The following is a 222,589-nucleotide window of genomic DNA, read 5'->3' as shown; positions in this document are numbered from 1 at the left end:
GCCGCGATGGGCAGACAGGGCGAGGAATGCCGCGAGGATCGGCAGGAGGATGCGGCGCATGGCGGGCTCCGGGCGTTGCAGGGCCGGTCCTGCAATCCTGATGCCGGGGTCAGGCGGTTCGACCAGGTCCCGACCAGAGGCATTCATCGGATCGGGTCACGCTGATCGCGAGAACACGGGGCCAGAGGCGTCGGCGCGATCAACGGCGAGCGGAAAGGCCTCGCGGGTTCTGCGTCAGGAGACCGGCACCGGCGCACTGCCGGACACCCGGCCCGCACGTGGCTAGGCCCGCCACCGTCAGCGCGTGGTGCACGGCGTTCCAGCGTATGTCGCGCCGCGATGTTCCAGCGGGTGCGTCCCGCGCAGCGTTCTAGCGGGTGCCGCGCGGCGGAGAGGGCAGGCTTTCGGACTGCACGCGGGGCGTCGTTGCCGGGCCCGGCGTGATGACCGCCTGCGGAGCGGCCGACCCCTGCGCGGCGGGGGCCGCGGCCGGCGCAGGCGTGGCGGCCGGTGCGGCGGCCAGGCGCATCAGTGCGGCACGCAGCGGGTCGGCGGCGGGGTTGTGCGCCTCCATCGCGACCACGACTTGGCGGGCCGAGACGTCGCGCCCGAAATAGGCGCGCATCGCCGCGCTGCGCGCCGACAGGATGTTGCCGTCGAGCGAGATGCCCGCGAACAGCCCGCGTGCGCGGGCAATGGTCACGATGTCCGCGCCCACCGCCGCGGTGGTGGACCCGGCAATGCCGCGCCCCAGCGTGCCGAGCGCCACGCCGGCATCGCCGCCGACGCGGAACTGGCTATCGAGCACGGCATCCAGCGCCTTGTCGTTCATGATGAGCATGACGACCTGCGCGTCCTGGATGCCGACCTGGAAGCCGATCGACCCGCCGCCCATGGTGTAGAAGGCCGGCGAGGACCACGACCCACCGCCGTCGCGCGCGACCAGGACGCAGTCGCCGCCCTGGCCGGCGATGACGAAGCCGCCGCGGATGACCCGCGGGCAGATCATGGCGGCGCGGGCGCGTCCGAGCAGCGACTTGGCATCGGCGCTGAGGTCGCCGATGTCGAAGACCTCGCTCAGGGAGAGCGTGGCGCGATCGACCAGCGCCTGCTCCTCGGCCTGGGCGCGGGCATCGCGGTGACCGATCGCCAGGCCGAGTGCGGCGAGGGCGAAGATGGCGAGACGGCGCATGAGGCGAACCCCCCAACCCATTGACTGAGCGTTCTTCTAGAGCAGTTCCCGGTCAGATGGAATCATCTGATCGGGGGCCGATGCCCGCAAATGCCAAAGGCCGGTGGCGTTGCGCGAGCCAAGGCGGCTCCAGGCCCGGCCGAGCGGCACCACACAGGTTTCGCGATGCCGCCGCGATGGCCGGGACCGCCGATCACCGCAAGGTGAAGCGGCCGGCCGGTGTCGCGAAACTGAAATTTGCCGAATCGGCAGACCCCCGGCTTCGCGCCACGCGCCCGGTGTCGTTGCGGCGTGCCGACCGGTCCGACGCTGTCGCGCTATGGCGATGCGTTTCGGACCCTCCACGCTATGCCGCGGGCGGCGTCCAGGGTTCCTCGTTCACCGCCGCGACGCGCCAGTCGGGGCCATGCTTCTCGATGCGGGTGAGCGAGAGGTTCTTCACGCTGAACACGAAGGCCTGGTCGGGGGTCAGGCCCATCGCATGTGCAAGCGCGGCGCGGATCGACCCGCCATGCGCGATGATCACCACGTCCTGGCCTTCCAGCAGCGTCGCCATGCGTTCCAGCACGCCGGCGACGCGCGCCTGGACCTGGCGGAAGGATTCGCCGCCGGGCGGATGTTCCTCGCCCGCATGGGGCCAGAAGGGGTGGGCGGGGCGGGTCAGCAGGGCGGGCAGGGCCTCGTGCGGGATGCCCTGCCAGTCCCCCAGGTGCTGTTCCGCGAGGTCGGATTCGGCTTCGAGTTCGGTCTCGCCATAGCCGGCCGCGAAGATGGCGGCGGCGGTGAAGCGGGTGCGCGAAAGGTTGGTCACGTACCATCGCGCCGGCTGCGGCAGGCGATGCGCCAGCCAGCGATAGGCCGCGGCTTCCTCGCGCAGCGCGAGGTCGCACAGAGCGACATCCATGGAGCCATACAGCACCGCGCGGGCGGAGGGTTCCACCAGGGCGTGGCGGACCAGGAAGAAGCGGGTGGGGGTCATGGCGGCGGCATAGCGTGGCCGGGGCCAGAGGGCCATGGCGCGCGGCGCATGGGCCTGGCAGGGGCCGGGGGGCGGGGTTTCATAAGCCACCCATGGGCGGGCATGGGCGCGGCGGGCGGCCATGACCGTCGCGGGCATTCGGCGGCATCCGCCCCCTCGCGCCGCGGGCCGCCGCGTCGCAGCATCGCGCGATGGATACCACCACCCACACCGCCTGGACCCCCGGCGCGATCGGCGACATCGCCGCGCTGCACGCCCGCACCTATGCCGCGACCCACGGCTTCGGCGCCTTCTTCGAAGCAAAGGTCGCGCGCGAACTGGGTGACTTCCTGCTGCGCCTCGACCCCGCGCGCGACCTGTTCCGCTGCGCGATGCGGGACGGGCGCGTGCTGGGGTCGATCGCGCTCGATTGCGGGGAGGACCCGGCCAGCGCGCATCTGCGTTGGTTCATCCTCGACCCCGCCTTGCGCGGACAGGGCCTCGGCCGGCGCTGGCTGGCGGAGGCGATCGGCCAGGCGCGGCGCGTCGGCCTGCCGGAGATCCATCTCTGGACGCTCGATGGCCTCGATACCGCGGCACGGCTGTATGCGGCGGCAGGCTTCGTGCTGGACCGGGAGGTGACGGCGCAGCAATGGGGACGCGCCGTGACGGAACGCCGCCTGGTGCTGCCGCTCACTCCCCGATGTTGAGCAGTGCGCCCCGCACCCGCGCCTGGTGGAACTGCGACAGGAACACCCAGGCCGCCACCGCCAGCCACACGCCATCCAGCACCACCGCCCAGGCCAAGTGGTCCCAGGCGATGCGTCCATCCACCAGCGCGGCGCGCATTCCTTCGAAGACGTGCGTGGCCGGGATCGACAACGCCACCGGCTGCAGCCAGCCCGGCAGCACCGCGACCGGGTAGAACACCGCCGCAAAGGGCGCGAGACCGAACATCACGCCCCAGGCCAGGGCTTCCGCGCCCGCGCCGTGGCGCAGGATCAGCGCCGTCACAGCCAGCGCCACCGCCCAGCCCATCGCCATCAGCGCGGCCATGTAGGCCACCAGCACCGGCCCCATCGTCCACAGCCCGAAGCCGTACAGCACGAAGGCCAGCACCATCGCGGCACCCACGCCGACCGCGGTGCGCAGCACGCTCATGGCCGCGAGCCCCGCCACCAGTTCCCACGGCCGCAGCGGCGAGACGAACAGGTGCCCCAGGTTGCGCGACCACACTTCCTCGAGAAACGAAATCGCAAAGCCCATCTGGCTGCGCAGCGTGACCTCCCACAGCAGCACGCCGCCCAGCAGCACGCCGGCCGCGATGGTCACCGCATTGCCCTGCACCCCGACCAGGTAGGAGGTGACGAAACCCCACACCACCATCTGCAGCACCGGCCAGTACATGAGTTCGAGCACCCGCGGCCAGGACCGCCGGTACAGTGCCAGGTGCCGGTACATCAGCCCCCAGATGCGGCGCAGCGAACCGCCCTGCTGGCGGCCGTGGTTCAGGCCTTCGGTGGCTGCGCCGTCGCGGCGGTCCACGCCGCTGCTCATGCCACGGCCTCCGCGCGCGCACGGCCACGCGCGATGTCGAGGAAAACCTCCTCCAGGTCGTCGCGCCCGTACTTCTCCAGCAGCGCGGCCGGGCTGCCTTCATCGACGACGCGCCCGCCCTTGAGCATCAGCACGTTGGAACACAGCCGCTCCACCTCGGCCATGTTGTGGCTGGCGAGCAGGATCGAGGCGCCGCTCTGCGCGGCATAGGCTTCAAGCGTCGTGCGCACCCAGTCGCCGGTGTCGGGGTCGAGGCTCGCCGTCGGTTCATCGAGCAGCAGCAGCGCGGGCTGGTTCACCAGCGCCTTGGCGAGCGCGACGCGCGTCTTCTGCCCCGCACTCAGTTGCCCCGCAGGGCGCGTGGCGAAGTCGCCGAGCGCGAATTGCTCGACCAGGTCCGCGATGCGCCGCTTCGCGTCGGGCACGCCGTACAGATCGGCATAGACGCGCAGGTTCTCGGTCACGGTCAACCGATGTGGCAGCGCGATGTAGGGCGATGAAAAGTTCATCCGCGCCAGCGCGGCGAAGCGGTCGCGTGCCATGTCGTGGCCAAGTGCGACCACACGGCCGGACGTCGGCACCAGCAGCCCGAGCAGCATGGCGATGGTGGTGGACTTGCCGGCACCATTGCCGCCGAGCAGGCCCCAGGTCTGCCCCATGGGCAGCGTGAAGGTGAGGCCGTCGACCGCCGGCGCGGTGCCGGCGGCGTAGGTCTTGGTGAGGGCTTCGACCAACAGCGCGGGCGGGTTCATCGCGCCCATATCGGACGTGGCGGCTGCATTTGCCACCCTCGAGCGGCGACCCACGGCCGCCGCGGGTTGCGCGCCATGCACTGCTGGCCTGGGCGCGGATGCGCCAGGCACTGCCGGATCGCGATGCAACCCGTCGTGCGGGAGCGTCAGGCGCCCGGCGTGGCGGAGTCCTCGAACTGCTCCAGCCGATAGCCTCCCGCCTCGGTCACCAATAAGCGCGTCTCGGCCGGGTTCGGCTCGATCTTCTGGCGCAGGCGGTAGATGTGAGTCTCGAGCGTGTGCGTCGTGACGTTGCTGTTGTAGCCCCACACGTCGTTCAGCAGCACGGTGCGCGGCACCGGCCGCCCGCCGGCGCGGTACAGGAACTTGAGGATCGCGGCTTCCTTTTCGGTCAGCCGGATCCGCCTGCCCTTCGCCTGGTCGTGCAACTGCTTGGCCGAGGGCCGGAACAGGTACGGCCCGACCTTGAACACCGCATCCTCGCTGCTGTCGTAGCCGCGCAGCTGCGCCCGGATGCGCGCCAACAACTCGTTCAGCCGGAACGGCTTGACGATGAAGTCGTTCGCCCCGGCATCGAGCCCGCTGACCACGTCCGCCTCGCTGTCCACGCCGGTCAGCATCACCACCGGCATGCGGAAGCCGTCGCGGCGCAGTCGCGTGCAGTAGTCGCGCCCGTCCCCGTCCGGCAGCCGGATATCCAGCAGGATCAGGTCGAACCGCGCTCCATCCGCGGTCAGCCGCGCCTCGGCCTGCGCAAGACTCGCGGCCTCCACCGGCGCGAATTCCCCTTCGAGGGACAACTGTTCGGCGAGTGTCGCTGAAAGTGCGGTGTCGTCATCGACGATCAGCACCGGGCGCGGACCTGGCATGCGCCGATTCCCCATTCTGAAGGTCGTCACGGATCCGCGACGACGGTAGCCCCCGCCGCAGGTATGGCCGGTAAGTCACGGTTATGCCAGCCTCGCCGCGTCGCCGCGGGCAAGTTCTCGCATCTGTGATTGACGATTCACGCATCTGGACGCGCCGCTGATGCGTACCACATGCCATCAGCCCGAAGGCTACCGGGCGCCATCCGTGCCGCCATGCGCACGCCACATTCCCGGCGCGCCATGGATCGAAGAATGGAACGCCACACCATGACGCCACCAGGCAACCTCGCCACCGAAGCGAAAAACGCTGCCCACGATCACGAATCCGGCGTGCATGCGCTGCGATCGGTTCATCGTGCGGTGGCGGAGCTGCGGCGTGGCACGCCTGTCGTCCTGCGCGGCCAGGACACCTGCCTCGTCGTCGCCGCGGCCGAAACGGTGGGCGCGCGCGGCCTCGCGGAACTCGCGGACGCCGCGCTCGGCCCGGCCCTGCTGCTGCTCGCCCCCGTGCGCGCCGCCGCCGTGCTGCAGCGCCCCGTGCCCCACGCGGCCGAGGACGAAGGCGCCGTTGCCCTGCGCCTGCCCGCAGGGCTGATGGCGCCCGCCGCGCTGCGGTCCCTGGCGGACCCGACCGCCGATCGGCTCATTCTCGACACGCCTGAACGCCTGGCCGCCCCGCCGCTGGCCCAGGCGGCGATCGCTTTGGCCAAGCTGGCGCGGCTGCTGCCCGCCCTGGTCGCCGCGCCGGCCACCGAGGCTGCCGCCGCGCGCCTGTCCCTGCTGAGCGTGCCGGCGGCCGATGTGCTCGCCTACCCGGCCGGCGCCGCCACCTCGCTGGCGCGCGTGGCCGAGGCCCGCGTGCCGCTGCTGGACGTGCCCGAGGCACGCATCATCGCCTTCCGCGCCGCCGATGGCGGGATCGAGCACCTGGCCATCCTGGTCGGCGACCCGGAGAAGACCGCGCGCGAGGGCGGCGCCCCGCTGGTGCGCGCCCATTCCGAATGCTTCACCGGCGACCTGCTGGGTTCGCTGCGCTGCGACTGCGGCCCGCAGCTGCGCGGCGCGCTCGTGCGCATGGCGGCCGACCCCGCAGGCGGCGTGCTGCTGTACCTGGCGCAGGAAGGCCGCGGCATCGGCCTGGTGAACAAGCTGCGCGCGTACACGCTGCAGGATGCCGGGCTGGACACGCTCGATGCCAACCGCGCGCTGGGCTACGGCGCGGACGAGCGCAACTTCCTGGTCGCCGCCACCATGCTGCGCGCGGTGGGCGTGGAACGCGTGCGCCTGCTGACCAACAACCCCGACAAGATCAACGGCCTGTCCGCCTGCGGGATCGAGGTGCAGGGCCGCGAGGCGCATGCCTTCGACCCGAATGGGGTGAACGACGGGTATCTGCGCACGAAGGCGGAGCGGTTCGGGCATATCCTGCCGCAGTGATCTTCGGCGTGCGGAGGCACGCCGAACGCTGTTTTTTGATCCCTCAGACGGCGGGCGCCGCGCATCCGCACGGCTTGCCTTCGCGCCCCGCGCTGGTGCGCCGGGGGTGGCTGGCAGGTTGGGCGCGGTCGCGCTGAGCGCTCCCGGATCGCGCCTGGCGCGATCCGTTTCCTGTCTTGCATCCGGCGGCATTCAGTTGCGTATCCACGGCCCGCCTTCGCGGCCTTTCGTGGAGTGCCGTGCTCGACCGGTGGCGGCGTGCCGTCCGTTTTCGGGCTGTCGAGGTGTGGTGGCGCAGCCGCGATGCGCCGATAATCCGCGCCACTCTCGCCGGACCTGACCCTACATGACCACCACCGCCCGCGTCACTGCCGACGGCCTGCTGCGCTTCCGCGGCGAGACGCTGCGCTGCGCCATCGGCAAGGGCGGCATCACCACCGCGAAGCAGGAAGGTGACGGCGCCACGCCCATCGGCCTGCTGCCGCTGCGCCGCGTGCTGTGGCGCGCCGACCGCGGCCCGCGCCCGGCCACCACCCTGCCCTGCGAACCCATCGCGCCCGAGGATGGCTGGTGCGACGACCCGGCGCACCGCGACTACAACCAGGCCATCCGCCTGCCGCACGCGACGCGGCACGAAAACCTGTGGCGCGCGGATGCGGTCTACGACGTGATCGCGGTGCTCGGCTGGAACGACGCGCCGGTGCAGCGCGGGCGCGGCAGCGCGATCTTCCTGCATGTGGCGCGGGCGGATTTCGCGCCGACGGAAGGCTGCGTGGCGCTGCCGGAGCGGGAGTTGCGGCGGGTGCTCGCGGCCGGGCTGTTGGCGCTGGAGGTCGCGGGATAGCGGGTCGCGCTGCCCCAAATACACCTGAGCAAGTACGCAATTGTTGAGAGAATCGCCTCGAATGCTTTCAGGATGAATTACTAATCTACCACAAATTCATTCTGAAAAATCTCAACAATACACTCCCTCGCTTTGCTCAAAACAAATGAAGTAAGATCATACGAATTAATCCGGCCGAACTCATGTTTTTCATCTGAGATGAACGAGATCGAAGTTATAGATCCTCGTTGCAAAACGTAATTCCATCTAAGTTCCAAATCAATGTCAGATCCGGCCCGCGCCGAAGGGTTCCTCTGATGTTCTTTCGCTGATAAGTTTATCGAGATATAGAGATCTCTCGAAAGGTCGGAAGCAGTTCCATGTGGCAAGGGCTCACCTTTTCCGATGAGCACCGGTATCTGATGCAATCGAGAAAGAGAATGAAGCCGGATCCGAAAATTTTGCCGAGCTGTCGAAATAACTAGGCCCTGAATATCAAAATCTTGATCGAGCACACCTCCTGGTAGTGCACGCGCAGAAGTTACGGCTCCTCCCGAAATATAGCGCCAAGCATCATCCTGCCAGATCCTGACTGAATTAATAATTGCTATGAATCTTACGTTCGAAAAAAAGGCCGCAGGTATCGCCCTTATATTGGTCTGTCCTGCAGACGTGTTGGAGGCAATGAGTGATGAAGTCACAGCAAACGTTAGACTACCCAGACTGCGCCGAAACACTAAATCGGAATTGGCGGTCGGGTGACGTTTCGCGTGAAACAGCGTAGCCGTCGACTGCCCTTTGATCATATCGGCACTCCACGAAATTAGTCGACCCGTTGGTCCCACGACCGGCCTGTCGAGCAGGCACTCACAACGCGCAGCGAAGCGAGGCAACCGGGGCGAATCGTCAGGGGCGACTAAGGCACAAGCAGGTGCGGATAAGCCGTCGCCACCCAGCTTCGCCTACGGCACTGAAGCGCCGCAAGTACCAACACCCCGTGCTAACCGCAAAACCATTGGACTCAGCCTGCGCGGCCATATAGGAACAAAATCCTCGCGCTGCATCTGCGCAGCGAGGCCGCTCTTTGACCCGACCCCCATCCGTCCCCAACCACCGCCCCACCGGCGCGCCGCGCAAATGCGCGAATCCCGCGCGGGCTCGCCGATCGGGTGCCTAGCCCCCGCCGCGCACCCGCCACGCCATTTGTCCGAAACCAGCACCCCCGCCACCCGCGGGGCATTTGTCCGAAACCAACAATCCTCAACGCCGCCGCGGCCGCCCCCTCAACCCGTAGCCCCCACCTTCGCCCGCGCCCCCAAGATATGCGCGATCGCATAGGTCAGATCCGGCCGGTTCAACGTATAGAAGTGGAACTCATCCACCCCATTCGCCTGCAGCAACCTCACCTGCTCCGCCGCCACCACGGTCGCCACCATGCGCCGCGTCTCGGCATCTTCCTCCAGCCCCTCGAACAGTTTCCCCATCCAGGCCGGCACGCTCGCCCCGCACATCGCCGAGAACTTCACCACCTGCGAAAAGTTCGACACCGGCAGGATCCCCGGCACGATCGGCACCGTGATCCCCGCTGCCAGGCAGCGGTCCAGGAAGCGCAGGTACACATCCGTGTCGAAGAAGTACTGCGTGATCGCCCGGTTCGCCCCGGCATCGATCTTGCGCTTCAGGAAATCGAGATCCGCCTCGGCCGAGACCGCCGCCGGGTGCCCCTCCGGATACGCTCCGACCGAGATGTCGAATTCCCCGATGCGCCGCAGCCCGCGCACAAGATCCTCCGCCTGGGCATAGCCGCCCGGGTGCGGGGTGTATTCGCTGGCCCCCGCCGGCGGGTCGCCGCGCAGCGCGACGATATGCCGCACCCCGGCGTCCCAGTACCGCCGCGCCACCGCATCCACCTCGTCCCGCGTGGCCCCCACGCAGGTCAGGTGCGCGGCCGGCGTCAGCGATGTCTCGCTCACCAGCCGCGACACCGTCGCATGCGTGCGCTCCTGCGTGGTGCCCCCCGCGCCATAGGTCACGCTCACGAAGCGCGGCCCGAGCGGCTCCAGCCGCCGAATGCACTGCCAGAGCTGTTCCTCGAGCTTCTCGGTCTTGGGCGGGAAGAACTCGAAGGACAGCCGCGGCGGCGGCAACTCCGACGGCGCCGGCAGCCCCGGCACCCGGGGCCCGGTCAGCCAGCGGGCCAGTGTTCCGGTCATGGCATGGTTCATCGCGCGCGTTCCTCGTGGCGTCCGGCCCGCTGCCGCGGGGCGCCCCCTGTCGCCTGTCCGGCCGGGGCTTGCAAGGCTTCGTTACGTTTCGCGGCGAAGCGGTTCACTGCAACGCCACAACCACGCAGTAGGCTGGTGTGCAACCCTCTCCCGGCAACCCCCGTTGGGAAATCGGTTCCAACGTGCGGAAGGACTGTGTATTTCGCCGTGATGCTTCCGTCCCAATCCCTTGGCCTGCGCGGCCTGGCGCTGCTGCTGGCCCTGGCCGCCGCCGGCTGCGCCACGCGCCCCGACCCCGATGACGCCGAGGGCCTCGCCGAATTCCGCGAGACCAACGACCCCTTCGAACCCGCCAACCGCGCCATGTTCGAAGTGCATGAAGTGGCCGACCGCTATGTGCTCCAGCCGGTCGCCGAGGCCTATCGCGACATCCTGCCGCAGCCCATCCGCTCGGGCATCCGCAACGTGCTGGGCAACCTGCGCGCGCCGGTGATCCTCGCCAACGACCTGCTGCAGGGCAACATTCCGCGGGCGCGCATCACCCTCGGCCGCTTCATGGTCAATTCCACCCTGGGCGTCGGCGGCCTGCTGGATGTCGCGCGCGAATGGGGCGTGCCCGGCCATTCCGAGGATTTCGGCCAGACGCTGGCGGTCTGGGGCGCGGGCGAGGGCTTCTATATGTTCGTCCCGCTCTTCGGCCCTTCCTCCCCGCGCGACCTCGGCGGCCAGGCGGTCGACCTCGCGATCAACCCGCTCTCCTGGCTGGGCCAGGGGCTGATCGTGGATGCCGCGGGCTGGACCCAGCTCGGCCTCACGGTGGTCGACACGCGCGAGGCGCTGCTGGAGCCCATCGACCAGGTCCGCGCCACCTCGCTCGACCCCTATTCCACGCTGCGCTCGGCGTATCGCCAGCGCCGCGCCTTCGAGATCCGCAACCAGGAAAGCCCCGGCGGGAACGTGGTGGGGCCCTCCGGCGTCACCGGCTTCGGCCAGGGTGTCACGGCACCCGGCGGGCCCGACGCCGCGCCGCCGCCGGCCCGATGACTCGGAATCCGGGTGCCAGGAACCATATGAGCCCCATGCAACGCCGCACCCTCCTCGCCCTCCCCGCCGCCGCCGCGACCCTGGCACTGGCCTGGCCGCGCGCCGGCCATGCCGAGATCGACCCGGCCCGCGCCGCCGCCTTCGTGCGCGACGCCGGCAACGAGCTGGTCGCAGCCATCAATGACACACGGTCCGACGTCGCGGCGCGGCGCGACAAGGTCGCCGCCGTGCTGCGCCGCACCGTCGACATTGAAGGGACCGGCCGCTTCATCCTGGGTCGGTACGTCCGCCAGGCCTCGCCGGCGGAACTCGCGGACTACAACCGCCTGTTCGACGACATCATCGTGCGCAACCTCTCGGCGCGCTTCGGGGAATACCGCGGCGTGCGCTTCTCGCTCGGCCGCAGCCAGCAGCGCACCGAGGAAGACGTCCTGGTCAACACCATCATCGAACGCCCGAGCCAGCCGGCCTTCTCGCTCGACTGGCGCGTGGCCGAGGTCGGCGGCCAGCCCCGCGTGGTGGACGTGATCGCCGAGGGCACCTCGCTGCGCCTGACCACGCGCAGCGAATACTCGGCCGTTATCCAGCGCAATGGCGGGCGCGTGGCCGCGTTGCTCGATGCCATGCGCAACCAGATCGCGCAGCTCGCAGCACGCGAGGCGCGCAGCTGACGCGCGTTGACGCAGGTCAAGACCTGCGTCGTTCGCATGCTGTAGGTGTGCCTCCCCTTCGGAGAGCACGCCGCCATGGACCCGCATCCACCCGCCCTGTCGATCCGCGACCTGTTCGCCGCCAAGGCGGCCGCCGCCGAACGCCGGCGCGCCGAGGCCGAAGAGGCGGCCGCGCACAAGCGCGCCGAGCTCGAGACCTTTTCCCACCGCGTGCAGACCTATGAGATCACGCAGGAGGACCGCGACCGTGCCCTGCTGCGCATCCGCCGCGCCTTCGAAGCCGGCGAGCGCGAGTTGATGCTGGTGCGCTTCCCCTCGGTGCTCTGCGAGGATGGCGGGCGGCGCATCAACAACCGCCTGGAGGGCTGGCAAGACACGCTGCCGGGGGTGATGCACAAGATCTACGAATGGTGGGACCGCGACCTGAAACCCGGCGGCTTCACCTTCAGTGCGCGGGTGATCGACTATCCCGGCGGCATGCCCGGCGATGTCGGCATCTTCATCGGCTGGCCGGAGGTGCTCGAGTAGCGGAGGCGGATGGGTTCGCTCGAGGAGATCGCAGCCTGGGCCTGGGCGCGGCACCACAATGAATGGAGCTGGTGGATCCGGCCCTTCTTCCTGCTGCCCTGGTGCTGGTTTGCCTGGCGGCGCAGCGTCGCGGGCCTCGCGCTGACCCTGCTGGCCCTGGTCACCAGCATGGCGTGGTTCCCCACACCCGAGGTACCCTCGGCTATGACGGTCGCCGTGCTGGCCGCGGAGCGCGACTACCTGCTCGGTCCCTGGGGACCGGCCAAGGTCGCGGTCGCGCTGCTGGTGCCGGTGAGCCTCGCCGCGCTCGCGGCCGCCTTCTGGCGCCGGTCCTTCGCCTGGGGCCTGGTCGTGCTGAATGCGATGGTGCTGGCCAAGATCGCCTGGACCTTCGTGGTCTTCACGCCCGCGGGCGCGCTGCACCACCTGGTGCCGGCCGGCGCCGGGCTGCTGGGCTGCAACCTGGCACTGGCACTGGCACTGGCGCTGGCCTGGCGCCGCCGCGCGGCGCGCCGCTGAAGGGGTCAGCCGCGGCTTTCGAACACCAGCATGCGGTGGCCCTGGTAGCGGTAGTCGCCCGCCGGCGTCATGCCGATGTCGGCCATCACCGCGCGCGAGGCCTCGTTCTCCTCGCGCGCCACCGCGATGATGCGCGGCAGGCCCGCGCGGTGCCCGAAGGCGAGCGCGGCCCGCGCCGCCTCCCGCGCATAACCCTTCCCGCGGCATTCCGGCCACAGCGCGTAGCGCAGCGCGACACCGCGCCCGTCCGGGCGTTCCATCAGGCCGCAGATGCCCAGGAAATCGCCCGTCGCGCGCTCGAAGACGCACCAGGTGCCGTAGCCGCGCACCTCCCAGAAGTCGATGTCGTCCTCCAGTTCCTCGCGCGTGCGCTGTTCGCTGCGCACGCCATGCAGCATCCAGCCGAAGACACGCTCGTCGGCCTTGAGGCGGATCAGGTCGGGCAGGTTCTCGCGCCCGGGCGGGATCAGCATCAGCCGCTCGGTCGTGATCAGCCGCGTGGACTTCAGCGCCTGCATGGCTGCGCTCATCTGCGCCCTCCGTCGGATCGGCGTGCGCGCCGGGTCGCGGCTCGCCCGGAGAAAGACCAGGGTCGCGGGGGGCGCGTGCCCCCCGGCCTCAGCGGGCGAGCGGCTTGTACTTGATGCGGTGCGGGTCGGTAGCGTGTTCGCCGAGTCGACGTCGCTTGTCCTCTTCGTAGGCCTCGAAGTTCCCCTCGAACCACTCGACGTGGCTGTCGCCCTCGAAGGCCAGGATGTGCGTCGCGAGCCGATCCAGGAAGAAGCGGTCGTGCGAGATGATCACCGCGCAGCCCGCGAAATCCATCAGCGCATTCTCGAGCGCACGCAGGGTTTCCACATCCAGGTCGTTGGTCGGTTCGTCGAGCAGCAGCACGTTGTGCTCGCGCTTGAGCATCTTCGCGAGGTGCACGCGGTTGCGCTCGCCGCCCGACAGCGAGCCCACCTTCTTCTGCTGGTCGCCGCCCTTGAAGTTGTAGGCGGCGCAATAGGCGCGGGACGGCACCGACCGCTTGCCGATGGTGATCATGTCCTCCCCGCCCGAGATCTCCTGCCAGACGGACTTGCTGTCATCGAGGCTGTCGCGGGACTGGTCGACGTAGCCGAGCTGCACGCTCTCGCCGACCGTCAGCGTGCCGGCATCGGGCTGCTCGCGGCCCATGATCATCTTGAACAGCGTGGTCTTGCCCGCGCCGTTGGGGCCGATCACGCCGACGATGCCGCCCGGCGGCAGCTTGAACGACAGGTCGTCGATCAGCAGCGAGTTCCCGTAGCCCTTGCGCAGCCCCTCCGCGACGATCACCGTATTGCCCAGGCGGGGTGCCGGCGGGATGGCGATCTCGGTCGGGTCGGGGGCCTTGTCCTGGCTGGCGCGCAGCAGGTCTTCATAGGCCGCGATGCGCGCCTTGGACTTCGCCTGGCGAGCCGACGGGCTGCGCCCGATCCAGTCGCGTTCCTCGGCCAGCTGGCGCTGGCGGGCGCTCTCCTCGCGCTCCTCCTGCGCCATGCGCTTGCGCTTCTGCTCGAGGTAGGTGGAGTAGTTGCCCTCGTAGGGAATGCCGCGGCCGCGATCGACCTCGAGAATCCAGGACGTCACGTTGTCGAGGAAGTAGCGGTCGTGGGTGACGATCAGCACCGTGCCGGTGTAGGCCTTCAGCGTCTGCTCCAGCCACGACACGCTCTCGGCATCGAGGTGGTTTGTCGGTTCGTCGAGCAGCAGCATGTCGGGCTTTTCCAGCAGCAGCCGGCACAACGCGACACGGCGGCGCTCGCCGCCCGACAGGTTGGTCACCGCGGCATCGGGCGGCGGGCAGCGCAGCGCATCCAGCGCGATCTCGACCTGGCGGTCGATCTCCCAGCCATTGGCGGCGTCGATCTTCTCCTGCAGCTCGGCCTGCTCGGCGAGCAGCGTGTTCATCTCGTCCTCGGACATCTCCTCGGCGAATTTCTCGGAGATCTCGTTGAAGCGCGCCATGTGGGCGTTGAGCTCGGCGAAGGCGAGGCGGACATTCTCGCCGACCGTCAGGTTGGGATCGAGCTCGGGTTCCTGCGACAGGTAGCCCACGCGCACGCCCTCGGCCGCCCAGGCCTCGCCGCCGAATTCCTTGTCCTGGCCGGCCATGATGCGCATGAGCGTCGATTTGCCCGCGCCGTTCGGCCCCAGCACGCCGATCTTCACCCCCGGCAGGAAGGACAGGGTGATGCCTTTGAAGATCTCACGGCCGCCCGGATAGGACTTGGTAAGGTCTTTCATCACATAGACGTACTGGTAGGCGGCCATGGTGCGGGGACCTGCGTCTCGTCTGGGAAGGCGGGGTTCTACAGGGGCAGCCCCACCGCGCCAAGCAGCCCGCGAGACACGGCGACGGAGCCCGCCATGGAGCCCGAGACCTTCGAGGTGATGCTGCTGGCGACAATCCCCGGCGGCGGCATCCGGCACGGACAATGGTACACCGACAGCGCGCATGACGGGCTGGAGGCGGCGCAGTGGCGCTTCCGCGAAGTCACGCAGGCCCTGGCCGACCCGCGCCTGGTGGTGGTGGTGGTCGCCTCGCGCTTCGACGACCAGGCCGGGCGATACCGCGAACGGATCGTGGCGGCGCGGGCGGAGGGTTCGGTGCCGGCGCTCGCGGCCTCGCGCGCCTTGCCGGCCACGGCATGGCCGGCGCTGCGCCGGGCCTTCCGGCGCGCACAGCCGCCGGGCCTGTCGCCGCGGACACGGCCACGCCCCAAACCGGTGCCGCGGCGGCGCCTCGCGCGCGGGTTGGCGCTGCTGGGCGCCGCCGGCGCCGGGGTGGCGCTGCTGCTGATGTAGCGCGACCGGCGGCGCCGAGCCTGCACGCGGGCCGCCGGCTGCGCTTGGGTCGCGGGCTGCGCGGGGGCCTCGCACCGCGGCCCGGCAAGGCCAAGGCCGGTATTGTCGGATTCCGTTTCGATGGCGCAGTATTCTGTCACGAAACCGGGAACATCGTGCCATGGCCAATCGCATCGTCCTCAGCAATTAGGAAGGCACGGCGAACTTCACGCCGCTCTATACGCTCGGCGCCACGGAGTTCGACCGGCTGTTCGTGGGCGCGGACGCCACGCTGACAAACACCGGGTCAAATGCCACCGTCGTGTCGCTGCAGCGCCTGGCGAACGACCTCACCATCCTCGGCACGCTCTATGCGGCGGCGTCGGATGCGATCCGCCTCGACAACATCGGCGCCACGCCGGCTTCGGGTTCGCGCATCGATATCGGTGTGGGCGGCTACGTGTATGGCGGGCTGGGGTCAGGCATCGCGCTGCAGGGGCTCGGGCATAGCGTGACCAATGCCGGCGAGGTGGTCTCGGGCAGGGACAACAGCGTCCTGGGCACCGGCGCGATCGTGTTCGGCGCCAGCACGCTGCCCAGTTCGGGCAGCGGGCCGAACGTGCTGGTGAACAGCGGGCGCGTCTCGGGGTGGGAGAACGGCGTCGTCTCGCTCACCGCCGGCACGCGGGTGGACAACAGCGGCACCATCACCGGCAACACCGTGGGCGTGAACATCACCGCAGGTGACGACGCCTTCATCGTCAACGAGGGCCGGATCTCGGGCGGCGCGGCCGGCGTGCAGATCTCCTCGCAGGGCGGCCCGCTGTCCAACAGCGGCATGATCGACGGCGCCGTGCAGGGCGCGCTGCTGCGCAACGCCGCGCAGATGACGGTGACCAACACCGGCACCATCGCCGGGCGCGAGAACGGCCTGGTGCTCGATGCCGTGAACAGCGTGACCGTGGTGAACCAGGGCACGTTCTCGGGCGATGGCGCCGGCGGGCGCGGCTTCGCCACCAGCGGGTCCGAGGGGGTGGTGCTGATCGACACCGGCAGCATCAACGGCGTGACCATCGATGGGCGCTCCGCCCTGGTGCAGAACGACGGCGTGATCGAGCGCGTCTTCATCTTCAGCGGCGCGTCCGGCGCGAAAGGCGTGAACGTGCTGAACAATACGGGGCGGATCGGCGGCGAGACCGATGCGGTGTTCGGCACGGTCACGATCGACCAGATCTTCAACGCCGGCACGATCGTGGGGAACATCGGCCTGGGCGGCGCCGGCGACCTGTACGACGGCACCGAGGGCGTGGTGCTGAACGGGCGCATCTTCGGCGGCGACGGCGCCGGCACGCTGCTGGGCGGGGCCAGGCGCGACGTCATGCGGGGCGACAACGAGGCCGACCTCATGCAGGGCGGGGCCGGCAACGACGTGATGGACGGCAATGCCGGCGCCGACACGCTCGACGGCGGCGCGGGCGACGACATCCTGCGCCCCGGCGCGCAGGCCGACGTGATCGATGGCGGGGAGGGGCTGCGCGACCAGCTCGACTACCTGGGCTCGTTGCTGGCGGTGAACGTGAACCTCGCGACCGGCGAGGCGTCGGGCGGCGATGCGCAGGGCGACGACTTCACCGGTATCGAGTGGATCGCGGGCGGCAACGGCCACGATACCCTGACCGGCGACGACCTGGCGAATACGCTGACCGGGCGCAGCGGCAACGACCTGCTGATCGGCGGCGCGGGCATCGACGTGCTGCGCTGCGGAATCGGGGCCGACCTGTCCGCTTCAGCGCCACCACGGACAGCGGCGCGCCGGGGCCGGTGCGCGACCGCATCGCGGATGTCTCACGCGTGCAGCTCGACCGCATCGACGTGTTCTTCATCGACGCCGATGTCGCGACAGCGGGCAACCAGGCCTTCACCTACATCGGCACCGCCGCGGCCTTCACCGGCACCGCGCAGCTGCGCAGCCAGGTGATCGGCGGCGACACCTTCCTGTTCGGCAATACCGACGGCGCGATCGGCACCGCGGAATTCTCCATCCGGATCACCGGCAACGTGGCGCTGCAGGTGGGAGACTTCATCCTGTAGCGGCGGGGCATGGGCCCGGAGGGACTCGAACCCCCAACCAAGCCGTTATGAGCGGCCCGCTCTGACCATTGAGCTACAGGCCCATGCGCCCCCGTGATTGCCCTCAGCCGGCGAGGAAATCAAACGCCGCGAGGGCATGCACGCGCGCCACCGCCTCCAGCTCGGCCAGATCGGCCCATTCGTCGGCGCCGCCCATGTTGTGCGGGGTCGGTCCGTAGACGATGGTCGGCAGCCCGGCCATGCGGAACCAGCGGGCATCGGAGCCGCCCACGCGCATGTTCACCGCGACGGGGCCGCCCAGCACCTCCTCGGCCGCCGCATGGGCCCTGCGCACGATGTCGGCGCCGGGGTCCGTGTGGTTGGGTTCGAAGCGGCGCAGCACCCGCCAGGCGACCCCCGGCAGCGCGCCCAGCCCGGCGGCCAGCGCGGCTTCGACCTGGGCTGCCGAAACGCCGACCGGCATGCGGATGTCGCAGGCCGCGCGGGCCGCGGCCGGCACCAGGTTGGGCGCCGTGCCGCCCTCGACCCTGCCGATGTTGACGGTGACGCTGCCCAGCACCTCGGCCTCGCCGACGCCGGCGAGCGGTTCGCTGATGGGGCGCGCGGCGGCGATGGCGGCGGTGACGGCGGGCGGGGCGGCCACCGGCAGGGCGCGCAGCCCCGCCACGACATCGAGCGCGGCACGCAGCCGGTCGATCGCGTTCTGGCCGAGATGGACATGCGCGCCATGCGCGGCGGTGCCGGTCGCCTCGACCTCGATCCACAGGAAGCCCTTCTCGCCGAAGCGCAGCACGCGGGGGGAGCCGGCATCGCCGATGATCACCGCCTGCGCCTGCGCGAGGCGCGGCACATGGTCGAGCATCCACTTGGTGCCGAGCGGGCCCATGGTTTCCTCATCCCCCGCCAGGGTCAGGATGGCTTCGCCGCGCCACGCCGCACGATGTTCGGCCAGCAGCGCGAAGGCGAGCACCGAGGCCGCGATGCCGCCCTTCATGTCGGCCGTGCCGCGGCCGTACAGGCGGCCGTCGCGGACCTCCCCGCCCAGCGGGTCGACCGTCCAGGGCAGCGCCTCGTTCACCGGGTAGGTGTCGAGGTGTCCGTTGAAGGCGATAATCCGCCCCGGCCCGGCGCCGGCGATGCGCGCAACCACGTTGGTGACCTCGGGAGACGTGTCGTGCAGCGAGACCTCGGCAGCGGGCGCGAGGTCGCGCAGCAGCGCGGCGCAATCCAGCGCGCAGGCCCGGACGTCGCCGGGCGGATTGGGCGAGGGCACGGCGACCAGGCGGCGGGTGATGGCCGCCACCTCGGGCGCGCGGGCGCGGGCGGCGGCGGCGAAGGTGGCGCGGGCTGGGGTCATGGGCCAAGCCTGGGCGGCGGGCGCGATCCGCGCAACCCGCGGCCCCCTGCTTCCGCCCCCCCGCTTCCGCCCCCGCTTCCGCCCCCGCTTCCGCCCCTGGGGCCGCTCTGCTACAGGCGCGCGCCGCTTCGGCCCGGAGAGAGCACCCATGCGCATCGACGCCATTCCCATCGGGAAGGACCCACCTCATGACGTCAACGTCATCGTCGAGGTGCCGATCGGCGGTGAGCCGATCAAGTACGAGATGGACAAGGCTGCGGGCACGCTGTTCGTCGACCGCTTCCTGCACACGCCCATGCGCTACCCGGGCAATTACGGCTTCATCCCGCATACGCTGAGCGAGGATGGCGACCCGATCGACGTGCTGGTGGCCAATACCCGTCCGATCATCGCCGGCGCCGTCATCCGCGTGCGCCCCGTGGGCGTGATGAAGATGGAAGATGACGGCGGCGGGGACGAGAAGATCATCGCCGTGCCGGTGCCCAAGCTGACGCTGCGCTACGAGCACGTCCACAACTACACCGACCTGCCACGCATCACGATCGAGCAGATCCAGCACTTCTTCGAACACTACAAGGACCTCGAACCAGGCAAGTGGGTGAAGTTCATCGGCTGGGGCGATGCCGACGAGGCCCGCCGGCTGATCACCGAGGCGATCGCCCGGGCCCAGGCGTGAGTCTTGCGCCGGGGCGCCGGCTGGCGCTGCAGGCGCTGGCGGCGCTCCCGGTGGCCTGGCCCGCCGGCGCCGCCGCCGTGCCGGTCTGCACGCTGGTGGTGGACGCCGCGACCGGCGCCACGCTGCGGCGCGACGGCCAGCCCGACCAGCGCGCGACCCCGGCCTCGACCTTCAAGATCCCGCTCGCGCTGATGGGCTTCGACGCCGGTTTCCTGCGCGATGCGCATCACCCGGCGCTGCCCTTCCGCCCAGGCGATGCCGATTGGCTGCCGGAATGGCGTCGGGCCACGGACCCGGCGGCCTGGATGAGGCATTCGGTGGTCTGGTATTCGCAACGCATCACACAGGCGCTGGGTGCGGCACGGTTGCGGCGATACGTCAGCGACTTCGGCTACGGGAATGCGGATGTCTCCGGCGATCCGGGCCGAGCGAACGGGCTGGCGCGGTCCTGGATCGGCTCCTCGCTCGAGATCACGCCGGCGCAGCAGGTGGCCTTCCTGGGGCGCCTGGTGCGTGGCGAACTGCCGGTCTCCGCCCAGGCCCGGGCCATGACCGAGGCCCTGGTCGACCAAGGCGAATACCCCAATGGCTGGCGCGTTTTCGGCAAGACCGGCGGTGCGCGCTCCCGCGGCGCCGATGCGGCGCAACCCTCGGGCTGGTTTGTCGGCTGGGCGCGGCGGGGCGACCGGACGGTGGTCTTCGCCCGCCTCACCCGTGGGCGGCCGCCCGAGCCAGGGTTTCCCGGCCCAGCGGCGCGGGATGCTTTCCTCGGCGAATTCTTCGCGGGCCGGGACGGATTCTGACCGCCCGGGGCCGTCCTGTGCCGTTGCGCGACCCCTGAGGCCCCTCTAGCCTCCCCCTCGCCTGCACAAGACGGGCACGAGACGGGCCGTCACGGCGTCCCGCCGTACCTGTGACCAAGGGGGAGTCCTGAACTTGCTGACCGTTTGGCTGATCATCGTGATCGCGCTCGGGGCGTTGTCCATCGCCTACGGCGTCATCACCGCCAAGGACGTGCTGTCGCGCGATCCGGGCAACGAGCGCATGCAGGAAATCGCGAAGGCGATCCAGGAAGGCGCGAACGCTTATCTGAAGCGGCAATACACCACCATCGCCATCGTCGGCGCGGTGCTGTTCGTGCTGGTGGCCTGGCGGCTCGGCATCACGGTCGCGATCGGCTTCCTGCTGGGCGCGGTGCTGTCGGGGGCTGCGGGCTTCATCGGCATGAACGTCTCGGTGCGCGCCAACCTGCGGACGGCACAGGCGTCCACGGTGTCGCTGGCAGGTGGGCTGGATGTCGCGTTCAAGTCGGGGGCCATCACCGGCATGCTGGTGGCCGGCGGCGCGCTGCTGGGCGTGGCGGTCTACTTCTTCCTGCTGGTCGTCATCGGCGGGCTGGAACCCAATGACCGCACGGTCATCGACGCGCTGGTGGCGCTGGGCTTCGGTGCCTCGCTGATCTCGATCTTCGCCCGGCTGGGCGGCGGCATCTTCACCAAGGGCGCCGACGTCGGCGGCGACATGGTCGGCAAGGTCGAGGCCGGCATCCCCGAGGACGACCCCCGCAACCCCGCCACCATCGCCGACAATGTGGGCGACAACGTGGGCGACTGCGCCGGCATGGCGGCCGACCTGTTCGAAACCTATGCCGTCACCATGGTGGCGACGATGGTGCTGGCCGCCATCGCCTTCGCTGGTACGCCCTTTCTGAAGGCGGGGATGATCTTCCCGCTGGCGATCGGCGCGGTCTGCGTGGTGACGTCCATCGTCGGCACGTATTTCGTGAAGCTGCCGGCGAGCAACAACATCATGGGGGCGATGTATCGCGGCTTCGCGGTGACCGGCGCGCTGTCGCTGGTGGCGCTGCTGCCGCTGTCCTACATGATATTCGGCTTCGGCACCGCGACCGCGGCGGGGGCCTCCTTTGGCGCCTTCTCGCTGTTCCTGTGCGGCGCGGTCGGGCTTATCGTGACCGCGCTGATCATCTGGATCACCGAATACTACACCGGCACGAACTTCCGGCCGGTGAAGGCGATTGCGGAATCCTCGGTGACCGGTCACGGCACCAATGTGATCCGCGGCCTGGCGGTGTCGATGGAATCGACGGCGCTGCCCGCGCTGGTGATCATTTTCGGCATCCTGATCGCCTATGGGCTGGCGGGGCTCTACGGCATCGCCATCGCGGTCACGACGATGCTCGCACTCGCCGGCATGGTGGTCGCGCTCGATGCCTTCGGGCCGGTGACGGACAATGCCGGCGGCATTGCCGAGATGGCCGGGCTGCCCAAGGAAATCCGCCAGACCACGGACGCGCTCGACGCCGTCGGCAACACCACCAAGGCGGTGACCAAGGGCTATGCGATCGGGTCCGCCGCGCTCGGCGCGGTGGTGCTGTTCGCGGCCTATACCCAGGACCTCGCGTATTTCGCGGCGAACGCCGCGCAGTACCCGTACTTCCAGGGCATGGGGTCGCTGACCTTCTCGCTGTCCAACCCCTACGTGGTCGTCGGCCTGCTGTTCGGCGGCATGCTGCCCTACCTGTTCGGCGGCATGGCGATGACGGCGGTGGGCCGCGCGGCGATGAGCGTGGTCGAGGAAGTCCGGCGCCAGTTCAAGGAAAAGCCGGGCATCATGGAAGGCACCGAGAAGCCGGACTACGGCCGCGCGGTGGACATGCTGACCAAGGCGGCGATCAAGGAGATGATCATCCCCTCGCTGCTGCCGGTGCTCTCGCCGCTGGTGGTGTATTTCGGCATCCTCGCGATCGGCGGGAAGGCTGCGGCCTTCGAAGCCCTCGGCGCGATGCTGCTGGGCGTGATCGTCACCGGCTTCTTCGTGGCCGTCTCCATGACCACCGGCGGTGGCGCCTGGGACAACGCGAAGAAGTACATCGAGGACGGGCACCATGGCGGCAAGGGCTCCGACGCGCACAAGGCGGCGGTGACCGGCGACACGGTGGGTGACCCCTACAAGGACACGGCGGGCCCCGCCGTGAACCCGATGATCAAGATCACCAACATCGTGGCACTGCTGCTGCTGGCGATGCTGGCGCATAGTTAGTTTGTTGGCCTCAAGCGCCGGCGCACGCATCCGCGTGCTTGGCTTACGCGCCATGCACTGGTGCGCCAGCGGCTGAGGGTGGTCTGGGCGCGGTCGCGCCTGGCGCTCCCAGCCCCAGGCAAGGCCTCGGGCGGCAAAGGGGGGGGGCGGCGGACGGCGCGTGAATGGACCGGCGGAGCGATCCGCCGGCCCTTTTCGCGTCTTCGGGGTTGCACCGGAGCCGTCGCGGGCCTTGATTGGACCCATGTTGCGGCTGCTCGCCCTGATCCTCGCGCTGGTCACGTCCGCCCCCGCGGCGCGCGCCCTGGAATCGCTGCCCGTCGCCTCCCCGCGCGCCACCGTCACGCTCATCGCCGACCACGCGCAAATCACCCCCGGCCAGGCGTTTCGCCTGGCGCTGCGCCAGCGCCTCGCCCCCGGCTGGCATACCTATTGGGTGAACCCCGGGGATGCTGGCCAGGCGCCGCAGGTCACGCTCGACTTGCCCGAGGGTGCGACCGCCGCGCCGATGCGCTTCCCCGCACCCCAGCGCATCCCCTTCGGCCCCTTGGTGAATTTCGGCTACGAGGGCGAACCGGTCTTCATCATTCCGGTCACCGCCCCCGCTGCGATGCGCCCGGGCGACGTGCTGACCATCGAGGCCCGCGGCGAATGGCTGGTCTGCGAGCAGGTCTGCATCCCCGAGGAAGGCGCCTTCCGCATCGACATCCCGGTCGAGGCAACGCCCCGCCCTGCGAATACCCCCGTGTTCGCCGCCGCCGAGGCTGCCGAACCCCGCCCCGGCCCCTTCGCCGCGCGGATCGGCTTCGCCGGGGCCACCGGCGCGATCGAGGTCAGCGGCCCGGCCATCGCCCCCGGCGCGGTGCGCGCCGCCTACTTCTTCCCGATCGACCAGGGCGTGATCGACAATGCCGCGCCGCAGGTGATGAGCGTCACGGATGGCGCGCTGCGCCTGGCGCTCGTGCGCGGCCAGGGCTCGTCGCTGCCAGACCCGGTCGCCGGTGTCGTCGCCATCACCGACGCGGCGGGGGTACGCGGCGCCTACGTGGTCTCGGCCCCGCCCGGTGCCGTGCCCGCCGGCCCTGCCACGCTGCCGCTCGGTCAGGCGGCGCTGCTGGCGGCACTTGGCGGGCTGCTGCTGAACCTGATGCCGTGCGTCTTCCCCATCCTGGCCATGAAGGCCGTGGGTATCGCGCGGCTGTCGGGCGCAGCGCAGGGCCAGGTGCGCGCCCATGCCGCGTCCTATACGGCGGGGGTGGTGCTGTCCTTCGTCGCTCTCGGCGGGCTGCTGGTGGGGCTGCGCGCGGCAGGCGGCGTGGCGGGTTGGGGCTTCCAGTTCACCCAGCCAGTCTTCGTCGCCGGCATGGCCTGGTTGATGCTCGCGGTCGGGCTGAACCTGTCCGGCGTCTTCGCGGTGCGCGGACCGGCCTCGGCCGGGGCGGGCCTGGCGGCGCAGGGCGGGCATGCGGGGTCGTTCTTCACCGGGGCCTTGGCGGTCCTGGTCGCGACGCCCTGCACGGCGCCCTTCATGGCCGCCGCGATCGGCGCCGCGATGACCATGGGCACGGCCGGGGCGCTGACGGTCTTTGCCGCACTCGGCCTGGGCATGGCGCTGCCCTATGCGCTGCTGGGCGTGGCACCGGGTCTCGCACGCCTGCTGCCGCGGCCCGGCGCCTGGATGGACCGACTGAAGCAGGGCCTGGCCTTCCCGATGTACGCCGCGGCCGCCTGGCTGGTCTGGGTGCTGGCCGAGCAGGCCGGGCCGTCGGCCGTGCTGGCGGTGCTGCTGGGGGGCGTGCTGATCGGCTTTGGGGCCTGGGCCTGGGGCCTGGCGCAGGCGGCCGGTGGGCGGGTCGGCCGCGTCGCCGCCGCGGCGGCCGTGGTCGGTGCCCTGGCGCTGTTGCCGCTGGTGCAGGGTGCACGCCCGGCAGCCGCGCGGGCCGCCGATGCCACCGGCGAGGCCTGGTCGGAAGCGCGGGTCGCCGCGCTCCGCGCCGAGGGCCGGCCGGTCTTCATCAACCTCACCGCCGCCTGGTGCATCACCTGCAAGGTGAACGAACGCATGGCACTCGCGACCGAGGGCGTGCAGCGCGCCTTCGCGGACCGGCGCGTGGCCTATCTGACCGGTGACTGGACGCGCGGCGACGCCGCGATCACCGCCCTGCTGCGCGCGCACCAGCGCGACGGCGTGCCGCTGTATCTGTTCTACCCGGCGGGCGGCGCGGCGCCGGTCGTGCTGCCGCAGATCCTGACCGAGGGGATCGTGCTGCAGGCCATCGCGACGCGCGCGGAGGCCGGCTGACCGGCGCACTTCAGGCGGCACGCCCCGCCCGGTGGCGCGCGGGCCGGTCGGACGGCACGGGCCCGGCGACCCGACGGCAGGACCCTGGATGAATGGCCGGGGCGGCGAGCAGGCCGGTGCCGGTGCCGAGAGGTCGGACGACGCGCCAGCGCCACTGCCGCTCGCGTTGGCAACCCGCTGCGGCACGAACCCTCTGTTTTCGCCCGTATCTTCGCCCGACCAGGCGATTCCATCAGACAGGGGATCTCGTGTAGCGTCGGCTCCGCTCGCCTCGGCTCGCTGAAACACCTCTGGCCGATCGCTCTCACGCGCATCGTCACCCGATCAGATGAGTCCATCTGATCAGGATCTGCTCTAGGATCCCGCCATGGCTGACCGCCGCCACTTGCTGCTGGCCCCGGCGCTGCTCGTCCTGCCGCGCCCGGCCCTGTCGCAGCGCATCCGCGTGGGCGAGGTGACCGCCCTGACCGGCGCCGCCGCGGCGCTGTTCAGCGGCGAGGCGCCGCGCCCCCTCGCGCCCGATGCGCCGGTGCTGATGGAGGATCTGCTGACCACCGGTCCCGCCGCGCGGCTCGCCTGCCGGCTCGACGGCGGGCTCGAGCTCCGCATGGGCGAGAATGCCGCGCTGCGCGTCGATGCGCTGGCGCTGCGCGGCCCGCGCCCGGGCACCTCGCTGCGCGGCTTCGGCGGCGCGCTGCTGCTCGACATCCCGCGTAGCGAACGCCCCGCGCCGGTCGATGTGACGCTGCCCTGGGCGCATATCGGCGTGCGCGGCACACGTTTCTTTGCCGGCGTGCTGGACGGCGTGCAGGCGGTGTTCGTGGCGCGCGGCCGGGTCGAGGTGCGCACCGCCGGCGGCACGGTCCCGCTCGGCGAGGGCCAGGGCGTCGATGTGGCGCCCAACGGGGCGCCCGGCCCGGTCAGGGAATGGGGTGCGCCGCGCATTGCCCGGGCGCTCGCACTGGTGGGCGCGACCTGAACGTCGCGTGGGGACGGCCCCGGTCGCGACCAGGGCCGCGGCGCGATCTGGCGCTTCGGTCGGCTATGGTCCGCTCCGGGCGTCCGGCGCCGACGCTCGCCACCGCCAGCAGACCAGGCGGCGCGAAGGCTGCTGCCCGGCGCCCGCAGGCGCCGGGCGGTGCATTCCCCCGGAGACCGAGCCCCCGGACGGCGGCTACAGGATCCCCTGAGGCTGCCCTGCGATGGTCACGGCGATCGCGTCCGGTCGCAGCAGGCGCGCGGCCACCTCGGTCGCCTTCGCGGGCGTGATGGCCTGCAGGCGCGCGTTGCGCCCGTCCAGCCAGTCGACCGCGCGGTTGTTGCGCCGCATCGCGAGCAGCGTGGCGGCGATGCGCCGGCTGTCGGTGAACTGCAGCGGCAGGGAGCCGGTCAGGAAGGCAACCGCTTCCTCCAGCTCCGCCGCGGTCGGGCCGCGGGCGGCCAGGTCGGACCACACCGACTTCGTGACCTCCAGCGCCTCCGCCACGCGGGCATTCTCGGTGGCGAAGCCGCAGGTGATGACCCCGCCACCGAACAGGCTGTCGAGACCGACGCCGATGCCATAGGTCAGGCCGCGCTGCACGCGCACGGCTTCCATCAGCCGGGAGGAGAAGCCGCCCCCGCCCAGGATGCGCAGCACGATCTGCGCGGCTTCCCAATCCGCATCGTTCGGCGCGATGCCCGGCTGGCCCAGGATGATCTGCGATTGCGGGCTGGGCACCGCGAGCACCTGGCGGCCGAATTCGGTGAAGGCGGTCAGGCGCGGCGGTTCCTCGGGCGCGCCGGCCGGCAGCGCGCCGAGCAGATCGGGCAGGATGGCGCGCAGCTGCGCGGGGGTGATGGCACCGGCGGCGGCGACCAGCACGCCGTCCCGCCGCAACTGCGCGGCAAGCCCCGCGCGCATGCCCTCGGCCGTCACGGCGGCGAGCGTTTCCGCCGTGCCGGTGGCCGGCCGCCCGGCCGGGTGGGTCGGGAAGGCGGACTGCCAGAAGCCGCGGCCGGCCTGGCCGCGCGGGGTTTCCAGCGACTGCCGCGCGCCGGCGATGGCGCGTGCGCGCACGCGTTCCACCGCATCGGCATCGAAGCGCGGCGCCGTCATGGCCAGTCGTGCAAGGCGCAGGGCCTCGGGCAGGGCATCGGACAGACAGCGGAAGCCGGCTTCGAAGCTGTCCCGCCCGGCCGAGAAGGACAGGCCGATCGCGTCATCGCGCAGCGCATCCTGGAAGGCCAGCGCACGCAGGTCGCCCGCACCTTCCATCAGCAGGGCGGCGGCCATCGCCATGGTGCCGTCCTGGCCGGCCGGGTCGCGCGCCGCGCCACCCGGCCAGGACCAGGAGAGCGAGACGACCGGGACGGACTGGTCCTCGACCAGCCAGGCGGTGAAGGGGCCGGCCTCGACCACCTGGATCGGCAGGGAGAAGGGGGTGGTCATCACGCGGCCTCCGGCAGCAGCCAGCCGGTTGTGTGGCGCGGCGCGGCGAGCACGGCGCGCGCGGCCTCGGTCACCTGCGCCCGGGTCACGGCACGCAGGCGCGCGGGCCAGAATTCCACCACCTCGGCCGGCAGGCCGATGGCGAGCACGCCGCCCAGCATGCGCGGCGCCGCGCCGAAGCCATCGAGCGCCAGCAGCGCGCCGGAGGACAGCTGGCGGCGTGCGCGCGCGACCTCGGCCTCGGTCGGACCGTCCTGCAGCAGGGTCGCGATGGTGGCGTTCACCGCCGCTTCCAGGCGTTCCGGTTCGACGCCGCGGCGGGGCACGGCATAGACCATGAATTCGGTCTCGCCCGCCGCTTCGCCGTCGTAGGACGCACCGGCGGAGACCGCGAGGCCCGTCTCGACCAGCGCGGCATGCAGGCGCGAGCCCTGGCCGCTGCCGAGCAGATGCGCGAAGACCTCCAGCGGCAGGGCGTGGCGCGTCTCCCCGGCGGTGAGGGACGGCGCGATCCAGGCTTGGATCAGCAGCGCCTCCCGCGCCGTGGGTTCGCGGCGCACCAGGCGCGCTTCGTGCGGCGCGGAGGGCGCGCGAGCGCGGTCGCGCGCGGCCCCCGGCCGGGCGGGGACGCGGCCGTAGTGTTCCTCGGCCAGGGCGCGCAGGGTGGCTTCGTCGACCGCGCCGGAGACCACCAGCGTCGCGTTGTGGGGCGCGTAGAATCGGTCGTAGAAGGCCGCCATGTCGTCGCGCGTGATGGCGCGGATTTCGTCCTCCCAGCCGATGATCGGGCGGCCGGGCCAGGTCTGCGGGCCCCAGAGCGCGGCGCGGAAGGCTTCCTGGAAGCGGGCGCGGGCGGAGCTGTCGGTGCGCTGGCGGCGTTCCTCGAGCACGACGTTGCGCTCGCTCTCCACCTGGTCGGCCGGGATGATGGCGGCGGCGAAGCGGTCGGCCTCCATGCGCATGATGAGCGGCAGGCGCGAGGCCTCGACCTGCTGGAAATAGGCGGTGACGTCGCGCGAGGTGAAGGCGTTGTCGTTACCGCCCTCCCGCGCCACGCGGCGGGAGAATTCACCGTTCGCGACGTTGGGCGAGCCCTTGAACATCATGTGTTCGAGGAAGTGGGCCACGCCCGAGCGGCCTGCCGGGTCCTCGGCGCCGCCGGCGGCGTAGAACAGGTATTGCGCGACGACGGGGGCGCGGCGGTTTTCGGCGAGGACGACGCGCAGGCCGTTGGAGAGCTGCCACTGCTTTGCGCCGAACAGCGGCCGGTCCGGCGGCGTGGCGGCGGGCGAGGCGGCCGGGGCCTGGGCCTGGGCCTGGGCGGCGGCAGGCGCGGCGGCGAGCGCGGCGGCGGCGGCGAGGGTGGTGCGGCGGGTGAGTCGGGGCATGACCGCAAGATGGGGTGCGGCGGGCGGTTGGGGAAGCGTGCTTACGGAAGCGTATGGTTTGGGGGGTGTCAGCCGAGCGGAAGGCGTGCGAGCAGCGGGGCGGGCTGCGTGTCCGGCTCGATGAGGTCCGTGAGGGTGTAGGGGCACTCGGCGGGCAACGGCGCGGATGGGCCGCCATCCGAGGCGAGTTTTGCTTCCGCCTGGCGGCACGCAAGGCGCCAGGCGCGCGGCAGGTCGAGGCGCTGGGCCATGCTGGGCGCATAGCGGCGGGAGGCTTCGTCCAGCGCGCCAAGGGCCTCGGCCAGCCAATGGCCGCGCGGGGGTTCGACGCGGGCGTAGCGGGCGAGCAGGAGGTGCAGCAGGGCGACGCGCAACAGGCTCTCGACCGCCTGGAATTCGTTGCGGCCCACGCTTTCCACCTCGTCGATCAGGTTCGGCCAGTCGAGGGAATCGTTCACCCGTTCCCCGCGCGACAGGCGGCGCAGCAGGTCGGCCTGCTGTTCGGACCAGAGGAGGATGTCGCGGTCGTAGAGGGCGGACATGGCGCGGGGAATCTAGGTGGTGCGACCGCAAAACGCACGCGCGCAATGGGGCCTGGGCGTCAGAGCCCTATCGCGAGACGATCTCGACCCGCCTGTTCTGCGGTTCCGCTTCGTGCGGTTGTGTTGGGACGAGCAACTGTCGGGCGCCGTATCCACTGACGATGACATACTCCCGCGGGATGCCCGCCCCGATGAGCCATTCCCCCACGGCCCGCGCCCGAAGCTCACCAACTGTCGCGAGACCTCGCGTTGCCTCTGCGCCGTCCGCATGGCCTCCGACTTCGATGCGCGTGATGGTGTAGGGCGGCGCAAGGCCAGGGCCGGGCCATGCGGGCAGGCGGCCGTCGCGCAACTGGGTCCAGTATTCGACATACCGCGAGAGGACGCGCTCGCAGCGCGAGTCGATTGCGTCGCTGCCGGGGTCGAAGGCGCACTTGAAGCTCCGGGAAAGGGCAAAGGCGGGGGCCGCCTGCACGGAGAGCGCGCAGCCGATCAGCGCGAGTCGCAAGCCTGCTTGAAGCGCCGTCATGCCCCAACCTCTCACGCCTGCTTCCGCTCAATCAGCTCCCTGCGGATCTTCCGCCCGCGCCGGATGCGGTCCTCGATGAACTCCGCCTGCCCGTAGCGCACCGCGCGGCCCAGCGCGTGTGCGTCTTCGCTGAAGCGTGCCAGCATTTCCAGCAGCGCCTCGCGGTTGTTCAGGAACACGTCGCGCCACATGTCCACGTCGCTCGCCGCGATGCGCGTGAAGTCGCGGAAGCCCGAGGCGGCGAACTTCATCACCGCCTCCTTCGTCTCCTCCGCCAGGTCGTCGGCCGTGCCGCAGATGGTGAAGGCGATCAGGTGCGGCAGGTGGGAGACGATCGCCACAACGCGGTCATGCGTGGCGGGGTCCAGCGTCTCGATCATGGAGCCGCAGCGGCGCCAGAATTCACGCACCTTCTCGACCGCCGCGGCGTCGCTTCCCGGCAGCGGTGTAACGATGCAGTAGCGCCCGTCGAACAGCTCCGCGAAGCCGGCATCCGGGCCGGAATGCTCGGTGCCCGCCATGGGGTGCGCCGGCACCAGGTGCACACCCGGGGGCAGCAGCGGCGACAGGTCGCGCACCACGCTTCCCTTGGTGGAACCAACATCCGACAGAACGCAGCCGGGTGCGAGGTGCGGCGCGATCTGCGCCATCACCCCGGCATAGGCGCCGACCGGCACGCACAGGATCACGGCGTCGCAGCCCTCGACCGCCTTGCACGGATCGTCCTCGACCACGTCGACGATGCCGAGTTCGCGCACGCGCGCCAGCGTCTCGGGCCGACGCGCCGTCGCCACCACCGTGCGCGCCAGGTCGGCGCGCTTGCGCGCCACCCGCGCGATGGACGACCCGATCAGCCCGATGCCAACCAGGCACAGCCGTTCGAAGACAGGTTCAGCCATGCATGAAGGCGGTCAGCGCCTCGGTCACCATGGTGCATTCCTCGGCGGTGCCGATGGTGATGCGCAGGCACTGCGGCAATCCGTAGCCGCCCATGGCGCGCACGATCAGCCCGCGCGCCTTCAACGCATCATCGGCGGCCTTGGCCTTGGCCGGCGTGCCGAAATCGGCCAGCACGAAGTTGCCCTCGCTCGGCCAGACCTTGATGCCGGCCGCTTCCAGCGCAGCGACCACGCGCCCGCGCCAGAGCGTGTTGTGCTCGATCGCGCACTGCATCCAGCCCGTCTCGCCGAGTGCCGCGATGCCGGCCGCCATTGCCGCCGCATTCACGTTGAACGGCCCGCGCACGCGGCTCAGCACATCCACCACCGGCGCGGGCGCGTAGCACCAGCCCAGCCGCATGCCGCCCAGGCCAAAGATCTTGGAGAAGGTGCGCGTCATCACCGTCGTGCCGACGGCGCGCCCGCCAATCGTCGTGCCCGATGCATCCACCAGCTTCGCGCCCGCATCGTAGTCCGGCCGCGTGACGTACTCCGCATAGGCGCTGTCGAGCACCAGCAGGATGTCGTCGCGCAACCCGGCGCGCAGGCGCTCCACCTCGGATTGCGGCAGGATGGATCCGGTCGGGTTGTTGGGGTTCGCCAGGAACACCAGCCGCGTGCGCGGCCCCACCGCCGCCAGCATGCCGTCGATATCCGCGGTCAGGTTGCGCTCCGGCACCTTGATGATGCGGCAGCCCGCCCAGCGGCCGGTGATGTCGTACATCATGAAGCCGTGCGCGCTCATCACCAGCTCGGTCCCCTCCCCGCCATAGGCGAGGATGAGCAGCGAGATCAGTTCATCCGACCCGTTGCCAACCACGATGCGCGCGGGGTCGAGGCCGAAGCGCGCGCCGATGGCCTCGCGCAGCGCCTTGGCACCGCCATCGGGATAGCGATGCGCGTCGCGCGCCATCGCCTCGATCGCCGCGATCGCGGCGGGCGGCGGGCCGAAGGCGCCCTCGTTGGAACTCAGCTTCACGATCCGGTTCACGCCCGGGATCTTGGATTCACCGCCGACATAGGGCTCGACCGACAGGATCGAGGGGCGAGGCATCACGGTCATGCTGCGTCTCCGACGACCGGCGCGGCATAGGCGCCGAGGATGGTGCGCCGCGCCCAGGGCAGCGACGCGAGGCGCGCGTCATCGGCGCGCAGGAAGCCCTCGATCTCGGCCAGCGCCAGCGTCGCCTGGCCGACGCGGGCGACGATCAGCGATGGCGCGGCCAGCCCAGCCTCGGCCAATGCGCCGGCGATGCGCGCGCGGGGCGCGCCGGCCTCGGCCTCCAGCAGCAGCAGCGTGCGGTCGTCGCCCGACGGGTCGGCTGCGACGGGGGCCACCACCAGCGCGCCAGGGCTGCCGGGCGGTTCGCCCACGAAGGGCAGCCGCGCGACCACCTGCAGCTTCGGCACTTCGAGCCGCGCCCACCAGGCCGCCCCCGCGCCGGCCTCTTCCTCGGCCGGGGCCGGCAGCACGGCGACGGAGGCCTCCCCGGCGCTGACCGCCGCCAGGGCACGGGCGGGTGTGGGGTGTACGCGGATCGCGGCGATCGGCCCGAAATGCTCGCGCGCCAGGCGCGCATGGCCCGATTGCGGAGAGGGCGCGTGGACCGCCACCGAGAACCCGCCCTGGATCGCGGTGCTGGCCATGAAGATCTCGCGCCAGATGCGCACCAGGCGTTCGCGCGCCAGCGGGCCGGTGTGGCGGGCCAGCAGGCGGCGCAGCACCGCGGCCTCGCGCCCCGGGCGCAGCGGGGTCGTGCCGCCCTTGGCGCGGCTGCCGGCCAGGCGCGCCACCACGGCGGAGCGCTTCATCAGCAGGTCGTGCATGGCGTCGTCGAGCGCGTCGATCTCGGCGCGCAGCGCGGCGATTTCGGCCTCGGCGGGGGCGGCGGGGGCGGTGTCTGGCATGGGTGGAAGTGCAATAGACGGGCGCGCGCGGTGCGCCAAGCGGGGGCTGCCGCCGAGCTGCGCGGGCCGGCCATGCGCCGGGTGGGCCGGTGGTGGCGGCGCGCGCGGCACCACGGCATCATAGCGACGGTTGTGGCGCCGCGCGCACCGCTACCGTTGCGGCGCCGCCCGCCCGGCCCTAAGCATCGCATGCCATGTCACAGGCCATCGCCCCCCTGCCGGAGGTGGACCACCAGCATGTCGTCTTCGCGGACGGCCTGCCGCTGGATTGCGGCGCCGTGGTCGTGCCGCTGGTGGTGGCGTACCGGTCCTATGGCCGGCTGAACGCGGCGCGCAGCAATGCCGTGCTGGTCTGCCACGCGCTGACCGGCGACCAGTACCTGGCCGAACCCCACCCCGTCACCGGCAAGCCAGGCTGGTGGGAAAGCATCGTCGGGCCGGGAAAGCCGCTGGATACCGACCGCTACTTCATCGTCTGCGCCAATGTGCTGGGCGGGTGCATGGGCTCGACCGGCCCGCGGTCGGAGATGACGGATGCGCAGGGGCGGGGGCTTGGCCGGCCTTGGGGGACGGATTTCCCGCAGGTCACCATCCGCGACATGGTGCGCGCGCAGAAGCGGCTGATGGAGCACCTGGGGGTCGCGCGCTGGCTGGCCGTGGTCGGCGGGTCGATGGGCGGGATGCAGGTGCTGGAATGGGCGGCGACCTATCCGGACGCCGTGCTGGCCGCGGCACCCATCGCCTGCGCGGCGCATCACTCGGCACAGAACATCGCCTTCCACGAGGTCGGCCGCCAGGCGATCCATGGCGACCCGGATTATGCCGGCGGTCGGTACTGGGAGGCTCAGCGCATCCCGGCGCGCGGCCTGGCGGTGGCGCGGATGGTGGCGCACATCACCTACCTGTCCGAGCAGGCGCTGACGCGGAAATTCGGGCGGCGGCTGCGCGGGGCGAGCGCGCTGACCTTTCTGGAAGACGTGTTCGAGGTGGAGTCGTACCTGCGCCACCAGGGTTCGACCTTCGTGCAGCGCTTCGACGCGAATGCGTACCTGACCATCACCCGGGCGATGGATTTTTTCGATCTCGCGGCGGAGCACGAGGGCGATCTGTCAGCGGCGTTCCGCGGCACGGCGACGCGGTTCTTCCTGGCGTCCTTCAGCAGCGACTGGCTGTTCCCGACCTCGGAGAGCCGCGCGGTGGTGCGGGCGCTGAACGCGGCGGGGGCGAGCGTCAGCTTCGTCGAGATCGCGAGCGACAAGGGGCATGACGCGTTCCTGCTGGAGGAACCGGAGTTTCATGCGGCGCTTGGCGGGTTTTTGAGGGGGGCGGCGGAGAAGGTGGGGGTTTGAACGCCCCGGGCGGCCCAGATGATCGGCCGCAGGCGCCGCGGCTGCTCGCGCCTCAGGCCTTCACCTTGCACATCGCCGCACTCCTCGGCGCCACCGCCTTGTCCTGGGTGGCCGCCGCCGCGTGGATCGGCAGGCCGTGGCGCGCGGACTACGTCGGTATGCCGTTCTGGACGGCGGCGTGGCTGTGGTTCGCGCCCCTGCCTTATGTCGCCGCCTGGTTCGTGCTGACGCGTCAGGCGGTGGCGCGCGCCGCCCTGGCCGTGGGCGTGCTGGCACTGATCAGCGGTGTGGCGATGCTATTCACCGTGGGCGCCATGATCGTGCTGTGGCCCATTGGCGCCGTGCTTGGGTGTGGGTTGGTCGGCGCGCTGTTCGGGCTCGTCATGGCGGCGGTGCAGGACGAGGTCCCGACCGAGGCCGCGCAGACTTGGCGCTGGGCGCATCTGCGCGGGTGGCTCGTCGCCGTCCCGGCCTTCTGGCTGGCCTTTGCGCTGATGCCCTCCACCGTGGCGCACATGCCCGGGGTGCAGCTCGGCTTGCCGCTCGCCGCGCTGCTGGCGGGCTTGGCGTATCATGCGGCGTCCTGCTGGGCGTTGCTCGCCGTGGAGCAGCGGGCCGTGCCGCAGCGGCGGCGCGCAACAAGCGTGGTGATCGGGACAGTTTTGCTGGCGGGATTCTCGATCGCAGCCGCGTGGCGCTGAGCGGAAGGCTACCCGCGCACTACGGAATCCCACCCAAGGAACCCTGCGACTGAAACGCCGACAACGGCCACCAGCACCGAGGCGCGGCGCAATTGCGTCGCGACCGGCAGCGCGGAACCGCGGAGAATGCTTGTCAGCAGCGCATGTGGGAGAGTTGCGGCGACCAGCAGCGCTACGCTCCAGCCGTCCACACCGGTCCGCGAAACATGCATCGCCGCGGGCACGAGGCCTGCCAGGAAGGCCACCAAACCCGCCGTGTGAGCGAAGCGGCCTGCGCCACAGCCGGAGCCGGCCATGATGTCATCCCGACGGGTGAGCCATTCTCCGATCATCGAGACCGACAACAACGCAGCGACGGGTATGGCGAAGCCAACGGTCGCGAAGCCCGCGACGAAAGTTGCACCGAACGCAGCCGCGCACATCGCGGTCGCGAGAGCCGCGCCACGAAGCGCCGCGGCAATCGATTCGAGCGACAGAAGCTGCCACGCAGCAAGGTAGATGGCCGGGGCTGCGATCATCCACGTCACGAAGTCCCAGCTGCGTCCCAGCCCGAACGCGGGCGCCGCGGTCAAGGCCATGACGCCAAGCACGAGGATCACCGTCACGACGCTCAGAAGAATCAGATGTGCATCCATATCGCGCCATGTGGGCGCATTGGCGAAACGCTCCTTCGCCCAGCCCAGCCAGGCTTTCGCAGCATCAAGCTGCGAAGGTCTTGGGGCAGTATTGGCGCGCACCGACATAACGTAATGATACCACGCCGAAGACGCCCCGGCACAGCCAAACACCCCTCACCCCGCCACAATCCCCTCCGCCCGCGCGACCCCCACCCAGTGGTCCCGGAACGCTGCCACGAACCCCTGGAACTGCTCCCCCACCGGCAGCGGCGCCCGCGGCGGAGACGCCAGCTCCTCCAGCCGCGCCGCGATCTCCGGCCGCCCCACAATCCCCGGGATCGCCGCCGCGATGCGCGCCGCCTCCGCCGCCGGCAGCCGCCGCGGCGCGCTCAGCCCGATCCACTGCGTCATCGTCGCGCGCGCGAACCCCAGCTCCCCCACCGTCGGCACATCCGGGAACGCCGGCACGCGCAGCTCGGTCGAGACCACCAGCGCGCGCAGCGACCCGTCCTTCAACTGCGCCACCAGCGTGGTGATCGGCGCGTTGATCGCCTCCACCTGCCCCGCCAGCAAATCCTGCAGCGCCGGCGGCGTGCCGCGATACGGCACGTGATCGAGGTTCGCCGCCCCCGCCTCGCGCCCGATCACCGCGCCCAGGAAGTGTTCGGCCGACCCGACCCCGGAGGACCCGAACCGCACCGGCCCCGTCCGCGCCGCCGCCAGCAGGTCGGGCAGGGTCGCGAAGCGCGAGCGCGCCGTCACCACCATCACCGTCGGCGCCTCGGCCAGCATGCCCAGGTGGGAAAAATCCGCGACCGGATCGTAGGTCAGCGACGGCAGCACCCCCGGCGCAAACCCGAACGGAATGGCATGGCTGACCGCGAGCGTCGTCCCGTCCGGCGCCGCCTTCGCCACCGCATCGGCGGCGATGGTGCCCGACGCGCCGGTGCGGTTCTCGACCACGACGGACGCCCCCAGCGCATCGCCGAGCGGCCCCGCCACCAGGCGCGCCACCACATCCGCCAGCCCGCCGGCCGGGAACCCCGCAATCAGGCGGATGGTGCGCGTGCCCTGCGCGAGGGCAGGGGCAGCCAGCAGCCCAGGCAGGGCCAGCAGATGACGACGACGGATCATGGCGCGGAAACTCCCGGTGCGTTCGGTCGCACCGGGGTCAGCAATCGCCGTGCCGCTGGCGTGGCGGGCTCGCAGGCTGTCCTGGGCTGGATCGGATGGCCCGCGGCGCACCTGCGATCATCCGCCCGCCAGCCGCCGCGCTAGCTGTATGGAGGCAGCAAGCGACGCGCCGGCCGCCGCGCGCACGGGCCGCAACCTGCCGCGCCGGCGGCGTACCGCCGCCAGGCCGCAGCCGCGGGTCAGTCCACCCGCGCGCCCGAGGCCCGGATGATCGGCGCCAGCGCAGCCTCGTTCGCCGCGCGATAGCTCGCGAACTCCTCCGGCGTCGTATACCAGGGCGTCGCCCCGTTCTCGAGAAACCGCCGCTTCAGGTCGTCGCTCTCCAGCGACTGCTTCGTCAGCGCGTTCAGCCGCTCGATGATCGGCCGCGGCATGCCCGCGGGTCCCATCACGCCGCCCCAGGAATTGATCTCGAAGCCCGGCAGGAATTCCGACATGGTCGGGATCTCGGGCGCGACCGGGCTGCGCTGCGCGCCCGTCACGGCCAGCGCGCGCACCTTGCCTTCGCGGTGCAGTGCCAGGCCCTGCGGGATATTGTCGAAGATCATGTGCACGCGTCCGCCCTGGATATCGACATGGGCGGGCGCGGCGCCGCGATAGGGCACGTGCAGCATGTCGACGCCCGCCATGGTCTTGAACATCTCGCCCGAGATGTGGACCGTCGTGCCCGACCCCGACGACGCATAGGCGTATTTGCCCGGATTGGCGCGCAGCAGCGCGATCAGTTCCGGCACGCTGCGCGCCGGGACGTCGTTGTTGAGGACCAGCAGGTTCGGCAATTGCCACAGCCCCGACACGTAGGAAAAGTCACGCGACGGGTTGAACGGCAGCCGGCTGTAGAGCGTCGGCCCGATCCCGAGCGGCGCGACCGAGGCCAGCCCGATCGTGTTGCCGTCCGGGTTGGCGCGCGCGATCACCTCGGTGCCGATGTTCCCGGCCGACCCGGCGCGGTTCTCGACGACGAATTGCTGGCCGGTGATTTCGCTCATCTTGATGCACCACAGGCGCGACAGGATGTCGGTGCCGCCGCCCGGCGGGAACAGCCCGATGAAGCGGATGGAATTGGTCGGCCAGTTGGACTGCGCGACGGCCGGCGCGGCGAGCGGCGCGGCGGCAACGGCGAACAGGCTGCGACGGCGCAGCGCGGCGGTGCTGGTCATGGAACGTCTCCCTGGTGGCCTTGATGGCCTTGATGGCCTTGCCGGGGATGGGACAGGGGAAACGCGCGCAACGTCAAGCGCGGCGCATCATTCCACGACGGCGCCCGAGGCGCGGATCAGCGGTGCGAAGCGCGCCTCGTTCTCACGGCGGAAATCCGCGAGGCCCTCGGGCGTGGTCCACCAGGTGGTGGCGCCGCCTTCCTCGTAGCGGCGCTTCACCTCGGGGCTGTCCAGCGCCTGGCGGCCCAGCGCGTTCATGCGCATCACCATCGCCGGCGGCAGCCCGGCCGGGCCGGCCGCGCCGCCCCAGGAATTGATCTCGTAGCCCGGCAGGAATTCGGCCATGGCGGGCACGTCCGGCAGTTGCGGGCTGCGCTGTGCGCCGGTGGCGGCCAGCGGGCGCACCTTGCCCTCGCGCGACAGGCGGCTGGCTTCGGGGAAATTGCCGAAGATCATGTCCACCCGCCCGCCCATCAGGTCGATATAGGCCGGGCCGCCGCCGCGATACGGCACGTGCAGGATGTTCACGCCGGCCATCTGTTTGAACATCTCGCCGGCGATATGCAGCGTGGTGCCGGCGCCCGAACTGGCGAAGGTATAGCGACCGGGATCGGCGCGGCACAGCGCGATGAGGTCAGTGATGTTGCGCACCGGCAGGTCGCTGCGCGCCACGAGAAGATTCGGCAGCTGCCACAGCCCGCAGATCCAGGTGAAGTCGCGCGTCACGTCAAAGGGCAGGCGCGGATAGAGCGTCGGCGCGATCGCCATGGAGGAGACGGAGGCAAGCCCGATGGTGGTGCCATCCGGCGCGGCGCGGGCAATCACCTCGGTGCCGACATTCCCGCCGGACCCGCCACGGTTGTCCACCACGAATTGCTGGCCGGTGATCTCGGCCATGCGCTGGCACCAGATGCGGCTCAGCGTGTCGGTGGACCCGCCGGGCGGGAAGACACAGACATAGCGGACCGGGCCGGTGGGCCAGACGGCCTGCGCCAGGGCGGGGGCGGCCAGCGGCGCGGCCATGAGCGTGAGGGCGGCGCGGCGCGAGACAGGCCCGCGCGGCGTGGCGTGGCTTCCCATGGGCGATCCTCCGTGCATCCCGGCGCGCGGCCGGGTTGACAGGCATCGCACGCCAGGCGGGTGTCGCGCGTCAAGGCGAAGTTGCGGATGCGGCTAGGGCGGTGCCGCATCCCCGTCCGCCACGCCGACCTGCTTCAGCCGCCGCCGCAGGGCATAGATCTGGTCGAGCAGCGAGAGCACGACCGGCAGCGCCTCCTCGTTCACCTCAAGGTCGTGGCGGAGTTCCAGGATGAGGCGCACGCGCTCCACATCGATGTCGCGGAAGCACAGCGTGCCGGACTCGGCCTCGCCGCGGACATAGCCCTCGGCGATCCAGCGCTGCAGGTCGTTGGCGCTGAGCCGCGTGAAGCGGGCGCACAGGATATCGAGCGTGATCATGCCCCTGCCTCCAGCCCGGCGCGCGGGTCGTTGGGGTGTTCGGGCACCCAGTCACGCAGGAAGGCCTCCAGCGCCGCATCGGGCTGGCCCACCATGACGCGCAGCGTGAGGAACAGGTCGCCCGCCGCGCGCGTACCATGCGCCGCGACACCCTTGCCGCGCAGGCGGATCTGCCGGCCGGTATCGCTGTGCGGCGGCAGCGTCACGCGCAGCGCGCCGAAGGGCGTGGGCACCTCGACCGCGCCGCCCAGCACGGCTTCCTTCAGCGTGACCGGCAGGTCCATACGCAGGTCGTTACCGTCGCGCCGGTAAAGCGGATGGTCCTGCACGCTCAGTTCGATCAGTGCATCGCCGGCGGGTCCGCCGTTCCAGCCGGCGCCGCCCTGGCCGCGCAGGCGCAGCACCTGGCCGGTCTCGACGCCCGGCGGGATCTTGACGCTGAGCGTGCGACCATCCGGCAGTGTCAGCACTTCGGTGGCGCCGGCGACGGCCGACAGGAACGGCACGGCAAGCCGGTAGGATTCGTCATCCCCGCGATGCGGGGCGGCCTGGGCGCGGCGGCGGGCCTCGAAGAATTCGGCGAAGATGTCGTCGGGCGTCGGGCCGCCGGCCTGCGAGTCCGTATACGGGCCGCCATACGGCCCGCCGGCGCGCGGGCCATAGCGTTCGCCGGCGGCTTCCTCGGCATACCGGCGGTAGCCGCCGGCGGGGCGCTGTTCCTGCCCCTCCGCGTCGATCTCGCCGCGGTCGAAGCGGGCCCGGCGATCGGGGTCGGACAGCAGGTCGTTCGCGGCGGCGACCGCCTTGAAACGCGCCTCGGCATCGGGGTTGCCGGGGTTCAGGTCCGGGTGGTGCTGACGCGCCAGCTTGCGATAGGCCTGCTTGATCGCTTCCGGCGTGGCGTCACGCGGAACACCCAGGGTCGCGTAGGGGTCTGCGGCCATGTCGGATCGGTGCCCCGCGGGTCAGAGCATGTAGTCGTCGTTGAAGCCGCCCTCGGTGGTGTCGAGGCCGGAGAAGCGGACGCGGCAGGCCAGCCAGTGCACGTCATGGCCGGCATATTCGGTCAGCAGGTCGCTCAGCATGCTGTCATGATCGACCATGACCGCGGTGGCGCCGGCGTTCAGCGCGGCGGTCATGAAGCGCACGCGCATTTCCGGCGCCGGATACAGGGCAAGGTCCGTGACCGTGCGGTAGGCGCCGACGGACTGGTCCGGCTGCAGCGCACCCGGGCCCTTGCCCATGATCGCCATCGCCTGGTCGATGCTGAGGAAGCGGCCGATCGGCGTGTAGAAATGAACGGTGGTGCGCGCCGGCACATTCGCGAAGCCGGACGGAACGCCGTTGGTTTTCCACTCGCCATGCCCGCACAGGTAGATGTCAGCCATGATGCGCCTCGTGATGTCCGTGGACAGGGAGCCTACAGCAGGATCGGTCGCGGGGATATCCATGCGCACGCATGGGTTGCAACGGTCGAGGCCGGGCGCCGATTGCGGCGCGCAAAAAGAAAGGCCCGGCTGCCACGAGGGCGCCGGGCCTAAGTCAACAGGGAGGCTTCACGTCTGGGAGGCCCCCGCAATGAGGTCCAGCCACGTTCCAGTCGTGGTCCACCATTCTGCATAAACGCTTGATTAGAATATCGAGTCCGGGGTGGGACATGTGCGATAACGCGGGTGAAACACGACCGCCCGCCTGTTCGTTCTGTGCCACAGCGTGTGCCACAGGCGGGACGACCACCACCTCATGGACCGATGAATGGACGCCAGCACCCCGCCGAACCGCAACCAACCCACCTATGCAGCCCGGCGTCCGACCGCCGCTCCCGCGCCGGCCGCCACCGCCCCGGCACCGAAGCTGCCCCGGCAATCTCGGCGCACGAACCTGACCGACAGGAAGCTTGATGACCTCGCCGCCAAGCGCCTGACCAAGGCGGTGGACATCACCGACCGCACCCAAAAGGGGTTGGTGGCAAGGGTTCGGCCCAATGGCACCCGCGCGTTCTACTTCAAGTGGCGCCCGACCTCCGGCGAGGGCGTTGCGCGCAAGTTCCGCTCCGTCAGGCTGGACGCGGCCAATGTGGCCGAGGCGCGGAAGAAGGCGTCCGAGGCGGCGGCGGCGGTCGCGATTGGCCGCGATCCGCGCGTCACTGTCGCGGCGTTCAACCCGGCCAGCGCCATCACGGTGACGACGGCCATCGGCCAGTTCAAGGACTACCTGACCGGGAAGGGCAACACCGCAGGCTACGTGACCAACGCCGAGCGTCTGCTTCGGAATCACATGGAACCCGACCTCGGCAACCATCGCCTGATCGACCTGACGCAGCGCGACATCGCCACGCTCTACAGCAAGGTGATGACGAAGGTGACCGCGAAGGCGTCAGGCGAGGCGGAACCTGAACAGGCGAACGCCCAGACCTTGAAACGCCGCAAGGGGCGCCCTGTGGACAGCACCAAGCGGAAGGTGACGACGCTTCCGAACCGATTGCACACGCAGGTCAAGCACATGCTGAACTGGGCTACCGAGGAAGGTATCCTGCCACCCGGTGTCGCGCCTGTGCTCCGGCGCCCTGTGAAGATCGAGCCGAGTCAGCAGAGGTTGAACGACGGCACGAAGCGGGTGCTGCGCGTGGGCCATTTCGCCCGCATTTGGCTCGCCGTTGAAGACGAGCCGGTGCATGTCCGCGTGCTGGTCAGGTTGCTCATCCTGCTACCGTTTCGACGCGAGGAACTCACCGGGCTGATGTGGTCCTGGGTGAAGGGCGTCGATGCCGCCGAGAACGTGCTGATGCTGGACCCGGCCGCCTTCATCGGCCCGCGCTTGGACGTCCCTGCGTGGAGGATGAAGGGCGGCAAGCGCCCGCAGTTGATGCCGCTGCCGTCGTTGGCCGTGGACATGCTGCGCGAGATGGCGGACCAGCGCGGCGTGGGCGGCGACCACGTCTTCTCCGTGACCGCCGGGCGGACCGCCTTCGCCGGGTGGCAGACCTTGATGGTCCGCCTGAGGTCGCGCTGCTCGGACATGCCGGAAGGGGACGAGTGGACGATCCATGATTTCCGAACCGGGGTCGCCACCGAGTGCGGTGATCGCCTGAACGCCGAGGAGAGCATTATCCAGCGCCTGCTGCATCATTCCAACGGTGCTCGGATGGGCGTGACGTGGCGTTACGACCAGTCGAAGCGCGTGGACGCCATGCTGCGCGTGTTGACGGAATGGCAGGCGCTTGTCGTGCAGGCCGTCGAGGCCGAGCAGCAGCGGCGCGATGCCGTCGCGACCGGAGTGACTGCGGCGATGATCGCGTTGCCGATGCGGGCCGCCGAATGAATTTGGGTGGGGGGTTCGCCGCTGGTATGATGCCGCTGCGTCACACCCCCGGCAGCCCTCGTGGTTGCCGTGACCCTTCCTCGGTTGGAAGGCAAAGCTGCTCCTCGGAGCAGCGGACAGGCTACAATCCCGCACCCAGCGCAGGGCGTTGGTCGGAGGCCGCAGATGCCAGCGCCGCGAGGTGCTGATTGACCTTATGCGACGCGTATCGTCGCCGGTACTAGAGAATGATCACCAACCTCAGCACCACGGGCACGCGCCTGTTGGATTCTACCGAGTTGAAGAAGCTCGGCCTTATAAACTCGCGCACTTCCCTGCACCGTTATCTGCGCCGCGAGTCGACCCACAATCCCTTCCCCACGCCGATGCGACACACCGTCACCGGACGGCGCTACTGGATCGAGGCGGACGTGGCGATCTGGAAAGAGCGAGAGGATCGACGCAGGCGCGTTGGCCTCGATGATCCGCGCCTCGTCCCTGATCTTGATCCGAGAAACTGGATGCCCAAGGGAGGGCGCGTTGGCGAACGCGCCGCGACCGAATCGGTCAGGACACTATTTGGTGGCGAGGAGCTACCAGGATGACCATGGCCAAAAATCCGAGCGAAATGCTTCGCGCGCTTATCGCAAGCACCGGATTCAACGATCCTGATCGACAACACGCGCGTTTGATGGAGCGACAAGAGAACCGGAGGCAGGTTCTCGCGTCGGGATGGATGTGGCTGCGTGTAAGCCACAGCATCGATACCTCGCCCGACAAGGCGATATTGGATGCTGAGCTACTCCCGCACGGCTTTCACCCAGCGTCGAGCATCGCCGATGGTGTGGGTGTGGGCATAGCTGCTCCACCCGGCGCCAAGGCGTACCTCGTCTGGCGTGACTCGTGTGAAGACTGGGAGGAGCCGGACTACTTCAATATTGATCTCTGGCTTGCGGTCCCCGTCGAGCGTCCCGCCGATGACGATTCCGAATTGAAGCCAGTCGATGGCGGTCGAGAAGCGCAGCGCAGCATGTCCAAAATAATCAGCCGCATTCGGGGTCGTCATCTTCCCCCAAGGGACACGCTGCTCGATATGCTGGTCGCCAAGATGCTTGGGTTTCGTTGGGGTGAGCCTTCCGAAGAATGCGCACTTGCCTTTCACCGCATCGCGGAAGCCAACCCTGGGTTCGGACGCAGGGAGGGTGTGATCCAAGTGCTGGACGATCTTTTGGCGAAGTTCAGCGACCATGACCTCGATGCGATGCTGCGAATCGTCAATGAGGACGGCCCTCTCGCTGACGACGTAGCGCAGGCGGCCGTGATACTGCGACTAATGGCAAAGTAGGGTGCCCGGTCACCAACGGGTCCTGGCGGGTCTGCAAGGACGGATGAGGCCCCGCCGCTGTCCATCGGCCTTCGTGCAGGCGCACGACCAGATTGCGGTCGTGCGTCTGGAGCGGCTTCCCAGGTCGCGATGATTGAGTGCGGCGTGAGGGCGGGAACAATGACCCCGCCTTCGCGCCCGCCTTGGCGGTGTGGTGGCTGGCCTGATCCAAACCGGGCCGGAGTCCGGTCAGGTCAACGCCGGCACGCCACTGCACGGCCAGATCCGTCGACCATACAACCCGGGTCCGCCAAGTGGCATTCGACGCTGAGGCCCACTGTAATCTACAGTATGCCCTTGCGGACACATCAACGACCAGCGCGAAATGCGTAATTTAGGGTTGACCCACGACTTCTGGACAGCCTATTTAAAAGACACCACCCCAGATGACAGATGGCGACCCCATGAAGACGATCCTCTACGGACGCGTAAGCACCGCCGAACAGACTTCCGCCCATCAGCGCACCCAGGCCGAGGCGGCTGGCTTCGTCTTCGATCATGTCCTGTTCGACGAAGGCGTGTCGGGGGTCTCGACCAAACTCCAGGATCGCCCACAGGGTCGCCGCCTGTTCGATCTGTTGTGGAAGGGCGACGTGCTGGTGGTGCGGTGGATCGACCGTCTCGGCAGGAACTATGCGGACGTGACCGCGACTCTGCGCATCCTGCTCGCCCGGGGTGTCATCGTCCGGACCATCATCAACGGCATGACTTTCGACGGGTCCACCACTGACCCCATGCAGATGGCGGTGCGGGATGCGCTGATCGGCTTCATGGCGGCGTCCGCGCAGGCCCAGGCCGAGGCCACCAAGGAAGCCCAGGCTGCCGGAATCGCCCACAAGAAGGAGAACGACACCACCGCGTATCTGGGCCGGAAGCCGACCTATACCCGGGCGCAGATCGCGACAGTGGCGGACCTCCTCGCGCAGGACAAAGCGGTGGCCTCCATCGCACGCGAGGCCGGCCTGTCCCGGCAACTGGTCTATCGCATCCGGGATGACCGGGCCGGTGCCGAGAAGGCCCTGGCGCTCTGGGGACTGTGACCGTGCGACCGTGCAAATCCGCCCCGTGCTAAGGTGCGTTCGATGGAAGGACTGACCATGGAGAAGGTCGCGCTCGAAACCCGGTGGATCATCCTCGGCACGGATGGTCGCCACGTCACTTTAGGCCGGCATTCGGACCCGACGCCGGAGGAACTTCAGCAGGCCGAGACGCAACTGGCGGAACGGGGTCTGTCCGGGTGGCTGGCCGTGCTGAAGGGCGGCTACTGGAAGCGCCGGCCTAAGCCCACGCTGATGATGGTCCGTCCCCTGTGCGACCCGCAGCGGCCCTTCGGGGAGGCCGCAGAAGCGTTCGAAGCCGCCCGGAAGGCGACGCTGGCAACCTTACCGTAGCGTCGCGCGGATGGCCGACAGGATCAGCCTGGAGGCGCGCAGCCGCAACATGGCCGCGATCCGGGGGAAGAATACCAAGCCGGAACTGACTGTCCGGCGCGGCCTGCACGCCATCGGCTATCGGTTCAGGCTGCATCGCCGGGACCTGCCAGGATCACCGGATATCGTCTTCCCCTCCCGGCGGATCGCCATTGAGGTTCGGGGGTGCTTCTTCCACCGCCATGGCTGCGCCAATTCCGCCCTGCCGAAGTCCCGGACCGACTGGTGGCTGAAGAAGCTAGACGGAAATGTCGCCCGGGACCTCCGGAACGAAGCGGCTCTGCTGGCCCTCGGCTGGCGGCTGCTGGTGATCTGGGAATGCGACGTTCGGCAAGATGCCGAGGCTGTGCTACGTCGCGCGGCCGACATCTTAGGCCCGGTTCGGGCTTGACGCGGTCACGGTGGCGTATCGCAGATTGCGGCCTTCCAGTGTGATCGGTTGGTGAGGACCGAACCCGGGGAAGGACCGCCCGATGGATATGCTTGTCGGCTCGCGCGTGGCGGACCCTATTATCGCACGGAAACTGGAGCGTCTTGCGTCAGGCGCGCAGCCTCGCGTGGTGGACCTGTTCTCCGGGTGCGGAGGTATCAGCCTCGGCTTCCAGCGTGCCGGCTTCCAGATCGCGGCGGCGATTGAGTTTGACGGACAGGCCGCGCGCGCCCACGCGAAGAACTTCCATCGCGGTCATGCTGAGTTCGAAGCGCATGCTCGCGCACGGGACATCACCAAGACCGAACCAAGCGACCTCTGCGCCGAACTCGGTCTAGGTCCCGTCGAAGACGCGGTGGATGTCCTGGTCGGTGGCCCGCCGTGTCAGGCCTATGCCCGCGTCGGGCGGGCGAAACTGCGCGAAGTCGCGGAGCATCCGGAGGCCTTCAAGGTCGATCCGCGCGGAAACCTCTACCTCCGCTATCTCGCGTATGTGCGGGCGATGAAGCCCATCAGCATCCTGATGGAGAACGTCCCGGACATCCTGCACTACGGCGGACACAACATCGTGGAGGAGATGGTCGAAACGCTTTCGGCCATGGGCTACGACGCCCGGTATAGCCTGCTGAACAGCGCCTTCCATGGCGTCCCCCAGATGCGGGACCGCGTCTTCCTCATCGCGTATCGGAAGGAACTCGGTATCCGGCCGACCTTCCCGAAAGCGACACATCACATGCGGCTGCCGCCCGGTTATGCGGGCACCCGTGCTGTGGCGCTCCGCTATGTCGATCTGCTGGGGGGTGCGGGCTACGTCCAACCAGATCTGGGTGACGAAAGTCTGCCCGCCCCGGTCTCGGCGCAGGATGCCATTGGCGACCTGCCTGCAATTCTGGGTTCCAGCGTGAAGCGCGGTGCCCGGCGGTTCGGTGAAGACACTTGGCTGCCCTACGCGGGGGGTGCCGATGTCTCGCGCTATGCGTCCGACATGCGTAACTGGCCGGGCTACGTCACCGATGGCGGCGTGATCGACCATGCGATCCGCTACCTCCCCCGGGACGGCGCGATCTTCAAGGCGATGCCGGCGGGGGCGGAGTATCCCGAAGCCCACCGGACAGCCACGCGGCTGTTCGAACTCGAAGCACGGCGCCGTGGCCTAACGCCCACGATGAAGGCCTGGACCGAACTGCACGACCAGATGGTCCCGCCGTATGATCCGAGCAAGTTTCCCAACAGGTGGTGGAAGTTGCGGGCCGACTTCCCGGTGCGGACGCTGATGGCCCACATCGGCAAGGACACATATTCCCATATCCACTACGACGGAAAGCAGGCCCGCACGATCTCGGTTCGGGAAGCAGCGCGGCTTCAGTCGTTCCCCGATGGCTTCCTGTTCGAAGGGACGATGAACCCCAGTTTCCGGCAGATCGGCAACGCCGTTCCGCCGCTGATGGCCCATGAGATTGCGAAGGTGATGAAGTCCGCGCTGACTAGCGCAGCAGCGCGGCTTCCGTAGTCCTAGGCGTCGCCGCCGGGCGGACCGAGGGTCAGCGGCTCGCCCCAGACAAGATCAGGCGTCAGCGGCGATATGACGAAGCCGTCCGCACGGATGCCGGCCGCGAACGCTCCATCGTGAGACGCAAGCAGGGCCTTGGCGAAGGCGTTGATCGGCTCTGAAACGCGCACCTTCGGCACGCCGCTCTGAAGGTCGAAGACCCTGACCAGCCTGAAGGGCCGGTCCAATTCTGCGGCGAACGCAGCCTCGCTCATCGGCAGATGGAATTGCGCATTGAAGCCACCGCGCGTGGTCTTCACGTCCAAATAGGTCAGCCCCGGCGCTATCGGCCCGCCTTCGGAAAGCATGTCGAAGGGGCTGAGGGGTTCCTTGTCGGACACCCAGTCGAAGACATCGCATTCGTCGCCCAGCCATTCCGCCACGATCTCCTCGCCTTCACGGCCGGCGAGTTCTGCGGCCTGCCGGGCGCGGAGATATTGCTCCATGGAAGCGCCCGCGCTCCGGGTCTGCCGCCGCCGTTTGACCGCCTCCAGCGGCTCCGGATCGCCTTCGAATGCGCGCTCCAGGGCTTCGTCCAATTCGACATCTTCGGCCAACAGCCAAAGCGGATGCGCGCGGGGCACGCCGACCCGTTGCAGGATGCCGGCGAGGTGGGCCGGGGTGACTAGCACCATCCCGGTATCGTCCATGGAGCGCATCAATTCGCGCATGACCGCGTCTTCGCCGGATGCAGCCGACACCAGCGCCATCTCGACCGTTTGCGGTTCCAACTCGCCGCCGAACTTGAGAAGCGCCAGATCGCCGGGGGCGAGGCGTTCATAGCGGCCCGTCTCGCCTTGCGGTTCCTTGATCGTCTCGCCGTTCAGCCGCCAATTCTTCGCCTGACGAACGACCTTCCGGGTCACTTCGTGAATGCTGGCGCCGCCGGGACCATAGATCGCCATGGCCAAGGGAAACTTCGTTCGACCCTGCTCCGCCGCCACCCGGAGGCCGGGGTAAAGGACGTTCAGGAACTCGCGGGCATTGAGGTTCATCGCCTTCTGCTTCGCCAGTTTGTCGCTCTGGCCCGCCTTGAACCACGCTTCGTCACGCTGCCAGATAGGGTCAAAGAGTGTCAGGTCTGACGGCTGGAGGAACTTCAGCGCAATCTGTTGCTGCATGGCCTGCGAATCCCGGACGATGACGAAGTGTGAAGGCAGGCCTGGGCCGATGGAAGCCGGGTGGCCGGATCAGGTGCCCGGTGCAACTGGTTGCACAGCCCTTCCAAGGGCATGGAACCTGCACGGACATGGCATGAGACGGACAGGACCTGCTGCCCTACTGTTCCGACGCTCGAAGGAACCCCGCCGCGTCCATGCCCTACGAACCCCGCGCATTGGCGAACCATCTGTTGGACGTCGCGGACGCCCTGGGTCTGCCGCTGACCCACATGGCCGTTCACAAGATCGCCTACTTCGCCCACGGCTGGCACCTCGCCCAGACCGGTGCGCCGTTGATCGCGGAAGAGTTCGAAGCCTGGGGATATGGGCCGGTGCTGCCGACCGTCTATGCGGCCTTCAAGGACGCGGGCCGGCAGCCTGTGCGGGCGCGCGCGGTGGTGTTCAACCCGGTGACGCAGCAACGGACCACCGCCCACGCCAGCGTCGCCCAAGATGATGCCGCCCTGATCCGGGACGTGGTGCGCGCGTATGGCCGGATGAACGCCCTGACCCTGTCCGATCTCACCCACCGGCCCGGCGGTCCATGGGACCGTGTCTGGAATGCCGGCAACGGGCGGGTGACCCTGGGCATGCGCATCGGCCACGACGCGATTCGCGCCGACTTTCTGCGCGCCGGCAGCACACAGGGCGCCCGAGGCTTCGCCGGGTAGAACCGGGTTCGATTCCGGGGTCGCGTCGGCTAACATGGCCAGCGATGCCGATTCCCCCCCTCCCTCCCTCCCACGACCTTGTCCGTCTCATCCGGCCGACGCAGGAGGAGACGGAGTTCGCGCTTCTGGAACACCTGAAGCGAAAGCCCACAGTGTGGAGTTATCAGAGGGCACGCGCGCTATCGTCGTTCGCCTTCACGCGGGACGCACCTTTGAGCGCCCTGAAGGCCGCGTGTGACGCCGCGCGGATGCCGGGTGCGGGCCGTGCTTCGAACTGGGAGGTCGTCCAACTGGTCCACGCGGCCGGGGCCGGCCGCATCGTGCAGTGCCATGGGATGGACGATGGGCGACTCCGCGTTCGGCGTGACCTGGACCTGCGGGTCGCGGCGGACTTCTACTTTGTCGAAGGCGGGAAGGTGGCGGTGTTCTGGCTTCAGCCGCGCCGCTCATACGCGCTGACGGATACGCAACTCGGAATGTTCGGTGCGCTGCTGCGACTCGCCCTACTGCGGGGCGACTTCGCGGGAGCCGATGTAGAAGTCCTCGACCTCGCCGGTCCGGATGGTGAGCCGCGCAACCCGCGCACGCTACGGCTGGCGGACCTTCCCACCGTTGATGAAGGCATGGTCACCGACGGCATCCAGCGCGTGGTGGAAGCCTACGACGCGATCAAGAAGATGGACATCGACTGGGATGCCCTTCGCCGCCGTGGCGGCAAGGGTGATGCTCCGCCACCGGCGCCACCGCCCAGTCTGTTCTGACAGCCGGGCTACGGTGCAACCAGTCGCACGGCCTCGGCCATGTAGAGGCGCGACGGATCGAGGCCGGGATACGGATGATGCGGCGTTCTGCGCCAGCGACTTCCTCATGCCCCCGCCGATCTCCCCGGGTTCCTGGCTTCGAACGCCGCCCCGATGGCAGTCCAGCGGACCTGCTCACCGAGCACGGCGTCGAGTACTGATGTCGCACGACCGCTGAATGCGGCCTCAGAATAATGATCGCGCGCACGGGAATAAGCTGACCGGCCCACCATGATCCGGCGACCGTTTTTGTCGATGGCCAGTAGCCAAAGATGAAGATGACAGAATCACGTTCATCGACTACACTGTCACACAGTGGAAGTTCCCGATTGGCGCCAGGAACGCGCCCCTCTCCTTCGCGTATTTGGGCCTCTCGCCGGGCGTGTTGCCCGGCTCGGGCGCGCCTGCCCTACGCTGGTCATGAGACTGTTGGTTGCTCCGCGCACCGCTGTCCATTCTATCGGCGCTTACCTCCATCTTGCGCCCGGCGCTGATGGGCCGGACCAGGACGTCGGCCGCCGGATCGAGAACACCGACCCACGAGAACTGTTGTTGGCTGCGTTGCCCGACGCGCCACCCCGGCTCTATCGTGCGCTGAATCGCGCAGGCGATCAGGTGCGTGGAAGCCGGTACTACCGCCGTCTTGGCGCGGCGGTGACGGGTCCCCTCGGGCCGTCGCTGCTGGAAGCGGGACTACTGAACGAAGATCGCCTTGACCATGTGGATTCGGTGCTGGCGGCGGACCCCCTCGTCGCCCCGCTCTCCGCGCATTTTCCGTCGAGCGCCTTCACCATCGACCATCTGGACACGCTGGTGACGCTGCTGCGCGCCCACGCGGCGACGGACGCCGTAGATTGGAGGCTGGCGCCGAATGCCGGGCCGCGTGCTGCCTTCCGGCGGATGCAGCAGGCCCTCGATGCTCTCACCGCACCTGACCCGGGCTTCGAGCCGCCTGCGCCGTTCCGTGTCGTTCCGAGTTTGGGGGGCCTCCGCCGGATCGGCATCAGCTTCGAGAACTGCGTTGCGGATGCCGGGCACTACGCGGCGCGTCACTGGTTTCGTCTCGCTGACGGCAGCGCCGTGTTCTTGTTCGCCGACGATCCGCCGGTTCTTCTCGCTCTTCGGCCGCTGATCCCGGGCGCTCTGTTTGTGATCGAGGACGTCGCAGGCCCGAAGAACGCGCCGGTGTCGCCCGAGGTTGTCGAGAAGCTGCGGTCCGATCTGCTCGCCTCGGGTGTGACGGTGCTTCGCCTCGATCCGGCTGACGCCCTCTGGCATCTCCACTCACTGGCCGCCCGGAATTCGAAGCGAGCCGACGACGATGTCGAGACTGATCTGGAGTGGTTGGCCGCCTGAATCTGAGGCGGTCATGGCCAACGACCGGAAACACCTGGGGCCAACTTGCCTGAGCCCCGTCGAACCGCGCCGTGCGCTCGATCTCGATTTTATGCCACATCGGCTCGTCCATGATTCGCGACTGCCCAGGCCCTCAGGCACAAGCCTGTCGGTCCGAATCCTTGTACCGAGAGCCGCTCATGTCGATGCGTCAGGCGCTGCATATTCGTAGAAGCCGCAATGACATGACGGCGCCAGTGAAGATCTCGGCCTGCTCACGGCTGCCATTGTCACCGCGCGTATGGCGGGGCGCGAATGATGCGCTGACGGGGCAGTCAGTGCGCGCCGGCGGGCGGGGGCTGCCCCCACACCCGCTGGGCGTTGTCACGCTCGGGCTGACCAGACCCCATCCGGCATCTCGCTGACGCCGGGCTAAATCATCGACGCGGCCGCTCCTGCGACAGGCGCTTGGCCTCTGCGGCCTCAGCAAGAAGTTCCTGCCGCTCCTCGTCACAGGTGGCTGCGGCAGCGGCGGCCACCAGGAAGTCCTCACACACACCCCAATAGATATCCGGACGCCAAAGGTGAAGATTCTCGATCATGGCATCCGAGAGCCTCAGAGGGGAAAAGCGAGGCGAATCATTGCCGTTCGTGGGCGTAACGGCAGCTTTCGCGTCAGTTGGTGATTTCGCAGAAGATGACAAAGCACGGCTCCTTATGGGGTTCTCACCCGCAATGTGTGTTGATGATCAAAAGTGACAGTAGCTCGGGTTGGACACCGAGCACGCCATCCTTAAGAAAGCGCTTCCTATGAAGTCAAGATCTTTTTTGTATGGGTGGATCGGGTACTAACCGACTATTTCGTGGTAGCCAGACTTCTTCTAATTAGGAGTAATTAGTGAAGATCAGTTTGCCTGAGGTTGGGTCAATTTGTATTGGATTGCCCATTTTATTATGAGTGAAGCCTGCGCCATGCCCGGATGGTTCGAAATCTGCGATCTGGATGATCTCGGTTTGCTGCGCTGGCTACTCCCCAGCAGATGTGGATTGGGCGCGTACAACGTGAAGTTTATGACATCAAATGAGCGGAATAGAATCTGAGGGCGGTGGCCATTGCGCTTTGTCGGTGATCCCCGATTCGGCTATCCCCCCAGTTTATTCACTACAGGATAGATCATTATTCGGATCAAGTGATCAGAATAGGCATAGGTTCAATAGGCGGTTCAACCCGCAACGTCAAAGGCTTCGTCCGGGTCCCCATCGGACCCAATCGAAGTCGAAGCGGAGCGAGGCCCGCTCGCTGACCGCAAAGCCATGACCAATAGGCTGCGCGCCACGTCACCGGCCATTCCTCCTCGACGCCATTCAGCATGGTCGTCGTCATGCGCATCTTCGCCGCGTAGGCGGCAATGTTCCCTGCGTTGAAGTCCGCGTCTCCGTTGTCGAACGGCCGCACATCCACGCGTCCCGGGGCTCCGGGCCACTGGGTGCTCAGCGCCTCTCGAAGCGCCGCTCGGTCGAGCCGTGGATGGTGAAAACACAGGTGAGCATGGGGCACCCACGCCACGGGACCACGACCAAGGTAGGGAAGCTCTTGGACGACGGCCCGGCGCCTCGGCGGCAGGAACATCACGTCGTCACGTAGATGGGCATCCACCTCGACAAGACCATATGCTGCGACGGTCGCCCAACGTCGAGACCGTGAAGCACTGCGATCACGGAGGTTGCGAAGGTCAACTCGAAGGTCGCGCACCACACCTCGGATTGCGTCGAGGTCGCCTGTGCATGCCAGCATGATCGTGACGTGGCTGCATGCAGGACCGCTCGCCGCTGCGAAGTGACTGCTGGCGCGTTCACGCCATCCGCGTCCAAGCCATCGACGGCACGAGGGGCAAGCAACCGACCGGCACATCGTAGGCCAGCCAGTCCGGACGCCAGTTCGCTGTGCGGTCACCTTCTCCTTGCGGGCCTGCTGGCAGCGCCACAGCCGCCCCGCCAAATCGTCATCACCGAAGTCCCGGAGCGCGGCCACGAGGTCGTCCGTCTCCGCTTCAATCGCCGAGGCTATGGAGGCAGTGCTTCGGAACTTCATGGCAAGACGAGCCCGAGGGTCGAGCCCGTGTGACGCCGCGACCAGGGCGATGCGCCGCCGCCCATCGTCAACGCCATGGCATCCGGCGGCAGTCCCGCGCGAGCGTGTGGCATCGACGAACGCGAAGCGCTGTCTTCTGATCCGGGACGATCAGGCGATAGCCCGTCTTCTCGTGCGTCTTCGGATCGTATGTCGCGCAAAGGTGGTGCGCGCCGGGGGCGTAAATCTCGGCGGCCCGTCGCGTGCAGTACAGCACCCGCGTGAACAGGTCGGGGCCAAGGGCAGCCGGGGTCATCCCGGGAAAATCGAGAACGATAGGGGGTGGGTTGTCTTTCATGGCCGTATTTACCGGCCGGGCTTTTCATTAAAGTGTCCGAATGGGACACTCAATCAGTTCGGCGGCCTACAGGATGACTATCACGAGCCGTCCCGGTCCCCTCTTGCCGGAGATATGCTCGCGTCGACGCTCGATCATCTTCGCCGCCGCCAAGGCCGTCAGGATGCGGCTCATGCGCCCGGGACTTATCCCTACCAGTCGCGCGACATCGGCACGATCCATGCGCACCACACCTGTGGACCGTTCTCGATTGAGAAGGAGGGCCGCCCAGACCCGGATCGTCGTGACGCCGCCGAACCCGCCGCCAATTCCAGCTATCGTTTCGATGGCACGCCACAACGCAGCCACCTCGACAGTGTCGCTTCCTCCCGCCGCCTGCTTTGGGGAGGCCGTCACGATTCGGTGTAGGCCGTCAGGTTTGAGCATGGCTTCCCGGCCGGTCGCAGCCCCACCGCTCCCTGTTCAGTTGTGCCACGACGTGTGCCACGGACGGCCGTTCTGGAAAAAGAAAGGCCCAGAAAACCGAGGTTTTCCGGGCCTAGTCAACAGGGAGGCTTCACGTCTGGGAGACGAGGGATCCGAAGACCCCTTCCGACCAAGTCGCCGGATGACAAGGATGATAGGTGCAACCGCAGCATGCGTGATTCCCGATATGCACCAATCCGGTATGCGATTGGCGCATGGGTAAGAACACAGCCCTGTGATCCGGGTCATGGACACGCGGCGTCAGCCCGCCCCAGCCGCCAGTTCCGCCACCAGGAAATCCCGGAAGACCGATACGCGCTTCGAATGGCGCATCTCCTCGGGGTAGACGAAGAAGGCCTCGATCCGCGGTGCCTTCACCTCGGGCAGGACCTGCACCAGCCCGTCCAGCTGGTCGCCCAGGTAGTCGGGCAGCGCCGCCAGGCCGAGGCCGGAGCGCACCGCCTCGACCATGCCGGGCAGGGAATTGATCTCAATGGCGGCGCGACGCGGCGCGCCGGCGCGGCGCCCGGCCTCGGCCAACCAGTTCACGTTCTCGATCGGCGGCCGGTAGTCGCCATAGACGATCAGGCGATGGGCATCGAGGTCCTCGACCCGCTGCGGGATGCCCGTCGTTTTGAGGTAGCCCGGCGCGCCGCAGACCTTCCAGCCGAAGGTCGCGATGTGGCGCTGGATCAGGTCGGGCTGCCGGGGCGGGTGCATACGGATCGCGACATCCGCTTCGCGCATGGCGAGGTCGAGGTCGGAATCATCCAGCAGCAGCGTCACGCTGATCTCGGGATGCGCATCGAGCATCCGGCGCAGCCGCGGCGCCAGCCAGGAACTGCCGAATCCGGTGGTGGTGGTGACCTTCAGCCGGCCGGCCGGGCGTTCGCGGCTTTCGGTCAGCAGCGCCTCGGTCATCGCGAGCTTGGCAAACACCTCGCGTACCGTGCGGTTCAGCGTCTCGCCCTGCTCGGTCAGGATCAGGCCGCGGGCGTGGCGGTGGAACAATGGCACCGTCAGCGCTTCCTCGAGCGCCTGGATCTGGCGCGAGACCGCGGATTGGCTGAGGTTCAGGGTCTCCCCGGCATGCGTAAAGGACCCCGCCTCGGCCACCGCGTGGAAAACGCGCAGCTTGTCCCAGTCGATCGGCATCAGGCGGCGACCTGCTCGGTCTCGGCGTCGGCGGCGGCGAGGAACTTCTCCGCCTCCAGCGCCGCCATGCAGCCGGTGCCCGCCGCGGTCACCGCCTGACGATAGACCTTGTCCTGCACGTCGCCCGCGGCAAACACGCCGGGCACCGAGGTGCGCGTGGTGCCGGGCACGGTGCGGATATAGCCCTCGGTGTCCATGTCCACCTGGCCGGCGAACAGCGCGGTGGCGGGCGCGTGGCCGATCGCGACGAACACGCCGTCGACCTTCAGTTCGCTGCGTTCTCCGGTCTTGGCATGGCGCAGCGCGAGCCCGCGCGCGACCGGCACGCGGCCGGTGTCATCGGCCAGCACGGCGTCGATAGTGGTGTCCCACAGCACCGTCACGTTCGGCTTCGCGAACAGGCGCTGCTGCAGGATCTTCTCGCTGCGCAGCGAATCTCGGCGATGGATCAGCGTGACGTGGCGCGCCAGGTTGGACAGGTACAGCGCTTCCTCGGTGGCGGAATTGCCGCCGCCGATCACCGCCACGTCCTTGCCGCGGTAGAAGAAGCCATCACACGTCGCACAGGCCGAAACGCCGAAGCCGCCGAGTTCCTTCTCACCGGGGATGCCGAGCCAGCGGGCCTGCGCGCCGGTCGCGATCACCACCGAATCGGCCTCATACACGTCGCCGGAATCGCCGGTGGCGCGGAACGGGCGGCGGCTCAGGTCGATGCCGGTGATGATGTCGTAGACCACCTTGCTGCCGACGTGCTCGGCCTGCTTCTGCATCTGGTCCATCAGCCAGGGGCCCTGGATGGCCTCGGCGAAGCCGGGGTAGTTCTCGACATCGGTGGTGATGGTGAGCTGCCCGCCGGGCTGCAGGCCGGCCACGACCATCGGTTCCAGCCCCGCACGCGCGGCGTAGATCGCGGCCGTATAGCCGGCCGGTCCGGCGCCGATGATGAGCAGGCGGGTGCGGTGAGTCTCGGCCACAGGGCGGTTCCCGGTTCTGTTGCGCTCGGCCGCATATCGGCCAGCCGGGCGCCGGTCACAACCATCGATGCCTTGATGCTGCCGGCGCCTGCAATGATATTGCGCCCCGCGACGCCCCCGAGCAACGAGACATAAGCGATTCCCGCCCAGATGCCCCGCCCCCCGGACGACACCGACCTCGACACCGTGGACCGGCACATCCTGGCCGAACTCCAGGACGACGGCCGGATGACGAATGTCGAGCTGGCGCGGCGGGTCAACCTATCGGCCCCGCCCTGCCTGCGGCGCGTCCGCCGGCTCGAGGAGGCCGGCATCATCCGCGGCTACCACGCCGACATCGACCCGGTGGCGCTGGGCTGGGAGGTCACCTTCTTCGCCCTGGTGGGCCTCGAATCGCAGAAGCAGGCGGTGCTGGACGAGTTCGAATCGCTCGCCACCTCCTGGCCCGAGGTGCGCGAATGCCACATGATCCGCGGCGGCGGGGACTTCCTGCTGCGCCTCGTGGCGCGCGACACGGCGCATGAGAACGAGCTCACCTCCCGCCTGACGGGCGCGCCGGCGGTGCTGCGGGTGATGACGCTGCAGACCATCCGCACCGCCAAGGACGCGGCCGGGGTTCCGATCGGGTGAGGCTGCCGCGCGGGGCCGAGACCGCGGCGGCGCTCGCCATAGGCCTGGCCTGCTTCGCAGTGCTGCTCGGCCCCGGCGTGCTCGACCCGGCCAATGTCGCCTGGATGCAGCGCAACGACCCGGCGACCTACTACCTCGGCTGGTCCTTCTTCCGCGCGGCACCCTGGGGCTGGCCGCCGGCGGCGAATCCGCTGTTCGGGCTCGAGATCGCCTCGACCATTTTCTTCATCGACGTGGTGCCGCTGATGGCGCTGGCCATGAAGGCGACCATCGCCCCTGCCGGCGGCCCCTGGCAGTACCACGGCGCCTGGCTGCTGCTGTGCTTCGCGCTGCAGGCGGTCTTCGCGCACCGCATCGCGGCGTTGTTCCTGCCCGATGCGGCGTCCCGCCTGCTGGTGGCGGCGCTGGCCTGCTTCGCGCCGGTGCTGCTGTGGCGGCTGGCCGGCCCGCATGCCGTGACGGGACATTATGCGCTGGCCGCGCAATGGCTGCTGCTGGCGGCTGGCTGGCTGTGCCTGCGCGCGCCCACGCGGCGCCAGCCCTTGGCCTGGGTCGCGCTGGGTGCCGTCGCGGCGCTGATTCATTCGTACCTGCTCTCGATGGTCCTGGTGTTGTGGGCGGCGGATGCGCTGCGCCGCTGGCTGGCGGCACGGCGCGGCGGCGCGTTGGCGGCCGAAGCGGTGGCGCTGGCGCTCGGCATCGCGGCGGCGCTGTGGCTCGCGGGGTTTCGCACGCTGCCGGGCGGGGGGCTGGGCGAACCGGGCTATGGCATTTTCCGGGCGAACCTGCTGACGCTGCTGGACCCGCAGGGCTGGTCCGTGCTCGTGCCGAACCAGGCGCGCGGGCCGGGCGACTACGAAGGCTTCGGCTTCCTGGGCGCGGGGGGCATCGTGGCGCTGCTCGCGGCACTGTGGGTGGTGCGGCGCGACGCCATGCCGCCGCTGCCCGCCGGACACCTGCCGTTCCTGGCCGCGATCCTGGTCCTTGCCGTCTTCGCGCTGTCGAACGTGATCGGGCTCGGCCATGTGAACCTGGTCAGGATCCCGCTGCCGCCGCAGGTCGAACCGCTGCTGGCGATGTTCCGCGCCTCCGGCCGCATGATCTGGCCACTGCACTACCTCGTGCTGCTGGGGGCCGCGATCGTGCTGGCGCGGCGGGTCGGTCCGCGGCGCGGAGCGCTGGCGCTGGCCGCGATCCTGGGCCTGCAGGTGGCCGATAGCGCGCGGGGCTGGCTGCCGGTGGCGATGGGTGCGCGCGTCGCGGGCCCGGCCTGGTCGACGCCGCTGGCCAACCCCTTCTGGGCCGAGGCCGCCGGCCACTACCAGCGCCTGCGCCGGATTCCCGCCGGCAACGCGACGCCGGGCTGGGCGCCGCTGGCCTACCTGGCGGCGGCGCATGGCATCGGCACGGATGCGGTCTACCTGGCGCGGGTCGCGCAGGAACCCCTGGCGGCATTGCGCGCGCGCGGTGCGGCGATGGTCGCAACCGGCCACTTCGACCCGGCGGAATTCTACGTGCTGGACGATGCCTCGGCCTGCGCGGTCGCGCCGCGTATCGATGCCGCGCGCGACCTTCTCGCGCGGATCGACGGGGTGAACGTCGTCGCCCCCGGTTGGCATGCCGTGCGCCGCACGCCGGCCGGCGCAGGCCCGATCGACTGCGCCGTCAGCGCACCTCCGGGATCGCGTTGATCCCGAGCGACTGCGCCGCGCGCACCAGGTTGCACCAGGTGGTCGGGTCCACCGGGATGCCGCCCGCCAGCCGCTTCGCCTTGGTGATGCGTTCCTTTTCGCCGGCCACCAGCACCGGGCTGTCGGGATCGGCCGGCGGGGAGGCCTTCACATCCGCGATCACCGCGGCCAGTTCGCTGCGGAAGGCGGCGATGTCGCCGAAGCGCGACGGGTCCAGCACGAAGGCGAGCCACGAATTGACGATCCCGCTGTCGCGCAATTCCGGCCGCCAGGCGGTCGCGCCGCCCAGCAGCGCGCCAGCCAGGATCTCGCAGACCAGCGCCAGCCCGTACCCCTTGTGCGCGCCGAAGGACTGCAGCGCGCCGCGCGGGTTGTCCCGGTACAGCACGCCCGGGTCGGTGGAGGGCTGGCCCTTGGCATCGACCAGCGCGCCCGCCGGCACCGGCCGCCCCGCGTTGAACGCCACGCGGCATTTGCCGAGCGCGATGGCCGAGGTGGCGAAGTCCAGCACCAGCGGCTGCCCGCCCGGCGTGGCCGGCGGGATGGTGACGCAGACCGGGTTGGTCGACAGCCGCCCGTCCGACCCGCCGAAGGGTGCCACCGCCGGCGCCCCCGACACGCCATTGACGAAATGCACCGAGATCATCCCGGCCGCCGCTGCCTGTTCACCATAGGTGCCCACGCGTCCAATATGGTGGACATTGCGCAGCCCCATCACCGCGTGCCCATGTGCTCGCGCCGCGCCGATCGCCCAGTCCATGCAGGTGCGCCCGACCTGTTGACCATAGCCCATCCGCCCGTCGAACAGCGCGAGCGAGGGGTCCTGGCGGATCACCTCCGGCGTCACGTTCGGATGCAGCTTGCCGTCCCGCACATGGTCCACGTAGCGCGGCAGCAGCATGATGCCGTGGCTGTCATGGCCCTGGAGGTTCGCCTCCAGCAGGTGGCGCGCGACCTCCTCGGCCTCGGCTGCCGCGCTGCCGGTGGCACCGACCACGGCGCGCAGCAGGTCGCCGAGCGCGGAGGCCTCGACGATGACGTCGGCGGTCATGATTCCTTCCAGGGCCTGCGCTGCCACAGGCCGCGCAGCTGGGTCTCGAGCGTGGCGATGTCGTTGCGGAAATCGGCGCCGATGCGCGGCGCCAGCGGCAGGCCCAGGCGCTGCGCCTCGCGCACGAAGTCGGTGTCGGCCAGGGCGGCGCGGAAGGCGGCCTCCAGCCTCTCGCGGATCTCGGCGGGCAGTCCGGGCGGGGCCACGATGCCGCGCGTGGCGCCACTGATCAGGTCCTGGCCCTGCTCGCGGAAGGTCGGCACGTCGGGCGTGCCCGACCAGCGTGTGGCCGCCGCCTGCCCCAAGGAACGGATGCGCCCCGACTGCAGCAGCGCCAGGCTCTCGCTCATGTTGAAGGCGCCGACATCGAGATGCCCGCCGACCAGCGCGGTCGACAGCGGCGCCATGCCGTTGAAGGGCACATGGGTCATCGCCGGCATGCCGGCCAGGTCCTCCAGCGCGATCACCAGCAGGTGGTCGTCCGAGCCGATGCCCGTGCTGCCGTAGCTGATCTGCCCCGGCCGCGCCTTGGCCGCCGCCACCAGGTCGGCCAGCGTGCGGATCGGCGAATTCGCCGCCACGAACAGACCGCCCGGATCATCCACCACATTGGCGATGAAGGTGAATTCCATCGGCCGGTAGCGCACCGTGCGCTCCATCGGATAGGTGACCATCGCCGGTACGGAGGTCGCGGCCAGCGTGTACCCGTCGGGTGCCGCGGCAAACACCTGTTCCCAGCCGAGCTGCCCGCCCGCACCCGCGCGGTTTACCACCACGAAGCGCGCGCCGGGCAGGCGCGCCTGGACCACCGGCAGCACCATGCGCGCCATGGTGTCCACGCCGCCGCCGGGCGGATAGGGCACCACCACCTCGATCGGCCGGTCCCCCGGCCAGGCGGCATGGGCGATGCGCGGCAGCGCGAGGGTACCGGCGGCGGCGAGCGCGCCGAGCGCGTGGCGGCGGGTGGTCATGGCGTTCCTCCGATGGTTTGTGCGTTTCGCGCACAGTGACGGCGCGGCCACGATCCTGCAAACAGGCGTAAGCATCCAACGACCCTGGTATCATGACGGGCAAAGCCCGAATCGAGGAATCCCTCACATGACCCGTCCCAACCCGACGCGGCGCGCAGCGCTTCTGGCCGCCGGCGCAACGGCGGCGCTGGGACTGCCCGGCTGCGCCAGCCCCGTCCGCGGCCCGGCAGTCCCGCGCGGCAGGACGACGGCCGCGCAGGTGCTGGGCCTGCCAAACGAACGCTTCATGGTCACCTCTCCCGAGGGCCAGCGCGCCATCGAGGCCGAATTCGACGCCGCCGGGGCAAGGCTGCGCAGCCGGCTCGCGCTGCGCCCCGGCCAGCCGATGCCGCGGCTGAACCTGCTGTCGGTCTCGGGCGGCGGGGAGAACGGTGCCTTCGGGGCCGGGCTGCTGTGCGGCTGGTCCGAACTCGGCACGCGGCCGGAATTCAACCTGGTGACGGGCGTGAGCACCGGGGCGCTGACCGCGCCCTTCGCCTTCCTCGGCCGCGACCACGACCCGCAGCTGCGCGCGGTCTACACGGAACTCACCCTGGCCGACATCGCGGCGTCGCGCGGCCTGCTCCAGGCGGTGTTCCATGAATCCCTGGCCGACACCGCGCCGCTGTTCCGCACGATTTCCCGGTATCTCGACGAACCGATGCTCGCGGCGATCGCGCGTGCCTACGATGGGGGGCGCCTGCTGCTGATCGGCACGACCAACCTCGATGCACAGGTGCCGGTGATCTGGAACATCGGCGCGATCGCCCGCAGCGGCCATCCCGGGGCGCTCGACCTGGTGCGCCGCATCCTGCTCGCCTCGGCCGCCGTACCGGGGGTCTTCGCGCCGGTGATGGTGGACGTGTTGGTGGATGGCGAGGCGCGGCAGGAAATGCACGTCGATGGCGGCGCCTTCGCGCAGGCCTTCCTGTACCCGTCCTCGGTCGGGCGCACGCGCCGCGAGCGCCTGGCGCGCGGCGCCGCGGCGCGGGACGTGGAGGCCTATGTCATCCGCAACGGCCGGCTCGACCCCGAATGGGCCTTGGTGGAACGCCGCACGCTGGGCATCAGCGGGCGCGCCATCTCCACCATGATCGCCGCCAGCGGCTACAACGACGTGATCCGCATCTACAACGCGACGCAGCGCGACGGCGTGGGCTTCAACCTCGCCTTCATCGGCACCGACTTCGACCGCGAACTTCCCGCCCCCTTCGACCAGGACTTCATGCGCGCCCTGTTCCAGTACGGCTACGAGCGCGGCCGCCGCGGCTACGACTGGGCGAAGCGCCCGCCCCTGTGAGTCCCGCGCCATCCCGCCGCGCGCTGCTGGCCGGCAGCGCCGCGTTGCTGTCCGGCTGCGCGCTGCCCGACCGCGGCGCACCGGTCCCGAACACCGCGACCGCGGGTGCGACGGTGCTCGGCCTTCCTGGTGAGCGATTCGTGCTGCCGCAGGACCTGCATGCGATCGAGGCCGAGTTCCGCGAGGCCGGACGACGGCGCATGCGCCACCTGGGCCTGACGCACCCCTCGCAGCTGCCGCGCTTCCAGTTGCTGGGTGTCTCGGGCGGCGGGGAGGACGGCGCGTTCGGGGCCGGCCTGCTGTGCGGCTGGACCGAACACGGCACCCGCCCGGAATTCGAGCTGGTGACCGGCGTGAGCACCGGCGCGCTCACGGCGCCCTTCGCCTTCCTGGGCAGCGAGTGGGACGGCGCGCTGCGCAGCGTCTACACCGACATCACGCCGGGCGACGTGCTGCGGTCGCGCGGGCTGCTGGCGGCCATCTTCAACGATGCGCTGGCCGATACCGCGCCGCTGTACCGCACCATCTCGCGCTACCTCGATGACCGGATGCTGGCGGCGATCGGCCGCGGGCACCAGGCCGGGCGGCTGCTGCTGATCGGGTCGACCAACCTCGATGCGCAGCTGCCGGTGATCTGGAACCTGGGGGCCATCGCGGCCAGCGGCCATCCCGGCGCGCTCGACCTGGTGCGGCGCATCCTGCTGGCCTCCGCCGCGGTGCCCGGCGCCTTCCCGCCGGTGATGTTCGACGTGGTGGTTAACGGCGCGCCGCACCAGGAGATGCACGTGGATGGCGGCGCCTTCAGCCAGGTGTTCCTGTACCCCCGCCAGGTGACCGAGCTGCGCCGCGAACGCCTGCGCCGCGGCCAGCCGGTCGTGCCGGCCACCGCCTACATCATCCGCAACGGGCGGCTCGACGCGCAATGGGCGGCGGTGGACCGGCGCGCCATGTCGATCGCCGCGCGCGCCATCTCCACCATGATCGCGTCCAGCGGCTACAACGACGTGGTGCGCATCTGGAACACCGCGCTGCGCGATGGGATCGACTACAACCTGGCGTACATCACGCGCGACTTCACGGGCACCTACAGCGAGCCCTTCGAACAGGCCTACATGCGCGCCCTGTTCGACTTCGGCTACCAGCGCGCACGGCGCGGCTACGACTGGGCGCGCCAGCCCCCGGGCGGCAGCTGACCCGCGGGCGCCGGCGCGCCTTCAACCTTCCCGCCGCCGTCCCATATCCTGCGCGCAATGACCCGCGCCCGCCCCATCCCGACCCTGGCCCGCCGCGGCGCCCTGCTGGGCGGCGCCACCCTGCTGGCCGGCTGCGCGCTGCCCGAGCGCGCCGAACCGGTACCGACCGAACGGGTGCGCAACGCGCAGGTGCTGGGCCTTCCGAACGAACGCTTCTGCGTCACGGACCCGCTCGACCTGCCGCGCATCATTGAGGAATTCAACCAGGCCGGCCGCCGCCAGCGCGCCGCCTTCAACCTCGGCCCGCGCGGCCGGCTGCCCGATGCGCACATCATCGCCTTCTCGGGCGGGGGCGAGAACGGGGCCTTCGGTGCCGGCCTCGCCTGCGGCTGGACCGAGGCCGGCACGCGGCCATCCTTCAACCTGGTCACGGGCATCAGCACCGGGGCGCTGACCGCGCCGCTGGTCTTCGCCGGCCCGCACCGCGACGCGCAGCTGCGCGCCGCCTATACCGAGATCACCGCCGCCGACGTGCTCACCGAACGCGGGCTGCTGGCCGCACTGGTCGATGACGCGCTGGCCGACAGCGCGCCGCTCGCGCGCACCATCGCGCGCTACCTCGATGACTCCCTGATGGCCGAGATCTCGCAGGGCTATGCGCGCGGGCGCCAGCTGGTGATCGCGACCACCAACCTCGATGCGCAGCGGCCGGTGGCGTGGAACCTGGGTGCCATCGCCGCCAGCGGGCATCCGCGCGCGCTCGATCTGGCGCGGCAGGTGCTGCTGGCCTCGGCGGCCGTGCCGGGCGTGTTCCCGCCGGTCATGATCGACGTCACGGTGGATGGCGTGCCCTACCAGGAAATGCACGTCGATGGCGGCACCTTCGCGCAGGCCTACCTGTATCCGCCCGCGCTCGGCGAGAGCCGGGCGGAGCGCATCCGGCAAGGTCTCACGCCGCCCTCGGTCACCGCCTATGTCGTGCGCAACGGGCGCCTGGCGCTGAGCGGCGGGCCGGTGCGACGGCGCGTCTTTCCGATCGCGTCGCGCGCCATCTCCACGCTGATCGGCGCGGCGGGCGTGAACGACGTGTTCCGCATCGAAGCCGCCGCGCGCCAGCACGGCATCGCCTTCCGCCTGGCCTATATCGAGGACGACTTCACGATGCGCGAGACGGAGCCCTTCGGGCAGGATTTCCTGCGCGCGCTGTTCGCGTACGGCCACGCCAAGGCGCGCGGCGGCTATCCCTGGAAGCAAGGCCTGCCGGCCTGAGAAACCGTTTGAGACTGCGCGCTTCGGCGCATTCTGCAGTCTGGCACCCGACCGCTCTGCCAACCGGCCACCCACACGCGTACCCTCGATGCGCAGCCGGGTGGGGGAGCGGGCCAGTGCCGTCATTCTCAATCGGCTTCTGACCGACGCAAGGCTTCCTTAACCCGCCTGGCGCCAGGCTCGCGCCATGGCCGCTTCCATCGACCGCTTCGCCGCCTGCGCTGCGTCCGTGATGTCGGCGCGCGGCGGGTTCACCGCACGTGACCCGTTGCTGGACGGGCCGGCTGCGCATGGCGTGGGGCTCGGGCTGCTGTCGGTCTGGATCGGCGGGCCGGCGGATGCGCCGGCGCTGCGCGCGCTGGGGCGGGAGGGCGCGGCGCGCATCCTGAACGCCATGGTCTGGGCGCCGCTCGGCGCGGCACGCCTGGCGCCCGGGCCGGACCTGGCGCTGTTCGCCTATGCCGTCGAAGCCGGCACGATGCAGGCCCTGGTCGACCTGCAGCGTCACCTGGGGGTCGACGAAAGCGGCGCCGCCGATGCCGCGACGCTGACCGCCGCCCAGGCGCGCGACCCGGTCGCGCTGGCACGGGCCATTGGCGCTGCGCACGACGCCTGGCGCCGCGCACGTGGACTGCCTGCGGCACGCGCCCCACGCCAGGCGGCACCCGCGGACCAGGGCGCGCTCGCCACCTGCTGACCGGGGCGCGCGGCCGCCTGGCCCTTGCATCCCGCGCCGTTGCTGCGAACCTTCCGGCAACCAGCCGGGAGATCCCACGCATGTCCATCATCCTGCGCCGCGGCCTGAGAGAGCGTTTGAGACTGCGCCATGCGGCGCATTCCGCAGTCCGGCACCGGCCCGCACGCCCACCCGGCCACCCACATCAGGATCCTGGAATGGGTGGCCGGGTGGGGGTGCGGGCCGGTGCCGGCATTCTCCAGCGGCTTCTGCCCGCCCTGCTGATCGCCGGCGGCCTGGCCGGCGCGGCCGCGGCGCAGCCCGCCTTCCCGTCCCGCCCCATCTCGCTGGTTGTCGGCTTCGCGCCGGGCGGGCCGGCGGATGTGGTCGCGCGCCTGGTGGCGCCTGCGCTCGCGGCCGACCTCGGACAGCCCGTGGTGGTCGAGAACGTCTCCGGCGCCGGCGGGTCGATCGGCCAGGGTCGCGTGGCGCAGGCGCGCCCTGACGGGCACACCCTGCTGTTCGGGTCGCTGGCGCAGGCGACCATTCCGACGCTGGTGCGCAACCCGCCCTTCGACCCGCTGGCCCTCGAAGCGGTCGGCATGGTGAACGAGGTGCCGATGTCGATCATCGCGCGGCGCGACTTCCCCGCCACCACGCTGGCGGACCTCGTCGCGGTCGTGCGGCGGGAGGGGATGCGCCTCAACCTCGGCAATGCCGGCGTGGGGTCGACCAGCCATCTATGTTCGCTCCTATTGATCGCGTCGGTCGGCACGCCCGTCACGATCGTGCCGTATCGCGGCAATGCGCCGGTGATGAACGACCTGCTGGCAGGCACGCTCGATCTCGGCTGCGACCAGACCACGAACAACGCCGAGCAGATCCGCAACGGATCCATCCGCGGCTATGCGATCACCACGCCGGAGCGCACCTCTGCCCTGCCGGACGTGCCGACCACGGCCGAGGCCGGGCTGCCGGCGATGAGCATGTCCGGCTGGAACATGATCTTCGCCCCCGCCGGCACGCCGGCGCCGGTGGTCGCGCGGCTGAACCGCGCGTTGTTGGCGACGCTGGCAGACCAGGCAGTGACGCGGCGCATGGTGGAACTCGGCAGCCGCCCGGCGGCGGGCGAGCGCACCACGCCGGCCGGCGCGCAGGCCTTCTGGCGCGCCGAGACCGCGCGCTGGAAGCCGTTGCTGGAGAATTGAGGTTTTTTAAGCGCCCTCGGATGGCGGGCGGCCCGCACGGATGCGCCCGGCGCGGCTGACCGTCTGGGCGCGGTCGCGCTTCGCGCTCGCGGATCGTGTATGCGGACCATCCGATCCCGACCCACGGCCAGACCGTCCGTCCCAGGCCTGTGCAGCGCGCCGCGCCCCCTTGGCAGCGCCGCGCCGCGCCGCCAGCCTGTGCGTGCACGAACGGGGAGAACCACGCCATGCGGCTCGACCGCACCTGCCTGCCGGCGGATTTCGCCGCCGGGACCTTCGCCGCGCGCATCATGGCGCCGGAGGGACCCTGCATCATCGGCTTCGTCGGCGGCGCCGCCTTCGACCTGACGCCCGCCTTCGGCACCATGGCCCGCTGGATGGAGGAAGAGCACCCCGGTGCCGTCATCCGCGCGCGTGGTGCGCCGGTCGCGCTCGACCTCGATGCGCTGCTGTCCAATTCCGCGCATGACGCGCGCGATCCGTCGCGCCCCTGGCTGCTCGCGCCCATCGACCTACAGGCGGTCAAGGCCGCGGGCGTGACCTATGTGCGCTCCATGCTGGAACGCGTGATCGAGGAACGCTGCCGCGGCGATGCCTCGGCCGCCGCGGCGGTGCGGATCGAAGTGCGCGAGATCATCGGCGACGACCTCGCGAGCCTTGTGCCTGGCAGCGCGGAAGCCATGCGCGTGAAGGACGCGCTGGTGGCGAAGGGCTGGTGGTCCCAGTACCTCGAGGTGGGCATCGGCCCGGATGCGGAGATCTTCTCGAAGTGCCCGCCCATGGCGGCGGTGAGCTGCGGCGCCAAGATCGGCGTGCATCCGAATTCCGCCTGGTCGAACCCCGAGCCGGAGGCGGTGATGGTGGTGAATTCGCGCGGCCGCATCCAGGGGGCCACGCTCGGCAACGACGTCAACCTGCGCGATGTCGAGGGCCGTTCCGCGCTGTTGCTCGGTCGTGCCAAGGACAACAATGCCTCGGCCGCGCTCGGGCCGATGATCCGCCTGTTCGACGACGGCTTCGGGCTCGAGGACATCCGTCGCGCCGATATCACGCTCACCATCAGCGGCCGCGACGGCTTCGCGCTGGAGGAGACCGGCGCGATCGGCTCGATCAGCCGCGACCCGACCGCGTTGGTGGCGCAGATGATCGGCGCGCACCACCAGTATCCGGACGGCGCGGTGCTGTATCTCGGCACGCCGTTCTCTCCGGCGAAGGATCGCGGCGCGCCGGGCATGGGCTTCACGCACAGGGAAGGCGATGTGGTGCGCATCGCATCCCTGCGCCTGGGCGCGTTGGTGAACGAGGTGGACCGCACGGATGAATGCCCGCCCTGGGCCTTCGGCACGGGGGCGCTGTTCGCCTCCTTGATGCGGCGCGGACTGCCGCGGCCATGAAGGAGGAGCACGGGCGCATCGACCGCGGCGACGGCGTGCACCTGGCCTGGCGGCGCATCCGGGGGCGCGGCGTGGGTGTGGTGTTCCTGGGCGGCTTCAACTCCGACATGACGGGCAGCAAGGCGGAATTTCTCGCCGGCTGGTGCGAGGCGCGCGGGACGCCCTTCCTGCGCTTCGACTATTCCGGCCACGGCGCCTCAGACGGGCGCTTCGTCGATGGCACCATCGGCCGGTGGGCGCTGGACGCCGCCTGCAGCATCGACGCGCTCGCCCCCGGGCCGCAGGTGCTGGTGGGCTCGTCGATGGGTGGGTGGATCGCGCTGCTGCTGGCGCGGATGCGCGCACCGCATGCGCTGGTCGGCATCGCCCCCGCGCCCGACTTCACCGAGGACCTCATGTGGGCGGCGTTCACGCCCGAGATCCGCGCGACCATCGAAGGCGACGGTGTCTGGCATCGCCCGAGCGAGTACGGCGCGCCCTATCCCATCACGCGCGCGCTGATCGAGGACGGGCGCGCCAACCTGCTGCTGCGCGGGCCGATCGCGCTGGACGTGCCGGTGCGCATCCTGCAGGGCATGCAGGATCCCGACGTGCCCTGGCGCCACGCGCTGCGCATCGCGGATGCCATCACCGGCGACGACCTGCGCATCTCGCTCGTGAAGGATGGCGACCACCGGCTGTCGCGGCCGCAGGACCTGGCTCTATTGGGCGAAACCCTCGCGCCGCTCCTGCTCGAGGATGCCGGCTAGACCCTCGCGATAGGTGGGATACCGCCAGGCGATGCCGAGCGCGCGCTTCGTCGCCGCGTTGTCCACGCGCCGGTTCTCCGCCCAGAAGGACAGCGCCATGGGGGACATGCGCGCGCGCGCCTCCTCGAACGGGATCGCCGGCGGCGGCGCGGCGCCCATCAGCCGCGCGGCATGTTCGGTCACGACGGCGCTCTCGGCCGCTTCGTCGTCGACCAGGTGCAGGACGCGTTCGCGCGGCGCGCCGTCCTGCGCCATGGCCGCGACCACGGCCAGCGCGATGTCGTCGCGATGGATGCGCGAGAAGGCGTGGCCCGGCTTCACGACCCGCCGTGCCGTGCCCGCGCGCAGGTCGTCGAAGGGCGAGCGCCCCGGTCCGTAGATTCCGCCCACGCGGAAGATGTCGAGCGCGGCACGGCCGGCGACCAGGTCGCGCCAGGCCTGCTCCGCCGCCAGCCGCCGGCGCGAGCGGTCCTGGCCCGGCGCTGGCGGCGTCGCTTCGTCCACCGCGCCACCGCCGCGGTCGCCATAGACGCCCGTGGTCGAGAGATACCCGACCCAGCGCAGCGTACCCGCCGCGAGCGCCGCGTCGATCGCGCCGCGATGCGCTGCGATCGCCGGGTCGCCATCCTCGCCAGGTGCAGCGGTGACGAGCACGCGCCGGGCCTGGCCGATCGCGTCCGCCGCGCCGGTAAAGCCGGTGACCGCGACGCCCGGTGGCGGGGCGGCGCGCGCCGGGTCTCGCATGGTGCCGATCACGCGCTCGCCGGCGGCCGCGGCCGCGATGGCGGCGGCGCGGCCGGAATATCCCAGCCCGATCACCAGAAGCATGGCAGGTTCTCCCCGGTCAGGCGCGCCGTCATCCGCGCCATCTGGCACGCCGCGCGCGGGTGGGCCAGTGCCACAGGGCTGGCAATGGGGTACCCGCCGGAGCGTGTTGCCTGCCCGCCGCTGCCGGTCTGCATGGCGCGCAATGCGGGTCCAGGTGATTTCGCGTGGTCGACTTCTGCCCTAGATTGCGCGGATGTCGTCGTTCCGCCTCATCCTCGCTGCCGCAGCGATGCTGGTGCTTGCCGCCGGCGGCGGCTGGTGGTGGCTGGCCGGCGCGGACCGCGACGACCCGTTGCCCACCCCGCCGGAACCGCCGCGCCTGACGGATTCGGCGGAGTACGAGCGCTGCCTCGATATGCTCGAGGACGATCCGGAGGGCGCGCGCAGCTTCGCCGAGGCCTGGACCATGGATGGCGGCGGCGAAGGAGCAGCGCATTGCGCCGCGCTGGCCGCGCTGACGCTGGGCGAGGCGGAGCGCGCCGCCGAGGCCCTGGAGCGCATCGCCGCGCGCAGCCAGGCCGGCATCGCCGCGCGCGCCGCCGTGTTCGGCCAGGCGGGGGAAGCCTGGATCGCCGCCGGCCGCCCCCAGCGCGCCCATGCGGCGCTGACGCTGGCGCTCGCGCTCACGCCCGCCGCGCCGGTGATCCTCGCGGAGCGCGCCATGGCCTCGCTGGCGCTCGACCGCCCGGCCGAGGCGCTCGAGGACCTGGAGCGCGCGGTGGTGGGTGACCCGAGTGCGGTCGAGCCCTGGGTGCTGCGCGCATCGGCGCTGCGGCGGCTGGATCGCATCGCGCTGGCGGCCGACAGCGTGGCGCAGGCGCTGCGCCTCGAGCCCGACAATGTCGAGGCCGTGCTGGAGCGCGGCATCATCCGCCAGATCCAGGGCGATGCCGCGGGTGCCCGCGCCGATTGGGAGCGTGTGATCGAACTGGCGCCCGACAGCGCCGCGGCTGACCTGGCCGCACAGAACATGGCGCTGATCGAGGCAGGCCCGGCGCGGCGCTGACGTTACCGGACCTTCGTTGCCGCGAGCATCCTCACCCGGCCGGGATCTTGCCCGAGGCTCAGAAATCCAGGTTCCCGTAGTGGTCGGGCGGCGTCACGCCGCTCACACGGTCGCCCAGCAACGGGCGGAAGGACGGGCGCGACTTCATGCGCGCGTACCAGTCCTTCGCGGCATCGTTCAGCGACCAGTCGACATCGCCGATGTAGTCCAGCGCCGAGAGCTGCGCTGCGGCCGCGAGGTCCGCCAGCGTCAGCATGGGGCCGGCCAGCCAGGGGCGCGTCTCCGCGAGCCAGCCGATGTATTCCAGGTGCGGGCGCAGGTTGGCGTAGCCGGCGCGGATCGCCCCCGCATCGGGATTGCCGCGGCCCATCAGCCGCTTCATCTGCTTCTCGTAGAGCAGGTTCACGCCGACCTCGGCGTGGAACTTGTTGTCGAACCATGCGACCAGGCGACGCACCTCGACCCGTTCGGCCAAGGTGCGGCCGAGCAACGGCATGTCGGGATAGGCCTCGTCGAGGTATTCGCAGATCGCGGTGGAATCCGCGATGGTCAGGCCGTTCTCCTCCTGCAGCACAGGCACGGTGCAGGCGGGGTTCATCGCCAGGAAGTCATCCCGCCGTTCCCACACGCGTTCGACCCGCGTGTCGAAGGGTATGCGCTTCTCGCCGAGCGCGAGGCGCACCTTGCGCGAGAAGGGCGAGAGGGGGAGGTGGAACAGGAGCCGCACGATGCCGGCGTTATGCCACCCGCGCGGCGGCGGCGCAAAGGCGGTCGGGCGCGGCACGAGCGCATAACGCGCATCCTTGCGGATCGCGCCGCGATCACGGTGCGCAAGGCGCAACCGCGCCCGGACCGTCAGCCGCGCCGGGCGTGCCATTGCATGGCGCGTGAGCCGAGCGCGCAGACGCGCTCGCCCGGCGCTTGAAGGCGGACTAGATGCGTCTGGCGCAGGCCAGGAAGGCCTCGGTCACCGCGCGCGTGCCGCGCAGGTCGGCCGACCAGGGTTGCACCTGCTCCCCGGGGAAGGACACGCTCATGCGCAGCCCGGCGGCGAAGGCCTCGACGAAATTGATGAAGTTGCTGAATGCGCCCTGGTAGGACGCCTCGATCATGTCGACGCGGCTGGTGCCGGTGTAGTTGAGTTCGGCGCGGCGCCCGTCGATCGCGATCACGATCCGGCCGGTGGCGGCCTGCCGCACGTTCCAGGTCCGGTCGCCGACCTGCACGAAGCCATGCAGTTGGCCGCGCAGCCGTTCGACCTTGATCCAGAAGAAGCGCCCCATGGTGTTCGCGTTGGTGCCCATGCCGCACAGCGGTCCACCGTCGGACTGCGCGACATAGGCGGTCCAGCCGTTCACCGCGGCCAGGTTGCGGACCTGCTGCGCCGAAGCCGGCGCGACGAATGCGAAGGCGGCCAGCAGGGCCAAGGCCAGACGACGCACGACGTTCTCCTGTTCCTCCGTGCCGGCGGAGATTACCGCACCGTCACGTAAACGGAAGATGCCGGCGCGCGGCGGCGTGAAGCATTTCGCCGCCGCACGGTCGGATCATTCCGCCGCGACGGCGGCGGCCTCGGTCATCGGGACCGGGAGGTACTTCGCGTATTCCTTCGGCACGACGTGCCAGAAGCGGTGCCGTTCGGTCGCCCATTCGTTCAGCAGGCGGGCGGCGAAGCGGGACCCCGTCTCGGCCACGTGCCGCGCGATCAGGTCGCACAGCACGCCCTCCCAATGGGGGTGCGCCAGGCGGCCCCACAGCAGCGTCTCGGGGTTCACGCGCACGCCGAAGGTGTCGTCGGCGTCGTAGATGAAGGCCTGGCCGCCGGTGAAGCCGGCGCCGAAATTGTCGCCCACCGCACCCAGGATCGCGACGGTGCCGCCCGTCATGTATTCGCAGCCATTGGCACCGCAGCCTTCCACCACCGCGGTGGCGCCGGAATTGCGCACCGCGAAGCGTTCGCCGGCCTGGCCGGCTGCAAACAACTCGCCCGCCGTCGCGCCGTACAGGCAGGTGTTGCCGATGATGGTGTTGTCGTTCCACACGAGCGGCGAAGACGGCGCCGGGCGCACCACGATGGTCGCCCCCGACAGCCCCTTGCCCACGTAGTCATTGGCGTCGCCGAAGACTTCCAGCTTCAGCCCGCGCACGCCGAAGGCCCCGAGCGACTGGCCCGCGCTGCCGCGCAGCCGCACGTTCAGATGCCCCGGCTGCAGCCCCGACATCCCAAACTGCCGCGTGATGCGGGACGACACCTTGGTGCCGATCGCGCGATGCGTGTTCCGGATGTTGTACTGCAACTGCATCTTCTCGCCGTGCTCGAACAGCGCGCCGGCGTCGCGGATCATGTCCGCGTCCAGCGTCTCCGGCACCTCGTTGCGGCCTTCCAGCGTGCAGTAGGAGGCGTGCGGGCCGGCATCGGCCTGCACCAGCAGCGGGTTGAGGTCGAGGTCATCGAGGTCCTCCGACCCGCGCGACACCTGCTGCAGCAGATCGGTGCGGCCGATCACGTCGGTCAGCTTGCGGAAGCCGAGCGAGGCGATGATCTCGCGCACCTCCTCCGCCACGAAGGAGAACAGGTTGATGACCTTCTCCGGCGTGCCAGTGAACTTTTGCCGCAGCGCCTCGTCCTGCACGCACACGCCGACCGGGCAGGTGTTGGAATGGCATTGGCGCACCATGATGCAGCCCATCGCGACCAGGCTGGCGGTGCCGATGCCGAATTCCTCCGCACCCAGCATCGCCGCGATGACCACGTCGCGGCCGGTCTTGAGCCCGCCATCGGTGCGCAGCCGCACGCGGTGGCGCAGCCGGTTCAGCAGCAGCACCTGGTGCGTCTCGGACAGCCCCATCTCCCAGGGCAGGCCGGCGTACTTGATGCTGGATTGCGGCGACGCACCCGTGCCGCCGGAATGGCCCGAGACCAGGATCGCATCCGCCTTGGCCTTGGCGACGCCGGCGGCGATGGTGCCGATGCCGCTGCGCGAGACGAGCTTCACGCAGACCGACGCGTCCGGGTTGATTTGCTTCAGGTCATAGATGAGCTGCGCCAGGTCCTCGATCGAATAGATGTCGTGGTGCGGCGGCGGGGAAATGAGCGTGACGCCGGGCGTTGAGTGCCGCAGCTTGGCAATGAGCCCGGTCACCTTGAATCCCGGCAGCTGCCCGCCCTCGCCGGGCTTCGCACCCTGGGCGACCTTGATCTCGATCTCGCGGCAGTTGTTGAGGTATTCGGCAGTCACGCCGAAGCGGCCGGAGGCGATCTGCTTGATCGCGGAATTGGCGTTGTCGCCGTTCGGCCGCGGCCGGGCGCGCGCGGGGTCCTCGCCGCCTTCGCCGGAGTCGGATCGCGCGCCGATCCGGTTCATCGCGATCGACAGCGTCTCGTGCGCTTCCGGGCTGAGCGCGCCCAATGAGATGCCGGGTGCGAGCAGGCGCTTGCGGATCTCGGTGATGCTCTCGACTTCCTCGAGCGCCACAGGCGCACGGCCTTCCATGCGGAAATCCAGCAGGTCGCGAAGGGCGACCGGCGGCATGCGCCGCACGGCTTCGGAATACCGCTTGTAGGTCTGGTAGCTGTCGGTCTCGACCGCCTTCTGCAGCGTGTGGATCAGGTTGCCGTCGAAGGCGTGCACCTCGCCGCGCCGGCGCAGCTTGTACAGCCCGCCGACCGGCAGCGCGATCGCGCCCTCCTGCCAGGCCTTGTCGTGCAGCGCCAGCAGCCGCCGCGCGATGCCCGAAAGCCCGATGCCGGAAATGCGCGACGGCGTGCCGGGGAAGAATTCCGCCACCAGCGCGCGCGACAGTCCGATGGCTTCGAAATTCATGCCGCCGCGATACGACGACAGCACGCCGATGCCCATCTTGGACATGACCTTCAGCAGGCCCTTGTCCACCGCCTTCTTGTAGCGCGCCACGGCCTCGCCCAGCCCGACATTGCCGAACAAGCCGCGGCGATGGCGGTCCGCGATGCTCTCCTGCGCAAGATAGGCGTTCACGGTGGTCGCACCCGCGCCGATCAGCACGGCGAAGTAGTGCACGTCCATGCACTCCGCCGCCCGCACGTTCAGCGACGTGAAGGTACGCAACCCGTGCTTCACCAGGTGCGTCTGCACCGCGCCGACCGCCAGGATCATCGGGATCGCGGCGCGCGCGGCCGACTGCGCCTCATCGGTCAGGATAACGTGCGCATGGCCCGATCGCACGCCTTCCTCGGCCTCGCGGCGGATGCGCTCCAGCGCGCGGCGCAGCCCGCCCTCGCCATCCGTGATGTCCCAGGTGCAGTCCACCGTGCAGACAGTGCTGCCCATGTAGCCGCGCATGGCGTCGAACTGCGCGTTGGACAGCACGGGGCTCTCCAGCATCAGCATGTCGCACTGCGTCGGGTCCTCGTCGAGGATGTTGCCGAGGTTGCCCAGCCGCGTGCGCAGCGTCATCACGCGGGACTCGCGCAGGCTGTCGATCGGCGGGTTGGTCACCTGGGAAAATGTCTGGCGGAAATAGTGGTGCAGGCCGCGGTATTGCGACGACAGCACGGCGATGGGCGTGTCGTCGCCCATGGAGCCAACCGCCTCGTTGGCGTCCTCCACCATCGGATGGAGGATGCCTTCCAGTTCCTCCAGCGTGTAGCCCATGGCGAGCTGACGCCGCCGCAGTTCCTCGGCGGCGAAATGCGCGCGCTCGTCGCCCTCGGCCTTCACGATCTCATCGATGCGCGTGGTACGCGCGGTCCACTTGCCGAAGGGCTTGCGGGCGGCGAGCGTGTCCTTCAGCGCGGCATCCTCGTAGAAGCGCGCTTCCTCGAGGTCGACGCCGATGCACTGCCCCGGCCCGAGGCGCCCCTTCTGGACGATGCGATCCTCGGCCACCTTCACCATGCCCGTCTCGCTGCCCACGATCAGCAGCCCTTCGGCGGTGACGGTGTAGCGCATCGGGCGCAGGCCGTTGCGATCCAGGCCCGCCACCACCCAGCGGCCATCCGTCGCGGCGATCGCCGCCGGACCGTCCCAGGGTTCCATCACCGCGTTGCAGTACATGAACAGCTCGCGGTGGTTTTCCGGCATGGTGGCGTTGTTGCCGGTGCTCTCCGGGATCAGCATGGCCTTGGCCATCGGCGCGTCGCGCCCGCCGCGCACCAGCAGTTCGAACACGTTGTCGAGCGTCGCGGTGTCCGACCCGCCCGCCTGCACGATCGGCTTGATGTCCTCGATGAAGGGGTCGAGCAGCGCATGCGACAGTCGCGTCTCGTGCGACTTCATCCAGTTGGCGTTGCCGTGCAGCGTGTTGATCTCGCCGTTATGCGCCAGCATCCGGAACGGCTGCGCCAGGCGCCAGGTCGGAAAGGTGTTGGTGGAATACCGCTGGTGGTAGATCGCGAAGCGGCTGACGAAGCGCGGGTCCACCAGGTCGGGGTAGAACTGCGTCAGGCTCTCGGCCAGGAACATGCCCTTGTAGATGACCGACCGCGCGGACAGCGAGCAGAGGTACAGCTCCGGAATCTGCGCCGCGATAGCCTGCTTCTCGATGCGCCGGCGGATCACGAACATGTCGCGCTCGACCGTCTCCACGTCGCGCAGTTCCGGGTCGAAGATCAGGATCTGCTCGATCTCGGGGCGGGTGGCGTTCGCCTTCTCGCCGATGCAGGAGACGTCGATCGGCACTTGGCGCCAGCCATAGATGCTGTAGCCGGCATTCAGGATCTCGGTCTCGATGATCTGGCGGCAGCGTTCCTGCGCGCCGAGATCGGTCTTGGGCAGGAACACCATGCCGACCGCGATGCGGCCCGGGCGCACCCGGTCGCCGCCGCGCTGCACGACTTCGGCGAAGAAATCCTGCGGGATCTCGATATGGATGCCGGCGCCATCGCCGGTCTTGCCATCGGCATCGACGGCGCCGCGGTGCCACACCGCCTTCAGCGCATCGATGCCGGCCTGCACGACGGCGCGGGACGGCTTGCCGTCGAGCGCCGCGACGAGGCCGACGCCGCAGGCATCATGTTCGGTCAGGTCCAGGTGCGCGTCGTTCTCCAGCGCGGTGCGGCCGCGGGCGAAGGCCTCGACGAAATCGGCGCCGCTTTCGGAATGCTGCGTCATCTCTCTCACTCCGCCGCGATGGCCGGGGTCGCGGCCCGGGCCTGGATGAAGCCATGGATCTGGTCGGCTGCGTCGCGCCCGTCGCGGATGCCCCACACCACCAGCGATGCCCCGCGCACGATGTCACCCGCCGCGAACACGCCCGGCAGCCCCGTCATCATGGTGCGGTGGTCGACCTTCAGCGTGCCCCAGCGCGTCACGGGCAGGGCGGGTTCGTTGAAAGCCGTCGGCAGGTCCTCGGGGTCGAAGCCGAGCGCCTTGATCACCAGGTCGGCCTTCAGCGCGAAGCCGGCATTGGCGATGGGTTCCACCTGCTGGCGGCCGGTCGCGTCGGACAGGCCCAGATGCATGCGCTGCGCGCGCACGCCCTCGACCTTGCCCTCGCCGGTGAAGGCCTCCGGCGCCGCCAGCCATTCGAAGCGCACGCCTTCTTCCTCGGCGTTCTTCACCTCGCGCATCGACCCCGGCATGTTCGCCTTGTCGCGGCGGTACAGGCAGGTGACCGAGGCCGCGCCCTGACGCACCGCGGTGCGCACGCAATCCATCGCGGTGTCGCCGCCGCCGACCACGACCACGTGCTTGCCCGCGGCATCCAGTGCGCCGGAGTCGAACGCCGGCACGTCGTCGCCAAGCCCCTTGCGGTTCGACGCAATCAGGTAGTCGAGCGCCGGCACCACGCCATCCAGCCCGGCCCCCGGGCAGGCGATGTCGCGCGCCTTGTAGACGCCGGTCGCGACGAGCACGGCATCGTGCTTCTGGCGCAGTTCGTCGAGCGTGATGTCGCGCCCGACCACCGTGTTCAGGCGGAACTGGATCCCGCCCATCACATATTGCTGCCAGCGGCGAACCACGACCTCCTTCTCGAGCTTGAAGTTCGGGATGCCATAGATCATCAGCCCGCCGGCGCGGTCGTGGCGGTCGTAGACCGTGACCTGGTAGCCCATGACGCGCAGCCGTTCCGCCGCCGCCATGCCGGCCGGACCGGCGCCGATGATGCCGACCGACTGCGGGCGTTCGCGCACCGGCGTCGGCGGCTTGACCCAGCCTTTCTCCCACGCCGTGTCGGTGATGTACTTCTCGACCGCGCCGATCGTGACGCTCTCGAAGCCCTTCTCGATCACGCAATTGCCTTCGCAGAGGCGATCCTGCGGGCAGACGCGGCCGCAGATCTCGGGGAAGGTGTTGGTGGCCGCGGCGACCTCGTAGGCTTCCTCGAGCCGGCCTTCGGCGGTCAGCTTCAGCCAATCCGGGATGTTGTTGTTGAGCGGGCAATGCACCTGGCAGAACGGCACGCCGCACTGCGAACAGCGCGACGCCTGGGCACCGGCGGCCTCCTGCGCGAAGGCCTGGTACACCTCGCCCCAATCTGCCCGGCGCTCGCCAGCGTCGCGCTTGTCCGGCTGCCGCTGCTGGAGGCGGACGAACTGGAGCATCTTCTCGGCCATGCGAACCCCCGCGGCGAAACACCCCGGGCGCAGGCGCGCATGATCCGTGATCGGATACCGGGCGGCGGGTCACATACGGCAAGCTTAAGCCCCGCGCGAGTCCTTTCTGCGCCGTTAGGGCAGTTTTCGTGTCCTATTTTCGCGCCACCGCCCCAACCCGGTCATCATTCTTCACCTTCGGACCGCACATTAGGTCCAATATGGACCTATCAAGCCGGCGACATCCGCCGCGACCCGCCCGGGCGGTAGCGCGCCAGGTAGGCCGGGGCGATCGCCTCAGCCGCCTTGGCCGAAATGCCGAGCTCGACCAGCGTCAGCGCGCCCTCCGCCACCAGATTGTCCCGGCCGAGCAGGATCAACTGGTCCCGCGTGATCGGCGGCGTCGGCAGCATCTCCCCGATACGGGCCTGGAATTCGACCAGCTTCGGCGGCATGTCCACCAGCCGGCGACGGCGCCCGGTGTGCTCCAGCACGAATTCCAGGACCTCGCGCATCGACATCGCGCGCGGGCCGCCGAGTTCGTAGGTGCGCCCGGCCGCATCCTCGCGGTCGATCGCCGCCATCACCGCGTCGGCCACGTCGCCGACATAGACCGGCTGGAACTTCGTCTCGCCGGAGACCACCGGCATGAAGGGCAGCACCTGCGCGAGACCGGCAAAGCGGTTGAAGAACTGGTCCTCGGGCCCGAACACGACAGACGGGCGCAGGATCGTGGCGGTCGGGAAGGCGGCCAGCACCGCGGCCTCGCCCTCGGCCTTGGTTCGGGCGTACAGGCTCTCGCTGCCCGCATCGGCGCCGATCGCCGACAGGTGCACGAGCCGCTTCGCCCCGGCCAGCGCGGCCAGCCGCGCGACGCGCCCCGCGCCCTCGGCCTGGATGCGCTGGAAGTCGCCAGGCTTCTTCTCGAACAGGATGCCGACCAGGTTCACCACCACCGTCGCGCCCGACACCGCCCGCGCCACGGAGGCATCGTCGGTGATGCTGGCCGGGACTGGCACCACCTGGCCCACGCCGCCCAGGGTGCGCAGCTTCCCCGCGCGTTCGGTGTCGCGCCCCGCGACGCGCACGATGTAGCCGGCGGCCGCCAGGCGCTGCACCACGTGCCGGCCGATGAAGCCGGCGCCGCCGAAGACCGTCGCTACCCGACGCGCACCCATGCCACACCCCATTCGCTTGCGTGCCGGACCATATGGGGATGGTCCTGGCACGCCAAGGCAGGGTGGCGCGAGCCACGCGCCGAGGCGGCTTGACGACCCGTGCGCCGGCGCGTAAGTCCCCGGCCCTCGCCGCAAGGCGCCGGCCCCCTGCCCAGGTGGCGGAATTGGTAGACGCGCTGGCTTCAGGTGCCAGTGACCGCAAGGTCGTGAAGGTTCGAGTCCTTTCCTGGGCACCAGTTTTTCCCGCGCGACGACGCCGGCGTGGCGGTCACCCCGTCTCCAGACCCCGTTCGCCTACAGTGCCCGTCGCACGCCACAACCGTGGCATGCCGCAGCGCGGCGCAGCTACTCCGGCGGCGGCGCGAAGATCTGCGCGGTCTCCGCGACGATCCGCCACGCGCCGCCGACCCGGCGCAGATACACCATCGACAGCACGCGGCGACCGCGGGAATGGGCGTCCTGCGGGGCCGCATCGACGTGCCAGACCCAGGTCAGCACGCCACGGTCCGAATCCCCGTCGAGATTGGCGTTCATCAGGCGCAGCGGCGGCTGGCCGGCCGCCAGGTTGCGCGCCAGCGTCTCGCGGATGCTGCCGCGCCCGGCCAGCACTCCGCCCTGCGGGGTGAGCACCACGCCATCCTCGGCATAAAGGTCGAGCACGCGCTCGACGTCGCGGGCCTCGAGCGCCTCCTGGAACTGGCGCACGAACGCGCTCGGCGTGGGCGCGGCGGTGGCCACGCCGCTGCCGGCCGCCAGCCAGGCCACGGCCACCAGTCGCGCCAAGCGAGGGACGCGCCGCGGCAGCTCGAATGCAGTCATCATGGTCCTCTCGCGCGGCGCCGCGGGCGCTGGCCATGGTGCATTGACGTCGAAACGATGGACAAGCCACCACCGGTTGCAGGCGGCGAGCGCCGCAGGCCCGCCGCGGCTTGCCTCCGGCAGGCGCGCGCCGTAAGACCCGCGCGCTTCCGGCGGTCCAGCCGGTCCTGGCGCGGCCGCCCGGCCCCGCCGCAGACGAGGCTTGGCGCATCCCGTGGGCACCACCCTGTTCACCCATGCCGGCGTGACGATCCGCCTGCATCGCAACGACCTGCCAGACGGGCTCGATTTCGGCCGCATGGTCGCGATCGATACCGAGACCATGGGCCTGAATCCGCATCGCGACCGGCTCTGCCTGGTGCAGCTTTCCTCCGGCGACGGCAGCGCCCACCTGGTGCAGCTGATCCCCGAGAGCCTCGGCGGGCAGGGCTTCGCCGCGCCCAACCTGAAGAAGCTGCTGGCCGACCCGGCCGTGACCAAGCTGTTCCATTTCGCCCGCTTCGACGTGGCGGTGCTGTGGCACTGCCTGGGCGTGACCACCGCACCGGTGGTCTGCACCAAGGTCGCGGCCAAGCTGGTGCGCACCTTCACGGACCGGCACGGGCTGAAGGATCTGTGCCGCGAATTGCTGGGCGTGGACCTGTCCAAGCAGCAGCAGACCTCGGACTGGGGTGCGCCGGAACTGACGCCCGAGCAGCTGGCCTATGCCGCGTCCGACGTGCTGCACCTGCATGCGTTGTGGGCAAAGCTCGAAGCGCTGCTCAAGCGCGAGGGGCGGATGGATCTGGCCGAGGCCTGCTTCCGCTTCCTGCCGGCGCGCGGCAAGCTCGACCTGCTGGGCTACGAGGATCCCGACATCCTGAGCCACTGAATACGGTGCCCTCTGACGCCGGGCGCCCGCATGCGCGGGCTCGCCCCGCGCGCCGGGCACTCGTGCGTTGAGGGCGCCGGATGGTCTGGGCGCGGTCGCGCTCCGCGCTCCCGGATCGCGCCGGCGCACGACCAGCCCCGTGGGCCGACTGGTGTAGGGGTTCACCGGGCAGCCGCCGTGGCACGGTTCTTGATTGTCAATGTCTCAGTTTTGTTGACCCATGGCGGCCGGCGCACCATACAGGCGCCGTGAACGCTCCGACCCTGCATCCCGACATCGCCGAGGCGCGCCGCGTCCTGGCCCTGGAATCCGAGGCGCTGACGGCCCTGTCCGACAGCCTCGACGACCGCTTCGCGCAGGCGGTCTCGCGGCTTGCCGCGGCGACCGGGCGCGTCGTCGTCTCCGGCATGGGCAAGTCCGGCCATGTGGCGCGCAAGATCGCCGCGACCATGGCCTCCACCGGCACGCCTGCGCTGTTCGTGCACCCGGCCGAGGCCTCGCACGGCGACCTCGGCATGATCGTGGCGGGGGATGCGGTACTGGCCCTGTCCAATTCCGGCGAAACTCCCGAACTCGCCGACCTGATCGGTCACGCCAAGCGCTTCGGCCTGCCGCTGGTGGGCATCATCGGCCGCGCCGAGAGCACGCTGGCGCGCGCGGCCGATGTCGCCCTGGTGCTGCCCGCCGCGCCCGAGGCCTGCCCGATGGGCCTCGCCCCCACCACCTCCACCACCATGCAGCTTGCACTGGGCGATGCCATCGCGGTGGCGCTGCTGACGCGGCGCGGCTTCACCGCCGCCGATTTCCGCGTGTTCCACCCGGGCGGCAAGCTGGGTGCGCGCCTGTCCCGCGTGCGGGACCTGATGCATGGCCCGGCCGAGCTGCCGCTCGCGCCGCCCGAGACGCCGATGGATGCGGCGATCGTCGCGATGACCGCGCGCCGCTTCGGCTGCCTGGGCGTGGTCGCCGCCGATGGCCGGCTGCTCGGCATCATCACCGACGGCGACCTGCGCCGCGCGCTCGAGACCGGCGGCGGCGCCACGCTGATGTCGCGCAGCGCCGGCGAGGTGATGACCCGCGCCCCGCGCACCGTGCGCCCCGAGACGCTCGCCGCCGAAGCGCTGCACGAGATGAACACGCGCGCCATCACGGCGCTGTTCGTCCTGGACGAGGCCGGGCGCCCCGTCGGCATCCTGCACATCCATGACCTGCTTCGCGCGGGAGTCGCGTGAGATGAGCACGCGCGAGGACCCGCGCGCCCCGCCCCCTGTACCGCTGCACGCTTCCGCGCCGGTGGCGCCGCGCCGCATGCTGGCCCCGTCGCGCGGTCGCTGGACGCCGTCGGCCGCGCAGATCGCGCGGCGGCGCCTGACGGTCCGCCTGGCGAAGTTCCTGTTCCCGATCCTGGGCGTCGGTCTGCTCGTGGGCATCGCCGTGTGGCCCGAGATCGGCCGCATGGAGGACAATGCCCGCGTGTCCTTCCGGCGCGTCATCCAGGCGCAGCCGGATGCGGTGCGGCTGGTCGAACCCCGCTACCAGGGCCTCGACGAACAGAACCGACCCTTCACCGTTACCGCCGACGTCGCGGCGCAGACCGATGCGCCCGACATCGTCGACCTGGCACAGCCGCGGGCCGACATCCTGCTGACCGACGGGTCCTGGGTCCTGCTGGAGTCCCGCGAGGGGCGCTTCGACAAGGCGCGCAACCGGCTCGACCTCAGCGGCGACGTCACGCTCTGGCAGGACGGCGGCAACATGCTCGTGACCTCGACGGCGGAGGTGCAGCTGCAGGAAGGCGCGGCCTCGGGCGACAGCCCGGTGGCGGCGCAAGGCCCCTTCGGCACGCTGGTGAGCGAGGGCTTCCGCCTGACCGAGCGCGGCCAGGTCGTGGTGTTCACCGGTCGCGCACGGGCCATCCTGGAGGGCGGGCAGTGATGCGCGCCGGCATCGCGCTGGCCGCGCTGCTGCTGGCCGGTGGCGCCGTCGCGCAGGGCATCGACCTCAGCCAGGGCGGGCCGGTCGAGGTCACCTCGAATGACGGCATCGAATGGCGCCAGGCCGAGCAGGTGATCGTCGCGCGCGGCCAGGCGCGGGCCACGCGCGGCGGCGTGACCGTGGAATCGGACCGGTTGATCGCGCGCTATCGCCCACGCGGCGCGGCCACCGCCGCGACCCCCCGCGCGCCCGCCGAAGGGCCGGCCGGCGGCGGCGAGATCTGGCGGCTCGAGGCCGAGGGCAACGTGGTCATCACCACTGCCACCGACCGCGCCGAGGGCGACCGCGCCGTCTACGACATGGACCAGGCGGTGATGGTGCTCACCGGGCAGAACCTGCGCCTGGTGAACCCCGACAACACGCTGACGGCACGCGACAGCATCGAATACTGGTCGGCGCGGCGCATGGCGGTGGCGCGCGGCAATGCGGTGGTGGTCACCGCCGACGGGCGGCGCGTGCGCGCCGACACGCTGGTCGCGTATTTCGCCGAGACGCCCGCCGCGGGTGCGGCACCGCGGCCGCAGACCGTCGCCGCGCCCGGCAGCCCCGCGCCCTCGAGCCTTGAGCGCGTCGAGGCCTTCGGCAATGTCGAGATCCGCACGGCGGAGGAAGTCGTGCGCGGGGATCGGGGCGTCTACAGCCCGAATACCGGCATCGCGCGGCTGCTGGGAAATGTGCGCATCACGCGGGGGGACAACACGCTGTCAGGCCAGGAAGCGATCGTGAACATGCAGACCGGCGTGGCGCGGCTGGTCTCGGCACCAGGCGCGCGGGTGCAGGGGCTGGTGGTGCCGCAAGGGGCGCAAACGGGCGGCCAGGGCCTGCCCGGCGCTTCGCCGCAGCAGGACACGCCGCGATGAGCGAGGCACTGCGCGTGGTGGACGGAGCCGGCGGCACACTGGTCGCGAAGGGGCTGGGCAAGCGCTACAAGAAGCGGCCCGTCGTGCGCAACGTGTCGATCTCGGTGAAGCGGGGCGAGGCGGTCGGGCTGCTCGGCCCCAACGGCGCCGGCAAGACCACCACCTTCTACATGATCACCGGCCTGGTGCAGCCCGACGAGGGCCAGGTGCTGATGGATGGTCACGACGTGACGTCGCTGCCGATGTACCGGCGCGCGCGCCTCGGCCTGGGCTACCTTCCGCAGGAAGCGTCGATCTTCCGCGGCCTGAACGTCGAGGACAACATCCGCGCCGCGCTGGAAGTGGTCGAGCCCGTGCGCGACCGGCGCGAGCAGATGCTCGACAGCCTGCTGGCGGAATTCGGCATCTCCCACCTGCGGCGCGCGCCGGCGCTGGCGCTGTCGGGCGGCGAACGCCGTCGCTGCGAGATAGCCCGCGCGCTGGCCACGCACCCCGCCTATATCCTGCTGGACGAACCGCTGGCGGGCATCGACCCGATCGCGGTGGGGGAAATCCGCGACCTGGTGAAGCACCTCAAGGACCGCGGCATCGGCGTGCTGATCACCGACCACAATGTGCGCGAGACGCTCGAGATCATCGACCGCGCGTATATCCTGCACGACGGCCAGGTGCTGATGGAGGGCAGCCCGCGCGACATCGTCGCGCATGAAGGGGTGCGCCGTGTCTACCTGGGCGAAAGGTTCAGCCTCTAGAGCGCATGGCGTTCACAAGGGCTCACCTCATGCGCTCCAGATCATTGTTCCTGCGAGCATCCGTACCCGCCCAAACGACGACGTTTGAGCGGGCGATGCTCTAGCCTGCCCGTCATGCATGTCGCCGCCACACCGGGCGCCCGCCGCGGCGCCGCCGCGACGCGCAGATGGCCGGGCCTGACGGTGCCGGCGGGGCGCGGCGCGTCGCGGCAAGGGGCCGGCTGATGGCGCTCGGCCCGCGCCTCGACCTGCGATACGCGCAGCAGCTGGTGATGACGCCGCAGCTGCGCCAGGCGATCAAGCTGCTGCAATCCTCCAACCTGGAAGTGACCGCCTTCGTCGAGGAGGAACTCGAGCGCAACCCGCTGCTCGAGCGCGACGACCGCGTGCTGCCCGGCCCGGATGCCGGCCGCGCCACCGACCCGTTGCCCGCGGCACACGAGGCGCCCGACGCCGCCGCGGCTGCCTCCTCGGACGTGCTGCCGAGTGAAGCTGCCGCACCGCTCGATGCCGCATGGGACAATGTCTACGACGCCGGCACGCCGCACATGGGTGCCGGAGGCCGCGCGGATTTCGATGACGAGCTGTCGGGCATCGATGCCATGGCCGCGCCCGGCAAGACGCTGCGCGAACATATCGGCGAGCAGCTACGCCTGACCTTCCGCACCCCGGCCGAGCGCATGATCGCGGGCAACCTGCTCGCGCTGGTCGACCCCGCGGGGCGGCTTGCGGTGCCGGATGCCACCATCGCCGCGGCACTCGGCTGCGACGAATCGCTGGTCACCGCCGTGCGCCGGCGCATGCAGCGCTTCGATCCGGTGGGCATGTTCTGCGCCGACCTGCGCGAATGCCTGGCGGTGCAGCTGCAGGACCGCAACCGCTACGATCCGGCCATGGCCGCGCTGCTCGACAACCTCGACCTGCTCGCACGGCGCGACCTGCGCGGGCTGCAGCGCGTGTGCGGCGTGGACGCCGAGGACATGGCCGAGATGGTGGCCGAGCTGAAGCGGCTCGACCCCAAGCCGGGCGCCAGCTTCGACGCCCCGCCGGCCGTCACCCTGGTGCCCGACGTGCTGATGCGCCGCGGCCCGGCCGACGACTGGATCATCGAGCTGAACCCAGAAACCCTGCCCCGCGTGCTGATCAACCGCGGCTTCCACGCCCGCGCGGTGGTGGGGGCGAAGTCGCGCGACGAGAAGGCCTGGGTGGCCGAACGCTTCCAGACCGCGTCGTGGCTGGTGAAGTCGCTCGAACAACGCGCCAACACCATCCTGAAGGTGGCGGCCGAGATCGTGCGCCGGCAGGACGGCTTCTTCCGGCACGGGGTGGCGCATCTGCGCCCGCTGATCCTGCGCAACGTGGCGGAGGAGGTCGGCATGCACGAGAGCACCGTGTCCCGCGTGACGTCCAACAAGGCGATCGCGACGCCGCGCGGCACCTTCGAGCTCAAGTATTTCTTCACCACCGCCATCGCGGGCACCGCGGGAGGCGATTCCGTGAGCGCGGAGGCCGTGCGCCACCGCATCAAGTCGATGGTCGAGGCGGAGGGGATCGACGATATCCTGTCCGATGATGCGATCGTGGAGCGTCTTCGCGCGGAAGGCGTGGACATTGCCCGCCGGACCGTGGCCAAATACCGCGACGCGCTGCGCATACCATCATCGGTGCAGCGCAAACGGGAGAAGGCCGTCCCGGCCTGATCCGACCCAGCCTGTGCAGGCCCGCGCGGAGGATGCGGACCTGGCGATACGGTCGCCACGGGGCGGCCCCTCCCCTTCACTGAAGAAGGAGGGCACAGCCCCATGCATGTCACGGTCGCAGGCAAACAGGTGGAAACCGGCGAAGCGCTGAAGGTCCATGTGCGCGATGGCCTCGATGCCATCACGCGCAAGTATTTCGACCACGCGCTGGAAGCCAACGTCACGTTCCACCGGTCTCGAGCGCATTTCGCCTGTGACATCAACCTCAAGGCAGGGCGCGGCCTGACCATGCGGGCCGAGGGCGAAGGCCCCGACGCGCATCGCGCCTTCGACGAGGCCGCCGAGCACCTGGCCAAGCGCCTGCGCCGCTACCGCCGCCGCATGAATGAACATGCCCGCTCCGCCGCGCCGGAGCGCGAGGTCGCGGCCGAACCGCCGGCCGGGCGCGAACGCGTGCTGCAGGCGATCGAGGACGAAGAGGAGGCCCCCGCCACCGCCAACGGCGCCGACCACGGCGCGATCATCGCCGAGCACCCAGCCGCGATCGACCTGCTGACGGTGGGCGAGGCGGTGATGCGCATGGACCTCGCGCATGTGCCGGTGCTGATGTTCCGCAACAAGGCCACGCGCGCACTGAACGTGGTGTACCGGCGCGGCGACGGGAATGTTGGCTGGATCGACCCTGGCGGCGGCTGACCCGCCGGGCCGGCGCGGCGCCCCGCGCGGGCGCCGCGCTAACCATTCTGGCAGTCGCACGCGCGACGCATGGGCAGGCCAAACGGCCGACGGCATGCGGCTCGCTCGGCGTGCAGCCGCGAGACCGAGGCTGCGCGGAGGCGTCCGGCGCAGCCGCCGACAGGATCAGTCCGCGTCGATGCTGCGCAGCAGCGGCGCGATCCGCACATTCCAGCGACGGCGCTCCTCCTGGTCGCCGGATTCGAGCCAGACGGTGTGGTGGTGGCCGAAGATGCGCGACAGGCGCGTCATGGCGATGCGCGCCGGCTGCATGCCGATGGCGGCGGGAAAGATCTCGGTCACGTGGCAGCCGGGTGCGGCGAAGATCAGGTGGGTGAGGCCCGCGCCGTGCGGGGCCACGATGTGGCGCGCGGCGCGCACCAGCGCGATCTGCCGGGCGAGCGGCAGGCGCGCCATGGCGACAGACTGGAAGCCGCGGCTTTCGAGCGACTTCTCGAGCACCGCCTCGTTGCCCATCGGCCGGCGGGGCGAATCGTCCCGGCTGATGTAGAGTTTGTCCGAGGGCGGCGGATCGGCCGCGGCATCGCAGGACCGCTGCACCATGCGGTCGAACATCGCTGCATGCATGTTCCGGAACGCCAGCGACCAGACCCCGATCGACATCACGTGCAGGCGGCGGACGCGGATCGCGTCCCCCACTGGCACCACCGAGAAGGCCGGGCGCGACGCGAGTGCCAGGCTTTCCAGCACGAAGCGCGGCGCATCCATGCTCATGGCGATGGGCATGGGCGGCTGCTCGGCATCCAGGCACCAGCTGAGGGAGGGCAGCGTCTCGGCTATCCAGTGGAAGAAGTTGCGATTGGCTTCGCCGCCGCGGGCATAGGCGAGGTCGTCCACGACTGGTGCGGCGGCCATGGCGCGCAGTGACTCCGGTGTCAGCGGGATAGGGGACCGGCGCACCAGCTTGCCCTCGGCGTCCCAGATCTGGCCGTGCCGGTTGATGAAGACATCCTCAAGCACCGTGCCCGTCGGCGCGGCGCTGTTGTGCACGAAGCGATCGAAGCGGCGCAGCAGCTGCTGGAAGGCGGTGGTGACCTCGGGCGGCACGTCGGGGGCGGAGATCAGGCGGGTCGGCGGCCCAGGCAGCGGCGAGAGGGGCATGAACCCGACAGTCGCGGCCACGAGCGGCAGGTCAGGCCTCGGCGGCAGCGTGCTGTCGGGGGTCACCGCGCGACCTGCCCGGCCATCATGATTGTCGGAACCCCAGGGTGCATCCCGCCCTCCGTGCGCCTGTGCCGCGCAAGCCGCGCGCTGCGCCCGCGGTCATGCAACGACGCGCTGTTGACAGCAACCGGCGATATGCGTGTATCGGCGCGACAGGTTCGTCCGGGCGCATGGTGGAGCGGTCCGCCGTCGCCCTCCGCGCACTGCCTCGGGCAGGCTGCGCAAGCTGCAGGGCCCGCCGGGAAGCATCATGGAACCGCCAGTCGCCGAAGCCCCCACCATCATCCGGCCTGCCGGCGGCGTGTCGCCGCGCATGCTGGTGGGCACCTTCCACAAGACTGGCACGATCCTGATGCGCGGCATCACGGCCCGGGTCGCCGCGGCCTGCGGCCTGACCTACTGGGCGCCGGGCATGGGCGCGATACCGGAGGACTGGAACCTCCTGTTCCACGTCAACTCCAATTTCGGACGCGAGATCCTGGCCGCGCGCCACCCGACGGCGATCGTGGTGCGCGACCCGCGCGACGTCATCATCAGCGCGGCGCATTACCACTGCACCCAGGCGCTGCCCGGCGATGCCTGGCTGCATGTGCCGGATGCCGCGCTGGACGGGCGCACCTACAACCAGCACATCAGCGCCCTGCCAAACGACGATGAACGCTATATTTTCGAGATGGAGAACAAATCCGCCGACACCATCCGGCGGATGCTGCGCTTCCCGCGCCACCATCCGAACGTCATGGTCGTGAAGCTCGAGGACCTGGTGACCGACTACGAGCTAGAGGCCTATCGGCGGATGTTCACCTGGCTGGGCGTGCCTGCGGAACAGATGCAGCAGGCGCTCGAGATCGCCCGGTCGCGCAGCCTGTTCGCCGGGGCGGGCGAGGGTTCCGCGCATGTGCGCAGCGGGCAGCCGGAGCAATGGCGCACGCGATTCTCGCCCCGGGTGCTCGCAGCCTTCGAGGACCGCTTTCCCGGCGCCGCCCTGGATCTGGGCTACCCGCCGAGCTGAGCGTCTCGGCTTGAGACCGGCGGCGGCCCTGCACGCCAGGTGCCGGGCCGTCGCACGGGCCGCGTGGTCAGTGCACCAGCGCCGCCCCCATCCCGTGCTGCAGGATCGCCGCGGTCGCGAGGTCGATGCTGGGTGCCGCGCCGATCGGCGTGCCATCAGCGGCATGGATCGCGATGGCCGCCTGGCCATTCACCACCACCGGCCGCACATAGGCGATGCGCTGCGCCCCATAGCGCGCCCAGTCGAGCGGCGAGAGACGCTTCAGGTCCGCCGCGGCCAGCGCCTGGTCCTGCGGCAGGTCGGTATCGTCGTGTTCGGTCATGTCTACTGCTCCTGTGCCGCGCCGTCCCGATGGGCCCGTGCGGCGTTGGCCGGCCCGTTCGGGCCCGGCGGGGAAAGGCGGTCAGCCGCGGTCCGGGCGGCCATCCATGATGGTGGTGGGGCCGTTGGTTCGCGCGCCGATGCGGATGGTCTTCACCCGCGTCTCGGGCTGCGGGCGCTTGAGGTCGAGGTGCAGCAGCCCGTTGTCGAGCCACGCCCCTTCCACCTCCATGCCCTCGGCGAGCACGAAGGCGCGCTGGAACTGGCGCGCGGCGATACCACGGTGCAGGAAGACGCGGCCCTCGCTGTCATCCTTCTGGCGGCCGCGGATCACCAGCTGGTTGTCCTCCTGCGTGATCTGCAGGTCGTCCATGGCGAAGCCGGCGACAGCCAGCGTGATGCGCAGGCGGTTCTCGTCGGTCTGTTCGATGTTGTAGGGCGGGTAGCCGTCGGCGTTCTTGCCGACCCGGTCGAGCATCTGCTCGAGGTGGTCGAAGCCGAGGAACAAAGGCGATCCGAAAAGCGACTGGCGCGACACCGAAGCGGGCCTCCTCATCCGAGAGCGAAGCGGGTGGCGGGACCCGAAGCACCCCGCCGACAATGGATTTTGGCCGGGCGGGGTGCGGTTGCAAGGGGGGGCTGGCCGGGTCCCACCAAGCGTCACTCGGCATCGACGAGTCGGCGCAGCAACGGTTGGATCGATATGTTCCAGGTATCGCCCGGCGACAGTCCGCGCCCGCCAACCTCCGACGGCCCGGGTTCGAGCCACGTGATGTGCCGATGCCCAAAGACGCGCGAGAGGCGCATCATCGCCATGCGAGACGCCTCCATGCCGATTGAGGCGGGAAAGATCTCGATCACGCGGCAGCCGGGCTGCGCGAAGATGAGGTGGGTGAGCCCGGCTCCGTGCAGCGCGACGATGTGCCGCGCGCGCCGAATTGTCGCGATCTGCGCCACGAGGGACATTGCGCCCAGTGCCACCGCCCGGTAGCCGCGCTGCGTCAGGGCCGCCGCGAGCATCTTCTCGTTGAGGGCCGGGCGGCGCGCGCTGTCGGCCCGGGTGATGAAGATCCGGTCGCCCTGCGGCAGGTCAGGCACCGCCGCCACGGCGCGGTCGACCATGCGTTCGAACATCGCGGCGTGAGCCTCACGATGGAGCAGCGACCAGACGCCGATGGGCACCGTGTGCAGCCGCCGCACCCTCAGCGCATCGCCAAGCCGCACCACCGAGAAGCCCTCGCGCGCCGCCAGCAACAGGCTTTCGAGAACGAAGCGCGGCGGGTGCGGCATGATGCCGATGGGCATCTGCGGCGGCGCGTTGGGATCGAGCACCCGCGCGATGGACGGCAACGATTCCGCCATCCAGTGGAAGAAGTTGCGCTGAGCCTCGCCGCCGCGGGCATAGGCCAAGTCGTCCACCAGCGGCGCATACGCCATGGCGCGCGCGGACTCCTCCGGCAGCGGCCACGCCCCGCCGCGCAGCATGGTGCCCGCGGCGGTCCAGACCTGGCCGTGACTGTTGCAGAAGACATCCTCCAGCACCGCTGGTTCGGCGGGCCGACTGAACGAGGAATGCCAGTCGAAGCGCCGGGCGCGGCGCCGCATGTTGGTGAGGATCTCCTCAGGCAACCCCGGCGCCGGTACGATCCGCGTCGGAGGGCCGGCAAGCGGCACTCTGCCAGGCGCGGCCGGCGGCGATCCTTCGGCGTGGGCCGCGTCAGCCGCGGTCGCGCCGTCCGTCATCGGTCGTTGGCCGCGCTGCGTCGCGGCGCCGACGCATCTGGCGCACGCCCATGCCAAGTCGCCTGATCGCCGCAGCGTAGCGGCCTTGAGCGGCGCGCGTCGTGGCCGGCGTTCACGCCGTTCGGGCCGCGATGATCGAAGCCGGCGAGCAAGGGCAGACCCAAGAGCGGCTGGCACAACACCGGAGCAGGGCCTCCTTCATCGCCAGCGGAGCGGGCGCGGCGGCCCTCGGGACCCGGCTGGCGGCAGACTTTGGCCGGCTGCCGCGCGGTTGCAAGGGGGGGCGGCGAGGGCTATGCGCCCGCCTGCCATGACCGACGCCCCCACGATGCCGATCCTGCTGGTGCCCGATGCGCGGCTGCGCGCCAAGGCGAAGCCGGTCGGCCCTGCCGACGCCGACCGCGTGCGCGCGCTGGCACCGCGCATGCTGGCCGCCATGTATGCCGCGCCGGGGATCGGCCTGGCCGCCCCGCAGGTGGGCGAATTGCTGCGCCTGGTGGTGATCGACCTGCAGAAGGATGAGCAGCCCAACCCGATCGTGCTGGTGAACCCCGAGATCGTCGCCGCCAGCCGCGATGTCGCGACGCGCGAGGAAGGCTGCCTGTCCCTGCCCGGCCAATATGCCGACGTCACGCGCCCGGCCCAGGTGCGCGTGCGCTACCACGACCTGGAGGGCGCGCGCCGCGAGATCGAGGGCGAGGGCCTGATGTCCGCCTGCCTGCAGCACGAGATCGACCACCTCGATGGCGTGCTGTTCGTCGACTACCTTTCGGCGCTGAAGCGCAACATGCTGCTGCGGCGCCTCGCGAAGGACCTCAAGTCGAAGCAGCGGGACTGAGAGCCGTCATGACCGACCGGCACCGGCCCGCACCCCCACCCGGCTACCCATCCCAGGATACTGATGTGGCTGGCCCGGCGGGCGTGCGGGCCCATGCCGGCCAGGCGAGGCACTGACCCCGATGCGCATCGCCTTCATGGGCAGTCCCGATTTCGCGGTGCCGGCATTGCGGGCGCTGCACGCCGCGGGGCACGACATCGCCGCGGTGTATTGCCAGCCGCCCCGTCCGGCCGGGCGCGGCCAGCGCGAGACGCCCTGCCCGGTGCATCGCGCGGCGCTCGAACTCGGCCTGCCAGTGCGCACGCCCGCGCGGCTGAAGCGTGATGCGGCAGGGCACGAAGCCTTCGCGGCGCTGGACCTCGATGCCGCGGTGGTCGCCGCCTATGGCCTGATCCTGCCGCGGGCCATGCTGGATGCGCCGCGCCGCGGCTGCATCAACATCCATGCCTCGTTGCTGCCGCGCTGGCGCGGCGCGGCGCCGATCCATGCCGCCATCCTGGCCGGCGATGCGCAAACCGGCATCACCATCATGCGCATGGAGGAAGGGCTCGACACCGGCCCCATGCTGTTGGCGGAAGCGCTGCCCATCCCGCCCGACGCCACGGTCGGCGCGCTGCACGATGCGCTGGCGGCGCAGGGCGCGCGCCTGGTGGTGCGCGCCCTGGCCGAGGCCCCACCGGCAGTGCCGCAGCCCGCGGCCGGCGTGACCTATGCGCCGAAGCTCACCAAGGCCGATGGCAGGCTGGACTGGACGACCGATGCCGCGACGCTGGAACGCCGCGTACGCGCGCTGAACCCCTGGCCCGGCACCTATTTCGACCATGGTGGCGAACAGGTGCGCGTGCTGGCTGCGCGCGTGGAGCCCGGCACCGGCGCGCCCGGTACGCTGCTGGACGATGCCGCGCTGGTCGCGACCGGCGCCGGCGGGCTGCGGCTGCTGCGTCTGCAACGCCCCGGCCGCGCCGCGCAGGATGCCGATGCCTTCCTACGCGGCTTCGCGCTGCCGCATGGGGCGATGCTCGGCTGATGTCCGCCTTCGCATTGCTGGTGGAATACGACGGCGCGCCCTTCGTGGGCTGGCAGCGGCAATCCACGGGCCTGTCGATACAGCAGGTGATCGAAGAAGCGGCCGCGCACCTGAATGGCGGGGAACCGCCGCTGGCCACCGCCGCCGGCCGCACCGATGCCGGCGTGCATGCGGAAGCGCAGGTCGTGCAGGTCGAGATCGGCGCCGACCTGCCGGCGGATCGTGTGCGCGACGCGCTGAACTTCCACGCCCGGCCGCATCCGGTCGTGGTGCGGTCGGCCATCGCGGTCGCGCCCGGCTGGTCGCCGCGCTTCGACGCCACCGGGCGCGCCTATCGCTACCGCATCCTGAACCGCCGCGCGCGACCGGCGCTGGATTTCGGCCGCGTGTGGCACGTGCAGCGGCCGCTCGATGCCGGGGCCATGCACCGCGCGGCGCAGGGGCTGCTCGGGCGGCATGACTTCTCGGCCTATCGCGCGGCGTCCTGCCAGGCGAAGTCGCCGCTGCGCACGCTGGACCGGCTGGACGTGGCACGGCTGGCGGATGAGGTGGTGATCGTGGCCGAGGCGCGGTCCTTCCTGCACCACCAGGTACGCAACCTGGTCGGCACCCTTGCCGAGGTCGGCATGGGCCGCCGCCCGGAAACCTGGCCGCGCGCGGTGCTGGACGGGCGCGACCGCGCCCGCGCCGGCCAGACCGCACCGCCCGAGGGGCTGACGCTGACCGCCGTGCGCTACGACCCGCCGATCGACTGGGTCTGAGTGACTGTCTGATGAGCGCGGCATCGCCCCCGCGCGATGATTCACCTGGCGACGCCGCCGGCCGGATCAGCCCACCCCGAGCCGGACCACCAGCCCCGACAGGAACACCGCGATCGCCAGGTCCAACGCCACGAAGGCCGCCGCGCGCAACCCGTTCACCCCCAGGGCCGCGCGCGCGGTGAACCACTGCAGCCACAGCGCATAGCCGACCGCGATCAGGCCCAGCGCCTCCATGGCGATGCCCGACACGCCGAGCACCCCGGGCAGCGCCAGCACCCCGAGCACGACGTACTGCACCAGGTTCACCCAGTTCCACGCCGCCACCAGGCGCGGCCACAGCGCGCGCCGGCCCATCGCCTCGCACAGCGGCAGGGACGCCAGCGCGAAGCCCGCCCAGGAACAGACATAGGCGATCATATCCGCCGTGAGTCCGCGCAGCGTCTCGCCGCCGGCGAGCCCGCGCAGCATCAGGAAGAAGGGCAGGCACAGCAGCGCCGCGACGAAGGATGCACGCGCCTCGGCCGGCGTGGGCGCGAAGGCCAGCACGCCCACCGCCCGCCCGCGGGCGAGCAGCAGCGCGCCCGCAATGCCGCGCAGGATCGGCCCGGCCGGCGGGGGCTGGGGTGCGCTCAGCCGAGCACCTCGTGCAGGATGGCGCAGTAGGTCGCGGCCAGGCGGCGCAGTTCGTCCACCGGCGCGTGTTCGTTCACCTGGTGCAGGGACGCACCCACCGCGCCGAATTCCGCGACGGGGCAATACCGCGCGATGAAGCGCGCATCGGAGGTCCCGCCACCGGTATCGAGCGCTGGTGTCACGCCGGTGCTGCGCGCGATGGCGCGCGAGAGCGCATCCACGAAGGGGCCGGGGCGGGTGAGGAAGCTCTCGCCCGAGCATTCCGCCGTCATCTCGTAGCGGCAGCCGGACGCCTGCAAGGCCGCATGCAGGCGCTGCGTCAGCCCGGCACTGTCGTGCAGGTCGTTGAAGCGGATGTTCAGCATGGCCCGCGCGGTGGCCGGGATGACGTTGGACGCCGTGTTGCCCACGTCGAAGCCGGTGACCTGCAGCGTGGTGGGCGGGAAGAACTCGCTGCCATGGTCAAGTGGTGCGGCCAGCAACGGCCCCAGCGCCGCGACCAGCCGATGGATCGGGTTGTCGGCCAGGGCCGGATAGGCGCTGTGCCCCTGCTTGCCGTGCACCGCGATGCGCGCCGTCAGGCTGCCGCGCCGGCCGATCTTGATGGTGTCGCCGAGCGCGGCCTTGCTGGTCGGCTCGCCGACCAGCGCCATGTCGGGGACCTGACCATTCGCCTGCATCCATTCGAGCACGCGCGCGGTGCCATCGACCGACCGCGCTTCCTCGTCGCCGGTGATGAGCAGGGAAATCGAGCCGGGATGATCCGGGCGTTCGGCCAGGTAGTCCGCCAGCCCCGCGACGAAGGCCGCGATCCCGCCCTTCATGTCGCAGGCGCCGCGGCCGAACAGCACCCCGTCGCGGACCTCGCCGGAAAACGGATCATCGGTCCAGGCCGCGACATCGCCCGGCGGCACCACGTCGGTGTGGCCCGCGTAGCAGAGGTGCGGGCCGGACGTGCCGCGCCGCGCGAACAGGTTGTCGACCCGGTAGTCCTCCGGCCCGTACACCAGCCGCGTGCAGGCGAAGCCGAGCGGTTCCAGCGCACGCTGGACGACATCGAGCGCGCCGTCATTGGCCGGTGTCACCGACCGGCAGCGGATCAGGGCCTGTGCCAGCGGGATCGGATCGGTCGCGACGCGCTGCGTCATGTCGCCGCCCGCGCTGCGGGCCGAACGCCGGAATGGGCGCCGCCGGGCGTCCGGCGAGCGTCATGCCGGAGGCGCGCCCGCGCCGCGACAGCGCAAGCGTGCCCGCGGCGCGACGGGGGCGGATGCCGCCCGCACGGCGCGTGAGGGCAGGGCATCAGTCGCGCAGCAATTCGTTGATCGCGGTCTTGGCCCTGGTCTGGGCATCCACCCGCTTCACGATCACCGCGCAATAAAGCGAGGGCCCCGGCGAGCCATCCGGCAGCGGCTTGCCCGGCAGCGCGCCCGGCACCACCACCGAATAGGACGGCACGCGGCCGATGAAGATCTCGCCGGTGGCGCGGTCGATCACCTTGGTCGAGGCGCCGATGAACACGCCCATGGACAGCACGGCGCCCTTCTCGACGATCACGCCCTCGGCCACTTCGGACCGGGCGCCGATGAAGCAGTCATCCTCGATCACCACCGGGTTGGCCTGCAGTGGTTCCAGCACGCCGCCGATGCCCACGCCGCCCGAGATATGCACATTCTTGCCGATCTGCGCGCAGGAGCCCACGGTCGCCCAGGTGTCGATCATGGTGCCTTCATCCACCCGCGCGCCGACATTCACGAAGGACGGCATCAACACCACGTTGCGCGCGATATAGGCCGAACGGCGCACAACGGCGCCCGGCACGGCGCGGAAGCCGGCTTCCTTGAAGCGGTTCTCGCCCCAACCCTGGAACTTCAGCGGCACCTTGTCATAGGCGCCGGCGGCGGTGTCCATCGGCGCCGAATCGGTCAGGCGGAAGGACAGCAGCACCGCCTGCTTCAGCCACTGGTTGACCTTCCAGCCACCGGCCGGGTCGGGTTCCGCCACGCGCGCCGTGCCCGCGTCCAGCGCCTCGAGCGCGTCCTCGACCGCGGCGCGGTCGGCGCCGCCGGTCGCCGAGGTGATGCGGTCGCGCACCTGCCACAGGGATTCGATGCGGTCCTGCAGGGCGGTCTTGTCCATGGCGTCTGTCTCCGGCGGTCCAGGGGCGGGCGGCGCTCCTTGCGGCGGCGGCGCGGGCCTGTCAACGCGCGGGGGTCCTGCAGCGCCCCCGGGCAGGTCGGCCGGCAACATGGGGGACGCAGGCGGGCGGGCGGTGCCGCCTCATTGGACCGCGCGCTAACCGGAGATTCACCGGCCCCGCGCTTCCATCGCCGCGATGAACACGGCGCTGCGCCCGGAGGACTGGTCGGTCATGGTCCCGCCTGCGGCGGCGGCCTCGGCGGCGTTGCACGGCGCCCTGCTGGAATCGCGCCAGCGCTGGCAGGACCTGGCCGGCCTCGCCGCCGACCTGGTTTTCGAGACGGACAACGCCGGGCGCTTCACCTTCCTGTGGCCCGATGTGGCGCTGGGGCATCGCGCGGCCGATCTACTCGGGCGCCGGGCAGACAGCCTACTGCTGGGCGCGGGGCCCAACCCCTTTGCGCAGCATCGGACCATGCGCGGGCACCGTGTCTGGATGGCCGACGCGCAGGGACAGCCGCGCTGCCTGGCCCTCTCCCTGGCGCCGCTGGCGGATGCGCGCGGCGGCCATGCCGGCCTGCGTGGCGCGGCGCATGACGTCACGGCCCAGGAAACCGCCGCCGCCAGCGCCGCGGCCGGGCTGCGCCGCGCGGCCCTGCTCGATTCCCTGGCCGAGGCCGTGCGCCATGCAGGCACCGCGCGCGAGGCGCTGGACTTCGGCCTGGCCGGGCTGCGCGACGCGCTGGGCTGCGCCGGCGCGGCCATGCTGGTGCCGGCGGACCCCCTGCCCGAGGTCGCCGCCACCACGATGGCGGTGCCCCCCGCCCTGTTGCAGCACACCGCCGCGACGCTGCTGGCCGGCGAGGATTGGCTGACCAGCCCCGACGCGCAGCAGCCCTGTGCGGTGCTGCACCACCACGGCCGCCCCCCCGCCGCCAGCGCGCTGGCCGCCTGGCGCGACCCCGGCGGCCGCGCCTGGGACGCCGAAGACCTGGCCGTACTGCGATCCATGGCCGCGATGCTGGGCGCGGTGCTCGGCTTCGACCGCATGCAGCGCGAACTGGAACGCCAGGCCAGCACCGACCCGCTGACCGGCCTTGCCAACCGCCGCGCCTTCCTCGATGCGCTCGAGTCACGTCTGCGCGGCAATGCGGGCGCGCTGGTGTTCCTCGACCTCGACAACCTGAAGCCGTTGAACGACCAGCATGGCCACGAAGCCGGCGACGCCGCGCTGCGCGCCACCGCGCGGCTGCTGCGCGGCACCGCCGCACCGGGCGACCTGGCGGCGCGCTTCGGCGGTGACGAATTCATTCTGTGGATCGCGGGCGCCGACCAGGCGGCGGCGATCGCTCGCGCGCGCGCCCTGCTGGACGGTGCCGCGCAGCAGCCCGGCGACCGCGCCCCGCGCTTCAGCCTGGGGCTCGCGGCCTGGCATCCAGCCTCGGGCGAGAGCGCCGCGCGGCTTCTCGCGCGCGCCGATGCCGCACTGTACGACGCCAAGCGCCACGACCGCGGCGGCTGGCGACTGGCGGGGGCCGGGCCATGATCGATCTGGGCGCCGCCGCGCGCATCCTCGATGAAGGGCGCGCCCCCGGGCGCACGGAAGCGCGTGCCGCACTCGCGGCCCATCCGCAGGCGCCACCCGAGGCTCTTTACTACCTGGCCGGGGACGACGATGCCGCGGTGCGTCGCGCCGTCGCCGGCAACCCCGCCACCCCACACCAGAGCTTCGCGGTGCTGGCCGGCGATGGCGAGCAGGAGGTCCGCGCCATGCTGGCGCATCGGCTCGCCGCCCTCGCGCCGGACCTCGCCCCCGCCCAGCAGGACCGGCTTGCGCACATGGCCTGGTCGGCGCTGGCGCAGCTGGCCGCCGACACCGTCGCCGAGATCCGCGCCACCATCGCCGAGGCCGTGAAGGACCTGCCCGACGCCCCGCGCGAGATGGTGCGGGCATTGGCGGCCGACCGCGACATCCGTGTGGCCGGCCCGGTCATCCGCCTGTCGCCCCTGCTGGCCGAGGAAGACCTGCTGGCGCTGGTCGATGCGCCTCCGCTGCGCGAGACCCTGACCGCCGTCGCGCGGCGCCCGGGCATCAGCGAAACCGTCGCCGACGCGCTGGTCGCGACCGGGGATGCGCTGGCGATCGGCACGCTGCTGCGCAACCACACCGCGGCGATCCGCGAGAGCACCCTGGATGCGCTGGTGGTGCAGGCCGCCGAGCATACCGCCTGGCAGGAACCGCTGGTGCGCCGGCCCTACCTGCCGCCGCGCGCCGCCGTGGCGCTGGCGGCCTTCATCGCCGAGGAGCTTCTTGCACCGCTGGCGGCGCGCACCGACCTGCCGGCGCAGGCCACGGCGCAGGTCCGCGCAGCCGTCGCGACCCGGCTGGCCGGCGCCGCGCGCGAGGGCGAGTCGGCGGCCGATTCCGCGAACCGCGCCGCCATTCTGGCCGATGCCGGCGCCTTGAACGATGCGGTCCTGCTGCGCGCCGCGCATGGCGGGGAGGTTGCTTTCGTGGCGGCCGCGCTCGCGACATTAAGCCGGATGCCGCGTAGCGCGATCGACCACGCCATCGCGACACGCTGCGCCAAGTCGGTTGCCGGCATGTGCCGCCAGGCGGGGCTTGCGGCCGCCACGGCCGAGGCGGTGGCAGCGCTGCTGGCGCCCGGCATGCCCGGTGCCACAAGCGTGGCGCCCTCGCTGGTCGGCGACGGGGAATTGCGCTGGCGAGTGGACGCCCTGGCGCGCGCCGCGGCGCGGTCGCCCTGAACCGCCCACCCGAGGGCCGCGAAAACGGATCGTGCAGGCCGCCGGTGCACGGCGCGAAGGCAAGGGCCGCGGATGCGGCCCGCCCGCCGACTGAGGGCGCACAAAAAAACTAACGCAGCTGAGCGTTATCGAAGACCGGCTGGCGCGCCCGCACCAACGCGCTGTGCAGGGCATGCTGCAACGAGGCCTTGTCCTCGGAAGCGAGGTCGCGCCCGATCTCGACCACCTGGCCCCGGCTCTCGATCAGCAGGGTGCCGGCATGGCCGGGGTCCTCACGATGCGTCACGCGCGCCCAGGTGGGGTCGAGCACGATCTCCTCGCGCCGGCCGCGCGAATCCGTGCGCGCCACCGAAAGCCGGCCCGGCACCAGCAGCAGCAGTTCCGCCCGCCGCGCCGCGCCCCGGGCATGCAGCGCCAGCATGCCCAGCGCGAAGGCGACCTCGACCCCCAGGAAGGGCAGCACCGGCCAGGCGCCGATCGCCAGGAACAGCAACCCCACGGCCGCAGAGACCATCCCCAGCAGCAGCGCGAAGATGCGGAAGCCGCGCGGTGTCAGCGAACGCGGCGGCGTGCAGATGGCCTGGAACAGGATGGGCTCGGCGGGGGCTGTCATCGGGTCACAGGATAGGCGAGGATCGCCCGGATACCAGCCATGCCCGCACGCCCCGCGAAACCGAAGCGTATCGACCACGGCAGCGCGACCGCGCCGCGCCGCGCGCGCATGATGCCCGCGGCACAGGCGGAGGCCTTCATCCGGTCCCTGGCTGTCGCCAATCCGGCGCCGGAAACCGAGCTTCTGTACACCGACCCCTTCACGCTGCTTGTGGCCGTGGTGCTCTCGGCCCAGACGACCGACGCGGCGGTGAACCGCTGCACGCCCGCCCTGTTCGCGGCGGCGCCTACGCCGGCCGCCATGGCCGCGCTGGGGGCGGAGGGCATCGGCCCCTACATCCGCACCATAGGCCTGTGGCAGGGCAAGGCGCGCAACGTGGCCGCCCTGGCACGCGACCTGGTGGACAAGCATGGCGGGCAGGTGCCGGCCGACCGCGCGGCGCTGGAAGCGCTGCCCGGGGTGGGGCGCAAGACCGCCAACGTGGTGCTGAACGTGGTGTTCGGGCAGGAGACGATGGCGGTCGACACGCACATCTTCCGCCTGGGCAACCGGTGCGGCCTGGCGCCGGGCCGCAACGTGCGCGAAGTCGAGGAACGCCTGGTCAAGCGCTGCCCGCCGGCGCTGCTGCGCGATGCGCATCACTGGCTGATCCTGCACGGGCGCTACGTGTGCAAGGCGCGCGCACCGGAATGCTGGCGCTGCGTGGCGCGCGCCTTCTGCAACTATCGCGACAAGGTGCTGGCGCCGCCGGCATGAGGGGGAGGAACGACCGATGACGCGTTCATGGCTTGCGGTGCCGATGCTGGCCCTGGCGCTCGGCACCAGCGGTTGCGGCGGTGGCGTCTGGGCCAATGTGCCGCAGGACCCAGGGCCGGTCGCCGCCGCCTGCCGCAGCGAGATCGAGCGTGACCCGCAGGTGCGCCGGCTGGGCTCCGAGGCCGGCGGCAACGCCGCAAATGCCGAGAACATCCGCCAGCAACTGCTCGTGCTCCTGCCGCAACTGTATCATGAGTGCATGATCCGCGCCGGCGCCATTCCGCCAGGCACGCCGCTGCCGCCGCCGCGCGTAACGTTCTGACGGCGGCGCCCCGCGGACCCGGCGGCACCGGCCCGCGCCACGCCCGGCCACCCCTGAGGGATGGGGGGCCGGTGTCGGGCTTCGTGCGGCGCCAACCAGACGCAGTCCAGGGCGCGGCTCAGGCCGGAACGCGTTCGCCCTGCGGTGCGGTCACGAAGCCTGGATAGCCCTGCGCCGCCACATCCGCGCAGATCACGCGGTAGCGCGCCATGCCGCCGGCATAGGGCATGAAGACGCGCGGCTTGCCCGGCACGTTGGCACCCAGGTACCAGGAATGGCCCGCCTGGGGCATCAGCGTCGCATTCGCGGCGTCGTTCACATGCGCGACCCAGGCCTCGGCGGCGTCGTCCGTCGCCTCGATGGTGGCGAGGCCCTCGCGGCGCAGATGCGCGATGCAGTCCGTGATCCATTCGACATGCTGTTCGATCGCGACCGGCATGTTGGTCAGCACCGACGGGCTGCCCGGGCCGGTGATGGTGAACAGGTTCGGGAAGCCCGGCACCTGCAGGCCGAGCTGCGTGCGCGGCCCGGCCGCCCAGGCTTCGGCCAGCGGCAGCGCGCCGCGCCCGGCGATGTCCATGCGCAGCAGCGCGCCCGTCATGGCGTCGAAGCCGGTCGCGAAGACGATGCCGTCCAGCGCGTATTCCGCACCGCTGCGCAGCGTGATCCCTGTCGGCGTGATGCGCGCGATCGGGTCGGCGCGGATATCGACCAGGTCCACGTTGTCGCGATTGAACGTCTCGAAATAGCCGGTGTCGATCGGCGGGCGCTTGGTGGCAAAGGGGTGGTCGATGTCGGCCAGTTTCGCCGCCGTGGCGGGGTCCTTCACCACCTCGCGGATACGGGCCTTGATGAAGTCGGCGGCGGTGTCATTGGCGGCGCGGCTGGTCAGGATGTCGCGGAAGGTCGCGCGCAGCGCCAGGCCGCCTTTCTCCCATGCGGCGCGGAACGCGGCCTCGCGCTCCTCGGCGCCGACCTCGAGCGCGGAGCGTGTCCCGAGCGGCCAGGGATGCCCGTTCGTGGTGCTGTGCATCGCGGCGCGGATCTCGGCGGCGTTGTCCTTCGCCCAGCGCTTGAAGGCATCGTCCAGCGGGCGGTTGCGCGCCGGGATGGAATAGTTCGCGGTGCGCTGGAACACCGTGAGATGCGCGGCCGTCTCGGCCAGCACCGGTGCGGCCTGGATGCCGGTCGATCCGGTGCCGATCATGCCCACGCGCTTGCCGGTGAAGTCCACGCCGTCGTGCGGCCATTCGCCGGTGTGGTGGATGGTGCCGGCGAAATCCGCCGCACCCGGGATGTCGGGGATATTGGCCGAGGACAGGCACCCCACCGCAGTGATGAGGAAGGGCGCGGCGTAGCGCCGGCCCGTGCCGGTCGCGACGCGCCACAGCCCGGCAGCCTCGTCCCATCGCGCCTGCGTGACGCGCGTGCCGAAGGCGATGTCGCGCTTCAGGTCCAGCCGGTTGGCCACGTGGTTCAGGTAGCGCAGGATCTCGGGCTGCTGCGGGTAGCGTTCCGACCAGTCCCAGGATTGCAGCAGGTCATCGGAGAAATAGAAGGCGTAGGCGTGGCTTTCGGAATCGCAGCGCGCCCCCGGGTAGCGGTTCCACCACCAGGTGCCGCCCACGCCATCGGCGGCCTCCAGGACGCGCACCCGCAGGCCGAGCCGGTCGCGCAGCGCGTGCAGCTGGTACAGCCCGGCAAAGCCGGCGCCGATCACCAGGGCATCGAAGCGGTCTTCGGCAGCGTCGGGCGGGATCGGGGCCTCGGGCATGGTGTCCTCCGGTGGTTGGTGCGATCCTCAGCCCAGCGGGCCCGCGCGGCAAGCGTCGGGGCGCGGCCGCGCCGGGCCAAAGCCGGCGGTCGCTGCGGTCCAGCCAAACGTTGCGCGAGACGTTCAGGTCAACTAGCGTCATCCAGCCGCCGCCGATCCGGTGAGCCGCATGGAAAATTCGGGCAAGTATTCGGGTTCGAACCTTTCGAACCTGGAAAAGGATCCTGACATGGCGCGGGTTGCCGACTATTCCATCATTTCCGACAACGTGATTCAGGACAGCAATGTCGATTTCACGGTGCCAGACAACATTCATGCAGGATCGCGTTCTGTCTTGCGGTTCAAAATCAAGGCACGCGGGTTAGACTCGGGCGATGTTCCCTTTGGGTCCTTCGACGGAATGTCGACCCGCGTTTTGTTGAATGGCAGCGTGGTCTGGACCTGGAACTGGACGAACAGCGAAAATCCCACGCGCGTGTTCCAGGAAGTCGTGCCGGCGGGCATCGTCAAGCCCGGCGACAACAGGTTCGAGGTGAAAGTCAAATTCAACGATCCCGACGGCGGGCTCTCGATCATCAGCATATCTGACGCCGTGCTGTGGTGGCAGGCCGAGATTTAGAGGAAACAAGAATATCAAGTAATTCTTTGTCTTGAAGACACCCTTGCAGAAAGGATCATCACATGGCGCGGGTGGCGGACTATTCCATCATCGTTGATGACTGGATTTCAGAGAAAAGCGTTGATACACGCAATTTCACCGTACCGGACAATATACATCCCTCGTCACGGTCGATCCTGAGTTTCATGTTTGACGCGGACAGTGACGACGGGGTTACGGTCAATGTTCGACTGAACGGCGCGCTCGTATGGACCTGGACGGCCAACAGTGGCGATTCGCGTCCGGTCCGGTTTTTCCAGGAGGTGGTGGCAGCCGGCGTGGTCAAGCCAGGCGAGAATGTCTTCAGCTACAACAGCAGCTCGAGTGACTCGCGCACCATTCGGTTTTCCGATGTCGTCCTGTTCTGGCAGGCGAGCATCTGAGACCGACGCGAGCACCCGCTCCTCCGCGCGCGGTAGCAGGCCGATCCGCCACCGTGCATCCGCTCGCCTTGCCTGGAGTGGCGCCGCGATGACCCCCATCGAACTGGCCCTGCGCGAGGCCGCGGCCGCGGCCGCGCGTGGCGAAGTGCCAGTCGGCGCCGTCGTCACCGATGAATCCGGTGCCGTCCTCGCCGCCGCCGGCAACGAGGTCGAGGCGCGCCACGACCCCACCGCCCATGCCGAGATCCTCGCCCTGCGCGCCGCCGCCGCGATCCTGCAAACCCCCCGCCTGGTCGGCTGCACCCTGACCGTCACGCTGGAACCCTGCCCGATGTGCGCCCAGGCGGCGTCCTTCTTCCGGCTGAAGCGCCTGGTCTTCGGCGCCTATGACCCCAAGGGCGGCGGCGTGGAGCATGGCGCGCGCATCTTCGCCGCGCCATCGTGCCACCACGCGCCGGAGGTGGTGGGCGGGCTGCGCGAGAGCGACTGCGCCGCCCTGCTGCGCGATTTCTTCAGGGAACGTCGTTGACCATTCGCGCCGGGCGCGGGCATTGACGCCCGCGGACCAACGGAGGACCCGATGCGCGAGGTGAACGGCAGCGAGCTGCTGGACGGCAGCGACCACGAATTCGTCGTGAACCTCTACACGGTGATCCTCAATCGCTGGCCGGACGAGGACGGCTACCGCCACCACCTGCAGCGGGTGGAGAACCGCCCCGATATCCGCCGGCAGGTGATCCAGGAGGTCGCCGGCAGCGCAGAGGGCCGCGCGCTCGGCGTGGTGGTGACCTTCGCCGGCGAAGCGCAGGCGGAGGCCGTGCCCGCCGCGGCCGAGACCACCCCGGGCGCCGCCCCGCCGCCGGATGGCCTGGGCGCGGCGCTGGCCGGACTGGTCGCGGCCGTCGGCACGGTGCCCGACCTCGAGCTGCGCGCATTGCACCGGCAGCTGGCCGATGCGCTCGGCGCCGTCGCGGCCGAGCGCGCCGCGCGGGTCGAGGCGCGGCTCGCGCAGATCGAGACGCGGCTGGGCTGACCGCCTGGTGGCGACTGCGCCATGGGGCGCATTCGTACGTCCCTCACCGGCGCTCAGCGCGCCACGATGCGTCCATCCACGGGCACGCCCGCGACCTGGCCGCGGGCGATCCTGTCGGCCACCACCTCGTCCAGCACCGGCCCGGTATCGTACGGGTCGAGCGCGCGGTCGCGGAACATCACGTAGCCGTCGCCACCCTTGCGCATGAAGTCGTTGGTCAGGACGCGATAGACCCGCCCGGGGTCGAGCGGCGCGAAGCCGCCGCCCTGCGCCACCTGCACGCCTCGCACGCGACTGCCTGGCGGGGCGGTCGGGTCCCAGGCGAAGCGGATGCCGGCCACCTGCGGGAAGCGCCCGGCGGTGCCAGCCCCCTGCGACAGGCCATGCTCGATCGCGGCCAGCACGTCGGCGCCGCGCAGGCCCATTACCGCGACGGTATTGCCAAAGGGCAGCACGGTCAGCACGTCGCCGATCGTCACCTGGCCCTCGGGCAGGCCGGCGCGCAGGCCGCCGCCATTGGTGATGGCGATCTCGGCCCCGGGGATGGCGGCCAGCATCGCCTCGGTCACCAGATTGCCGAGCGCGCATTCGCCGCGACGGCAATCGCCGTTGGGCAGGGCGGCGGGCAGGCGGCCGACCGGGCGGCGGCGGGTTTCCTCGAGCGGGCGGGCGAGTTCCGCGACCAGCGCGGCGACACGCGCATCCTCCGCGAATTCGGCGCCGAGTTGGATGGTGGACCCGCCCTGTGCCGCGATGCGCCCATCGGGCGCGAGGTCGAGGTCGAGCCGCCCGAGGAAGCGCCCGTAGGCGCCGGTCTGCAGGATGCGCACGGTGCGGTCGCGCCCGTCGACCAGCGTGGGGGACGGCCCGTCGGCATCGGGTTCGGCCGCCAGCAGCGTGTGCGAATGCCCGCCGATGATGGCATCGATGCCAGCCACCTGTTCGGCGATGCGCCGATCGGCGCCCAGGCCCATGTGCGACAGCAGCACGATGGTCGCCGGCCCCTGTGCGCGGATGGTGGCGATGGCGCGCGCGGCGGCCTCGGCCGGGTCCGTGAAGCGCAGGTTGCGGCCGGGCGAGGACAATTGCGGCGTCTCCGGCGTGATGACGCCCACGAAGGCGATGCGCGCGCCGCCGCGCACCGTTTCGAACCAGGGGCGGATGCGGCCTGCCAGCAGCGGTTCGGCGCTGGCGTCGATATTGGCGGCCAGGATCGGGAAGTCGGCGCCGGCGGCGAAGCGCGCGAGCGTCTGCGGGCCATTGTCGAATTCGTGGTTGCCGAGTGTCATCGCCTCGCAGCCCCAGGCGCGCATGACGGCGAGTTCCGCCGCGCCGCGATGCTGCGTGTAGAACAGCGAGCCCATGAACTGGTCGCCCGCATCGACCGCGACCACGGCGCGTCCGGCCGCCGCGGCCTCGGCCCGCGCGGCCGCGACACCGCCTGCCAGGCGCGCCGATCCGCCGAGGCAGGGGTCGTTCGCCCGGCACGCCGCGCCGGAGGCGCGCGCGACGGGTTCGTGGCGGCTGTGGAAATCGTTGGTGTGGATGATCCGGACACGGTGCGCGGCCTGAGCGCGCGCGCTGCGCAGCGCCGGTGCGGCAAGCAGGGCGCCGAGCAGCAGGCGGCGGTGAAAGATCATCTGTGGCCTCTCGGATGCGGCTGCCGCAATCCTGCCCTGTCCTGCGGCGATTGTCCCTTGCCGCATGGCGCCGCCGGGTTCACACCCGGCGGGTTCGTCGATTCACCCGAACCGAAGCGCGGGGCGCGCGATGCAGGTCTACCTGCCGATCGCCGAAATGAGCGTGGATGCCCTGCTGCTGCTGGGCATCGGCTTTGGCGTGGGCTGGTTGTCGGGGCTGTTCGGCGTGGGCGGTGGCTTCCTGCTGACGCCGCTGCTGATCCTGATCGGCATCCCGTCCCCGGTCGCGGTCGCTTCGGGCGCGAACCAGACGCTGGGCGCGTCGGTCTCGGGGCTGATCGCGCAATGGCGGCGCGACAATGTCGACATCCGCATGGGGCTCGTGCTGCTGGCCGGCGGCTTCGTCGGCTCGGCGCTGGGCGTGCAGTTGTTCGCGGCATTGCGGCGCGCCGGCCAGGTCGATGTCGCGGTGTCGTTCTTCTACGTGGTGGTGCTGGGCACGGTCGGCATGCTGATGGTGCGCGAAAGCGTGCGCGCCATCATCCGCCGCCGGCGCACCGGCGGGGCGGCGCCCACGCGTCTGGGGGAACACACCTGGCTGCACGGCCTGCCGATGAAGATGCGCTTCCGGAAGTCGCGCCTGTACATCTCGATCGTGCCGCCGCTGCTGGTGGGCTTCCTGATCGGCATCCTGTCGGCCGTGATGGGCGTGGGTGGCGGCTTCATGCTGGTGCCGGCGATGATCTACCTGCTCGGCATGCCGACCAGCGTGGTGATCGGCACGTCGCTGTTCCAGGTGGTGTTCGTCGCCGCCAACGTGACGCTGCTGCAGGCCTGGCAGGTGGGCAGCGTGGATATCGTCCTCACGCTGCTGCTGCTCGCCGGCGGTGTCGCCGGGGCGCAGTTCGGCGCTTCGATGGGCACCAAGCTGCGCGGGGAGGAAACCCGCGCGCTGCTCGGCCTGTTGGTGCTCGGGGTGGCGATCGGCCTGGCCTGGGACCTGATCCGCGCGCCGGAGAACCTGTTTGCGATCGGTCCGGCACGATGACACGGCCGGGTCTCCGCCCGGCCTTGTCGGCGCGCAGGGTTGACGGGCACCCATCGAAGCAAGCGTCGATCGGACCCGGTGTGGCGGCTGCGCGCAAGTCCATGAGATGGGCGGCACTGCTGCTGGTTCTGCTGGCCGCGCTACCCGCGCGCGCGCAGCAGGCGCCGAGCACGCCGCTGCTCACGGCGGACCTGTCCACCGACCGGGTCGAGATCACCACCGGCTTCACCGGCGCCTCGGTCATCGTCTTCGGTGCCACCGAGAACCTGATCGGCCCGCAGACCGGCGAGGACGTGGTGGTGGTTGCCTGGGGCCCATCGCAGCCGACCGTCGTGCGGCGCAAGGTGAACGTGCTCGGCTTCTGGGTGAATGGACCGGCCGCGACCTTCCCGGAGATTCCGGGCTTCTACGCCATCGCGGGCACACGCCCGGTCTGGGAGGTGCTGCCCGAGGATGTGCGGCGCACCGGCCGGCTCGGGCTCGATGCGCTGCCGCTGCGCGTGGTGGGGGCGCAGGGGCCGGCCTTCCGCGCGGCGCTGCTCGAACTCAAGCAGCGGGACGGGCGTTGGCAGGAATACGCCGCGCCCGTGACCGTGGCCGGCGGGCGGCTGTTCTCCGCGCGCGTGTCCTTCCCCGACACGGTGCAGACCGGCGACTACCGCGTGGAAGTGCTGCTGGTGCGCGAACGGCGCATCGTGGCGCGGCAGGAACTGTTCCTGCGCGTGGACCGGGTGGGCTCCGCCGCCTGGATCGCCGGCATCGCCCGCAATGCGCCCCTGCTGTACGGTGTGGGCTGCATCGTGTTGGCCGCCCTGGCCGGGTGGCTCGGTTCCGTCCTGTTCCGTCGAAGCTGAGGTCCGCAAGATGCCGGGTACCGAGGAAGCCGCCGCCGCCACCACCGCCGCCAAGCGCGATCGCATCTTCCTGGTGGTGGTGGATGACAGCCCCGAGCGGGCGGTGGCGTTGCGCTATGCCTGCCTGCGCGCGCGCAAGGGCGGCGGGCGCGTGGCGCTGCTGCGGGTGATCGAACCGGTCGGCCTGGTGGAATGGGCCGGCGTGGGCGCCATGATGCAGGAGGAGAGGCGCGAGGAAGCCGAGAAGATGCTCTCGGGCCTGGCCGCCGAGGTGAACGAGATCACCGGCGGCTTCCCGATCCTGATCATCCGCGAGGGCGATCCGCGCGACGAATTGCTGAAGCTGCTGGAGGAAGACCCGCGGATCTCGATCCTGGTGCTGGCGATGGCGCCGGGGTCCGGTGGGCCGGGGCCGCTGATCACGGCGCTGACGGGGCGGTATGCGCACCGGTTGAGCGTGCCGGTGACGCTGGTGCCGGGGGCGCTGGACGAGAAGGAACTGGATCGGGTGACGTGACCGCGCAGCTCAAAACCGCCTGAGCAGCCTGTCGATATAATCCAGTTCCGCCGGCGGTCGCTCGCGCTCGGCGCCGCGCCGCCGGAGTTCCTCCTGGATGCGCCGCGTCTTCAGCAGCTCGGCTTCGTCCGGCACGCGGGTGTCGGAGGCGTTGTCCTGCCCGCCCGTGGCCTCGCGGTTGCGGCGGCCAAGCGGGTCCCGGCCCTGGCCCTGTTCCTGCGCCTGGTCCTGGCCCTCGCCGCCCTGTTGGCCGCCGGCCATGCCCTCGCCTTCGCCCTCGCCTTCGTCCTCGCCCTCGCCGGGCTGGCCCTGGCCGAACTGGCGCTGCATCTGCTGGGCCATCTGGCGGCCGCCCTCGGTCAGCGCGCGGATGGCGCGCTGCTGCGCGTCGCGCGGGTCGCCACCGGCGCGCAGGTTCTCGTCCGCGTCGCGCATGGCGCGGTCGGCCTCGCCCAGTTGCTGCGGCACGTCGCCGGTCAGTTCGCCGAATTGCTGCATGAGTTCACCCAGGGCGCGGCGCAGCGCGCGCTGCACGCGGGCATCCTGCTGTGACTGCGCCTGGCGTTCCGGGTTCGGCTGCGCCTGCTGCTGCGGCGGCTGCGAGGGCTGCGGCGGGAAGCTGAAGTTCTGCGGGCGGCGGCGCTGTTCGGCGCGTTCACGGTCGGACTGCTCGGCGCGCTGGTGGCTGCGGTCGAGCATCTGGGTCTGCCGCTGCACCATGTCCTGCACGGCGCCCATCTGCTGGTTGCCGCGCTGGCGCTGCTGCTGCCGCTGGCGGTCCTCGGCGCGCATGTTGCGGCCCTCCTCCAGCGCGCGGAGCATTTCCTCCAGTTCGGCGAGCTCACGCTCGGCATCCTCGGTGCGGCCCTGGCGGGCGGCGTCCTGCATGCGTTGGGTACGGCGGTTGAGTTCCCGCTGGTCCATCATGCGCTGCTGCGGATCGTAGGGCAGGGCTTCGGCGTTCTCGCGTTGCAGGCGTTCGGCCAGGGCTTCCAGGTGGCGGCGGATCGCCTCGCGCAATTCCTGGATACGACGGTCGGTTTCGGTGCGCTGTTCCTCGGTGCGCTGGTCGTTGGGTGTCCGGCGCTGTTCCTCCAGCGCCTCGCGCAGGGCCTGGCGGGCTTCGGCCAGGGCGCGGGCGGTGCGGTCGGTCCGGCCTTCCTCCAGCGCCACGGCCACGTCCCACAGGATTTCCTGGGCTTCGACCACCGCGGCGGGGCGGCGGTCGCGCAGCAGGCGGTGGCGCGCGCTGCGCAGCGCGATGAAGGTTCCGGTGTCGTGCTCGAAGGCCTCGGGAGCGGCGGTGATGCGGTCCAGTTCGCGCCGGGCCGGCTCGCGCCCCGTGGGGTCGACCGACAGCGCCTTGCGCAGCGCGATCAACTGCTGCGAGACGGGATGCGTGAAGGAGCGTTCCGGCAGTTCGAGGAAGGCGCCGTCGCTGCGTCCATCCTGCCCGGCATGGTCGGTCGCGACCAGACGGGCTTCCACTTCCAGCCCCGCCCACGGGTGCGCGGACAGGTCCGGCTGTGCGGCGCCGCGCGCAGTGCGCGGGCTGCCGCCGGGCAGCGGCAGGTCGAGCGTGACGGGCTCGGCCTCCGGCCGCAATTTCAGGCGCAGTTCGACGCGCAGCGTTGCCAGCCCCCAGTCATCCTCGGCCCGCCAGGGAAGGCGGATGGCCAGGCCGCGCTGCGCGCGCGCGGGCGGCTGGTCCCAGGCCACCACCGGCGGCGCATCGGCACGCACGCTGAGCGACCATTGCGCGAGCTCCGCGCCGTCACGCCGCACCGCCAGGCGCGTGCCGGATTCAATGGTGGTCTCGGCGGCGAATGACCCGCGGTCGAGCGTCCGGAAGGGCGTGGCGGTGCCGTCCAGCAGCAGGTCCGGAACGCCGCCGGTGCCACCCGAGACCGCCACCTGCAGCCGGCTGCCGGCCGGCACCGCGGCAACCCCGCCGGCGGGGTCGAGGAAGATCGGCGCGGCGCCCGTATAGGCCGGCGGCGTGATCCAGGCTTCGAGGCGCACGCCCGGGATGGCCGGCAGCGCCGCGCCGGCGAAATGCGGCAGCAGGGCGCGGCGCAGGCGTTCTGGCGCCTCGGCCCCCGCCACCACGATCCCGGCCACCAGCGCGACCGACAGCCCCGCGCGCAGCGCCCGCGGGTCGCGCAGCGCGAGGCCCGGCCGGGGTGCAGCGACGCGCAGCGCCGCTAGGCGTTCCGCCGCGCGGCGGCGATGCGCTTCCCACAGCGCCAACGCGACCGGATCGTTGCCGGTCGGGCGGTCCGCCAGCGTGGCGATGGGGCGGTGCGCGAGGCCGGAATCGCGCTCGATCCGGCGTTCGCCCGCGGCGGCGCCCGGCAGTGCCAGTTGCCGGACCGCGCGCTGCCCGGTCCAGGCCAACGCGGCGGCAAAGGCGGCCAGAAGCGCCAGGTGCAGGAGCGGCGGCAGCACCAACGGCAGGCCGGACAGCGCCGCCACGACGAACAGCCCGATCACGCCCAGCGGCGGCCAGAGCGCCGGCCAGGCGGCTTCCCACCACAGCGCGAGGCGCGCGAGCCAGGTGCGGCGCGCAACGCTGGCGGCGAGCCGGTCACGGTCGGTCATGGCGTGGCTCCGGCGTGCTGGCGGGTCGGTTCCGGATGATGGCGGCGCGGCTGCGATCCGCGGCGCGCCCGGCGCGACGGGGCGGCCTTCGCAGGCCGGACCCCGAGGTGAACGGAGTCGCACCGATCGGGAACCACCGCGATGGCTCTGGTCGGCGCCGCCGTCAGGCGGTCCGATGCGCACAGGCGATGGCGCATCCGATGCGAGCTGGCGGTGCCCGGCGTCTGCGGCGCCTGTGCCCTCCGGTCATCGGATGCGCGAGCCGTCATGGCGCCAGCCACTCCGGCACGCGTTGGCCGTGCAGCAGGGCGTCATGAGTCTGGCGTTCGCGCACCACGGCGTAGCGCGCACCGTCCACCAGCACCTCCGGTGCCAGCGGCCGTGCGTTGTAGGTCGACGACATCACCGCGCCATAGGCGCCCGCATCCAGGAACGCGACCGCGTCGCCCTGCGCGAGAACCGGTAGCATCCGGCCGCGGGCGAAGGTGTCACCGGTCTCGCAGACCGGGCCGACCACCTCGGCCGCCGAAAGCGGCGATGCGGCGCGCGCGGCACCGACCGGGACGATGCCGTGCCAGGCCTCGTACATGGCGGGGCGCACCAGGTCGTTCATCGCCGCATCCACCACCACGAACCGGTGCGCCGCGCCCTGCTTCTGCAGCACGACCGATGCCAGCAGAACGCCCGCCGGCCCGGCGATCCAGCGCCCGGGTTCCAGCATGACCGGCAGGCCGAGATCCCCCAGCGTCGCCTTGATCGCACCGGCCAGCGCCTCGGGGCTCGGAGCGGGTTCGTCGCGATACGGAATGCCGAGGCCGCCGCCGCAATCCACGCGCTGCACCGGCAGGCCGCGGGCGCGCAATTCGCGGATGGTCTCGGCCAGGCGCGCATAGGCGGCGCGATACGCCGACATGCCGGCGGTGATCTGGCTGCCGATATGGGTCGCGATGCCGATCGGCTCGATCCCCGGCAGCGCCGCCATTCGGGCGTAGATCGCCACCGCGTCCGAGATCGCAACGCCGAACTTGTTCTCGCTTTTGCCGGTGGTGATCTTGGCGTGGGTCTTGGCATCCACGTCCGGGTTCACGCGCAGCGCCACGCGCGCCGTGCGGCCGAGGCCTGCGGCGATGGCGGAGATCATGTCGATCTCCTCCGCGCTCTCGGCGTTGATCTGGAAGATGTCCTGCTCGATGGCGTGGGTGATCTCGGACACGGTCTTGCCGACGCCGGAGAAGACGATGGCGCTGGCCGGGATGCCGGCGGCGCGAGCGATGCGGAGCTCGCCCTCGCTGACCACGTCGGCGCCGAGGCCCTCGGCGGCGAGGACACGCAGCACCGACAGGTTGTCGTTACACTTCATGGCGAAGTGGATGGTCGCATCCAGCCCCGCACCGGACAGCGCATCCTTCAGCGCACGCGCGCGGCGACGCAGCGCACCCGCGGAATAGACCCAGGCGGGGGTGCCGACCTCGGCCGCGATGCGCGCCAGCGGCACCTCCTCCATGACCAGCCCGTCCATGGCGTGCAGGGACAGATGCGGGCGCAACGCCAGCAATTCTGCGAAGGTCGGGTCGGAACTGTCGGACAGGGGGAGCGGCGCGGCCATCCGATGATTGTCGGGTTGGGGCGCGGCATGCGCAAGGCGTGTTACAGGCCGGGCGAGAGAACGCCGCGGTTTTCAGGCCCGGGGACCGACCCTGGGCGTCCGTCCCCGACGGCCGAACAACGATGGGGGGGCGCGCCTTATCTGAACATCGCGGCAATCGCCGTCGGGTCCACATCCTCGATGCTGGCCGGCTGCCACTTCGGTGCCCCGTCCTTGTCCACCAGCACCGACCGCACGCCCTCGGCGAAGTCCGGGTGGTCGTTCACCACGACGCGGGTCAGCGCCAGCTCGGTCGCCAGGCAGCCGGCCAGGTCCTGTGCCGCACCGCGCTGCAGCAACTCCAGCGAGACGCAGAGAGAGGTCGGCGACATCCGCCGCAGGATGGCGGCCTGGGCGGCGGCCCATTCGGTGCCCTCGGCATCCAGCGCGGCCAGGATGGCGGCGACGCTGCCTTGCCCGAAGCAGCGGTCGATAGCGGCGCGATGCGCGGCGAACGAAGCCTCGAGCGGCGCCTCGGCAAAGCCGGCGACGACCTCGGCACCCTCCGCGACCAGCGCGGCGCGCAGATCGGCCAGCTTGGCCCGCGGCACGAAATGCGTGGCGAGCCCGGCATGTACCGAATCCGCCCCGGTCAGCCGCGCCCCGGTCAGCGCCAGCCAGGTGCCGATCGCCCCCGGCAGGCGCGGCAGCACATAGGACGTGCCGACATCGGGGAACAGCGCGATGGCGGTCTCGGGCATCGCCACCAGCGCGTGCTCGGTCACCACGCGCGGGCCGTTGTGGACGGCCACACCGATGCCACCCCCCATGCACACGCCGTCGATCAGGCTGACCCAGGGCTTGGGGAAGGTCGCGATCCCGGTGTTGACGGCGTATTCCTCGGAGAAGAAGGCCTCGACCGCGGCGCGGTCCCCGGCGATGGCCGCGGCGCGCACCGCCCGCACGTCGCCGCCGGCGCAGAAGGCGCGCCCCCCGGCCCCTTCCAGCACCACCAGGCGCACCGCGGCGTCGTCGCGCCAGTCCGCGATGGCGGCGGCGAAGGCACGGATCATCGGCAGGTCGAGCGCATTGAGCGCCCTGGGCCGGTTCATCAACAGCGTGCCGGCGATCCCTTCGCGGCGTGCGATCAGGCTGGGTTCGGCGGTCTCGGACATCGGGCGTTTCCTCCTGCGCGGCGTTCGGGGCGGCGCCATGCGCAGCGTTCGGGGCGGGGTCAAGCGGAGCGTTCGGGGCGGGGTCATCCGCAGCGTGCGGGACGGGGTAGCCGCCGGCGCGCCACATTGACAAGCGCACCCCCCGGACCGGAGGTATGCTGGATGAGCGAAACCCTGGTGCGCTTCGAGGGCGTGCGGAAGACCTACGGCGGCGGCGGCCCGGCGGCCGTGCAGTCGCTCGACCTCGAGATCGCGCGCGGGGAGTTGCTCACACTGCTGGGCCCGTCCGGGTCGGGCAAGACCACGACGCTGATGATGCTGGCCGGCTTCGAGCTGCCGAGCGCGGGGCGCATCCTGCTCGAGGGCCGCGACATCGCCCGCCTGCCGGCGCACCGGCGCGGCATCGGCGTGGTGTTCCAGTCCTACGCGCTGTTCCCGCACATGAGCGTGACGGAGAACGTGGCCTTTCCCTTGTCCGTGCGCGGCATGTCGAAGCACGACCAGGGCAAGCGCGTGGCGAAGGCGCTGGACACCGTGCGCCTGGCCGGGTTCGGGGAGCGCCGGCCGGCACAGCTCTCGGGCGGCCAGCAGCAGCGCGTCGCGCTGGCACGCGCGCTGGTTTTCGAACCGCCGATCGTGTTGCTCGACGAACCGCTGGGCGCGCTGGACAAGGCGCTGCGCGAGGAAATGCAGCTCGAGATCCGGCACATCCACCAGCGGCTGGGCGTGACCATGATGTACGTCACGCACGACCAGGCCGAGGCGCTGACGCTGTCGGACCGTATCGCGGTATTCCAGGATGGGCGCGTGCGCCAACTCGCCGACCCTCGCAGGCTGTACGACCGCCCGGCCGATGCCTTCGTGGCCGGCTTCGTGGGCGAGAACAACCTGCTGCCCGGCGTGGTGGAAGCGCGCGAGGACGACGATGTGCGCGTGCGGCTCGATTGCGGGCCGGTGGTCGAGGCGCAGGCGGTCGATTGCGGGCCGGTGGGCGGGCGCTGCCTGGTCGCGATCCGCCCCGAACGCGTGGCGGTGGCGGGCGTGACCGCATCCGACCTTGGCGAGGGCGCGCTGCCGGCGGTGCTGACCGAGGCGATCTTCCTCGGCGACCATGTCCGGCTCAGGCTGTCGCTGGGGGATGGCGGGGAGATCCTGGCCAAGCGTCCGGCCGGGATCGGCGCCCTGCCCGAACCGGGTGGGCCGGCGGCGGTCGCCTGGCCGGAGGGCGCGGCCTTCGCCTTCCAGCCGCCAGGCTGACCACCAGCCGGCGCCGCGGCCGAAAAAATCGGCCCTCCGGGGCAGGAAATCGCCCCTGCGCGATTCAGCCCTGCGCGATTGTGGTCTACCGTGACGGCGCGAGAGAGGGAGACGCCGTCATGTTCCGCCGCACCATCCTGAAGGGCGCGCTGGCCGCCACCGCGCTGCCCGCCGCAGCCGTGCTGCCGGACGCTGCCCGCGCGCAGGGCCGCGACCTGACGGTCGTCTCCTGGGGCGGCGCCTACCAGGATGCGCAGCGCGAGGTCTTCTTCCGCCCCTTCCAGCAGCAGATGCGCATCCGCATGCTCGAGGAAACCTGGGATGGCGGCATCGGCGTGCTGCGGTCGCGCATCGCCTCCGGCGCCAATACCTGGGACGTGGTGCAGGTGGAATCCGAGGAACTGCTGATCGGCGCCGAGGAAGGCCTGTTCGACCCGCTCGACTGGGCCGCGATCGGCGGGCGCGACGCCTATATCCCCGAGGCGGTCAGCGAATTCGGCGTCGGCGCCATCCTGTATTCCTTCATCATGGCCTATGACCGCGCGCGCCTGGCGCAGGGGCCGACCGGCTGGGCGGATTTCTTTGACACGGCGAAGTTCCCCGGCAAGCGAGGCATGCGCCGCGGCCCCAAGACCACGCTCGAGATGGCGCTGATGGCCGACGGCGTGGCCCCCGCGCAGGTCTATGCCGTGCTCGGCACGCCGGCGGGGGTGGACCGCGCCTTCCGCAGGCTCGATTCGATCAAGGCCGACATCGCCTGGTTCGAGCGCGGCGCGCAGCCGCCGCAGTGGCTCGCCGCCGGGGAAGTGACCATGACGGTCGCCTACAACGGGCGGATTTCGGCCGCCAATGCGGCGGATGGGCGCGACTTCGCGATCGTCTGGACCAACAACCTGTTCACCCTGGATTCCTGGGTGATCATGAAGGGCAGCCCGAACCGGGCGCGCGCGCTGGAGTTCCTGAAGTTCGCTGGCCAGCCGGCGGTGCAGGCCGGGCTGCCGCCGCGCATCCCCTATGGCGTGACCGCGGTCGGCGCCAACGACCTGCTGCCGCCTGCGGTGCTGGCTCAGCTGCCCACGGCGCCCGCCAATATCGCAACGGCGCTGCAGATCAGCGATCGCTTCTGGCTCGACAACCTCGACCGGCTGACCCAGCGGTTCAACACCTGGGTGTCGCGCTGAGCGCCGCGCGCGACGCCGGCGCGAACGCGCCGTCGACATGAACACGATCACGGATGTCGGCACCTGGGCGAGTTCCTGGATCTGGGGCGTGCCGCTCATCGTGACATCCGTTGTCGTTCACGTGCTCGGCCTGGTCATGATCCGGTCCGGCTTCGCCCGGTTTTTCACGCGACGGCCACCGAGCCGCGGTGAGCACCTGATGCGCTTCGCCGCGGCGACCGGCACCGCGGTGCTCCTGATCACGATCCTCCATGTCCTGCAGGCGGTCGTGTGGGCCTTCGCATATGTGGCGCTCGATGCGCTGCCATCGCCGCGCATCGCGATGCTCTATTCGCTCAACGCCATGACGGCCTATGGCCACATCACGGATTTCCTGGCGCCCCACTGGCAGTTGCTGGGGGCGTTGCAGGCGCTGAACGGGCTGATCCTGTTCGGGCTGTCGACCGCGTTCCTGTACGGCATGATCGAGTTCGGCTCGCCGGCCCGCCAGCGCTGACGCGATGCGCGCCGGTCAGCCGGGGTTGTTGTAGTAGTAGTTGTTCACCACGGTGGGTGGCTGGCCGTATTGCGCGGCGGTGGCCGCGGCCCCCGATGCCGCCGCGGCGCCGACCATGGCACCGGCCGCGAAGGTCCCGACCGGGTGGACCCAGGGCGTCACCGCCACCGGCGGCCGGTAGAACCCGCCGTAATGGACGGCGCCATAGCCATGGTAGTAGGCCGGCGGATGGTAGCCACCGACGTGGTAGGCACCGCCCCAGCGATAACCGCCGCCCGTGCCGCCCGCATGCCAGCGCTCGCCGCCCGGCGTGACGCCGCCGGCATGCCACCAGACCAGCTGCGCGCCAGGGGATGTGGCCAGCAGCGCGGCGCGCAACCCGCGCGCGGGCTCAGGCGGGGCGGCGCTGGCTGGCAGCCCGGCCACGGCGGCAAGGACGAAGACCGGCAGGATCCTGCGCATCATCGGGGTCTCCTTCGCTCAGCGATTGAGGTTGTGGTCCTGGAGGAGCTTGCGCCAGTCGGCCAGGCTGCGCTCGCAGAACTGCCGGTCCACGTCGTGCGAGGACCCCGCGCCGAAGGAGGAGGAGAAGCGGAACGCAGCATTCGCCCCCATCTGCGCGATCAGGATACTGTTGAACGCGAGGAGCGCCTGCTGCGCCGCCGGCCGGTCGGCCTCGGGCAGGCACTGAAAGGCGTGGCCGGCCATCAGCCCCATGTTCACCAGGCCGCGATCGAGGCCCTCGACCGTCACCGGTGTCTGTGCCGCCGCGGGGCCTGCCAGCAGGGCCGCCAGCATCGCGAGGCCGGGAAGTCGCATCTGCATATCGTCGTCCTTTTCCCTGCGCCGGGCATCGCGCAGCGCGCCCGTTCGGCGCAGCCTATCCCCGCCGGCGGGCGCGCGTCGCGAGAAACCGTATCCGGATTGGGCGTGAGCGCACCCTTGCGCGGGGTGGGCCGGGCGTCGTTCCTTCGCAGCCGGGCCGAAAGGGGATTGCCGCCATCCGCCGACATCATCGCCGCAGCGCGCCGCCGTCGCGCCGACCCGGCCGGGGCGCCGCATGACCCGAGCGCCGCGCCTGTCGGCGGCGCTGCTGGTCACGCCGCTGCTGACCTTCCTGCTGCTGTCCTTCGTCGCCCCGATCGGGGCCTTCCTGTGGCGCGGTGTGACCGATGCCGAGGTCGCGCCGGTGCTGCCGCGGACCGTCGCGGCGCTGGCTGGGTGGGACGGGCGTGCCGCCCCGGATGACGCCGCCTTCGCCGCCTTGGTCGACGACCTGCGCGAGGCCCGGGCCCGTGAACGCGCGGCCGGGGCCGGGGGCATCGCCCGCGCCGCGGCGCGGCTGAATGCCGACCGGCCGGGCTTCCGCGGCCTGCTGCCGATGACCGCGCGGCGCATCGAGGCACCCTTCGACGGGCCGGCCCGCGCCGCGGTCCTCGCCATCAGCGAGGAATGGGGCGACCCCGAGACCTGGGGCGCGATCCGCCGCGCGGGCGGGCCGCTCTCGGCCTTCCATGTGCTGGCCGCGGTCGACCTGCGTCGCGACGCGGAGGGCGCGGTGCGGGCGGTGCCGCCGGACCAGCGGGTATTCGGCCAGGTGCTGCTGCGCAGCCTGTGGATTTCGCTGCTGGTGACGGCCGCCTGCCTGGCGCTGGGCTGGCCGCTGGCCTGGCTGGTCGCGACCACGCGCGGCTGGGCGGCGACGCTGCTGCTGGGAGCGGTGATGCTGCCCTTCTGGATCTCCCTGGTGGTACGCACGGCGGCGTGGATGGTGCTGCTCCAGCGCGAGGGGGTGGTGAATGCGGCGCTGGGCGCCTTCGGGATCGGGCCGCTGCCGCTGATGATGAACCGCTTCGCCGTGGTGCTGGCGATGGTGCACATCCTGCTGCCCTTCATGGTGCTGCCGCTGGTGGCGGCGTTCCGCGGGCTGGACCCCGCCTTGCCGCGCGCGGCGGCGTCGCTCGGCGCCACGCCCTGGCGGGTGTTCCGGCGGGTGATCCTGCCATTGTGCCTGCCGGGGATCGCGGCGGGGTGCATCCTGGTCTTCATCCAGGCGCTGGGGTTCTACGTGACGCCCGCGCTGCTGGGCGGGCCCAGCGACCAGATGATGGCCTGGTTCGTGGGGTTCTATGCGACGCGCAGCGTGAACTGGGGGCTGGCGGCGGCGCTGTCGCTGCTGCTGCTGCTGGCGGTCGGGGTATGCGTCGCGCTGTACGGGCGCCTGGCGGGGTTCCGCCGGCCGGGAACCGCGTGATGGCGCGCTGGGTGACCTGCGTGGCGGGGCTGCTGGTTGCAGCGTTCCTGCTGGCGCCGATCCTGGCGATCCTGCCGCTGTCCTTCTCGGCCGGGTCCTTCCTGTTCTATCCGCTGCCAGGGGTTTCGCTGCGCTGGTACCGGGACTTCTTCGGTTCCGACTTCTGGCTGCCGGCCTTGTGGAATTCACTGCTGATCGGGGGTGCAGCGGCGGGCCTGGCCACGCTGCTGGGCGTGCCGGCGGCCTTCGGGCTGTGGCGGATGCGCGGCGCGGCGCGCGCACTGGCGATGGGGGTGGTGCTGGCGCCGATGGTGGTGCCGGTGATCGTGGTGGCGGTTGCGCTGCTGCTGGCCTTCGGGCCGATCGGGCTGGTCGCGACCCATGCCGGGCTGATCGTGGCGCATGCGGCGCTGGGCGTGCCTTTCGTGGTCGTGACGGTGCTCGCCTCGCTGGAGGGATTCGACCCCGTGCAACTGCGCGCGGCTGCGGCCTGCGGGGCGGGGCCGGTGCGCGCCTTCCTGCGCATCTGCCTGCCCCAGATTGCGCCCGGCGTGGCAGCGGGCGCGGTGTTCGCCTTCGCGACCTCGCTGGATGAGGTGGTGGTGGCGCTGTTCATCGCCGGGCCGGCGCAACGGACATTGCCGCGGCAGATGTTCGCGGGGCTGAACGACAGCATCAGCCTGACCACCGCGGCGGCGGCGACGATGCTGGTGGGGCTGTCGGTCCTGTTGCTGCTGGCGGTGGCCTGGCTGCAGGGGCGCGCCCGACGTCGATTGCAAGGCGCGGCGACGGACCGCATGTAGCGATTGCCGTGTTGCTCGCCGCCGACGGGCATCGGCATCATGGGCTGCGCGGCGCCGGACGAATCAATGCCCCAGATCCGCTGGATTCCCAGCGTCTTGATGTTCGTGGTCTTGAAGGTGACCCCGCTGGTACTGGGCGGTGCCTATGTCGCGTGGGTCGAACGCAGTGGGCGAACGGCCGGCGAGCCGGACGGGTGGGTCGTCGGGGGCGCCACGGTGGTCGCGCTGTTCCTGCTGGGGCTCGGGTTCCGGTATGTCCTGAAGGACCGCCCGTTGACCGGTTTTGACGTCCTGATGGTGCTGGCCCTGTATATCGGCGGGTCCGCGAGCGCGGTGCTGAAGGCGTCCTGGCCGGTTGGCGCCGGGTTCTGGATCCTGGCGTTTGGTGCCGCGATGGGGCTCGGGGCCTGGCAGCCCGGCGCCCGCGCGGCACGCCGATAGAGGCGCTGCGGCCGCCGGCGTCCGGGCCGGGATGCAGGTGAGCCTCGACTCTTCCTTGACTCTGCGGGCCGCTGCGCCTAAGCGCACCGCGTGTTTTCCACAGCCATGGAAATCACTGCCCCGGCGTCGACCGGGACCGGAACCGGGCGAACCGTCACGCGCCCACCCATCGGGTCCAGGTCGAACGCCGCTGACGGCGCGCCGGGCCAAGCCGTTCCTGCCCCTGCGGCGGGCGCGCAAGCCGCATCTCCCGCCGCTCCGCCGGCGGGTCGATACCGGAAAGCACAGCACTGCATGGCCACCATCACCGCCGACCGCGTGGGTAGCGAGGATTTCGCCGCCCTTCTCGACGAAACGCTTGGCGCCGACACCGGATTTGCCGGATCGGTCGTCACCGGCAAGGTCATCCGCGTGGATGACGACGTTGCCGTCGTCGATGTCGGCCTGAAGAGCGAGGGGCGCGTGCCCCTCAAGGAATTCGCCGCCCCCGGCATGAAGCCTGAGGTGAAGCCCGGCGACCTGATCGAGCTGTTCGTCGAGCGCTACGAAGACCGCGACGGCTCCATCGTGCTCTCGCGCGAGAAGGCCCGGCGCGAAGAAGCCTGGACCAACCTGGAGAAGTCCTTCACCGCCCAGGTGCGCGTGAACGGCGTGATCTTCGGCCGCGTGAAGGGCGGCTTCACCGTCGACCTCGGCGGCGCGGTCGCGTTCCTGCCCGGTTCGCAGGTGGACATCCGCCCCGTGCGCGATGTCGGCCCGCTGATGGGCTCGCCGCAGCCCTTCCAGATCCTCAAGATGGACCGCGCCCGCGGGAACATCGTGGTGTCGCGCCGTGCGGTGCTGGAGGAGACGCGCGCCGAGCAGCGCAGCGAGCTGATCCAGGGCCTCAAGGAAGGCATGATCCTGGACGGCGTGGTGAAGAACATCACCGACTACGGCGCCTTCGTGGACCTGGGCGGCGTCGACGGCCTGCTGCACGTCACCGACATCGCGTGGCGCCGCATCAACCATCCGTCCGAAGCCCTGACCATCGGCCAGCCGGTGAAGGTGCAGGTCATCCGCTTCAACTCCGAGACGCAGCGCATCAGCCTCGGCATGAAGCAGCTGATGTCCGACCCGTGGGATGGCGTGGCGCTGAAGTACCCGGTCAACGCGAAGTTCGCCGGCCGCGTCACCAACATCACCGACTACGGCGCCTTCGTGGAGCTGGAGCCGGGCGTCGAGGGCCTCGTGCACGTCAGCGAGATGTCCTGGACCAAGAAGAACGTCCATCCGGGCAAGATCGTCGCGACCTCCGAGCAGGTGGACGTGATGATCCTCGATGTGGATGAACCCAAGCGCCGCATCTCGCTGGGCCTCAAGCAGGCGCAGGGCAACCCCTGGGAGCTGTTCCTGGAGGCCCACCCGCCCGGCAACATCATCGAGGGCGAGATCCGCAACATCACCGAGTTCGGCCTGTTCATCGGCGTGGGCCCGGACGTGGACGGCATGGTCCACATGTCCGACCTGTCCTGGGACGAGGCCGGCGAAGCGGCGATGCAGCGCTACACCAAGGGCCAGGTGGTCAAGGCCAAGGTGCTCGACGTCGATGTCGAGAAGGAGCGCATCTCGCTCGGCATCAAGCAGCTCGAGGCCGACCCGGCCGCCGAAGTGCTCGACCGCGTCCGCAAGGGCGACATCGTCACCTGCGTGGTGACCAAGGTCGAGACCAACGGCATCGAGGTGAAGGTCGACGAGGTGCTGACCGGCTTCATCCGCCGCGCCGAACTCGCCCGCGACCGCGCCGACCAGCGGCCGGACAAGTTCGCGATCGGCGAGAAGGTGGATGCCCGCGTGACCGCGGTGGACCGCGCCGCGCGCCGCCTGGCCCTGACGATCAAGGGCAAGGAGATCGAGGAGGAGAAGGAGGCGATGAAGGAATTCGGCTCGGCCGACTCCGGCGCGTCTCTCGGCGACATCCTGGGTGCCGCCATCCGCCGCCGCCGCGAGATGGCCGGCGAGGAATAAGACCCGCTACGCCGCACAGGCGTGACGGTGCGGGACCCCCGGGGCAGCGATGCCCCGGGGGTTTTGCGTTTCCGAGAGGGCGTTGCCCTCTCGGGCTCTCCCACCCGGGGGGCGACCGCCCCTCGACCGGGACAACTTCGAGTGCGCAGCCCAGGCGCCCTTGCCTCGCCGCACCCGCATCGCCATTGAACCCTCATGTCCCTCGACGCCGACCTCCTCGCCGACCGCCGCCGCCTGCGCCGTCGCCTCACGCTCTGGCGCGCGCTCGCGATCTTTGCGCTGTTCGGCGCGCTGGCGCTTGTTGCCGGCATTCGCGAACCCTCGACCATGCTGGCCGGTGGAGCCCATGTCCTGCGCCTGCCCGTCAACGGCTTCATCGCCGAGGACCGCCGCCTGATGCAGGCGCTCGACCGCGCCGCCACGGATGATTCCGTGCGCGCCGTGCTGGTCGCGATCGACAGCCCCGGCGGCACCGTGGCGGGCGGGGAGGCGCTGCACGGCGCCCTCGCGCGCATCGCCGAACGCAAGCCGGTGGTGGCCGTGATGGGCGCGACCGCGGCCTCGGCCGGCTACATGGCAGCCCTTCCGGCGCATCGCGTCCTTGCGCGCGATGCCACGGTGACGGGGTCGATCGGCGTCCTGCTGCAAACCTTCAACATGGCCGAGTTGCTGGGCCGCATCGGCGTGCAGGCAACCGCCATCACCTCCGGCCCGCTCAAGGACCAGCCGAGCCTGTTCCGCCCGCTGACCGACGAAGGCCGCGCGGCGCTCGACCGCGTGGTCGAGGACCTGCACGCGCAATTCGTCTCCATGGTCGCCGCCGGGCGTCGCATGGACCCCGCCCGCGCGCGGGTACTGGCCGATGGCCGCGTCTTCACCGGGCGCCAGGCGGTCGAGGCGGGCCTGGTGGACGCCATCGGCGGCGAACGCGAAGCCCGCGCCTGGCTCGCCGCCGAACGCCAAGTGCCCGACAGCCTGCCGATCCGCGACGTCAACGTCCGCAGCACCGCCGAACGCCTGCTGTCCTCGGCCACCGAAGGCTTCATGAAAATCCTTTTGTCGGAATGGCTTGGCGTTGACGCCCCCCGCGCCCTTTGGCAGCCTTCGCGCTGAAATCGAGAACAGCGCAGCAAAGCTGCGGTGGCGCGGTCGCCACATCGAGGGAAGGCAAGGCATGACGAAGTCCGAGCTCATCGCGCACCTTGCCGGCGCCAATCCCCATCTGCGCCAGCCCGACGTGGAGTTGATCGTCACCACCATCTTCGACGAGATCACCGAGGCACTGGCCCGCGGCGACCGGGTGGAACTGCGCGGTTTCGGCGCCTTTTCCACCAAGGCGCGCGACCCGCGCACCGGCCGCAATCCCCGCACGGGGGAGGCGGTGGAGGTCTCCGCCAAATCGGTGCCGTACTTCAAGCCGGGCAAGGAATTGCGCGAACGCATCAACAAGCCCGCCGCCGCGCCGGTGCGCGCCGCGGCGCGCGTGCCGGCCTGAATGCGCTGGCTGGTCTTCCTGCCGCTCGCGGTGCTCGTCGCGCTGTTCGCGCTGTCCAACCGCAACGTGGTCGAGATGCGGCTCTGGCCCTTCGATGTCGCCTGGGCGGCGCCGCTGGCGGTCGCGGTGCTGCTGCCGGCCGCGATCGCCTTCCTGCTGGGGGCGGGCATCGTCTGGCTGTCGGACCTGCCGGCCCGCAAGCGGGGCTGGTCGGCCCAGCGCCGCGCGGCGGCCCTGCAGCGGGAGATCGACCGACTGCACGCGCTGGAGAAATCAGCGGCGGCGGACCGCCTGGCGGGGTCGGCCTGACATGATAGGCAAGCCCCAGGGGGGGAACGCGGGCGGCGCGGCGCGCATCATCCCGGCGCTGGACACCGGCGACCTGGCGCGAGCCGAGGCGCTCGCTGCGGCGCTGGCCGGGCGCTGCGGCGTGCTGAAGGTGGGGCTCGAACTGTTCTGCGCGGCGGGCGCGCCGGCTGTCGCGGCCATCGCGCGCCATGCGCCGGTCTTCCTGGACGTAAAGCTGCACGACATTCCGAACACGGTGGCGGGTGCGCTGCGCTCCCTGCTGCCGCTGCGCCCGGCCATGGTCACGCTGCATGCCGGCGGCGGGCCGGCGATGATCGCCGCGGCGCGTGAGCAGGCGGAGACGGCCGGCGCGGACCGTCCGCTGCTGCTGGCGGTGACGGTGCTGACCAGCATGGATGCCGCCGCCCTGGCCGCGACCGGCATTGCCGATGCCCCCGCGCAACAGGTGCTGCGCCTGGCCCGCATGGCGATCACCGCCGGCGCCGACGGCCTGGTGTGCAGCCCGCACGAGGCCGCGCTGCTGCGCGCTGAACTCGGCCCCGGTCCGGCCCTGGTGGTGCCGGGCGTGCGCCCCGCCGGCAGCGCGGCGGGCGACCAGGCGCGCGTCGCGACGCCGGCCGAGGCCGTGGCGGCGGGCGCGGACTGGATCGTGGTGGGCCGCCCGATCACCGGCGCGCCCGACCCCGCCGCCGCCGCCGCCGCCATCGCCGCCGGGTTGGGCTGAGCGCATGCCCACCGAAGTGAAGATCTGCGGCATCCGCGATCCCGAAGCCCTCGCCGCTGCGGCCGAGGCCGGTGCGGACTACGTCGGCTTCAATTTCTTCCCACCCTCGCCGCGCTACCTCACGCCCGCGGAGGCCGCGGCGCTGGCGGCCTCGCACCCCGGCGGGCCGCGGCGCGTCGGGTTGTTCGTCGATGCAACGGACGATGCCATCGCGGCGGTGCTGGCGGCGGTGCCGCTCGATATCCTGCAATTGCAGGGTGCCGAGACGCCCGAACGCGCCGCCGCGCTGCGGGCGCGCTTCGGCCTGCCGGTGATGAAGGCGCTGGGCATCGGCGTGGCGGAGGATTTCGCGGCGGTGGATGCCTTCGCCCCGGTGGTGGACTGGTTCCTGTTCGACGCGAAGCCGCCGCCCGGCGCGGCGCTGCCCGGCGGCAACGCGGCGCCCTTCGAATGGCGTCTGCTGGCAGGGCGCGTCATCCCGAAGCCCTGGCTGCTGGCGGGCGGGCTGACCGCAGCGAATGTGGCGGAGGCCATCCGCACCGCCGGGGCGCCTGGGGTGGACGTGTCCTCGGGTGTGGAGCGCGCGCGCGGCGTGAAGGACCCGGCGCTGATCCGCGCCTTCATCACCGCAGCGCGGGGCTGACGCGCAGGCGAATCGGCGCGCGCCGACCTGGGCCGCGCCACCAGGCGCATCCGGCGGCTGCCCCGGCGCCTGCCATCCCGGTTGACCGCGTTGGCTTGGGCGGGCATCGGCGCGCGCCGGCTTGGCGTGCGGGACCCGCATTGCGCGCCCGCGCAAGCCGATCATTGCGCGCCGGGCGCGCCCGGCGGAACATGGCACCCCCGACGGAGGAAACACCCGATGCGCCGCCTGCTGCCGCTGCTCCTGGTGCTGATCGCCGCCGCCTGTTCGAGCGGGCCGCGCCCCGATCCGCTGGTCTATACCGGTGCGGGCGGGCAGCCGATGGGCGCCGAACTCTGGCTGCCCGAGGGCACAGGGCGCGTGCCGGTGGTGATTCTCTCGCACGACATCCGCGGCAAGCGCGACCCGCATCTGACCGACTACGTGAACGCACTGAAGGGCATGGGCGCGGCGGTGGTGGTGCTGGACCACTACACCTCCCGCAGCATCGACCCCACGCGCCCGCCGGCGGATCGCGCCTTCTTCACCACGCTGGATTTCGCGCTGGATGCCTATGGCGCGCTGGATGCGGTGGTGCAGCACCCGCGCATCGACCGCCGGCGCGCCGGGCTGGTCGGCTTCGGGGAAGGCGGGGGTGGCGGGGCGATCCTGGCCGCGCATACCGCGATCCTGCAGGGGCGCCCGGCCGATGGGGCACGCTTCCTGGCGTTTGCCGCGGTCGCGCCGGATTGTTCCTACCGCCTGGGCAACCGCGACACGGCGCGCCGCCCGCTTCTGATCCTGGTGGGCAGCCGTGACAACCGCACCGGCAAACCCGCCTGCGACGACTTGGCCTCCTACCTGCGCGCGGCCAGCGGCAACGTCACCATCAACACCTACACCAATGCCCGGCACGGCTTCGACGACCCGCCCGGCCCGGTGCGCGCCGACCCGAACGGGGAGAACATCACACGCTGCGTCTGGCAGCAGGGGCCGGATGGGCTGTGGCGGGAACGGGCCTCGGGCATCAGCGGCGTCTCGGTGTTCCGCATCGGGGCGAACGAGGCGACGGTGGCGGCCTATGCGCGGTCGCGCGCGGCCTGCCGGACGCTGGGCACCGAGACGCAGGGCGATGCGGCGTTCCGGGGACGTGCGGTTGGCGAGGTTTCGGGCTTCATGAAGACGAACGTCATCGATGTGCGGGTGCGATAACCGCCGGGACGTCGCGAAGGGATAGCGCCAATGGCCAAGGGGTATTGGGTCGACTTCGGCGACGTGACGGATCCGGAGGGCTACAAGGCCTATGTCGCGGCGAACGCCACGGCATTCCGCAAGTATGGTGCCCGCTTCCTGATCCGCGGCGGCGCCAGCGAAACGCCCGAGGGCCACACCCGCGCGCGTGCCGTGGTGATCGAATTCCCGTCCTACGCCGATGCGCTCGCCTGCTACCGGTCGGAGGAATACGCGCAGGCGCTGGCACTGCGGCAGGGGCGGTCGGTGGTCGACCTGACAATCGTCGAAGGCTACGACGGTATCCAGCCCGGCGATGGATGATCCGCGTCGTGCCGGCGGCTATGGCCCGCGCGCAGACGATCAGCTAAACGTCCGGCCTTACGGGACGTCCGAGAGAGCACCTTGAACAAGCCCCTGCCCAACACCTTCCGCCAGGGCCCCGATGCCCGCGGCCGCTTCGGCCAGTTCGGCGGCCGCTTCGTGGCCGAGACGCTGATGCCCCTCATACTCGAGGTGGAGCGCGCCTATGACGAAGCGAAGCGCGACCCGTCCTTCATGGCGGAATGGCGCCGGCTGCTGACGCACTACGTCGGCCGTCCATCGCCGCTGTGGTACGCGGAGCGCCTCACGAAGCACCTCGGCGGCGCCAAGGTGTATTTCAAGCGCGACGAGCTGAACCACACCGGCGCGCACAAGATCAACGCGGTGCTCGGCCAGATCCTGCTCGCCAAGAAGATGGGCAAGACCCGCATCATCGCCGAGACCGGGGCCGGCCAGCATGGCGTGGCCACAGCCACCGCCTGCGCCCTGATGGACCTGCCCTGCACGGTCTTCATGGGTGCGACCGACGTCGAGCGCCAGCAGCCCAACGTGTTCCGCATGAAGCTGCTCGGCGCGGAAGTCGTGCCCGTGACCTCCGGCGCGGCCACGTTGAAGGATGCCATGAACGAGGGCCTGCGCGACTGGGTCGCGAATGTCCACGACACCTACTACTGCATCGGCACCGTGGCGGGGCCGCACCCCTATCCGATGATGGTGCGCGACTTCCAGTCGGTGATCGGCGAGGAAACTCGCGAGCAGATGATGGCCGCCGAAGGCCGCCTGCCCGATATCCTGGTCGCGGCGATCGGGGGCGGGTCGAACGCCATGGGGCTGTTCTATCCGTTCCTGGACGATGCCTCGGTGGCGATGCGTGGGGTCGAGGCGGCGGGCCACGGCATCGACACCGACCAGCATGCGGCGTCGCTGTCCAAGGGCCGGCCTGGCGTGCTGCACGGCAACCGCACCTACCTGCTGCAGGACGAGTACGGGCAGATCCTCGAGGCGCATTCGATCAGCGCGGGCCTTGATTACCCGGGCATCGGGCCTGAGCATTCCTGGCTGCACGAACTCGGCCGCGTGCAGTACGTGAGCGCGACGGATACCGAGGCGCTGGACGCCTTCCAGCTGTGCTCGCGGCTCGAGGGCATCATCCCCGCGCTGGAACCCGCGCATGCGCTGGCACATGTGATGCAGCTCGCGCCGACGCTGCCGCCCGAGACGCTGATCGTGATGAACATGTGCGGCCGCGGCGACAAGGACATCTTCACGGTGGCGAAGCATCTGGGCGTGTCGATGTGAACGGCACCTCCACCGAAACGGCGCGCGCGCGGGCGCGCGCCGGGAGCGCAAAGCGCGACCGCGCCCAACCCGCCCGTCGCCGCCAGCGCAACATTGCGTGGCGCGAAGGCAAGCCGGCCGGACGGCCGGCGCCCGCCGTCTGAGGGTCAAGCACATGTCTTCTCGTATTTCCGCGCGCTTCGCCGCGCTGAAGGCCCAGGGGCGCGGCGCGCTCATTCCCTTCCTCGAGGCGTATGACCCCGACCCCGCCACCTCCATGGCGATCCTGCGCGGCTTCCCCGGCGCGGGCGCCGACCTCATCGAGATCGGCGTGCCCTTCACCGACCCGATGGCCGATGGCCCGACCATCCAGCGCGCCGGGCAGCGCGGGCTGAGGGCCGGCGCCACGCTGGCGGGCACGCTCGCGATGGTTCGCGACTTCCGGCACGAGGACGACGCCACGCCGGTCATCCTGATGGGCTACTACAACCCCATCCTGTCCTATGGCGTGGAGCGCTTCTGCAGCGATGCCGCGGCATCCGGCGTGGATGGCCTGATCGTGGTTGATGTGCCGCCCGAGGAAGCCGACGAGATCGAACCCGCGGCGAAGGCGAACGGCCTCGACCTGATCCGGCTGGTGGCGCCCACCACGGGCGACGAACGCCTGCCGCGCGTGCTTTCGGCCACCACCGGCTTCGTCTACTACGTGGCCATCACGGGCATCACTGGCACGCGCAGCGCCACCGCCGAGGCACTCGCCGCCGCCATCCCGCGCATACGCGCGCATACCAACCTGCCAATCGCGATCGGCTTCGGCGTGCGCACGCCCGAACAGGCGGCCGAGGCGGCGACCATCGCCGATGGCGCGGTGGTGGCCTCCGCGCTGATCGAGACGCTGGCGGCGAATCTGGACGAACACGGCCGCGCGAAGCCGGATGCGGTGCGCAAGGTGCTCGACCAGGTGCGCGCGCTGGCCGAGGCGGTGCGCGGGGTGCGCAAGGCGGCGTAGAAAGGCGCGGCCGGGCGGCACGCGCCGCCCGGCATGCAGACTACAGGATGAACCGCGAGAGATCCGCGCTGCCGGCCAGCGGCGCCACGCGGCCCGTCACCATCTCGGCATCCACCCGCACCACCTCCCCGCCGCGGTCCGAGGCGGTGAAGGACACTTCCTCCAGCAGCCGTTCCAGCACCGTGGCCAGGCGCCGCGCGCCGATGTTCTCCACGCTGGCGTTGATCTCGGCGGCCAGGTCCGCCAGCGCGTCCACCGCATCCGCGGCGAAGTCCAGCGTGACGCCCTCCGTGCCGAGCAGCGCGGTGTACTGCTTCAGCAGCGAATGCTCCGGCTCGGTCAGGATGCGGCGGAAATCGTCGCGCGTCAGGGCGGCAAGTTCCACGCGGATCGGCAGGCGCCCCTGCAGTTCCGGCAGCAGGTCGGACGGCTTCGCCAAATGGAAGGCGCCGGAGGCAATGAACAAGATGTGGTCGGTCTTCACCGGGCCGTGCTTGGTGGTGACGGTGGTGCCCTCGATCAGCGGCAGCAGGTCGCGCTGCACGCCCTCGCGGCTCACATCGCCGCCGCGCATGCCGCCCTCGCCGGTGCGGGCGCAGACCTTGTCGATCTCATCCAGAAACACGATGCCGTTGTTCTCGGCGTTCAGAACCGCGTCGCGCACCAGGGCGTCCTGGTCGAGCAGCTTGTCGGCTTCTTCCTTGGTCAGCGCGATGCGTGCTTCTGCCACTGTCATCTTGCGCGGCTTCTGGCGGCCGCCGAACATCTTGCCGAGCATTTCCTGCATGTTTTGCATCTGCGCGCCCTGCGCACCCGGCAGGTCGATCATGCCGAGCGGCATGCCGCCACCGGCATCGGCCACCTGCACCTCGACCTCGCGCGATTCCATCGTGCCTTCGCGCAGCAGGCGGCGAAATTTCATGCGGGTTTCGCCGGACGCGCCTTCACCCACCAGCGCGGTCAGCAGGCGTTCCTCGGCCGCGAGCTCCGCCTTGGCCTGGACGGTGCGGCGCGCCTGTTCGCGCGCCATGGTGATGGCGGATTCGACCAGGTCGCGCACGATCGATTCCACGTCGCGGCCGACATAGCCGACCTCGGTGAACTTGGTGGCCTCGACTTTCAGGAAAGGCGCGTTGGCGAGCTTCGCCAGGCGGCGCGCGATCTCGGTCTTGCCGACGCCGGTCGGGCCGATCATCAGGATGTTCTTGGGCACCACCTCCTCGCGGATGCCCTCGGGCAGTTGCTGGCGGCGCCAGCGGTTGCGCAGCGCGATGGCCACGGCGCGCTTGGCGTCCTGCTGGCCGACGATGTGGCGGTCGAGTTCGGAGACGATCTCGCGGGGAGAGAGGTTGATGGATTCGGACATTGTTCTGGACCCTCAGACGGCGGGCGCCGCACGTCCGTGCGGCTTGCCTTCGCGCCGGGCGCTGGTGCGCCTGGGATGAATGTTGGTTGGGGCGCGGTCGCTCGGTGCGCTCCCGGATCGCGCAGGCGCGCGATCCGCAGGGCAGTTAGGGTGGGTGGGGGTCACGCCTGGGCTTCCAGGCTTTCCAGCACGAAGTTGCCGTTGGTGTAGACGCAGATGTCGGCGGCGATCTTCATCGAACGCCGGCAGATTTCCTCCGCGTCGATGCCGTCCAGCGGCAGCAGCGCGCGTGCCGCCGCCAGCGCGTAGTTGCCGCCGGAGCCGATGCCGATGACCCCGTCCTCGGGGTCCAGCACGTCGCCCTGGCCGGTCACCAGCAGCGACCGCTTCGCATCGGCCACGGCCAGCAACGCCTCCAGCCGCCGCAGATAGCGGTCGGTGCGCCAGTCCTTGGCCAGGTCGACGCAGGCGCGTTCCAGCTGGTCGGGGAAGCGTTCCAGCTTCGCCTCCAGCCGCTCGAGAAGGGTGAAGGCATCGGCGGTTGCACCGGCGAAGCCGGCCAGCACGCGGCCCTGGGCGATGCGGCGCACCTTGCGCGCATTGCCCTTGACCACCGTTTGGCCGAGCGAGACCTGGCCGTCGCCGGCCATGGCCACGCGGCCCGCCTTGCGCACGCACAGAATGGTGGTGCCGTGCCACCCGAGGGGATCGTGATGTGGGGAGTTCATGACCGCGCGTATGTGGGCGCCGTTGCCGCGCAACTCAACCGGGGGCCTGCGTCAGCCATGCTTACGCTTCGTCAAGCAACGGCGTGCTCGATTGCCGCGCAGCATTTCGCAGCCCGGGACAACACCAACCGCCATGCGCCTCAAGCTTGCTCCCCTCCTGATCGGCCTGCTGGTCGTCATCGTGGGCACCAACACCGCGACCAGCGTCTTCGCCTGGCTGACCATGCGCGAGGATGCCGGCCACATGGAGGCCATCCGCGGCGAAACCATCCGCCCGCTGCAGGACCTCAAGGCCTTGTCCGACGCCTATGCGGTGTCGGTGGTCGATGCCTCCCACAAGATCCGCAACGGCAACTTCACCTGGCAGGAAGGTTCCACCGCGCTGGAACAGGCCGTCGGCGTGATCGGCCGCAGTTGGTCCGCGCTGTCGACCGTACCCTTCGCCGGCGACGCCGCGACCGGCTTCGCCGAGGCCGCCCGCCGCCGTGCCGCGGCCGAGGCGTTGGTCGCCGACCTGCGGCGCATCATTGCGGCGCGCGATACCGCCGCGCTGGACGCGCTGGTGCGCGAACGCCTCTATGCCGCGATCGATCCGTTCAGCGAAGCGGTGGGCGCGACCATCGACGCCGTGGTCGCCCATGCCGACCGCGAGATCCGCGCCGGCGTCGATGGTCTCGACACCAATGTCGCGATCCTGCTCGGGCTGATGGCTCTCGCGGTCGGCACCGCGATCGCCGGCGCCTGGGTCGTCCTGGCGCAGGTCACCACCCCGATCACCCGCCTGACAGGCGCCATGGGCCGCCTCGCGCAGGGGGACCTCGACATCGCCGTGCCGGGCACGGACCGCCGCAACGAGATCGGCGCCATGGCCGCCACGGTCGAGGTTTTCAAACAGGCCGCCCGGGACAATGCCCGCCTGCGTGCCGACCAGGCCGAGGCCGCCCGCCAGGCCGAGGACATCCGCCGTACCGCGCTCGAAGGCATGGCCCGGCGTGTCGAGGAGGAAACCCGCAGCGCGGTCGACAGCGTCGCCGCCCAGATGACCAGTGTCGCCGGCAGCGCCGAGCAGGTGGGGACCGCCACCGGCCGGATCCGCGCCGAAAGCGGGTCGGTCGCCGAGGCGGCGCGCGATGCGCTCGGCGCCACCCAGACCGTCGCCGCCGCGACCGATGAACTCTCCGCCTCGATCCGCGACATCGCCGGGCGCATCACCGACGTCGCCGCCGCCGCGCGCACCGCGGTGGACGGCGTGGACCACGGCACCCGCACCATCACGAGCCTGCAGGAGGCGGTGGCGCGGATCGGCGAAGTGGCCGGCCTGATCGCCGACATCGCCGGCCAGACCAACCTGCTCGCACTGAACGCCACCATCGAGGCCGCCCGCGCCGGCGAGGCCGGGAAGGGCTTCGCGGTGGTGGCCGGGGAGGTGAAGTCGCTGGCCACCCAGACCGCCCGCCGCACCGAGGACATCTCCCGGCAGATCGCGCTGATCACCGCCGCCACGACCGAGGCGGTGGAGGCGGTGCAGGGCATCGCGCGATCGGTCGGCGCGCTCGATGGCATCGCCGGCGGCATCGCCGCGGCCATGGACCAGCAGACCGCTGCCACCGCCGAGATCGCCCGCGCGGTGGCCGGCGCCGCCGCCGCGGTGCGCGACGTCGAGGAACGCATGTCCGGCGTGGCTCACGAGACCACCGCCAGCGCCGAAGCCGCGAGCGCCATGGCCACCGCCGCCGGGGACGCGCAGGGCGCGGTGAGCGAACTGCGCGGCGTGCTGGTACGCATCGTGCGCACCAGCACCGAGGATGTGGACCGCCGCGAGCACGAACGGCGCCCGATGCGCCGCGCCGCACGGCTGGAACTCGCCGGGCGCGGCGCGGTCTCGGTCAACCTGCTCGACCTGTCGGAGGGCGGCGCGGGCGTGGCGCTGCCCGATGGCGGCGCGCGGCCGGGCCAGCAGGGCACGCTGGTGGTCGGCAGCGCCGTGCTGCCAGTCCGCGTGGCGGCCGTGCAGCCCGACCGGGTCGGCCTGGTGTTCGCTGACACCACCCCGGCAACGCAGGCCGCGCTGCGCACCATCCTGGCGGAGGACGGCCTCGCCCGGGCGGCCTGACGCTGGGGCGTTGCGGCCCGCCCCCCGGGCGGCGTAACAAGCGCCCATGGACGGTTTCCCCACCCCGCCGCGCCGCGCCGAGATTGCGCGCGAGACCGCCGAGACCGCGATCCGCGTCGCCATCGACCTCGATGGCACCGGGCAGGCCGATATCGCGACCGGCATCGGCTTCCTCGACCACATGCTGACCGCGCTGGCGCGGCATTCGCTGATCGACATGACGGTCGTGGCGAAGGGCGACCTGCATATCGACTTCCACCACACAGCCGAGGATGTCGGCATCGTGATCGGCCAGGCGCTCAAGAAGGCGCTGGGCGACAAGCGCGGCATCCGCCGCTACGGCGCCGCCCTGCTGCCGATGGACGAGGCTTTGGCCGAATGCGCCATCGACATTTCGGGCCGGCCCTTCCTCGCGTGGTCGGTCCCCTTCGCCCGCGACAAGGTCGGCGAGATGGACACCGAGCTGTTCGAGGAATTCTTCCGCGCCCTGACCTTCAATGCCGGCATCACCCTGCACATGACCTTGAAGGCCGGCACCAACGCCCACCATGTAGCGGAAGCGTGCTTCAAGGCAGCGGCCCGGGCGCTCCGGGCGGCCACCGAACCCGATCCGCGGGCCGGCGGCGCGATCCCGTCGACCAAAGGCATCCTGGAGGCCTGAGCATGCGGGTCTGGACGGTGCAGGTCAGGCCCCCCGCCGGACAGCGGGCGCCAAAGGCCGTGATCCTGCGCGACGGGTTCTCCTGGGGCGCGCTTCTGGTGCCGACCCTCTGGTTCCTGACCAACGGCCTGTTCGCCCTGGCGTTGCTGCATGCCGCCGTCGTGCTGGCGCTGGCAGCCCTGCTGCCGAGTGCGGCCGTGCCGTTTGCGGTCGCGGGACTGCAACTGTTCATCGGCTTCGAGGCACGTTCCCTGCAATCGTGGTGGCTCGGCTTGCGCGGCTTCGTGCCGGCGGCGGTGCTGGTGGCGCGGAATGCCGATGCGGCCTTCCTGAACCTCGCTGCCTTCCGCCCCGACCTGGCGCGCGCGGCGGTCTGACGGGGGCGGGCATGGCACAGCGCGTGGCGGTGGTGGATCCCGGCTCGGGCAACCTGGCATCGGTGGTGCGCGCCTTCGAAAAGGCGGCCGAGGACAACGAGATCGAGGCGGTGGTGCGCGTGGTCACCGCCGCGGCCGACCTTGCGGTCGCGGACCGTATCGTGCTGCCGGGTCAGGGCGCCTTCGCTGCCTGCCGGCGCGGCCTCGATGCGTTGCCGGGCGTGGTCGATGCGCTGGAGGCGCGCGTGCGCGGCCATGGCGTGCCGTTCCTGGGCATCTGCGTCGGCATGCAATTGATGGCGACCAAGGGCCTGGAGCATGGCGAGACGCCGGGCCTGGGCTGGATTCCCGGCGTGGTCGCGCCGATGGACCCGCACGGGCCGGATGGCGCACCCCTGCCCCTGCCCCAGATGGGCTGGAACGCGCTGTCCTTCGAGGAAGGCTTCCACCCGGTGCTGGACGGCATCCGCCCCGGCGACCAGGTCTATTTCGTGCACTCCTACGCCTATGAAACCGAAGACCCGGAGGATGCCATTGCCACCACCGACTATGGCGGGCCCGTGACCGCGGTCATTGCACGCGGCAACTTGGCCGGGCTGCAGTTCCACGTCGAGAAAAGCGGACCGGTGGGGTTGCGCATGCTGGCGAATTTCCTGCGGTGGGAGCCGTGAACGCATCCGCCCTGCTGAATGCCGGCCGATCGCTTGCGGTCGAACGTGCCGAGCGCCTGTCGGAAGCCGACCTGGCCGACCTCGCGGAGGCGACCGATGCCGCCATCATCGAGGGCGGCGGCTTCGGCTGGGTGGAACCCCAGGGCCGCGCCGCGCTGGAACGCCATTTCCGCGGCGTGCTTCTGGTGCCGGAACGCGAGTTGTTCGTCGCGCGGCTGGATGGCCACCCGGTAGGCTCCGCCCTGCTGGTGCGCCCGCCCCGCCATAACGAGGCGCAGGCCTTCGCCGCCACCCTGACGCACGCCTACATCGCCCCCTATGCGCGCGGCTTCGGGCTGGCGCGCCTGCTGGTCGAAAAGCTCGAGGAACGCGCCGCCGCGCTGGGGCACCGCGTCATCAACCTCGATGTGCGCGAGACGCAGGCCACCGCCATCGCGCTGTTCGAGAGCCTCGGCTACGTCCATTGGGGCACGCACCCCTATTACGCGCGCGTGAAGGGCCAGACGGTGGCCGGGCGCTTCTATGCCAAGACGCTGGAACCCGGGCGCGGGCGCAGCACCGGCGCGCTGATCGACAGCGCGAACTGACCGGCGCGCGGCCCGGCCCGGCCGGGGCGCCGCCGTTTGCGCTTCGCCCGGCCCGGACGCAGGATGACGCGGAAGGGCCAGGATACGCTGCCATGACACGCATCGAAGCCACCGCCGCGCCGGCGACGCGCGGCGACGCACGCCGGGCCGCAGCCCTGCTGCTCGGCCTCGCCTTCGGCGGTGTGGCGGCGCTGGCCCCGGGCGCGCAGGCCCAGGGCACGCCGCCCGCGGCGGCGGCCGCACCGCAGCCGGTCGCCACCACGGGACAGCAGGACCGGCTGACCCAGGCGCAACTCGAACAACTCCTGGCGCCGATCGCGCTCTATCCCGACGACCTGCTGATGCAGGTGCTGATGGCCGCGACCTATCCGCTCGAGGTCGTGCAGGCGAAGCGCTGGCTCGCCCAGGGGCAGAATGCGGCGCTGCGCGGAGATGCGCTGGTGCAGGCGCTGAACGCGCAATCCTGGGATGCTTCGGTGAAGTCGCTGGTGCCCTTCCCGGATGTGCTCGGCATGATGAACGACCAGCTGGAGTGGACGCAGCAGGTCGGCGACGCGGTGCTGGACCAGCAGCAGGACGTGATGAACGCCATCCAGGTGCTGCGCGGCCGCGCCCAGGCGGCGGGCATGCTCGCCTCCGGCCCGCAGCAGACCGTGACGGTGACGCAGAATGTCACGGTGGCGCCGGCAGCCGGCGCAGCGGTGGCGCCGCCGCCGCAGATCATCGCCATCGCCCCGGCGCAGCCCGAGACGGTCTTCGTGCCGGTCTACGACCCCAATGTGGTGTTTGGCACCTGGCCGCATGCCGGCTACCCGCCCACCTACTTCCCGCCGCCGGTCGGCTGGGGCCTGGGCAGCGCGCTGCTGACCGGCATGGCCTTCGCGGGCGGGGCGGCCATCGTGGGGTCGCTCTGGGGATGGGGCAGCCCGAACTGGGGCCGCGGCGACATCAACGTCAACGCGAACCGGGTCAACAACATCAACGTCAACCGCAACCAGATCAGCGGCAACACCTGGCGGCACGACACCACGCACCGCCAAGGCGTGGCCTACCGGAACGATGACGTACGCAACCGCGTGGGTGCAGCGCGCCCCGGGGGGGCCGACCGCGCCGCGGCGCGGGACCAGTTCCGCGGTCGCGTGGACCAGGCGCAGCGGGGCGAGGGCATCGGCAATCGGCCGGGCGCGGGGGATCGACCGGGGGCGGGTGACCGGCCCGGACCGGGCGACCGTGGACCGGGTGGTGGCCTTGGCGATCGCGGCCCGGGTGGTGGCGACCGGCCGGGGCTGGGCGACCGCGGCCCCGGTGGTGGCGACCGACCCGGCCTGGGCGATCGTGGTCCCGGTGGTGGCGACCGACCCGGCCTGGGCGATCGTGGTCCCGGCGGTGGCGACCGACCTGGCCTGGGCGATCGTGGTCCCGGTGGTGGCGACCGGCCCAGCCTGGGCGATCGTGGTCCCGGCGCCGGCGGTGACCGGCCCGGTGCGGGGACGCTTCCGGCGACCCGGCCCGGCGGAGGCCAGGCGCTGGCCGATCGCGCGCCGGGCGCCGCGGCGCAGCGCCCTGCCGTCCAGCACAACGCCGGCGGCCGCCCGCAGGCGGCGCGCCCGGCGCCGACACGCCCGGCTCCTCAGGGCCTGCAGGGCGTGGGCGATGGCGGGCGCGAACGCGCCGCCGCACAGCGCGGTGCCGCAAGCCGCCAAGGCCAGCCCGCGGCCCGTGCCCAGGCCCAGCAACGCGCCGCCGCCCGCCCGGCCGGCGTTGGCGGCGGTCGCGCGGCCCATGGCAGCGGAGGCGGCGGCGGTCGTGCAGCGCATGGCGGCGGCGGACGGGGCGGGAGGCGCTGACCATGAAGGGCATGACCAGGACCACTCTCGTTGCGCTTGTCGGGCTGCTGCTGGCGGCGACCGGCGCCCCAGCGCAGACCCCGGCGCCCGAACTCGCCGCGCAGGCCGCGCCGCGCCCGGTCCCGCCCCAGACCTTCCGCACGCCGGAGGATGGCTTCGCCGCGCTGGTCGCTGCTCTGCGGGCGAACAGCGACCGCCAGGCGGTGCGCGTGCTGGGCAGCGCGGGGCTGCGGCTGGTACGCTCCGGCGATCCGGTGGCGGACCGCACGGCACGCGAACGCTTCCTGCGCGAATACGACGCCCGCGCCGAGATCCTGCGGCCCACGCCCGACCGCGCCGTGCTGCAAGTCGGTGCGGATGGGTGGCCCTTGCCCGTGCCATTGGTGCAGCGCGGCGGCGCCTGGCGCTTCGACACGGCCGCCGCGGGGCAGGAGATCATCGACCGCCGGATCGGGCGCAACGAACTCGACACCATCGAGGCGCTGCGCGCCATCGTGGACGCACAGGACGACTACGCCGCCACGGCCGGGCGCCAGGGCGCGCTGCGCACCTATGCACGGCGCTTCTTCTCGGCGCCCGGGCAGCGCGACGGGTTGTATTGGCCGACGGCGGAGGGCGAGGCGCCAAGCCCGCTCGGCCCGCTCGCGGCGGCCGCCAGCGCCGGCGGCTATGCGCGCGGGCGCGGCGACACGCCGACGCCCTTCCATGGCTACCTGTTCCGGATGCTGGACTCGCAGGGTGAGTCCGCGCCCGGCGGTGCGGTGGACTACGTGGTGAACGGGCGGATGATCGGCGGCTGGGCCGCGATCGCCACGCCCGCCCGCTATGGCGTCTCGGGCATCAAGACCTTCCTGGTCAGCCACCACGGCACGGTCTGGGAACAGGATCTGGGGCCCGACACGGCGCGGATCGCGGCCGGCATCACGCGCTTCGACCCCGGTGCGGGCTGGACGCGCGTGGCGGAGTAGCGCGCGCCGTCGCGCAGAATGAACGGCTGCCGCGCAGCCCCCGGGAGGACCACCATGAGCGCCATCGCCCAGCATGCCGACATCCCGGGCCCCGAGGGCCGCATCCCGGTGCTCGACCTCGGCCCGTATCTGGCCGGCGCGCCCGGCGCGCGGGAGGATCTGGCGCGCCATGTCGCGCGGTCCTGCCGCGACACCGGCTTCCTGGTGCTGGCCAACCACGGCGTGCCCGAACGCATGGTGGCCGACACCTTCGCGCAATCCGCGCGCTTCTTCGACCTGCCGATGGACGACAAGCTCGCGCTCAAGGTCGGCGACATCAACATCGGCTACCTGCCGATGGGCGCGCAGACCATCCGCACATCGACCGTGCACGCGAACAAGCGGCCCAACCGCAACGAGAGCTTCTACATTGTGCGCGACCGCACGCCCGATGACCCGGAGATCCTGGCCGGGCACCCGATGGTGGGGCTGAACAAATGGCCCGCCGCCCTGCCGGAATTCCGCGCCGCCACCATGGCGTATTTCGCCACCATGCAGGCCCTGGCGCACCGGCTGCTGCCGGCCTTCGCCACCGCGCTCGACCTGCCGCCGGACTACTTCGACCGCGACTTCACCGACCCGACCTGCACGCTGCGGCTGATCCGCTACGAACCCCAGCCGGCCGTGGATGGCGAGACCTTCGGCTTCGCGCCGCATATCGACACGAACTTCACCACCTTCCTGGCGCAGTCGCGCCTGCCGGGGCTGGAGGTGCGCACGAAGGAAGGCACCTGGATCCGCCCGCCTGCCATCCCCGGCACCTTCGTGGTGAACACAGCGGAGATGCTCGGCCGCTATTCGAACGACCGCTTCGCACCCACCCCGCACCGCGTGATCAACCAGGCCAACGAGGCGCGCTACGCCATCCCGTTCTTCTACGGCCCGGACAACGAGGCGGTGATCCGCGTGGTGCCAAGCTGCACCAGCCCCGATGATCCGCCGCGCTACGAACCATTGCGCTACATCGACCACCGCATGAACCTGAACCGCACCAATTTCGACCACCGCCGCAAGGACGCGCCGACGGGGTGAGGGCGCGGCGCGTCAGGCGAAGATGATGTCGGTCTCGACCACGACGGTACTGGCATCGAAGCGAATGGCCATCTCGACTGTCGCGAGGTCGCCGTCGCCCTCGACGCGCAGCATGAGCGCCGCGGCATCCCAGGCGACCTGGCGCGCGCCGGTGAATTCCGCCGCGGCCACGAAGCGCGCCCCGCCCCAGCCGCCGATCGCGGTGCCGATCGCCGCGAGGTCGATCCGATCCTCGCCCGAGGCGAAGCCGAACACCGCATCACGCGCGGCGCGGGGGCTGTCCTCGAGGGAGAGGTAGCGCAGCAGGTCCGCCCCTTCGCCGGCGACGAGCATGTCGGCCCCGCTCTCGCCCACCAGCGTGTCGGCGCCCTCGCCGCCATACAGCGTGTCGTTGCCCGCCAGGCCGCGCAGCAGGTTGTCGCCGGCACCGCCGCGGATGACGTTGTCGAGGTCGTTCCCGGTGCCTTCGAGCGCCCCCGCCCCCAGCAGCAGGCGTTCCACATGGTCGGCCAGGGCGAAGGACCGCAGCGCGATCAGCGTATCGGTGCCGCCATCGGCCGCTTCGACGACCATGTCGGCTTCGGCGCCGACCACGAAGGTGTCGTTCCCCGCGCCGCCGACCATGAGGTTGCCGGCATCCGGCGCACCGGCATCCTCGGGGATGACGACGCCCACCAGCCGGTCGTCGCCATCGCCGCCGTGCAGCGTGTCGGCGCCGGTACCGCCGACCAGCGTGTTGTCGGCCCCGTCGCCCACCAGGCTGTCGTCGCCGGACCCACCGCGCAGGATCTCGAAGCCGTCGATCGTGTCGCCCTGCGCTTCGCCGCCCGTCCCGCGGCCAACCGCGAGGTCCACCGTCACGCCCGCGGTCGCCCCAGCATAGGACAGCACGTCACGATCGCCCTCGCCGCCCGACAGCGCGTCGGCGCCCTCACCGCCGGTGATCGTATCGTCGCCGTTTCCGCCCAGGATGACGTCAGGGCCGGCATTGCCGAACAGCAGGTCATTGCCCTCGCCGCCCGACAGCGTATCGCCCGAGCGGCTGCCGCGCAGCGTGTCGCCGCCGGTCGTGCCGGTGAAGACATCGTCGTTGTCGATCACGGCTTCGGCCTGCGCGGTGCCGATCGTAGCGCCCGGACCGGGGCCCCGGAGGCGCACGGCGAAGCCCTCCTGGCCCTCGGCGACCGTGTCGCCGGCGACCTGCACGGTGATGCTGCGGGCGGTCTGCCCAGCCGCGAAGATCAGCAGGCCCGTGGGCAGGTCCCCGCCGGCAAAATCCGCCGCATTGGCCGAGGCACCCGGGCCGCGGTCCCCCACCACCGACCAGCGCACGGCATGCGCCACCGCCAGGTCGCCCGACCGCGTCACGGTGAAGGTGTAGGTGATGGTGCCTGAATCGCCCTCGGCGCGGATCGTGTCGGTTGTGGCGATGTCGAAGCGCGCATCGTCGTCGACGATGATGCCGGTCGCCTGCGTGCGACCGAGCGTGGCGCCGCCGGCCGGGTTCGACAGCGTCAGCGTGAGCGTCTCGTTCCCCTCGACCACCGCGTCGTCGAGGATCGCCACGTCGATCACGGCGCTGCGCTGCCCGGCCAGGATGGTGACGCTGCCCGCGGCGGCGGTGAAGTCGCCCCCTGCTGCGGCGGTGCCATCAGCCGTGGCGTAGGAGACCGCGACGTCATTGCCGACGGCGTAGGACAGCCCCAGCGTGAAGCGCATCACCGCCGCGCCGCCATTGCCTTCCGTCAGGCGCGCATCGAGCACGTCGATCACCGGCGCGTCGCGGGCATCGTCGTTGACGATGGTGACCGATCCGCTGGCATCGACGATCGGTGCGCCGGTGGCGTTGGACAGGACGATCCGGAAGGCCTCGTTCGCTTCCCAGCCCGCGTCGGGAGCGATCGCGATCTCGATGGTCTTGCTGGCCTCGCCCACGCCGAAGCCGAGGGTGCCGGAGGCGGCGGTATAGTCGGTGCCCGCCGTGGCCGTTCCGTCGGCCGTGGTCCAGTCCACGCTGGCCGCCGCGTTGGTGTCGGTGCGGGTGACCGTGATGGTCGCGGTGGTGGCGCCGCCGGTGCCCTCGTTGACCGACACGTCCGCGACCGAGAGGCCGTCGTCGTCGCGGATGCTGCCCTGGGCGGTGCCGCGCAGGATGCCCGCGCCGCCGGTGGCGTTGGACAGCGTGACGGTGAAGGCCTCGGTGCTTTCGAAGTCGCTGTCGCTCAAGATCGGCACGGTGAAGCTGCGCGTGGTCACGCCCGCGTTGAAGGTCAGCGTGCCGGACGCCGCGGTGTAGTCCGTCCCAGCCAGCGCGGTGTCGTCGGAGGTCGCGTAGTCCACCGTGGTGGTGCCGGCCATCGCCGAGGCGAGGGTGACAGTGAAGGTCAGGTTGATCGACCCGCCGGTGCCCTCCTGGATCGAGATATCGCTGATCGAGAAGCCGTCGTCGTCGAGCAGCGTGGCCTGCGACACGTCGTCGCCGATCGTGGCGCCCGAGGCGTTGGACAGGCGAATAACGAAGCCCTCGGTGCCTTCGACAGCGGCGTCGCGCAGGATCGGGATGGTGAAGGTCGTGCTCGATTGCCCGGAAGCGATGGTCGCGGTGCCGCTGGTGGCGGTGTAGTCGACCCCGGCGACCGCGGTGCCGTCCTCGGTCGCGTAGTCGACGGTGATGGTCTGGTCAGTCGGCCCCGCAAGGCGGATCGTGACGGTAGCGCTGCCCGGCGTGGCGGCGGTGCCTTCGACCACCGTGACGTCGTCGATCAGGATGCGGTCGTCGTCGGTGATGGTGCCGGTCGCGCTGGCATGCGCGATCGGCGCGCCGGCGGCGTTGGACAGGGTCAGTGACAGGGTCTCCGCGGTTTCGCTGGCGGCGTCCCCGACCAGGCTGATGGTGACCTGCTTCTGCGTCTCGCCGGGTGCGAAGGTCAGGCTGCCGGAGCTCGCGACGTAGTCGAGACCGCCCTGCGCCGTGCCGTCGGCCGTGGCCCAGTCCACCGTGACAGCGTCGTCCAGCGCGGCGAGCAGGCGGACAGTGAAGACCATGCTGCCCGGCGTACCGGCGATGCCCTCGACCGCGGTGGCGTCGTCGACGCGCAGCCCTTCGTCGTTGAGGATGGTGACGATGCCGCGCGCATCGCCCAGCGTCGCGCCGGTGGCGGAGAGCAGGCGGACCGTGAAGGTCTCGTCCGCTTCGAGCCGCCGGTCGCCCAGGATCTCGATGCGGATCTCCTGGGTCGCACTGCCGGGCGCGAAGATGACGGTGCCGCGCTGCGCCCCGAAATCACGCCCGGCGGCGGCGGTGCCGTTCTGGGTGGCGTAGCGCACCTCGACCGCACCATCGGCGGGCGTGGAGAGCGTGACGGGCACGACGACGAAGGACGGCGTATCGCCGTTGCCTTCCTCGATGCGGGCATCGCCGACCGACACGCGCCCCTGCACCGCGCCGTTGCGGATGGAAAACACGAAGCTGCCCGGGTCGTCGATGTTGCTCGCCCCCGGCAGGCCGAGCATCCCGGCCTGGTTGCCTGCCTGTGGCAGTTCCAGGAAATCCACCCCGTTGCCCGAGGTATAGCCGGCGCGCGCCACCGTGCCGCCCAGCCCGCCCGACCCGCCGGAGAAGTCGCCGGTCGTCCAGGCCATGGATTCGTAGCGAAACTCGATGTCGAAGTCGCCGGAATCACCCACCTGATGCAGGCGCAACTGGAACGCGTTCAGCTTGTCGGTCTTGCGGGTGAAGTAGCCGACATCGTCCCAGGTGGCGGTGAAGACGCCGTTGGCGGCATCAATGTCGTACCAGACCTGGTTGCTGCCGCGAGAGGTCCCGCCCGCAGAAGGCGCGCCTGGACCACCGCGGGTATCGACATCCGCCCAGAACGGGGCGATCAGCGGATTGGCGCTGGCGCCGGTGATCGCGGTGGGCGTGAAGGCCGACAGCGACGCGGCGAAGGACACGCTGCCGTTGTTGTTCACCCAAAGCCCGGTGAAGACGAAGCCGTAGAAGTTCAGCCCCGCCGGCAGCGCCGGCCTGAGGTCGATGAAGGTCGATGAGCCATCGTCGGTGCGCGCGATCGCGTTCTCGCCGAAGCCGGCCACACCGCCCAGCCCATCGATCAGTGACGTCGTCATCATGCCTGCCCGCGGACCACCCGCGCGGCCAGGATGCCGTGCCCGCCTTAAGCCGCAGTGAAGCAGCCGGGTGCCCTGCAACCCCGGCGTGTCCTGGGCGCGGGTTCTTCTGGCCTATCGGGATGTTTCGGTGTCGGTAAAGTCGCCACCGGGGCGCTCTACCGCAGGAGTCGGCATGACTGGCATTTTCAATGCGCGGAACACCTGGTTCGGCGTCGGGGTGAAGTTCGGCGGCACCGTGATCGGCGCGGGCATGGAGAGCACGAGCGGCTACATCTTCAACCTGGAGAACCCCAACCACGCCTCCGGCTTCACCATCGAGAGCACGCGCCTCGGGCCGGGGCTCGGCGGGTCGCTGTTCGGCGGCACGATCGTGTTCGTGCTGGATTGCCGGTCGATCTTCTCGATCGACGGGCTGCAGATCGACGACTGGGCCTTGAACGTCGCCTTCGGCGCCAAGCTCGATGGCATCGTGAAGCTGCTGCGCGGTGCGAAGGAGATCGACACGATCTGGCCGATCGCGCGCAGCATGCTGGGAACGCTGAGCCATCTGCGCCGCGGGGCGGGCCAGGCGGGACGCGCGGCGATGCCTGCGCTGCAGGCGATGAACCTGACGACCGAGTCCTTCGACAAGATCAAGGTGGCGACGAACTACACCTGGAACGCGGTGAACACCTATGCCCGCAGCGGCGACCCGGTGGTGCTGGCGCTCGACATTCCGGGCACCGGGTACGGCGTGGAGCTGACGCTGACGATCACGCAGGGCAAGTTCACGCTGTTCTAGGCGGGGTCACCGCTCGGGGGGCTGCGCGGGCCTGACGGCGGCTCGGCTTTCGGCCGCGCCGCACGACATTCACCAGGCGTGCGGCGACCGGGCTTTCAGCCCCGCCGCGAGCGATTCATTCGGCGTGCGGCGACCGGGCTTTCAGCCCCGCCGCACGACATAATCCGCCGCCTCCATCGCCGCGATGATGGCATCGCCCTGGGCGGCGTCGCGCACCTCGATCATCAGGTGCAGCTCGGTGCTCTGAACGGTGGGGGCACCGAACAGCTGCTGGTGCTTCACCTCAATCACATTGCCACCGGCATCCGAGATGCGCTTGGCGATGTCCGCCAGCACGCCCGGGCGGTCCGGGATATCGAAGTGCAGGCGCAGGATGCGCCCATCGCGCAGCAACTGCCGCAGCAGCACGTTGGACAGCGCGCGCGCATCGATGTTGCCGCCGCAGACGGTCGTGCCGACGACGCGGTTGCGGAACCGCTCGGGATAGGTCAGGACGGCTGCCAGCCCCGCCGCGCCCGCTCCTTCCGCCACCACCTTGGCGCCCTCGGCCAGCAGGGCCACGGCCTGTTCCACCGCGCGCTCGGGCACCAGCAGCACCTCGTTGTGGCAGCGCCGCAGGATCGCCAGCGGCAATTCGCCCACGTCGCGTACCGCAATGCCCTCGGCGATGGTCGGCCCGCCGACCGAAACCGGCTCGCCTGCCAGGCGCTGTGCCATGGCCGGATAGCCCTGTACCTCCACGCCGAACACCGGCATGCCCGGCCGCAACGATGCCGCGACGGTCGCGACACCCGCGCACAGCCCACCGCCGCCGATCGGGATGACCAGCGCATCGACCTGCGGCGCGTCCTCGAGCAGTTCGAGCGCCATGGTCCCCTGGCCCGCGATCACCGCCGGGTCGTCATAGGGATGGATGAAGACCAGGCCCTCGCGCAGCGCCAGGTCGTGGGCATGGGCGGCGGCCTCGGCCAGCGTCTCGCCATGCAGCACGACGCGCGCGCCCCAGGATTCCGTGCGCACCACCTTGGTGGCGGGGGTGAAGCGCGGCATCACGATGGTGGCGGCAACGCCAGCCAGCTGCGCGTGGCGCGCCACCGCCTGGGCATGGTTGCCGGCGGACATGGCGATGACACCGGCCTCGCGTTCGCGGGCGGTCAGCAGCGCCAGGCGGTTCGCGGCGCCACGCTCCTTGAAGGCGCCGGTCGCCTGCAGGTTGTCGAGCTTGAGCATCACCCGCGCCCCCGCCGCGCGGCTGACCGCGGGGTTCTCGATGGTGGGAGTGCGGAGGATGGCGCCGCGGATGCGCTCGGCCGCGGCGCGGATATCGGCCAGCGTCACCATCGGCGCGACGGGTGCGGCATCCTCGGCGCGAAGCGCGTTCACGGGCGTCATGGCGATCCTCAGGGTCAAAAAACGAAGGGCGCGTCCGGTGCCCCGGCGCGCCCTGGCCGATGCATGTATCGGGTCCGGCACCGGCCCGCTCCCCCACCAGGCAACCCAACGACAGTATCCTGGATGGTGGCCGGGTGGGGGAGCATCCGGCGTCGGGCGTGGAATGCGCCATAGGCGCATTCCCGATGCATCAGGCGTAGTTCACGGCGGTAATCTCGACCGACCTCGCACCGCCCGGCGCCGGCACCTCGACCGCGTCGCCGACCTTCTTGCCCATCAGCGCCTTGGCCAGCGGCGAGGTCACCGAGATCGACCCGTTCTTCATGTCGGCTTCGTACTGGCCGACGATGCGGTAGGTCTTTTCGTCGTCGCTCTCCTCGTCGACGATGGTGACCTTCGCGCCGAAGCGCACCTGGTCGCCGGTGATGCGCGAGACGTCGATCACCTCGACCGAGGGGATGATGCCTTCGAGTTCGCCGATGCGGCCCTCGATGAAGGACTGGCGTTCGCGCGCGGCGTGGTATTCCGCGTTCTCGGACAGGTCGCCATGGGCGCGCGCCTCGGCGATCGCGCGGATGATCGCGGGGCGCTCCTCGCCCTTCAGGACCTTCAGCTCCTCCTCGAGGCGCGCGAGGCCCTCGGCGGTCATCGGGAACTTCTGCACGGCGAAACCTTCCCAACACTACGATGCCCCACCGGCGCTGGGTCCGGTTCAGCCAGGCCTGGCGGTCGATGGGGGGAGACAGATCAGGGGCCTTGTGAGGCCCCGGAACAGTCAGAACGACGTAGCAAAATACGCTTGCAGGGGGGCTACATCAAGGGTTCCGGCCTTGAGCGCCGCAATCGCGTGTACCGCCGCCCTCGCACCGGCCGCCGTCGTGTAGTGCGGAATGCCATGCGTCAGCGCGCTGCGGCGGATGTCGAAGCTGTCCGAAACCGACTGCCCACCGCCGGTGGTGTTGATCACCAGCTGGATGTCGCCGGACTTGATGGCATCCACGCAATGCGGGCGGCCTTCCAGCACCTTGTTGATCACCTGGCACTCCACGCCGGCCTCGCGGATGCGCGCGGCGGTGCCGCGGGTGGCGGTGATGCGGAAGCCCATCTCGGCCAGGCGGCGGGCCATGGTGACCGCCGCGGCCTTGTCGGTCTCCTTCACCGAGATGAAGGCGGTGCCGGCTTCGGGCAGCTTCACCCCGGCACCGAGCTGCGCCTTGAGGAAGGCGCGTTCGAACGACAGGTCGAGGCCCATCACCTCGCCGGTGGATTTCATCTCGGGTCCCAGGATGACATCGACATTCGGGAAGCGGTTGAAGGGGAAGACGGCTTCCTTCACCGCGACATGGCGGGAGACGGCGTCGTCATCGAGCTTGAAGGCGGAGAGCAATTCGCCCGCCATCACCCGCGCGCCGATCTTCGCCACCGCGACACCCGTGGCCTTCGCCACGAAGGGCACGGTGCGGGATGCGCGCGGGTTCACTTCCAGGACGAAGATCTCGTTGTCCTTCACCGCATACTGCACGTTCATCAGGCCCTGCACCTTCAGTGCGCGGGCCATGGCTTCCGTCTCGGCCTTGAGTTCCGTGACGATCGCCGGCGGCAGCGAATAGGGCGGCAGGGAGCAGGCGGAATCACCGGAATGGATACCGGCTTCCTCGATATGCTCCATCACGCCCGCGACATAGACCTGGCCCGCGGAATCGCAGATGCAGTCGACGTCGACCTCAATCGCATCGGCCAGGTACTGGTCGATCAGGATTGGGTTTTCGCCCGAGACCTTCACCGCCTCGGCGCCGAAGCGGCGCAACTGTTCGTCATTGTGCGCGATCTCCATCGCACGACCGCCCAGCACATAGGACGGGCGCACCACCACCGGGTAGCCGATGCGGTTGGCCTCGACGATGGCCTCGTCGATGGTCCGCGCGGTGCCGTTCTGCGGCTGCTTCAGGCCGAGGCCCTTCAGCAGCATCTGGAAGCGCTCGCGGTCCTCGGCGATGTCGATGGCCTCGGCGGACGTGCCCAGGATCGGGATGCCGGCCTTGTGCAGCGCCTGGGACAGCTTCAGCGGCGTCTGGCCGCCATACTGCACGATGCAGCCCATCACCTCGCCGGATTCCTGTTCCTTGCGGATCAGGGCGATCACGTCCTCGGCGGTGAGCGGTTCGAAGTACAGCCGGTCGGAGGTGTCGTAGTCGGTGCTGACCGTCTCCGGGTTGCAGTTGACCATGATGGTCTCGTAGCCGGCATCGCGCAGCGCGTAGCAGGCGTGAACGCAGCAATAGTCGAACTCGATCCCCTGCCCGATGCGGTTCGGCCCGCCGCCGAGGATGATGGCCTTCTTGCGCGCCGTGGGGCGCGATTCACATTCGGGCGTGCCGAAGCCGCCCTCATAGGTCGAATACATGTAGGGGGTTTCGGAGGCGAATTCCGCGGCGCAAGTGTCGATGCGCTTGTACACTGGATGCACGCCGAGCCGGTCGCGCGCCGCAAAGACATCGGCTTCCTTCACGCCCGCGATCCTGGCCAGCCGGGTGTCGGAGAAGCCGAGCGCCTTCAGCTTGCGCATCGCATCCGCGGTCTTCGGCAGGCCGTTCGCGCGAACCTGCGTCTCGGCGGCAACGATCTTCTCGACCTCGCGCAGGAACCAGGGGTCAAACTTGCAGGCCTCGTGGATGTCCTCGAGCGAGACGCCCGCACGCATCGCCTGCGCGGCCATCAGGACGCGGTCGGGGCGCGGGGTGGCCAGCGCAGCGTGGAAGGCCTGCGCCGAACCGTCGCCGGGCACCGGCACTTCATCAAGGCCCGACAGCCCGGTCTCCAGCCCCCGCAGGCCCTTCTGCAGGGCCTCGGCGAAGGACCGCCCGATCGCCATGGTCTCGCCCACCGACTTCATCGAGGTGGTCAGCGTCGCCGGTGTGCCGGGGAATTTTTCAAACGTGAACCGCGGGATCTTCACCACGACGTAGTCGATCGTCGGCTCGAAGGAGGCCGGCGTGACCATCGTGATGTCGTTCTGCAATTCATCCAGCGTGTAGCCAACGGCCAGCTTCGCCGCGACCTTGGCGATGGGAAAGCCGGTCGCCTTCGACGCCAGCGCGGAGGACCGCGACACGCGCGGGTTCATCTCGATGATGACCATGCGGCCATCCTTCGGATTGATGCCGAACTGCACGTTCGACCCGCCGGTATCGACGCCGATCTCGCGCAGGCACGCGATGCTCGCGTCGCGCATGCGCTGGTATTCCTTGTCGGTCAGCGTCAGCGCCGGTGCGATGGTCACGCTGTCGCCGGTATGCACGCCCATCGCGTCCAGGTTCTCGATGGAGCAGATGATGATGCAATTGTCCGCGCGGTCGCGGACCACCTCCATCTCGAACTCCTTCCAGCCGAGCACGCTTTCCTCGATCAGCACCTCGGTGGTCATCGAGGCCGCGAGACCGGAGGCGACGATCTGGTCGAATTCCTCCTTGTTGTAGGCGATGCCGCCGCCGGTGCCACCCAGCGTGAAGGACGGACGGATGACGCAGGGCAGGCCGACGATCTTCAACGCCTCCCAGGCCTCCGGCATGGTGTGCGCCACTTCGCTGCGCGGGCTCTCGATGCCGATCTTCGTCATCGCGTTGCGGAACTTCTGACGGTCCTCGGCCTTGTCGATGACCTCGGCCTTCGCACCGATCAGCTCGCAGCCGTACTTCTCCAGGATGCCGGCCTCGGCCAGCTTCAACGACGTGTTAAGCGCGGTCTGCCCGCCCATGGTCGGCAGCAGCGCGTCGGGGCGTTCCTTGGCGATGATCTTCTCGACGATCTCGACCGTGATGGGCTCGATGTAGGTGGCATCCGCCAGGCCCGGGTCGGTCATGATGGTGGCCGGGTTGGAATTCACCAGGATCACGCGATAGCCCTCGGCGCGCAGCGCCTTACAGGCCTGGGCGCCGGAATAGTCGAACTCGCAAGCCTGGCCGATCACGATCGGGCCGGCGCCGATGATGAGGATGGACTTGATGTCGGTGCGCTTGGGCATGGGGGGTGTCCGTGGGCTCAGCGTGAAGATGTGGCGGCGGCGGGCCGGCATTCGGGGCGTGGGCGGGCGTCGAGGCGCGTCTCGGGGCCGATGTTGGACCGCGCACCGGCGTCGTCGCAGAGCGTCTGCAGCCCACGCGGCGGGTCTTGCCAGCCGGCGACACCGCAGGCTGCGAGAAGCAGCATCAGGGGCAGCATCCGCAGCATCCGTCAGGCCTTCCGCGGAAACAGCAGCAGCGTCAGGAAGGCGACGGTCGCGACCAGGCCGCCGACGATCAACAGACCGATGATGGCTTCATCCACCAGGCTCGGACGCTGCGTGTTGAAGGCCCAGAGCGCCCCGATCGCCGCCATGACGCCATAGGCGGCGCAGCAGGTCACGGCCGGGCGCAGTGCGCGCGTACCGGCGCCGAGCAGCGCGGTCATCCGCCAGAACAGCACGATGGCCGGCAGCATGAGAACCAGCGCGGCGATCGCGCCTTCGAACAGCGCATCGAGGCCCGCATACATCAGCGGATCTCCATCGCGCGTTGCTGGCGCCTGGCGCTCAGCAACAACAACGGCAGTACCAGCAGATGCGGAATGCCCCAGAAGGCCAGCGCCGCCATCGCCTGCGGCCCGGCCATCAGCGTGGTCGCGCCATGCACGGTCACGGACAGCGCGAAGGCAGTCAGCGCCGCGCGCATCGGCGGCATCAGCTTGCGCAGGCTGGCCGAGAGCATGAACAGCACCAGGCCCGAATAGGCGAGCGCGAAGATCCCGGCGAGGATATCCATCAGCCGCGGCTTTCCGTTGCGAGCTTCACGGCGATCAACCCTAGCGCGGCGCCGAGGATCCAGCGCTGCGCCGCCATCCAGCCCGGCCGCGTGCCGAGGAAGCGCGCCACGCCGGCCGCGCCATAGACCAGCAGCCCGTCGAAGATGATGGCGACACCGATCTGCACCGCGCCCAGCACGGCGCCCTGCACGAACACCGAGCCGAGCGCCGGGTCGATGAAGGGTGGCAGCACCGCCACGTAGAAGATCGCCACCTTGGGGTTCAGCGCCGCAGTCGCGAAGCCGACCGAGAACAGCCGCAGCGGCGGTTCCTGCGGCATCGGTCGTGGCGAGAAAATCGGCTGCCCGCCCGGCCGCACGCATTGCCAGGCGAGGAACAGCAGATAGGCCGCGCCGCCGATCCGCAGCACGTCCCACGCATACGGCACGGCGAACAGCGCGGCGGTCAGCCCCGCCGCCGCGCACAGCATGATGACCAGAGACCCGGCCTGGCAGCCCACGAGCGAGATCATCCCCGCCCCCGTCCCCTGCGCCAGCGCGCGGGAGACGAGGTAGAGCATGTTCGGCCCCGGCGTAGCCGCGAGGCCGAGCGACAGGGCAGCGAAGACCAGCAGGGTTTCGACGGCCGGCATAGCTCAGCCGTGCACCGAGAACCCGCCATCCACCGGAATCGCCACCCCGGTGATGAAGGCCGCCGCGTCACTCGCCAGGAACGCCGCCACGCCCTCGAAATCCCCCGGATTGCCCCAGCGCTTGATCGGCGAGCGCCGCAGCACGTCGTCGTTCAGGTTCGCCATGTCCTGCCGCGCCTTGCGCGTGAGGTCGGTGTCGATCCAGCCCGGCAGGATCACGTTCACCGTGATGCCGTCCGCCGCCCACGCGACAGCCATCGACTTCGTCATCTGCACCACGCCGCCCTTCGATGCCCCATACGCCGCATGGAAGGGCAGCCCGAAGATCGACAGCATCGACCCGTTGTTGATGACGCGCCCGACGCCGCCCTGCTTCAGGAAGGGATAGGCCGCCTGCGCAGCGATCATCCCCGACGTCAGGTTGGTGGACAGCACGGTGTGCCAGTCCTCCATGCGCGTGAGTTCCGGCCGGTTGCGGATATTCGTCCCGGCATTGTTCACCAGGATATCCAGCCGCCCGAGACGCTCAGCCGTCGTCGCGACCATGGCGCGGATCGACGCCTCGTCCGTGACATCCACCTCGATGCTGTCGGCGCGCGCGCCGAGCGCCGTCAGCTCCGCCACCGCCGCCGCGTTCTTCGCCGCGTTGCGCCCGGCCACCATCACGCTGGCGCCGGCCTTGGCTAGCCCGCGCGCGAAGCCCAGGCCGATGCCGCCATTCCCGCCGGTCACAAGTGCTGCGCGCCCCGAAAGATCGAACATGACTTTCCCCCTCGATGGACCTGCCGCGTCAGGCGGCGGCCTTGTGCGCCTCGATCATCGCGACGAAGCGGTCGAACAGGTAGTGGCTGTCGGACGGGCCGGGGCTCGCCTCCGGATGGTACTGCACGGAAAACGCCGGACGGTCGGTCGCCGCGATGCCTTCATTCGTGCCGTCGAACAGCGAGACATGCGTGACCTTCGCATTCGCGGGCAGCGTCTTCGGGTCGACCGCGAAGCCGTGGTTCTGCGAGGTGATCTCGACCTTCCCGGTCTCCAGGTCCTTCACCGGCTGGTTCGCGCCGCGATGCCCGCGCGCCAGCTTGTAGGTCTTGGCCCCCAGCGCCAGCGACAGCAGCTGGTGGCCCAGGCAGATCCCGAACACCGGCAGCTTCGTCTCCAGCACGCCCTGGATCGCCGGGATGGCATAGACGCCGGTCGCCGCCGGGTCGCCCGGGCCGTTCGACAGGAACACGCCATCGGGCTTGTGGCGCAGGATGTCCTCGGCGGTTGCCGTGGCGGGCACCACCACCACCTCGCAGCCGGACGAGGCCAGGCAGCGCAGGATGTTGCGCTTCGCGCCGTAATCCACCGCGACCACCTTGTGCTTCGGCGCCGACTGCCGACCGAAGCCGTCCGGCCAGGCCCATTCGGTCTCGTCCCAGGAGAAGGACTGCCGGGTGGTGACCTCCTTCGCCAGGTCCATGCCTTCCAGGCCCGGCCAGCCGGCGGCCTGGGCCTTCAGCGCGGGAATGTCGAAGCGGCCATCGGCGCGGTGGCAGATGACGCCATTCGGCGCGCCGGCGTCACGGATGCGCGCGGTCAGCGCCCGCGTGTCGATCCCTGCCAGGCCCGGGATACCGTGCGACACCAGCCAGTCATGCAGGTGCTTCGTGGAGCGGTAGTTCGCCGGTTCCGTCACGTCCTGCTTGACGATCAGCCCGCGCGCGGCGGGGGTGACGGTCTCGATATCCTCGATGTTGGTGCCGACATTGCCGATATGCGGGAAGGTGAAGGTGATGACCTGCCCGGCATAGGACGGGTCGGTCAGCGTCTCCTGGTAGCCCGTCATGCCGGTGTTGAAGCAGATCTCGCCGACCGAGGCGGTCTCGGCGCCGAAGCCGCGGCCCCAGAAGACCGTCCCATCGGCCAGCACCAGGCAGCCGGTGGCGCCGTCGGGGGGGGTGTCGGGGCTGGCCATGGAAGGCTCCGTCCTGGGGGTTTCGGCGGGCGTGCCGGGAAGGTCGGCCAGCGTCAGGCCGGTCGCGGCCAGCACGGCGGGCCAGTGCTTGGCCGGGATGGCGCGGGCCTGGCGCCACTTGCGGATGGCCTCGGTGCCCACCCCGCAACGGGTGGCGGCGGCCTCGGGCCCGCCCAGCAGGGCGATGATCTCTTCCACGGTGCGCATGCGCAGGGTTATGCCGGGAAGTGATTTCCCACCGCAAGCAGAATCCAGTGAGTGGGAAGTTTCCTCCCAGGCGGTCGCCGCGCTATATCCCCGCCGAACCGACCGAGGACACACGCCATGGACCTGCGCGCCCGCTTCACCGACGAACTCAAGACCGCGATGCGGGCCGGCGAGGCCGCGCGCGTCTCCACCCTGCGCATGATCACGGCCAAGCTGAAGGACACCGACATCGCCGCCCGTCCCGGCCCGCCGGTCGATGATGCCGGCATCGTCGCCATGCTGCGCGGCATGGCCAAGTCCCGCGCGGAATCGGTGGCCATGTACCGCCAGGGCGGGCGCGAGGAACTGGCCGCCAAGGAGGAAGCCGAGATCGCCGTGATCGAAGCCTTCCTGCCGCAGCAGATGGACGATGCCGCCATGGCCGCCGCGGTGGATGCCGCATTGGCCGAAACCGGTGCGACGTCCATCAAGGACATGGGCAAGGTGATGGCAGCGTTGCGCGGTAAGCACGCCGCGACGCTCGACATGGCCAAGGCCGGGCCGCTGGTGAAGGCGCGCCTCGGCGGCTGAAGTCGCCATGGGCCGCCGCCGCCGTCCGCACCGCCCGGGCCGGCCCCGCCGACGCCGGGAGGTCCCGCCCCCGCCGGCGCCGCGGCCGCGCTGGGGCGTGGCGGCGCTCAGCTTCGGCCTGGCGTGCCTGATCGGCGCGCTGATCGTGACCCAGATGCGTGACCGCCACGCCCTGTCCAGCCGCGGCCTGCGGATCGAGGCGGTGCTGGAGCGGCTCGACCACCAGGACCACCGCCACGGCTGGTTCGAACAGCGGCGCACCTACTACCCGGTCTTTGCCTTCACCAGCGCGCAGGGCCACGCGATCGAGGCGCAGGGCCGCCAGCCGGTCTATCCGCCGCTGCCGGTGGCCGGCCAGCGGATCCAGGTGGTCTATGACCCGGAGAACCCGACCCTCGTGCAGTCCGCCGCGGCTGTCGATGCGGCGTCGGACTGGGAGGTCTGGGTCTTGGCGCCCGTCGCGGTGCTCTCGCTGCTGCTCGGCGTCGTGGCCATCCTATGGCCCGGGCGCCTGCGGCGGCCGTGAGCGCCCGCCGCCCCGGTCAGTTCGGCATCTCGAGGTCTTCGGACAGCACCACGATCTGCACGGCGTAGGAGACTTCGCCATCCTCGGCGTCGCGATGGATCGTGCCGATGAACTCGTCGCCGACCTTGAGCTCGGTCGAGCCACCCTTGCGCTCGGGCGCGGTCACGGCGATGCGGTTGTTGCCGAACAGGCGGCGGAGATGCGCCTGCACGGCGGCGCGTTCGGCCGGGGTCATGGTGCGATACCTCGTGGTCGGGAAGGCCGGCTGGATAGCCGTGCGGGCGGCCGGGCGCAAATCCGGCTCGCACGCGCCCTCGCTCGGGGGTAAATGGCCGACCCGCCCATGGCCCTCCCGCCCGCCTTCCTCGACGAGCTGCGCGCCCGCACCCCGCTGCCGGGCCTGATCGGCCGCAAGACTCGGCTGTTGAAATCGGGGCGCAACTGGAAGGGCTGCTGCCCCTTCCACGGCGAAAAGACGCCATCCTTCTATGTGTATGACGACCATTTCCATTGCTTCGGCTGCGGCGCACACGGCGATGCCATCACCTTCGTCATGCGCGCCGAGGGTGCCGCCTTCCCCGAGGCGGTGGAGCGCCTGGCCGCCGAGGCCGGCCTCGATGTGCCCAAGCCCAGCCCGCAGGAGGCCGCTCGCGAACGCCGCGCCCGCGACCTGCACGCGGTCATGGCCGCAGCGGCCGAAGCCTATCACCGCCGCCTGTTCCTGCCCGAGGGCCGCCCCGCGCTCGACTACCTGCTTCGGCGCGGGCTGACCGAGGCGACCATCCGCGCCTTCATGCTCGGCTGGGCGCCGTCCGGGCGCGGCGCGATCGCTGCCGACCTGCGGCCCGAGGACATCTCCGAGGAGCAGATGCTGGAAGCCGGCCTGCTGCGCGCGGGCGAGGCCGGCGACCCACCGCGGGACTTCTTCTATGCGCGGGTGATGTTCCCGATCCGCGACCGCCGTGGGCGCGTGATTGCCTTCGGCGGCCGCATCCTGGGCGATGGCCAGCCGAAATACGTGAACAGCCCGGAGACCCCGCTGTTCCGCAAGCGCATGAGCCTGTACGGACTCGACCTGGCGCGGGAGGGCGCCTTCCGCGGCGCCCCGGTGGTGGCGGTCGAGGGCTACATGGACGTGATCGCGCTGCACCAGGCCGGGTTCACAGGGACGGTCGCGCCGCTCGGCACCGCGCTCACGCCCGAACAGCTCGAGGAATTGTGGCGCCTCAACCCAGAACCCGTGCTGTGCTTCGATGGCGACGCCGCGGGCGCGCGCGCCGCCGCCCGTGCGGCCGAGACCGCCCTGCCGCTGATCACCACCGAGCGCACGCTGCGCTTCGCGACCCTGCCCGCCGGCGAGGACCCCGATACGCTGACCGCCCGCGGCGGGCGCGCCGCCTTCCAGTCTGTGCTGGACGCCGCCCAGCCGATGGCCGAGGCGCTCTACGGCCTGGTCGCCGAAGGCCGGCCCGCCGCGACCCCCGAGCAGCGCGCGGCCCTGCGCAACCGCCTGGCCGGGGCGGCCGGGGCCATCCCGGACAAGGCGCTGGCGGCAGAATATCGGCGGGTGTTGCTCGATCGCTTCTTTGCCGCCTCGCGCCCGGCGGCGAAGGGCGGCCGTCCGGCGCCGCGCCGCGCTGCGCGCCCGGCCATCACCGCGGGCCCCGTGCTGGCCGAACGGGCCCGGATGCTGCTCGCGATCCTGCTGCGCCACCCCTGGCTGCTGGCGCAGGCCGAGGAGGCCGTCGGCCTGCTCGACCTGCCCGATGGCCCCCCCGCGCAGCTTCGGGCCGCGATTCTCGCATGGCATGGGGGGACCGAACGGGTTGACTCCGAGGGGTTGATCGCCCACCTCGCACAAACCGGTCTTGAAGATGCCGCGGCCTGGGCGCTTTCGCCCGCCGGCCTTCCCGCCGCGGCACGGCCGGAGGCCCTGCCCGGGGAGGTCGACGAAGGCTTCTGGCACTTCTTTGCCCGGCTTGGCGGAGAGTCGGGGTTGCGCGAACAGCAGCAGGAAGCGCTGACGGCCTTGATCGAGACCAACGACCCGGCCGCCGAACTGCGCCTCAAGCGGCTGTCCGAACAGCTCGAGGCGGTCCGCCGCGGCGACGAGGCGGCGGGCACGGCGGGTGACGCCGCATAGGGTAGGGGCTTTTTTATCTCGGGCTTCCGGTTCCGCCGGCGGCCCCGACGCGTTGACGGAGCGGGATGCGCATGGCGAGCAAGGCGGCGGCAGGGACCGAGACGACCGAGACGCGGGACGAGCAGGTCGAAGGACTGCTGCTCGATACCCAGTCGGCGGCCGTGAAGAAGCTGATCGCCCGGGGCAAGGAGCGCGGCTACGTGACCTATGACGAGATGAACGCCGCCCTGCCGCCCGAGCAGGTGTCCTCCGAGACCATCGAGGACACCCTGGCCACGCTGAGCGAGGCCGGCGTCAACGTGGTCGAGGCCGAGGAGACCGAGGACGGCGACGCCGCCCCCGCCAAGCCCGCCGAGAAGAAGGATGGCGAGGACGAGGAGGAGTCCGGCGGCAACGTCGACGAGGAATCCCTCGGCCGCACCGACGACCCGGTGCGCATGTACCTGCGCGAGATGGGCTCGGTCGAACTTCTGAGCCGCGAAGGCGAGATCGCCATCGCCAAGCGCATCGAGGCCGGGCGCGACATGATGATCGGGGGGCTGTGCGAGAGCCCCCTGACCTTCCAGGCCATCCTGCGCTGGCACGAGGCGGTGAAGGCCACGCCGCCGCGCATGCTGTTGCGCGATGTGATCGACCTGGAAGCCACGCAATCCGCCGGCACGCCCGACGGCACGCCTGCCCCGGCCGCCGAGGAGGAATTCGAAGAAGGCGAGGAAGGCGAGGGCATGGGCCTGTCGCTCTCGGCTCTCGAGGAAAAGCTGAAGCCCGAGGTGCTGGCCACCTTCGGCGAGATCGAAAGCCTTTATGGCAAGCTGGCCAAGCTCTCGAACAAGCGCATGGAGGCCTATACCTCCGGCGAGGAACTGGCCGGGCGCGGCGAGAAGACCTACGAGAAGTCGCGCCGCGAGCTGATCTCGTTGGTCGAGAAGGTCCACCTTCATAACAACCGGATCGAGGAGCTGGTCGACCAGCTCAAGGGCCTCAACCGCAAGCTGACAGTCCTCGAAGGCCAGGTGCTGCGCCTGGCCGAGGCGCAGAAGGTCAAGCGCGAGGACTTCCTGCAGCATTGGCGCGGCAGCGAGCTCGACCCCGCCTGGCTGGAGCGCGTGGGCGCGCTGCCCGGCAAGGGCTGGAAGGCCTTCGTCGCGAAGTCCTCCACCGAGGTCGAGGCGATCCGCGCCCGCATCGCGGAAGTCGCGAACCTGACCGGCATGCCGGTGGCCGAATACAAGCGCGTCTATGCCACCGTGTCGCGCGGCGAGCGCGACATGACGCAGGCCAAGAAGGAGATGATCGAGGCGAACCTGCGCCTGGTGATCTCCATCGCCAAGAAATACACCAATCGCGGCCTGCAGTTCCTCGACCTGATCCAGGAAGGCAACATCGGCCTGATGAAGGCGGTCGATAAGTTCGAATACCGCCGCGGCTACAAGTTCTCGACCTACGCGACCTGGTGGATTCGCCAGGCGATCACGCGCTCCATCGCCGACCAGGCGCGCACCATCCGCATCCCGGTCCATATGATCGAGACGATCAACAAGCTGGTGCGCACCAGCCGCCAGATGCTGCATGAGATCGGCCGCGAGCCACAGCCCGAGGAACTGGCCGAGAAGCTCGGTATGCCTCTGGAGAAGGTGCGCAAGGTGCTGAAGATCGCCAAGGAGCCGATCAGCCTCGAAACGCCGATCGGCGACGAGGAAGACAGCCACCTCGGCGACTTCATCGAGGACAAGGCAGCGATCATCCCGCTCGATGCCGCGATCCAGTCGAACCTGCGCGAGGCCACCACCCGCGTGCTGGCCAGCCTGACGCCCCGCGAGGAGCGCGTGCTGCGCATGCGCTTCGGCATTGGCATGAACACTGACCACACGCTGGAAGAAGTTGGCCAGCAGTTCAACGTGACGCGCGAACGCATCCGCCAGATCGAGGCGAAGGCACTGCGCAAGCTGAAGCACCCGTCGCGGTCGCGAAAGCTGCGGTCGTTCCTCGACAACTGATCCGCGCGCGCGGCTTGACCGGCGCCGCGCCGTGCCGCGACAGTCACGGCACGGGGAGAGGGACGCGGCCATGGCGGCGACGCTTTCGGATGGCATCGAGGAGGTGGCGGTCGACGTCACCTTCCTGCGCATGGAGGCACCGCCGACCGACCCTCCGCGCCCCTTGCCGCACGGGCTGCGCGTGGATCATGCGGCGCGCTGTTCGGTGCCCTTCTACCGCTACCTGTACGACACGGTGGGCGAGCCCTGGCTTTGGTGGATGCGGCGCACCGCGTCCGATGCCGACCTCGCGGCGCTGCTCGCGATGCCGGCCATCTCGGTCCATGTGCTGGTCCGGGATGGTGAACCAGCCGGCTTCTACGAACTGGACCGGCGCGCGACTCATGTCGTGAACCTGGCCTATTTCGGCCTGATGCCCTGGGCGATCGGCGGCGGGATCGGCCGCGCCTTCCTGCGCCACGCGATCGACACGGCCTGGGCCGCGGGGCGCGCGGCCGTCACTGTGAACACCTGCACGGCGGACCACCCGCGCGCTCTGCCGGCCTATGTCGCGGCCGGCTTCCAGCGCCTGCGCACGGTGCGCGAGACCTGGCCGGTGCCGCGGCGGCTCGGCCTCAAGGTGCCCGCACACCTGGCGCGCGGCTGACCCACGCCCTGTTCCCGCGGGAACAGGCGGTGCAGCCGGCACGCGTCATCCTGCCTGCCAGGCCGCACCCCGCGGCAACAGGCAAAGGATGCAGCCATGTTCCGCATACCGATCTTCGGCAATGACGCGGCCAATTCACTGTCCTTCGGCAGCAATGCCGACTTCGCCTTCCATGTCATGGCCGGCGGCGGCAATGACTATGTTCGCGGCGGAGACCTCGACGATCTCCTCGAGGGCGGCTCCGGCGACGACGACCTGCGCGGCGGTGGCGGCCACGACATCCTGCGCGGCGGCACCGGCGACGACGACCTGTTGGGCGGCGAGGGCAACGACGTGCTCCACGGCGGCGACGGCCGCGACATGCTGGCGGGGGATGGCGGCAATGACGCGCTGCACGGCGGTTCGGGCAACGACGACCTGCGCAGCAGCGAGGGCAACGATGCCCTGTTCGGCGACGCAGGCAATGATTGGCTGCGCGGCGAGGCGGATCACGACCAGCTGTGGGGCGGCAGCGGCGCCGACACCCTGATCGGCGGCGCAGGGCAGGACACGCTGACCGGCGGCAGCGGCGCGGACAGCTTCACATTCTGGCGCGAGACCGACAGCCAGATGCAGGCGCGCGACGTCATCCGCGACTTCGAACAGGGGATCGACCGCATCGACCTGTCGCTGATCGACGCGCGCGACAGCGGCGGCGGCTTCAGCGATTTCGACGATGCCTTCACCTTCCGCGGCGACCGCCAGTTCACCGGCACCGCGGGGGAGCTGCGCTACGACATCTACGTGGTGGGCGGCGGCGAATCCGTCACCATCCTGCGCGCCGACACCAATGGCGACCGCACCGCGGATCTCGAGGTGCGGATCGAGGGTGCCTTCCTGCTCAACGTCGCCGACTTCGTGCTCTGACGGCACCGGGGCCGACGCGCCATGGCCGCGCTCCAGGCTGAGCCCGGCGCCTGCCCGGCCGGGGAGCGGGTGCAGGGCGCCCCCCCGGGCGCACGACGGCGCATGGCGTCGCGCCGGCCGGCTGGGCAGAATGGCGCCCCGTGACCGAGATCGACCCCCGCCGGCTGCTTGACCGCCTGCCCATCCTGGAGGGCGTGCCGCCCGCGGCGCGCGACCTGCTGGCCGCCGCGGCGCGCCAGGTGCGCCACGACGCGGGCGCCACCATCTTCCGCCGCGGCGACCCCGGAGAGGGCATGCTCGTGGTGCTCGATGGCCTGGTACGGCTGCACCTCGCCTCCGCCGCCGGGCGCGAGCTGACGCTGGGGCTCGCCGGGCCGGGCGAGCCGGTCGGCGAGATCGCGCTCATCGACGGCGGGCCGCGCAGCGCGGACGCCACCGCGCTCACGCCAGTCCGTGCCCTGATGTTCCGCCATGCCGACGCCGCAGCGATCATCGCCACCGACGCGACGGTGGCCGGCGCGCTGCTGCGCACCCTGGCCGGCCGGCTGCGCCGCACCACCGACCAGACGGAATCGGTCGGGCTGCGCACGCTGCAGGCGCGGCTGGCCACGGCGCTGCTGCAACTGTCCAAGGCAGATCCGTCCGGCCTGGTGCGCCTGCCGCAGGGGCAGATCGCCGCGCTGGTCGCCGCGACGCGCCCCAAGGTGAATGCCGTGCTGGCGGATTTCCGCGCCCGCGGCCTGGTGGAACCTGCCCGCGCCGGCCTGCGCCTGCTGGACCCAGAGGCCCTGCGCGCGCTGGGCGAGGCATGAAGCGACGGCCGCCCCACGCGCCCCCCGGCGCGGGCGCGACGGCATGAAGGCCGGCGCGATCGCCGCCGGGCTGTTGGTGGTCGCGACTCTGCTGGCGCCGCGCATTGCCGAACGCGCGCGCGATGCGGCGACCGACCTGCTGGTCCAGGCCGTGCCGCGCCCGCCCGATCGCACCACACCGGTGGTGATCGTCGCGATCGATGCGGCTGCGCTCGCGGCCCATGGTCCCTGGCCCTGGCCGCGGGCGACGCTGGCGCGGCTGCTGGCGGCCGCGGCGGTGGCGCGCCCAGCCGCGATCGCTCTCGATGTCGCGCTGCCGGACCCCGCGCCGGGCGATGCCGCGCTGGCGGCGGCACTCGCCTCGGCGCCCGCGGTGCAGGCCGTGCTGGCGGGCACCGGCCCGCCGCCCCCCGGGCCGGGCATGGTGGTGCTGGGGGCGCCGGACCTCTCGGCGCTCCAGATGCTGCCCGGCATATCGGCGCCCGCCGTGGGCGGGGCGCCGGTCGGCTTCGCCGGGCTGCCCGGGGCGGTGGTGCGCGTGGCGCCCATGCTGGTGCGTGCCGGGCCGGATGCGCTGCTGCCGGGCCTCGCGGTCGCGGCGCTGGCCCGTGCGCTGGAGGCGCCGGCGTTGATCCTGCGCGAGGGGCTGCTGCAGCTGGGCGACGCGGGCATCGCCCTGCCGCCCGATGCCCTGCTGAGGCTGCATCCGGCTGCCGCGTCGGTGCCGCAGGTCCCGGCCGCGGCGGTGCTGGCGGGCGCGCCGGCGGTCGAGGTGCTGCGCGGGCGGATCGTGGTGGTCGGCGTGACGGCGCCCGGGGCGGCGGTACTGCGGCCCTCGGTGCTCGGGCCCTTCACGCCCTCGGTGGTGATCCAGGCAGAGGCGGCGGCGCAGCTAGCGACAGGCTGGGTGCCGCTGCGCGCGCCCGGCGGCGCCCTGGCCGGCGCACTGGCAGCACTGCTTCTGGGTCTGGCGGCGGCGGCGCTGGTGCGCTGGCGGACGGCGGCGGGGCTGGTGGGCGCGGCGCTGGTCGCGCTCGGCTGGGTCGGCCTGGCCGCGGCGGCGCTGCGCCTTGGGCCGCTGCTCCTGGACCCGCTGGTGCCGGCGGCCGCCGCGCTGCTGGCGGGCCTGACCGAGGCCGCCGCCGCCGCGCTGCGATTGGCGCGGGAGAAGGCACGGCTGGCCGCCCGCTTCGCGCATCGCCTGCCGACCGGCGTGGTGGAACGGCTGCTTGCGATGCCCGAGGCCGAGCGGCTGCAGCCCGAACGCCGCCGCGTCGCGGTGGTGATGACCGACCTCGCGGGCTTCTCCGCCATGGTGCGCACGGGCGAACCCCAGGCGGTGGTCGCGGCGCTGAACGACTACCTGCGCGGGGTCGAGCAGGCCTTGCTTGCGCAGGGTGCCACGCTGGAGCGGCTGATCGGCGACAGCGTGCTGGGCGTGTTCGGCGCGCCGGTCGCGATGGAGGATGTGGGCCAGCGCGCGCTGGCCGCCGCGCGCGCCATCGATGCCTTCGCGGAGGATTTCCGCCGCCAGCCCGAGGCGGTTGCGCTGGGCTTCGGCGAGACGCGTATCGGTGTCGCGGCCGGCGAGGTGCTGGTGGGCGAGATGGGCGGCGCGCGCCTCACCTGGACGGTCTGCGGGGATGCCGCGAACATCGCGGCGCGGCTGCAGGAACTCGGCAAGACGGTCGGGCAGCGCGTGCTGGTGGCAGGCATCGAGGATGCGTCGCTGCCGCCGCCCTTGGGCGTGTTCGCGCTGCGCGGGGTGGGCGATGTGGAGGTCAGGCCGCTCGACCCCGCGGGACAAGGATCCGTGTGACGCGGCGCGCCCCCACGCCCCCTGATTCAGGCGGTGTCGCCGCTTGCGCGATACCAGGCGGCGATCTCGGTGCCCTGCAGGAAGGCCACGCGGGGATCGCCGGCGAGGTCGTCGAACAGGGCCTCGAGCGCCGCGATCCGGTGCGGCACGCCCGTGATGTAGGGGTGGATGGCGATGCACATGATCTTCACGCCCGCATCGCCCTCGGCTTCCTGCAGCAGGCGGGCCGCAGACAGGCGCGCGCGGCGCGGCAATTCGGTCTCGTCATGGTGCTGGATCATCACCACGGGGATGTCGTTGAGCTCGACGGAATAGGGCAGCGCGAGCATCTCGCCATGCGTGGTAGCGATGCGCGCGGGCAGGTCGTCCACCACGAAGTCGCCGGTCCACGTGATGCCGTGTTCGGCGAGCAGGTCGGGGGTTTCCGGCGTCTCGGTCAGGCCCGGGCCAAGCCAGCCTTCGCAGGGCCTGCCGGTGAAGTCCGCGATCGCCTGCGTGGTCCGCGCGATCATGCCGCGCTGGTCCTCGATGCGGTGCGTCGGCACCTGGAACCAGCCATGGCCCATGAAGTCCCAGCCGGCATCGCGCGCGGCGGCGGCAACGCGCGGGTAGTGGGTGATGACGCTGCCGTTGATCGACAGGGTGGGCCGGATGGAATGGCGCGCGAACAGCGCGTGGAAGCGCCAGAAGCCCACGCGCATCCCGTATTCGTGCCAGGCCCAGTTCGGCACGTCGGGCAGCAGCGCCGCACCGGTGGGCGGGCTGAGCACCTGGCGCGGCATGGGGTTCTCGATCAGCCAGGTCTCGACATTCACGACCGGCCAGACGATCAGGCGTGCGCCACCCGGCCCCGCGTGGCGTGGGCGGTCTGAGGGCGCGGTGTAGCGCAGGCGGTCGCGCGGCTGCATGGTCATCGGCGCGCGATGACGGCGACGGGGCCGCCGCCATCGGGGCCCTGGTGCTCGGCGCCGCCGGAGATGAACAGGTCGGTGCACCCGGTGGCTGCTGCGGCCACGCCGCCGACCAGCGCGCGGGCGTGGCGCGTCGCGTTGATGTCACTGTCGTCGTTCATGATGTGCCTGTTGCCGCGGATGCGGCCGGTGCTGGAGGGTTCGGCCTTCGCGAGCAGTGCCACCAGACGCGCAGCCTGGTCTGGGGCGAGTTGCCCGCCGCCGGGATCGAGGCCCGCGCCGCGCAGCGCGGCATGGATGGCGGGCAGGTCGATGCCGTCCTGCATCACCGCATGGGCGATGCGCAGGTCGCCGGCCCAGGCGTGGGAATTGCCGAACACGACGACCTCGTTGCGGGTCAGTTCGACGCCGGCGGAGCAGGACGCCACGCCCGAATACAGCGACGTGTCGGCGCCGATGGCGTCGTCGGTCACGCCGGCAACCTCACCGAGGGCCACCGCGACGCCGAGTGCGCTGGCGCCGCGCGACAGGCCCATCGAAGCGTAGGTATCCGTCGTCGCAACCGGCGCGCGCGCCTGCGCGATGCGTTCGCTGGTCAGCAGCGGGCACTTCACCTGCACGTAGTGGACATCGTCGATCGCAGCATCGTCGATGGCCGCGCGCACCGCGGTGGCGGTCGCTTCCACCTGCGCCCTGCGGCCGATCTCCTCCGGCGCGAAGTCGCGCGTGAAGGCGGTGCCGATGGCAAGCGCGCCGGTCGGCGGGACCTGCGTCTCGCTGACCGACACCACGATGAAGTGTGGCGACAGGCCGCCCTCCGTGCCGCCCGACATGACCATGGCGACGCGCGCGGCAACTTCGTCCACCGTGCTGCCCAGCCGCGTCGCGAGCATCACGCACAGCGCTTGCACGGCATAAGCGCGGGTAAAGTCGTTGACGCAGCCATTGCCCTCGGTCTTGCCGAGGATGGCGACGATGCTGCGCGGGTCGAGCCCTGTATCCAGCAGCGCCGCGACGGCCGCGACATCGCCCGGGTGGCGCATCGCCACCCGCTGCACGGATGCGATTCGGGTCATGCCGCCTTGCGCGCGTGGTGGCTGTGCAGCCGGGCCGAGAGGTCGCGCCGCACCTCGTTGAACTCCGGCGAGGCGACGTCGCGCGGCCGCGGCAGGGTGATCATGTGTTCGCTCGCGATGCGCCCGGGGCCGGGTTCCATCACCACCACGCGGTCAGCCAGGAAGATCGCTTCCTCGATAGAATGCGTGACGAACAGGACGGTCAGCTTGGTGCGTTCCCAGATGTCGAGCAGCTCGTCCTGCAGGCGTTCGCGAGTCATGGCATCGAGCGCGCCGAAGGGTTCGTCCATCAGCACCATATCGGCTTCGTTCGCCAGCACGCGGGCGATCGCCACACGCTGCTTCATCCCGCCCGAGAGCTGGTGCGGATAGGCATCGGCGAAACGCGTGAGGCCCACCATGGTGACGAAGCGTTCGACCGTGTCGCGCACCTCGGCCTTGGGCAGCCCGCGCGACGACGGCCCGAAGCCGATGTTCTGGCGCACCGTCAGCCAGGGGAACAGCCCGTAGTCCTGGAACACCATGCCGCGGTCCGGGGCCGGGCCGCCGACCGGCTTGTCCCACATCAGCGCAGTGCCGGATGTGGGTGGTTCGAACCCCGCCACGATGCGCAGCAGCGTCGATTTCCCGCAGCCCGAAGCGCCGATCAGGCAGACGAATTCGCCCTTCTTCACGACAAGGTTGGCGTCGCGCAGCGCCTCGATCTTCTGGCCGTTGAGCTCGTAGATCTTGCCCACGCCGCGGACATCGAGGATGGGCAGTTCAGCCATGGTGGGATGGGCTCCAGCGCAGCAGGCGGTTCATCACCATCACCACCACGCGGTCCGACAGGAACCCCGCGATGCCGATCACGATCATGCCGCAGATGACCAGTTCCGTGCGCGACAGCGTCCGCCCATCCATGATGACGGCGCCCAGACCCTGCGGCACGCCGGTCATCTCGCCGACCACGATCACGAACCAGGCGAGGCCGAGGCCGAGCCGCAGGCCGGTGAAGATCGACGGCAAGGCGGCCGGCAGAACCACCTTGGTGAACTGGGCGGAGGGCGAGCAGCCGAGCATCGACGCCGCCTCGAACAGTCGCTTCTCCACGCTGCGCACACCGAACACGGTGTTCAGCAGGATGGGGTAGAAGGCGCCGAGGAACACGAGGAAAAAGGCCGATCGCGGCCCAAGGCCGAACAGGATCATCGACAGCGGCAACCAGGCGGTGACCGGGATCGGCCGCATCAATTGCAGGAAGGGGTCGAGCAGCGCGCGGATGGTGTCGTTTCGCCCGATCAGGATACCGAGCGGCACCGCCACGATCGCCGCCAACGCGAAGCCGCCATAGACCCGCGACATCGAGGCCAGCAGGTGGATGTGCATGGTCGCCGAGAAGGCATCGTCCCAGATGCCGCCCCAGACGAAGTCCACCATGTATTCGGCGACCTCGGCCGGCGACGGGATAAGGCGCGTCATCCCCGCCTGCACCGCGAAGTGCCAGACCGCCAGCAGCAGCAGCGGTACGATCCAGGCCAGCACCGTGCCGCGCACGCGCTGCCACAGGCTCACGGGCACGCGCGTCGCGGCGGGTTCGACCGATTCGGCGGCGGCGCTCATGGCGGCTCCTGGCACAAGGGGGGCGCCGGCGGTGTCATCCGCCGGCGCGGCGCGTCACGACGTCGCGACTTCGTTCGAGAAGCGAGGGTTGAGGAACTTTGCGAAGTCCGGCAGCTGGCGGATCTGCCGCATCTCCAGCATCTGCTGCGCGTAGAGGCGCGCCTGGGTCAGCGTGGTGTCGTCCAGCTTCCAGGCGTACTGGATGTTCTCCGCCGCGAAGGCGTGGTCCACCGCCGCACGCGGTGCGCCCAGGATGCGCACGGTCGCTTCCGCGACTTCCGGCAGGTTCGCCATCATGTGTTCGGTGGCGCGGCGATGGATGCCGAGCATGGTGCGCAGCAGCGCCGGGTCCTGCGCGATCAGCGCCTCGCTGGTCGCGAGGATCATGTTCAACCCGCCCATCGGTGTGCCGTAGGGGTACTCTACGAGTGTCCCGACGCCGGAGGTGATCGACAGGCCCGGGCCCGGTTCGGCGCCGACATAGGCGTCGATGTCGCCGCGGCTCAACATCGCGTGCATCTCACCGAAGGGCACGCGCACGGCGGTGATGTCGCGCACCGTCATGCCCGACTGGCGCAGGCGCTCGAGGATGAAGACCTCCTGCGTCGAACCCGGCCAGATGCCCACGCGCTTGCCGCGCAGCCCAGCGATGTTCGTGATGCCCGACCCGGTCTTCGCCACCACGCCCATGCCGCGGTTCGAGAACGCGCCGATCACCACGACGGGTTCGCCCGCCGCCGCACCGAGCGTACCGGCCGCGATGCCGAAACCGCCGACATCCACGCTGCGCGTCACCACGGCGTTCTTGCCGTCGGTCGGGCTATCGAAGGTGATGATCTCGATGGTCATGCCGGCGGGGGCGAAGCGTTGGTAGAAATGCGGCGGCATGGAATGGATCAGGCGCAGCGACCCGACCTTCACGGTGCGCGCGGCCTGGGCATTGGCGACATGCGGCGCGACCAGCGGCACGGCGGCGGCGGCAAGCAGATGGCGACGGCGGATCATGGGCGTTCTCCTTCAGACAGGGGTGGGTGCGGCGATCGCGGCGAGATAGCCGCGCCAGCCGCCGAAGCGGGTGATGTCCTCGGCACCGACCAGGCCCTCGGGTTCCACCAGGAAGCCCTTGGGGGTGGTGCCGTCGTTCAGCAGCAGCGTGCCGATGCACAGCGGTGCGGGGATGCCGGCGACGAAGCGGCCGAAGCCGTCATCGGGCAGCGACCAAACCTCGGCGGCGATGGACGCGCCTTCGCGCCCCGCCACCCGCAGCAGCCCGGGGCGACGCGGCGGCCCGCCGGCGAGCGCGAAGAAGCGATAGCAGGGCCTTGTGCCGACGGCGCGCAGGAAGGTCCCGCCATGGCCGACCAGCTCGTGATTCAGCGCCAGGCCCGTGAGATGCGCGCCAACGACGGTGATCTCGATCATGCGGCGCGCGCCTTTCCTTGGTCCGCGACACGCGCGGCGAAGACCATGCCCAGCGCGGCGAGCGAGGCGTCCGACCCGCGCGGGCCGATCAGCGTGATGCCGGCGGGCAGCCCGTCCGGCCGCGCCGGCCCCGGCACCGCGAGTGCGGCCAGGTCCAGCAGGTTCACGAAGTTGGTGTAGGTGCCCAGCCGCGCATTCGGCGCGAAGGGATCGGCCACAAGTTCCGCCAGCGTCGGGAAGTTCGGCACCGAGGGCACCGCCAGCACGTCGAAGCGCGCGAAGAAGTCCTCGGCAGCGCGACGGTGTTCGGCCAGGCGGTACATGCCGCGGAAGGCGTCCACTGCGCTGAAGCGGTCGGCAGTGCCGATGATCGCCTGCGTCACGGGATGCAGCGCGCCGGGATGCGCCTTCGCGAAGTCCCCGAAGGCGGCGGCACGCTCGGCTACCCAGGGGCCGTCATACAGGAGCTGCGCGGTGTCGAGCAGCGGCGTGATTGCGGCCTCCTGCGCGGCGGGCAGCAGCGCGCGGGCGGCGGCCCACGCGGCGCGCGCCGCGTCGTCGTCCAGGTGGAGGTCGGCGGGTGCGGGGATGGCGATGCGCACGGGCACCACGCCTGGTTCCACCCAGGCGATGGGGCGGCTGAACGGATCGGCGCGGTCCTCACCGGCCAGCACGCGGAAGCCGGCCCAGGTATCCTCGACCGAGGTCGCGAAGACCGACACGCAATCCAGGCTGCGGCAGGCCGGCACGACGCCGCGCGTGGAGACCGCGCCGAGCGACGGCTTCAGCCCCACGATGCCGTTCAACGCCGCCGGAACGCGCCCCGACCCCGCCGTATCGGTGCCGAGCGACAGCACCACGATGCCGCGGGCCACGGCGACGGCCGAGCCCGATGACGACCCGCCCGGCACTCGGTCGGGTGCCACGGCGTTGCGCGGCACCGGATAGGGCGTGCGCACGCCGACCAGGCCGGTCGCGAACTGATCGAGATTGGCCTTGCCGACCACCAGCGCACCGGCCGCACGGAGCCGACGGACCGCCTCGGCATCCTCGGCCGGGACGTGCGCGAAGGCTGGGCAGGCGGCGGTCATGGACCGCCCGGCCACCGCAATGTTGTCCTTCACCGCCACCGGAAGACCCCAGAGCGGGAAGCGCGCCGGGTCGAAGGGCGGCAGCGCCGCGGCCTCGGCGGCCAGGGCGTCGGGCGCCGTGGTGTCGAGGAAGATGCCCGGATCCGCGGCCGCGTCCAGCCGGCGCAGCGCCTCGGTCACGACGGCGCCGGGCGCGAGACCGCCGGCATAGGCGGCGTGCAGCGCGGCGCGCGTGAAGGGCAGGGCCGCAATGTCCACGGGGACGCTCATGACCCGGCAGTCAGCAAGTCCCGTGCCGGGCCGCGGGGCGCCTGCGCCCGGCCAAGGTGTATACAAGATTGCATACAGTTTGAGCGTCACCGTGCCGTGCTGCCGCCATTGCGGGCGGGCGCCGGGCGCCGACTTTGTTGGCAGCCATCCACGATCGAGGTCGCGGCGCGCGTGTTCGTCGGGCGACCCGGCCGCCGGGATGCACTCGGTTGGACGCGCCGCCGACACATCGGGTCGCACGGCAGCGCGCGGGGAGGACGTCCGGCGACGCGGGCCGCCGTGTCATCCCATCCGCGCCGGCGGGTGGCCGGCCATGAGCCCCCAGGCGCCCTCGGTCGCCGCCAGGTGGCCGCGCACCGCCGCCGCCGCCGCCGCGCCATTGCCTGCCAGGATCGCATCGACGATGGCGCCGTGCTCGGCATGGGAGGCGACAAGCCGGTCCCCGCCGGCCAGCTGCGCGGCGCGGAAGGGCGCCAGGCGCCGCCGCGTGGCGCCCGCGAGCTCAGCCAGGTAGCCATTGCCGGCGCCGGCATAGAGCGCCTCGTGGAAGGCCACGTTGGCGTCGCGGTAGCGGTCGAGCGCATCGGCCGCCACCAGCTCGGCCATCGCGGCATGCCGCGCGGCCAGACGGGCCTTGTCGGCGCGCGACATGGCGCCGGCGCACAGCGTCGCGCAAATCGCCTCGAGCTCGGCCATCGCCTGGAACATCTCGGCCAGGCGCCCGGGCTCGGGCTGCGCCACCACCGCGACGCGGTGAGGGCGATGTTCCACCAGGCCGGTCGCGGCCAGCAGGCGCAGCGCCTCGCGCACCGGCGTACGGGAGACGCCGTGCGCGGCGGCAAGGCGTTCCTCCTCCAGCGCAGCGCCGGGCGCGATGCGCCCTGCGGTGATCTGGTCGGCAAGGCGGGTGGCGAGGGTCTCGGGCAGCGTTGCCGCACGGCTGCGGGACCCGGTTCGCGGGCCGCGGGTGGAAGGCAGGGCCTTGGTCATGGCACCGGCGTTGCACGGGCCGTGCCGACCGACGGCCGTTCTTGAAGCGCCGACCCGGAAGGCCCAGTGTACCGACAACCCCGGAACAAGGTTACCCTGCGTGGAATCATGCCCGTGACCCGGTCCGCGATGGCCGACCCAGCGCCTGCCCCGCTGTCGGCGGCAGCCATGGAGGAACATGCGGCCGCGGCCGCGGCGATGCTGCGGCTGCTCGCCAGCGAGCGACGGCTCGTGGTGCTGTGTACGCTGATCACGGAAGGCGAGTCGCCGGTCGGGCGGCTTGCCGCCCGGGCCGGGCTGTCGCAGCCCGCCATGTCGCAGCACCTGGCGAAGCTGCGCGACGACGGGCTGGTCGCGACGCGGCGCGCGGGCACGACCATCCACTACCGGATCGCCGACCCACGCGTGGCACGGATCATGGCGACGCTCGAACAGGTCTTCTGCCACCCGGAGGACTGAGCGCCCCGCCGCGGTCCGGCGCCGGCACCCCTACCGCTCCCCGGCTGGCCGGACTAGCCTTTCCCGGTCCGGTGCGCCTCGCGCACCCGCGGAAAGAAGCAGGCCCCCCGGCACGACCGGGCGGCCCGGGGAATGGGAAGCAACATGACAGACATCCGATACCTGGCGCCACGCACGCTGGACGAGGCGGTCGGCGCCTTCGCCGCGGCGGCCGGTGCGGCACGCATCCTCGCCGGCGGCACCGACCTGCTGGTGCAGATGCGAAACGGCGTAGCGAAGCCGGGCACGATCATCGACATCAAGAAGATCGCGGAGATGACCTCGATCGAGGAGACCGCCGATGGCGGCTTCCGTATCGGCGCCGCGGTGCCGGCGGTCGCGCTGGCCGAACATGCGCGCTTCGGCAAGGTGTGGCCGGGCGTGCTGGAGGCGATCAACCTGATCGGGTCGAAGCAGGTCCAGGGGCGGGCCTCACCCGGCGGCAACCTGTGCAACGGATCGCCCGCCGGAGACAGCGTGCCGGCCATGATCGCCGCCGGGGCGGTGGTGACGGTGCAGGGGCCCAACGGGCGACGGTCCATGCCGGTGGAAGCGGTGCCGGCGGGGCCGGGGCGCACCAACCTGCAGCCGGGCGAGATCGTGGTGTCCTTCACCCTGCCGCCGCGCCCGGCGGGCTCGGGCGATGCCTACCTGCGCATGATCCCGCGGACAGAGATGGACATTGCGGTGGTGGGCTGCGGCGTCAGCCTGACCATGGCGGGCGGCGTGGTGACCGCCGCACGCGTGGGGCTGGGCGCCGTCGCGCCCACCGTCATGCTGGTGGACACCGCTGCCAAGGCGCTGATCGGGTCGCGGCTGGAGGATGCGGCGCTTGAAGCCGCGGCCGCCGCCTGCCGCGCCGCCTGCAAGCCGATCGACGACAAGCGCGGCACCATCGTCTACCGCACCAAGGTGGCGGGGGTGCTGCTGAAGCGCACGGCGGCGATTGCCGCGCAGCGCGCCGGGGGGAACTGAGACCATGTCGAAACTGCACATCGCCACGTCCATCAACGGCGAGCCGGTCGAATTCCTGGCCGATCCGTCGGCGTCGATGCTGGATGCGCTGCGCGGGCCGCTGGGGCTCACCGGCACCAAGGAAGGCTGCGGCACGGGCGATTGCGGCGCCTGTTCCATCACCGTCGATGGCCGCCTGGTCTGCGCGTGCCTGATGCTGGCGGTGGAATCCGAAGGCCATGAGATCGGCACCATCGAGGGCATGGCGCAGGGCGACCACCTGCACCCGCTGCAGCAGAAGTTCCTGGAGATGGCGGCGCTGCAATGCGGCATCTGCACGCCGGGGATGCTGATGGCCTCGCGCGCGCTGCTCGAGAAGAATCCCGATCCGACCGAGGAGGAGGTGCGCTTCGGCCTGGCCGGAAACCTCTGCCGCTGCACCGGCTACGACAAGATCGTGCGCGCCGTGCTGGAAACCGCTGCCGAGATGAGGGGGGCCGCCTGATGAACGAGATGTCCAACAAGTGGATCGGCAAGAACACGATCCGCCCCGACGGCGCCGACAAGGTGACCGGCCGCGCCGGCTATGCCGCCGACAACACCATGCCCGGCATGGTGTGGGGCAAGGTGCTGCGCAGCCCACACGCCCATGCGCGCATCCGCTCCATCGATACGTCGAAGGCCGAGGCGCTGCCCGGCGTGAAGGCGGTGGTGACGCGCGATGACATCGTCGAATTCCCGCTCGACAAGTCCGTGATGCTCGGCATCCAGGACATGCGCTGGATGTGCCGCAACGTCATGGCGCGGGAGAAGGCGCTGTTCCACGGCCATGCGGTCGCCGCGGTCGCCGCGATCAGCGAGGAAGTGGCGGCGCACGCGTGCTCGCTGATCGAAGTGGACTACGAGGTCCTGCCGCACGTCATCGAGATCGAGGACGCGATCAAGCCGGACGCGCCGATCCTGCATGAATGGAACCAGTTCGAGGGCAAGCCGTCGAACATCGCCGGCACCATGGTGCTCAAGACCGGCGACGTGGAGGCCGGCTTCGCTGAGGCCGACATCGTGGTCGAGCGCACCTTCAAGACGCGCCCGGTCCACCAGGGCTACATCGAGCCGCATGCCTGCACGGTGTCCTACGCCGCGGACGGGCGGGTGACGATCTGGTCGTCGTCCCAGGGGCAGTTCATGGTGCGCGCCATGACGTCGCTGCTGACGGGCATCCCGCAGAGCGACATCCGCGCCATTCCCGCCGAGATCGGCGGCGGCTTCGGCGGCAAGACCATCATCTACCTCGAGCCCGTGGCGGTGATGCTGTCGAAGAAGTCCGGCCGCCCGGTCAAGATGGTGATGACGCGCGAGGAAGTGCAGCGCGCGACCGGCCCCGCGCCGGGGTCGCTGTCTACCGTGAAGATCGGCGCGAAGAAGGACGGCACCATCGTCGCGGCGAAGGGCACCTTCTACCTGCAGGCCGGCGGTCTGCCGGGTTCGCCGTTGCGCGGGCCAGTGGGCTGTTCCTTCGCGCAGTATGCGATCCCGAACATCCTGTCGGTCGGCTTCGACGTGGTGTCGAACCGGTCGAAGGTGGCGGCGTATCGTGCGCCTGGCGCGCCGCTCGGCGCGTTCGCCACCGAGTGCGTGCTGGACGAGATCGCGCAGGCGCTCGGCCTCGATCCGCTGGAGATGCGGCTGAAGAACACCGTGAAGGCCGGCGACAAGGCGATCTACGGCCCGACGTTCGGCGCTATCACCTTCAAGGAGACGGTGGAGTCGATCAAGCACCACCCGCACTACAGCGCGCCGCTGGACAAGAACCCCCGGCCTGGCGTGAAGCGCGGCCGCGGCGTGGCGTCCGGCTTCTGGTACAATGCGGGCGGCGAGAGCTCGGTGCAGGTGAACATCACCGAGGACGGCAACGTGCTGGTCACGACGGGGCACCCCGACGTGGGCGGGTCGCGCGCGTCGATCAGCAATGTGGTGGCGGAACTGCTGGGGGTCGATCATGCGCGGGTCAACGTGATGATCGGCGACACGCAGACCATCGGCTTCTCGAACCTCACGGGTGGCAGCCGCGTGACCTTTGCTTCGGCGCTGGTGGCGACCTCGGCGACCGAGAAGGTGATCGGTGACCTGCGCCAGCGCGCGGCGAAGATCTGGAACATCGATGCCGAGGCGGTGAAGTGGCAGGACGGCATGGCGCTGCCCGCCGGCGACAATGCGGGCAAGTTCCCGCCGCTGTCGCTGAAGGAGCTCGCGGCCAAGGCGAACGAGATGGGCGGGCCGATCGGCACGCAGGTGCAGCTCAACACCACGGGTGCCGATCCCGGCTTCGCCACGCATTGCGTGGATGTCGAGGTGGATGTGGATCTCGGGATCGTGCGGGTGCTGCGCTATACGGCGGCGCAGGATGTCGGGCGTGCGCTGCATCCGGCCTATGTCGAGGGCCAGATCCAAGGCGGCGTGGTGCAGGGCATCGGCTGGGCGCTGTCCGAAGAATACCTGTACGACGCGAAGGGCCGCGTGGATAACGCGGCGTTCCTGGATTACCGCATGCCGGTGTGTTCGGACGTGCCGATGATCGAGCCGGTCATGCTCGAGATTCCGAACCCGAAGCACCCGCAGGGTGTTCGTGGCGTGGGTGAGGCGCCGATCGTGCCGCCCTTGGCCGCGATCGCGAATGCCGTCCACGATGCCTTGGGCGTGCGCTTCTACGAACTGCCCATGTCTCCGCCGAAGGTCTCCGCGCGGCTCGACGCGGCAGGCTGACGGCTCGCGGTCCAGGGGGCCGTGGCCCCCTGGCGGGGGAGTCCGAGGGGGCGGCGCCCCCTCGGTTCACTCCACAGCCGCGGCGTTGCGTGCCGTGACCGGCACCATCAGGTAGCGCACGCCGTTCGCTTCCGCCGGCGGAAACCGCCCCGCGCGGATGTTCACCTGGATCGACGGCAGCAGCAGCGCGGGTGCCGCCAGCGTCGCGTCGCGCTTGGTGCGGAAGGCGACGAATTCGTCCTCGGTCGTGCCGTCCTTCACGTGCGGATTGTGCGCGCGTTGTTCAGCCACGGTGGATTGCCAGGCGAAGTGGTCGCGCCCAGGCGCCTTGTAGTCGTGGCACATCCACAGCCGGGTATGTGGCGGCAGCGCGAGCAGGCGCTTCATCGAGCGATACAGCGTACGGGCATCGCCGCCGGGGAAGTCGGCGCGCGCCGTGCCGTAGTCGTGCATGAACAGCGTGTCGCCGACGAAGACGTCGTCGGGTTCATCCGAGCGCGCCTGCGGCGCGACGATGCGGTACGCGATGCAGGCCGGCGTATGGCCTGGCGTGTGGATCACCTCGACGTCGAGCGAACCGATGGCGAAGTGTTCGCCGTCCCGGAACAGCCGGTCGAAGTCGCCGCCGCCCGGCTTCACGTCCTCGGCGGCGAACACCGGGCGGAAGATCGCCTGTACGTCGCGGATGTGTTCGCCGATGCCGATCGGCGCGCCGGTGCGTGCCTTGATGTAGGGCGCGGCGGTGAGGTGGTCGGCGTGGGCGTGGGTTTCCAGCACCCAGTCGATGGTGATGCCTTCCTGTGCGGCATCGCCCAGCAGGCGGTCCGCGAAGGCGGTGTCGGCAGTGCCGGACCGATTGTCCCAGTCGAGCACCGGGTCGATCACGGCGCCGCGCTTCGTGGCGGGGTCCCAGACCAGATAGGACACGGTGTTGGTCGGCTCGTCGAAGAAGGCGCGGATCATGGCGGGCATGGCGAAACCTCCGGTCTCGGAGCATGCCACACCGAAGGGCGGGCCGCGATGTGGACGGGCGGCGGGCCGCCTCGGGGTGCTGGCGCGACGGGTAGACGGACAGGGTCCGGCGCCACGTGATCACCGCGCTGCGCGACCGGTGCGGTATTGGCGACCGCCGGATCACGCCCGTTCATCCGACGGTTCGCCAGTACGACGGGCTGGATCTCCCCCACCGATGATGCAGCATGCGCGAGCACAGCATTACGTACCGTCCATACGACATTGACCCTCCATTATGGCTGGCGCCGCATATTCGCCCTCACGGCAGCGCAACCGCGCCGGCCCGTATTCGACTTGCTGATGGAGGCCGGCCCGATGTTTCTGCGACACCCTCGCCTTGATGGCGCCGCCCAGCGCGTGGCCGCGCTCGAAGCCCTTGGGGCGCGGGTCATGGTCGCCAATCCGGGGCTGAACATCACCTATGTGAACGCCTCGGCCATGGCGCTGATGCGCGATGCCGAGGCCGAGTTGAAGCGCGAATTGCCCCGCTTCGATGCCGACCGCCTGGTCGGGAGCAATATCGACATCTTCCACAAGACACCGTCGCACCAGCGCCGCATGCTGGAAGCGATGGACAAGCCGCACAGCGCGACCATTACGGTCGGTGCGCGCAAGTTCGACCTGCGGGTCACCCCGCTCGACGACAAGGGCGCGCGGATCGGCTTCGTGGTGGAATGGGCGGATGCGCGCCACCGCCTGCTGAACCTCGACTACGCGGCGCAACTCGCGGCGATCAACCGGTCCCAGGCGGTGATCGAATTCGCCCCCGACGGCACCATCCTGCGCGCCAACGACCATTTCCTCAACGCCATGGGCTACACTGAGACCGAGCTGGTCGGCCGCAACCACCGGGTGTTCGTCGCCGCCGAGGACCAGGCCCACACCTCCTACGCCGAGCTGTGGGACGGGTTGCGCGCGGGCAGGTTCAGCGCGTCCCGCTACCGCCGAATCGCCAAGGATGGCCGCACCGTCTGGATCGAGGGCGCCTACAACCCGATCCTCGACGAGGCCGGGCAGGTGGTGAAGGTGGTGAAGTTCGCGGTCGATGCCTCGGATAAGGTGCAGATGCAGCGCGAATTGCGCGCACAGATCGCCGACATCGAGGCGGCTGTCGGTGTCTCCACCAGTTCCGCGCAGGCGGCAACCGCGGCGGCGGCGGCCACCGCGGCCAATGTCCGTGACGTGGCCAGCAGCAGCGAGGAACTGGCGGGGTCGATCGGCCAGATCGCCGAGACCATGGCCCGCACGCGCGACGCCGCCGAGTCTGGGCTGACCCAGGCGGTGCGGGTTGGCGAGAGCGCCGATGCCCTCGCGCAGGCCGCGCTGGCCATGACCGGCATCGTCGATGTGATCCGCACGATCGCCAGCCAGATCAACCTGCTGGCGCTGAACGCCACGATCGAGGCAGCGCGCGCCGGCGATGCCGGTAAGGGCTTCGCGGTGGTGGCGGGCGAGGTGAAGAACCTCGCGGTCCAGGCCGCCAAGGCGACCGAGCAGATCCGCTCCGAGATCGACGGGCTGCAGCAGACATCCCAGGGCGTCGCCGCGGCGGTGGTGGGCATCCGCGGTGCCATGACCACCGTCACCGACAGTGTCGGCGTGACGGCCGCGGCGGTCGAGGAACAGAACGCCGTCACGCGCGGCATGTCGGCCAATATGTCCAGCGCCTCGACCGCAATGGAGGATGTGAACGCGAGCATCGCCGGCATTGATGCGGCGGTGGCCCGTGTCTCGGACGCCATCGGCCGCACGCGCCAGGTGGCGGAGGCCCTGGCCGTCTGACCCCGGTCAGGCCGGCCGCGGCGCGAACAGGATGACCGCGGCCCCTGCCAGGCACAGCACCGCGCCCGCGGCATCCCAGCGGTCAGGGCGCATCCCCTCCATCCCCCACATCCAGGCCAGCGAGGCCAGGATATAGACGCCGCCATAGGCCGCGAAGGCGCGCCCGGCCGCCGCCGAATCGACCAGCGTCAGCAGCCAGGCGAAACCCGCCAGCAGCAGCGCACCGGGCACCAGCCACCAGGTGCTCGCCCCCAGCCGCAGCACCGCCCAGACGGCGAAGCAGCCGCCGATCTCGGCCGCTGCCGCCGCACCGTAGACGGCCCAGTTCCGCATCGGCGTGGCGCCTGCCTATTCGATCGTCTCGAGCAGTTCGCACAGCGTGGCGCAGCGCGGTGCCAGATCCTGCCACAGGATGTGCTCGAAAGGCGCATGCGCACCCGCGCCGGTACAGCCCAGGCCATCGAGCGTGGGGATGCCCAGCGCCGCAGTGAAGTTGCCGTCCGACCCACCGCCGCGATGCATCTTGGGCAGGTCGTAGCCATGCCGGGCGGCGATGCCGCGGGCCATGTCGTACAGCGCGGTGATGGCGGGCGTCTCGACCATGGGCGGGCGGTTCATCCCGCCGGTCACCGCGATGCGGATGCCGTCCTCCTCGCCCGCCAGGCCCAGGATGATGCGCTCGATACGCTCGCCCTCGGGAATGGAGGTGACGCGGCAGTCGATCTCGCAACCGGCCTCAGGCGGCACGACGTTGGGGCGTGTGCCGCCCCAGATCGGCGCGACATTCGTGGTGGTGCCGCCGGCCAGGTCCGTGAGGGCATGGATCTCCAGGATCTTGCGCGCGAGCGCCACCACGGCGCTGCGCCCATCCTGCCAGTTGCCGCCGGCATGGGCGGAGACGCCGTGCACGGTCATCACGAAGCGCCCCACGCCCTTGCGCGCGGTGACGCAGGCGCCGTTGCCGCCGCCGGCCGGTTCCGGGATCAGCACGGCGCGCGCGCCGGCCGCCGCACGTTCGATCGGCGCGCGCGACGTCGGGCTGCCGACCTCCTCATCCGGCGTGAGCAGCAGGATGATCGGGCGCTTCGTCGGCACCTTCTGGCGCAGGATCTCGCGCACGGAATGGAAGGCGAAGAAGGACCCCGCCTTCATGTCGTAGATGCCTGGGCCATGCGCCTTGGCGCCGTCGACGCGCCAGGGCATGGAGGATGCCAGCGTGCCGTGGTCCCACACCGTATCAAGGTGCCCAGCCACCACCACCGGGGCGCCCTGCCCCGGCGTACGTGCCACCAGCGTATCGCCGAAGCCGTCGGTGCCGGGGATGCGTTCGATGGCGGCGCCGGCCGCACGGAGTTCCGTCTCGGCACGGCCCACCAGGCCGTTCACGGCGGCCGCGTCGGTGGTGGGTGTCTCGTGCTCGACCCACTGGCGCAGTTCGTCCAGCAGGCGTTCGGAGGTGCCGATCTCGGTGCGCGGCATGGCGGTATTCCCTGGTACGGAGGCCCCGGTTCCTGCCAGCCGGGTTTTCCCTTGTCCATCCCGGACGGCCCCGGTAACGACCTTGCTGCAGCGCATCGAGGCTGCAGCGCATCGAGGGACCGCGACCGCCCATGCCCGAACTCTATTTCTTTGAGGATCTGACCGTCGGCCTGACCGCGAAATTCTCCAAGACCATCACCGAGGCCGACATCGTGTTGTTCGCGGCGGTCACCGGCGACACCAACCCGATGCACCTCGATGCCGAATACGCCGCCACCACCATCTTCAAGGAACGCATCGCGCACGGGATGCTGGCGGCGGGGCTGATCACGAAGGTGCTCGGCACGCAATTGCCCGGGCCGGGCACCATCTACATGTCGCAGTCGCTGAAGTTCCGCGCGCCGGTGAAGATCGGCGAGACGGTCACAGCCACCGTCGAGGTGATGGCCCTGCACCCCGAAAAGCACCGCGCCACGCTGCGCACCGTCTGCACCGTGAAGGGCGAGCCCGTGCTGGAAGGCGAGGCCTATGTTTCGGTGCCCTCGCGCGCCAGCCAGGCCCGCGCCGCGGCGGCGGAATAGTATGCGCCGCGTCTGTGTCTTCTGCGGATCGGCCGCCGGTGCGCGCCCGGAATACGCGCAGGAAGCCGAGGCTCTCGGCCGTGCCATCGCCGCGCGGGGTCTGGGCCTGGTGTTCGGCGGCGGGGCGGTCGGCCTGATGGGCATCGTCTCGCGCGCCGCGCTGGCCGCCGGCGCCGAGGTGACGGGCATCATCCCGCATGGCCTGGTGATGCGCGAGGCCGGCAACCGCGACCTGCCGGACCTGCGCGTGGTGGCGTCCATGCACGAGCGCAAGGCGATGATGGCCGAGATGTCGGACGGCTTCGTGGTGCTGCCCGGCGGCTACGGCACGCTCGAGGAAGCGGTCGAGGCGCTGACCTGGCTGCAACTCGGCATCCATCGCAAGGGCGTGGCCTTCGTCGATACGTTGGGCTTCTGGTCGCGCCAGATGGACATGCTGGACCACATGGTCGCGGAAGGCTTCCTGAAGCAGGAGATGCGGCGCATGGCGATGCTGGCGGCCAATGGCGAGAGCGCGCTGGATGCGCTGGCGGCCTTCGCGGCGCCCGACGTGCCACGCTGGCTGATGCCGGGGGAGGCATGATCCTCGAAGGCTGGACCGCCATTCCGGACGCGGCCCGCGGCACCGCCCTCGCCCTCGGCAATCTCGATGGCGTCCACCTCGGCCATGCCGCGGTGCTGCGGGCGGCGCACGCCGCGCGCCCCGACCTGCCGCTCGCCGCCCTCACTTTCGAACCACACCCGCGCGAGCATTTCCGCCCCGACGACCCGCCCTTCCGCCTGACGCTGCTGCCCGCCAAGGCGGCCGCGCTGGCCGCCGCCGGCGCCGCGCATGTCTTTGCGCTCCCCTTCGACGACACGCTTGCCGCCATGTCGGCCGAGGATTTCATCGAGCAGGTGCTGCACCGCGGCCTGGGCGCAAAGCACCTCGCCTGCGGCCCCGACTTCGCCTTCGGCCACCGCCGCGGCGGCGATGTCGCCTTCCTCCAGCGCGAGGCCGAGGCCCGCGGCATGGGCCTGACCATCGTCCCGCCCCTGCACCACGGCAACGAGGCCGTCTCCTCCACCCGCATCCGCCGCCTGCTGCAGGACGGCTACCCCGACCACGCCGCGGAGAAGCTCGGCCGCCCCTGGGAGATCCGCGGCGAGGTGGTGCACGGCGACAAGCTCGGCCGCGTGCTCGGCTGGCCGACCGCGAACATGTGGCTCGGCCGGCACCTCGAACCCGCGCGCGGCGTCTACGCCGTGACGGTTGCGCTGCCCGATGGGCGCGAAGCAAAGGGTGTCGCGAATATTGGCCGTCGCCCCACACTGGGCGGAGACCCGCAGACGCGGCTCGAGACCTTCATCTTCGACTTCGCCGGCGACCTCTACGGGCAGGAGATCGGCGTGCGCCTGGTGCATTTCCTGCGCGCCGACGCGAAATTCGCGGGCCTCGAGGAACTGAAGACCGCGATCGCCGAGGATGAGCGCCAGGCGCGCGCCATGCTCGGCTGAACCACGCGCGGGAGGGTCGCATGAGGCTGCAGGACAAGGTGGTGGTCGTCACCGGCGGCGCCTCGGGCATCGGCCGCGCCATCGCGGTGCTGTTCGCGCGCGAGGGTGCGAAGGTGGTGATCGGCGACGTGACGGAAACGCCGCTCGAAGGCGGCGCGCCGACGCGTGAGGTGATCGCGCAGGCCGGCGGCACGGTCCGCTTCCTCCGCTGCGACGTCGCCGCCTGGGAAGACGTGGACGCGCTGGTGGGCAGCGCGGCGGCGGAGTTCGGCCGGCTGGATGTGATGGTGAACAACGCCGCCATCCGCGGCGACGGCAAGCCGCTGCTCGAGACGACCGAGGCCGACTGGGACCGCGTCATGGCGGTCAATGCGAAGGGCGTATTCTTCGGCTGCAAGCGGGCCGTGCAGCAGTTCCTCACGCAGGCGCCGGTCAACGAGGTGCGTGGGCGGATCGTCAACATCTCCTCCCAGCACGGCATGGTCGCGGCACCTGGCAAGATCGCCTACGGCACCGGCAAGGCGGCGGCCGCCTACATCACGAAGCAGGTCGCGGTGGACTATGCAAAGCAGGGCATCGTCTGCAACGCGGTCGCACCCGGCCGCATCCTGACCGGCAGGCCGGCCGGTGCCGGCACCGACGCCATGGAATACTCCACCATGCGCACGCCGATGCCGCGGCTCGGCCGCCCGATGGACGTGGCGCAGGCCGCGCTGTTCCTCGCGAGCGACGAGGCGACTTACCTTACCGGCCACAACCTGCTCGTCGATGGCGGGTGGATGGCGTTCTGACCGGACGTGGTGCCTCCGCGTGGCGGGTGAAACCTAGCGCAGCACGAAGTCGCGCAGCACCTCCGGCTTGAAGACCAGGCCGTGACCCGGCGTCTCGGGGGCCATGATCATGCCGTCGCTGATGGTCGGCAGGTTGATGAAGACATCGTCCAGCAGCCCCATCTGCTCCGCCCAGATCCCGTTCGGGATCGACGCCAGAAGGTGGACGTTCAGTTCCGGGAACAGGTGCGGTGCGATCGTCACGCCATGGGTGTCGGCGAGTGTCGCGATCTTGCGCAGTTCGGTGAATCCGCCGCGCATCGGGTCTGGCTGCAGGATCGGGATGCGCCCGCGCTCCAGCAGCGGCAGCAGGTCGGCGCGGCCGAAATGCGTCTCGCCGCCGACCACGCGCATGTCGAGCATCTGCGCGCAGCGTTGGTAGCCGGCGTAGTCGTCGGCCAGCACCGGTTCCTCCAGCCAGTAGACGTCGTGCTCCTGGATGCGGCGGCCGGCATGGATCGCCTGGTCCGCTGTCCAGCCCATGTTCACGTCGATCATGATCTCGATGTCCGGCCCGAGCGCATCGCGCATCGCGCGCACATTCGCCACATCGGTGCGCCAGTCGCCGACATGCGCGACCTGCATCTTGATCGCCTTGTAGCCCTGCGCGACGAAGTGCTGCGCCTTCGCGATCATGCCGGCGCCGCGCGACCCGCGAAAGCAGCCGCTGCCGTAGATCGGGATCTCGCTTCGGTAGTGCCCCCACAGCCGGTGCAGCGGCAGCCCGGCGGCCTTGCCCACCACGTCCCAGAGCGCGATGTCGATGGCGGATTGCGCCATCATGGCCACGCCGCCGCGCCCGCCGGTGAGTGTCGCGCGCCACAGGTCTCGCCAGATGGCCTCCACCGCGGTGGCATCGCGCCCGATGATGCGCGGCGCCATGGCCTCGTCGATGCAGGCGCCGATGGTCCGCTGCAGCGGCAGGTTGAGCAGGTGCAGGTAGCCCATGCCGGCCAGGCCGCTGGCCGTCACGACGTCCACCACCACCAGGTCGCGCGTCGGCCCCAGCGCATGGCCGGCGAGCCAGGGGTCATCCGCCCAGGGCATGCGCAGCAGGCTGGTACGCACCTCGCGGATGGTCAGGTCGGCCATGGCATATTCCTCCGTTGCGCGAAGCCTGCGCGCGGCGCCCCCGGGCGGCAACCCCGGCGCGGCCCCTGGCCCGGGCCGCGAGTCCTACAGCGGCATTGTTGCCTGACCAGATGATTTCATCCGATCGGGTTCTGCTCTACTCACACCGCATGCGCGACCTCTCCCGCCAGGCGGTGATCGACAGGCTGCGCCAGGACCCCTCGGTCGAGGTCCTGGTGATCGGCGCCGGCATCAACGGCGCGGCGGTCTTCCGCGAACTCGCACTGAATGGCGTGCGCGTGCTCTTGGTCGACCGGGGGGATATCGCCGAGGGCGCGTCCTCCGCCCTGTCGCGGATGGTGCATGGCGGGCTGCGCTACCTGGAGACCGCCGACTTCGCCCTGGTGCGCGAGGGTGCCACCGAACGCAACCGCCTGCTACGCAACGCGCCGCATCTGGTCGGGCCGCTGCGTACCGTGGTGCCGCTGTACGACCTATGGGGCGGTACGCTGGCGGCGGTGGCGCGCTTCTTCCGCCGCCCGGTGCAGGCGGGCCGGCGCGGCGCGGTTCTCGTGCGCATCGGACTTGCGTTGTACGACTGGCTCGGCCGGCGGGAGCGCACCATGCCGCGGCACCGGATGCTGGGGCGCGACGCCGCGCTGGCGGCCATGCCGGGGCTGACGCGCAGCATCGCCTCGGCGGCGGAATACTGGGATGGCTGGGTGGCGCATCCGGAGCGCATCAACCTCGAGCTGGTGCTGGATGCGCTGCACGCCGCGCCGCTGGCCGAGGCGCTGACCTACGCCGCGGCGGAGGGCATCGGTGCCGAGGGCGTGACGATCCGCGATGGCACTACCGGCGAGACCCTGCGCATCGCCCCGCGCCTCGTGGTGAACGCGGCTGGCGCCTGGATCGACCGCGTCAACGCGCCCATGGGCATCAACCAGCGCATGATCGGGGGCACCAAGGGCTCGCACCTGGTGATCGACCACGACGGGCTGCGTGCCGCGCTGGGCGACGCGATGCTGTATTTCGAGGCGCCGGACGGGCGCACCTGCATCGTCTTCCCCTATCTCGGCAATGTGCTGCTCGGCACCACCGATATCCGCGTGGAGGACGCCGACGGCGTCCACTGCACCGAGGCCGAGGTCGACTACCTGCTCGCCGTCCTGCACCAGGTGCTGCCGAACCTCGCGATCGGGCGCGAGCACATCCGCTTCCGCTATTCCGGCGTGCGCCCGCTGCCGCATGTCGATGCCGCCACGCCCAGCATGATCCCGCGCAGCCACAGCCTGGTGGCGAGCGAGGCGACGCCGCAGCGCCCGTTCCCTGTGCTGTCCATGGTCAGCGGCAAGTGGACCACGTTCCGTGCCTTCGGCGAGCAGGCCGCGGACGAGGTGCTGCGCCGGCTTGGTCGTGTGCACGCCACCGGCACCCAGGCGCTGCCGATCGGCGGCGGTGCCGGCTTCCCCGCCGACCGGGCGGCCTGGCTGCGCGAGGTGGCGCGCGAGACGGGAATCGCGGAAGCGCGAATCGATGCGCTGCTGGCGCGCTACGGCACCCGCGCGCGTGACGCGGCGCGCGCCATCGCCGCCGGCCCTGACGCGCCGCTCGCGACCCTGCCTGACCATTCGACCGGCGAGATCGCTTGGATCGCGCGCGGCGAACTCGTTACCCGTCTCTCCGACGTGATCCTGCGCCGCACCCTGGTCGCGCTGCGCGGCCAGGCGAGCGAGGATGCGGTACGCGAGGTCGCCGCCGTGCTGGCCGACACGCTCGGCTGGTCGCCGCACCGCCGCGCCGCGGAGGAAGCCACCACCCTCGCCGTGCTGCGCGACCGCCACGGCGCTGGTCAGCCGATGGGCGCGACGCAGCCTGTCTCGGCGATGCCTTAACCGTACATACGGCCCGCGCGGGCGATGATCCTCAGCGAGCCCGGCAGCAGGGCGATGCGCGAGCCGACGACAGGCGGCGGGCGGCCGATCAGTCCACGCGGGCGCCGCTGACGCGGATGATCTCCCCGTAGCGTTCGCGCTCCGCGCGCAGGAAGGCGCCGAACTGCTCCGGCGTCATCGACAGTGGGTTCGCCCCCATCTGCGCGAGTTGTGCGAGCACCGCGGGGTCCGCGACCATCGCGCGCAGGATGGCGTTCATGCGCGCCACGATCGGCGCCGGCGTGCCGAGCGGCGCGGTGAGGCCGAACCAGGAGATGATCTCGTAGCCTGGCACGCCCGCCTCGACCATGGTCGGCAGTTCGGGAATGACCGACAGACGTTCGCTGCTGGTAACCGCCAGGCCACGCACCGCGCCCGAGCGCACATGCGGCAGGATCTGCGGCAGGTTGTCGAAGGCGATCTGCACGCGTCCGCTCAGCAGGTCCGTCAACATGGCCGCACCACCGCGATAGGGCACGTGCACGATGTCGACGCCGGCGCGCATCTTGTAGAGCTCACCCGCCAGGTGCACCGATCCGCCGGCGCCGGCCGACCCGAAGTTCAGCGTTCCGGGTCGTGCCTTCGCGAGTGCGGTCAACTCCGCGATGGAAGTTGCTGGCACGGAAGGGTGCACCACCGCGATTGAAGCGATCGACGCGAAGGCGCCGATCGGCGCGACATCGCTGATGCCGTCATAACCCGGCGTGGGGAACAGGATGGGGCCCGTCACGTGCGTGGATGGCGCGGCGAAGGCCAGGGTGTAGCCATCGGGTGCGGACCGCACCGCCACCTGCGTGCCGGTAGTGCCGCCGGCGCCGCCGCGATTCTCGACAACCACGGGCTGGCCGAGCTCTGCCTGCAGGCGCTGCGCCACCATGCGGCCCATCACGTCGGTAAGGCCGCCGGGCGGGAAGGCCACCACCAGGCGAACCGGGCGGTTCGGCCAGGGGGCGTCCTGCGCAAGGGCGGGCGCGGTGAGCAGCCCGGCGGGAAGCAGCGCAAGGCTGCGGCGGTGCAGGCGAGTCATGCGGTCGGTTTCCAGAAAGCGAGGGGTCGCGCTAAGCGTAGGATCGTCGATGGCATTACGACGATTAGCATCCGGCGTGCCAGCCTGGGCATCCCGCGCCGGGTGTTCAGCCCGGCATGGCACCGATCGTGACAGGGCGGTTCGGATCGGCGCTCCAGGCCGACCACGAACCCGGGTACATGGCTGCCGTCACGCCGATAGACGCCAGCGCCGCCACGCCATGTGCCGCCGAGATCCCGGCACCGCACGTCACGCCGATGGGCCGGCTGCCATCGGCGCCGAGCGCGCCGAACAGATGCCGCAGCGTCGCGGCATCCAGGAAGGCGCCGGCTTCGGTCAGCGCATCGGCGGCAGGCGCGCTGACGCTGCCGGGGATATGGCCGCGCGGCGCCTGGCCGGGTGCTGCCGCGCCGCCGATGTAGTTGCCGCGGATACGCGTATCGAGCAGCACGCCGTCACGCGCCATTGCCGCAGCCGCATCGGCATCCAGCACTGGCATGTGGCCGGGCGAGAGTGCGACCTCGCTGGCCGCGGGCGCGCCGGGCGTCGTGCTCACCGGCAGGCCGGCGGCGGACCAGGCGGGGAAGCCGCCATCCAGCAGCCGCACGTCGCCGAGCCCAGCCCAGCGCAGCACCCACCAGCCGCGCGCGGCGGTCAGGCAGCGGTCGTGGTCATACAGCACCACAGGCATGTCATGGCGCAGGCCCCAGCGGCGCGCATTCGCCTGCAGCGCCCCGGTATCCGGCAGAGGGCGGCTGCCGCGCGTGCCCCCGCCGGGTGCGGCGAGTTCGCTCGGCAGGTCGATGTCGATCGCGCCCGGGATGCGCGGCGCAGCGGCATGCTCCGGCAGGCGCGGGTTGCGCACCGCCATGATCGCGACGGGCGCGGCGAGCCGTGCGGCCAGCGACGCGGCGGTGACGAAGACGCGGTCGCGTGGGTCCATGCGATATTCCTCAGCCGATCGTCAGCACGCCGCGATGGTCGAGCGACATCGGCGGCGCATCCGGCCGCGCGGCAAAGCACTCGACCGGGTGGAAGAGGTACAGCCAGGGCGGGTTTTCGTGCAGCCGGCGCAGGCAGCGCGCATAGGCCCCGGCGCGCGCATCGATGTCCATGGTGCGGTTGGCGGCCGCGATCATCGGCTCCAGCACCGGGTCGTCGAAGCCCTGCCACCACTGGCCCTGTACGGTGGAGGAGACCTTGTCGTTCAGCACGCGGAAGGTCGAGGCCGGGGAACTGTCGAAGATCGCGAGGTCGCCGATCTGCCCGCGCCCCACCTGGCGCGCGTATTCGGGGCGGTCGGCTTCCGTGTCGATGCGCACGGAGATGCCGATGCGCGCCAGGTCATGCGCGATCATCTCGCTGATCCGTGGTGCGCGTTCGGGCATGTGCAGCGGCGTGCGGATCAGCAATTCGCCGGTCACGCGCGCTTCGTCGAACAGCCGGCGTGCCGCGTCGCGGTCGTGGCGGATGGGTTCCAGCGCTGCCTCGCGATGGCCGAGGTGGAAAGGGCTGACCACGGTCGATGCCGGTACCGCCAGGCCGTGGAACACCGTGTCGATGATGGCCGGCACGTCGACCGCGTGGTTCACTGCCCGCCGCGCCGCTGGGTGCGTGAAGGCGCCGCGGCGGCAGTCGAGGTAGTACATCACCGACAGTGTGTTCGCCGCATGGCCCCAGCGCAGCGTGGCATCGCGCAGGCCAGGGTGCGCCAGACGCTCGAGGTTCGCGGCGACATCCGCACCGCCCTCGGCCACCATGCGGTGCCGCGCCTGCGCATCGGGCACCGCAACCATGCGCAGGCGTGTGCCGGGCGCCTCCGTCGCTTCCAGCAGGGCATGGGACCCGGCAGCGTGGTCCAGCACGCGATACGGCCCGGTGCCGAGCGTCATGGCGCCATCCGGCGCCGCACGCATGACGAAGAATTCGGCCAGTATCTCCGGCAGGTCCGCGAGGGGTTCGGGCGTCGAAATCGACAGCATCCCAGGCCCCTCGGGCGTGATGCGCGCATGCGCCAGGTAGCGCGCATAGGGCCAGGGCATGCCGAACATGTCGATGCCGCGCAGGTGGGCGGCGATGGTCTCGGCCACATCATCGGCGGTGCAGGGGCTGCCGTCGTGGAAGGTGGCGTCGCGGCGCAGCGCGAATTGCCAGGCGCGGCCGCCATCGTCATGCGCCCAGGCGGCAAGCAGGCCAGGTTCAACACGCCCGTCGCGCCAGCGGCAGAGCGGTTCGAAGACCAGGGAGCGCAGCGTCAGGATGGAGGTGTCGTCCGTGACGCGCCCGAGCGGCAGGAAGTCCACGCGTTCGAGCGCCAGCGTCAACACCATGCCGTCCTGTCCCCCCGTGGCCGCACGCCCCGCCGCCGGGGTTGCGCGACCTTATCCATGACAGGCGATCAATTTCCACCGGGACGGGCAGGCGCGGATCACGAAGCCTGGAAGATGCCCGTTTTGTCGGCACGAAGCCGAAATCCGCGCAACGAATCGGCGGATGCGGCGTACCTTGACTCATTTTTACGCAACTTGCGGGTGCTGGCGGGTTGTTCGCCCTTTCACCGCGCGCCTAGCCTTGGGTCCCACGGACAACGGGGGCGGCGATGAAGCTCGGCGTGTTTCTTCCCATCGGGAACAATGGCTGGCTGATCTCCAGCACCTCCCCGCAGTTCATGCCGAGCTTCGAGCTCAACCGCGACGTGACGCTGAAGGCGGAGCGCTTCGGCTTCGATTTCGCGCTGTCGATGATCAAGCTGCGCGGCTTCGGCGGGCCGTCGCGCTACTGGGACTTCAACCTGGAGAGCTTCACGCTGATGGCGGGCCTCGCGGCCGTGACCACGCGCATCAAACTGTTCGCCTCGGTCGCGGTGCTGTCGATCCCGCCGGCGATCATCGCGCGCATGGCGGCGACGATCGATTCCATCAGCCCCGGGCGCTTCGGCGTGAACATCGTGACCGGCTGGCAGAAGGCCGAATACGAGCAGATGGGCATCTGGCCGGGTGAGCAGCATTTCGCGCGGCGCTACGAACTGGCCGAGGAATACGCGACCGTGTTGCGCGACCTGTGGTCGACCGGAGTGTCCGATCACAAGGGCGAATTCTACCAGATGACGGATTGCCGCGTGGCGCCGACGCCGGCGGGGCATATCAGCCTGATCGCCGCCGGGCAGTCGAACCGCGGCATGAAGTTCGCGGCCGAGCACGCCGACTACAACTTCATCAGCGCCGGCGGCATCAACGATGTGAGCCAGGTTGCGCCCCACACGCAGCGCCTGCTCGCCGCGAACGCCGAGGCGGGGCGCGACTGCGAGGCGATGCTGCTGATGATGGTGATCGCCGACGAGACCGACGCGGCGGCGATGGCGAAGTGGGACCACTACGTCGCCGGCACCGATACCGAGGCGCTGGCCTGGCGCGATTCGCAGGCGGCCGCGGACGTGAAGGCCGAGGCGCATTCCACCGTGGGCCGCATGGTGCGGTCCGACCGGGTGCCCACCAACATGCTGCGACTGATCGGGTCCTACGAGACCATCGCGAGGCAGATGGACGAGCTCGCTGACATTCCGGGCCTGGCCGGCGTGATGCTGACCTTCGATGACTTCCTGATCGGCATGGAGCAGTTCGGTACGCGCATCATGCCGCTGATGAAGTCCCGCCTGCCCGTCACGCAGGCGGCCTGAGCGATGCCCGAGGCGCCGATGCCCGGTGGTCCGATCATCGCGCAGCTCGACCTGGAGCTGCGGGGCATCCGCAAGCGCTATGGCAGCTTCGTCGCGGTGGACGATGTATCGCTGAAGGTCGAGAAGGGGCAGTTCGTCTGCCTGCTCGGCCCGTCCGGCTGTGGCAAGACCACGACGCTGCGCTGCGTGGCGGGGCTCGAGGAACCCGATGACGGGGATATCCTGATCGGCGGGCGCCAGGTGACCGGCGACCCGCCCTGGAAGCGCGACATCGCGATGATGTTCCAGGACTTCGCGCTGTTCCCGCACATGTCTGTGGCCAAGCAGGTCGGCTTCGGGCTCGAGATGCTGAAGAAGCCGCGCGCGGATATCGCGAAGCGCGTGGCGGAGGTCCTGGCCGCCTTCGAGATCACGGCGCTGGCGGAGCGCCGCCCTGCGCAGCTCTCGGGCGGGCAGAAGCAGCGCGTCGCACTTGCGCGCGCGATGATCACCGAACCGCGCATCCTGCTGCTGGATGAGCCAATCGGCGCGCTGGACTATTCGCTGCGCGAGACGGTGATGCTGGAGCTGAAGGCGCTGCAGAAGCGCACCGGCATCTCGTTCATCTGGGTCACGCATGACCAGAACGAGGCCTTTTCTCTCGGCGACCACGTGGTGGTGATGAACCACGCGAAGATCGAACAGCAGGGATCGCCCGACGAAGTGCTGTCGCGCCCTGCCACCGCCTTCGTCGCGGGCTTCATCCAGGGCAACAACGTACTGCGCGGCAAGGCCGGCGCGGCGGATGCCGGCGTGCTGCCAGTCGACACTCCCGATGGCCGCTTCCTCGTGCCGCTGGCGGGTCGCGCCGCGCCGATGCCGGGGGCGGAGGTGTCCTTCTCGATCCGCGCCGAACTGGTGCAGGAAGGCGAGCCGCTGGACAACGCTATCAGCGCGCGCTGCACCACGGTCGAGTTCTTCGGCGCTTATCGCCGCCACGTGCTGGAAAGCGCTACAGGCGTGGTGCTCAAATACGACCAGTTCGGCGCCGCGAAGCAGCGTCTGCGGGAGGGCGAGACCACCACCCTCGCCTGGCGCACCAAGGATGCGGTGCTGCACGCATGAGCACCATCCGCATCCGCTCCGCGGCCGCCTTCTGGCTCGCGGTACCGGCCGGCACCTGGATGCTGGCAGCGGTGGTGGTGCCGACGCTGCTGATCCTGTGGGTGTCCTTCTGGGGCGGGCGGGCCTTCAGCGCGAGCAGCCCGCTGACCTTCGACAACTACATCCGCTTCTTCTCGAACGCGTCGTATCTGCGCCTGGTGGGCAGCACCTTCCTGCAAGCCGCGACGCTGATGGCGATCTGCGGCACGCTCGGCTACTGCATCGCCTACTTCCTGGTCTGCAAGGTGACGAACGGGCGCTGGCGCACCGCGCTTTTCCTGGCCTTCATCATCCCGTTCTGGACCTCCACGCTGATCCGCGCGATCGCCTGGGTGCCGTTCCTCGGCGTGAACGGCGTGATCAACCAGGCGCTGATGGGGATGGGGCTGACGTCGCGCCCGATCGAGGTGTTCCTGTACTCCATGACCGGCGTGACCATGGCGCAGGTGTCGCTCTACACCATGCTCGCCGCGGGGCCGGTGGTGTACATGCTGGCCAGCATCCCGCCCGCGCTGCGCGAGGCGGCGATGACGCTGAAGGCGCCGCCGGTCACGGTATTCCGGCGCATCGTGTTTCCGCTGACGCTGCCCGGCGTGGTGATCGGCCAGGTGCTGGTCTTCCTGAACGTGATGGCGGATTTCGCCACCGTCGCGACCATCGGCGGCAACAAGTATGCGCTGCTCGGCAACCTGGTGCTGAACTTCTACGAAGGCTCGCAGCTGCGCTTCGCCGCGGTGGCGGCGGTGCTGCTGATGGGCTGCATGCTGGCCGGCGTGGTGCTGGCGCTGCGCGTGGTCGACATCCGCAAGCTCGGTGCGCGCTGATGCTGCACTGGAAGACACGTTCGCGCCTGACCGGATGGGTGCTCGGCACCGTGATGGGGCTGTTCCTGCTGTACCAGTGGTTGCCGATGCTGGTTCTGGGGCTGCTGTCGTTTGCGGGCCCCACGGGCGGCACGACCTTCCCGATGAATGGTGTGTCGCTGCACTGGTACCGGGAGCTGTGGGACGCCTCCATCATGAACGACTTCAAGCCGCCGCTGCTGCGGTCGTTCATGCTGGCGCTGGCGTGTTCGCTGACCACGGTGGTGCTGTCGGTCACCGCGGCGCAGGCGGTGCGTGGGCAGTTCCGCGGGCATAACCTGTTCTTCTACCTGCTGCTGCTGGGCATCATGGCGCCCGGCATCCTGGTCGGATTCGGCTTCGCGCTGATGATGCGCATGCTGGGCATCGACCCGTCCTGGGACACCACGGCCTACATCACGCATGTCTCCTGGACGCTGCCCTTCGGCTTCCTGACCATGCTCGCGGTGTTCAACCGCTTCGATCCGCGGCTCGAGGAAGCGGCGCTGACGTTGGGTGCGTCGCGCCTCACCACCTTCCGCCGCATCACCCTGCCCATCGTGCTGCCGGGCGTGATCGGCGCGGGGCTGTTCGGCTTCTCGCTGTCCTATGACGAATATCCGCGGTCGCTATTCACCACTGGCGCGGACCTCACGCTGCCGCTCGCGGTGATGGCGCAGCTCGACCGGCAGTTGACGCCCGAACTGTATGCCATCGGCACAACGACCACGGTGTTCTCCTTCCTCGCCATCGGCGTCTTCACCTTCGCCTTCTGGGCGCTGCGCCGCCGCGTCCAGCCCCGCTGACCCCAACAAGGAGCCACGCATCATGACGATCGGACGTCGCCATCTGCTCGGGGCCACCGCCGCCGGCCTCGCCATGCCCTCCATCGCGCAGGCGCAGGCGCGGCAGTTGAACCTGGCCGGGGCCTCCTTCGACATGCGTGAACCCATCCTGCGGGAATTCGCGCGGCGGACGAACATCACGCCGCGGCCCTGGGTGAACCCGTCGACGCAGGCGCGCATCGACCGCGTGCGCACCGCGCCGGTCGACTGCATCACCACCGACGCGCCCTTTGCCGCCTATGGCAATGGCGAACGGTTGACGCAGCCGATCGATGTCTCGCGCATCCCGAACTGGTCCAAGATGCATCCGCTGCTGAAGGATGGCCGCGCCACGCCGACCAGCCCACTGGGTCTCGGCGCCAATCCGGGGCGCATGATGTACACCTCGGATGCGAAGACGCAGGCGATCTTCATGCCGACCTTCTTCCAGATGGACAGCATCGGCTACAACACGCGCCACGTCGAAGCCGTGAACAACGAGCTGTCCTGGGGCGAGCTGTTCAACCCGAAATACCGCGGCAAGGTCGCGCTGTTCGGCATCGACTGGCTGGGCATGCTGGACGCGGCGCTGGGGATGAAGGCGCTCGGCCTGATCGACCCGGCCGATATCTCGAACCTGACCAACCGCGAGGTCGACACCGTCGTCGCCTTCCTGATCAGCAAGAAGCGCGAGGGGCATTTCCGCGCGCTCTGGCGCGCCTATGGAGAACTGGTGAACCTGATGGCGTCCGAGGAAGTCTGGATCGCCGATGCCTGGTGGCCGGTGGTGGTGGAAGTCGCCGGCAAGGGCATTCCCGTGCGCTACGCGGTCGCGAAGGAAGGCTACCGCGCCTGGTGCCAGGGCCAGGCGATCTCGGCTACCACGCGCAACCTCGACGCCTGCTACGAATGGCTGAACTTCTGGCTGGAAGGCTTCGCCGGCGCGCGGCAGACCGAGATCGGCTACTTCTCCAGCATCGACACCTACGGCCAGTACCTGCCGCCGGAACTCATCCGCCAGGTCTATGGCGGCGAGGGTCGCGACGGCGGTTCGCTCGAGGATCGTTCGCAGCGTGTGTATGTGTGGAACACGCGCCCGTCGAACCTGGAATACTACACGGAGAAGTGGAACGAGTTCCTGGCGGCGTAGCCCCTTGCCAATCGCGCGCCGGCGCGCAGACTCCGCACCGGCAGCGCAAGGCAGGACCGATGATCGAGGACGGCAAGACCGCACGGCAGCTCTACACCGAGTTCAAGGCTGCGCCGACCCGCCGGCGCTTCGGGTTCGGCCGGCGCGCCGCGGTCGTGAACATCGACGTGCAATGCGCCTACACCCAGCCGCAGACCTACGTCACCGCCTACGAGACCGACCCGCGACAGATCGAACACATCAACGCCGTGAGTGCTGCCATCCGCGCGCGCAACTGGCCGGTGGTCTGGACCTACGTCGCGTATCTTCCGAGCGGCGAGGATTGCGGCGTCTGGGGCACCCGCACCGACACGCCCGACAGCCTGCAGAACATCAAGGAAGGCTCGCCCCGCGCGCAGTTGGATCCGCGCACGCAGCGCGCGGCGACCGACATCGTGTTCAACAAGCGCATGGCGTCCGCCTTCTTCGAAACCCACTTCCGGTCGCTGCTGACCTTCCACCGCATCGACACCGTGATCGTCACCGGCGGGTCGACCTCCGGCTGCGTGCGCGCCACCGTGGTGGATGGCCTGTCCTGCGGCTTCCGCATGATCGTCCCGGAGGAATGCGTGGCCGACAAGCACGAGAGCCCGCATTTCGCGAACCTGTATGACATGGCGGTGAAATACGCCGATGTCATGCCGGTGGCCGACGTGCTGGCCGCCATTCCCACGCTGGAGGGCTGACGCCATGCTCAAGGAACAGCAGCACTATGACTACATGCCCTGGCGGCGCCGGCCGAAAATCACCTGGCCCGGTGGGGCGCGCGTGGCCTTCTGGGTCGCGCCGAACATCGAGCACTACGAACTCTACCCGCCGCCCAATCCGCGCCGCCCGCCCTGGCCGCGGCCACTGCCCGATGTCACCGGCTATTCCTGGCGCGACTACGGCAACCGCGTCGGCTTCTGGCGCATGGCCGATGTCATGGCGAAGCACCGAGTGCGCGGCTCCGTCAGCCTCAACGTCGCCGTCTGCGACCACTACCCCGAGATCATCGAGCGCTGCTGCGAGCTCGAATGGGAGCTGTTCAGCCACGGCACCTACAACACGCGCTACTTCTACGGCATGACCGAGGACCAGCAGCGCGCGGTCATCCGCGAGAACCGCGAGACCATCCTGCGCGCCTCCGGCCAATCACTCGATGGCTGGCTCACCCCCGCCATCTCGAACGACGAAGCGACGCAGCACATCCTGGCGGAGGAGGGCATCAAGTACACGCTCGACCTGCTGCACGACGACCAGCCGACACCCATCCGCACGCGCTCGGGAAAGCCGCTGGTGTCGATCCCGTATTCGCTCGAAGTGAACGACGTGCCGCTGCTGGTCATGCGCAACACGCCGCCCGACCGCTTCGCCGCCATCTGCAAGGCGCAGTTCGACCAGCTGTACGAGGAAGGCGCGGAGTCCGGCACCGTCATGTGCATGCCGCTGCACCCCTTCCTGATCGGCCAGCCGCACCGCATCGCCGCATTGGACGAGGTGCTTCGCCACGTCACCGGCCACGACAAGGTCTGGCTCGCGACCGGGCGCGAGATCGCCGCGCACTACACGCAACACCACCTGGCCGCACACCAGGCGTGGATCCAGGAGGGCACGCCATGAGCGGCCTGCCGGCGGACTACCTCGACTACCCGCTGCGCAAGCGGGGGATGGACCACGACATCTATCCCTACCGCGCGCTGCCCACGGCGAAGCCGGTGCAGTGGCCGGGCGGGGCGCGCGTGGCGCTCTGGATCACGGTGCATGTCGGGCATTTCCCGATGGACATGCCGCTCAAGCCCTTCATCGCACCGGGCGGGATGGAACGCCCCTACCCGTCCTTCTGGGACTACACGCAGCGCGACTACGGCAACCGCATCGGCATCTATCGCATGATGAAGGCGATGGCGGCGCGGAACCTCAAGGCCACCGCGCTGCTCAGCGCCGCGCTGGCGCCGCTCTATCCGGTGCTGATGGACGACATCGCCGCCGCCGGGTGGGAACCAGCCTGCGCCGGCCTCGACATGGGCCACCTCCACCACGGCCAGGTGCCCGAGGCCGAGGAAGCCGCCACCGTGAAGCAGGCCGCCGCCCTTCTGCGCGCGCGCTTCGGCGATGCCGTGCGCGGCTGGCATTCCCCCGCGCATTCGGAATCGCCGCGTACGCTCGACCTGGTCGCCGCCGAGGGCTTCGACTGGACCAGCGGCTGGCTGAACGACGACATGCCGTATTCCATGGCGACGTCGTCGCGCCCGCTGCTGGCCATGCCGCTGCCGCAGGACCTTGCGGACCAGAAGATGCTGCAGCAGCAGAACATGGCGACCGAGGATTTCTGCCAATCCGTCCTCGCCGCGCATGCGGCGCTCGATGCCGAGGCGGCCGCCACGGGCGGCGCGCGCATCCTCACGCTGTCGGTGACGCCCTGGCTGATGGGCCAGCCGCACCGGATCCGCGCCTTTGGGGCGATGCTCGATGCCATCATGGCGACGGGCAGCGTGTGGAACGCGACGGGCGCGGAGATCGCGCAGGCTTGGCAGGCGCAGCAAGGCTGACCTGACGGTAAGGGCCGCACCGATCGCGGCCCTGGCCGGCCCCTGGCGAAGTCGCCTTCACCACTTGCGCGGCGGCGGCGGCGTGCAAGGCCGGCGGCCGCGAGCGCGCGTCGCGGGCGCACCGCCGCCGGAATGGCCGCGACGTTCCTGCCGGCCGGGGGCGCTTTGGTCGCGGCGCCCGCCGCTGTCCTTCGGCCTATCGCGCGGCGGGCGGCGTCGCGGGTTGCGCCGGTGCGCCCTGCCCGGTCATGCGCTCGCCCTGCCGCGCCGTCCATTCGCCAGCCCCCTGCATCTGCTGGCCGGACCAGCGCAGCGCGCGCCCGATGGCGGATCCGCTATCCTCGGCGGCGCGTTCCAGCGCCTGGCCAGTCTGCTCGGCCGCGCGGTCCACGGCCGCGCCGGCGCGCTCGCCGAGGCCCGGCTGACGCGCCGCGGTGGCGTCGTTGGGCGCCGGCGTCGCCGTGGCGCCGGGCACGGGCACCGGTGGCGGCAGGCTGCCCGTGCTCTGTGCCAGAGCAGGCGCCGCGGCGACGGCGAGGAGAAGGGCGGCAGGGATCACGCGCATCGTGGGTCTCCGACGGTACCCGGCGTCTGCGCGCCGGCGTCCAGCAGATGATGCCGCGCCGCGATGGCGACAACGGGGCACCCAAGAACCGCCAAAAGGACGAAGAAATGGTGTGCGCGGCGCTCCGCGCGGGTCAGTCCCCGAAGGCCCATTCCCCGGCGCGGCGCAGCCGCCGCCCGGTCCAGTCCGCCGCGCGTTCGAGCGCCGACCCGGTGCGCCGCGCGCCACGTTCCACCGCCGCACCGCTTCGCTTGGCGGCGCGTTCCACGGCGCGCCCGCTGCGCTGCACGGCGCCCTCGCGGGCCGCCGCCGGCAGGGCCGTGGAGCAGGCCATCATGGCCAGGATCAACGCGCGCCGCTTCATGCACCGAAATTGGGCAGCACCGCGCGCCGGGTCAAGCGTCCAGCCGTATGCCCAGCTCACGGATCAAGGGCCGCCACAGCGCGTTCTCGGCCGCCACGAAGGCGTCGAACTCCGCCGCCGACCAGGCGTTGGTCTGGATGCCGAGGGCGCGCATGCGGCCCTGCACCTCCTCCGAGGCCACCGCGCGCACAATCTCGGCATTGAGGCGCGCGACCACCGGCAGGGGCACGCCGCGCGGCACGCTGATGCCCTGCCAGCCCACCGCCACTGCGTCGTGGCCCAGCTCGCGCAGCGTTGGCACGGCGGGTGCCTCGGCGGTGCGCGACTCGCTCAAAACCGCCAGGGCGCGCACGCGCCCGTCACGGATGAAGGGCAGCCCGGTCGCGGTGTCGATCATCACCAGGTCGACATTGCCGCCGAGCAGGTCCTGCATCGCCGCTTGGCCGCCGCGATAGGGCACGTGTTCGGCAGCGAGGCCCGAACGCCGCTTCACCAGTTCCATCGCCAGGTGATGGGGGGATGCAACGGCCGGGCTGCCGTAGGTCGGCGCCCGCGTGCGCGACGCCGCCAGCAGCGCAGCGAAGTCCGCGAACGGCGCATCGGCCCGGCACACGATGTAGAGCGGGAAGCGGCCGATGAAGCCCACGCCTGCGAAGTCGCGGTCCGGATCATAGGGCAGGCGCCCATATAGCGCCGGGTTGTAGACCAGGATGCCGTTGTCCACGTGCATCCAGGTGTGGCCATCGGCCGGCGCACGGGCGGCGGTCTCGCTGGCCAGCACCGCGCCGCCGCCGGGCCGATTCTCCACCACCACCGCCTGGCCCAGGCGCGGCGCCATCTGCGCGGCCAGCAGCCGGGCGAAAATGTCGGACGGCCCGCCGGCCGGGTAGCCGACCACCAGGCGCACCTGACGATCGGGCCAGGCGCCCTGTGCCCGCGCCAGGCCCGGCGCCGCGGCCAGCCCCAGCGCACCCAATCCGCGACGTCCGATCATGGCGCAGCCCATCCTTCGCATCGGGGGGCAATCTAGGGGCTACGCCGCCGCGGCCAAAGGGGCCGCGCCCGCGCGTCAGGCCGTGACCGACCCCGGGTCGCAATTGGCGCCGCAGACCACCACGCCGATGCGCGCGCCCTTCGGCGCCGCGAAGGAACCCGACAGCACCGCCGCCAGCGCCGTCGCGCCACCCGGTTCGGCCACCACCCGCAGGCGGTTCCACAACCAGCGCTGCGCGTCGCGGATGGCGTCGTCCTGCAACATCACGCAGCGCCCGCCATGATCCATCATGATGGCGAAGGCGAGCGCGCCGGCACGCTTGGCGCCCAGGCTGTCCGCCGCGATCCCGCCCGAGGGCACGTCCACCGGCTGCTTCATCATGCCGGCGAGGAACAGCGTCGGGCATTCCTCCGGCTCGACGATCACCAGCGTGGCCCGGTCCCGGTACCACGATGCCATGCCGCCATAGAGCCCGCCGCCGCCCGCCGCCACGGCCACGTGGGTCAGGTCGGGGGCATCGGCCTCGAACTCCATCGCAACGGTGCCCTGGCCGGCCAGGACCTCCTCCTGGTCATAGGCATGCACCAGCAGCGCGCCGGTCTCGGCGGCGCGGGCCTCGCTGGCCCGGCGGGCCTCGTCATAGGCGGCACCACCGACCGTCAGCGTCGCGCCTGTCGCGGCGATCCGGGCGCGCTTGGCCTCGGGCGTGATCTCCGGGACGAAGATCTCCGCCCTGACCTTCAGAACCTTTGCGGCATGCGCCACCGCCAGGCCATGGTTCCCGCCCGAGGCCGCGACCACCCCGGCCGGCGGCACCTTGGCCGACAGCATCCGGTTGAAGGCCCCGCGCGGCTTGAACGACCCGGTGACCTGCAGCTGCTCGAGCTTCAGCACCAGCGGGTTCTCGAGCCCCGTCTCCGATGGCGGGATCGTGATGACCGGCGTGCGCCGGATATGGGGGGCGATGCGCTCGGCGGCGGCGCGGATGTCGTCCTGGGTCGGCATGGCGGGAGGGTGGCATCGGCCCCGGCCGGCGTCCATCGGGGGGCGGCGAAGCTGGCGCTTTTCCGGGTGCCCCATTTCTGCCATGGTCCGCCGCCTGACGGGATGACCCAGCTGGGATGCGTATCCACGGAAGCTGCGTTGCGCGCGATGGTTCGGCCGTGCTGCTGCTGGGTCCCCCCGGCGCCGGCAAGTCGGACCTTGCGCTGCGATTGATGGATCGGGGCTTCGATCTGGTGGCGGATGACCAGGTGCTGCTGGACGGCCTCGCCGTGCGCGCACCCGAAGCCCTGCGCGGTCTTCTCGAAGTGCGGGGCCTGGGCATCTTCCAGGCGCTGCCGGTGGCCGACGACGCCAGCCTCGCGCTGGTGGTGGACCTGGTCGCGCCCGCCGACGTGGTGCGCCTGCCGCTGCCCGCCGCCTGGCCGCCGGCCGGAGTGCCGCGCATCGCGCTGCATGGGTTCGAGGCGTCGGCCTGCGACAAGCTGGCCTGGGCGCTCGATGCCGCGACCGGGCGCCGCGCCCAGCGCGCCGGGGCCTTCGCGGCCTGATGGACATGCCCCTTCCCGCGCGCCGCCAGGTGGTGCTGGTCACCGGCATGTCCGGGGCCGGCAAGGCCTCGATCCTGCGGGTGCTCGAGGACCTCGGCTATGAGACCGTCGACAACCCGCCGCTCGGCGTGCTCGAGGCGCTGGTCGGCGACGGCGACCAGCCGCTCGCCGCGGGGGTGGACACCCGCACGCGGGACTTCGACCCGCAAGCGGCGATGCGCCTGCTCGAACGGCTGCGCCTGCGCCCGGACATCTCCGCGACGCTGGTGTTTGCCACGGCGGAGCCCGATGTCCTGCTGCGCCGCTACACCGAGACACGCCGGCGGCACCCCATGGCGCCCGGCGGCCCGCTCGGCGCCACCGTGGCCGACGGTATCGCGCGGGAGGCCGCGCTGATGGCGCCCCTGCGCGAGACGGCCGAACTGCTGGTCGATACCTCCGACCTGCCGCTGCCCGACCTGCGCCGCATGATCGAACGCCGCTTCGGCGTGGAAGGCGCGCCGGGCATGGGCGTCTCGGTGATGTCCTTTGCCTTCCCCAAGGGCCTGCCGCGGGAAGCCGACCTGGTCTTCGACCTGCGCTTCCTGCGCAATCCGCATTACGTGGACGCGCTGCGTCCACTGACCGGCCGGGACCCAGCGATCGCCGCCTTCATCGAGGCCGACCCCGACTTCGCGTCCTTCTGGCGCTGCATGACCGAAATGCTCGCGCCGCTCTTGCCGCGTTATGCGCAGGAGGGGAAAAAGTACCTGACCATCGCGCTCGGCTGCACCGGCGGAAAGCACCGCTCGGTCCTGGCGGCGGAGCGCTTGGCGCACCATTTGCTCTCACAGGGCTGGCGGGTGGAACTGTTCCACCGCGAGCTGCCGGCCGGCGCGGCGGGGTCGCGTGCCGCGGGTCGGGAAGCGGGGCGGGAGGCCCTGACACAGGTATCATGATCGGGATGGTTCTGGTCACCCACGGCCGCCTGGCCGAGGAGCTGCGGCACGCCATGGAACACGTGGTGGGGCCCCAGCAGGCGGTGGCGACGGTCTGCATCGGCCCCGAGGACGACATGGAGCACACGCGCGCCGACATCCGGCGGTCGATCGATGCGGTCGACCAGGGCGATGGCGTGGTGGTGCTGACCGACATGTTCGGCGGCACGCCGTCGAACCTGGCGATGCAGATGACCGGCCCCGGCCGGCCCATCGAGGTGCTGGCCGGCGTCAACCTGCCGCTGCTGGTCAAGCTGGCCAAGCTGCGCGGCACGGAACCCCTGGCCGAGGCGGTCGACCACGCCATGGCCGCAGGGCGGAAGTACATCGCCAGCGGCAAGGATGTCGCGGCCGGCGCGCCGACGCGCCCCAACGGAGGAGGCGGCCAATGAGCGAACGGTCCGACGGCGCCGACCCGACGATCGCCACCGATGCCTGCGGCTGCGACCCCGGCCCCTCGGGCCTGGTGCTGCGGCGCACGGTGCGCATCCCCAACAGCCGCGGCCTGCACGCGCGCGCCGCGGCCAAGCTGGTGACGACCGCCGAGCGCTTCTCCGCCTGCATCAACGTGCTGCGCAACGGGGAGAGCGTGCCGGCCTGTTCCATCATGGGCCTGATGATGCTGGGCGCCGGCCAGGGCGCCGAGATCATGATCGAGGCCGAGGGCTGGGACGCCAAGGAAGCGCTCGAGGCGGTCGCCGGCCTGTGCGAGGCCGGCTTCCATGAAGACTGAGCCCCCCAAGGCCAAGGCGAAGTCACGCGGGCGCGAGGTCGCGATCCCTGGCATCGCCGTCTCGCCCGGGGTCGCGATCGGGCAGGTCTTCGACACCTCCGACCCGCCAGCGGAAGCGCCGCGCCGGCGCATCGCGGCCGAGGCGATCGAGGCCGAGCGCGCCAAGCTGGCCGCCGCGATCGCCTTCTCCCGCAAACAGATCAGCAAGCTCAAGACCCGCATCGGCGTGCTGCCGGAGGAAGCGCAGGAGGAGATCTCCCCGCTGCTCGACGCGCACCTGATGATGCTGGGCAATTCCCGGCTGATCCGCGGCGCGCGCAAGCGGATCGAGACCGAGTTGCTGGGCGCCGAGACCGCGGTCGGCGACGAGGCCGAGGGCATCATCGCCGCGATCCAGGCGATCAAGGAGGACGACAAGGCGGGCCTGGCGCGCCGCGCGGCCGAGGTGCGCGACATCGCCCGTCGCCTGGTGCGCAACCTGACCGCAACACCCTTCCGCAGCCTCAAGGACCTGCCCGAGGGCTGCATCCTGGTGGCCGAGGAACTGACGCCCGCGGATGCCGCGCTGCTCGACCCCGCACGCATCGCCGGCGTCGCGACCGAGGAAGGCGGCGCCGATGGCCACACCGCCATCATGCTGCGCGCGCTGGGCATTCCGGCGGTGCTCGGGGCCCATGGGCTGACGGAAGCCGCACAGCGCGGCGATGCGGCGGTGCTCGACGGCGCGGCCGGGCGTGTGGTGCTGCATCCCACCGCAGCGACGCTGGCCGAGGCGAAGGATCGGCTCGCCGCCTTCGCCCGCGAACGCACCAAGCTCGGCAAGCTGCGTCGCCTGCCGGCCGAGACCACCGATGGCGAGCAGGTGGAACTGCAGGCGAATCTCGAGATCCCGCAGGAACTGCCGCTGATCGCGCAGGCCGGCGCGCAGGGCATCGGCCTGCTGCGCACCGAGTTCCTGTTCATGAACCGCGAGGACCTGCCCGACGAGGACGCGCAGGTCGAGGCCTATACCCAGGTGGTCGATGCGATGGAGGGCTTGCCGGTCACCATCCGCGTGCTCGACTGGGGCGGCGAGAAGGACATGGAGGCGCTGGCCGAGGGCGTGGTTCCGGTCCATGCCGGCGGCAACCCGGCGCTGGGGCTGCGCGGGCTGCGCATGCTGCTGAAGCGCCCGGAACTGCTGGAGGTTCAGTTCGCGGCCGTGCTGCGCGTGGCTTCGGCCGGCGCCGATGGCAATGTGCGGCTGCTGCTGCCGATGGTCACGGTGCCCGAGGAAGTGCGCCAGGCGCGCGAGATCTATGAACGCGTGGCCCGCCGCCTGCGCCGCCGCGGCGAACGCCTGCCGGAAAAGCTGCCACCGCTCGGCGTGATGATCGAGACGCCGGGCGCTGCGCTGGCCGCGGACGCCATCGCGCTGGAGGCCGACTTCTTTGCCATCGGCACCAATGACCTGGCGATGTACACGCTGGCGGTGGACCGCGCCGAGGCTGAGGTCTCGCACCTGTACGACCCGCTGCACCCGGCCGTGCTGCGCCTGGTGCAGTTCGCGACGGAAGCCGCGCTGCGGCTGCGCATGCCGGTGTCGATCTGCGGCGAGATGGCGGGCAATCCGCTGCTGACGCCGCTGCTGCTGGGCCTCGGCGTGCGAACCTTCTCGATGAATGCGTCGTCGATCCCGCGCGTGAAGCAGGCCGTGCGCGCGCTGGACATCGGCGGCTGCGCCCGCTTTGCGCGCCGCGTGATGGAGCAATCCGACCCCGCGCGCATCCGGGAACTGGTGGCGGGCTTCGCGGAGGGCGTGACGGAGCGCGCCTGATCACCAGGGGGAAGAAGTGGCAGCGCCGCTGCGTTGGGCTGGCACGTCAGGGAGATCGCGCCATGCCCAGCTTTCGCCGCCTCACCATCCTCGTCGGCCTTGCCGCCAGCCTCGTGCCTGCGCCGGCGATGGCCGACAGCCAATCGTCGGATTCCTCCTCGAATTGTTCGAACGGCCGCTGCACGCGGGTGGACCGGATGGTGATCGAGGATCGCCACGGCCGTCGCGGCTGGGTGCGGGAGCAGACCTGGCGCGAGCGCGACGGACGCGGCCCGCGCGGCTGGGGTCAAGGCGGGCCGCAACGCCTGCCAGACTGGCGCCTACGGCGCAGCCGCGACGATGACGACGACGACTGATCCGGGGCGGCCGGGGGATTCGATTCCTCCCGTCCGGTGGCAGCGGCCCTTGGCGTAGCCGCACAACCAGCAGCGGCCATCCGGTCGTGCGACCCTGCGCAATGCCGCCGGGACCTTCGCCTGCCCGGCACGATCACGCGCAGCGAAACACTTCATCACTCGCCGCGCCGCGCGGCGGCATGCCATGCCAGCGCCACCTTCCCGCCCCGCCAGCGCCCGGCGGGGCCGGGAAGGTGGCTGTGTCGCCGAAGGAAGTCGATCGCCATGCGCAACATTCGCCGTGCCGCCGTGACCGGACTTTTCGCGATCTGGCTTGCGCCGCTCTCGGCGGTGGCGGAGGCGCCGGGCGGGCCCTGCTGCCGGGGCGACCGGCCAGTTCGGGCCGAGGCCGCCGTGACGCCGAGCCGCGACGAGCAGGAGACCGAGGACGAGGGCCGTGCCGGCGCCGCGCGGCGCTGACCCTGGTGCCGCCGGACATCATTCGGGCGAGGGGACCGCGGCGGCTCTGCCTACAGATTGCGTCCTTCGCATAAAGATATCCTTATATCTCACCTGCGCCTCTGGTCTTGGGCGCCCACGCGTGCTACCCGCCCGGCACGTTCCGTTCAGACAGGAAGACCACAGCGCATGTCCGCAGCCACCGACTACGTCGTGAAGGACCTCTCCCTGGCCGCCTGGGGCCGCAAGGAGATCTCGATGGCCGAGGACGAGATGCCCGGCCTGATGGCGGTGCGCGCCGAATACGGCCCGACCCAGCCGCTCAAGGGCGCGCGCGTCGCCGGCTGCCTGCACATGACCATCCAGACCGCCGTGCTGATCGAGACGCTGAAGGCGCTCGGCGCCGATGTTCGCTGGTCGTCGTGCAACATCTTCTCGACGCAGGACCACGCGGCCGCCGCGATCGCCGCAACCGGCACGCCGGTGTTTGCGATCAAGGGCGAGACGCTGCCGGAATACTGGGAATACGTGCGCCGCACCCTGGAATGGGCCGATGGCGGCACGCCGAACGTGCTGCTGGACGATGGCGGCGACATGACGCTGCTGGTCCATTACGGGCTTCGCGCCGAGCAGGGCGACGTGGCCTTCCTCGAGAAGCCAACCAACGAGGAAGAGGAAGTCTTCTTCGCGCTGATCAAGGAGTGCCTGAAGTCCAAGCCGGGTTGGTTCGCGCAGCTGGCGAAGAACATCGTCGGCGTGTCGGAGGAGACCACGACGGGCGTGCATCGCCTGTACAACATGGCGAAGGAAGGCAAGCTGCTGTTCCCGGCCATCAACGTGAACGACAGCGTCACCAAGTCGAAGTTCGACAACCTCTATGGCTGCCGTGAGTCGTTGGTGGATGCGATCCGCCGTGGCACCGACGTGATGATGGCCGGCAAGGTCGCGATGGTCTGCGGCTTCGGCGACGTGGGCAAGGGGTCCGCCGCGTCGCTGCGCAACGCCGGCTGCCGCGTGATGGTCAGCGAAGTCGACCCGATCTGCGCCCTGCAGGCCGCGATGGAAGGCTACGAGGTCGTCACGATGGAGCAGGCCGCCCCGCAGGCGGACATCTTCGTCACGGCGACCGGCAATGTGGACGTCATCACCGTCGACCACATGCGTGCGATGAAGCACCGCGCCATCGTGTGCAACATCGGCCACTTCGACAGCGAGATCCAGGTCGCCGGCCTGAAGAACTTCAAGTGGGACAACATCAAGCCGCAGGTGGACGAGATCGAGTTCCCCGACGGCAAGCGCATGATCCTGCTGTCGGAAGGCCGCCTCGTGAACCTGGGCAACGCGACCGGCCACCCGTCCTTCGTGATGTCGGCGTCCTTCACCAACCAGACGCTGGCGCAGATCGAGCTCTGGGCGAACCCGGGCAAGTACGAGAAGAAGGTCTATGTGCTGCCGAAGCACCTGGACGAGAAGGTGGCGGCGCTGCACCTGGCGAAGGTTGGTGCGACGCTGACGAAGATGAGCGCGGCGCAGGCGTCGTATATCGGTGTCGCGCCGCAGGGGCCGTTCAAGGCCGAGCAGTACCGGTACTGAACAAAGGAAAGGTCGGGGGAGGGAACTCCCCCGAGCCCCCTCCTTCTTTTGTCACCTGGGAACAGACGTCGGCTGTCGCTGCCGAGCGGGACGCTCGGGGGAGGTTTACCTCCCCCCTGCATCACGCCACCTCGAACAGACCAGCGGCCCCCTGCCCACCGCCCACGCACATCGTCACCACCACGAACCTCGCACCGCGGCGCTTGCCCTCGATCAGCGCGTGCCCGGCCATGCGCGCGCCAGACATGCCGTAGGGATGGCCGATCGAGATCGCGCCGCCATCCACGTTCAGCCGGTCGTTCGGAATGCCGAGCCGGTCGCGGCAATACAGCACCTGGCAGGCGAAAGCCTCGTTCAGTTCCCACAGGCCGATGTCGTCCATCTTCAGCCCGTGCTGCGCCAGCAGCTTCGGCACGGCGAAGACCGGGCCGATGCCCATCTCCCCCGGATCGCAGCCCGCCACCGCCATGCCGCGGTATATGCCCAAGGGATGCAGGCCGCGGCGCGAGGCCTCGGCCTCCTCCATCAGCACGGCGGCCGATGCGCCGTCACTGAGTTGGCTCGCATTGCCCGCCGTGATGAAGCGACCCTGCTTCACCACCATGCCGTCCTTGAACACGGGCTTGAGCGACTGCAGCCCTTCGAGGGTGGTATCGGCGCGGTTGCCCTCATCGCGCGTGAGCGTGGTGGCGACGTCTTTGCTCTCGCCGGTCTCGCGGTTGACCAACTTCATCACGCTCGGCAGGGGCACGATCTCGTCGTCAAAGGCACCGCGTGCCTGGGCGGCGGCGGTGCGCATCTGGCTGGTGAAGGCGTAGTCGTCCTGCGCGTCGCGCGACACGCCGTAGCGGTCCGCCACGATCTCAGCGGTTTCCAGCATGGACATGTACAGCGCGGGCACGCGCTCCATCAGCGACGGATCGGCACGGCGATACCAGTTGGCCTTGTCGTTCTGCACGAGTGAGATGGATTCCAACCCGCCACCGACCGCGACCTGCATCCCATCATGCAGGATCTGCTTCGCCGCAGTGGCAATCGCCATCAGGCCTGAGGAACACTGCCGGTCCAGCGACATGCCCGGCACGGAGTCCGGCAGCCCCGCCGCCAGCGCCACCTGACGCCCGACATTCGACCCCTGGCAGCCCTGCTGGAGGGCCGCGCCCATGATGACATCCTCGACCTCGGCCGGGTCGAGCTGCGCACGTTCGACCGCGGCGCGCACCGCGTGGCCGCCCAGCGTCTGCGCGTTGGTGTCGTTGAAGGCGCCGCGATAGGCACGCCCGATCGGCGTGCGGGCGGTCGAGACGATGACGGCGCTGCGCATGGTGCTTTCCTCCCTGGTCGTTGCCGGCCAGGGTAGCGCAGGGCGTTACGGCGCGCCCAGCCGCTTCCACACGCCGTCCGCGGTCGCGACGATGCGCCCGCCGGTCGTGATCTGCCCACGCACGAACACCACCGATCGCGTCGTGCGCACCGCCTCGGCCCGCGCTTCCAGGAACTCGCCCGCCTTCGCGCCAGAGACGAAATGCGTGTTGAGCTGGATGGTTACGACAGGCCCGCGCGCGGCCGCTTCCCAGCACGTTGCACCCAGGATCTGATCCAGGAAGGTCACCAGCATCCCGCCATGGATGATGCCATGCGCATTGCCGTGGCGCGGTTCTGCCAGCAGGCCATAGGCCCAGCCCTCGCCCTCCTTCTTCGACCAGAAGGGGCCCACCAGCGTGGGGAAGCCGTCATTGTGCCAGTGCAGGTGCTTCCAGCCATGGGCAGCGGGATCGAAGGGCGTGTCGGTCATGTGCAGGGATTCGCCCGGCGGGCTGGCGGCGTCAATCCGCGGTGGTAGCGTGGCGCCATGAAACTGTTCCACGCGCCCGGTTCCCCCTATTCCCGCATCACCCGCATGGCGGTGATCGAGCTCGACCTGCAGGACCGCGTCGCCGTCGAGGAAGCCACGCTGCGCGACCCGGCATCCGTGTTGCTGCCGTTCAACCCGGTCGGCCGCGTGCCCTCGCTGGTGCTGGCGGATGGCACCACCATCACCGAGACCACGCCGGTCCTTATGATGCTCGATGCGCTGGTGCCGCCGGAACGCCGGCTGCTGCCCGGTGCGGACCGGCCGCGCGCGCTGGCCGCCTATGGGCGCGTGCTCGGCATGATGGATGGAATCGCAGTGTGGAACCGCGAATTGCGCCGGCCAGAGCATGAACGTTCGCCAGGCGTGATCGCGCTCGAGGCGCTGCGCGCGGTGCGCGTGGCCGATGCGCTGGAGCGCGATGCCGCGACCGGCGTGTTTACCCAACGCGATGCGGCCTGGTTCGCGCTGGTCTCGCTGCTGGGGTATTGCGAGCGGCGCCACACGATCTTCGCATGGCGCCTGGCGCGTCCGGCCCTGGCCGCGCTGTTCGATGCGGCGCAGTCGCGCCCTAGCGTGGCGCAGACCGTGCCACCTGCAGGCCCCGCGCGCTGATCAGCCCGGCATGCGGATGCCGCGGCTGCGAATGAGCCCACCCCATTTCTCGGATTCCGCCGTCCAGTAGGTGGCGAATTCCGCCGGGCTGCTGCCGACCGGATCGGCCCCCTGCGCGATGATCTGCTGGCGGAAGGCAGCGTCGGTCACCGCGGCGCGCACCGCCTGCGAAAGGCGCGCGGCGATGGGTTCCGGCAGGTTGGCCGGCGCCATCAGCGCCATGTCGGTCGAGGATTCGAAGCCCGCGACTCCCGCCTCCTGCAGCGTCGGCACATCCTGCGCGAGCGGTGAGCGCGTGGCGGTGCTGACCGCGAGCACCTTCAACGTTCCGCCCGCGCGATGCGGCAGCGCGGTGATGGCGTCGATGAAGGACATCTTGGTCTCGCCCGCGATGACCGCCTGCGCGGAGGGCGCTCCGCCGCGATAGGGCACGTGCACCATGTTCAGCCCCGCCGCCGCCATCAGGAGTTCGGTAGCGAGGTGGCTGGTGGCACCGATGCCGGCGGAGGAGAAGTTGATCTCGCCCGGCCGCGCGCGGACGTAAGCCAGGAAGTCCTGGATGGTGTTCACCGGCACTGAAGGGTGCACGCAGACCGACTGGGCCGTGCGCGCCACCAGCGAGATGCCGGTGAAGGCCGCGCGATTGTCGTAAGGCAGCGGGCTGATCAGATGCGGCGCGATGGCATAGGTGCTGTTGGTCGCGAACAGCAGCGTGTAGCCATCGGGCCGCTGCTGCGCGACATGGTTGTGCCCGATGGTGCCCGACGCACCGGCGCGGTTCTCGACCACGACATTCTGGCCGAAGATCTGGCCGAATCGCTGCGCGAAGAGCCGCGTCATGGTGTCGGACGACCCACCGGCGGGCCAGGGGTTCACCATCGTGACGGGCCGTGCGGGCCAGGGTGTCTGGGCGTTGGCCGTGCGCAGCGCGGGCACGGCGAGGGTCGCGGCGAGCAGCGCGCGGCGATGCAGCGTGGTCATGGCGTGGCCTCCTGCGGGATAGGAAGGTCGATGACGAGGTTGCGGAAGGCGTCGACCGAGGCGGTCGCGCCGGGCGGGATGGCGCAGGTGGATTCGCGTTCCTCCACAAGCGCGGGGCCGGCGAAGGATGCGCCAGGAGCCAGCGCGTAGCGGTCGATCACGGTGCAGTCCTGCCAGCCATGGTGTTCGAACAGTGCACGCCGCGTGCCGCGCTTGGCCGTGCGGCCCTCGATGATGTTTGCGCCCTTCATGTCGATGTCGCGGCCAGGGGCGGCGGCGGCGAGGCGCCAAGTGAGGGCCTCGATCGGCAGTTCATCCAGCGCGCGGCCGAAGCGTTCGCGATAGGAGGCGAGGAAGGATTCGCGGATCGCCGGCAGGTCGGAGGCGTTGGGCGTGAGAGTCGGCAGCGGCACGGGAATCTCGAAGCCCTGGCCGACATAGCGCATGTCGGCGGCGGGGCGGAACACGATGGTCGCGGGGTCCGCGCCTGCGCCGGTCAGCAGCGCGCGCGCTTCCTCCGCCATCTCCGCGTAGAGCTCCGCCACCTTCGCCCAGTCGACACGTTCGATCCGGCCGACCAGGGATCGCACCAGGTCGGTTGCCGGTGGTGCGACGAGGAAGCCGAGCGCGGACGCCACGCCAGCACCGAGCGGCACCACCACGCGCTTCATCTTGAGCAGCCGCGCCAGGTCGCAGGCATGCACCGGCCCCGCACCACCGAAGGCGATCAGCGTGTAGCGGCGCGGGTCGCGGCCTTTCTCGGCCAGGTGCATGCGCGTGGCAGCCGCCATGGTCTCATCAACGATGCGACGGATGCCCAGCGCGGCATCATCCGCCGTGACGTTCAACGAGGTCGCGAGCCGGTCGGTGACGGCGCGCTTCACCGCATCGAGGTCGAGAGCCATCTCGCCGCCCAGGAAGTAGGAGGGGTCGAGCCGGCCGAGCACCAGGTCGGAATCGGTGACCGTTGGCTCCGTGCCGCCGCGCCCGTAGCAGATCGGCCCCGGCTTCGCGCCAGCGCTGCGCGGCCCGACCTTCATCAGGCCAGAGCCTTCCTCGACGCGCGCGATGGACCCACCGCCGGCGCCGATCTCGATCATGTCGACCACGCTGACCTTCAACGGCAGGCCGGAGCCCTTCTGGAAGCGCCGCACGCGGCCCGCTTCGAATTCGAACTTGCGGTCGGGCGCGCCGTTCTCGATCAGGCACATCTTCGCGGTCGTGCCGCCCATGTCGTAGGACACGACGTGATCGAGGCCCGATTGCTTCGCCAGCCACGACGCCGCCATCGCGCCCGCAGCGGGGCCGGATTCGATCAGCCGGATCGGGTAGTCCTTCGCTTCCTGCACGGAGGCGATGCCGCCGCCGGACAGCATCACGTAAAGCGCACCGGTCACGCCCATCTCCGCGAGCCGCGCCTCAAGTCGGTCGAGATAGCGCAGCATGCGCGGCTGCACATAGGCGTTCGCGCAGGCGGTGGAGATGCGTTCGAATTCGCGGATCTCCGGCGCGACGGACGAGGACAGCGTGATGGCGATGCCCGGATGCGCGGCGCGCACGATCTCCGCCGCGCGGCGTTCGTGGCGTGGGTCGCGGTAGGAATGCATGAAGCCGATGGCGATGGCCTCGACACCCTGCGCGACCAGCGCATCGGCCTGGTGGCGCACGGCGTCTTCGTCGAGCGGCTTCAGTTCCGTCCCGTGCACATCGAGCCGCCCCGGCACTTCGAGCCGCAGCGCGCGCGGCACCAACGTGGGCGCGGGTTCCAGGAACAGGTCATACAAGTCGTAGCGGGTTTCCTTGCCGATCTCGATGGAGTCCCGAAACCCCTCGGTGGTCAGCAGGCCGACCTTGCAGCCGGTGCGCTCGATGATGGTGTTGGTGACCAGCGTCGTGCCGTGCACCACCGAATGCAGCGCGCCGGGCGGCAAGCCGGTTTCCTCCAGCAGTCGCGCAATGCCGGCGGTGATGGCTTCGGACGGATCATCCGGCGTGGTCAGGCGCTTGCCGGTCGCCACCAGGTTGCGCGTGGGGTCGTGCAGTACGAAGTCGGTGAAGGTGCCGCCGACGTCCACGCCAATGCGAGCCGTCGCGTTCATGACTTCACCCCGTAGTCGCGCGCAGCACCTTCCGGCGTGACGTAGCCGTTGCGGATATCCTCGGCCAACGCCGCAGGGTCGCGGTCCTTCGGGTCGCCGTATCCGCCGCCGCCGGGGTAGTGCATCCGCAGCCGCGCACCGGCCGCGACCGTGCTGCGCGACTTCGGATGCGGGCGTGTGCCATCCGCCAGTTCGATCACCGCCGCAGCACCGGCGGCGCCACCGAGCACGCCCTGCGCCGGATGGTCGCGCCGGTCCGACAGCAACGAGAGCCGCACCGCATCCGGCGCGCGAACCTCGATCTCTACATCCTGGCCGAGCCCGCCGCGGAAGCGCCCCGCGCCGCCGGAATCCGGCAGCAGCTGCTTCTTCCACACCAGCAGCGGCGCAACGCTTTCGTACGCCTCGATCGACCCCGCGCCGACATTGGTCGGGAAGGCCGTCGTCGGCAGCCCGTCGCGATGCGGCGATGCGCCCATGCCGCCACTCGCGAACAACACCTGCGAGAATCGGTCGCCCTCGATGTCGTAACCGCTGAACAGCGCGCGCATGGTCGGCGCGCCGCCGCATTCGGCGATGATCTTCTCGGGCATCACCGGCGCCAGCGCCTTGTAGATCGCGCCCGCCAGCAGATGCCCCGTGAGCTGCCGCGCGGAACACGGCGCGGGAAAGCGCGGGTTCAGGATGCTGCCGTCGGGCGCAGCCACGGTGATCGCCTGGTAGGATCCCTCGTTGCGCGGCGTGAAGGGATCGAGCGCGCATTTCACCGGATACACCGAATAGGCATGCGTGTAGTTCATCACGCAGTTGATGCCGCGATCGACCTGCGGCGAGGTGCCGGCGAAGTCGATATGCATGGTGTCGCCGCGGATGGTGACCTCGCACTGGATGCGCGTGATTGCTTCGTCGAAGCCGTCCGCTTCCAGCGTGCTGCGCCAGGTGCCGTCGGGCAGGGCGGCGATGGCGCGGCGCATCGCCGCATCGGTGCGCTGCGACAGCGCGACGGACAGGCCCTGCAGGTCCGGCAGGCCGGTGTCGCCGAGGAATTCTGCCACGCCGCGCGCGCAGACCTGGTTTGCGACAACCTGCGCTTCCAGGTCGCCCATAACCTGGCGCGGCACGCGGACGTTGGACAGCAGCACGTCCACCAGGTCCTCGTTGCGCTGGCCTTCGCGATACAGGCGCGCGGGTGGGATGCGGATGCCTTCCTCGAACAGCTCGCGGCAATCCGCCGACCAGAGCGACCCGCCGACATCCGGCGAATGCGCGATCGATCCCGCGAAGCCCACCAACGCGCCACGATGGAAAACCGGCGTGACGGCCGTGAAGTCCGGCAGGTGCCCGGTCGCGAGCCACGGGTCGTTGGTGATGACGCAATCGCCCGGCCGCCAGGTCTCGGCGGGGAAGCGTTCCAGGAAGTGCTTCGTGGTCTTGGGCAGGATGCAGGAGAACGACGCGATGCCGCCCGTGTTTTCGCTGACGCTGTCGCCGTTGCGGTCCATCAGCACGGTCGCGAAGTCGTTCGACTCGCGCACGATGGTGGAGAAAGCGGTGCGCAACAGGCCGGTGGCGGCCTCGTCGGCGATGGAGATGAGGCGAGACCAGTGGATCTCGAGGCTGATGGGGTCGAAGGCGTCGGTCATGCACGGAATGGTTCCCGCGCTGCGCGGTTTGCGCAACCCCTGCTCAGCGCCTCGCCAGCGCCAGCGCCGCGCCGATCAACGCCGAACCCGCCGCCAAAGGCCCGAAGCCGGCGAAACCGAAGCTCACCATGACCCAGCCACCGATGGCGGTCGCCCCCAGCCAACCGAAGCTGGCCGAGGTAACGTTCAGCCCGAGCACCGTGCCACGCACCTCGTCCGGTACGTTGGCGAGCGCGGCCATCAGCGAGGGTCGCGCGGTGGCATTGACAAAGATGTAGGCGAAACCCACCGCGACGGTCGTCACAAGACCCGGCGTCCAGGTGTAGAGCACCAGCGCAATGAGCGCGGATCCGACCATCGCGCCGGCGAAGACATGCAACCGGTTCGGCAGCCGGTCCGCCATCTGACCGCCCACCACCGTGCCGAGGATATTGCCCAGCGCGATCACCGCCAGCGGAATCGCCACGCCGGCCGGCGTCAGCCCGTAGGACACCTGCAGGAAGGTCGCGAAATACACGACCGACACGCCGTAGCAGACGCGCTCCGCCACCCCCATCGCGAGCAACCGCAGCACCGGGCCGGTCATCGCACCGCGCATGGTGGGCCGCGCGGCGGAGGCAGCGCGCACCGCAACGGGGCGCAGCGTCGTGGCGAACAACCCCAGCGCCGCCAGCAGCGCGATCGCACCGACACTGAGGCTTACGCCCCGCCAGCCGATGACGCTGCCCGCCCAGGCCGCCAGGGGAACGCCCACCAGCAGCGACAGCGACTGCCCCGCCATGACCCAGCCGAGTGCCCGCCCGCGCTGGCGATCTACCGTGCGGGCCGAGGCCTCGGTCATGATCACGCCGGTGAAGCCGCCCGCGAAGGCGCCCGCGAGCGTCACCGCCAGCGCCACGCTCCAGTAGCCCGGCGATGCCGCGACACCCACCAGGCACAGCGCCAACCCGATCGGCCCGCCGATCAGGAAGGGCCGCCGCCCCCAGCGATCCGAAGCCGCGCCCGCCATCAACGACGTGATGCCCCAACTGATCGAGGTCAACGCCATCAGGTTTGCGACCAGCGGCAGGCTGGCGCCAAGGTCGCGCGCCATGTCGATGAGGAACGGCGCGCGCGTCGTGCCGCTCGATGACGCGGCGAACATGCCCAGGCACGCTGCGGCCAGCAGCGCCCAGGGCATGCGCGGCAGGGGCTGGGTCAGGCGGCGCCGGCCATCTTCGCCACGGTATGGCCCAGCGCGCGGTCCAGCACCTCGACCAGCGTGTCGCATTCGGTGCGCGTGATCACCAGCGGCGGCGACAGCACGATGGTGTTGGAATGTCGCGACCCGCCACCGGAGCGCCCGACGATCACGCCATTCGCCTTGCAGAATTCCACCACGCCGCCGACCAGCGCGCCATCGAGCTGCGTCTTGGAGTCACGGTCGGTCACCAGTTCGATGCCAATCAGCAGGCCCTTGCCGCGAATATCGCCAGTGATGCCGTGCTTCCACAGCGCGGCCTGCAGCTGGTCCATCAGGTAGGCGCCCATGGTGGCGGCGCGCTCGGGTAGCTTTTCCTCGAGCATGATCTCGATGTTGCGGACCGCCACCGCGGCGGCGGCCGGGTGCCCGCCATAGGTGTTCACCTGCATCACCTGGCGCGATTCCGCGACCTCGCCGAGGAAGGATTCGAACACGCGGTTCTTCACCACTGTCGCGGCGATCGGCAGGTAGGCGGAGACGATCCCCTTCGCCACCGCCATGATGTCGGGGCTGATGCCGTAGTGCTGGTGGCCGAACATCCTGCCGGTGCGGCCGAAGCCATTGATGACCTCATCGACATGCAGCAGCACGTCGTACTTGCGGCAGATCGCCTCGACCTTCGGCAGGTAGTCATCGGGCGGCACCGCGACGCCGACGCCGGACATGATCGGTTCGACGATCACTTCCGCGACGGTCTGCGGGCCTTCGGACTGGATCGTCGCCTCGATCGCGGTCGCGCAGGCCGTCTTGCAGGACGGGTATTCCAGGCCGTAGGGGCAGCGGTAGCAGGTCGGCGCCGGGACATGGATGAACTCGCCGGCGAAGGGTTCGAACTTCATCTTGCGCTCGCCCATGCCGCCCGCCGCCAGCGTGGCGAGCGTGGTGCCGTGATAGGCGTAGTGGCGCGCGATGGTCTTGAAGCGGAACTGGCCCGGGAATTCGTGCTTGGCGTATTGCCGCGCCACCTTGAAGCCGGCCTCGTTCGCCTCCGAGCCCGAATTGACGAAATAGGTGTGGTAGTCGCCGCCCATCAGCGTGTTGATCTGCTCGGCCAGGCGCGCGGCGGGCAGGTTCATGGCCGTGTGCGGGTAGTAGGCCATCTGCTCCATCTGCTCGGCGGCGATCTGCGCGAGCTCGGTGCGGCCATAGCCGATGTTCACGCACCACAGCCCGGCCATGGCGTCGAGATACGACGTGCCATCGGCGTCGGTGATGGTCGACCCGCGCGCGCCGGTCACCACCATCTGCGACTTCTCCAGCGCCTTGTGCTGGAGGATCGGGTGCATGACGTTCTGCAGATCCTGCGCGACGACGCGCCGGCGTTCCTCGGGATCGGGCTGGTTGGTGAGCGACATGGCGGGACCTCGCGGCTGCTGGGTGCGCAATGGTCGCGCGCCCCGGCCGCCGTGGGAAGTCCTGATCACACGTCCAGGTTTGCCACCTTCAGCGCATTGCCGACGATGAAGTCGCGCCGCGGCTCCACCAGGTCGCCCATCAGGGTGGAGAAGACCTGCTCGGCATCCTCCACATCCTCGATCCGTACCTTGAGAAGCGTCCGGACAGCGGGGTCGAGCGTGGTCTTCCAGAGCTGGTCGGGGTTCATCTCGCCCAGCCCCTTGAAGCGCTGGATGGCAAGCCCGCGGCGCCCCTCGGCGATCAGCCGGTCGAAGGCCTGCATGGGGCCGTGCGTGGAGACTTCGTTCGACCCCAGCAACAGCACCGCCGGCCCGCCGGCGAAATCGGCCGCCAGGCGGTCGCGGCGTTCGTCCAGCCAGCGCGCCTCGGCGCTACGCAGCGCGGTGGCGTCCAGCGTGTGGCGTTCGTTCACGCCGCGCACGGTGCGCGCCAGGGTCACCCCGTTCTCGCCGCTGCTGATGACCCAGCCGCGCTCGTTCTCCGGCGCCAGAGCGTTCAGCCGCGCGGCGAGCGCCTGCGCCGCCGCGGTGGCGCGGTCGGCATCGAGCGTCAGCGCACCCACCACCGATGCCTGTTCGACAATATCGGCCGGCACCTGGCCGGCCAGGCGTCGAATGCGCGATGTCGCCTGGCGATGGAACTCGACCTCGGTCTGGAGATCCACCGCGGTCAGCAGCCGCCCATCGAAGAAGCGGATCGACGCGCCACCGGTCGCTTTCTCGAGCAGGTAGTCCTCGAGCGCGCGGTCGTCCTTCAGGTAGCGTTCCTCGTTGCCTCGCTTGGCGCGATAGAGCGGCGGCTGCGCGATGTAGAGGTGTCCGCGCTCCAGCAGTTCCGGCATCTGGCGGAAGAAGAAGGTCAGCAGCAGCGTGCGGATGTGGGACCCGTCCACGTCCGCGTCGGTCATGATGACGATGCGGTGGTAGCGCAGCTTGCCCGCATCGAAGCCGCCATCGGCCGGTTCGCCGCGACCGATTCCGGTGCCGAGCGCCGTGATCAGCGTGCCGATCTCCTGGCTGCCGAGCATCTTGTCGAAGCGCGCGCGCTCGACGTTCAGGATCTTGCCCTTGAGCGGCAGGATCGCCTGGAAGGCGCGGTCGCGCCCCTGCTTGGCGGAGCCGCCGGCGCTGTCACCCTCGACGATGAAGAGTTCCGACTTCGCCGGGTCGCGTTCCTGGCAATCCGCGAGCTTGCCGGGCAGCGAGGACACGTCCAGCACGCCCTTGCGCCGCGTGAGTTCGCGCGCCTTGCGGGCCGCCTCGCGCGCCGCGGCGGCGTCCATGATCTTGCTGACGACGTCCTTGGCTTCCTTCGGATGCGTCTCGAACCAATGGGTCAGCGCATCCGCCACGGCCATGTGCACGATCGGCTGCACCTCAGAGGAAACCAGCTTCTCCTTGGTTTGGCTGCTGAACTTCGGGTCCGGCACCTTCACCGAGAGAACGGCGGTCAGCCCCTCGCGCATATCCTCGCCGGCGAGCGCGAACTTCTCCTTCTTCGCCAGCCCCTCGGCCACCTTGCCCACCACGCGCGTCAGCGCCTGGCGGAAGCCAGCCAAATGCGTACCGCCGTCGCGCTGCGGGATGTTGTTGGTGAAGCAGAGCATCGTCTCGTGGTAGCTGTCGTTCCAGCGCACCGCGATCTCGACGCGCATGCCGTCGTGATCCTTCGACATCACGCTGATCGGCTGCGCGAAGATCGGGGTCTTGCCCTTGTCGAGCCATTCCACGAAGGCGACCAGGCCACCGTCGAACTTGAACACCGCCTCCTGCACATCGGTATGGCGTTCGTCGCGCAGCGTGATGGCCAGGCCCGAATTCAGGAAGCCGAGTTCGCGCAGGCGCCGTTCCAACACCGTGAAGTCGAACTCGGTCTTGGTGAAGGTCAGCGCGGAGGGCTTGAAGGTCACCTCGGTGCCGTTCGGCTGGTCCGACGGGCCGACCAGCGTGCAGGGCACGACGGTCTCGCCGTGTTCGAAACGCAGGCGGTGCTCCTGCCCGTCGCGCCAGATGCGCACTTCCATCCATTCGGACAGTGCGTTGACCACCGCCGCGCCCACGCCATGCAGGCCGCCCGAGACCTTGTAGGAATTCTGGTTGAACTTGCCGCCGGCATGCAGCCGCGTCAGCACGACCTCGGCCGCGGAGATGCCTTCCTCGGCGTGGATGTCGGTCGGGATGCCGCGCCCGTCGTCGCGCACGGTCACGCTGCCATCGCCGTTCAGCGTGACGTGGCAGGATGTGGCGAAGCCGGCCTGCGCCTCATCGACCGCGTTGTCGATGATCTCGAAGGCCATGTGGTGCAGGCCTGATCCGTCATCGGTGTCGCCGATATACATCCCAGGCCGCTTGCGCACGGCTTCGAGGCCGCGAAGCACGGTGATGGAGGCGCTGTCGTAGGCGTCGGATTCGGGACGCGCGGGCTCGCTCATGCGGCGCGCTCTCTCCTGCTGGAAGGGGGTCTGAAGCGTGTCTGCAATATAGGCACTTTCGGCCCTCAAGGCGACCCGGTTTCGCCTGACGGGACCAGGATTCCAGGTCTCGCCTCGAAGATGTCCGCGATGCCCCGCAAAGGGCGGAAAACCTCGGCTTCCGTGCCGGTCAGGAAGACCTGCGCGGGCAGCGCCGCCAGGGCGGCGAGCAGGGCTTCCCGGCGTGCGGTATCCAGATGCGCCGCCACCTCGTCCAGCAGCAGCAGGGGGGCGAAGCCGCGGGCCTCCGCGATCAGCGCCGCATGGGCCAGCACGGTCGAGATCAGCAGCGCCTTCTGTTCGCCGGTCGAACACAGATCGGCAGGCTGGTCCTTGGGCAGGTGCACCAGCGTCATGTCGGCGCGATGCGCGCCACGCGCGGCGCCACCGGCGGCGGCATCGCGCCGGCGGTCGGCGGCCAGCGCGGCCCGCAGCATGTCCTCGACGGCCAGCGCAGGCTGGTCGGCCAAGGCCGTCGCGATCGGGCAGGCCAGGTCCATCCGCGCGGGCGGGAAGGTGCCGGTCGCACTGCCGGCTGCCAGCACCGCGTTCAGCCGCTGCGCCAGCGCGCGCCGCGCGGCTGTGGCGGCGACGGCATGGCGCGCCATCGCATCCTCCAGCCCCGCCAGCCAACGCGCATCGCCCCGGCCCTGCGCGAGCAGCCGGTTCCGCTGGGTCATGGCATTGTCGTGCGCGGCCACCTCGCGCGCATGGGTTGGCTCAAGCGCCCAGGCGAGCCGGTCGAGGAAGCGTCGTCGGCCCGATGCCCCTTCCTGAAACAGCCGGTCCATCTGGGGCGTCAGCCAGACGGCGGCTACGCGGTCCGCCAGGTCGGATTGCGTGCGCACCGCCTGACCATCCAGGCGGAAGACGCGGCGGTCGGAAGCGCCATCAGGGTCTGATCCGGTGCCGAGATCGAAGGCACCCTCCGGCGTCGCGAAGCGCCCGGCCGCGGCCCACGGGCGTGCCAGGCCGTCGGCCCGTCTGCCCAGTTCACCCATGCGCGCACCGCGCAAGCCACGGCCGGCGCCGAGCAGCGAGATCGCCTCCAACAGGTTCGTCTTGCCGACGCCGTTGTCGCCGGCGATGGCGACGATGGGCGCGGTGAAATGCGCCTCCAGCACCGGCCAGGAGCGGAAGTCTTGCAGCATCAACCGCGTGAGCAGCAGACTGGGAGAAGGACGATGGCGCACGGGCTACCCGATACCAGCAGCGCGGCAGTGCGGAAATGATGCCGTCTGCCCCGTCCCGGCGCGATCACGGGCGGAGGCAACGGCGTGAGCGCAGGTGTGGTGTTCGGGGGCCTGCTTCTTGCGTTGCTGGCGGTCTGGGTCCACGGGATCCTGCGGCTTATCCGCCGTGCCCATCATTTGCGTATCTGGCCGCATGCCACGGCCCGTATACTGGAAAAGCGGTCCTGGCTTCCGGCACACCGCCGCGTTGTCGTCTTCCAACTGCCGGACGGGCGGCCGGTGACGGGGAGAATCGTCGTGAGCTCCCTGCCGGCACCGTCGCGCGCCGCCGAGGACAGCGTGCCGATCGCCTATGATCAAGGCGACCCGGCCCGCTGCGTCGAAGTGTTGTCACGCAACGACCTTGTGATCCGACTGGCGGCCGAATCCATCGCTATCGCAGGGGCCGCGGGGGCAATCGTCTGGGGTCAGTCGAAGCGCTAGAGCCGTTTTCGTTCGCCTTGGCTCACTGTAACGACTCTAGCCCGTTGTTTTCGCGAGCATCTTCGCCCGACCAGATGATTCCATCTGTCGGGATCTGCTCTAGACCCGCATCGGCATCAGCACGTACAGCGCCTCGGGCTTCGCTGCGTCCTTAACGATCGTCGGCGCCGCACCATCCGCGAACAGGAACTCCACATTCTCGCCGATCTGCGCCGTAATGTCGGTCAGGTACCGCGCCTGGAAGCCGATCTCGAGCGGGCTGCTCTCATACGACACGGTGTCGCTGTCGAGCTCCTCCTGCGCCTGGCCCTGCTCCGGGCTGGCAGCCGAGAGCAGCAGGTTGTTGCGCGAGATCGACAGCTTCACCGGCCGCGAGCGCTCCGACGAAATCGCCGCCACGCGCGCCACCGCCTCCTCGAAATCCTTCTTCGGCACGGTCAGCTTCTTGTCGTTGCCGCGCGGGATCACGCGCTCGTATTCCGGGAAGGTGCCGTCGATCAGCTTGCTGGTCAGCGAGACGGTGCCGAGCCCGAAGCGGATCTTGGTGTCCGACAGGCGGATCTCGATCTCGTCCTGCGTTTCTTCCGCCAGCTTGCGCACCTCGTTCACCGTCTTGCGCGGCACGATCACGCCGGGCATCGCCTTCGCACCTTCGGGCAGCGGTTCCTCGACGCGCGCGAGGCGGTGGCCGTCGGTTGCTACCGCGCGCAGCACCGGCGCGCCGTCGCTCTCGGCGGCGTGCAGGTAGATGCCGTTCAGGTAGTAGCGGGTTTCCTCGGTGCTGATCGCGAAGCGCGTGCGGTCGATCAGGTCGCGCAGCACACCGGCCTTGATCGCGAACTTCGTCGGCATCTTGCCTTCGGTCATGGACGGGAAATCGTCGACCGGCAGCACCGACAGCGTGGTGTTGAACTTGCCCGCACGCAGGCTGAGCGGTCCATCGCCGCCGCCATGGTCGAATTCGATACGCGCGCCGTCGGCCAGCTTGCGCACGATCTCGTACAGCGTGGCGGCCGGCGCGGTGGTGCGCCCACCGCGCGCGACAGTCACGCCCGCCACGTCCTCGACCACCGCGATCTCCATGTCGGTGGCGGTGAGCGTGAGGCTGCCCTCGGTCTTCGCGTCGATCAGCACATTCGCGAGGATGGGGATGGTGTTGCGCCGTTCCACAACGCTCTGCACATGCGCGAGAGCCTTGAGCAGCACTGCCCGGTCGACCGTGAACTTCATCGCAGCCTGACGCCCCGATCCTGAGGCGGCCGCCGCATCACGCGATGCGGGACCACCAGTGTCCCCCTGAGGTCCCCCCGCGGCCGCCGGCACCGAATCGGCCCGCGCGGCGGCCGGCCGAGGGGGCCGCACCATATCAGCGGGATTCCAGGGGGGAAAGCCAGGAAAGCCGGGGAAACCGGGCGGGGCGGGGCGGCCGGCGCATGGGGGGGGCACGCTCACCGGTAGGTGCCGGCCGCCGCGCTTGCGTCCGGATCGCAGCGCGATCCGCTATCGCAAGGCGCGACGGCACGCCGTCAGAGAAGCAAGACCTACGTCTCCAGCATCCGCCGCAGCAGCTCGACATCCTCGGCGAAGGCGGAATCCGCCTGCATCAGTTCCGAGATGCGCGATACCGCGTGCATCACCGTGGTGTGGTCGCGGTTGCCGAAGCGCCGGCCGATCTCGGGCAACGAGCGGGAGGTGAGCTGCTTCGCCAGGTACATCGCCACCTGGCGCGGCCTGGCCACGGCGCGCGCGCGCCGAGCGCTGCTCATGTCGGTCAGGCGGATGTTGTAGTGTTCAGCGACCTTGCGCTGGATCTCTTCGATCGTGACGCGGCGGTCGTGCGCGCGCAGGATGTCCTGCAGCACTTCCTGCACGCCATCGAGCGTGATGGTGCGGCCGAACAGGTTGGCATGCGCGATCAGCCGGTTCAGCGCGCCTTCCAGTTCGCGGATGTTCGACGTGATCTTGTGCGCGAGGTATTCCTGCACGCTCTTGGGGACTTCGACGCCCGCCGCCGCGGCCTTCGCACCCAGGATCGACAGGCGCAATTCGTAGGTCGTGGCGTGGATGTCGGCCACCATGCCGCAGCCCAGCCGTGTGCGCAGCCGGTCCTCGAGCCCGTTCAGGTCGGATGGCGACTTGTCCGCGCTGACGACGATCTGCTTGCCGGCATCGACCAACGCATTGAAGGTGTGGAAGAACTCCTCCTGCGTGTTGTCCTTGCCGATCAGGAACTGCAGGTCGTCCACCATCAGCACGTCGACCGACCGCAGGCTTTCCTTGAACTCCATGGTCGACTGGCTGCGCAACGCGGCGATGAAGCGGTACATGAACTTCTCGGCGCTCATGTAGGCCACGTTGCGCGACGGCTCTCCCGCCCGGATCGCCCAGGCGACGGCGTGCATCAAGTGCGTCTTGCCCAGGCCCACGCCGCCATACAGGAACAGCGGGTTGAAGCCCGGCAAGGCGGGCTTCTCGGCCACGCGCCGCGCACAGGCATGGGCGAATTCGTTCGGCTTACCGACCACGAAGGTGTCGAAGGTAAAGCGCGGGTCGAGCGGCGCCGACCAATCACCCCGCGCATCGGTGACGCGCGCCGCCCCACGGCCCGTGGCAAGCGGTTCCGCCAGGCCGGTGCGCCGCGCCGAAGCCTCGCGGTCCGGCGCTGCCGCCTCATCGCCATCCTCGCCGGCGGGCACCGCACGCTGCTGGCCCAGCCGCACATCGACGCGCCGCACGGCCGGGCTCTCCTGCTGCCACAGCGCGCTCAGCCGATCGCCGTAGTGGCTGCGGACCCAGTCGCGCAGGAAGCGTGTCGGCAGCACGACCACGGCCTCGTCGCCATCGATGCCCGCGAGCGTCATCTGGCGCAGCCAGGTCCGGTACTCGACTTCGCCGACTTCCTCGCGCAGGCGACCGCGGATCCGTGCCCAGGCCTCGCCCATCGTCGCGGCGGAGAGCGGCTGACCCGAACCGGCTGGCTTCTCCATGCGATCCCTCGCCCCCCTCATGACCCTGCGTCGGGGTTCCTTCCCCGAACTCCTCGTCGCCGCCCTTCTCGGACGATCGGACGAACCACCCCCCAGTGCC

216 protein-coding genes and 2 tRNA genes (1 of these 218 cut by a window edge) are annotated in these 222,589 nt (G+C 70.5%); 121 read left to right on the top strand and 97 right to left on the bottom strand.

Features of this window, described 5'->3' with window-relative positions; genetic code table 11:
- From MWM08_RS01095 to MWM08_RS01085, 3 genes are all read right to left on the bottom strand, one after another.
- Positions 1–60, bottom strand: the 5' end (the start) of a protein-coding gene (locus tag MWM08_RS01095) for a Bug family tripartite tricarboxylate transporter substrate binding protein (RefSeq protein ID WP_244457629.1). The gene continues 915 nt to the left of window position 1, outside the view; 60 of the gene's 975 nt are visible here — the first part of the coding sequence; its start codon is at positions 58–60; its stop codon lies beyond the left edge, outside the window.
- Between the two features lie 310 nt (positions 61–370).
- Entirely contained in the window at positions 371–1,192 is an 822-nt protein-coding gene (locus MWM08_RS01090) for a lipid-binding SYLF domain-containing protein (protein WP_244457628.1), read from the bottom strand.
- A gap of 346 nt (positions 1,193–1,538) precedes the next feature.
- On the bottom strand, positions 1,539–2,171 hold the full coding sequence (locus tag MWM08_RS01085; protein ID WP_244457627.1) for a histidine phosphatase family protein: 633 nt from the start codon (positions 2,169–2,171) through the stop codon (positions 1,539–1,541).
- A gap of 191 nt (positions 2,172–2,362) precedes the next feature.
- Here MWM08_RS01085 and MWM08_RS01080 point away from each other — a divergent pair, with 191 nt between their 5' ends.
- The gene (locus tag MWM08_RS01080; protein ID WP_244457626.1) at positions 2,363–2,860 is read left to right on the top strand and encodes a GNAT family N-acetyltransferase; all 498 of its coding nucleotides are present in this window, start codon (positions 2,363–2,365) and stop codon (positions 2,858–2,860) included.
- On the opposite strand, the gene MWM08_RS01075 is transcribed toward MWM08_RS01080, so the two are convergent.
- The 3 genes from MWM08_RS01075 to MWM08_RS01065 all read right to left on the bottom strand — a co-directional run bounded on the left by MWM08_RS01075 (position 2,844) and on the right by MWM08_RS01065 (position 5,328).
- Entirely contained in the window at positions 2,844–3,707 is an 864-nt protein-coding gene (locus MWM08_RS01075; protein WP_423816003.1) for an ABC transporter permease, read from the bottom strand. The two genes, MWM08_RS01080 and MWM08_RS01075, sit on opposite strands and share 17 nt — an antisense overlap.
- Positions 3,704–4,459: an ABC transporter ATP-binding protein gene (locus MWM08_RS01070; RefSeq protein WP_244457625.1), complete on the bottom strand. Its 756-nt coding sequence runs from the start codon at positions 4,457–4,459 to the stop codon at positions 3,704–3,706. Before MWM08_RS01070 ends, MWM08_RS01075 begins: the two co-directional genes overlap by 4 nt.
- 146 nt (positions 4,460–4,605) lie before the next feature.
- Positions 4,606–5,328, bottom strand: a complete 723-nt coding sequence (locus MWM08_RS01065) for a response regulator transcription factor (RefSeq protein ID WP_244457624.1) — start codon at positions 5,326–5,328, stop codon at positions 4,606–4,608.
- Positions 5,329–5,580: 252 nt separating this feature from the next.
- Between MWM08_RS01065 and MWM08_RS01060 the strand changes: the two genes are divergently transcribed.
- Positions 5,581–6,765, top strand: coding sequence for a GTP cyclohydrolase II (locus MWM08_RS01060; RefSeq protein ID WP_244457623.1), 1,185 nt, complete (start codon positions 5,581–5,583; stop codon positions 6,763–6,765).
- Positions 6,766–7,111: 346 nt separating this feature from the next.
- Entirely contained in the window at positions 7,112–7,609 is a 498-nt protein-coding gene (locus tag MWM08_RS01055; protein WP_244457622.1) for a L,D-transpeptidase family protein, read from the top strand.
- Positions 7,610–8,871: 1,262 nt separating this feature from the next.
- Here the strand turns inward: MWM08_RS01055 and metF are convergent.
- Positions 8,872–9,801, bottom strand: a complete 930-nt coding sequence (gene metF / locus MWM08_RS01050) for a methylenetetrahydrofolate reductase [NAD(P)H] (protein WP_244457621.1) — start codon at positions 9,799–9,801, stop codon at positions 8,872–8,874.
- A gap of 222 nt (positions 9,802–10,023) precedes the next feature.
- On the opposite strand from metF, the gene MWM08_RS01045 reads away from it, so the two are divergent.
- From MWM08_RS01045 to MWM08_RS01030, 4 genes are all read left to right on the top strand, one after another.
- Entirely contained in the window at positions 10,024–10,857 is an 834-nt protein-coding gene (locus MWM08_RS01045) for an MlaA family lipoprotein (RefSeq protein ID WP_244457620.1), read from the top strand.
- 35 nt (positions 10,858–10,892) lie between these two features.
- A complete protein-coding gene (locus MWM08_RS01040) occupies positions 10,893–11,528 on the top strand; it encodes an MlaC/ttg2D family ABC transporter substrate-binding protein (RefSeq protein WP_244457619.1) in 636 nt (211 codons plus the stop codon).
- 75 nt (positions 11,529–11,603) lie between these two features.
- Positions 11,604–12,056, top strand: a complete 453-nt coding sequence (locus MWM08_RS01035; protein WP_244457618.1) for a hypothetical protein — start codon at positions 11,604–11,606, stop codon at positions 12,054–12,056.
- 9 nt (positions 12,057–12,065) lie between these two features.
- Positions 12,066–12,575: a hypothetical protein gene (locus MWM08_RS01030; protein ID WP_244457617.1), complete on the top strand. Its 510-nt coding sequence runs from the start codon at positions 12,066–12,068 to the stop codon at positions 12,573–12,575.
- 5 nt (positions 12,576–12,580) lie between these two features.
- Here MWM08_RS01030 and MWM08_RS01025 read toward each other — a convergent pair whose 3' ends face one another.
- Both MWM08_RS01025 and ettA read right to left on the bottom strand, forming a co-directional pair.
- Complete coding sequence (locus MWM08_RS01025) at positions 12,581–13,105, bottom strand: GNAT family N-acetyltransferase (RefSeq protein ID WP_244457616.1); 525 nt, start codon at positions 13,103–13,105, stop codon at positions 12,581–12,583.
- Positions 13,106–13,193: 88 nt separating this feature from the next.
- Positions 13,194–14,873 carry an energy-dependent translational throttle protein EttA gene (gene ettA / locus MWM08_RS01020; RefSeq protein ID WP_244457615.1) on the bottom strand — a complete coding sequence of 560 codons (1,680 nt, stop codon included), beginning with the start codon at positions 14,871–14,873 and terminating at the stop codon, positions 13,194–13,196.
- Positions 14,874–14,969: 96 nt separating this feature from the next.
- Between ettA and MWM08_RS01015 the strand changes: the two genes are divergently transcribed.
- The 3 genes from MWM08_RS01015 to MWM08_RS01005 all read left to right on the top strand — a co-directional run bounded on the left by MWM08_RS01015 (position 14,970) and on the right by MWM08_RS01005 (position 17,477).
- Complete coding sequence (locus MWM08_RS01015; protein WP_244457614.1) at positions 14,970–15,407, top strand: hypothetical protein; 438 nt, start codon at positions 14,970–14,972, stop codon at positions 15,405–15,407.
- A gap of 301 nt (positions 15,408–15,708) precedes the next feature.
- A complete protein-coding gene (locus MWM08_RS01010; RefSeq protein ID WP_244457613.1) occupies positions 15,709–17,364 on the top strand; it encodes a calcium-binding protein in 1,656 nt (551 codons plus the stop codon).
- Entirely contained in the window at positions 17,259–17,477 is a 219-nt protein-coding gene (locus MWM08_RS01005; RefSeq protein WP_244457612.1) for a hypothetical protein, read from the top strand. Before MWM08_RS01010 ends, MWM08_RS01005 begins: the two co-directional genes overlap by 106 nt.
- A gap of 10 nt (positions 17,478–17,487) precedes the next feature.
- On the opposite strand, the gene MWM08_RS01000 is transcribed toward MWM08_RS01005, so the two are convergent.
- Both MWM08_RS01000 and MWM08_RS00995 read right to left on the bottom strand, forming a co-directional pair.
- Positions 17,488–17,560: transfer RNA gene (locus tag MWM08_RS01000), tRNA-Ile, on the bottom strand.
- 20 nt (positions 17,561–17,580) lie between these two features.
- Positions 17,581–18,834, bottom strand: coding sequence for a M20/M25/M40 family metallo-hydrolase (locus tag MWM08_RS00995; RefSeq protein WP_244457611.1), 1,254 nt, complete (start codon positions 18,832–18,834; stop codon positions 17,581–17,583).
- Positions 18,835–18,982: 148 nt separating this feature from the next.
- On the opposite strand from MWM08_RS00995, the gene ppa reads away from it, so the two are divergent.
- From ppa to MWM08_RS00970, 5 genes are all read left to right on the top strand, one after another.
- The gene (ppa, locus tag MWM08_RS00990) at positions 18,983–19,510 is read left to right on the top strand and encodes an inorganic diphosphatase (RefSeq protein WP_244457610.1); all 528 of its coding nucleotides are present in this window, start codon (positions 18,983–18,985) and stop codon (positions 19,508–19,510) included.
- Positions 19,507–20,313 (top strand): class D beta-lactamase, encoded by an 807-nt coding sequence (blaOXA, locus tag MWM08_RS00985; RefSeq protein ID WP_244457609.1) that lies wholly within the window; start codon positions 19,507–19,509, stop codon positions 20,311–20,313. Before ppa ends, blaOXA begins: the two co-directional genes overlap by 4 nt.
- Before the next feature lie 133 nt (positions 20,314–20,446).
- Positions 20,447–22,570: a sodium-translocating pyrophosphatase gene (locus tag MWM08_RS00980; protein WP_244457608.1), complete on the top strand. Its 2,124-nt coding sequence runs from the start codon at positions 20,447–20,449 to the stop codon at positions 22,568–22,570.
- A 244-nt stretch (positions 22,571–22,814) separates the two neighbouring features.
- Positions 22,815–24,872 carry a protein-disulfide reductase DsbD family protein gene (locus MWM08_RS00975; RefSeq protein WP_244457607.1) on the top strand — a complete coding sequence of 686 codons (2,058 nt, stop codon included), beginning with the start codon at positions 22,815–22,817 and terminating at the stop codon, positions 24,870–24,872.
- A gap of 367 nt (positions 24,873–25,239) precedes the next feature.
- Complete coding sequence (locus MWM08_RS00970) at positions 25,240–25,851, top strand: FecR domain-containing protein (protein ID WP_244457606.1); 612 nt, start codon at positions 25,240–25,242, stop codon at positions 25,849–25,851.
- Positions 25,852–26,046: 195 nt separating this feature from the next.
- Here MWM08_RS00970 and MWM08_RS00965 read toward each other — a convergent pair whose 3' ends face one another.
- The 7 genes from MWM08_RS00965 to MWM08_RS00935 all read right to left on the bottom strand — a co-directional run bounded on the left by MWM08_RS00965 (position 26,047) and on the right by MWM08_RS00935 (position 32,608).
- Complete coding sequence (locus MWM08_RS00965; protein WP_244457605.1) at positions 26,047–27,303, bottom strand: M16 family metallopeptidase; 1,257 nt, start codon at positions 27,301–27,303, stop codon at positions 26,047–26,049.
- Positions 27,303–28,691: a M16 family metallopeptidase gene (locus MWM08_RS00960; protein WP_244457604.1), complete on the bottom strand. Its 1,389-nt coding sequence runs from the start codon at positions 28,689–28,691 to the stop codon at positions 27,303–27,305. The genes MWM08_RS00965 and MWM08_RS00960 overlap by 1 nt, the downstream gene beginning before the upstream one ends.
- Before the next feature lie 68 nt (positions 28,692–28,759).
- Entirely contained in the window at positions 28,760–29,233 is a 474-nt protein-coding gene (locus tag MWM08_RS00955) for a DUF29 domain-containing protein (RefSeq protein ID WP_244457603.1), read from the bottom strand.
- A gap of 67 nt (positions 29,234–29,300) precedes the next feature.
- The gene (locus tag MWM08_RS00950; protein WP_244457602.1) at positions 29,301–29,762 is read right to left on the bottom strand and encodes an OmpA family protein; all 462 of its coding nucleotides are present in this window, start codon (positions 29,760–29,762) and stop codon (positions 29,301–29,303) included.
- An 11-nt stretch (positions 29,763–29,773) separates the two neighbouring features.
- Positions 29,774–30,661 (bottom strand): prephenate/arogenate dehydrogenase family protein, encoded by an 888-nt coding sequence (locus MWM08_RS00945; protein ID WP_244457601.1) that lies wholly within the window; start codon positions 30,659–30,661, stop codon positions 29,774–29,776.
- Positions 30,654–31,763: a histidinol-phosphate transaminase gene (hisC, locus tag MWM08_RS00940; RefSeq protein ID WP_244457600.1), complete on the bottom strand. Its 1,110-nt coding sequence runs from the start codon at positions 31,761–31,763 to the stop codon at positions 30,654–30,656. The genes MWM08_RS00945 and hisC overlap by 8 nt, the downstream gene beginning before the upstream one ends.
- Positions 31,760–32,608 (bottom strand): chorismate mutase, encoded by an 849-nt coding sequence (locus MWM08_RS00935; protein WP_244457599.1) that lies wholly within the window; start codon positions 32,606–32,608, stop codon positions 31,760–31,762. Before MWM08_RS00935 ends, hisC begins: the two co-directional genes overlap by 4 nt.
- A 194-nt stretch (positions 32,609–32,802) precedes the next feature.
- Between MWM08_RS00935 and metX the strand changes: the two genes are divergently transcribed.
- Positions 32,803–33,957 (top strand): homoserine O-acetyltransferase MetX, encoded by a 1,155-nt coding sequence (gene metX / locus MWM08_RS00930; RefSeq protein WP_244457598.1) that lies wholly within the window; start codon positions 32,803–32,805, stop codon positions 33,955–33,957.
- A gap of 65 nt (positions 33,958–34,022) precedes the next feature.
- The gene (locus MWM08_RS00925; RefSeq protein WP_244457597.1) at positions 34,023–34,658 is read left to right on the top strand and encodes a hypothetical protein; all 636 of its coding nucleotides are present in this window, start codon (positions 34,023–34,025) and stop codon (positions 34,656–34,658) included.
- An 8-nt stretch (positions 34,659–34,666) separates the two neighbouring features.
- Here MWM08_RS00925 and MWM08_RS00920 read toward each other — a convergent pair whose 3' ends face one another.
- The 7 genes from MWM08_RS00920 to MWM08_RS00890 form a co-directional block, all read right to left on the bottom strand.
- Positions 34,667–35,401 carry a hypothetical protein gene (locus tag MWM08_RS00920; RefSeq protein ID WP_244457596.1) on the bottom strand — a complete coding sequence of 245 codons (735 nt, stop codon included), beginning with the start codon at positions 35,399–35,401 and terminating at the stop codon, positions 34,667–34,669.
- Between the two features lie 48 nt (positions 35,402–35,449).
- The gene (locus MWM08_RS00915) at positions 35,450–36,409 is read right to left on the bottom strand and encodes a Bug family tripartite tricarboxylate transporter substrate binding protein (RefSeq protein ID WP_244457595.1); all 960 of its coding nucleotides are present in this window, start codon (positions 36,407–36,409) and stop codon (positions 35,450–35,452) included.
- Positions 36,410–36,648: 239 nt separating this feature from the next.
- Complete coding sequence (locus tag MWM08_RS00910) at positions 36,649–37,629, bottom strand: Bug family tripartite tricarboxylate transporter substrate binding protein (protein WP_244457594.1); 981 nt, start codon at positions 37,627–37,629, stop codon at positions 36,649–36,651.
- 87 nt (positions 37,630–37,716) lie between these two features.
- A complete protein-coding gene (locus tag MWM08_RS00905; protein ID WP_244457593.1) occupies positions 37,717–38,709 on the bottom strand; it encodes a Bug family tripartite tricarboxylate transporter substrate binding protein in 993 nt (330 codons plus the stop codon).
- Between the two features lie 93 nt (positions 38,710–38,802).
- The gene (locus MWM08_RS00900; RefSeq protein ID WP_244457592.1) at positions 38,803–39,087 is read right to left on the bottom strand and encodes a chaperone modulator CbpM; all 285 of its coding nucleotides are present in this window, start codon (positions 39,085–39,087) and stop codon (positions 38,803–38,805) included.
- Complete coding sequence (locus tag MWM08_RS00895) at positions 39,084–40,031, bottom strand: DnaJ C-terminal domain-containing protein (protein WP_244457591.1); 948 nt, start codon at positions 40,029–40,031, stop codon at positions 39,084–39,086. The genes MWM08_RS00900 and MWM08_RS00895 overlap by 4 nt, the downstream gene beginning before the upstream one ends.
- 21 nt (positions 40,032–40,052) lie before the next feature.
- Positions 40,053–40,475: a putative adhesin gene (locus tag MWM08_RS00890; RefSeq protein ID WP_244457590.1), complete on the bottom strand. Its 423-nt coding sequence runs from the start codon at positions 40,473–40,475 to the stop codon at positions 40,053–40,055.
- Between the two features lie 367 nt (positions 40,476–40,842).
- Between MWM08_RS00890 and MWM08_RS00885 the strand changes: the two genes are divergently transcribed.
- The 7 genes from MWM08_RS00885 to MWM08_RS00855 all read left to right on the top strand — a co-directional run bounded on the left by MWM08_RS00885 (position 40,843) and on the right by MWM08_RS00855 (position 47,141).
- Entirely contained in the window at positions 40,843–42,408 is a 1,566-nt protein-coding gene (locus MWM08_RS00885; RefSeq protein WP_244457589.1) for an integrase arm-type DNA-binding domain-containing protein, read from the top strand.
- 227 nt (positions 42,409–42,635) lie between these two features.
- Positions 42,636–42,992 (top strand): hypothetical protein, encoded by a 357-nt coding sequence (locus MWM08_RS00880; RefSeq protein WP_244457588.1) that lies wholly within the window; start codon positions 42,636–42,638, stop codon positions 42,990–42,992.
- Positions 42,989–43,732, top strand: a complete 744-nt coding sequence (locus tag MWM08_RS00875; protein ID WP_244457587.1) for a hypothetical protein — start codon at positions 42,989–42,991, stop codon at positions 43,730–43,732. The genes MWM08_RS00880 and MWM08_RS00875 overlap by 4 nt, the downstream gene beginning before the upstream one ends.
- A 443-nt stretch (positions 43,733–44,175) precedes the next feature.
- Positions 44,176–44,811 carry a recombinase family protein gene (locus MWM08_RS00870; RefSeq protein WP_244457586.1) on the top strand — a complete coding sequence of 212 codons (636 nt, stop codon included), beginning with the start codon at positions 44,176–44,178 and terminating at the stop codon, positions 44,809–44,811.
- A 42-nt stretch (positions 44,812–44,853) separates the two neighbouring features.
- Positions 44,854–45,162: a hypothetical protein gene (locus tag MWM08_RS00865; protein ID WP_244457585.1), complete on the top strand. Its 309-nt coding sequence runs from the start codon at positions 44,854–44,856 to the stop codon at positions 45,160–45,162.
- A gap of 10 nt (positions 45,163–45,172) precedes the next feature.
- On the top strand, positions 45,173–45,592 hold the full coding sequence (locus MWM08_RS00860) for a very short patch repair endonuclease (RefSeq protein WP_244457584.1): 420 nt from the start codon (positions 45,173–45,175) through the stop codon (positions 45,590–45,592).
- A gap of 82 nt (positions 45,593–45,674) precedes the next feature.
- Entirely contained in the window at positions 45,675–47,141 is a 1,467-nt protein-coding gene (locus MWM08_RS00855) for a DNA cytosine methyltransferase (RefSeq protein WP_244457583.1), read from the top strand.
- A gap of 2 nt (positions 47,142–47,143) precedes the next feature.
- Here the strand turns inward: MWM08_RS00855 and MWM08_RS00850 are convergent, their stop codons facing one another.
- On the bottom strand, positions 47,144–48,301 hold the full coding sequence (locus tag MWM08_RS00850; protein WP_244457582.1) for a DUF3883 domain-containing protein: 1,158 nt from the start codon (positions 48,299–48,301) through the stop codon (positions 47,144–47,146).
- Between the two features lie 194 nt (positions 48,302–48,495).
- Between MWM08_RS00850 and MWM08_RS00845 the strand changes: the two genes are divergently transcribed.
- The 3 genes from MWM08_RS00845 to MWM08_RS00835 all read left to right on the top strand — a co-directional run bounded on the left by MWM08_RS00845 (position 48,496) and on the right by MWM08_RS00835 (position 51,167).
- Entirely contained in the window at positions 48,496–49,011 is a 516-nt protein-coding gene (locus MWM08_RS00845; protein WP_244457581.1) for a Panacea domain-containing protein, read from the top strand.
- A 212-nt stretch (positions 49,012–49,223) separates the two neighbouring features.
- Entirely contained in the window at positions 49,224–49,772 is a 549-nt protein-coding gene (locus tag MWM08_RS00840; RefSeq protein WP_244457580.1) for a hypothetical protein, read from the top strand.
- 459 nt (positions 49,773–50,231) lie between these two features.
- A complete protein-coding gene (locus tag MWM08_RS00835; RefSeq protein WP_244457579.1) occupies positions 50,232–51,167 on the top strand; it encodes a hypothetical protein in 936 nt (311 codons plus the stop codon).
- Between the two features lie 416 nt (positions 51,168–51,583).
- On the opposite strand, the gene MWM08_RS00830 is transcribed toward MWM08_RS00835, so the two are convergent.
- From MWM08_RS00830 to trxB, 4 genes are all read right to left on the bottom strand, one after another.
- A complete protein-coding gene (locus MWM08_RS00830; protein WP_244457578.1) occupies positions 51,584–51,748 on the bottom strand; it encodes a hypothetical protein in 165 nt (54 codons plus the stop codon).
- Between the two features lie 1,893 nt (positions 51,749–53,641).
- Positions 53,642–54,001, bottom strand: a complete 360-nt coding sequence (locus MWM08_RS00825) for a helix-turn-helix domain-containing protein (RefSeq protein ID WP_244457577.1) — start codon at positions 53,999–54,001, stop codon at positions 53,642–53,644.
- Between the two features lie 300 nt (positions 54,002–54,301).
- Positions 54,302–55,195 carry a LysR family transcriptional regulator gene (locus MWM08_RS00820; protein WP_244457576.1) on the bottom strand — a complete coding sequence of 298 codons (894 nt, stop codon included), beginning with the start codon at positions 55,193–55,195 and terminating at the stop codon, positions 54,302–54,304.
- Positions 55,195–56,169 carry a thioredoxin-disulfide reductase gene (trxB, locus tag MWM08_RS00815; RefSeq protein WP_244457575.1) on the bottom strand — a complete coding sequence of 325 codons (975 nt, stop codon included), beginning with the start codon at positions 56,167–56,169 and terminating at the stop codon, positions 55,195–55,197. Before trxB ends, MWM08_RS00820 begins: the two co-directional genes overlap by 1 nt.
- Positions 56,170–56,319: 150 nt before the next feature.
- Between trxB and MWM08_RS00810 the strand changes: the two genes are divergently transcribed.
- Both MWM08_RS00810 and MWM08_RS00805 read left to right on the top strand, forming a co-directional pair.
- On the top strand, positions 56,320–56,799 hold the full coding sequence (locus MWM08_RS00810; RefSeq protein WP_244457574.1) for an Lrp/AsnC family transcriptional regulator: 480 nt from the start codon (positions 56,320–56,322) through the stop codon (positions 56,797–56,799).
- Positions 56,796–58,490, top strand: coding sequence for a DUF6311 domain-containing protein (locus MWM08_RS00805; protein WP_244457573.1), 1,695 nt, complete (start codon positions 56,796–56,798; stop codon positions 58,488–58,490). Before MWM08_RS00810 ends, MWM08_RS00805 begins: the two co-directional genes overlap by 4 nt.
- On the opposite strand, the gene MWM08_RS00800 is transcribed toward MWM08_RS00805, so the two are convergent.
- Both MWM08_RS00800 and MWM08_RS00795 read right to left on the bottom strand, forming a co-directional pair.
- Positions 58,465–59,541 (bottom strand): malate/lactate/ureidoglycolate dehydrogenase, encoded by a 1,077-nt coding sequence (locus tag MWM08_RS00800; RefSeq protein ID WP_244457572.1) that lies wholly within the window; start codon positions 59,539–59,541, stop codon positions 58,465–58,467. The genes MWM08_RS00805 and MWM08_RS00800 overlap by 26 nt on opposite strands.
- Positions 59,538–60,512 carry a tripartite tricarboxylate transporter substrate binding protein gene (locus MWM08_RS00795; RefSeq protein ID WP_244457571.1) on the bottom strand — a complete coding sequence of 325 codons (975 nt, stop codon included), beginning with the start codon at positions 60,510–60,512 and terminating at the stop codon, positions 59,538–59,540. Before MWM08_RS00795 ends, MWM08_RS00800 begins: the two co-directional genes overlap by 4 nt.
- A 127-nt stretch (positions 60,513–60,639) precedes the next feature.
- On the opposite strand from MWM08_RS00795, the gene MWM08_RS00790 reads away from it, so the two are divergent.
- The 7 genes from MWM08_RS00790 to MWM08_RS00760 all read left to right on the top strand — a co-directional run bounded on the left by MWM08_RS00790 (position 60,640) and on the right by MWM08_RS00760 (position 68,340).
- Positions 60,640–61,851, top strand: a complete 1,212-nt coding sequence (locus MWM08_RS00790) for a patatin-like phospholipase family protein (protein WP_244457570.1) — start codon at positions 60,640–60,642, stop codon at positions 61,849–61,851.
- A complete protein-coding gene (locus tag MWM08_RS00785; RefSeq protein ID WP_244457569.1) occupies positions 61,848–63,044 on the top strand; it encodes a patatin-like phospholipase family protein in 1,197 nt (398 codons plus the stop codon). Before MWM08_RS00790 ends, MWM08_RS00785 begins: the two co-directional genes overlap by 4 nt.
- A gap of 57 nt (positions 63,045–63,101) precedes the next feature.
- Positions 63,102–64,313 carry a patatin-like phospholipase family protein gene (locus MWM08_RS00780; protein WP_244457568.1) on the top strand — a complete coding sequence of 404 codons (1,212 nt, stop codon included), beginning with the start codon at positions 63,102–63,104 and terminating at the stop codon, positions 64,311–64,313.
- Positions 64,314–64,500: 187 nt separating this feature from the next.
- Entirely contained in the window at positions 64,501–65,010 is a 510-nt protein-coding gene (locus MWM08_RS00775) for a hypothetical protein (RefSeq protein WP_244457567.1), read from the top strand.
- Between the two features lie 197 nt (positions 65,011–65,207).
- Complete coding sequence (locus MWM08_RS00770) at positions 65,208–66,197, top strand: tripartite tricarboxylate transporter substrate-binding protein (RefSeq protein ID WP_244457566.1); 990 nt, start codon at positions 65,208–65,210, stop codon at positions 66,195–66,197.
- A gap of 227 nt (positions 66,198–66,424) precedes the next feature.
- Entirely contained in the window at positions 66,425–67,591 is a 1,167-nt protein-coding gene (locus MWM08_RS00765; protein ID WP_244457565.1) for a fumarylacetoacetate hydrolase family protein, read from the top strand.
- Positions 67,588–68,340, top strand: a complete 753-nt coding sequence (locus MWM08_RS00760; RefSeq protein ID WP_244457564.1) for an alpha/beta hydrolase — start codon at positions 67,588–67,590, stop codon at positions 68,338–68,340. The genes MWM08_RS00765 and MWM08_RS00760 overlap by 4 nt, the downstream gene beginning before the upstream one ends.
- Here MWM08_RS00760 and MWM08_RS00755 read toward each other — a convergent pair.
- Positions 68,293–69,168 carry a Rossmann-fold NAD(P)-binding domain-containing protein gene (locus MWM08_RS00755; RefSeq protein ID WP_244457563.1) on the bottom strand — a complete coding sequence of 292 codons (876 nt, stop codon included), beginning with the start codon at positions 69,166–69,168 and terminating at the stop codon, positions 68,293–68,295. The two genes, MWM08_RS00760 and MWM08_RS00755, sit on opposite strands and share 48 nt — an antisense overlap.
- Positions 69,169–69,361: 193 nt before the next feature.
- Between MWM08_RS00755 and MWM08_RS00750 the strand changes: the two genes are divergently transcribed.
- Positions 69,362–70,174 (top strand): tetratricopeptide repeat protein, encoded by an 813-nt coding sequence (locus tag MWM08_RS00750; RefSeq protein ID WP_244457562.1) that lies wholly within the window; start codon positions 69,362–69,364, stop codon positions 70,172–70,174.
- 58 nt (positions 70,175–70,232) lie between these two features.
- Here the strand turns inward: MWM08_RS00750 and fzlA are convergent, their stop codons facing one another.
- From fzlA to MWM08_RS00725, 5 genes are all read right to left on the bottom strand, one after another.
- Entirely contained in the window at positions 70,233–70,901 is a 669-nt protein-coding gene (fzlA, locus tag MWM08_RS00745) for an FtsZ-binding protein FzlA (protein ID WP_244457561.1), read from the bottom strand.
- A gap of 205 nt (positions 70,902–71,106) precedes the next feature.
- The gene (locus tag MWM08_RS00740) at positions 71,107–71,616 is read right to left on the bottom strand and encodes a hypothetical protein (RefSeq protein ID WP_244457560.1); all 510 of its coding nucleotides are present in this window, start codon (positions 71,614–71,616) and stop codon (positions 71,107–71,109) included.
- 105 nt (positions 71,617–71,721) lie between these two features.
- Positions 71,722–76,263 carry a glutamate synthase large subunit gene (gltB, locus tag MWM08_RS00735; protein WP_244457559.1) on the bottom strand — a complete coding sequence of 1,514 codons (4,542 nt, stop codon included), beginning with the start codon at positions 76,261–76,263 and terminating at the stop codon, positions 71,722–71,724.
- A 5-nt stretch (positions 76,264–76,268) separates the two neighbouring features.
- On the bottom strand, positions 76,269–77,708 hold the full coding sequence (locus MWM08_RS00730; RefSeq protein WP_244457558.1) for an NAD(P)-dependent oxidoreductase: 1,440 nt from the start codon (positions 77,706–77,708) through the stop codon (positions 76,269–76,271).
- A 209-nt stretch (positions 77,709–77,917) separates the two neighbouring features.
- Positions 77,918–78,865, bottom strand: coding sequence for a complex I NDUFA9 subunit family protein (locus MWM08_RS00725; RefSeq protein ID WP_244457557.1), 948 nt, complete (start codon positions 78,863–78,865; stop codon positions 77,918–77,920).
- A 149-nt stretch (positions 78,866–79,014) separates the two neighbouring features.
- Between MWM08_RS00725 and MWM08_RS00720 the strand changes: the two genes are divergently transcribed.
- A tRNA-Leu gene (locus MWM08_RS00720) sits at positions 79,015–79,101 on the top strand.
- A gap of 109 nt (positions 79,102–79,210) precedes the next feature.
- Here the strand turns inward: MWM08_RS00720 and MWM08_RS00715 are convergent.
- Positions 79,211–79,687 carry a YybH family protein gene (locus tag MWM08_RS00715; protein ID WP_244457556.1) on the bottom strand — a complete coding sequence of 159 codons (477 nt, stop codon included), beginning with the start codon at positions 79,685–79,687 and terminating at the stop codon, positions 79,211–79,213.
- A gap of 211 nt (positions 79,688–79,898) precedes the next feature.
- Here MWM08_RS00715 and MWM08_RS00710 point away from each other — a divergent pair, with 211 nt between their 5' ends.
- From MWM08_RS00710 to hpf, 7 genes are all read left to right on the top strand, one after another.
- On the top strand, positions 79,899–80,555 hold the full coding sequence (locus MWM08_RS00710) for a ribonuclease D (protein ID WP_244457555.1): 657 nt from the start codon (positions 79,899–79,901) through the stop codon (positions 80,553–80,555).
- Between the two features lie 248 nt (positions 80,556–80,803).
- On the top strand, positions 80,804–81,787 hold the full coding sequence (locus MWM08_RS00705; protein WP_244457554.1) for a KpsF/GutQ family sugar-phosphate isomerase: 984 nt from the start codon (positions 80,804–80,806) through the stop codon (positions 81,785–81,787).
- Between the two features lies 1 nt (position 81,788).
- Complete coding sequence (gene lptC / locus MWM08_RS00700) at positions 81,789–82,490, top strand: LPS export ABC transporter periplasmic protein LptC (RefSeq protein WP_244457553.1); 702 nt, start codon at positions 81,789–81,791, stop codon at positions 82,488–82,490.
- A complete protein-coding gene (locus tag MWM08_RS00695; protein ID WP_244457552.1) occupies positions 82,490–83,410 on the top strand; it encodes an LptA/OstA family protein in 921 nt (306 codons plus the stop codon). Before lptC ends, MWM08_RS00695 begins: the two co-directional genes overlap by 1 nt.
- Positions 83,407–84,162 (top strand): LPS export ABC transporter ATP-binding protein, encoded by a 756-nt coding sequence (lptB, locus tag MWM08_RS00690; RefSeq protein WP_244457551.1) that lies wholly within the window; start codon positions 83,407–83,409, stop codon positions 84,160–84,162. The genes MWM08_RS00695 and lptB overlap by 4 nt, the downstream gene beginning before the upstream one ends.
- 224 nt (positions 84,163–84,386) lie before the next feature.
- The gene (gene rpoN / locus MWM08_RS00685; RefSeq protein WP_244457550.1) at positions 84,387–85,862 is read left to right on the top strand and encodes an RNA polymerase factor sigma-54; all 1,476 of its coding nucleotides are present in this window, start codon (positions 84,387–84,389) and stop codon (positions 85,860–85,862) included.
- Between the two features lie 102 nt (positions 85,863–85,964).
- A complete protein-coding gene (gene hpf / locus MWM08_RS00680; RefSeq protein ID WP_244457549.1) occupies positions 85,965–86,558 on the top strand; it encodes a ribosome hibernation-promoting factor, HPF/YfiA family in 594 nt (197 codons plus the stop codon).
- Positions 86,559–86,723: 165 nt separating this feature from the next.
- Here hpf and MWM08_RS00675 read toward each other — a convergent pair whose 3' ends face one another.
- Entirely contained in the window at positions 86,724–87,785 is a 1,062-nt protein-coding gene (locus MWM08_RS00675; RefSeq protein ID WP_244457548.1) for a glycosyltransferase family 61 protein, read from the bottom strand.
- Positions 87,786–88,032: 247 nt separating this feature from the next.
- Here MWM08_RS00675 and MWM08_RS00670 point away from each other — a divergent pair, with 247 nt between their 5' ends.
- Positions 88,033–88,794: a sulfotransferase domain-containing protein gene (locus MWM08_RS00670; RefSeq protein WP_244457547.1), complete on the top strand. Its 762-nt coding sequence runs from the start codon at positions 88,033–88,035 to the stop codon at positions 88,792–88,794.
- 67 nt (positions 88,795–88,861) lie between these two features.
- Here MWM08_RS00670 and MWM08_RS00665 read toward each other — a convergent pair whose 3' ends face one another.
- From MWM08_RS00665 to MWM08_RS00655, 3 genes are all read right to left on the bottom strand, one after another.
- Entirely contained in the window at positions 88,862–89,116 is a 255-nt protein-coding gene (locus tag MWM08_RS00665) for a DUF1150 domain-containing protein (protein WP_244457546.1), read from the bottom strand.
- 81 nt (positions 89,117–89,197) lie between these two features.
- Positions 89,198–89,593, bottom strand: a complete 396-nt coding sequence (locus MWM08_RS00660; RefSeq protein ID WP_244460039.1) for an Hsp20 family protein — start codon at positions 89,591–89,593, stop codon at positions 89,198–89,200.
- A 182-nt stretch (positions 89,594–89,775) separates the two neighbouring features.
- Positions 89,776–90,720, bottom strand: a complete 945-nt coding sequence (locus tag MWM08_RS00655) for a glycosyltransferase family 61 protein (protein ID WP_244457545.1) — start codon at positions 90,718–90,720, stop codon at positions 89,776–89,778.
- 448 nt (positions 90,721–91,168) lie between these two features.
- Here MWM08_RS00655 and def point away from each other — a divergent pair, with 448 nt between their 5' ends.
- From def to truA, 3 genes are all read left to right on the top strand, one after another.
- Positions 91,169–91,696, top strand: coding sequence for a peptide deformylase (def, locus tag MWM08_RS00650; protein WP_244457544.1), 528 nt, complete (start codon positions 91,169–91,171; stop codon positions 91,694–91,696).
- 121 nt (positions 91,697–91,817) lie between these two features.
- The gene (gene fmt / locus MWM08_RS00645; protein ID WP_244457543.1) at positions 91,818–92,723 is read left to right on the top strand and encodes a methionyl-tRNA formyltransferase; all 906 of its coding nucleotides are present in this window, start codon (positions 91,818–91,820) and stop codon (positions 92,721–92,723) included.
- Positions 92,723–93,484: a tRNA pseudouridine(38-40) synthase TruA gene (truA, locus tag MWM08_RS00640; RefSeq protein WP_244457542.1), complete on the top strand. Its 762-nt coding sequence runs from the start codon at positions 92,723–92,725 to the stop codon at positions 93,482–93,484. The genes fmt and truA overlap by 1 nt, the downstream gene beginning before the upstream one ends.
- Before the next feature lie 66 nt (positions 93,485–93,550).
- On the opposite strand, the gene MWM08_RS00635 is transcribed toward truA, so the two are convergent.
- The 3 genes from MWM08_RS00635 to dapD all read right to left on the bottom strand — a co-directional run bounded on the left by MWM08_RS00635 (position 93,551) and on the right by dapD (position 96,256).
- A complete protein-coding gene (locus MWM08_RS00635) occupies positions 93,551–94,030 on the bottom strand; it encodes a hypothetical protein (protein ID WP_244457541.1) in 480 nt (159 codons plus the stop codon).
- An 83-nt stretch (positions 94,031–94,113) separates the two neighbouring features.
- On the bottom strand, positions 94,114–95,265 hold the full coding sequence (gene dapE, locus MWM08_RS00630) for a succinyl-diaminopimelate desuccinylase (protein ID WP_244457540.1): 1,152 nt from the start codon (positions 95,263–95,265) through the stop codon (positions 94,114–94,116).
- 154 nt (positions 95,266–95,419) lie between these two features.
- Positions 95,420–96,256: a 2,3,4,5-tetrahydropyridine-2,6-dicarboxylate N-succinyltransferase gene (gene dapD, locus MWM08_RS00625; RefSeq protein ID WP_244457539.1), complete on the bottom strand. Its 837-nt coding sequence runs from the start codon at positions 96,254–96,256 to the stop codon at positions 95,420–95,422.
- Between the two features lie 196 nt (positions 96,257–96,452).
- On the opposite strand from dapD, the gene MWM08_RS00620 reads away from it, so the two are divergent.
- Both MWM08_RS00620 and MWM08_RS00615 read left to right on the top strand, forming a co-directional pair.
- On the top strand, positions 96,453–97,802 hold the full coding sequence (locus MWM08_RS00620) for a sensor domain-containing diguanylate cyclase (RefSeq protein ID WP_244457538.1): 1,350 nt from the start codon (positions 96,453–96,455) through the stop codon (positions 97,800–97,802).
- Positions 97,799–99,025, top strand: coding sequence for a DUF2336 domain-containing protein (locus MWM08_RS00615; protein WP_244457537.1), 1,227 nt, complete (start codon positions 97,799–97,801; stop codon positions 99,023–99,025). The genes MWM08_RS00620 and MWM08_RS00615 overlap by 4 nt, the downstream gene beginning before the upstream one ends.
- Positions 99,026–99,134: 109 nt before the next feature.
- On the opposite strand, the gene MWM08_RS00610 is transcribed toward MWM08_RS00615, so the two are convergent.
- Entirely contained in the window at positions 99,135–99,638 is a 504-nt protein-coding gene (locus MWM08_RS00610; RefSeq protein ID WP_244457536.1) for a DUF2244 domain-containing protein, read from the bottom strand.
- Positions 99,639–99,749: 111 nt separating this feature from the next.
- Here MWM08_RS00610 and nth point away from each other — a divergent pair, with 111 nt between their 5' ends.
- Both nth and MWM08_RS00600 read left to right on the top strand, forming a co-directional pair.
- The gene (gene nth / locus MWM08_RS00605) at positions 99,750–100,394 is read left to right on the top strand and encodes an endonuclease III (protein ID WP_244460038.1); all 645 of its coding nucleotides are present in this window, start codon (positions 99,750–99,752) and stop codon (positions 100,392–100,394) included.
- Between the two features lie 16 nt (positions 100,395–100,410).
- Positions 100,411–100,716, top strand: a complete 306-nt coding sequence (locus tag MWM08_RS00600) for a hypothetical protein (protein WP_244457535.1) — start codon at positions 100,411–100,413, stop codon at positions 100,714–100,716.
- Between the two features lie 118 nt (positions 100,717–100,834).
- Here the strand turns inward: MWM08_RS00600 and MWM08_RS00595 are convergent, their stop codons facing one another.
- Complete coding sequence (locus MWM08_RS00595; RefSeq protein WP_244457534.1) at positions 100,835–102,490, bottom strand: flavin-containing monooxygenase; 1,656 nt, start codon at positions 102,488–102,490, stop codon at positions 100,835–100,837.
- Positions 102,491–102,650: 160 nt separating this feature from the next.
- Here MWM08_RS00595 and MWM08_RS00590 point away from each other — a divergent pair, with 160 nt between their 5' ends.
- The 4 genes from MWM08_RS00590 (at position 102,651) to MWM08_RS00575 (ending at position 104,564) form a co-directional block, all read left to right on the top strand.
- Positions 102,651–103,109, top strand: coding sequence for a hypothetical protein (locus tag MWM08_RS00590; protein WP_244457533.1), 459 nt, complete (start codon positions 102,651–102,653; stop codon positions 103,107–103,109).
- 62 nt (positions 103,110–103,171) lie between these two features.
- Positions 103,172–103,531, top strand: a complete 360-nt coding sequence (locus MWM08_RS00585; protein ID WP_244457532.1) for a hypothetical protein — start codon at positions 103,172–103,174, stop codon at positions 103,529–103,531.
- 88 nt (positions 103,532–103,619) lie between these two features.
- Positions 103,620–104,060 carry a nucleoside deaminase gene (locus tag MWM08_RS00580; protein ID WP_244457531.1) on the top strand — a complete coding sequence of 147 codons (441 nt, stop codon included), beginning with the start codon at positions 103,620–103,622 and terminating at the stop codon, positions 104,058–104,060.
- A 51-nt stretch (positions 104,061–104,111) separates the two neighbouring features.
- Positions 104,112–104,564 (top strand): DUF4214 domain-containing protein, encoded by a 453-nt coding sequence (locus MWM08_RS00575; RefSeq protein WP_244457530.1) that lies wholly within the window; start codon positions 104,112–104,114, stop codon positions 104,562–104,564.
- 53 nt (positions 104,565–104,617) lie between these two features.
- On the opposite strand, the gene MWM08_RS00570 is transcribed toward MWM08_RS00575, so the two are convergent.
- Entirely contained in the window at positions 104,618–106,204 is a 1,587-nt protein-coding gene (locus MWM08_RS00570; RefSeq protein ID WP_244457529.1) for a bifunctional metallophosphatase/5'-nucleotidase, read from the bottom strand.
- Positions 106,205–106,334: 130 nt separating this feature from the next.
- On the opposite strand from MWM08_RS00570, the gene MWM08_RS00565 reads away from it, so the two are divergent.
- The 3 genes from MWM08_RS00565 to MWM08_RS00555 all read left to right on the top strand — a co-directional run bounded on the left by MWM08_RS00565 (position 106,335) and on the right by MWM08_RS00555 (position 108,623).
- A complete protein-coding gene (locus tag MWM08_RS00565; RefSeq protein WP_244457528.1) occupies positions 106,335–107,252 on the top strand; it encodes a sulfite exporter TauE/SafE family protein in 918 nt (305 codons plus the stop codon).
- Between the two features lie 101 nt (positions 107,253–107,353).
- The gene (locus tag MWM08_RS00560; RefSeq protein WP_244457527.1) at positions 107,354–108,106 is read left to right on the top strand and encodes a TIGR02186 family protein; all 753 of its coding nucleotides are present in this window, start codon (positions 107,354–107,356) and stop codon (positions 108,104–108,106) included.
- A 10-nt stretch (positions 108,107–108,116) separates the two neighbouring features.
- A complete protein-coding gene (locus MWM08_RS00555) occupies positions 108,117–108,623 on the top strand; it encodes a universal stress protein (protein WP_244457526.1) in 507 nt (168 codons plus the stop codon).
- 9 nt (positions 108,624–108,632) lie between these two features.
- Here MWM08_RS00555 and MWM08_RS00550 read toward each other — a convergent pair whose 3' ends face one another.
- The 3 genes from MWM08_RS00550 to MWM08_RS00540 form a co-directional block, all read right to left on the bottom strand.
- The gene (locus tag MWM08_RS00550) at positions 108,633–111,224 is read right to left on the bottom strand and encodes a TIGR02302 family protein (RefSeq protein WP_244457525.1); all 2,592 of its coding nucleotides are present in this window, start codon (positions 111,222–111,224) and stop codon (positions 108,633–108,635) included.
- Between the two features lie 265 nt (positions 111,225–111,489).
- A complete protein-coding gene (gene lysA, locus MWM08_RS00545; protein WP_244457524.1) occupies positions 111,490–112,830 on the bottom strand; it encodes a diaminopimelate decarboxylase in 1,341 nt (446 codons plus the stop codon).
- A gap of 137 nt (positions 112,831–112,967) precedes the next feature.
- Entirely contained in the window at positions 112,968–113,984 is a 1,017-nt protein-coding gene (locus MWM08_RS00540) for an enoyl-CoA hydratase/isomerase family protein (RefSeq protein ID WP_244457523.1), read from the bottom strand.
- 162 nt (positions 113,985–114,146) lie between these two features.
- Here MWM08_RS00540 and MWM08_RS00535 point away from each other — a divergent pair, with 162 nt between their 5' ends.
- The 3 genes from MWM08_RS00535 (at position 114,147) to MWM08_RS00525 (ending at position 116,918) form a co-directional block, all read left to right on the top strand.
- Positions 114,147–115,241: an ABC transporter ATP-binding protein gene (locus tag MWM08_RS00535; protein ID WP_244457522.1), complete on the top strand. Its 1,095-nt coding sequence runs from the start codon at positions 114,147–114,149 to the stop codon at positions 115,239–115,241.
- A gap of 119 nt (positions 115,242–115,360) precedes the next feature.
- Positions 115,361–116,422, top strand: coding sequence for an ABC transporter substrate-binding protein (locus MWM08_RS00530; RefSeq protein WP_244457521.1), 1,062 nt, complete (start codon positions 115,361–115,363; stop codon positions 116,420–116,422).
- A 37-nt stretch (positions 116,423–116,459) separates the two neighbouring features.
- Positions 116,460–116,918 (top strand): hypothetical protein, encoded by a 459-nt coding sequence (locus MWM08_RS00525; RefSeq protein WP_244457520.1) that lies wholly within the window; start codon positions 116,460–116,462, stop codon positions 116,916–116,918.
- A 15-nt stretch (positions 116,919–116,933) separates the two neighbouring features.
- Here the strand turns inward: MWM08_RS00525 and MWM08_RS00520 are convergent, their stop codons facing one another.
- Positions 116,934–117,383 carry a hypothetical protein gene (locus MWM08_RS00520; RefSeq protein ID WP_244457519.1) on the bottom strand — a complete coding sequence of 150 codons (450 nt, stop codon included), beginning with the start codon at positions 117,381–117,383 and terminating at the stop codon, positions 116,934–116,936.
- A 15-nt stretch (positions 117,384–117,398) separates the two neighbouring features.
- Positions 117,399–117,737: a hypothetical protein gene (locus MWM08_RS00515; protein ID WP_244457518.1), complete on the bottom strand. Its 339-nt coding sequence runs from the start codon at positions 117,735–117,737 to the stop codon at positions 117,399–117,401.
- Between the two features lie 241 nt (positions 117,738–117,978).
- Between MWM08_RS00515 and MWM08_RS00510 the strand changes: the two genes are divergently transcribed.
- The 13 genes from MWM08_RS00510 to trpA all read left to right on the top strand — a co-directional run bounded on the left by MWM08_RS00510 (position 117,979) and on the right by trpA (position 129,414).
- Entirely contained in the window at positions 117,979–119,172 is a 1,194-nt protein-coding gene (locus MWM08_RS00510) for an ABC transporter permease (RefSeq protein ID WP_244457517.1), read from the top strand.
- A complete protein-coding gene (locus MWM08_RS00505) occupies positions 119,172–119,975 on the top strand; it encodes an ABC transporter permease (RefSeq protein WP_244457516.1) in 804 nt (267 codons plus the stop codon). The genes MWM08_RS00510 and MWM08_RS00505 overlap by 1 nt, the downstream gene beginning before the upstream one ends.
- Positions 119,976–120,041: 66 nt before the next feature.
- Entirely contained in the window at positions 120,042–120,416 is a 375-nt protein-coding gene (locus tag MWM08_RS00500) for a hypothetical protein (protein WP_244457515.1), read from the top strand.
- Positions 120,417–120,710: 294 nt separating this feature from the next.
- A complete protein-coding gene (gene rpsA / locus MWM08_RS00495) occupies positions 120,711–122,423 on the top strand; it encodes a 30S ribosomal protein S1 (protein WP_244457514.1) in 1,713 nt (570 codons plus the stop codon).
- Positions 122,424–122,618: 195 nt separating this feature from the next.
- Positions 122,619–123,536, top strand: coding sequence for a signal peptide peptidase SppA (sppA, locus tag MWM08_RS00490; RefSeq protein WP_244457513.1), 918 nt, complete (start codon positions 122,619–122,621; stop codon positions 123,534–123,536).
- 61 nt (positions 123,537–123,597) lie between these two features.
- The gene (gene ihfB / locus MWM08_RS00485) at positions 123,598–123,918 is read left to right on the top strand and encodes an integration host factor subunit beta (RefSeq protein ID WP_198372753.1); all 321 of its coding nucleotides are present in this window, start codon (positions 123,598–123,600) and stop codon (positions 123,916–123,918) included.
- Positions 123,919–124,227 carry a LapA family protein gene (locus MWM08_RS00480; RefSeq protein ID WP_244457512.1) on the top strand — a complete coding sequence of 103 codons (309 nt, stop codon included), beginning with the start codon at positions 123,919–123,921 and terminating at the stop codon, positions 124,225–124,227.
- A 1-nt stretch (position 124,228) separates the two neighbouring features.
- On the top strand, positions 124,229–124,951 hold the full coding sequence (pyrF, locus tag MWM08_RS00475) for an orotidine-5'-phosphate decarboxylase (RefSeq protein WP_244457511.1): 723 nt from the start codon (positions 124,229–124,231) through the stop codon (positions 124,949–124,951).
- Between the two features lie 4 nt (positions 124,952–124,955).
- Entirely contained in the window at positions 124,956–125,594 is a 639-nt protein-coding gene (locus tag MWM08_RS00470; RefSeq protein ID WP_244457510.1) for a phosphoribosylanthranilate isomerase, read from the top strand.
- A 219-nt stretch (positions 125,595–125,813) separates the two neighbouring features.
- Positions 125,814–126,785 (top strand): dienelactone hydrolase family protein, encoded by a 972-nt coding sequence (locus MWM08_RS00465; protein ID WP_244457509.1) that lies wholly within the window; start codon positions 125,814–125,816, stop codon positions 126,783–126,785.
- A 30-nt stretch (positions 126,786–126,815) separates the two neighbouring features.
- The gene (locus MWM08_RS00460) at positions 126,816–127,127 is read left to right on the top strand and encodes a DUF1330 domain-containing protein (RefSeq protein WP_244457508.1); all 312 of its coding nucleotides are present in this window, start codon (positions 126,816–126,818) and stop codon (positions 127,125–127,127) included.
- 81 nt (positions 127,128–127,208) lie between these two features.
- Positions 127,209–128,426, top strand: coding sequence for a tryptophan synthase subunit beta (gene trpB / locus MWM08_RS00455; RefSeq protein ID WP_244457507.1), 1,218 nt, complete (start codon positions 127,209–127,211; stop codon positions 128,424–128,426).
- A 154-nt stretch (positions 128,427–128,580) separates the two neighbouring features.
- Positions 128,581–129,414, top strand: a complete 834-nt coding sequence (gene trpA, locus MWM08_RS00450) for a tryptophan synthase subunit alpha (RefSeq protein ID WP_244457506.1) — start codon at positions 128,581–128,583, stop codon at positions 129,412–129,414.
- A gap of 40 nt (positions 129,415–129,454) precedes the next feature.
- Here trpA and hslU read toward each other — a convergent pair whose 3' ends face one another.
- Together hslU and hslV are read right to left on the bottom strand one after the other, a co-directional pair.
- Positions 129,455–130,780, bottom strand: coding sequence for an ATP-dependent protease ATPase subunit HslU (gene hslU / locus MWM08_RS00445; protein WP_244457505.1), 1,326 nt, complete (start codon positions 130,778–130,780; stop codon positions 129,455–129,457).
- A 161-nt stretch (positions 130,781–130,941) separates the two neighbouring features.
- Positions 130,942–131,508 carry an ATP-dependent protease subunit HslV gene (gene hslV, locus MWM08_RS00440; protein ID WP_244457504.1) on the bottom strand — a complete coding sequence of 189 codons (567 nt, stop codon included), beginning with the start codon at positions 131,506–131,508 and terminating at the stop codon, positions 130,942–130,944.
- Between hslV and MWM08_RS26380 the strand changes: the two genes are divergently transcribed.
- The 8 genes from MWM08_RS26380 to MWM08_RS00395 all read left to right on the top strand — a co-directional run bounded on the left by MWM08_RS26380 (position 131,507) and on the right by MWM08_RS00395 (position 139,803).
- Positions 131,507–133,621 (top strand): methyl-accepting chemotaxis protein, encoded by a 2,115-nt coding sequence (locus tag MWM08_RS26380; RefSeq protein WP_279323223.1) that lies wholly within the window; start codon positions 131,507–131,509, stop codon positions 133,619–133,621. The genes hslV and MWM08_RS26380 overlap by 2 nt on opposite strands.
- 46 nt (positions 133,622–133,667) lie before the next feature.
- Positions 133,668–134,282: an imidazoleglycerol-phosphate dehydratase HisB gene (gene hisB / locus MWM08_RS00425; RefSeq protein WP_244457503.1), complete on the top strand. Its 615-nt coding sequence runs from the start codon at positions 133,668–133,670 to the stop codon at positions 134,280–134,282.
- Between the two features lie 2 nt (positions 134,283–134,284).
- Positions 134,285–134,659 carry a DUF2628 domain-containing protein gene (locus MWM08_RS00420; RefSeq protein WP_244457502.1) on the top strand — a complete coding sequence of 125 codons (375 nt, stop codon included), beginning with the start codon at positions 134,285–134,287 and terminating at the stop codon, positions 134,657–134,659.
- A gap of 11 nt (positions 134,660–134,670) precedes the next feature.
- The gene (hisH, locus tag MWM08_RS00415) at positions 134,671–135,330 is read left to right on the top strand and encodes an imidazole glycerol phosphate synthase subunit HisH (protein ID WP_244457501.1); all 660 of its coding nucleotides are present in this window, start codon (positions 134,671–134,673) and stop codon (positions 135,328–135,330) included.
- Positions 135,327–135,917 carry a GNAT family N-acetyltransferase gene (locus MWM08_RS00410; RefSeq protein ID WP_244457500.1) on the top strand — a complete coding sequence of 197 codons (591 nt, stop codon included), beginning with the start codon at positions 135,327–135,329 and terminating at the stop codon, positions 135,915–135,917. The genes hisH and MWM08_RS00410 overlap by 4 nt, the downstream gene beginning before the upstream one ends.
- A gap of 92 nt (positions 135,918–136,009) precedes the next feature.
- Complete coding sequence (locus tag MWM08_RS00405; protein ID WP_244457499.1) at positions 136,010–137,764, top strand: DUF3300 domain-containing protein; 1,755 nt, start codon at positions 136,010–136,012, stop codon at positions 137,762–137,764.
- Positions 137,765–137,775: 11 nt separating this feature from the next.
- Positions 137,776–138,732 (top strand): DUF2950 domain-containing protein, encoded by a 957-nt coding sequence (locus tag MWM08_RS00400; RefSeq protein ID WP_244457498.1) that lies wholly within the window; start codon positions 137,776–137,778, stop codon positions 138,730–138,732.
- A 54-nt stretch (positions 138,733–138,786) separates the two neighbouring features.
- On the top strand, positions 138,787–139,803 hold the full coding sequence (locus MWM08_RS00395) for an isopenicillin N synthase family dioxygenase (RefSeq protein ID WP_244457497.1): 1,017 nt from the start codon (positions 138,787–138,789) through the stop codon (positions 139,801–139,803).
- A gap of 12 nt (positions 139,804–139,815) precedes the next feature.
- On the opposite strand, the gene MWM08_RS00390 is transcribed toward MWM08_RS00395, so the two are convergent.
- On the bottom strand, positions 139,816–143,931 hold the full coding sequence (locus tag MWM08_RS00390) for a Calx-beta domain-containing protein (protein WP_244457496.1): 4,116 nt from the start codon (positions 143,929–143,931) through the stop codon (positions 139,816–139,818).
- Between the two features lie 175 nt (positions 143,932–144,106).
- Between MWM08_RS00390 and MWM08_RS00385 the strand changes: the two genes are divergently transcribed.
- The gene (locus tag MWM08_RS00385; RefSeq protein WP_244457495.1) at positions 144,107–144,715 is read left to right on the top strand and encodes a hypothetical protein; all 609 of its coding nucleotides are present in this window, start codon (positions 144,107–144,109) and stop codon (positions 144,713–144,715) included.
- Positions 144,716–144,856: 141 nt separating this feature from the next.
- Here MWM08_RS00385 and MWM08_RS00380 read toward each other — a convergent pair whose 3' ends face one another.
- The 9 genes from MWM08_RS00380 to carA form a co-directional block, all read right to left on the bottom strand.
- Positions 144,857–146,056: a threonine ammonia-lyase gene (locus MWM08_RS00380; RefSeq protein WP_244460036.1), complete on the bottom strand. Its 1,200-nt coding sequence runs from the start codon at positions 146,054–146,056 to the stop codon at positions 144,857–144,859.
- Positions 146,057–146,297: 241 nt separating this feature from the next.
- Complete coding sequence (gene greA, locus MWM08_RS00375; protein WP_244457494.1) at positions 146,298–146,771, bottom strand: transcription elongation factor GreA; 474 nt, start codon at positions 146,769–146,771, stop codon at positions 146,298–146,300.
- Positions 146,772–146,882: 111 nt separating this feature from the next.
- On the bottom strand, positions 146,883–150,128 hold the full coding sequence (gene carB, locus MWM08_RS00370; protein ID WP_244457493.1) for a carbamoyl-phosphate synthase large subunit: 3,246 nt from the start codon (positions 150,126–150,128) through the stop codon (positions 146,883–146,885).
- Between the two features lie 17 nt (positions 150,129–150,145).
- Positions 150,146–150,313, bottom strand: coding sequence for a hypothetical protein (locus MWM08_RS00365; protein WP_244457492.1), 168 nt, complete (start codon positions 150,311–150,313; stop codon positions 150,146–150,148).
- Positions 150,314–150,337: 24 nt separating this feature from the next.
- On the bottom strand, positions 150,338–150,637 hold the full coding sequence (locus tag MWM08_RS00360; RefSeq protein ID WP_244457491.1) for a hypothetical protein: 300 nt from the start codon (positions 150,635–150,637) through the stop codon (positions 150,338–150,340).
- Positions 150,637–150,903 (bottom strand): hypothetical protein, encoded by a 267-nt coding sequence (locus MWM08_RS00355; RefSeq protein ID WP_244457490.1) that lies wholly within the window; start codon positions 150,901–150,903, stop codon positions 150,637–150,639. The genes MWM08_RS00360 and MWM08_RS00355 overlap by 1 nt, the downstream gene beginning before the upstream one ends.
- A complete protein-coding gene (locus MWM08_RS00350) occupies positions 150,903–151,535 on the bottom strand; it encodes a LysE family translocator (protein WP_244457489.1) in 633 nt (210 codons plus the stop codon). Before MWM08_RS00350 ends, MWM08_RS00355 begins: the two co-directional genes overlap by 1 nt.
- A 3-nt stretch (positions 151,536–151,538) precedes the next feature.
- The gene (locus MWM08_RS00345; RefSeq protein WP_244457488.1) at positions 151,539–152,297 is read right to left on the bottom strand and encodes an SDR family NAD(P)-dependent oxidoreductase; all 759 of its coding nucleotides are present in this window, start codon (positions 152,295–152,297) and stop codon (positions 151,539–151,541) included.
- A gap of 28 nt (positions 152,298–152,325) precedes the next feature.
- Positions 152,326–153,702 (bottom strand): glutamine-hydrolyzing carbamoyl-phosphate synthase small subunit, encoded by a 1,377-nt coding sequence (gene carA / locus MWM08_RS00340; protein ID WP_244457487.1) that lies wholly within the window; start codon positions 153,700–153,702, stop codon positions 152,326–152,328.
- A gap of 117 nt (positions 153,703–153,819) precedes the next feature.
- Here carA and MWM08_RS00335 point away from each other — a divergent pair, with 117 nt between their 5' ends.
- Both MWM08_RS00335 and MWM08_RS00330 read left to right on the top strand, forming a co-directional pair.
- Entirely contained in the window at positions 153,820–154,272 is a 453-nt protein-coding gene (locus tag MWM08_RS00335; protein ID WP_244457486.1) for a GatB/YqeY domain-containing protein, read from the top strand.
- 97 nt (positions 154,273–154,369) lie between these two features.
- On the top strand, positions 154,370–154,798 hold the full coding sequence (locus MWM08_RS00330) for a DUF3592 domain-containing protein (RefSeq protein WP_244457485.1): 429 nt from the start codon (positions 154,370–154,372) through the stop codon (positions 154,796–154,798).
- 16 nt (positions 154,799–154,814) lie between these two features.
- Here the strand turns inward: MWM08_RS00330 and MWM08_RS00325 are convergent, their stop codons facing one another.
- Positions 154,815–155,033: a DUF3126 family protein gene (locus tag MWM08_RS00325; protein ID WP_198371244.1), complete on the bottom strand. Its 219-nt coding sequence runs from the start codon at positions 155,031–155,033 to the stop codon at positions 154,815–154,817.
- Positions 155,034–155,141: 108 nt separating this feature from the next.
- Between MWM08_RS00325 and dnaG the strand changes: the two genes are divergently transcribed.
- The 6 genes from dnaG (at position 155,142) to MWM08_RS00295 (ending at position 163,121) form a co-directional block, all read left to right on the top strand.
- On the top strand, positions 155,142–156,941 hold the full coding sequence (gene dnaG, locus MWM08_RS00320; RefSeq protein WP_244457484.1) for a DNA primase: 1,800 nt from the start codon (positions 155,142–155,144) through the stop codon (positions 156,939–156,941).
- A 71-nt stretch (positions 156,942–157,012) separates the two neighbouring features.
- The gene (gene rpoD / locus MWM08_RS00315; RefSeq protein WP_244457483.1) at positions 157,013–158,938 is read left to right on the top strand and encodes an RNA polymerase sigma factor RpoD; all 1,926 of its coding nucleotides are present in this window, start codon (positions 157,013–157,015) and stop codon (positions 158,936–158,938) included.
- A 70-nt stretch (positions 158,939–159,008) separates the two neighbouring features.
- Positions 159,009–159,584, top strand: a complete 576-nt coding sequence (locus MWM08_RS00310) for a GNAT family N-acetyltransferase (RefSeq protein ID WP_244457482.1) — start codon at positions 159,009–159,011, stop codon at positions 159,582–159,584.
- A 96-nt stretch (positions 159,585–159,680) separates the two neighbouring features.
- Complete coding sequence (locus MWM08_RS00305; RefSeq protein WP_244457481.1) at positions 159,681–160,490, top strand: calcium-binding protein; 810 nt, start codon at positions 159,681–159,683, stop codon at positions 160,488–160,490.
- A gap of 140 nt (positions 160,491–160,630) precedes the next feature.
- Positions 160,631–161,302: a Crp/Fnr family transcriptional regulator gene (locus MWM08_RS00300; RefSeq protein WP_244457480.1), complete on the top strand. Its 672-nt coding sequence runs from the start codon at positions 160,631–160,633 to the stop codon at positions 161,300–161,302.
- 43 nt (positions 161,303–161,345) lie between these two features.
- Positions 161,346–163,121 (top strand): CHASE2 domain-containing protein, encoded by a 1,776-nt coding sequence (locus MWM08_RS00295; protein ID WP_244457479.1) that lies wholly within the window; start codon positions 161,346–161,348, stop codon positions 163,119–163,121.
- Between the two features lie 26 nt (positions 163,122–163,147).
- Here MWM08_RS00295 and MWM08_RS00290 read toward each other — a convergent pair whose 3' ends face one another.
- From MWM08_RS00290 to MWM08_RS00255, 8 genes are all read right to left on the bottom strand, one after another.
- Positions 163,148–164,035: a polysaccharide deacetylase family protein gene (locus MWM08_RS00290; protein WP_244457478.1), complete on the bottom strand. Its 888-nt coding sequence runs from the start codon at positions 164,033–164,035 to the stop codon at positions 163,148–163,150.
- Complete coding sequence (gene atzD / locus MWM08_RS00285; RefSeq protein ID WP_244457477.1) at positions 164,032–165,108, bottom strand: cyanuric acid amidohydrolase; 1,077 nt, start codon at positions 165,106–165,108, stop codon at positions 164,032–164,034. Before atzD ends, MWM08_RS00290 begins: the two co-directional genes overlap by 4 nt.
- Positions 165,105–165,878, bottom strand: coding sequence for an ABC transporter ATP-binding protein (locus MWM08_RS00280; protein WP_244457476.1), 774 nt, complete (start codon positions 165,876–165,878; stop codon positions 165,105–165,107). Before MWM08_RS00280 ends, atzD begins: the two co-directional genes overlap by 4 nt.
- Entirely contained in the window at positions 165,871–166,710 is an 840-nt protein-coding gene (locus tag MWM08_RS00275; RefSeq protein ID WP_244457475.1) for an ABC transporter permease, read from the bottom strand. Before MWM08_RS00275 ends, MWM08_RS00280 begins: the two co-directional genes overlap by 8 nt.
- 54 nt (positions 166,711–166,764) lie before the next feature.
- The gene (locus MWM08_RS00270) at positions 166,765–167,715 is read right to left on the bottom strand and encodes an ABC transporter substrate-binding protein (RefSeq protein ID WP_244457474.1); all 951 of its coding nucleotides are present in this window, start codon (positions 167,713–167,715) and stop codon (positions 166,765–166,767) included.
- A 12-nt stretch (positions 167,716–167,727) separates the two neighbouring features.
- Entirely contained in the window at positions 167,728–168,132 is a 405-nt protein-coding gene (locus tag MWM08_RS00265) for an allophanate hydrolase-related protein (protein WP_244457473.1), read from the bottom strand.
- On the bottom strand, positions 168,129–169,493 hold the full coding sequence (gene atzF / locus MWM08_RS00260) for an allophanate hydrolase (protein ID WP_244457472.1): 1,365 nt from the start codon (positions 169,491–169,493) through the stop codon (positions 168,129–168,131). Before atzF ends, MWM08_RS00265 begins: the two co-directional genes overlap by 4 nt.
- Positions 169,494–169,775: 282 nt before the next feature.
- Positions 169,776–170,483 (bottom strand): GntR family transcriptional regulator, encoded by a 708-nt coding sequence (locus tag MWM08_RS00255; protein WP_244457471.1) that lies wholly within the window; start codon positions 170,481–170,483, stop codon positions 169,776–169,778.
- A gap of 114 nt (positions 170,484–170,597) precedes the next feature.
- Between MWM08_RS00255 and MWM08_RS00250 the strand changes: the two genes are divergently transcribed.
- The 4 genes from MWM08_RS00250 (at position 170,598) to MWM08_RS00235 (ending at position 174,698) form a co-directional block, all read left to right on the top strand.
- Positions 170,598–170,942 carry an ArsR/SmtB family transcription factor gene (locus tag MWM08_RS00250; protein WP_244457470.1) on the top strand — a complete coding sequence of 115 codons (345 nt, stop codon included), beginning with the start codon at positions 170,598–170,600 and terminating at the stop codon, positions 170,940–170,942.
- A 144-nt stretch (positions 170,943–171,086) separates the two neighbouring features.
- A complete protein-coding gene (locus MWM08_RS00245; RefSeq protein ID WP_244457469.1) occupies positions 171,087–171,956 on the top strand; it encodes an FAD binding domain-containing protein in 870 nt (289 codons plus the stop codon).
- Positions 171,957–171,960: 4 nt separating this feature from the next.
- Complete coding sequence (locus MWM08_RS00240) at positions 171,961–172,440, top strand: (2Fe-2S)-binding protein (RefSeq protein WP_244457468.1); 480 nt, start codon at positions 171,961–171,963, stop codon at positions 172,438–172,440.
- A complete protein-coding gene (locus tag MWM08_RS00235) occupies positions 172,440–174,698 on the top strand; it encodes a xanthine dehydrogenase family protein molybdopterin-binding subunit (RefSeq protein WP_244457467.1) in 2,259 nt (752 codons plus the stop codon). Before MWM08_RS00240 ends, MWM08_RS00235 begins: the two co-directional genes overlap by 1 nt.
- Before the next feature lie 66 nt (positions 174,699–174,764).
- On the opposite strand, the gene MWM08_RS00230 is transcribed toward MWM08_RS00235, so the two are convergent.
- Positions 174,765–175,670: an MBL fold metallo-hydrolase gene (locus MWM08_RS00230; protein ID WP_244457466.1), complete on the bottom strand. Its 906-nt coding sequence runs from the start codon at positions 175,668–175,670 to the stop codon at positions 174,765–174,767.
- A 357-nt stretch (positions 175,671–176,027) separates the two neighbouring features.
- Between MWM08_RS00230 and MWM08_RS00225 the strand changes: the two genes are divergently transcribed.
- Positions 176,028–177,494 carry a methyl-accepting chemotaxis protein gene (locus tag MWM08_RS00225; protein WP_244457465.1) on the top strand — a complete coding sequence of 489 codons (1,467 nt, stop codon included), beginning with the start codon at positions 176,028–176,030 and terminating at the stop codon, positions 177,492–177,494.
- Between the two features lie 6 nt (positions 177,495–177,500).
- On the opposite strand, the gene MWM08_RS00220 is transcribed toward MWM08_RS00225, so the two are convergent.
- Positions 177,501–177,827: a YnfA family protein gene (locus MWM08_RS00220; RefSeq protein WP_244457464.1), complete on the bottom strand. Its 327-nt coding sequence runs from the start codon at positions 177,825–177,827 to the stop codon at positions 177,501–177,503.
- Between the two features lie 15 nt (positions 177,828–177,842).
- Positions 177,843–178,973 carry a M20 family metallopeptidase gene (locus MWM08_RS00215; protein ID WP_244457463.1) on the bottom strand — a complete coding sequence of 377 codons (1,131 nt, stop codon included), beginning with the start codon at positions 178,971–178,973 and terminating at the stop codon, positions 177,843–177,845.
- Positions 178,974–179,104: 131 nt separating this feature from the next.
- On the opposite strand from MWM08_RS00215, the gene MWM08_RS00210 reads away from it, so the two are divergent.
- Genes MWM08_RS00210 through MWM08_RS00195 form a run of 4 tightly spaced genes read left to right on the top strand, consistent with a single transcriptional unit; the run spans position 179,105 to position 181,842 of the window.
- Positions 179,105–179,554 carry a MaoC family dehydratase gene (locus MWM08_RS00210; protein ID WP_244457462.1) on the top strand — a complete coding sequence of 150 codons (450 nt, stop codon included), beginning with the start codon at positions 179,105–179,107 and terminating at the stop codon, positions 179,552–179,554.
- Between the two features lies 1 nt (position 179,555).
- On the top strand, positions 179,556–180,137 hold the full coding sequence (locus tag MWM08_RS00205) for an LOG family protein (RefSeq protein ID WP_244457461.1): 582 nt from the start codon (positions 179,556–179,558) through the stop codon (positions 180,135–180,137).
- A complete protein-coding gene (locus MWM08_RS00200; RefSeq protein ID WP_244457460.1) occupies positions 180,134–181,051 on the top strand; it encodes a bifunctional riboflavin kinase/FAD synthetase in 918 nt (305 codons plus the stop codon). The genes MWM08_RS00205 and MWM08_RS00200 overlap by 4 nt, the downstream gene beginning before the upstream one ends.
- 20 nt (positions 181,052–181,071) lie before the next feature.
- Positions 181,072–181,842 carry an SDR family NAD(P)-dependent oxidoreductase gene (locus tag MWM08_RS00195; RefSeq protein ID WP_244457459.1) on the top strand — a complete coding sequence of 257 codons (771 nt, stop codon included), beginning with the start codon at positions 181,072–181,074 and terminating at the stop codon, positions 181,840–181,842.
- Positions 181,843–181,875: 33 nt separating this feature from the next.
- Here the strand turns inward: MWM08_RS00195 and MWM08_RS00190 are convergent, their stop codons facing one another.
- Positions 181,876–182,973: a mandelate racemase/muconate lactonizing enzyme family protein gene (locus MWM08_RS00190; RefSeq protein ID WP_244457458.1), complete on the bottom strand. Its 1,098-nt coding sequence runs from the start codon at positions 182,971–182,973 to the stop codon at positions 181,876–181,878.
- Positions 182,974–183,122: 149 nt separating this feature from the next.
- On the opposite strand from MWM08_RS00190, the gene MWM08_RS00185 reads away from it, so the two are divergent.
- The gene (locus MWM08_RS00185; protein WP_244457457.1) at positions 183,123–184,847 is read left to right on the top strand and encodes a glycerol-3-phosphate dehydrogenase/oxidase; all 1,725 of its coding nucleotides are present in this window, start codon (positions 183,123–183,125) and stop codon (positions 184,845–184,847) included.
- Positions 184,848–184,935: 88 nt separating this feature from the next.
- Here MWM08_RS00185 and MWM08_RS00180 read toward each other — a convergent pair whose 3' ends face one another.
- The 3 genes from MWM08_RS00180 to MWM08_RS00170 form a co-directional block, all read right to left on the bottom strand.
- Positions 184,936–185,913: a Bug family tripartite tricarboxylate transporter substrate binding protein gene (locus MWM08_RS00180; protein WP_244457456.1), complete on the bottom strand. Its 978-nt coding sequence runs from the start codon at positions 185,911–185,913 to the stop codon at positions 184,936–184,938.
- A 106-nt stretch (positions 185,914–186,019) separates the two neighbouring features.
- Positions 186,020–186,856, bottom strand: coding sequence for a sulfurtransferase (locus MWM08_RS00175; RefSeq protein WP_244457455.1), 837 nt, complete (start codon positions 186,854–186,856; stop codon positions 186,020–186,022).
- A gap of 10 nt (positions 186,857–186,866) precedes the next feature.
- Positions 186,867–188,243: an ABC transporter substrate-binding protein gene (locus tag MWM08_RS00170; protein WP_244457454.1), complete on the bottom strand. Its 1,377-nt coding sequence runs from the start codon at positions 188,241–188,243 to the stop codon at positions 186,867–186,869.
- 281 nt (positions 188,244–188,524) lie between these two features.
- Between MWM08_RS00170 and rutA the strand changes: the two genes are divergently transcribed.
- The 8 genes from rutA to MWM08_RS00130 are packed head-to-tail and all read left to right on the top strand — an operon-like array spanning position 188,525 to position 196,118.
- Positions 188,525–189,589 (top strand): pyrimidine utilization protein A, encoded by a 1,065-nt coding sequence (rutA, locus tag MWM08_RS00165; protein WP_244457453.1) that lies wholly within the window; start codon positions 188,525–188,527, stop codon positions 189,587–189,589.
- Positions 189,590–189,592: 3 nt separating this feature from the next.
- Positions 189,593–190,693: an ABC transporter ATP-binding protein gene (locus tag MWM08_RS00160; RefSeq protein ID WP_244457452.1), complete on the top strand. Its 1,101-nt coding sequence runs from the start codon at positions 189,593–189,595 to the stop codon at positions 190,691–190,693.
- Entirely contained in the window at positions 190,690–191,556 is an 867-nt protein-coding gene (locus tag MWM08_RS00155) for an ABC transporter permease (protein WP_244457451.1), read from the top strand. The genes MWM08_RS00160 and MWM08_RS00155 overlap by 4 nt, the downstream gene beginning before the upstream one ends.
- Positions 191,556–192,380: an ABC transporter permease gene (locus tag MWM08_RS00150; protein ID WP_244457450.1), complete on the top strand. Its 825-nt coding sequence runs from the start codon at positions 191,556–191,558 to the stop codon at positions 192,378–192,380. Before MWM08_RS00155 ends, MWM08_RS00150 begins: the two co-directional genes overlap by 1 nt.
- Positions 192,381–192,402: 22 nt before the next feature.
- Positions 192,403–193,548, top strand: coding sequence for an ABC transporter substrate-binding protein (locus tag MWM08_RS00145; RefSeq protein WP_244457449.1), 1,146 nt, complete (start codon positions 192,403–192,405; stop codon positions 193,546–193,548).
- Between the two features lie 59 nt (positions 193,549–193,607).
- Complete coding sequence (locus MWM08_RS00140) at positions 193,608–194,273, top strand: isochorismatase family protein (RefSeq protein ID WP_244457448.1); 666 nt, start codon at positions 193,608–193,610, stop codon at positions 194,271–194,273.
- 4 nt (positions 194,274–194,277) lie between these two features.
- Positions 194,278–195,189: a polysaccharide deacetylase family protein gene (locus MWM08_RS00135; RefSeq protein ID WP_244457447.1), complete on the top strand. Its 912-nt coding sequence runs from the start codon at positions 194,278–194,280 to the stop codon at positions 195,187–195,189.
- Positions 195,186–196,118, top strand: a complete 933-nt coding sequence (locus tag MWM08_RS00130; protein WP_244457446.1) for a polysaccharide deacetylase family protein — start codon at positions 195,186–195,188, stop codon at positions 196,116–196,118. The genes MWM08_RS00135 and MWM08_RS00130 overlap by 4 nt, the downstream gene beginning before the upstream one ends.
- Positions 196,119–196,314: 196 nt before the next feature.
- Here the strand turns inward: MWM08_RS00130 and MWM08_RS00125 are convergent, their stop codons facing one another.
- The 4 genes from MWM08_RS00125 to MWM08_RS00110 all read right to left on the bottom strand — a co-directional run bounded on the left by MWM08_RS00125 (position 196,315) and on the right by MWM08_RS00110 (position 199,046).
- The gene (locus MWM08_RS00125; protein WP_244457445.1) at positions 196,315–196,683 is read right to left on the bottom strand and encodes a hypothetical protein; all 369 of its coding nucleotides are present in this window, start codon (positions 196,681–196,683) and stop codon (positions 196,315–196,317) included.
- A 133-nt stretch (positions 196,684–196,816) separates the two neighbouring features.
- Positions 196,817–197,020, bottom strand: a complete 204-nt coding sequence (locus MWM08_RS00120; RefSeq protein WP_244457444.1) for a hypothetical protein — start codon at positions 197,018–197,020, stop codon at positions 196,817–196,819.
- Positions 197,021–197,078: 58 nt separating this feature from the next.
- Positions 197,079–198,041 (bottom strand): Bug family tripartite tricarboxylate transporter substrate binding protein, encoded by a 963-nt coding sequence (locus MWM08_RS00115; RefSeq protein WP_244457443.1) that lies wholly within the window; start codon positions 198,039–198,041, stop codon positions 197,079–197,081.
- Between the two features lie 75 nt (positions 198,042–198,116).
- Positions 198,117–199,046 (bottom strand): threonine/serine dehydratase, encoded by a 930-nt coding sequence (locus tag MWM08_RS00110; protein ID WP_244457442.1) that lies wholly within the window; start codon positions 199,044–199,046, stop codon positions 198,117–198,119.
- A gap of 116 nt (positions 199,047–199,162) precedes the next feature.
- Between MWM08_RS00110 and MWM08_RS00105 the strand changes: the two genes are divergently transcribed.
- The 8 genes from MWM08_RS00105 to ahcY all read left to right on the top strand — a co-directional run bounded on the left by MWM08_RS00105 (position 199,163) and on the right by ahcY (position 205,507).
- Positions 199,163–199,594: an HPr kinase/phosphorylase gene (locus MWM08_RS00105; RefSeq protein ID WP_255751378.1), complete on the top strand. Its 432-nt coding sequence runs from the start codon at positions 199,163–199,165 to the stop codon at positions 199,592–199,594.
- Positions 199,594–200,532: an RNase adapter RapZ gene (rapZ, locus tag MWM08_RS00100; RefSeq protein WP_244457440.1), complete on the top strand. Its 939-nt coding sequence runs from the start codon at positions 199,594–199,596 to the stop codon at positions 200,530–200,532. The genes MWM08_RS00105 and rapZ overlap by 1 nt, the downstream gene beginning before the upstream one ends.
- Positions 200,529–200,963, top strand: a complete 435-nt coding sequence (locus MWM08_RS00095; protein WP_244457439.1) for a PTS sugar transporter subunit IIA — start codon at positions 200,529–200,531, stop codon at positions 200,961–200,963. Before rapZ ends, MWM08_RS00095 begins: the two co-directional genes overlap by 4 nt.
- Positions 200,960–201,304 carry an HPr family phosphocarrier protein gene (locus tag MWM08_RS00090; RefSeq protein ID WP_244457438.1) on the top strand — a complete coding sequence of 115 codons (345 nt, stop codon included), beginning with the start codon at positions 200,960–200,962 and terminating at the stop codon, positions 201,302–201,304. Before MWM08_RS00095 ends, MWM08_RS00090 begins: the two co-directional genes overlap by 4 nt.
- A complete protein-coding gene (gene ptsP, locus MWM08_RS00085) occupies positions 201,294–203,120 on the top strand; it encodes a phosphoenolpyruvate--protein phosphotransferase (RefSeq protein WP_244457437.1) in 1,827 nt (608 codons plus the stop codon). The genes MWM08_RS00090 and ptsP overlap by 11 nt, the downstream gene beginning before the upstream one ends.
- Before the next feature lie 62 nt (positions 203,121–203,182).
- Positions 203,183–203,476 (top strand): hypothetical protein, encoded by a 294-nt coding sequence (locus MWM08_RS00080; protein WP_244457436.1) that lies wholly within the window; start codon positions 203,183–203,185, stop codon positions 203,474–203,476.
- A 264-nt stretch (positions 203,477–203,740) separates the two neighbouring features.
- The gene (locus MWM08_RS00075) at positions 203,741–203,935 is read left to right on the top strand and encodes a hypothetical protein (RefSeq protein ID WP_244457435.1); all 195 of its coding nucleotides are present in this window, start codon (positions 203,741–203,743) and stop codon (positions 203,933–203,935) included.
- Positions 203,936–204,103: 168 nt separating this feature from the next.
- Positions 204,104–205,507 carry an adenosylhomocysteinase gene (gene ahcY / locus MWM08_RS00070; protein ID WP_244457434.1) on the top strand — a complete coding sequence of 468 codons (1,404 nt, stop codon included), beginning with the start codon at positions 204,104–204,106 and terminating at the stop codon, positions 205,505–205,507.
- A gap of 121 nt (positions 205,508–205,628) precedes the next feature.
- Here the strand turns inward: ahcY and MWM08_RS00065 are convergent, their stop codons facing one another.
- Both MWM08_RS00065 and MWM08_RS00060 read right to left on the bottom strand, forming a co-directional pair.
- Positions 205,629–206,831 carry an acetyl-CoA C-acyltransferase gene (locus tag MWM08_RS00065; protein ID WP_244457433.1) on the bottom strand — a complete coding sequence of 401 codons (1,203 nt, stop codon included), beginning with the start codon at positions 206,829–206,831 and terminating at the stop codon, positions 205,629–205,631.
- A 45-nt stretch (positions 206,832–206,876) separates the two neighbouring features.
- A complete protein-coding gene (locus MWM08_RS00060; RefSeq protein ID WP_244457432.1) occupies positions 206,877–207,302 on the bottom strand; it encodes a PaaI family thioesterase in 426 nt (141 codons plus the stop codon).
- A 57-nt stretch (positions 207,303–207,359) separates the two neighbouring features.
- Between MWM08_RS00060 and MWM08_RS00055 the strand changes: the two genes are divergently transcribed.
- Positions 207,360–207,974, top strand: coding sequence for a glutathione S-transferase family protein (locus MWM08_RS00055; protein WP_244457431.1), 615 nt, complete (start codon positions 207,360–207,362; stop codon positions 207,972–207,974).
- Here MWM08_RS00055 and MWM08_RS00050 read toward each other — a convergent pair whose 3' ends face one another.
- From MWM08_RS00050 to recF, 7 genes are all read right to left on the bottom strand, one after another.
- The gene (locus MWM08_RS00050; RefSeq protein WP_244457430.1) at positions 207,975–208,955 is read right to left on the bottom strand and encodes a Bug family tripartite tricarboxylate transporter substrate binding protein; all 981 of its coding nucleotides are present in this window, start codon (positions 208,953–208,955) and stop codon (positions 207,975–207,977) included.
- Positions 208,952–211,054, bottom strand: a complete 2,103-nt coding sequence (locus MWM08_RS00045) for a hydantoinase/oxoprolinase family protein (protein ID WP_244457429.1) — start codon at positions 211,052–211,054, stop codon at positions 208,952–208,954. Before MWM08_RS00045 ends, MWM08_RS00050 begins: the two co-directional genes overlap by 4 nt.
- Positions 211,051–212,697 carry a hydantoinase B/oxoprolinase family protein gene (locus tag MWM08_RS00040; RefSeq protein WP_244457428.1) on the bottom strand — a complete coding sequence of 549 codons (1,647 nt, stop codon included), beginning with the start codon at positions 212,695–212,697 and terminating at the stop codon, positions 211,051–211,053. Before MWM08_RS00040 ends, MWM08_RS00045 begins: the two co-directional genes overlap by 4 nt.
- Positions 212,698–212,740: 43 nt before the next feature.
- Positions 212,741–213,877 (bottom strand): MFS transporter, encoded by a 1,137-nt coding sequence (locus tag MWM08_RS00035; RefSeq protein WP_244457427.1) that lies wholly within the window; start codon positions 213,875–213,877, stop codon positions 212,741–212,743.
- Positions 213,878–213,894: 17 nt separating this feature from the next.
- Entirely contained in the window at positions 213,895–215,295 is a 1,401-nt protein-coding gene (locus tag MWM08_RS00030) for an aminotransferase (RefSeq protein WP_244457426.1), read from the bottom strand.
- A 65-nt stretch (positions 215,296–215,360) separates the two neighbouring features.
- The gene (gyrB, locus tag MWM08_RS00025) at positions 215,361–217,787 is read right to left on the bottom strand and encodes a DNA topoisomerase (ATP-hydrolyzing) subunit B (protein ID WP_244457425.1); all 2,427 of its coding nucleotides are present in this window, start codon (positions 217,785–217,787) and stop codon (positions 215,361–215,363) included.
- A 65-nt stretch (positions 217,788–217,852) separates the two neighbouring features.
- Positions 217,853–218,977: a DNA replication/repair protein RecF gene (recF, locus tag MWM08_RS00020; protein ID WP_244457424.1), complete on the bottom strand. Its 1,125-nt coding sequence runs from the start codon at positions 218,975–218,977 to the stop codon at positions 217,853–217,855.
- Between the two features lie 126 nt (positions 218,978–219,103).
- Here recF and MWM08_RS00015 point away from each other — a divergent pair, with 126 nt between their 5' ends.
- Positions 219,104–219,502 (top strand): hypothetical protein, encoded by a 399-nt coding sequence (locus MWM08_RS00015; RefSeq protein ID WP_244457423.1) that lies wholly within the window; start codon positions 219,104–219,106, stop codon positions 219,500–219,502.
- 99 nt (positions 219,503–219,601) lie between these two features.
- On the opposite strand, the gene dnaN is transcribed toward MWM08_RS00015, so the two are convergent.
- Both dnaN and dnaA read right to left on the bottom strand, forming a co-directional pair.
- Positions 219,602–220,732: a DNA polymerase III subunit beta gene (gene dnaN, locus MWM08_RS00010; protein ID WP_244457422.1), complete on the bottom strand. Its 1,131-nt coding sequence runs from the start codon at positions 220,730–220,732 to the stop codon at positions 219,602–219,604.
- Positions 220,733–221,043: 311 nt separating this feature from the next.
- The gene (dnaA, locus tag MWM08_RS00005) at positions 221,044–222,489 is read right to left on the bottom strand and encodes a chromosomal replication initiator protein DnaA (RefSeq protein ID WP_244457421.1); all 1,446 of its coding nucleotides are present in this window, start codon (positions 222,487–222,489) and stop codon (positions 221,044–221,046) included.
- Positions 222,490–222,589 lie beyond the last annotated feature (100 nt).

The organism is Roseomonas fluvialis, assembly GCF_022846615.1.
GTDB classification, from domain to species: domain Bacteria; phylum Pseudomonadota; class Alphaproteobacteria; order Acetobacterales; family Acetobacteraceae; genus Neoroseomonas; species Neoroseomonas fluvialis.
The sequence above is the reverse complement of the archived record's forward strand: the minus strand, read 5'-3'. Positions and strand labels throughout refer to the sequence as shown.

What these genes read in the sequence shown, in the direction of transcription:
- MWM08_RS01090 (WP_244457628.1), bottom strand. Translation starts at nt 1,192, where the DNA reads ATGCGCCGTCTCGCCATCTTCGCCCTCGCCGCACTCGGCCTGGCGATC.
- MWM08_RS01085 (WP_244457627.1), bottom strand. Translation starts at nt 2,171, where the DNA reads ATGACCCCCACCCGCTTCTTCCTGGTCCGCCACGCCCTGGTGGAACCC.
- MWM08_RS01080 (WP_244457626.1), top strand. Translation starts at nt 2,363, where the DNA reads ATGGATACCACCACCCACACCGCCTGGACCCCCGGCGCGATCGGCGAC.
- MWM08_RS01075 (WP_423816003.1), bottom strand. Translation starts at nt 3,707, where the DNA reads ATGAGCAGCGGCGTGGACCGCCGCGACGGCGCAGCCACCGAAGGCCTG.
- MWM08_RS01070 (WP_244457625.1), bottom strand. Translation starts at nt 4,459, where the DNA reads ATGAACCCGCCCGCGCTGTTGGTCGAAGCCCTCACCAAGACCTACGCC.
- MWM08_RS01065 (WP_244457624.1), bottom strand. Translation starts at nt 5,328, where the DNA reads ATGCCAGGTCCGCGCCCGGTGCTGATCGTCGATGACGACACCGCACTT.
- MWM08_RS01060 (WP_244457623.1), top strand. Translation starts at nt 5,581, where the DNA reads ATGGAACGCCACACCATGACGCCACCAGGCAACCTCGCCACCGAAGCG.
- MWM08_RS01055 (WP_244457622.1), top strand. Translation starts at nt 7,112, where the DNA reads ATGACCACCACCGCCCGCGTCACTGCCGACGGCCTGCTGCGCTTCCGC.
- metF (WP_244457621.1), bottom strand. Translation starts at nt 9,801, where the DNA reads ATGACCGGAACACTGGCCCGCTGGCTGACCGGGCCCCGGGTGCCGGGG.
- MWM08_RS01045 (WP_244457620.1), top strand. Translation starts at nt 10,024, where the DNA reads ATGCTTCCGTCCCAATCCCTTGGCCTGCGCGGCCTGGCGCTGCTGCTG.
- MWM08_RS01040 (WP_244457619.1), top strand. Translation starts at nt 10,893, where the DNA reads ATGCAACGCCGCACCCTCCTCGCCCTCCCCGCCGCCGCCGCGACCCTG.
- MWM08_RS01035 (WP_244457618.1), top strand. Translation starts at nt 11,604, where the DNA reads ATGGACCCGCATCCACCCGCCCTGTCGATCCGCGACCTGTTCGCCGCC.
- MWM08_RS01030 (WP_244457617.1), top strand. Translation starts at nt 12,066, where the DNA reads ATGGGTTCGCTCGAGGAGATCGCAGCCTGGGCCTGGGCGCGGCACCAC.
- MWM08_RS01025 (WP_244457616.1), bottom strand. Translation starts at nt 13,105, where the DNA reads ATGAGCGCAGCCATGCAGGCGCTGAAGTCCACGCGGCTGATCACGACC.
- ettA (WP_244457615.1), bottom strand. Translation starts at nt 14,873, where the DNA reads ATGGCCGCCTACCAGTACGTCTATGTGATGAAAGACCTTACCAAGTCC.
- MWM08_RS01015 (WP_244457614.1), top strand. Translation starts at nt 14,970, where the DNA reads ATGGAGCCCGAGACCTTCGAGGTGATGCTGCTGGCGACAATCCCCGGC.
- MWM08_RS00995 (WP_244457611.1), bottom strand. Translation starts at nt 18,834, where the DNA reads ATGACCCCAGCCCGCGCCACCTTCGCCGCCGCCGCCCGCGCCCGCGCG.
- ppa (WP_244457610.1), top strand. Translation starts at nt 18,983, where the DNA reads ATGCGCATCGACGCCATTCCCATCGGGAAGGACCCACCTCATGACGTC.
- MWM08_RS00975 (WP_244457607.1), top strand. Translation starts at nt 22,815, where the DNA reads ATGTTGCGGCTGCTCGCCCTGATCCTCGCGCTGGTCACGTCCGCCCCC.
- MWM08_RS00970 (WP_244457606.1), top strand. Translation starts at nt 25,240, where the DNA reads ATGGCTGACCGCCGCCACTTGCTGCTGGCCCCGGCGCTGCTCGTCCTG.
- MWM08_RS00965 (WP_244457605.1), bottom strand. Translation starts at nt 27,303, where the DNA reads ATGACCACCCCCTTCTCCCTGCCGATCCAGGTGGTCGAGGCCGGCCCC.
- MWM08_RS00960 (WP_244457604.1), bottom strand. Translation starts at nt 28,691, where the DNA reads ATGCCCCGACTCACCCGCCGCACCACCCTCGCCGCCGCCGCCGCGCTC.
- MWM08_RS00955 (WP_244457603.1), bottom strand. Translation starts at nt 29,233, where the DNA reads ATGTCCGCCCTCTACGACCGCGACATCCTCCTCTGGTCCGAACAGCAG.
- MWM08_RS00950 (WP_244457602.1), bottom strand. Translation starts at nt 29,762, where the DNA reads ATGACGGCGCTTCAAGCAGGCTTGCGACTCGCGCTGATCGGCTGCGCG.
- MWM08_RS00945 (WP_244457601.1), bottom strand. Translation starts at nt 30,661, where the DNA reads ATGGCTGAACCTGTCTTCGAACGGCTGTGCCTGGTTGGCATCGGGCTG.
- hisC (WP_244457600.1), bottom strand. Translation starts at nt 31,763, where the DNA reads ATGACCGTGATGCCTCGCCCCTCGATCCTGTCGGTCGAGCCCTATGTC.
- MWM08_RS00935 (WP_244457599.1), bottom strand. Translation starts at nt 32,608, where the DNA reads ATGCCAGACACCGCCCCCGCCGCCCCCGCCGAGGCCGAAATCGCCGCG.
- metX (WP_244457598.1), top strand. Translation starts at nt 32,803, where the DNA reads ATGTCACAGGCCATCGCCCCCCTGCCGGAGGTGGACCACCAGCATGTC.
- MWM08_RS00920 (WP_244457596.1), bottom strand. Translation starts at nt 35,401, where the DNA reads ATGTCGGTGCGCGCCAATACTGCCCCAAGACCTTCGCAGCTTGATGCT.
- MWM08_RS00915 (WP_244457595.1), bottom strand. Translation starts at nt 36,409, where the DNA reads ATGATCCGTCGTCGTCATCTGCTGGCCCTGCCTGGGCTGCTGGCTGCC.
- MWM08_RS00910 (WP_244457594.1), bottom strand. Translation starts at nt 37,629, where the DNA reads ATGACCAGCACCGCCGCGCTGCGCCGTCGCAGCCTGTTCGCCGTTGCC.
- MWM08_RS00905 (WP_244457593.1), bottom strand. Translation starts at nt 38,709, where the DNA reads ATGGGAAGCCACGCCACGCCGCGCGGGCCTGTCTCGCGCCGCGCCGCC.
- MWM08_RS00900 (WP_244457592.1), bottom strand. Translation starts at nt 39,087, where the DNA reads ATGATCACGCTCGATATCCTGTGCGCCCGCTTCACGCGGCTCAGCGCC.
- MWM08_RS00895 (WP_244457591.1), bottom strand. Translation starts at nt 40,031, where the DNA reads ATGGCCGCAGACCCCTACGCGACCCTGGGTGTTCCGCGTGACGCCACG.
- MWM08_RS00890 (WP_244457590.1), bottom strand. Translation starts at nt 40,475, where the DNA reads ATGGCTGACATCTACCTGTGCGGGCATGGCGAGTGGAAAACCAACGGC.
- MWM08_RS00885 (WP_244457589.1), top strand. Translation starts at nt 40,843, where the DNA reads ATGGACGCCAGCACCCCGCCGAACCGCAACCAACCCACCTATGCAGCC.
- MWM08_RS00880 (WP_244457588.1), top strand. Translation starts at nt 42,636, where the DNA reads ATGATCACCAACCTCAGCACCACGGGCACGCGCCTGTTGGATTCTACC.
- MWM08_RS00875 (WP_244457587.1), top strand. Translation starts at nt 42,989, where the DNA reads ATGACCATGGCCAAAAATCCGAGCGAAATGCTTCGCGCGCTTATCGCA.
- MWM08_RS00870 (WP_244457586.1), top strand. Translation starts at nt 44,176, where the DNA reads ATGAAGACGATCCTCTACGGACGCGTAAGCACCGCCGAACAGACTTCC.
- MWM08_RS00865 (WP_244457585.1), top strand. Translation starts at nt 44,854, where the DNA reads ATGGAAGGACTGACCATGGAGAAGGTCGCGCTCGAAACCCGGTGGATC.
- MWM08_RS00860 (WP_244457584.1), top strand. Translation starts at nt 45,173, where the DNA reads ATGGCCGACAGGATCAGCCTGGAGGCGCGCAGCCGCAACATGGCCGCG.
- MWM08_RS00855 (WP_244457583.1), top strand. Translation starts at nt 45,675, where the DNA reads ATGGATATGCTTGTCGGCTCGCGCGTGGCGGACCCTATTATCGCACGG.
- MWM08_RS00850 (WP_244457582.1), bottom strand. Translation starts at nt 48,301, where the DNA reads ATGCAGCAACAGATTGCGCTGAAGTTCCTCCAGCCGTCAGACCTGACA.
- MWM08_RS00845 (WP_244457581.1), top strand. Translation starts at nt 48,496, where the DNA reads ATGCCCTACGAACCCCGCGCATTGGCGAACCATCTGTTGGACGTCGCG.
- MWM08_RS00835 (WP_244457579.1), top strand. Translation starts at nt 50,232, where the DNA reads ATGAGACTGTTGGTTGCTCCGCGCACCGCTGTCCATTCTATCGGCGCT.
- MWM08_RS00830 (WP_244457578.1), bottom strand. Translation starts at nt 51,748, where the DNA reads ATGATCGAGAATCTTCACCTTTGGCGTCCGGATATCTATTGGGGTGTG.
- MWM08_RS00825 (WP_244457577.1), bottom strand. Translation starts at nt 54,001, where the DNA reads ATGCTCAAACCTGACGGCCTACACCGAATCGTGACGGCCTCCCCAAAG.
- MWM08_RS00820 (WP_244457576.1), bottom strand. Translation starts at nt 55,195, where the DNA reads ATGCCGATCGACTGGGACAAGCTGCGCGTTTTCCACGCGGTGGCCGAG.
- MWM08_RS00810 (WP_244457574.1), top strand. Translation starts at nt 56,320, where the DNA reads ATGCCCCGCCCCCCGGACGACACCGACCTCGACACCGTGGACCGGCAC.
- MWM08_RS00800 (WP_244457572.1), bottom strand. Translation starts at nt 59,541, where the DNA reads ATGACCGCCGACGTCATCGTCGAGGCCTCCGCGCTCGGCGACCTGCTG.
- MWM08_RS00795 (WP_244457571.1), bottom strand. Translation starts at nt 60,512, where the DNA reads ATGACCACCCGCCGCCACGCGCTCGGCGCGCTCGCCGCCGCCGGTACC.
- MWM08_RS00790 (WP_244457570.1), top strand. Translation starts at nt 60,640, where the DNA reads ATGACCCGTCCCAACCCGACGCGGCGCGCAGCGCTTCTGGCCGCCGGC.
- MWM08_RS00780 (WP_244457568.1), top strand. Translation starts at nt 63,102, where the DNA reads ATGACCCGCGCCCGCCCCATCCCGACCCTGGCCCGCCGCGGCGCCCTG.
- MWM08_RS00775 (WP_244457567.1), top strand. Translation starts at nt 64,501, where the DNA reads ATGGCCGCTTCCATCGACCGCTTCGCCGCCTGCGCTGCGTCCGTGATG.
- MWM08_RS00770 (WP_244457566.1), top strand. Translation starts at nt 65,208, where the DNA reads ATGGGTGGCCGGGTGGGGGTGCGGGCCGGTGCCGGCATTCTCCAGCGG.
- MWM08_RS00765 (WP_244457565.1), top strand. Translation starts at nt 66,425, where the DNA reads ATGCGGCTCGACCGCACCTGCCTGCCGGCGGATTTCGCCGCCGGGACC.
- MWM08_RS00760 (WP_244457564.1), top strand. Translation starts at nt 67,588, where the DNA reads ATGAAGGAGGAGCACGGGCGCATCGACCGCGGCGACGGCGTGCACCTG.
- MWM08_RS00755 (WP_244457563.1), bottom strand. Translation starts at nt 69,168, where the DNA reads ATGCTTCTGGTGATCGGGCTGGGATATTCCGGCCGCGCCGCCGCCATC.
- MWM08_RS00750 (WP_244457562.1), top strand. Translation starts at nt 69,362, where the DNA reads ATGTCGTCGTTCCGCCTCATCCTCGCTGCCGCAGCGATGCTGGTGCTT.
- gltB (WP_244457559.1), bottom strand. Translation starts at nt 76,263, where the DNA reads ATGACGCAGCATTCCGAAAGCGGCGCCGATTTCGTCGAGGCCTTCGCC.
- MWM08_RS00730 (WP_244457558.1), bottom strand. Translation starts at nt 77,708, where the DNA reads ATGGCCGAGAAGATGCTCCAGTTCGTCCGCCTCCAGCAGCGGCAGCCG.
- MWM08_RS00725 (WP_244457557.1), bottom strand. Translation starts at nt 78,865, where the DNA reads ATGGGTGCGCGTCGGGTAGCGACGGTCTTCGGCGGCGCCGGCTTCATC.
- MWM08_RS00715 (WP_244457556.1), bottom strand. Translation starts at nt 79,687, where the DNA reads ATGATGACTGCATTCGAGCTGCCGCGGCGCGTCCCTCGCTTGGCGCGA.
- lptC (WP_244457553.1), top strand. Translation starts at nt 81,789, where the DNA reads ATGAGCACGCGCGAGGACCCGCGCGCCCCGCCCCCTGTACCGCTGCAC.
- MWM08_RS00695 (WP_244457552.1), top strand. Translation starts at nt 82,490, where the DNA reads ATGCGCGCCGGCATCGCGCTGGCCGCGCTGCTGCTGGCCGGTGGCGCC.
- lptB (WP_244457551.1), top strand. Translation starts at nt 83,407, where the DNA reads ATGAGCGAGGCACTGCGCGTGGTGGACGGAGCCGGCGGCACACTGGTC.
- rpoN (WP_244457550.1), top strand. Translation starts at nt 84,387, where the DNA reads ATGGCGCTCGGCCCGCGCCTCGACCTGCGATACGCGCAGCAGCTGGTG.
- hpf (WP_244457549.1), top strand. Translation starts at nt 85,965, where the DNA reads ATGCATGTCACGGTCGCAGGCAAACAGGTGGAAACCGGCGAAGCGCTG.
- MWM08_RS00670 (WP_244457547.1), top strand. Translation starts at nt 88,033, where the DNA reads ATGGAACCGCCAGTCGCCGAAGCCCCCACCATCATCCGGCCTGCCGGC.
- MWM08_RS00665 (WP_244457546.1), bottom strand. Translation starts at nt 89,116, where the DNA reads ATGACCGAACACGACGATACCGACCTGCCGCAGGACCAGGCGCTGGCC.
- MWM08_RS00660 (WP_244460039.1), bottom strand. Translation starts at nt 89,593, where the DNA reads ATGCTCGACCGGGTCGGCAAGAACGCCGACGGCTACCCGCCCTACAAC.
- MWM08_RS00655 (WP_244457545.1), bottom strand. Translation starts at nt 90,720, where the DNA reads ATGCGGCGCCGCGCCCGGCGCTTCGACTGGCATTCCTCGTTCAGTCGG.
- def (WP_244457544.1), top strand. Translation starts at nt 91,169, where the DNA reads ATGACCGACGCCCCCACGATGCCGATCCTGCTGGTGCCCGATGCGCGG.
- fmt (WP_244457543.1), top strand. Translation starts at nt 91,818, where the DNA reads ATGCGCATCGCCTTCATGGGCAGTCCCGATTTCGCGGTGCCGGCATTG.
- truA (WP_244457542.1), top strand. Translation starts at nt 92,723, where the DNA reads ATGTCCGCCTTCGCATTGCTGGTGGAATACGACGGCGCGCCCTTCGTG.
- dapE (WP_244457540.1), bottom strand. Translation starts at nt 95,265, where the DNA reads ATGACGCAGCGCGTCGCGACCGATCCGATCCCGCTGGCACAGGCCCTG.
- dapD (WP_244457539.1), bottom strand. Translation starts at nt 96,256, where the DNA reads ATGGACAAGACCGCCCTGCAGGACCGCATCGAATCCCTGTGGCAGGTG.
- MWM08_RS00620 (WP_244457538.1), top strand. Translation starts at nt 96,453, where the DNA reads ATGAACACGGCGCTGCGCCCGGAGGACTGGTCGGTCATGGTCCCGCCT.
- MWM08_RS00615 (WP_244457537.1), top strand. Translation starts at nt 97,799, where the DNA reads ATGATCGATCTGGGCGCCGCCGCGCGCATCCTCGATGAAGGGCGCGCC.
- MWM08_RS00610 (WP_244457536.1), bottom strand. Translation starts at nt 99,638, where the DNA reads ATGACAGCCCCCGCCGAGCCCATCCTGTTCCAGGCCATCTGCACGCCG.
- nth (WP_244460038.1), top strand. Translation starts at nt 99,750, where the DNA reads ATGCCCGCGGCACAGGCGGAGGCCTTCATCCGGTCCCTGGCTGTCGCC.
- MWM08_RS00600 (WP_244457535.1), top strand. Translation starts at nt 100,411, where the DNA reads ATGACGCGTTCATGGCTTGCGGTGCCGATGCTGGCCCTGGCGCTCGGC.
- MWM08_RS00595 (WP_244457534.1), bottom strand. Translation starts at nt 102,490, where the DNA reads ATGCCCGAGGCCCCGATCCCGCCCGACGCTGCCGAAGACCGCTTCGAT.
- MWM08_RS00585 (WP_244457532.1), top strand. Translation starts at nt 103,172, where the DNA reads ATGGCGCGGGTGGCGGACTATTCCATCATCGTTGATGACTGGATTTCA.
- MWM08_RS00580 (WP_244457531.1), top strand. Translation starts at nt 103,620, where the DNA reads ATGACCCCCATCGAACTGGCCCTGCGCGAGGCCGCGGCCGCGGCCGCG.
- MWM08_RS00575 (WP_244457530.1), top strand. Translation starts at nt 104,112, where the DNA reads ATGCGCGAGGTGAACGGCAGCGAGCTGCTGGACGGCAGCGACCACGAA.
- MWM08_RS00570 (WP_244457529.1), bottom strand. Translation starts at nt 106,204, where the DNA reads ATGATCTTTCACCGCCGCCTGCTGCTCGGCGCCCTGCTTGCCGCACCG.
- MWM08_RS00565 (WP_244457528.1), top strand. Translation starts at nt 106,335, where the DNA reads ATGCAGGTCTACCTGCCGATCGCCGAAATGAGCGTGGATGCCCTGCTG.
- MWM08_RS00560 (WP_244457527.1), top strand. Translation starts at nt 107,354, where the DNA reads ATGAGATGGGCGGCACTGCTGCTGGTTCTGCTGGCCGCGCTACCCGCG.
- MWM08_RS00555 (WP_244457526.1), top strand. Translation starts at nt 108,117, where the DNA reads ATGCCGGGTACCGAGGAAGCCGCCGCCGCCACCACCGCCGCCAAGCGC.
- MWM08_RS00550 (WP_244457525.1), bottom strand. Translation starts at nt 111,224, where the DNA reads ATGACCGACCGTGACCGGCTCGCCGCCAGCGTTGCGCGCCGCACCTGG.
- lysA (WP_244457524.1), bottom strand. Translation starts at nt 112,830, where the DNA reads ATGGCCGCGCCGCTCCCCCTGTCCGACAGTTCCGACCCGACCTTCGCA.
- MWM08_RS00540 (WP_244457523.1), bottom strand. Translation starts at nt 113,984, where the DNA reads ATGTCCGAGACCGCCGAACCCAGCCTGATCGCACGCCGCGAAGGGATC.
- MWM08_RS00535 (WP_244457522.1), top strand. Translation starts at nt 114,147, where the DNA reads ATGAGCGAAACCCTGGTGCGCTTCGAGGGCGTGCGGAAGACCTACGGC.
- MWM08_RS00530 (WP_244457521.1), top strand. Translation starts at nt 115,361, where the DNA reads ATGTTCCGCCGCACCATCCTGAAGGGCGCGCTGGCCGCCACCGCGCTG.
- MWM08_RS00525 (WP_244457520.1), top strand. Translation starts at nt 116,460, where the DNA reads ATGAACACGATCACGGATGTCGGCACCTGGGCGAGTTCCTGGATCTGG.
- MWM08_RS00520 (WP_244457519.1), bottom strand. Translation starts at nt 117,383, where the DNA reads ATGATGCGCAGGATCCTGCCGGTCTTCGTCCTTGCCGCCGTGGCCGGG.
- MWM08_RS00515 (WP_244457518.1), bottom strand. Translation starts at nt 117,737, where the DNA reads ATGCGACTTCCCGGCCTCGCGATGCTGGCGGCCCTGCTGGCAGGCCCC.
- MWM08_RS00510 (WP_244457517.1), top strand. Translation starts at nt 117,979, where the DNA reads ATGACCCGAGCGCCGCGCCTGTCGGCGGCGCTGCTGGTCACGCCGCTG.
- MWM08_RS00505 (WP_244457516.1), top strand. Translation starts at nt 119,172, where the DNA reads ATGGCGCGCTGGGTGACCTGCGTGGCGGGGCTGCTGGTTGCAGCGTTC.
- MWM08_RS00500 (WP_244457515.1), top strand. Translation starts at nt 120,042, where the DNA reads ATGCCCCAGATCCGCTGGATTCCCAGCGTCTTGATGTTCGTGGTCTTG.
- rpsA (WP_244457514.1), top strand. Translation starts at nt 120,711, where the DNA reads ATGGCCACCATCACCGCCGACCGCGTGGGTAGCGAGGATTTCGCCGCC.
- sppA (WP_244457513.1), top strand. Translation starts at nt 122,619, where the DNA reads ATGTCCCTCGACGCCGACCTCCTCGCCGACCGCCGCCGCCTGCGCCGT.
- ihfB (WP_198372753.1), top strand. Translation starts at nt 123,598, where the DNA reads ATGACGAAGTCCGAGCTCATCGCGCACCTTGCCGGCGCCAATCCCCAT.
- MWM08_RS00480 (WP_244457512.1), top strand. Translation starts at nt 123,919, where the DNA reads ATGCGCTGGCTGGTCTTCCTGCCGCTCGCGGTGCTCGTCGCGCTGTTC.
- pyrF (WP_244457511.1), top strand. Translation starts at nt 124,229, where the DNA reads ATGATAGGCAAGCCCCAGGGGGGGAACGCGGGCGGCGCGGCGCGCATC.
- MWM08_RS00470 (WP_244457510.1), top strand. Translation starts at nt 124,956, where the DNA reads ATGCCCACCGAAGTGAAGATCTGCGGCATCCGCGATCCCGAAGCCCTC.
- MWM08_RS00465 (WP_244457509.1), top strand. Translation starts at nt 125,814, where the DNA reads ATGCGCCGCCTGCTGCCGCTGCTCCTGGTGCTGATCGCCGCCGCCTGT.
- MWM08_RS00460 (WP_244457508.1), top strand. Translation starts at nt 126,816, where the DNA reads ATGGCCAAGGGGTATTGGGTCGACTTCGGCGACGTGACGGATCCGGAG.
- trpA (WP_244457506.1), top strand. Translation starts at nt 128,581, where the DNA reads ATGTCTTCTCGTATTTCCGCGCGCTTCGCCGCGCTGAAGGCCCAGGGG.
- hslU (WP_244457505.1), bottom strand. Translation starts at nt 130,780, where the DNA reads ATGTCCGAATCCATCAACCTCTCTCCCCGCGAGATCGTCTCCGAACTC.
- MWM08_RS26380 (WP_279323223.1), top strand. Translation starts at nt 131,507, where the DNA reads ATGACCGCGCGTATGTGGGCGCCGTTGCCGCGCAACTCAACCGGGGGC.
- hslV (WP_244457504.1), bottom strand. Translation starts at nt 131,508, where the DNA reads ATGAACTCCCCACATCACGATCCCCTCGGGTGGCACGGCACCACCATT.
- hisB (WP_244457503.1), top strand. Translation starts at nt 133,668, where the DNA reads ATGGACGGTTTCCCCACCCCGCCGCGCCGCGCCGAGATTGCGCGCGAG.
- MWM08_RS00420 (WP_244457502.1), top strand. Translation starts at nt 134,285, where the DNA reads ATGCGGGTCTGGACGGTGCAGGTCAGGCCCCCCGCCGGACAGCGGGCG.
- hisH (WP_244457501.1), top strand. Translation starts at nt 134,671, where the DNA reads ATGGCACAGCGCGTGGCGGTGGTGGATCCCGGCTCGGGCAACCTGGCA.
- MWM08_RS00405 (WP_244457499.1), top strand. Translation starts at nt 136,010, where the DNA reads ATGACACGCATCGAAGCCACCGCCGCGCCGGCGACGCGCGGCGACGCA.
- MWM08_RS00400 (WP_244457498.1), top strand. Translation starts at nt 137,776, where the DNA reads ATGACCAGGACCACTCTCGTTGCGCTTGTCGGGCTGCTGCTGGCGGCG.
- MWM08_RS00395 (WP_244457497.1), top strand. Translation starts at nt 138,787, where the DNA reads ATGAGCGCCATCGCCCAGCATGCCGACATCCCGGGCCCCGAGGGCCGC.
- MWM08_RS00390 (WP_244457496.1), bottom strand. Translation starts at nt 143,931, where the DNA reads ATGACGACGTCACTGATCGATGGGCTGGGCGGTGTGGCCGGCTTCGGC.
- MWM08_RS00385 (WP_244457495.1), top strand. Translation starts at nt 144,107, where the DNA reads ATGACTGGCATTTTCAATGCGCGGAACACCTGGTTCGGCGTCGGGGTG.
- MWM08_RS00380 (WP_244460036.1), bottom strand. Translation starts at nt 146,056, where the DNA reads ATGGTGACGCTGGCCGATATCCGCGCCGCGGCCGAGCGCATCCGCGGC.
- carB (WP_244457493.1), bottom strand. Translation starts at nt 150,128, where the DNA reads ATGCCCAAGCGCACCGACATCAAGTCCATCCTCATCATCGGCGCCGGC.
- MWM08_RS00365 (WP_244457492.1), bottom strand. Translation starts at nt 150,313, where the DNA reads ATGCTGCTTCTCGCAGCCTGCGGTGTCGCCGGCTGGCAAGACCCGCCG.
- MWM08_RS00360 (WP_244457491.1), bottom strand. Translation starts at nt 150,637, where the DNA reads ATGTATGCGGGCCTCGATGCGCTGTTCGAAGGCGCGATCGCCGCGCTG.
- MWM08_RS00355 (WP_244457490.1), bottom strand. Translation starts at nt 150,903, where the DNA reads ATGGATATCCTCGCCGGGATCTTCGCGCTCGCCTATTCGGGCCTGGTG.
- MWM08_RS00350 (WP_244457489.1), bottom strand. Translation starts at nt 151,535, where the DNA reads ATGCCGGCCGTCGAAACCCTGCTGGTCTTCGCTGCCCTGTCGCTCGGC.
- MWM08_RS00345 (WP_244457488.1), bottom strand. Translation starts at nt 152,297, where the DNA reads ATGTTCGATCTTTCGGGGCGCGCAGCACTTGTGACCGGCGGGAATGGC.
- carA (WP_244457487.1), bottom strand. Translation starts at nt 153,702, where the DNA reads ATGCGCACCGTGGAAGAGATCATCGCCCTGCTGGGCGGGCCCGAGGCC.
- MWM08_RS00335 (WP_244457486.1), top strand. Translation starts at nt 153,820, where the DNA reads ATGGACCTGCGCGCCCGCTTCACCGACGAACTCAAGACCGCGATGCGG.
- MWM08_RS00325 (WP_198371244.1), bottom strand. Translation starts at nt 155,033, where the DNA reads ATGACCCCGGCCGAACGCGCCGCCGTGCAGGCGCATCTCCGCCGCCTG.
- dnaG (WP_244457484.1), top strand. Translation starts at nt 155,142, where the DNA reads ATGGCCCTCCCGCCCGCCTTCCTCGACGAGCTGCGCGCCCGCACCCCG.
- rpoD (WP_244457483.1), top strand. Translation starts at nt 157,013, where the DNA reads ATGGCGAGCAAGGCGGCGGCAGGGACCGAGACGACCGAGACGCGGGAC.
- MWM08_RS00310 (WP_244457482.1), top strand. Translation starts at nt 159,009, where the DNA reads ATGGCGGCGACGCTTTCGGATGGCATCGAGGAGGTGGCGGTCGACGTC.
- MWM08_RS00305 (WP_244457481.1), top strand. Translation starts at nt 159,681, where the DNA reads ATGTTCCGCATACCGATCTTCGGCAATGACGCGGCCAATTCACTGTCC.
- MWM08_RS00295 (WP_244457479.1), top strand. Translation starts at nt 161,346, where the DNA reads ATGAAGGCCGGCGCGATCGCCGCCGGGCTGTTGGTGGTCGCGACTCTG.
- MWM08_RS00290 (WP_244457478.1), bottom strand. Translation starts at nt 164,035, where the DNA reads ATGACCATGCAGCCGCGCGACCGCCTGCGCTACACCGCGCCCTCAGAC.
- atzD (WP_244457477.1), bottom strand. Translation starts at nt 165,108, where the DNA reads ATGACCCGAATCGCATCCGTGCAGCGGGTGGCGATGCGCCACCCGGGC.
- MWM08_RS00280 (WP_244457476.1), bottom strand. Translation starts at nt 165,878, where the DNA reads ATGGCTGAACTGCCCATCCTCGATGTCCGCGGCGTGGGCAAGATCTAC.
- MWM08_RS00275 (WP_244457475.1), bottom strand. Translation starts at nt 166,710, where the DNA reads ATGAGCGCCGCCGCCGAATCGGTCGAACCCGCCGCGACGCGCGTGCCC.
- MWM08_RS00270 (WP_244457474.1), bottom strand. Translation starts at nt 167,715, where the DNA reads ATGATCCGCCGTCGCCATCTGCTTGCCGCCGCCGCCGTGCCGCTGGTC.
- MWM08_RS00265 (WP_244457473.1), bottom strand. Translation starts at nt 168,132, where the DNA reads ATGATCGAGATCACCGTCGTTGGCGCGCATCTCACGGGCCTGGCGCTG.
- atzF (WP_244457472.1), bottom strand. Translation starts at nt 169,493, where the DNA reads ATGAGCGTCCCCGTGGACATTGCGGCCCTGCCCTTCACGCGCGCCGCG.
- MWM08_RS00255 (WP_244457471.1), bottom strand. Translation starts at nt 170,483, where the DNA reads ATGACCAAGGCCCTGCCTTCCACCCGCGGCCCGCGAACCGGGTCCCGC.
- MWM08_RS00245 (WP_244457469.1), top strand. Translation starts at nt 171,087, where the DNA reads ATGACAGACATCCGATACCTGGCGCCACGCACGCTGGACGAGGCGGTC.
- MWM08_RS00240 (WP_244457468.1), top strand. Translation starts at nt 171,961, where the DNA reads ATGTCGAAACTGCACATCGCCACGTCCATCAACGGCGAGCCGGTCGAA.
- MWM08_RS00235 (WP_244457467.1), top strand. Translation starts at nt 172,440, where the DNA reads ATGAACGAGATGTCCAACAAGTGGATCGGCAAGAACACGATCCGCCCC.
- MWM08_RS00230 (WP_244457466.1), bottom strand. Translation starts at nt 175,670, where the DNA reads ATGCCCGCCATGATCCGCGCCTTCTTCGACGAGCCGACCAACACCGTG.
- MWM08_RS00225 (WP_244457465.1), top strand. Translation starts at nt 176,028, where the DNA reads ATGTTTCTGCGACACCCTCGCCTTGATGGCGCCGCCCAGCGCGTGGCC.
- MWM08_RS00220 (WP_244457464.1), bottom strand. Translation starts at nt 177,827, where the DNA reads ATGCGGAACTGGGCCGTCTACGGTGCGGCGGCAGCGGCCGAGATCGGC.
- MWM08_RS00215 (WP_244457463.1), bottom strand. Translation starts at nt 178,973, where the DNA reads ATGCCGCGCACCGAGATCGGCACCTCCGAACGCCTGCTGGACGAACTG.
- MWM08_RS00210 (WP_244457462.1), top strand. Translation starts at nt 179,105, where the DNA reads ATGCCCGAACTCTATTTCTTTGAGGATCTGACCGTCGGCCTGACCGCG.
- MWM08_RS00205 (WP_244457461.1), top strand. Translation starts at nt 179,556, where the DNA reads ATGCGCCGCGTCTGTGTCTTCTGCGGATCGGCCGCCGGTGCGCGCCCG.
- MWM08_RS00200 (WP_244457460.1), top strand. Translation starts at nt 180,134, where the DNA reads ATGATCCTCGAAGGCTGGACCGCCATTCCGGACGCGGCCCGCGGCACC.
- MWM08_RS00195 (WP_244457459.1), top strand. Translation starts at nt 181,072, where the DNA reads ATGAGGCTGCAGGACAAGGTGGTGGTCGTCACCGGCGGCGCCTCGGGC.
- MWM08_RS00190 (WP_244457458.1), bottom strand. Translation starts at nt 182,973, where the DNA reads ATGGCCGACCTGACCATCCGCGAGGTGCGTACCAGCCTGCTGCGCATG.
- MWM08_RS00185 (WP_244457457.1), top strand. Translation starts at nt 183,123, where the DNA reads ATGCGCGACCTCTCCCGCCAGGCGGTGATCGACAGGCTGCGCCAGGAC.
- MWM08_RS00180 (WP_244457456.1), bottom strand. Translation starts at nt 185,913, where the DNA reads ATGACTCGCCTGCACCGCCGCAGCCTTGCGCTGCTTCCCGCCGGGCTG.
- MWM08_RS00175 (WP_244457455.1), bottom strand. Translation starts at nt 186,856, where the DNA reads ATGGACCCACGCGACCGCGTCTTCGTCACCGCCGCGTCGCTGGCCGCA.
- MWM08_RS00170 (WP_244457454.1), bottom strand. Translation starts at nt 188,243, where the DNA reads ATGGTGTTGACGCTGGCGCTCGAACGCGTGGACTTCCTGCCGCTCGGG.
- MWM08_RS00160 (WP_244457452.1), top strand. Translation starts at nt 189,593, where the DNA reads ATGCCCGAGGCGCCGATGCCCGGTGGTCCGATCATCGCGCAGCTCGAC.
- MWM08_RS00155 (WP_244457451.1), top strand. Translation starts at nt 190,690, where the DNA reads ATGAGCACCATCCGCATCCGCTCCGCGGCCGCCTTCTGGCTCGCGGTA.
- MWM08_RS00150 (WP_244457450.1), top strand. Translation starts at nt 191,556, where the DNA reads ATGCTGCACTGGAAGACACGTTCGCGCCTGACCGGATGGGTGCTCGGC.
- MWM08_RS00145 (WP_244457449.1), top strand. Translation starts at nt 192,403, where the DNA reads ATGACGATCGGACGTCGCCATCTGCTCGGGGCCACCGCCGCCGGCCTC.
- MWM08_RS00140 (WP_244457448.1), top strand. Translation starts at nt 193,608, where the DNA reads ATGATCGAGGACGGCAAGACCGCACGGCAGCTCTACACCGAGTTCAAG.
- MWM08_RS00135 (WP_244457447.1), top strand. Translation starts at nt 194,278, where the DNA reads ATGCTCAAGGAACAGCAGCACTATGACTACATGCCCTGGCGGCGCCGG.
- MWM08_RS00130 (WP_244457446.1), top strand. Translation starts at nt 195,186, where the DNA reads ATGAGCGGCCTGCCGGCGGACTACCTCGACTACCCGCTGCGCAAGCGG.
- MWM08_RS00125 (WP_244457445.1), bottom strand. Translation starts at nt 196,683, where the DNA reads ATGCGCGTGATCCCTGCCGCCCTTCTCCTCGCCGTCGCCGCGGCGCCT.
- MWM08_RS00120 (WP_244457444.1), bottom strand. Translation starts at nt 197,020, where the DNA reads ATGATGGCCTGCTCCACGGCCCTGCCGGCGGCGGCCCGCGAGGGCGCC.
- MWM08_RS00115 (WP_244457443.1), bottom strand. Translation starts at nt 198,041, where the DNA reads ATGATCGGACGTCGCGGATTGGGTGCGCTGGGGCTGGCCGCGGCGCCG.
- MWM08_RS00110 (WP_244457442.1), bottom strand. Translation starts at nt 199,046, where the DNA reads ATGCCGACCCAGGACGACATCCGCGCCGCCGCCGAGCGCATCGCCCCC.
- MWM08_RS00105 (WP_255751378.1), top strand. Translation starts at nt 199,163, where the DNA reads ATGCGTATCCACGGAAGCTGCGTTGCGCGCGATGGTTCGGCCGTGCTG.
- rapZ (WP_244457440.1), top strand. Translation starts at nt 199,594, where the DNA reads ATGGACATGCCCCTTCCCGCGCGCCGCCAGGTGGTGCTGGTCACCGGC.
- MWM08_RS00095 (WP_244457439.1), top strand. Translation starts at nt 200,529, where the DNA reads ATGATCGGGATGGTTCTGGTCACCCACGGCCGCCTGGCCGAGGAGCTG.
- MWM08_RS00090 (WP_244457438.1), top strand. Translation starts at nt 200,960, where the DNA reads ATGAGCGAACGGTCCGACGGCGCCGACCCGACGATCGCCACCGATGCC.
- ptsP (WP_244457437.1), top strand. Translation starts at nt 201,294, where the DNA reads ATGAAGACTGAGCCCCCCAAGGCCAAGGCGAAGTCACGCGGGCGCGAG.
- MWM08_RS00080 (WP_244457436.1), top strand. Translation starts at nt 203,183, where the DNA reads ATGCCCAGCTTTCGCCGCCTCACCATCCTCGTCGGCCTTGCCGCCAGC.
- MWM08_RS00075 (WP_244457435.1), top strand. Translation starts at nt 203,741, where the DNA reads ATGCGCAACATTCGCCGTGCCGCCGTGACCGGACTTTTCGCGATCTGG.
- ahcY (WP_244457434.1), top strand. Translation starts at nt 204,104, where the DNA reads ATGTCCGCAGCCACCGACTACGTCGTGAAGGACCTCTCCCTGGCCGCC.
- MWM08_RS00065 (WP_244457433.1), bottom strand. Translation starts at nt 206,831, where the DNA reads ATGCGCAGCGCCGTCATCGTCTCGACCGCCCGCACGCCGATCGGGCGT.
- MWM08_RS00060 (WP_244457432.1), bottom strand. Translation starts at nt 207,302, where the DNA reads ATGACCGACACGCCCTTCGATCCCGCTGCCCATGGCTGGAAGCACCTG.
- MWM08_RS00055 (WP_244457431.1), top strand. Translation starts at nt 207,360, where the DNA reads ATGAAACTGTTCCACGCGCCCGGTTCCCCCTATTCCCGCATCACCCGC.
- MWM08_RS00050 (WP_244457430.1), bottom strand. Translation starts at nt 208,955, where the DNA reads ATGACCACGCTGCATCGCCGCGCGCTGCTCGCCGCGACCCTCGCCGTG.
- MWM08_RS00045 (WP_244457429.1), bottom strand. Translation starts at nt 211,054, where the DNA reads ATGAACGCGACGGCTCGCATTGGCGTGGACGTCGGCGGCACCTTCACC.
- MWM08_RS00040 (WP_244457428.1), bottom strand. Translation starts at nt 212,697, where the DNA reads ATGACCGACGCCTTCGACCCCATCAGCCTCGAGATCCACTGGTCTCGC.
- MWM08_RS00035 (WP_244457427.1), bottom strand. Translation starts at nt 213,877, where the DNA reads ATGCCCTGGGCGCTGCTGGCCGCAGCGTGCCTGGGCATGTTCGCCGCG.
- MWM08_RS00030 (WP_244457426.1), bottom strand. Translation starts at nt 215,295, where the DNA reads ATGTCGCTCACCAACCAGCCCGATCCCGAGGAACGCCGGCGCGTCGTC.
- gyrB (WP_244457425.1), bottom strand. Translation starts at nt 217,787, where the DNA reads ATGAGCGAGCCCGCGCGTCCCGAATCCGACGCCTACGACAGCGCCTCC.
- recF (WP_244457424.1), bottom strand. Translation starts at nt 218,977, where the DNA reads ATGCTGCAAGACTTCCGCTCCTGGCCGGTGCTGGAGGCGCATTTCACC.
- dnaN (WP_244457422.1), bottom strand. Translation starts at nt 220,732, where the DNA reads ATGAAGTTCACGGTCGACCGGGCAGTGCTGCTCAAGGCTCTCGCGCAT.
- dnaA (WP_244457421.1), bottom strand. Translation starts at nt 222,489, where the DNA reads ATGGAGAAGCCAGCCGGTTCGGGTCAGCCGCTCTCCGCCGCGACGATG.